General features: G+C 51.3%; 178 protein-coding genes, 4 tRNA genes, 7 pseudogenes and 1 other annotated feature (1 of these 190 cut by a window edge). Of the genes and pseudogenes, 83 read left to right on the top strand and 106 right to left on the bottom strand.

What is annotated here, in order from left to right:
* From NA986_RS19835 to citB, 4 genes and pseudogenes are all read left to right on the top strand, one after another.
* Positions 1-74, top strand: a pseudogene (locus NA986_RS19835) (biotin/lipoyl-containing protein); the annotation flags it as partial.
* A gap of 15 nt (positions 75-89) precedes the next feature.
* Positions 90-1,391 carry an oxalacetate decarboxylase subunit beta gene (locus tag NA986_RS19830; protein WP_114043236.1) on the top strand — a complete coding sequence of 434 codons (1,302 nt, stop codon included), beginning with the start codon at positions 90-92 and terminating at the stop codon, positions 1,389-1,391.
* Between the two features lie 134 nt (positions 1,392-1,525).
* A complete protein-coding gene (gene citA, locus NA986_RS19825) occupies positions 1,526-3,145 on the top strand; it encodes a citrate sensor histidine kinase CitA (RefSeq protein ID WP_023216942.1) in 1,620 nt (539 codons plus the stop codon).
* Between the two features lies 1 nt (position 3,146).
* Positions 3,147-3,833 (top strand): citrate response regulator transcription factor CitB, encoded by a 687-nt coding sequence (citB, locus tag NA986_RS19820; protein WP_023216941.1) that lies wholly within the window; start codon positions 3,147-3,149, stop codon positions 3,831-3,833.
* A 21-nt stretch (positions 3,834-3,854) separates the two neighbouring features.
* Here the strand turns inward: citB and rihC are convergent, their stop codons facing one another.
* From rihC to NA986_RS19780, 8 genes are all read right to left on the bottom strand, one after another.
* Positions 3,855-4,775 carry a ribonucleoside hydrolase RihC gene (gene rihC / locus NA986_RS19815; RefSeq protein ID WP_023216940.1) on the bottom strand — a complete coding sequence of 307 codons (921 nt, stop codon included), beginning with the start codon at positions 4,773-4,775 and terminating at the stop codon, positions 3,855-3,857.
* Positions 4,776-4,790: 15 nt separating this feature from the next.
* Positions 4,791-5,993, bottom strand: a complete 1,203-nt coding sequence (locus NA986_RS19810) for an XAC2610-related protein (protein WP_023216939.1) — start codon at positions 5,991-5,993, stop codon at positions 4,791-4,793.
* Between the two features lie 199 nt (positions 5,994-6,192).
* The gene (ispH, locus tag NA986_RS19805) at positions 6,193-7,143 is read right to left on the bottom strand and encodes a 4-hydroxy-3-methylbut-2-enyl diphosphate reductase (RefSeq protein ID WP_001166428.1); all 951 of its coding nucleotides are present in this window, start codon (positions 7,141-7,143) and stop codon (positions 6,193-6,195) included.
* A gap of 2 nt (positions 7,144-7,145) precedes the next feature.
* Positions 7,146-7,595, bottom strand: coding sequence for an FKBP-type peptidyl-prolyl cis-trans isomerase (gene fkpB / locus NA986_RS19800; protein WP_000047269.1), 450 nt, complete (start codon positions 7,593-7,595; stop codon positions 7,146-7,148).
* A 154-nt stretch (positions 7,596-7,749) separates the two neighbouring features.
* Complete coding sequence (lspA, locus tag NA986_RS19795; protein WP_000042736.1) at positions 7,750-8,250, bottom strand: signal peptidase II; 501 nt, start codon at positions 8,248-8,250, stop codon at positions 7,750-7,752.
* Positions 8,250-11,084: an isoleucine--tRNA ligase gene (gene ileS, locus NA986_RS19790; RefSeq protein WP_023216938.1), complete on the bottom strand. Its 2,835-nt coding sequence runs from the start codon at positions 11,082-11,084 to the stop codon at positions 8,250-8,252. The genes lspA and ileS overlap by 1 nt, the downstream gene beginning before the upstream one ends.
* A gap of 44 nt (positions 11,085-11,128) precedes the next feature.
* A complete protein-coding gene (gene ribF, locus NA986_RS19785; RefSeq protein WP_000767311.1) occupies positions 11,129-12,067 on the bottom strand; it encodes a bifunctional riboflavin kinase/FAD synthetase in 939 nt (312 codons plus the stop codon).
* Positions 12,068-12,074: 7 nt separating this feature from the next.
* Positions 12,075-12,290 (bottom strand): DUF2575 family protein, encoded by a 216-nt coding sequence (locus NA986_RS19780; RefSeq protein ID WP_001726890.1) that lies wholly within the window; start codon positions 12,288-12,290, stop codon positions 12,075-12,077.
* 105 nt (positions 12,291-12,395) lie between these two features.
* Here NA986_RS19780 and rpsT point away from each other — a divergent pair, with 105 nt between their 5' ends.
* The 3 genes from rpsT to NA986_RS19765 all read left to right on the top strand — a co-directional run bounded on the left by rpsT (position 12,396) and on the right by NA986_RS19765 (position 16,567).
* Entirely contained in the window at positions 12,396-12,659 is a 264-nt protein-coding gene (gene rpsT / locus NA986_RS19775) for a 30S ribosomal protein S20 (protein ID WP_001518655.1), read from the top strand.
* A 455-nt stretch (positions 12,660-13,114) separates the two neighbouring features.
* Positions 13,115-14,488 (top strand): MFS transporter, encoded by a 1,374-nt coding sequence (locus NA986_RS19770; RefSeq protein ID WP_000099989.1) that lies wholly within the window; start codon positions 13,115-13,117, stop codon positions 14,486-14,488.
* Between the two features lie 39 nt (positions 14,489-14,527).
* Positions 14,528-16,567 (top strand): glycoside hydrolase family 31 protein, encoded by a 2,040-nt coding sequence (locus NA986_RS19765; RefSeq protein ID WP_023239716.1) that lies wholly within the window; start codon positions 14,528-14,530, stop codon positions 16,565-16,567.
* Positions 16,568-16,621: 54 nt separating this feature from the next.
* Here the strand turns inward: NA986_RS19765 and nhaR are convergent, their stop codons facing one another.
* From nhaR to NA986_RS19725, 8 genes and pseudogenes are all read right to left on the bottom strand, one after another.
* On the bottom strand, positions 16,622-17,521 hold the full coding sequence (gene nhaR, locus NA986_RS19760) for a transcriptional activator NhaR (RefSeq protein WP_000062872.1): 900 nt from the start codon (positions 17,519-17,521) through the stop codon (positions 16,622-16,624).
* Between the two features lie 61 nt (positions 17,522-17,582).
* On the bottom strand, positions 17,583-18,749 hold the full coding sequence (gene nhaA / locus NA986_RS19755) for a Na+/H+ antiporter NhaA (RefSeq protein WP_000681340.1): 1,167 nt from the start codon (positions 18,747-18,749) through the stop codon (positions 17,583-17,585).
* A gap of 162 nt (positions 18,750-18,911) precedes the next feature.
* A pseudogene (locus NA986_RS19750) lies at positions 18,912-19,139 on the bottom strand (aryl-sulfate sulfotransferase); the annotation flags it as partial.
* Positions 19,061-19,318: a hypothetical protein gene (locus tag NA986_RS19745; RefSeq protein WP_000528983.1), complete on the bottom strand. Its 258-nt coding sequence runs from the start codon at positions 19,316-19,318 to the stop codon at positions 19,061-19,063. The gene NA986_RS19745 and the pseudogene NA986_RS19750, both read right to left, overlap by 79 nt.
* 118 nt (positions 19,319-19,436) lie before the next feature.
* Entirely contained in the window at positions 19,437-20,690 is a 1,254-nt protein-coding gene (locus tag NA986_RS19740; RefSeq protein ID WP_000457885.1) for an IS1/IS1595 family N-terminal zinc-binding domain-containing protein, read from the bottom strand.
* Between the two features lie 17 nt (positions 20,691-20,707).
* On the bottom strand, positions 20,708-21,904 hold the full coding sequence (locus tag NA986_RS19735; protein ID WP_001519625.1) for an anaerobic sulfatase maturase: 1,197 nt from the start codon (positions 21,902-21,904) through the stop codon (positions 20,708-20,710).
* Between the two features lie 103 nt (positions 21,905-22,007).
* Complete coding sequence (locus tag NA986_RS19730; protein WP_000754367.1) at positions 22,008-23,501, bottom strand: sulfatase family protein; 1,494 nt, start codon at positions 23,499-23,501, stop codon at positions 22,008-22,010.
* A 20-nt stretch (positions 23,502-23,521) separates the two neighbouring features.
* Positions 23,522-24,286 (bottom strand): outer membrane protein OmpK, encoded by a 765-nt coding sequence (locus NA986_RS19725; RefSeq protein WP_198910088.1) that lies wholly within the window; start codon positions 24,284-24,286, stop codon positions 23,522-23,524.
* Positions 24,287-24,726: 440 nt separating this feature from the next.
* Between NA986_RS19725 and NA986_RS19720 the strand changes: the two are divergent.
* Positions 24,727-25,124, top strand: a pseudogene (locus tag NA986_RS19720) (5'-nucleotidase C-terminal domain-containing protein); the annotation flags it as partial.
* A 117-nt stretch (positions 25,125-25,241) separates the two neighbouring features.
* Here the strand turns inward: NA986_RS19720 and NA986_RS19715 are convergent.
* On the bottom strand, positions 25,242-25,403 hold the full coding sequence (locus tag NA986_RS19715) for a hypothetical protein (RefSeq protein ID WP_001658456.1): 162 nt from the start codon (positions 25,401-25,403) through the stop codon (positions 25,242-25,244).
* Positions 25,404-26,194: 791 nt separating this feature from the next.
* Between NA986_RS19715 and NA986_RS19710 the strand changes: the two are divergent.
* Positions 26,195-26,643: pseudogene (locus NA986_RS19710) on the top strand (winged helix-turn-helix domain-containing protein).
* A gap of 99 nt (positions 26,644-26,742) precedes the next feature.
* Here the strand turns inward: NA986_RS19710 and NA986_RS19705 are convergent.
* The 12 genes from NA986_RS19705 to NA986_RS19650 all read right to left on the bottom strand — a co-directional run bounded on the left by NA986_RS19705 (position 26,743) and on the right by NA986_RS19650 (position 41,322).
* On the bottom strand, positions 26,743-27,030 hold the full coding sequence (locus NA986_RS19705) for a hypothetical protein (protein ID WP_000839833.1): 288 nt from the start codon (positions 27,028-27,030) through the stop codon (positions 26,743-26,745).
* 38 nt (positions 27,031-27,068) lie between these two features.
* Positions 27,069-27,914, bottom strand: a complete 846-nt coding sequence (locus NA986_RS19700) for a DsbA family protein (RefSeq protein ID WP_000291393.1) — start codon at positions 27,912-27,914, stop codon at positions 27,069-27,071.
* Positions 27,915-27,978: 64 nt separating this feature from the next.
* Entirely contained in the window at positions 27,979-28,710 is a 732-nt protein-coding gene (bcfG, locus tag NA986_RS19695) for a fimbrial chaperone BcfG (protein ID WP_077957206.1), read from the bottom strand.
* Entirely contained in the window at positions 28,676-29,194 is a 519-nt protein-coding gene (locus NA986_RS19690) for a fimbrial protein BcfF (RefSeq protein ID WP_001243231.1), read from the bottom strand. The genes bcfG and NA986_RS19690 overlap by 35 nt, the downstream gene beginning before the upstream one ends.
* A gap of 15 nt (positions 29,195-29,209) precedes the next feature.
* Positions 29,210-29,755, bottom strand: a complete 546-nt coding sequence (locus tag NA986_RS19685) for a fimbrial protein BcfE (protein WP_001082038.1) — start codon at positions 29,753-29,755, stop codon at positions 29,210-29,212.
* Positions 29,756-30,763 carry a fimbrial protein BcfD gene (locus tag NA986_RS19680; protein ID WP_000701238.1) on the bottom strand — a complete coding sequence of 336 codons (1,008 nt, stop codon included), beginning with the start codon at positions 30,761-30,763 and terminating at the stop codon, positions 29,756-29,758.
* Positions 30,764-33,385 carry a fimbrial usher BcfC gene (bcfC, locus tag NA986_RS19675; protein WP_023216934.1) on the bottom strand — a complete coding sequence of 874 codons (2,622 nt, stop codon included), beginning with the start codon at positions 33,383-33,385 and terminating at the stop codon, positions 30,764-30,766.
* A 4-nt stretch (positions 33,386-33,389) separates the two neighbouring features.
* On the bottom strand, positions 33,390-34,076 hold the full coding sequence (bcfB, locus tag NA986_RS19670) for a fimbrial biogenesis chaperone BcfB (protein ID WP_000742551.1): 687 nt from the start codon (positions 34,074-34,076) through the stop codon (positions 33,390-33,392).
* A 100-nt stretch (positions 34,077-34,176) separates the two neighbouring features.
* On the bottom strand, positions 34,177-34,719 hold the full coding sequence (locus NA986_RS19665) for a fimbrial protein BcfA (protein ID WP_000743357.1): 543 nt from the start codon (positions 34,717-34,719) through the stop codon (positions 34,177-34,179).
* A 429-nt stretch (positions 34,720-35,148) separates the two neighbouring features.
* The gene (locus tag NA986_RS19660) at positions 35,149-35,853 is read right to left on the bottom strand and encodes a winged helix-turn-helix transcriptional regulator (protein ID WP_000738619.1); all 705 of its coding nucleotides are present in this window, start codon (positions 35,851-35,853) and stop codon (positions 35,149-35,151) included.
* 280 nt (positions 35,854-36,133) lie between these two features.
* Entirely contained in the window at positions 36,134-39,130 is a 2,997-nt protein-coding gene (locus NA986_RS19655; RefSeq protein WP_023216933.1) for a hypothetical protein, read from the bottom strand.
* Between the two features lie 92 nt (positions 39,131-39,222).
* Entirely contained in the window at positions 39,223-41,322 is a 2,100-nt protein-coding gene (locus NA986_RS19650; protein ID WP_023216932.1) for a glycosyl hydrolase family 18 protein, read from the bottom strand.
* 380 nt (positions 41,323-41,702) lie between these two features.
* Between NA986_RS19650 and NA986_RS19645 the strand changes: the two genes are divergently transcribed.
* Together NA986_RS19645 and NA986_RS19640 are read left to right on the top strand one after the other, a co-directional pair.
* Entirely contained in the window at positions 41,703-42,146 is a 444-nt protein-coding gene (locus NA986_RS19645) for a winged helix-turn-helix domain-containing protein (RefSeq protein ID WP_000860681.1), read from the top strand.
* A gap of 16 nt (positions 42,147-42,162) precedes the next feature.
* The gene (locus NA986_RS19640; protein ID WP_023216931.1) at positions 42,163-42,696 is read left to right on the top strand and encodes a glycoside hydrolase family 108 protein; all 534 of its coding nucleotides are present in this window, start codon (positions 42,163-42,165) and stop codon (positions 42,694-42,696) included.
* Positions 42,697-42,756: 60 nt separating this feature from the next.
* On the opposite strand, the gene NA986_RS19635 is transcribed toward NA986_RS19640, so the two are convergent.
* From NA986_RS19635 to dnaK, 4 genes are all read right to left on the bottom strand, one after another.
* Positions 42,757-43,101 (bottom strand): phage holin family protein, encoded by a 345-nt coding sequence (locus NA986_RS19635; RefSeq protein WP_000026889.1) that lies wholly within the window; start codon positions 43,099-43,101, stop codon positions 42,757-42,759.
* A gap of 126 nt (positions 43,102-43,227) precedes the next feature.
* Positions 43,228-44,175: a LysR family transcriptional regulator gene (locus NA986_RS19630; protein WP_000534911.1), complete on the bottom strand. Its 948-nt coding sequence runs from the start codon at positions 44,173-44,175 to the stop codon at positions 43,228-43,230.
* Positions 44,176-44,455: 280 nt separating this feature from the next.
* Entirely contained in the window at positions 44,456-45,595 is a 1,140-nt protein-coding gene (dnaJ, locus tag NA986_RS19625) for a molecular chaperone DnaJ (RefSeq protein ID WP_001119009.1), read from the bottom strand.
* A gap of 85 nt (positions 45,596-45,680) precedes the next feature.
* Complete coding sequence (dnaK, locus tag NA986_RS19620) at positions 45,681-47,597, bottom strand: molecular chaperone DnaK (RefSeq protein ID WP_000516126.1); 1,917 nt, start codon at positions 47,595-47,597, stop codon at positions 45,681-45,683.
* 348 nt (positions 47,598-47,945) lie between these two features.
* On the opposite strand from dnaK, the gene NA986_RS19615 reads away from it, so the two are divergent.
* The 3 genes from NA986_RS19615 (at position 47,946) to satP (ending at position 49,815) form a co-directional block, all read left to right on the top strand.
* On the top strand, positions 47,946-48,350 hold the full coding sequence (locus NA986_RS19615) for a DUF2541 family protein (RefSeq protein WP_001258084.1): 405 nt from the start codon (positions 47,946-47,948) through the stop codon (positions 48,348-48,350).
* 35 nt (positions 48,351-48,385) lie between these two features.
* Positions 48,386-49,099 (top strand): acidic protein MsyB, encoded by a 714-nt coding sequence (msyB, locus tag NA986_RS19610; RefSeq protein WP_001103477.1) that lies wholly within the window; start codon positions 48,386-48,388, stop codon positions 49,097-49,099.
* 149 nt (positions 49,100-49,248) lie between these two features.
* Positions 49,249-49,815, top strand: coding sequence for an acetate uptake transporter (gene satP / locus NA986_RS19605; protein WP_020898352.1), 567 nt, complete (start codon positions 49,249-49,251; stop codon positions 49,813-49,815).
* 56 nt (positions 49,816-49,871) lie between these two features.
* Here the strand turns inward: satP and mog are convergent, their stop codons facing one another.
* The gene (gene mog, locus NA986_RS19600; RefSeq protein WP_000380373.1) at positions 49,872-50,462 is read right to left on the bottom strand and encodes a molybdopterin adenylyltransferase; all 591 of its coding nucleotides are present in this window, start codon (positions 50,460-50,462) and stop codon (positions 49,872-49,874) included.
* A gap of 110 nt (positions 50,463-50,572) precedes the next feature.
* On the bottom strand, positions 50,573-51,526 hold the full coding sequence (gene tal, locus NA986_RS19595; protein ID WP_000130175.1) for a transaldolase: 954 nt from the start codon (positions 51,524-51,526) through the stop codon (positions 50,573-50,575).
* Positions 51,527-51,794: 268 nt separating this feature from the next.
* On the opposite strand from tal, the gene NA986_RS19590 reads away from it, so the two are divergent.
* The gene (locus tag NA986_RS19590; protein WP_001113807.1) at positions 51,795-53,225 is read left to right on the top strand and encodes an alanine/glycine:cation symporter family protein; all 1,431 of its coding nucleotides are present in this window, start codon (positions 51,795-51,797) and stop codon (positions 53,223-53,225) included.
* A gap of 78 nt (positions 53,226-53,303) precedes the next feature.
* Positions 53,304-54,077, top strand: a complete 774-nt coding sequence (yaaA, locus tag NA986_RS19585; RefSeq protein WP_000906173.1) for a peroxide stress protein YaaA — start codon at positions 53,304-53,306, stop codon at positions 54,075-54,077.
* Between the two features lie 92 nt (positions 54,078-54,169).
* Here yaaA and thrC read toward each other — a convergent pair whose 3' ends face one another.
* The 6 genes from thrC to yjjY all read right to left on the bottom strand — a co-directional run bounded on the left by thrC (position 54,170) and on the right by yjjY (position 60,440).
* Positions 54,170-55,456, bottom strand: coding sequence for a threonine synthase (gene thrC / locus NA986_RS19580; RefSeq protein WP_000781110.1), 1,287 nt, complete (start codon positions 55,454-55,456; stop codon positions 54,170-54,172).
* Positions 55,457-55,459: 3 nt separating this feature from the next.
* Positions 55,460-56,389 (bottom strand): homoserine kinase, encoded by a 930-nt coding sequence (thrB, locus tag NA986_RS19575; RefSeq protein ID WP_023216930.1) that lies wholly within the window; start codon positions 56,387-56,389, stop codon positions 55,460-55,462.
* A 1-nt stretch (position 56,390) separates the two neighbouring features.
* Positions 56,391-58,853 (bottom strand): bifunctional aspartate kinase/homoserine dehydrogenase I, encoded by a 2,463-nt coding sequence (thrA, locus tag NA986_RS19570; protein WP_023216929.1) that lies wholly within the window; start codon positions 58,851-58,853, stop codon positions 56,391-56,393.
* A 25-nt stretch (positions 58,854-58,878) separates the two neighbouring features.
* Positions 58,879-58,999: a sequence feature (Thr leader region), on the bottom strand.
* On the bottom strand, positions 58,935-59,000 hold the full coding sequence (thrL, locus tag NA986_RS19565; protein WP_001575544.1) for a thr operon leader peptide: 66 nt from the start codon (positions 58,998-59,000) through the stop codon (positions 58,935-58,937). Its footprint overlaps the feature before it by 65 nt.
* 213 nt (positions 59,001-59,213) lie before the next feature.
* Positions 59,214-59,900 carry a tRNA/rRNA methyltransferase gene (locus NA986_RS19560; protein ID WP_023216928.1) on the bottom strand — a complete coding sequence of 229 codons (687 nt, stop codon included), beginning with the start codon at positions 59,898-59,900 and terminating at the stop codon, positions 59,214-59,216.
* Between the two features lie 399 nt (positions 59,901-60,299).
* Positions 60,300-60,440: a protein YjjY gene (gene yjjY, locus NA986_RS19555; protein ID WP_001541509.1), complete on the bottom strand. Its 141-nt coding sequence runs from the start codon at positions 60,438-60,440 to the stop codon at positions 60,300-60,302.
* Between the two features lie 95 nt (positions 60,441-60,535).
* Between yjjY and arcA the strand changes: the two genes are divergently transcribed.
* The 8 genes from arcA (at position 60,536) to sthE (ending at position 68,811) form a co-directional block, all read left to right on the top strand.
* Positions 60,536-61,252 carry a two-component system response regulator ArcA gene (arcA, locus tag NA986_RS19550; RefSeq protein WP_001194359.1) on the top strand — a complete coding sequence of 239 codons (717 nt, stop codon included), beginning with the start codon at positions 60,536-60,538 and terminating at the stop codon, positions 61,250-61,252.
* A 266-nt stretch (positions 61,253-61,518) separates the two neighbouring features.
* Positions 61,519-61,833, top strand: a complete 315-nt coding sequence (locus NA986_RS19545) for a hypothetical protein (protein WP_024147230.1) — start codon at positions 61,519-61,521, stop codon at positions 61,831-61,833.
* Between the two features lie 384 nt (positions 61,834-62,217).
* Complete coding sequence (locus NA986_RS19540; RefSeq protein ID WP_000811635.1) at positions 62,218-62,889, top strand: winged helix-turn-helix transcriptional regulator; 672 nt, start codon at positions 62,218-62,220, stop codon at positions 62,887-62,889.
* Positions 62,890-63,227: 338 nt separating this feature from the next.
* The gene (locus NA986_RS19535) at positions 63,228-63,773 is read left to right on the top strand and encodes a fimbrial protein (protein ID WP_023181318.1); all 546 of its coding nucleotides are present in this window, start codon (positions 63,228-63,230) and stop codon (positions 63,771-63,773) included.
* Positions 63,774-63,843: 70 nt separating this feature from the next.
* Complete coding sequence (gene sthA, locus NA986_RS19530) at positions 63,844-64,527, top strand: fimbrial biogenesis chaperone SthA (RefSeq protein ID WP_000680522.1); 684 nt, start codon at positions 63,844-63,846, stop codon at positions 64,525-64,527.
* A 45-nt stretch (positions 64,528-64,572) separates the two neighbouring features.
* A complete protein-coding gene (locus NA986_RS19525; protein WP_001160707.1) occupies positions 64,573-67,110 on the top strand; it encodes a fimbrial outer membrane usher protein in 2,538 nt (845 codons plus the stop codon).
* A gap of 17 nt (positions 67,111-67,127) precedes the next feature.
* The gene (locus NA986_RS19520; RefSeq protein WP_023181319.1) at positions 67,128-67,685 is read left to right on the top strand and encodes a fimbrial protein; all 558 of its coding nucleotides are present in this window, start codon (positions 67,128-67,130) and stop codon (positions 67,683-67,685) included.
* A 40-nt stretch (positions 67,686-67,725) separates the two neighbouring features.
* Positions 67,726-68,811: a fimbrial major subunit SthE gene (gene sthE, locus NA986_RS19515; RefSeq protein WP_023138572.1), complete on the top strand. Its 1,086-nt coding sequence runs from the start codon at positions 67,726-67,728 to the stop codon at positions 68,809-68,811.
* A gap of 57 nt (positions 68,812-68,868) precedes the next feature.
* Here sthE and creD read toward each other — a convergent pair whose 3' ends face one another.
* From creD to creA, 4 genes are read right to left on the bottom strand one after another with little or no spacing between them, the layout of a single operon-like run.
* Entirely contained in the window at positions 68,869-70,218 is a 1,350-nt protein-coding gene (gene creD, locus NA986_RS19510) for a cell envelope integrity protein CreD (RefSeq protein WP_023216926.1), read from the bottom strand.
* Positions 70,219-70,275: 57 nt separating this feature from the next.
* Complete coding sequence (gene creC, locus NA986_RS19505; protein WP_001219523.1) at positions 70,276-71,700, bottom strand: two-component system sensor histidine kinase CreC; 1,425 nt, start codon at positions 71,698-71,700, stop codon at positions 70,276-70,278.
* Positions 71,700-72,389 carry a two-component system response regulator CreB gene (gene creB / locus NA986_RS19500; protein WP_001187046.1) on the bottom strand — a complete coding sequence of 230 codons (690 nt, stop codon included), beginning with the start codon at positions 72,387-72,389 and terminating at the stop codon, positions 71,700-71,702. The genes creC and creB overlap by 1 nt, the downstream gene beginning before the upstream one ends.
* Before the next feature lie 12 nt (positions 72,390-72,401).
* Positions 72,402-72,875, bottom strand: coding sequence for a protein CreA (gene creA, locus NA986_RS19495; RefSeq protein ID WP_000875811.1), 474 nt, complete (start codon positions 72,873-72,875; stop codon positions 72,402-72,404).
* Positions 72,876-73,086: 211 nt separating this feature from the next.
* On the opposite strand from creA, the gene robA reads away from it, so the two are divergent.
* Positions 73,087-73,956 carry an MDR efflux pump AcrAB transcriptional activator RobA gene (gene robA / locus NA986_RS19490; RefSeq protein WP_000371685.1) on the top strand — a complete coding sequence of 290 codons (870 nt, stop codon included), beginning with the start codon at positions 73,087-73,089 and terminating at the stop codon, positions 73,954-73,956.
* On the opposite strand, the gene gpmB is transcribed toward robA, so the two are convergent.
* Positions 73,953-74,600: a 2,3-diphosphoglycerate-dependent phosphoglycerate mutase GpmB gene (gene gpmB, locus NA986_RS19485; protein ID WP_023138571.1), complete on the bottom strand. Its 648-nt coding sequence runs from the start codon at positions 74,598-74,600 to the stop codon at positions 73,953-73,955. The two genes, robA and gpmB, sit on opposite strands and share 4 nt — an antisense overlap.
* Positions 74,601-74,648: 48 nt before the next feature.
* Between gpmB and yjjX the strand changes: the two genes are divergently transcribed.
* A complete protein-coding gene (yjjX, locus tag NA986_RS19480) occupies positions 74,649-75,164 on the top strand; it encodes an inosine/xanthosine triphosphatase (protein WP_000554315.1) in 516 nt (171 codons plus the stop codon).
* Between the two features lie 101 nt (positions 75,165-75,265).
* Here yjjX and trpR read toward each other — a convergent pair whose 3' ends face one another.
* Positions 75,266-75,592, bottom strand: a complete 327-nt coding sequence (trpR, locus tag NA986_RS19475) for a trp operon repressor (protein WP_000192003.1) — start codon at positions 75,590-75,592, stop codon at positions 75,266-75,268.
* Between the two features lie 57 nt (positions 75,593-75,649).
* A complete protein-coding gene (gene sltY / locus NA986_RS19470) occupies positions 75,650-77,620 on the bottom strand; it encodes a murein transglycosylase (RefSeq protein WP_155580949.1) in 1,971 nt (656 codons plus the stop codon).
* Between the two features lie 175 nt (positions 77,621-77,795).
* Here sltY and ettA point away from each other — a divergent pair, with 175 nt between their 5' ends.
* Entirely contained in the window at positions 77,796-79,463 is a 1,668-nt protein-coding gene (ettA, locus tag NA986_RS19465; RefSeq protein WP_000046770.1) for an energy-dependent translational throttle protein EttA, read from the top strand.
* 117 nt (positions 79,464-79,580) lie between these two features.
* On the opposite strand, the gene nadR is transcribed toward ettA, so the two are convergent.
* The 3 genes from nadR to serB form a co-directional block, all read right to left on the bottom strand.
* Positions 79,581-80,813 carry a multifunctional transcriptional regulator/nicotinamide-nucleotide adenylyltransferase/ribosylnicotinamide kinase NadR gene (nadR, locus tag NA986_RS19460; protein ID WP_001519486.1) on the bottom strand — a complete coding sequence of 411 codons (1,233 nt, stop codon included), beginning with the start codon at positions 80,811-80,813 and terminating at the stop codon, positions 79,581-79,583.
* Between the two features lie 150 nt (positions 80,814-80,963).
* Entirely contained in the window at positions 80,964-82,346 is a 1,383-nt protein-coding gene (radA, locus tag NA986_RS19455) for a DNA repair protein RadA (RefSeq protein ID WP_001029710.1), read from the bottom strand.
* Positions 82,347-82,429: 83 nt separating this feature from the next.
* The gene (serB, locus tag NA986_RS19450; RefSeq protein WP_001132983.1) at positions 82,430-83,398 is read right to left on the bottom strand and encodes a phosphoserine phosphatase; all 969 of its coding nucleotides are present in this window, start codon (positions 83,396-83,398) and stop codon (positions 82,430-82,432) included.
* Between the two features lie 116 nt (positions 83,399-83,514).
* Between serB and NA986_RS19445 the strand changes: the two genes are divergently transcribed.
* From NA986_RS19445 to NA986_RS19415, 7 genes are all read left to right on the top strand, one after another.
* Positions 83,515-84,159: a YtjB family periplasmic protein gene (locus NA986_RS19445; protein WP_000090067.1), complete on the top strand. Its 645-nt coding sequence runs from the start codon at positions 83,515-83,517 to the stop codon at positions 84,157-84,159.
* Positions 84,160-84,192: 33 nt separating this feature from the next.
* A complete protein-coding gene (gene lplA, locus NA986_RS19440) occupies positions 84,193-85,209 on the top strand; it encodes a lipoate--protein ligase LplA (RefSeq protein WP_023203385.1) in 1,017 nt (338 codons plus the stop codon).
* A gap of 310 nt (positions 85,210-85,519) precedes the next feature.
* Positions 85,520-86,209, top strand: coding sequence for a DUF1120 domain-containing protein (locus NA986_RS19435; RefSeq protein WP_000734712.1), 690 nt, complete (start codon positions 85,520-85,522; stop codon positions 86,207-86,209).
* A gap of 47 nt (positions 86,210-86,256) precedes the next feature.
* Positions 86,257-86,946: a DUF1120 domain-containing protein gene (locus tag NA986_RS19430; RefSeq protein ID WP_000722272.1), complete on the top strand. Its 690-nt coding sequence runs from the start codon at positions 86,257-86,259 to the stop codon at positions 86,944-86,946.
* A gap of 77 nt (positions 86,947-87,023) precedes the next feature.
* A complete protein-coding gene (gene stjC, locus NA986_RS19425) occupies positions 87,024-87,731 on the top strand; it encodes a fimbrial biogenesis chaperone StjC (protein WP_001112028.1) in 708 nt (235 codons plus the stop codon).
* Positions 87,732-87,744: 13 nt separating this feature from the next.
* Positions 87,745-90,153: a fimbrial biogenesis outer membrane usher protein gene (locus tag NA986_RS19420; protein ID WP_023216925.1), complete on the top strand. Its 2,409-nt coding sequence runs from the start codon at positions 87,745-87,747 to the stop codon at positions 90,151-90,153.
* Positions 90,150-90,722, top strand: a complete 573-nt coding sequence (locus NA986_RS19415; protein ID WP_017441766.1) for a membrane protein — start codon at positions 90,150-90,152, stop codon at positions 90,720-90,722. Before NA986_RS19420 ends, NA986_RS19415 begins: the two co-directional genes overlap by 4 nt.
* A gap of 37 nt (positions 90,723-90,759) precedes the next feature.
* Here NA986_RS19415 and deoD read toward each other — a convergent pair whose 3' ends face one another.
* The 4 genes from deoD to deoC all read right to left on the bottom strand — a co-directional run bounded on the left by deoD (position 90,760) and on the right by deoC (position 95,189).
* On the bottom strand, positions 90,760-91,479 hold the full coding sequence (gene deoD / locus NA986_RS19410; protein ID WP_000224864.1) for a purine-nucleoside phosphorylase: 720 nt from the start codon (positions 91,477-91,479) through the stop codon (positions 90,760-90,762).
* A 209-nt stretch (positions 91,480-91,688) separates the two neighbouring features.
* Positions 91,689-92,912, bottom strand: coding sequence for a phosphopentomutase (deoB, locus tag NA986_RS19405; protein WP_000816454.1), 1,224 nt, complete (start codon positions 92,910-92,912; stop codon positions 91,689-91,691).
* A gap of 51 nt (positions 92,913-92,963) precedes the next feature.
* Entirely contained in the window at positions 92,964-94,286 is a 1,323-nt protein-coding gene (gene deoA, locus NA986_RS19400) for a thymidine phosphorylase (RefSeq protein ID WP_000477840.1), read from the bottom strand.
* Between the two features lie 123 nt (positions 94,287-94,409).
* Complete coding sequence (gene deoC / locus NA986_RS19395; RefSeq protein WP_001519713.1) at positions 94,410-95,189, bottom strand: deoxyribose-phosphate aldolase; 780 nt, start codon at positions 95,187-95,189, stop codon at positions 94,410-94,412.
* Positions 95,190-95,448: 259 nt separating this feature from the next.
* On the opposite strand from deoC, the gene NA986_RS19390 reads away from it, so the two are divergent.
* Entirely contained in the window at positions 95,449-96,999 is a 1,551-nt protein-coding gene (locus NA986_RS19390; RefSeq protein WP_023216924.1) for a YjjI family glycine radical enzyme, read from the top strand.
* Positions 96,971-97,834 (top strand): YjjW family glycine radical enzyme activase, encoded by an 864-nt coding sequence (locus NA986_RS19385; protein WP_023216923.1) that lies wholly within the window; start codon positions 96,971-96,973, stop codon positions 97,832-97,834. The genes NA986_RS19390 and NA986_RS19385 overlap by 29 nt, the downstream gene beginning before the upstream one ends.
* Before the next feature lie 32 nt (positions 97,835-97,866).
* Here the strand turns inward: NA986_RS19385 and NA986_RS19380 are convergent, their stop codons facing one another.
* The 8 genes from NA986_RS19380 to NA986_RS19345 all read right to left on the bottom strand — a co-directional run bounded on the left by NA986_RS19380 (position 97,867) and on the right by NA986_RS19345 (position 104,351).
* On the bottom strand, positions 97,867-98,640 hold the full coding sequence (locus tag NA986_RS19380) for a metal-dependent hydrolase (RefSeq protein ID WP_000119007.1): 774 nt from the start codon (positions 98,638-98,640) through the stop codon (positions 97,867-97,869).
* The gene (locus NA986_RS19375) at positions 98,637-99,710 is read right to left on the bottom strand and encodes a patatin-like phospholipase family protein (protein WP_023216922.1); all 1,074 of its coding nucleotides are present in this window, start codon (positions 99,708-99,710) and stop codon (positions 98,637-98,639) included. Before NA986_RS19375 ends, NA986_RS19380 begins: the two co-directional genes overlap by 4 nt.
* 123 nt (positions 99,711-99,833) lie before the next feature.
* Positions 99,834-99,995: a DUF1328 domain-containing protein gene (locus tag NA986_RS19370; RefSeq protein ID WP_000490276.1), complete on the bottom strand. Its 162-nt coding sequence runs from the start codon at positions 99,993-99,995 to the stop codon at positions 99,834-99,836.
* 128 nt (positions 99,996-100,123) lie between these two features.
* A complete protein-coding gene (osmY, locus tag NA986_RS19365; protein ID WP_000178963.1) occupies positions 100,124-100,741 on the bottom strand; it encodes a molecular chaperone OsmY in 618 nt (205 codons plus the stop codon).
* A 401-nt stretch (positions 100,742-101,142) separates the two neighbouring features.
* On the bottom strand, positions 101,143-102,732 hold the full coding sequence (gene prfC, locus NA986_RS19360) for a peptide chain release factor 3 (RefSeq protein WP_000175965.1): 1,590 nt from the start codon (positions 102,730-102,732) through the stop codon (positions 101,143-101,145).
* A gap of 91 nt (positions 102,733-102,823) precedes the next feature.
* On the bottom strand, positions 102,824-103,501 hold the full coding sequence (gene yjjG, locus NA986_RS19355; RefSeq protein WP_000870686.1) for a pyrimidine 5'-nucleotidase: 678 nt from the start codon (positions 103,499-103,501) through the stop codon (positions 102,824-102,826).
* A gap of 21 nt (positions 103,502-103,522) precedes the next feature.
* Entirely contained in the window at positions 103,523-103,969 is a 447-nt protein-coding gene (gene rimI, locus NA986_RS19350; RefSeq protein ID WP_001092435.1) for a ribosomal protein S18-alanine N-acetyltransferase, read from the bottom strand.
* Positions 103,914-104,351, bottom strand: coding sequence for a DNA polymerase III subunit psi (locus NA986_RS19345; protein ID WP_000203996.1), 438 nt, complete (start codon positions 104,349-104,351; stop codon positions 103,914-103,916). Before NA986_RS19345 ends, rimI begins: the two co-directional genes overlap by 56 nt.
* 102 nt (positions 104,352-104,453) lie before the next feature.
* Here NA986_RS19345 and rsmC point away from each other — a divergent pair, with 102 nt between their 5' ends.
* The 4 genes from rsmC to NA986_RS19325 all read left to right on the top strand — a co-directional run bounded on the left by rsmC (position 104,454) and on the right by NA986_RS19325 (position 105,991).
* Complete coding sequence (rsmC, locus tag NA986_RS19340; RefSeq protein WP_023207069.1) at positions 104,454-105,482, top strand: 16S rRNA (guanine(1207)-N(2))-methyltransferase RsmC; 1,029 nt, start codon at positions 104,454-104,456, stop codon at positions 105,480-105,482.
* Between the two features lie 190 nt (positions 105,483-105,672).
* Positions 105,673-105,759: transfer RNA gene (locus tag NA986_RS19335), tRNA-Leu, on the top strand.
* A gap of 27 nt (positions 105,760-105,786) precedes the next feature.
* A tRNA-Leu gene (locus NA986_RS19330) sits at positions 105,787-105,873 on the top strand.
* Between the two features lie 31 nt (positions 105,874-105,904).
* A tRNA-Leu gene (locus tag NA986_RS19325) sits at positions 105,905-105,991 on the top strand.
* Between the two features lie 31 nt (positions 105,992-106,022).
* Here NA986_RS19325 and NA986_RS19320 read toward each other — a convergent pair.
* Entirely contained in the window at positions 106,023-106,259 is a 237-nt protein-coding gene (locus NA986_RS19320; protein WP_000941878.1) for a DUF1435 domain-containing protein, read from the bottom strand.
* Positions 106,260-106,509: 250 nt separating this feature from the next.
* On the opposite strand from NA986_RS19320, the gene NA986_RS19315 reads away from it, so the two are divergent.
* The 3 genes from NA986_RS19315 to NA986_RS19305 all read left to right on the top strand — a co-directional run bounded on the left by NA986_RS19315 (position 106,510) and on the right by NA986_RS19305 (position 109,083).
* The gene (locus NA986_RS19315; RefSeq protein ID WP_000211207.1) at positions 106,510-107,574 is read left to right on the top strand and encodes a GGDEF domain-containing protein; all 1,065 of its coding nucleotides are present in this window, start codon (positions 106,510-106,512) and stop codon (positions 107,572-107,574) included.
* Positions 107,575-107,694: 120 nt separating this feature from the next.
* Positions 107,695-108,483 carry a siderophore-iron reductase FhuF gene (gene fhuF / locus NA986_RS19310; RefSeq protein ID WP_023194248.1) on the top strand — a complete coding sequence of 263 codons (789 nt, stop codon included), beginning with the start codon at positions 107,695-107,697 and terminating at the stop codon, positions 108,481-108,483.
* Between the two features lie 141 nt (positions 108,484-108,624).
* Positions 108,625-109,083, top strand: a complete 459-nt coding sequence (locus NA986_RS19305; protein WP_000058276.1) for a YbaK/EbsC family protein — start codon at positions 108,625-108,627, stop codon at positions 109,081-109,083.
* A gap of 50 nt (positions 109,084-109,133) precedes the next feature.
* On the opposite strand, the gene bglJ is transcribed toward NA986_RS19305, so the two are convergent.
* Together bglJ and NA986_RS19295 are read right to left on the bottom strand one after the other, a co-directional pair.
* Positions 109,134-109,808: a DNA-binding transcriptional activator BglJ gene (gene bglJ, locus NA986_RS19300; RefSeq protein WP_000431551.1), complete on the bottom strand. Its 675-nt coding sequence runs from the start codon at positions 109,806-109,808 to the stop codon at positions 109,134-109,136.
* Positions 109,769-110,494: a response regulator transcription factor gene (locus NA986_RS19295; RefSeq protein WP_000936665.1), complete on the bottom strand. Its 726-nt coding sequence runs from the start codon at positions 110,492-110,494 to the stop codon at positions 109,769-109,771. Before NA986_RS19295 ends, bglJ begins: the two co-directional genes overlap by 40 nt.
* Positions 110,495-111,206: 712 nt before the next feature.
* On the opposite strand from NA986_RS19295, the gene NA986_RS19290 reads away from it, so the two are divergent.
* The 6 genes from NA986_RS19290 (at position 111,207) to opgB (ending at position 116,912) form a co-directional block, all read left to right on the top strand.
* Positions 111,207-111,983: a threonine/serine ThrE exporter family protein gene (locus NA986_RS19290; RefSeq protein WP_001727653.1), complete on the top strand. Its 777-nt coding sequence runs from the start codon at positions 111,207-111,209 to the stop codon at positions 111,981-111,983.
* Entirely contained in the window at positions 111,974-112,447 is a 474-nt protein-coding gene (locus NA986_RS19285) for a threonine/serine exporter (RefSeq protein ID WP_000511329.1), read from the top strand. Before NA986_RS19290 ends, NA986_RS19285 begins: the two co-directional genes overlap by 10 nt.
* A gap of 92 nt (positions 112,448-112,539) precedes the next feature.
* Complete coding sequence (dnaT, locus tag NA986_RS19280) at positions 112,540-113,079, top strand: primosomal protein DnaT (protein ID WP_000098578.1); 540 nt, start codon at positions 112,540-112,542, stop codon at positions 113,077-113,079.
* Positions 113,080-113,081: 2 nt separating this feature from the next.
* Positions 113,082-113,819 (top strand): DNA replication protein DnaC, encoded by a 738-nt coding sequence (dnaC, locus tag NA986_RS19275; RefSeq protein ID WP_000799924.1) that lies wholly within the window; start codon positions 113,082-113,084, stop codon positions 113,817-113,819.
* A gap of 57 nt (positions 113,820-113,876) precedes the next feature.
* Complete coding sequence (locus NA986_RS19270) at positions 113,877-114,338, top strand: DUF2501 domain-containing protein (RefSeq protein ID WP_023216445.1); 462 nt, start codon at positions 113,877-113,879, stop codon at positions 114,336-114,338.
* Positions 114,339-114,620: 282 nt separating this feature from the next.
* A complete protein-coding gene (opgB, locus tag NA986_RS19265; RefSeq protein WP_023216446.1) occupies positions 114,621-116,912 on the top strand; it encodes a phosphatidylglycerol--membrane-oligosaccharide glycerophosphotransferase in 2,292 nt (763 codons plus the stop codon).
* Between the two features lie 133 nt (positions 116,913-117,045).
* On the opposite strand, the gene NA986_RS19260 is transcribed toward opgB, so the two are convergent.
* The 7 genes from NA986_RS19260 to NA986_RS19230 form a co-directional block, all read right to left on the bottom strand.
* Entirely contained in the window at positions 117,046-118,056 is a 1,011-nt protein-coding gene (locus tag NA986_RS19260) for an SIS domain-containing protein (protein ID WP_000900307.1), read from the bottom strand.
* A 17-nt stretch (positions 118,057-118,073) separates the two neighbouring features.
* The gene (locus tag NA986_RS19255; RefSeq protein ID WP_023216447.1) at positions 118,074-119,135 is read right to left on the bottom strand and encodes an SIS domain-containing protein; all 1,062 of its coding nucleotides are present in this window, start codon (positions 119,133-119,135) and stop codon (positions 118,074-118,076) included.
* Positions 119,136-119,147: 12 nt separating this feature from the next.
* Positions 119,148-119,996 (bottom strand): PTS system mannose/fructose/sorbose family transporter subunit IID, encoded by an 849-nt coding sequence (locus NA986_RS19250; RefSeq protein WP_000178065.1) that lies wholly within the window; start codon positions 119,994-119,996, stop codon positions 119,148-119,150.
* Positions 119,974-120,753, bottom strand: a complete 780-nt coding sequence (locus NA986_RS19245; RefSeq protein ID WP_000228866.1) for a PTS mannose/fructose/sorbose/N-acetylgalactosamine transporter subunit IIC — start codon at positions 120,751-120,753, stop codon at positions 119,974-119,976. Before NA986_RS19245 ends, NA986_RS19250 begins: the two co-directional genes overlap by 23 nt.
* 25 nt (positions 120,754-120,778) lie before the next feature.
* Positions 120,779-121,240, bottom strand: coding sequence for a PTS sugar transporter subunit IIB (locus NA986_RS19240; RefSeq protein ID WP_000634729.1), 462 nt, complete (start codon positions 121,238-121,240; stop codon positions 120,779-120,781).
* 14 nt (positions 121,241-121,254) lie between these two features.
* On the bottom strand, positions 121,255-121,677 hold the full coding sequence (locus tag NA986_RS19235; protein WP_023205824.1) for a PTS sugar transporter subunit IIA: 423 nt from the start codon (positions 121,675-121,677) through the stop codon (positions 121,255-121,257).
* A 101-nt stretch (positions 121,678-121,778) separates the two neighbouring features.
* Positions 121,779-124,544, bottom strand: a complete 2,766-nt coding sequence (locus tag NA986_RS19230; protein ID WP_001224204.1) for a sigma 54-interacting transcriptional regulator — start codon at positions 124,542-124,544, stop codon at positions 121,779-121,781.
* Positions 124,545-124,680: 136 nt separating this feature from the next.
* Here NA986_RS19230 and NA986_RS19225 point away from each other — a divergent pair.
* A pseudogene (locus tag NA986_RS19225) lies at positions 124,681-124,755 on the top strand (GNAT family N-acetyltransferase); the annotation flags it as partial.
* 111 nt (positions 124,756-124,866) lie between these two features.
* Here the strand turns inward: NA986_RS19225 and tsr are convergent.
* Positions 124,867-126,528 (bottom strand): methyl-accepting chemotaxis protein, encoded by a 1,662-nt coding sequence (gene tsr / locus NA986_RS19220; RefSeq protein ID WP_000919511.1) that lies wholly within the window; start codon positions 126,526-126,528, stop codon positions 124,867-124,869.
* Between the two features lie 366 nt (positions 126,529-126,894).
* Between tsr and btsT the strand changes: the two genes are divergently transcribed.
* From btsT to NA986_RS19190, 6 genes are all read left to right on the top strand, one after another.
* A complete protein-coding gene (gene btsT / locus NA986_RS19215; RefSeq protein ID WP_023216448.1) occupies positions 126,895-129,045 on the top strand; it encodes a pyruvate/proton symporter BtsT in 2,151 nt (716 codons plus the stop codon).
* Positions 129,046-129,139: 94 nt separating this feature from the next.
* A complete protein-coding gene (locus NA986_RS19210; RefSeq protein ID WP_000460616.1) occupies positions 129,140-129,343 on the top strand; it encodes a YbdD/YjiX family protein in 204 nt (67 codons plus the stop codon).
* Between the two features lie 10 nt (positions 129,344-129,353).
* Positions 129,354-130,310 carry a GTPase gene (gene yjiA, locus NA986_RS19205; RefSeq protein ID WP_000187838.1) on the top strand — a complete coding sequence of 319 codons (957 nt, stop codon included), beginning with the start codon at positions 129,354-129,356 and terminating at the stop codon, positions 130,308-130,310.
* Positions 130,311-130,347: 37 nt separating this feature from the next.
* Positions 130,348-131,163 carry an AraC family transcriptional regulator gene (locus NA986_RS19200; RefSeq protein ID WP_001128426.1) on the top strand — a complete coding sequence of 272 codons (816 nt, stop codon included), beginning with the start codon at positions 130,348-130,350 and terminating at the stop codon, positions 131,161-131,163.
* A gap of 47 nt (positions 131,164-131,210) precedes the next feature.
* Positions 131,211-131,852 (top strand): LysE family translocator, encoded by a 642-nt coding sequence (locus NA986_RS19195; protein ID WP_023216449.1) that lies wholly within the window; start codon positions 131,211-131,213, stop codon positions 131,850-131,852.
* A gap of 410 nt (positions 131,853-132,262) precedes the next feature.
* Positions 132,263-133,183, top strand: a complete 921-nt coding sequence (locus tag NA986_RS19190; protein WP_023216450.1) for a DUF5655 domain-containing protein — start codon at positions 132,263-132,265, stop codon at positions 133,181-133,183.
* A gap of 76 nt (positions 133,184-133,259) precedes the next feature.
* Here the strand turns inward: NA986_RS19190 and yjiS are convergent, their stop codons facing one another.
* Positions 133,260-133,424, bottom strand: coding sequence for a DUF1127 domain-containing protein YjiS (gene yjiS, locus NA986_RS19185; RefSeq protein ID WP_023216451.1), 165 nt, complete (start codon positions 133,422-133,424; stop codon positions 133,260-133,262).
* On the opposite strand from yjiS, the gene NA986_RS19180 reads away from it, so the two are divergent.
* A complete protein-coding gene (locus NA986_RS19180; RefSeq protein ID WP_001581776.1) occupies positions 133,391-133,534 on the top strand; it encodes a hypothetical protein in 144 nt (47 codons plus the stop codon). The two genes, yjiS and NA986_RS19180, sit on opposite strands and share 34 nt — an antisense overlap.
* A gap of 94 nt (positions 133,535-133,628) precedes the next feature.
* On the opposite strand, the gene NA986_RS19175 is transcribed toward NA986_RS19180, so the two are convergent.
* Positions 133,629-134,999: an NAD-dependent succinate-semialdehyde dehydrogenase gene (locus NA986_RS19175; RefSeq protein WP_023216452.1), complete on the bottom strand. Its 1,371-nt coding sequence runs from the start codon at positions 134,997-134,999 to the stop codon at positions 133,629-133,631.
* Positions 135,000-135,179: 180 nt separating this feature from the next.
* Complete coding sequence (locus NA986_RS19170) at positions 135,180-136,133, bottom strand: Rpn family recombination-promoting nuclease/putative transposase (protein WP_000749994.1); 954 nt, start codon at positions 136,131-136,133, stop codon at positions 135,180-135,182.
* Positions 136,134-136,611: 478 nt separating this feature from the next.
* Here NA986_RS19170 and mdtM point away from each other — a divergent pair, with 478 nt between their 5' ends.
* From mdtM to hypT, 7 genes are all read left to right on the top strand, one after another.
* Positions 136,612-137,853, top strand: a complete 1,242-nt coding sequence (mdtM, locus tag NA986_RS19165) for a multidrug efflux MFS transporter MdtM (protein ID WP_001188921.1) — start codon at positions 136,612-136,614, stop codon at positions 137,851-137,853.
* A gap of 86 nt (positions 137,854-137,939) precedes the next feature.
* Entirely contained in the window at positions 137,940-139,211 is a 1,272-nt protein-coding gene (locus tag NA986_RS19160) for a DUF445 domain-containing protein (protein WP_001033033.1), read from the top strand.
* A 219-nt stretch (positions 139,212-139,430) separates the two neighbouring features.
* On the top strand, positions 139,431-140,615 hold the full coding sequence (locus NA986_RS19155) for an MFS transporter (protein ID WP_023216453.1): 1,185 nt from the start codon (positions 139,431-139,433) through the stop codon (positions 140,613-140,615).
* A gap of 872 nt (positions 140,616-141,487) precedes the next feature.
* Positions 141,488-142,159, top strand: a complete 672-nt coding sequence (locus NA986_RS19150) for a nucleoside recognition domain-containing protein (RefSeq protein ID WP_000068752.1) — start codon at positions 141,488-141,490, stop codon at positions 142,157-142,159.
* Positions 142,156-142,617 (top strand): YjiG family protein, encoded by a 462-nt coding sequence (locus NA986_RS19145; protein WP_000211979.1) that lies wholly within the window; start codon positions 142,156-142,158, stop codon positions 142,615-142,617. Before NA986_RS19150 ends, NA986_RS19145 begins: the two co-directional genes overlap by 4 nt.
* 12 nt (positions 142,618-142,629) lie before the next feature.
* Positions 142,630-143,802 (top strand): beta-aspartyl-peptidase, encoded by a 1,173-nt coding sequence (gene iadA / locus NA986_RS19140; protein ID WP_023216454.1) that lies wholly within the window; start codon positions 142,630-142,632, stop codon positions 143,800-143,802.
* A 118-nt stretch (positions 143,803-143,920) separates the two neighbouring features.
* Positions 143,921-144,829, top strand: coding sequence for a hypochlorite stress DNA-binding transcriptional regulator HypT (gene hypT / locus NA986_RS19135; protein ID WP_000383511.1), 909 nt, complete (start codon positions 143,921-143,923; stop codon positions 144,827-144,829).
* Between the two features lie 5 nt (positions 144,830-144,834).
* Here the strand turns inward: hypT and NA986_RS19130 are convergent, their stop codons facing one another.
* Together NA986_RS19130 and NA986_RS19125 are read right to left on the bottom strand one after the other, a co-directional pair.
* A complete protein-coding gene (locus NA986_RS19130) occupies positions 144,835-145,569 on the bottom strand; it encodes an aspartate/glutamate racemase family protein (protein ID WP_000683247.1) in 735 nt (244 codons plus the stop codon).
* Between the two features lie 238 nt (positions 145,570-145,807).
* Complete coding sequence (locus NA986_RS19125; protein WP_000907671.1) at positions 145,808-146,338, bottom strand: Hcp family type VI secretion system effector; 531 nt, start codon at positions 146,336-146,338, stop codon at positions 145,808-145,810.
* 716 nt (positions 146,339-147,054) lie between these two features.
* On the opposite strand from NA986_RS19125, the gene trpS reads away from it, so the two are divergent.
* Positions 147,055-148,068: a tryptophan--tRNA ligase gene (gene trpS, locus NA986_RS19120; protein ID WP_023216455.1), complete on the top strand. Its 1,014-nt coding sequence runs from the start codon at positions 147,055-147,057 to the stop codon at positions 148,066-148,068.
* Here the strand turns inward: trpS and uxuR are convergent, their stop codons facing one another.
* Entirely contained in the window at positions 148,069-148,842 is a 774-nt protein-coding gene (gene uxuR / locus NA986_RS19115; protein ID WP_000841654.1) for a Uxu operon transcriptional regulator, read from the bottom strand.
* A 349-nt stretch (positions 148,843-149,191) separates the two neighbouring features.
* Here uxuR and NA986_RS19110 point away from each other — a divergent pair, with 349 nt between their 5' ends.
* Positions 149,192-149,866, top strand: a complete 675-nt coding sequence (locus NA986_RS19110; RefSeq protein ID WP_000588694.1) for a dienelactone hydrolase family protein — start codon at positions 149,192-149,194, stop codon at positions 149,864-149,866.
* Here the strand turns inward: NA986_RS19110 and NA986_RS19105 are convergent.
* The 4 genes from NA986_RS19105 to NA986_RS19090 all read right to left on the bottom strand — a co-directional run bounded on the left by NA986_RS19105 (position 149,863) and on the right by NA986_RS19090 (position 153,572).
* Complete coding sequence (locus NA986_RS19105) at positions 149,863-150,324, bottom strand: DUF302 domain-containing protein (RefSeq protein ID WP_023137604.1); 462 nt, start codon at positions 150,322-150,324, stop codon at positions 149,863-149,865. The genes NA986_RS19110 and NA986_RS19105 overlap by 4 nt on opposite strands.
* 204 nt (positions 150,325-150,528) lie before the next feature.
* Positions 150,529-151,440: an STM4504/CBY_0614 family protein gene (locus NA986_RS19100; RefSeq protein WP_023215750.1), complete on the bottom strand. Its 912-nt coding sequence runs from the start codon at positions 151,438-151,440 to the stop codon at positions 150,529-150,531.
* A gap of 275 nt (positions 151,441-151,715) precedes the next feature.
* A complete protein-coding gene (locus NA986_RS19095) occupies positions 151,716-152,711 on the bottom strand; it encodes a membrane protein (protein ID WP_001240360.1) in 996 nt (331 codons plus the stop codon).
* Between the two features lie 255 nt (positions 152,712-152,966).
* Complete coding sequence (locus NA986_RS19090) at positions 152,967-153,572, bottom strand: DUF1062 domain-containing protein (protein WP_020898329.1); 606 nt, start codon at positions 153,570-153,572, stop codon at positions 152,967-152,969.
* A 488-nt stretch (positions 153,573-154,060) separates the two neighbouring features.
* On the opposite strand from NA986_RS19090, the gene NA986_RS19085 reads away from it, so the two are divergent.
* From NA986_RS19085 to NA986_RS19075, 3 genes are all read left to right on the top strand, one after another.
* Positions 154,061-154,318, top strand: a complete 258-nt coding sequence (locus NA986_RS19085) for a YjhX family toxin (protein ID WP_001054380.1) — start codon at positions 154,061-154,063, stop codon at positions 154,316-154,318.
* Between the two features lie 4 nt (positions 154,319-154,322).
* The gene (locus NA986_RS19080; RefSeq protein ID WP_077957208.1) at positions 154,323-155,954 is read left to right on the top strand and encodes a class I SAM-dependent methyltransferase; all 1,632 of its coding nucleotides are present in this window, start codon (positions 154,323-154,325) and stop codon (positions 155,952-155,954) included.
* Positions 155,955-156,514: 560 nt separating this feature from the next.
* Complete coding sequence (locus NA986_RS19075) at positions 156,515-157,231, top strand: YebC/PmpR family DNA-binding transcriptional regulator (protein WP_000532939.1); 717 nt, start codon at positions 156,515-156,517, stop codon at positions 157,229-157,231.
* A 478-nt stretch (positions 157,232-157,709) separates the two neighbouring features.
* Here the strand turns inward: NA986_RS19075 and NA986_RS19070 are convergent, their stop codons facing one another.
* Together NA986_RS19070 and NA986_RS19065 are read right to left on the bottom strand one after the other, a co-directional pair.
* Positions 157,710-158,585 carry a phosphorothioated DNA-binding restriction endonuclease gene (locus tag NA986_RS19070; RefSeq protein ID WP_070793921.1) on the bottom strand — a complete coding sequence of 292 codons (876 nt, stop codon included), beginning with the start codon at positions 158,583-158,585 and terminating at the stop codon, positions 157,710-157,712.
* Positions 158,586-158,936: 351 nt separating this feature from the next.
* Complete coding sequence (locus tag NA986_RS19065; RefSeq protein ID WP_023216493.1) at positions 158,937-159,359, bottom strand: fosfomycin resistance glutathione transferase FosA7.4; 423 nt, start codon at positions 159,357-159,359, stop codon at positions 158,937-158,939.
* A 122-nt stretch (positions 159,360-159,481) separates the two neighbouring features.
* Here NA986_RS19065 and NA986_RS19060 point away from each other — a divergent pair, with 122 nt between their 5' ends.
* Positions 159,482-159,649: a hypothetical protein gene (locus NA986_RS19060; RefSeq protein WP_165850583.1), complete on the top strand. Its 168-nt coding sequence runs from the start codon at positions 159,482-159,484 to the stop codon at positions 159,647-159,649.
* Positions 159,650-159,790: 141 nt separating this feature from the next.
* On the opposite strand, the gene NA986_RS19055 is transcribed toward NA986_RS19060, so the two are convergent.
* From NA986_RS19055 to NA986_RS19030, 6 genes are all read right to left on the bottom strand, one after another.
* Positions 159,791-161,908 carry an ATP-dependent helicase gene (locus NA986_RS19055; RefSeq protein ID WP_023216492.1) on the bottom strand — a complete coding sequence of 706 codons (2,118 nt, stop codon included), beginning with the start codon at positions 161,906-161,908 and terminating at the stop codon, positions 159,791-159,793.
* Positions 161,905-168,246 carry a DEAD/DEAH box helicase gene (locus NA986_RS19050; RefSeq protein ID WP_070793922.1) on the bottom strand — a complete coding sequence of 2,114 codons (6,342 nt, stop codon included), beginning with the start codon at positions 168,244-168,246 and terminating at the stop codon, positions 161,905-161,907. The genes NA986_RS19055 and NA986_RS19050 overlap by 4 nt, the downstream gene beginning before the upstream one ends.
* Entirely contained in the window at positions 168,246-171,206 is a 2,961-nt protein-coding gene (locus NA986_RS19045) for a hypothetical protein (protein WP_023216491.1), read from the bottom strand. Before NA986_RS19045 ends, NA986_RS19050 begins: the two co-directional genes overlap by 1 nt.
* A 47-nt stretch (positions 171,207-171,253) precedes the next feature.
* Complete coding sequence (locus NA986_RS19040) at positions 171,254-176,161, bottom strand: class I SAM-dependent DNA methyltransferase (RefSeq protein WP_023216490.1); 4,908 nt, start codon at positions 176,159-176,161, stop codon at positions 171,254-171,256.
* Between the two features lie 2 nt (positions 176,162-176,163).
* Positions 176,164-179,022, bottom strand: coding sequence for a DEAD/DEAH box helicase (locus NA986_RS19035; RefSeq protein ID WP_023216489.1), 2,859 nt, complete (start codon positions 179,020-179,022; stop codon positions 176,164-176,166).
* A 617-nt stretch (positions 179,023-179,639) separates the two neighbouring features.
* The gene (locus NA986_RS19030) at positions 179,640-180,419 is read right to left on the bottom strand and encodes an HNH endonuclease (protein WP_023216488.1); all 780 of its coding nucleotides are present in this window, start codon (positions 180,417-180,419) and stop codon (positions 179,640-179,642) included.
* 160 nt (positions 180,420-180,579) lie between these two features.
* Between NA986_RS19030 and NA986_RS19025 the strand changes: the two genes are divergently transcribed.
* Entirely contained in the window at positions 180,580-180,738 is a 159-nt protein-coding gene (locus tag NA986_RS19025; protein WP_023216487.1) for a hypothetical protein, read from the top strand.
* Between the two features lie 215 nt (positions 180,739-180,953).
* Here NA986_RS19025 and NA986_RS19020 read toward each other — a convergent pair.
* From NA986_RS19020 to NA986_RS18990, 7 genes and pseudogenes are all read right to left on the bottom strand, one after another.
* Positions 180,954-182,209, bottom strand: a protein-coding gene (locus tag NA986_RS19020) for an IS3-like element ISSen1 family transposase (RefSeq protein WP_094445081.1) whose coding sequence is annotated in 2 segments (ribosomal slippage) — positions 180,954-181,858 and positions 181,858-182,209 — 1,257 coding nt in all. Because the reading frame shifts where the segments join, the coding sequence is not laid out codon by codon here.
* Between the two features lie 36 nt (positions 182,210-182,245).
* A pseudogene (locus tag NA986_RS19015) lies at positions 182,246-182,496 on the bottom strand (Arm DNA-binding domain-containing protein).
* A 431-nt stretch (positions 182,497-182,927) separates the two neighbouring features.
* A complete protein-coding gene (locus tag NA986_RS19010; protein WP_001199743.1) occupies positions 182,928-183,236 on the bottom strand; it encodes a CcdB family protein in 309 nt (102 codons plus the stop codon).
* A gap of 2 nt (positions 183,237-183,238) precedes the next feature.
* Complete coding sequence (locus NA986_RS19005) at positions 183,239-183,478, bottom strand: type II toxin-antitoxin system CcdA family antitoxin (protein ID WP_000016244.1); 240 nt, start codon at positions 183,476-183,478, stop codon at positions 183,239-183,241.
* Between the two features lie 108 nt (positions 183,479-183,586).
* Complete coding sequence (locus NA986_RS19000) at positions 183,587-183,835, bottom strand: CopG family ribbon-helix-helix protein (protein WP_000254751.1); 249 nt, start codon at positions 183,833-183,835, stop codon at positions 183,587-183,589.
* Between the two features lie 76 nt (positions 183,836-183,911).
* The gene (locus tag NA986_RS18995; RefSeq protein WP_254895320.1) at positions 183,912-184,457 is read right to left on the bottom strand and encodes a DUF4942 domain-containing protein; all 546 of its coding nucleotides are present in this window, start codon (positions 184,455-184,457) and stop codon (positions 183,912-183,914) included.
* A 450-nt stretch (positions 184,458-184,907) separates the two neighbouring features.
* Positions 184,908-184,992: transfer RNA gene (locus NA986_RS18990), tRNA-Leu, on the bottom strand.
* A gap of 222 nt (positions 184,993-185,214) precedes the next feature.
* Here NA986_RS18990 and ahr point away from each other — a divergent pair.
* On the top strand, positions 185,215-186,234 hold the full coding sequence (ahr, locus tag NA986_RS18985; protein ID WP_439039727.1) for an NADPH-dependent aldehyde reductase Ahr: 1,020 nt from the start codon (positions 185,215-185,217) through the stop codon (positions 186,232-186,234).
* Between the two features lie 27 nt (positions 186,235-186,261).
* On the opposite strand, the gene idnK is transcribed toward ahr, so the two are convergent.
* Complete coding sequence (gene idnK, locus NA986_RS18980; protein WP_000896756.1) at positions 186,262-186,792, bottom strand: gluconokinase; 531 nt, start codon at positions 186,790-186,792, stop codon at positions 186,262-186,264.
* A gap of 216 nt (positions 186,793-187,008) precedes the next feature.
* Here idnK and idnD point away from each other — a divergent pair, with 216 nt between their 5' ends.
* The 4 genes from idnD (at position 187,009) to idnR (ending at position 191,272) form a co-directional block, all read left to right on the top strand.
* Positions 187,009-188,040, top strand: a complete 1,032-nt coding sequence (idnD, locus tag NA986_RS18975; protein ID WP_023216483.1) for an L-idonate 5-dehydrogenase — start codon at positions 187,009-187,011, stop codon at positions 188,038-188,040.
* Positions 188,041-188,064: 24 nt separating this feature from the next.
* Positions 188,065-188,829 carry a gluconate 5-dehydrogenase gene (gene idnO / locus NA986_RS18970; RefSeq protein WP_000998688.1) on the top strand — a complete coding sequence of 255 codons (765 nt, stop codon included), beginning with the start codon at positions 188,065-188,067 and terminating at the stop codon, positions 188,827-188,829.
* A 61-nt stretch (positions 188,830-188,890) separates the two neighbouring features.
* Complete coding sequence (gene idnT / locus NA986_RS18965) at positions 188,891-190,210, top strand: gnt-II system L-idonate transporter (protein ID WP_001128356.1); 1,320 nt, start codon at positions 188,891-188,893, stop codon at positions 190,208-190,210.
* Between the two features lie 63 nt (positions 190,211-190,273).
* On the top strand, positions 190,274-191,272 hold the full coding sequence (gene idnR / locus NA986_RS18960; RefSeq protein WP_001244061.1) for a DNA-binding transcriptional regulator IdnR: 999 nt from the start codon (positions 190,274-190,276) through the stop codon (positions 191,270-191,272).
* A gap of 195 nt (positions 191,273-191,467) precedes the next feature.
* On the opposite strand, the gene lptG is transcribed toward idnR, so the two are convergent.
* The 3 genes from lptG to NA986_RS18945 all read right to left on the bottom strand — a co-directional run bounded on the left by lptG (position 191,468) and on the right by NA986_RS18945 (position 193,764).
* The gene (lptG, locus tag NA986_RS18955; protein WP_001182242.1) at positions 191,468-192,550 is read right to left on the bottom strand and encodes an LPS export ABC transporter permease LptG; all 1,083 of its coding nucleotides are present in this window, start codon (positions 192,548-192,550) and stop codon (positions 191,468-191,470) included.
* Positions 192,550-193,650, bottom strand: a complete 1,101-nt coding sequence (lptF, locus tag NA986_RS18950) for an LPS export ABC transporter permease LptF (RefSeq protein ID WP_000584132.1) — start codon at positions 193,648-193,650, stop codon at positions 192,550-192,552. Before lptF ends, lptG begins: the two co-directional genes overlap by 1 nt.
* A 63-nt stretch (positions 193,651-193,713) precedes the next feature.
* Entirely contained in the window at positions 193,714-193,764 is a 51-nt protein-coding gene (locus tag NA986_RS18945) for a hypothetical protein (RefSeq protein WP_212724070.1), read from the bottom strand.
* A gap of 280 nt (positions 193,765-194,044) precedes the next feature.
* On the opposite strand from NA986_RS18945, the gene pepA reads away from it, so the two are divergent.
* From pepA to NA986_RS18930, 3 genes are all read left to right on the top strand, one after another.
* Positions 194,045-195,556, top strand: coding sequence for a leucyl aminopeptidase (gene pepA / locus NA986_RS18940; RefSeq protein WP_000397158.1), 1,512 nt, complete (start codon positions 194,045-194,047; stop codon positions 195,554-195,556).
* 136 nt (positions 195,557-195,692) lie between these two features.
* Positions 195,693-196,136, top strand: coding sequence for a DNA polymerase III subunit chi (gene holC, locus NA986_RS18935; protein ID WP_023194710.1), 444 nt, complete (start codon positions 195,693-195,695; stop codon positions 196,134-196,136).
* The gene (locus tag NA986_RS18930) at positions 196,136-198,991 is read left to right on the top strand and encodes a valine--tRNA ligase (RefSeq protein WP_023216482.1); all 2,856 of its coding nucleotides are present in this window, start codon (positions 196,136-196,138) and stop codon (positions 198,989-198,991) included. The genes holC and NA986_RS18930 overlap by 1 nt, the downstream gene beginning before the upstream one ends.
* A gap of 141 nt (positions 198,992-199,132) precedes the next feature.
* Here NA986_RS18930 and NA986_RS18925 read toward each other — a convergent pair whose 3' ends face one another.
* Positions 199,133-200,320: a YjgN family protein gene (locus tag NA986_RS18925; protein WP_001066975.1), complete on the bottom strand. Its 1,188-nt coding sequence runs from the start codon at positions 200,318-200,320 to the stop codon at positions 199,133-199,135.
* 194 nt (positions 200,321-200,514) lie between these two features.
* Between NA986_RS18925 and NA986_RS18920 the strand changes: the two genes are divergently transcribed.
* Complete coding sequence (locus tag NA986_RS18920; RefSeq protein WP_001519079.1) at positions 200,515-201,018, top strand: GNAT family N-acetyltransferase; 504 nt, start codon at positions 200,515-200,517, stop codon at positions 201,016-201,018.
* 106 nt (positions 201,019-201,124) lie between these two features.
* On the top strand, positions 201,125-201,613 hold the full coding sequence (locus NA986_RS18915; RefSeq protein ID WP_023216481.1) for a DUF3617 domain-containing protein: 489 nt from the start codon (positions 201,125-201,127) through the stop codon (positions 201,611-201,613).
* 234 nt (positions 201,614-201,847) lie between these two features.
* Here the strand turns inward: NA986_RS18915 and miaE are convergent.
* A pseudogene (miaE, locus tag NA986_RS18910) lies at positions 201,848-202,659 on the bottom strand (tRNA isopentenyl-2-thiomethyl-A-37 hydroxylase MiaE).
* Positions 202,660-202,670: 11 nt separating this feature from the next.
* Positions 202,671-203,087, bottom strand: coding sequence for a ribonuclease E inhibitor RraB (gene rraB / locus NA986_RS18905; RefSeq protein WP_000002940.1), 417 nt, complete (start codon positions 203,085-203,087; stop codon positions 202,671-202,673).
* Positions 203,088-203,103: 16 nt separating this feature from the next.
* Between rraB and argL the strand changes: the two genes are divergently transcribed.
* Both argL and argF read left to right on the top strand, forming a co-directional pair.
* Positions 203,104-203,283, top strand: coding sequence for a putative translational regulatory protein ArgL (gene argL / locus NA986_RS18900; RefSeq protein ID WP_371045364.1), 180 nt, complete (start codon positions 203,104-203,106; stop codon positions 203,281-203,283).
* On the top strand, positions 203,253-203,829 hold the 5' portion of the coding sequence (argF, locus tag NA986_RS18895) for an ornithine carbamoyltransferase (protein ID WP_023216480.1). 428 nt of this gene lie beyond the right edge of the window; 577 of the gene's 1,005 nt are visible here — the first part of the coding sequence; the start codon lies at positions 203,253-203,255; the stop codon falls past the right edge of the window. Before argL ends, argF begins: the two co-directional genes overlap by 31 nt.

Below are 203,829 nucleotides of genomic sequence, written 5' to 3'. Positions count from 1 at the left end.
GGACGGTACGCGGTATCGCGGTGAAGTCCGGGGACGCGGTTTCCGTCGGCGACACCCTGATGACGCTGGCGTAAGGACGAGGAGCGGAAATGGAAAGTCTGAACGCCCTGCTTCAGGGCATGGGACTGATGCACCTTGGCGCAGGCCAGGCCATCATGCTGCTGGTCAGCCTGCTGCTGCTGTGGCTGGCGATTGCGAAGAAGTTCGAGCCGCTGCTGCTGCTGCCGATTGGCTTCGGTGGGCTGCTCTCCAACATCCCGGAAGCGGGTATGGCGCTGACCGCGCTGGAAAGTCTGCTGGCGCATCACGACGCCGGGCAGCTGGCGGTGATTGCCGCGAAGCTTAACTGCGCGCCGGACGTGCACGCCATCAAGGAGGCGTTAGCGCTGGCGCTGCCGTCGGTGCAGGGACAGATGGAGAACCTGGCGGTGGACATGGGCTACACGCCGGGGGTGCTGGCGCTGTTCTATAAAGTGGCGATTGGCTCCGGCGTCGCGCCGCTGGTCATCTTCATGGGCGTCGGCGCGATGACCGACTTCGGCCCGCTGCTGGCCAACCCGCGCACCCTGCTGCTGGGGGCGGCGGCGCAGTTCGGTATCTTCGCCACGGTGCTGGGGGCGCTGACGCTGAATTACTTCGGCCTGATTTCCTTCACCCTGCCGCAGGCGGCGGCCATCGGCATCATCGGCGGCGCGGACGGCCCGACGGCGATTTATCTGTCGGGCAAGCTGGCGCCGGAGCTGCTGGGGGCCATTGCGGTGGCGGCGTACTCGTATATGGCGCTGGTGCCGTTAATCCAGCCGCCGATTATGAAGGCGCTGACCACGGAGACGGAGCGGAAAATCCGCATGGTGCAGCTGCGCACGGTGAGTAAGCGGGAAAAAATCCTCTTCCCGGTGGTGCTGTTACTACTGGTGGCGCTGCTGCTGCCGGACGCCGCGCCGCTGCTGGGGATGTTCTGCTTTGGCAATCTGATGCGTGAAAGCGGCGTGGTGGAGCGTCTGAGCGACACGGTACAGAACGGGCTGATTAATATCGTCACCATTTTCCTCGGGCTGTCGGTGGGCGCGAAGCTGGTGGCGGATAAGTTCCTGCAGCCGCAGACGCTGGGCATTCTGCTGCTGGGTGTGATTGCCTTTGGTATCGGGACGGCGGCCGGGGTGCTGATGGCGAAGCTGATGAACCTGTGCAGTAAGAACAAAATCAACCCGCTGATTGGCTCCGCCGGTGTGTCGGCGGTGCCGATGGCGGCACGCGTATCGAACAAGGTGGGCCTGGAATCAGACCCGCAGAACTTCCTGCTGATGCACGCGATGGGCCCGAACGTGGCCGGGGTGATTGGCTCGGCGATAGCCGCCGGGGTGATGCTGAAGTACGTGCTGGCGATGTAATAGTGGATGGGATACGCATGTCGTATCCCATTTTCATCCAAATTTTTTCTGAAAGAAAAGTAAGTATGAACTGGTTCAGGTTCCGGTGATGCCGAATGCAAGAAAATACCGTAATTAAATATCTAAATACCAATATGTTTATACGGGAAATTACACGCTGGTTTGCCAGACGCTCGTTTCAAAACCGGATATTTCTACTGATCCTGTTTACATCCACCATCGTGATGCTGGCAATCACCTGGTATCTGACCGATATCACGAAAGAGCGCCTGCATTATCAGGTGGGCCAACGTGCGCTTATTCAGGCAATGCAAATATCCGCTATGCCAGAATTAGTTGAAGCCGTAGAGGCGCATGATTTGTCACGCATCAAAGCGCTGATTGACCCAATGCGCTCGTTTTCGGATGCGACTTACATTACCGTTGGCAACGAAAAAGGTCAGCGACTGTATCACGTCAACCCGGATGAGATCGGCAAATATATGGAGGGCGGCGATAGCGACGACGCGCTGTATAACGCTAAAAGCTACGTATCGGTGCGCAAAGGTTCATTAGGCTCTTCCCTACGTGGTAAATCCCCGATTCAGGACAGTACCGGTAAAGTCATCGGTATTGTTTCCGTCGGCTATACTCTGGAACAGTTGGAGAGCTGGCTTAACTTACAAATCAGCTCGTTGCTGTTCCCGATGGCGTTACTGCTGCTGGTACTGTTGTACTGTGCCCGCCGCTTCTCGCTGCATATTAAAAAGCAGATGCTTAACATGGAGCCGCAGCAGCTTTCACAACTATTAATTCAGCAAAGCGTGTTGTTTGAGTCGGTATTTGAAGGGTTGATCGCCATTGACTCCCATCACCGTATTACCGCCATTAACCAAACGGCTCGCCGCTTACTGAATCTGAGCCAACCAGAGTCTGAACTCATTGGCTATGCAATCCACCATGTCGTGTTGCCGGAGGCCTTCTTTTACGATGCGCCGCAAAAAAACAAAAAAGATGAGATCGTCACCTTTAACCAAATGAAAGTCATCGCCAGTCGCATGGCGGTCATTATTGACAACCAGCCTCAGGGCTGGGTTATTAGCTTTCGCAACAAAGACGATATCAATACACTCAGCCTGCAGTTAAGTCAGGTGCGGCAATACGCCGATAACCTGCGCGCCGTGCAGCATGAGCATCGCAACCTTATTTCCACCATTGCCGGACTGCTGTTCCTGAAGCGCTACGATAATGCGCTGGCGCTGATTCAGCAGCAGTCGGAAAGCCACCAGAAAGTACTCGATTTTATTTCCCATAATTTCCGCGACCACCACCTTGCGGGGCTATTAATCGGTAAATATTATCGGGCAAAAGAGCTGGGGCTGGAGCTGATTTTCGATCCTTCAAGCTTTGTTGAACACCTGCCGTCATCGCTCTCGCATAATGAATGGATTTCGATTGTTGGCAATTTATTGGACAACGCCTATAACGCCACCCTGCTCAATAGCGAAGGCTCGCGACAGATTGAGTGCCTGATCAATAGCGAAGGTAATGAAGTCATTATTGAAGTTGCCGATCAGGGATGTGGTATTGACGAAAATATCCGCCAGCATATTTTCGAGCGTGGAGTGACCACCCACAACAACGGCGATCACGGAATTGGATTATGGTTGGTGCACAGCTACGTCAAGCAGGCCAATGGCGACATTATCGTCGATAACAATAATCCTTTTGGCACCATTTTTACCCTCTATATCCCTTTTACCAGAGAAGAATAACATGGATAGCATTACGACACTCATCGTTGAAGACGAACCGATGCTAGCGGAAATCCTGGTGGACACCATCAAGCTTTCTCCCCAGTTTTCAATCATCGGCATCGCAGACAAACTGGAAAGTGCAAAGAAGCAAATACGCCTCTATCAACCACAGTTAATTCTATTGGATAATTTTTTACCCGATGGCAAAGGGATCGATTTAATTCGTCATACCATCAGCACCAACTACACGGGGCGAATTATTTTCATTACCGCCGACAATCATATGGATACCATCAGCGATGCCTTACGCATGGGCGTATTCGATTATCTGATTAAGCCGGTACATTATCAGCGCCTGCAGCATACCCTGGAGCGGTTCACCCGTTACCGCAGTTCGTTACGTTCCAGTGAACAGGCAAACCAGACGCACGTTGATGCCTTATTTAATATCCAGGCCAAAGAACAAACCGCAGAACCGAATAGCGGACTGCGGGGAATTGATGAAAACACCTTCAACCGGGTACGACAAATATTCACCGACCCGCAGGCAGTACATACAGCAGACACTCTGGCGCAAATTCTGGGCAGCAGTAAAACCACTGCCCGACGCTATCTGGAACAAGGCGTGAAAAATAACTTTCTCGAAGCGGAGATCAGCTACGGGAAAGTGGGCAGGCCGGAGAGACTCTATCGTGGCAAAGTATGAGATTATGGCGCCAACATGTAATTACGGCGCACAGGCAAACACCTCAGCCACCCACTGACGAAAACCGTCCACATCCAGCGCCAGCGCCACCTGCGCGTTGGCGGGCTGCCCCAGACGCCCTTCAATATCCACCACCGTGGTACCGGCGGTATATTGCCCCTGCGTTTCTACGGCCACAAAACAGGATTGCAGGGTAAAAAGCTCCGGACGCACCAGCCAGGCGATCGCGCAGAGATCGTGCATCCGGACGCCAGTGCGCATACTACCGCTGCGATAATGGTTGAACAGGCTGTGCAACATCTTACCGGTACGATTCAGCGCGGGCAGTTTACTTAGAAAATCTGGCGAGAGCATTGCCTGATTCGTGACGTCCAGCCCACACATCACAATCTCCAGACCGCTGCGGAACACCAGCGCCGCGGCCTCCGGATCGACAGCAATGTTAAATTCAGCATTAGGCGTAAAATTGCCGCGCCCTGCGGAACCGCCCATCAACACCAGACGGCGAATGTTACACGCACACTCCGGATAGTGCATCAGTAGCAACGCAATATTGGTCAATGGCCCAATCGCCACTAATGTCATGGGCTCCGGGGCGTTCATCAGCACATCCCGGATAGCGATAAACGCAGGCTTCGCCAACGGTTGGCGCTGATGGTCGACAAAATCATAGCCTTCCATACCGGATTCGCCGTGGACGTATGCCGCATCGCGTAACGGACGCAGCAGCGGCGTCGCGGCCCCTTGTGCAAGTGGCACATCGGCGCCCCAGAAATGCAGAAGCTGCAACGCATTACGGGTGGTTTTTTCGACCGAAACGTTGCCGGCAACGGTGGTCATCAGTTGAAGATCCAGCTCGGGGGCGAACAGCGCAGCGGCAATAGCAGCCGCGTCATCAATGCCCGGATCGGTATCAAGAATAATGTGTAGGGATGCTGTCATTAACGCTCTCCTGACCTATTGTTTTATATCTTCATACTCAGCGCGACTGATACAGGTATCAGGCACATCGTCATCCGTCACCAGACGCGGACTTAGCTTATTACCTTCGACAAACGGAACTAATGGGCAAAAACGCCCTGGCGATGCTTTGTTTTCCTGCCACTGAATCTCAAGCGATTCGGGCTCAGCGCCGGGTTTTTCTGCCTGAATCACGGTACGAACATTACCGGTTAGCCAAAAAGATTGACACGTCCCATCAAGGTTAAAAGGCGGCGTCAAATGACCATTTTTACGTACTAGCGGATAAATAATACGCCCATCAGCGTAGGAAGGTATCATGTAGCAGTTATACATTTTGCCTTTACTGATCACAGGCTGAAAGTAGCTTTCACCGCGATCGATCAGTTCAATCGTTTTTCCTTTCCAGCGATACACATTGACGCCATGACTGCAGCAACCGCCGCGCCAATAGCTGACAATCTGTTTATGTTCAGCATCGATCTCTGGTGAAGTGATTTCCTGATAAGACGCGGGCGCATCAACATAACGCTGTTTGGCGGGGTCATAGAGCCATGTTTGTACTGGAGCATCCGGCCCAGCAAGTAACTCTGTTACAATCGACAGATCCGGGTAGCCATCAAAATTGACATCCCCCCATTGAGGCATAAACGGGCTACAAGTGCCCACCGAGGCGGTATCTAAGGTCTGTATGAGTTTACCATCACGGTATAATTTTATCGCCGAAATGGCCGGCGTATTGCCGCAATCAATCTCTTTGGAAGGGTCGTAACCCCCTGCATCATTCGTGTTCGTGACCAGCACAATATCAGGGGAGTTTTTAGGTTTGAGGTAGATAAGGGCAACAGGAAAATGTCGTTTTTTATCTGCGGACGTCCATTCGCCTTTAATCTCACTGCTGGAGATTTCCGCATTCCAGTAACCCGAAAGCGCCTTTACGCGTTCTTCAAGATGTACCTCTTTATCCTGGAGTGAGCCGCGTAGAACAATCGCTGCCTTGTGCTGATTGCAAGGTTCATAGCAGTAATACCCATAAAGCGTGTTACCAAATCGCGTGATATTAACGTTTACCGGTTTCCCCGCGATAGTTCCGGTATAGTTTCGCTCCCAGGCGGGTAGCTCCAGCACCGTGGCGCTTGTTGCGTCCATCCAAAAGCCGATGGCGAGTAACGTTGGCAATCCATATTTTATTTTGCCCATTTCCCTTATCCCTGTAGGCATTACAACTAAAAAACCAGCAACGATTGTGCTGGTTTTTCAGATGAATAGCAAAAAGGTGGGGCATTAGCAACGGATGACGACTACGCCTTATTCTTCCTGTCGCACATTGAATATCAAAAGAAATTCTTAAGATCTGGTCAGCGTAGCGTCATCAGGCAGATTTCTGAATTGTGAAATCTTATTCGACCTCACGAACATCCACACGCAGCTCTTTCGGCACTTCAAAAACAATATTTTCTTCGCGCCCCTCAAGCGTGACGGCTTCGCCGCCGCCAAACTCGCGCAGACGCGCAATAACATTCTGCACCAGAATATCTGGCGCGGAAGCGCCAGCGGTGACGCCGACGCAGGCGGCTTCTTTCACCCACGCCTCCTGGATATCCGCCGCATCGTCGATAAGAAACGCAGTTCTTCCCATCCGTTGGGCCAGTTCCGCCAATCGGTTAGAGTTAGAAGAGTTTTTCGAGCCGACCACCAGCACCACGTCAGCCTGCTCCGCCAGCGCCCGCACCGCTTCCTGACGATTAGTAGTGGCATAGCAAATATCGTCTTTGCGCGGGCCGACGATTTTCGGAAAGCGTTTACGCAGCGCATCAATCACATCGGACGTATCGTCCACGGAAAGCGTGGTTTGCGTCATGAAGGAGAGCTTGCCTTCATTTTTGACATTCAGCGTCCAGACGTCCTCTGGCGACTCAACCAGGTACATCCCCCCTTCCGGGTTGCTGTACTGACCCATGGTGCCTTCCACTTCCGGGTGCCCGGCGTGGCCGATGAGAATAGATTCCTCACCGCGACGGCTGGCGCGCGCCACTTCCATATGGACTTTCGTCACCAGCGGGCAGGTGGCGTCAAAAACGGTAAGATCGCGGCTTTTCGCCTCGTTACGCACCGCCTGGGAAACCCCATGAGCGGAGAAAATCAGAATGGCGCCATCCGGCACTTCGCTAATTTGCTCTATAAAGATCGCCCCGCGCTGGCGCAGGCTGTCCACTACATAGCGGTTATGCACGACTTCGTGCCGAACGTAAATTGGCGCGCCGTAAATGGCGAGCGCATTTTCAACAATGCTGATAGCGCGGTCTACCCCGGCGCAAAAACCGCGTGGGTTGGCCAACAGGATCTGCATGTTTATGCCTCCAGCGCCGGATCGATTTCCAGCACTTCAATATCAAAGTGAACGGTATGCCCGGCCAGCGGATGGTTAAAATCAACGGTAATCGAGTCGCCGTTGATTTCGCGAATCACGCCAGGCATTTCGCTGCCATCCATTGCGGTAAAAAGCATAATCGCCCCGACTTCCGGTTCGCCCGCCGCCATAAACTCACGGCGCGAGAAATACTGGATTAAGTCCGGACTGGGGACGCCAAACGCGGCGTCAGGCTCCAGCGAAAACGCTTTCTTTTCCCCTTCTTTCAACCCCAGAAGCTGCTGCTCCAGACCTTCGGAAAGCGAGGTATCGCCAAGACGGAACAGGGCTGGCTTGCCGTTATTGCGGGTAGATTCCGCCGTTGAGCCATCATCCAGTTTCAGGGTGAAGTGAACGAGGATCGCGCTGTTGCTCTGTACGGATTTAGACATGCAAATTGCTCACGTGTTTTGCCCGGAGGCACAAAGAACGATAAAACCGTAGGCCGGATAAGGCGTTTTCACCGCCATCCGGCACCACGTTTGCCTGATGGCGCTGCGCTTATCAGGCCTACAAAACCGGATAAGCGCCACCCGGTATTTACGCTTATGCCTGTTCTTTCGCTGTCGGCTTCGGCAAAAAGCCTTCCAGTACAATCAGCGCCGCACCGATACAGATCGCGCTATCGGCAAGGTTGAACGTCGCGAAATGCCAGTCGCCGACGTAAAAATCGATCATATCGACAACAAAGCCGTGCCACAGGCGGTCGAACAGGTTACCCAGCGCGCCGCCGATGATTAACGCATAAGCGATGTTATTCAGCTTCTGCGTCGCTTTCGAGCGATACATCATCACCAAAAGAATTACGCAGATCCCTATCGCAATCCCGGCAAAGAACCAGCGCTGCCAGCCGCCGCTATCCGCCAGGAAGCTAAAAGCCGCGCCGTAGTTACGCGCATAATGCAGATTAAGCGACGGGAACAGCCCTACCGTATCCCCCAGAGCGAAATTCTGGAGGATCAGGTATTTGCTGCCCAAATCGATAATCAGCACGACTACTACCAGCCATAGCCAGCGTAGTCCTGTTGAACAGAGTGGTTTACTCATCAGGCAAATTTACGTTGTTCGCCATTACCGGCGATGTTGCTGACACAGCGTCCGCAGATATCTGCATGTTCCGCCACCTTGCCGACATCAGTAGTGTAGTGCCAGCAGCGCGGACACTTATCACCCTCGGCACGCGTTACCACTGCCTGAACTGTCGTATTACCAGCATTGTACTGAATATTTTCATCATCAATACCCCCCGCTTGCTCAGAAATCACGAACTGGGAAGTAATGAAGATAAATCTGACCTCTTCACCCAACAGTTTCAGCTTCTTGATCGTACCGTTAGCATCGTCAGCATATTTCAGCGTCACTTTTGCTTCCAGGTTCGATTTGATGCCATTGGCTTTCTGATTTTCCAGCTCTTTGTTGACCTGGTCCTTGATATAGCGGACATCGTCCCAGAATGCGTCATTAAATTCTTCATTCTCTTCCAGGCCAAACAACCCGTCGTACCATTCGCCGGTGAAGACATATTTTTCACGCTCGCCCGGCAGGTAGCCCCAGATTTCATCAGCCGTGAAGGACATGATCGGCGCCATCCAGCGAACCAGCGCCTCTGCGATATGATACAGCGCAGTCTGGCAGCTACGACGCGCGACGCTATCGGCCTTCGCGGTGTACTGGCGGTCTTTGATGATGTCGAGGTAGAACGAGCCCATTTCAACGGAGCAGAAGCGCATCAGGCGCTGTACCACTTCATGGAAGTCGTAAGCTTCGTATGCCTTCAGAATCTCTTGCTGCGCCGTTTTCGCGCAGCCCACCGCCCACCTGTCCAGCACCACCATCTCTTCCGGTTTGACCATATCGGTGGCCGGATTGAAGCCATTGAGGTTCGCCAGCAGGAAGCGCGCGGTATTACGGATACGACGATAGCTGTCGGCAGCACGTTTGAGGATCTCGTCAGAGACCGCCATTTCGCCGGTATAGTCAGTAGACGCTACCCACAGACGCAGGATATCCGCGCCCAGTTTATTCATCACATCCTGCGGCGACACGGTGTTACCGATGGACTTGGACATCTTGCGCCCCTGACCATCGACGGTGAAACCGTGAGTCAGTACCTGGCGGTATGGCGCTTTGCCTTTCATCGCCACGCTAATCATCAGGGAGGACATAAACCAGCCGCGATGCTGGTCAGACCCTTCCAGATACATATCGGCAGCGTGACCGGCGAATTCCGGACGTGCGTCAACCACGGAGTAACTGGTGGAACCGGAATCAAACCAAACGTCCAACGTATCCGGAACTTTCTCGTATTGATCGGCATCTTCGCCGAGGATCTCTTTCGGGTCGAGATCCCACCACGCCTGGATACCGTCAACTTCGACGCGTTTCGCCACCTCTTCCATCGCCGCCAGAGTACGCTCAATCGGCAGCAGCTCCTGCGTTTCTTTATGCACGAACAGCGACATCGGTACGCCCCAGGTACGCTGACGTGAGATACACCAGTCAGGACGATTAGCGACCATTGATTCAATACGCGCCTGACCCCAGTCCGGGATCCACTGAACGCCTTTGATCTCTTTCAGCGACTGTTGACGAAGCCCTTCTTTATCCATGCTGACGAACCACTGCGGGGTCGCGCGGAAAATGATCGGCGTTTTGTGACGCCAACAGCACGGATAGCTGTGCTGCATTTTTTCGACATGCAGTAGCGCGCCTTTTTCTTTCAGCAGTTCAATAACGATATCGTTCGCCTTGAAGACGTTAACACCGTCAAGCGTTGGATATGTGCCTGGCAGGTAAGCGCCGTCCGGGCCAACCGGGTTAGCGGTTTCCAGGCCATACTTTTGGCCGATCACGTAGTCATCCGGGCCGTGACCAGGGGCGGTATGTACCGCGCCGGTACCGGCGTCCAGGGTGACGTGATCGCCGAGGATCGCCGGCACGTCAAAGCCCATAAACGGATGGGTAAAGCGCAGCAGTTCCAGCTCCGCGCCTTTAACGGTGCCGAGAATGGTGTATTCAGCCGCGCCAATACGCTGCATGACGTTTTCAACCAGATCTTTCGCCAGAATCACCGCCTGGCCGTCAATCTGCACCAGCGCATAATCAAAGTCCGGCGCCAGGGAGATGGCGCGGTTAGCCGGCAGAGTCCACGGCGTGGTGGTCCAGATAACCAGCGACACAGGGCCGCTCACGCCCGGCAGACCAAACTTCGCTTTCACCGCATCCTGATCGACGGCGCGGAACGCCACGTCGATAGACGGTGACGTTTTGTCGTAATATTCAACTTCCGCTTCCGCCAGCGCGGAACGGCAGTCAACGCACCAGTGCACCGGCTTAGCGCCTTTGTGCAGATGACCGTTTTTGATAATTCTGCCCAGAGCACGGATGATGTTGGCTTCGGTTTTGAAGTCCATAGTCAGGTACGGATGCGACCAGTCGCCCAACACGCCCAGACGAATGAAGTCTTTACGCTGGCCGTCAACCTGCGTAGCGGCATATTCGCGGCACTTGGCGCGGAATTCAGCGGCGGTGAATTTCTCGCCCGGCTTACCGAACTCCTGCTCGACTTTCAGCTCGATAGGCAGACCGTGACAGTCCCAGCCCGGCACGTAAGGCGAGTCAAATCCCGACAGTCCTTTGGACTTCACGATAATGTCTTTCAGAATCTTGTTAACTGAGTGACCAATATGAATGCTGCCATTCGCATATGGAGGGCCATCATGCAGAATGAAGGTTTTTTTGCCTTTTTTGGCCGCACGAATGATGCCGTACAGATCATCATCGGTCCAACGCGCCAGCATTCCCGGTTCACGCTTGGCGAGGTCGCCGCGCATCGGGAACCCTGTTTCCGGCAAATTCAGGGTCGATTTATAGTCACTCATCAGATTCTCGGTTCCGTATTTCGGTTTGATAAACACCGTCAGGGTTACACCTGCCCGGCTAGCCCAAAAAACTTGCGGGCCGTTAACTCATCGCGTGCGATTTGCGCTTTTAGCTCATCAAGCGACGCAAATCGCTGCTCATTACGTATCTTTTTACGCAGTATTACATCTATATGGCGACCGTAGAGGTCCATTACAACATCCAGCAGATGCACTTCCAGTTGTTGACGCACGCCAGCCACCGTTGGACGAGTGCCAATGTTCGCTACGCCGGGTAACGGCTTATCGCCAAGCCCGGTGACTTCCACCGCATAGACCCCTTTGACCGGGGAGACCTGACGGCGCAGCGGTAAGTTCGCCGTCGGGAAGCCAATGGTACGTCCCAGCTCGTCGCCATGAACGACACGCCCGGAAATAGTAAAGGGATGTCCCAGCAGGCTTTCGGCAAGCGCCAGGTTATCCTCCGCCAGCGCCTGTCTCACTGCGGTACTACTGATACGCACGCCGCCTTCACAAAAGGTTTGGGTGCTGGAAACCGCAAAACCATACTCCGCCCCCGCCTTCTGTAATAACAAGAAATCGCCCGCGCGGCTAGCACCAAAGCGGAAATCATCGCCGACGGCAAGAAATTGCACGCCAAGACGCTCCACCAGCAGTTCGCTGATAAACGTTTGCGCCGTCAAAGCGGCAAAGCGGCGATCGAATTTCACGCACAGCACATAGTCCACGCCGCACTGCGCAAGGTAATGCAGTTTTTCACGCAGGCGCGTCAGGCGAGCGGGCGCTTTATCCGTCGCGAACAGCTCCAGCGGCTGCGGTTCGAAAATCATGACCACCACCGGCAGACCGCGTCTGCGTCCTTCTTCCTGCAAACCCTGCAGTAGAGCGCGATGCCCCCGATGTACGCCGTCGAAATTACCAATGGTCAGCACACACCCATGCGGGGCCTGACTGAGATTATGTATGCCGCGTATCAGCTTCATGTCTGACTCAAAACAGTGAAAATCGCAAGAGTATACCTTGTACAGCGGTCAAGGTTAACCGACTATTGCCCTGATGAAACATAAAGAAGATGCTTTTCATCGCCATGCGGCAAACTCCGCCCCAAAACCCGCCGCTTAATGCAATTTTTCTCATGGAAAGGCTGTATTCACAGCACGCAAGCTGGTAGAATCCTGCGCCATCACTACGCAACGAGTGCTGCAATTTAAACGGCGCTTATTTGCACAAATCCATTGACAAAAGAAGGCTAAAAGGGCATATTCCTCGGCCTTTGAATTGTCCATATAGAACACATTTGGGAGTTGGACCTTGGCTAATATCAAATCAGCTAAGAAGCGCGCCGTTCAGTCTGAAAAGGCTCGTAAGCACAACGCAAGCCGTCGCTCTATGATGCGTACTTTCATCAAGAAAGTATACGCAGCTATCGAAGCTGGCGACAAAGCTGCTGCACTGAAAGCATTTAACGAAATGCAACCGATCGTGGACCGTCAGGCTGCTAAAGGTCTGATCCACAAAAACAAAGCTGCACGTCATAAAGCTAACCTGACTGCACAGATCAACAAACTGGCTTAATCGCCTGCTTGTTATCAGCTTTGTAGAAAAACCCGCGTAAAGCGGGTTTTTTTATGCCTGCTATCTGCCGTTTTGCTCGACAACCGCTGGCTCTGACCTCACTCGTTCACGCTCTTCCTGACCAGCCTATTTTTTCAGCTACCCCTCCCTCAGTCACGTAATACTTGAAAGTTATTTTCTTTCACTGTTTTCCTTTTCTTATTTCATTACTGAAAAAACTGTGACCACCTTAGCAAATAAAAAAATCGCTCATTCAAAAACTAATAAACGCAATCCTGATGTAAGATTTAATAATTGATTGATGCCGTCGGGTTAACTACTTTTCATGTACACCTTACTTACTCATTTTAATCTGAGGTTAAATTCAAAAACGACATAAAAATAATATTCAAAACTTGCTTAGAAAGTAGAGGTTGTTTTTCTGGGCGTATCGTACCAATATCGGAGTTATCATTATGAGTTCTGTCATTGAGGATACCCAGCCTTCCGGGTCAGCATCATTGTCTTTACTACAGCGTATTAGCTACGGCTCTTTGGATGTGGCGGGTAATCTGCTGTACTGCTTCGGTTCAACGTACATTTTATATTTCTACACAGACGTTGCGGGCATTAGCCTTGCCGTAGCAGGCGTTATCCTGCTGCTGGCGCGTATTATCGATGGCATAGACGCCCCCATATGGGGGATCATCATCGATAAAACGCGTTCACGCTACGGTAAATGTCGTCCCTGGTTTTTATGGTTACCGCTGCCTTTTGCGGTATTCAGCGCGCTGTCATTTTGGTCTCCTGATATCAGTATGACAGGAAAAGCCATCTATGCAGCAATATCTTATATGATTGCCAGCATTCTATTTACCGGACTTAATACACCACTCAGTGCAATATTACCCCTGATGACCTTATCTCCCAAGGAAAGACTGGTTTTAAATTCCTGGCGAATGACCGGTGGGCAAATTGGGGTTTTATTAATGAACGCGACCGCCTTGCCGTTAGTCGCTTTTTTAGGTAACGGTGATGATCACGCTGGTTTTATTTATACGGCAATTACGTTTGCCATTATATCCTGCGCGCTAACGCTCTTTGCGTTTAAAAACATTCGTGAAATGGATACGGATAAAATACAGCATGAACCTAAGTTGCCGATGAAAAAAAGTTTCGCGGCGATGAAAGGTAACTGGCCGTGGATCCTGATGGTGCTGGCTAATCTGATCTTCTGGATTGCCCTACAGCAGCGCAACACGACCATTGTCTATTATCTGACCTACAACCTCGACCGTAAAGATCTGGTACCGCTGATTAACAGCCTGGCGACGATTCAGATCCTGTTTATCATCGCTATCCCCTTCTTTAGCAAATACCTGGCTAAAACCTGGATATGGGTAGGCGGTCTGCTGGTCGCCACGTTTGGCGGCGTCATGATGTGGCTGGCAGCGGACAACATTACTTTCCTCATCGCCGCCTGGATACTCGGCAATATCGGCAGCGGTATCGCCTGCTCAATGCCGTTTGCCATGCTGGGCTTCGCCGTTGATTTTGGCGCCTGGAAGACCGGTATTAAGGCTACCGGCATTCTTATCGCCTTCGGCAGTACCTTCTGCATCAAGATGGGTAGTGGCCTCGGCACCGCTTTCGCCGCCTGGATCATGAACAGTTTTGGCTATGTCCCCAACCATGCCCAGAGTGCTGCGGGTCTGGAGGGCATTATCTGGGCCTTTATCTGGGCACCCGCCCTACTCTTCGCGCTCGCAGCGATCCCACTACTTTTCTTTCGCAAATACGAAGCGATGGAAGAGAAGATTCGCCACGATCTGGAAACCGTCAACTCATAACGTTCTTTACCTTCACCCTCGAATATGGGAGGCACTACCATGCCATTTATGCAACAAGACCCGCGTCGTCTGGTCTGGCAGCAAAACGATCGCTATTTATGGATTGAACCCTGGGGCGAGAACAGCCTGCGCGTACGCAGCGGCCGTCATCTGCCGGTAATGAGAAATGAAGACTGGGCATTGACTGAGCCAGTCGCAGAAAGCCAGTGCCACATTGATTATGAGCACCACCAGGCAACGCTGACCAACGGCAAAATTATCGCTATCGTCAATCAAAAAGGACAGGTTACCTTTTACCGCCATCCACACAAACCCCTGTTGCAGGAGTTCTGGCGCCTGCGGGGCGAAATTGGCGAGGATGAATCATCTCACGGCCAGTACGTCAGCGCACTCAACCTTGAGGGACGCGAGTTCCGCCCTATTCAGGGTGGGAAATATTCACTGAAAGCCCGCTTCGAGGCCACCGAAGGGGAAAAAATTTATGGTATGGGGCAGTATCAACAGGCCAACCTGGATCTCAAAGGATGCGTGCTTGAGCTGGCGCAACGTAACTCCCAGGCCTCAGTACCGTTTATGCTCTCCAGTCTGGGCTACGGATTTTTATGGAACAACCCGGCAGTCGGACGCGTAACCTTTGCCCAAAACGTTACCGAATGGGAAGCGCAGGTCAGCGAACAGTTAGACTACTGGATCACGGCTGGCGATACCCCGGCAGAAATTAGTCGGGCTTACGCGCTGGCTACCGGCACACCGCCGATGATGCCGGACTACGCCATGGGCTTCTGGCAGTGCAAACTCCGTTATCGTACGCAGGAAGAGCTGCTGGAGGTCGCCCGCGAATATAAGCGCCGCAATCTGCCTATCTCAGTGATCGTAATCGACTTCTTTCACTGGCCGAATCAGGGTGACTGGATGTTCGATGCGCGCGACTGGCCCGATCCTGATGCCATGATTGCCGAGCTGAAATCGCTGGGAATTGAGCTGATGGTCTCCGTCTGGCCGACGGTGGATAACCGTACCGAAAGCTATCGGGAGATGCGCGAAAACGGCTGGCTGGTACAAACGGAACGTGGCTTGCCGATCAATATGGATTTCCTCGGCAATACCACTTACTTTGATGCGACTCATCCGGGCGCGCGCGACTACGTCTGGGGCAAAGCCAAACGCAACTATTACGATAAAGGCGTGAAGTTATTCTGGTTAGATGAAGCCGAACCTGAGTTCAGCGTTTACGACTACGACAACTATCGCTACCATGCCGGGCCGGTACTGGAAGTGGGCAATATCTACCCACGTATGTACGCTAAAACCTTTTTTGACGGCATGAAAGCCGATGGCGAAGACCAGGTTATCAACCTGCTACGCTGCGCCTGGGCCGGCAGTCAGAAGTACGGCGCGCTGGTCTGGTCAGGGGATATTCACTCCTCGTTTAGATCGCTGCGCAACCAGTTTGCTGCCGGACTCAATATGGGAATCGCGGGGATACCGTGGTGGACGACGGATATCGGCGGTTTTCATGGCGGTAATATTCACGACCCGAAATTCCATGAATTGCTGATTCGCTGGTTCCAGTGGGGCGTCTTTAGCCCGGTGATGCGTCTGCACGGCAACCGCGATCCGCAGATTTTACCCGCACAACCGTATCGGGATGGTATCGCCCAGTGCCCTACAGGTGCGCCGAACGAGGTCTGGAGCTACGGTGAGGAAGTATGCGAGGTACTGACAGGTTGCCTGGCGTTGCGAGAAAAACTCAAGCCCTATATCAAAGCGCTGATGGAGGAAACCCATAAGCACAATACGCCAGTGATGCGCCCCCTGTTCTTTGAATTCCCCGAACAGGAAACAAGTTGGGCAATCACCGACCAGTATTGTTTTGGTCCTGACCTGCTGATCGCCCCCGTCATGCATGAAGGTATGCGCGAGCGTGATGTCTGGCTACCAGAAGGGGAAACATGGACGGATCTTGCGACCGGTGAAAGCTATTCAGGAGGGCAGACGCTGCATTACGCTACGCCACTGAACAGAATTCCGGTGTTTATCCGCGAAGGTGGGCAGTACCGTAGCCTGCTGAACTTGTAGAATGATTCCGGCTGCGGGTTAATACCGCAGCCGGAAGTATTACAGTAGGTACGTCTACTGTAGTTTAAACAACGCCGAGTAGTCCGCATTGCAAATACGCTGCACCGCCGGATGCTGGATCATTCTCTCGGCAAAAATCGCATGATATTCTTCCATGACATTCTCCACGCGCCCAATCTCTATTACCGACTCATCGGCATAAAAATCCAGCGAATAAAGGCTCGGCGCCACAAAAATCGCATCGTGCGTCGCGCCAAACGCCTTCATTAAGGCCGCGTCATCAAATTCACCGAGGATCTCAACCTGCAACCCCTGCGAATTAAACCAGTTCAACAACTTACGCCCCAGCATCGAGCGCCGTCCCGGCACCAGCAAACGTCGCTCTTCCAGGCAGGCAGGGAACGCTTTTTCAGGAAGCGGATTCGTACACCAGAAACTGACGCTGCATTCGCCGATTTTGACTGAGAATAGCCCCTCCTGCTGCGTGGAATCTATCGGGCAGTCGGAGATAATCATATCCAGCTTGTGCTGGCTGAGCTGTTCGAGCAACATTTCGTGCGTGGACTCGAAGCAACGCAGATGTATGGGTTCGTCCACCACCACCGCCGCATCCAGAACGCTGCTGACCAGACGCTTGGATAAAGCATCGGCGACGCCGACATCAAACAACAGGTTTGATTCTTTGCGGTAATTGACGATATCCAGCATCTCCTGGCTTAGCGTAAACATTTTGTCCGCATAGCGAAAAACCAGCTCGCCCAGTTCGCTGGGTTCAAGACCGCGTCCCTTACGTTTAAATAGCTTCCCCTGTAAACGCTCTTCCAGAGCTTTAATTTGACCAGTAATGGTTTGCGGCGTCAGAAAAAGCGCCTCTGCGGCACCCACGACAGAACCTTCTTTATAGACATGCCAGAAGTAATAAAGATGGTTGTAGTTAATATGAGACATGCTCATTCCTCTCCCTGTTCAATGTCGCAAGGGAGCGATACATCGCTCCCCCTTTCCTTCGTACTGGTTATGCCGGCGCGTTCAAACGCGCGCGCAACCAGCTATACCCCACCACTGCGGAGAGCAATGAACCAATCAAAATGCCCAATTTCGCCCAGTTAATAAGTTCCGGATCGACATTGCCAAATGCCAGGCTGGCGATAAAGATGGACATCGTAAAGCCAATGCCACACAAAATGCCGACCGCCATGATTTGCTGATAAGTGGTCCCCTGCGGCAGATGCGCCAGCTTGAAACGCAGCGCCAGCCAGCAAAACAGGCTAATCCCCAGCGGCTTACCAATCAGCAGACCGGCAATAATTCCCAACGGCAGCATGGAGGTCAGACCGTCAATCGTGACGCCCTGAAGAGAAACGCCGGCATTCGCAAAAGCGAAGAGCGGCAGGATCAGGTACGCGACCCACGGGTGCAGAACATGCTCCAGACGCTTGGCCGGCGAGCGACCGTGTTTTTCTTTCAGCGGAATAAAGAAACCGACAATGACGCCTGCCAGCGTCGCGTGAACGCCGGACTTCAGTACCGCCGTCCACAGCACTGCCCCGACCAGAATATATACCCCTGTCCGTCTGACGCCGCACAGGTTCAGCAGCGCCAGCACGGCAATCGCGAACGCCGCCACGCCCAGCGAGACGATAGAAAGATCGCTGGTATAAAACAGTGCGATAATAACGATGGCGCCGAGATCATCGATGATCGCCAGCGCCATCAGGAATATTTTCAGCGCCAGCGGAACCCGGCTGCCCAACAGCGCCAACACGCCCAGCGCAAAGGCGATATCCGTCGCGGCAGGAATAGCCCAGCCCTCGCGAGTGACCGGATCGGAGTAGTTAAAGGCCAGATAGAGCAATGCCGGTACAATCATCCCGCCGATGGCGGCAATCACCGGAAAAGCAGCCTGGCGTAGACTGGCTAACGAGCCTTGCATCAGTTCGCGCTTAACTTCCAGGCCAATCAACAGGAAAAACACGGCCATCAGCGCATCGTTGATCCACAACAGCATGTTTTTGTTGATTTCAAGCGCCCCAACCCGTAGCTGAACCGGCGTCTCCAGAAAATCATGATACCATCCACTGGTCGCGCCCATATTGGCCATCAGCATAGCCAGCGCAGCGGCGATGATGAGAATGATGCCCCCAGAGGCATCGCTGCTAAAAAATCGGTGCAGATGTTTCACTTTTTATTCTCTCAATCAGGTGAATTCTTCGAATCTACTATCTTACCTCGCCTGACTCATCGTTAAAATTAGATTATATATGATGAATAGCTCGTTTTTTACGAAATGAAGTCCGACTTACGCCGGACCTTTTTAGTGCAGTCAGTCATTGATGATAGACCGCTACGCGTACAGATCCATTTTATACACCCGGAAACTGGTAATATCGTAGCGATAGCCTTCCCCGTTCGTTTCCGCGTTTTTGTAGTAACCTGACGTCATGGTCGCTTCAAAAAGCACGGTTTTCTCCGTAGGCGCAATCTCCTGTAAAATTAGCAGCCCCATCGCCTCGCTGCCCGCCTGCGGATCGATAATATCGCTCTCGCCAGGCTGGCAAGAGATGGCGCGGCCATAAGCGGATTAAGAATAATCAGCGCATTTTGTACTGTATTACTTTCTGTGATCTGGCTGAGGCTGTGCTCATAAATCGCCGTATGGTTGAGCACCATCGCATTTTGCTTATCAAGCCTCTGATTGACGGCAAGACACGGGGCAGGAAGCGTATTCTTTTGATGTTTGAACGGCCCCATGCTCTCTCCAGTATATCGTTGTCGTTCCTTGCTGGAACAACGAAATAGATACGCTGGAGAGGGTTGGGCTGATAATCAAAAGCCATCGACTCAGCTCTATCACACGGCATGCGATGCGTTATCCGACCTTACGGGATTGATTATATTCATACTTCAGATAATCCAGCGTTGCCGTCACATTTGCCGGTGACAGACGATTAAGCTGCGCCAAAAAAGGATGCGCATACAGATAATTAATGAACGCCGTCGCGCCTTGTAACGTAGCATAACGTTGCTGGGTAATTTTTTTATTACCGGTGAGATTACACACCGCCATAGCATAATCGCGGGTAGAAAAAGTACGCCAGACATTGTTACGGATACCGCCGCTTAAAAACAGGCGTGGCGGAATATCTTTTTGCAGCGGCGTCGTACCGCGTTCTTTGACAAATGAAATATGGCAACGGCCCTGATGGACATGCGGCATATTCGCCATCATGCATCCCCCCAGAATAAAGCATTCATGATCGAGGTAATGCTGAACGTTTAAGGAGCGTTCGTCCGTCAGCATCCGCACCAGTTCAAAATGGCGGTAGGCAGGCAACACCGGCTTTACGATCATTCCGGAGTCATTCTTATATAACGAGGCCGGGCCGTAATCGATATCAAATAAAGTTTCGCGGCGCGCTGTAATCGCTTCCTTACGTTGCACCATATGCGCCAGCGTTCCCGGAGGTAGCCGTTCTTCATAATACGACTGATACTGCCAGGCTTTATCCAGCGGCTGTGCTGAATAATTTGACGAAATCGCCACCACCCTTCCGCTTTGTTCTTCTGCCGTCACCAGAACATACAGGCTGCTGTCTCCACCGTTATAGTTCACCCGGAAAGCGCGGGTGCTGAGTGCGATATCGAAGGCCGGAAACTGCTGGCATCGCTCGGCAAGGTTTGCATTACGGGATAGTTTAAACAGCGCCCGGTTAAGGCCTGTGCTGTCTAATTTCAGCTGTGAGCGGATCCCGGCAAGCGACGTCCCTTCCTCAATTAGGGTTGCCAGCTCGTCCTGTCGGCAATCGCTTTTTGCCTTTTCGGGGACGATGAACGTTTTCCGACACTGACTACACGCCATGCGGTGTTCGCCCTGAGTCGAGAAGCCGTATTTCTTTAATGAGGTGCTGCCGCAGGCAGGACACTGTTTGACCAGGCCTTTCCATCCCCGGTTTACCGTGTGGCGAAAAAGATTTAACGCCCCAGCGGAAATAACAGGAAACAGGAAACCACATTCCCGACAAAGAACATCTTTTCCCTGGCGGACATAATCCGGACTGTTCAACACGCCCAGATTTTTACATCCCGGCGTTTTACAGCAGTCCACATTAATATTGGCAAACATGCGTTCCTCCTTGAGCATTACTTAAAAAAAACAGACCGGATCTCCGCCGGTGACAGGTTATTTACGTAAAGGGTTTTCATCGCTTTCATCATCGGCGCGGTATGAGAGAAAAAGCACTGATAGCCGGCACAAAGATAGTTTTGCTTCATCGGTCCGCAAGCCGAAGGCAAAAAGCGGTGTTTAGGGCAACCGCCATAACAGGCGAATTGCCACGGGCAGGTATGGCATTCCTGCGCCATCGTGCGGCTTTTATCGAGACCAAACTGCTGGTTTTTCGCGCTATTATTCATCTGACGCAGCGGCGTGTCGTTAATATTGCCGAGCTTATATTGCGGGTAAACGAAATGATCGCAGTTATACACATCGCCATTCATTTCCATTGCAAAAGCGCTACCGCAAACGGGCGCAAAAACGCAAACCTGAGGGGGGAGTCCACACCATGCCGCCAGCGTTTGTTCAAAGAGTTGAATGCCGATATCACCAATATCTTCGCGGATCCAGATATCAAAAATGGCATTCAGGAACTTTCCAAACTGTAATCCGTCCACTGACCAGGGGGTTACTGCAGTTTGCTCGTCCTGCGGATGCGCCAGCATTCCGTCTTTATTTGCCGCTCTTTCCACTAGCGGAATAAACTGCATATAGCGGCTGCCGATAGATTTCAGATACGCATAAACCCGCTGTGGGTGCAGCATATTGCTCTGACTCACCACCGTGAGAGTATTAAATTCAACGCCATGACTCGCCAGGCATTTTATCGCCTGTTCAACTTTATGATGGGTAGGTTGCCCTGCGCGAGTTACCCGCCATTCGTCGTGCAGCGCCGCATCGCCATCAATCGAAATACCAACCAGAAAGTCATGCGCCCTGAAGAATCTCGCCCATTCATCATCAATCAGAATGCCATTGGTCTGAAAAGTATTAACGATGGCTTTTCCATTAGCATAACGTTGCTGGAGCGCTACCGCCTGGCGGTAAAATGGCAGCCCCATCAGCGTCGGTTCCCCACCCTGCCACGCAAAAATCACTTCATCCACATCCTGCGCCGCAATATGCTGTTGCACAAACAACGCCAGCGTTTCTTCCGTCATCTTGTAATGGTTTTTTCTATCGGGATAGAGCATTTCCTTTTCCAGATAGAAGCAATATTTACAATCAAGATTACACACCGACCCGGTCGGTTTGATCATTACCTGACAGCTTTTCCGTTGCATATTTTCCGTATCCCTAAAATAAAAGAACCTGACTCAGCACGAGGGCGCTGAATCAGGCGGGCAGAGCCCTAAGTGGCATACTTAATTTTTTATAATTATCCTTTTAGCCCCAGGTCACCGGCGTTGGTTTGTCGCCACGGGCTTTCATTAATGAGTCGTTATCGATGTCCTGTTTCATTTTCAGGAACTTGCCATACAGCTGTTTTTCAATTTCAGGCTGTTTGCCAATTTGGTTCAGCGTTTCGAACCGATCTTTTTTCAGGTTATAGAGATATTTAGGTTTATTCTGGCGATCGATGATCATCTTCCAGTCGCCGTCGCGGATCGCCCATTCATCGGTCGGATCATCCTGGAACGGCATATCAATACCGAAGATCAGCGGCTTATTACGTTTTAACGTTTTCTGCTCCAACAGCGGAACCAGCGATTGCCCGTCGTATGTACGATCAGTAGGCAGTTTGAAATCCATCATGTTCGCCAGCGTCGGCATCCAGTCCAGACCATACACCGGCGTATCGGTAACGACGCCCTGTGGAATGTGTTTACCGTATTTGATAATTGCCGGAACGCGAATACCGCCTTCCCACAGGTTATCTTTACGTCCGCGCAGACCGTCAGTCTCGCCTGCGAGGTTCAGCTCGTAGACTTTACGCGCTTCACGCGTCACTGGGCCGTTATCACTGGTGAAGATGACAATGGTATTATCTTCTTCCCCCATCGCTTTAATTTTATCCAGTACTTTACCGACTTGCGCATCCATATAGCTGATATTGGCGTAATATTCACCGGTACCGCGCCACGGTTTATCCGCCCAGTCGCCGTAGAACAGATCGGGATGCTGCTTCTGGTATTCGCTCATGTATTGTGAATACATATCGAGGTATTTTTTCGGCGAGGCCAGCGGGCTGTGAACTTCCGTAAAGGCAACGTATAAGAAGAACGGTTTGTCGTCTTTCTTGTTATCTAGCCAGTTCACCACTTCAGAACTGACAAATTCGCCGCTGATGCTATCGGCACGATCAATATGTTTGCCGTTACGCATCCAGCCGGTTGGGTGGACGACGCCGTAACGCGGGCGCTCTTTGGCATTATCCAGCGTAGCATCGGTCACAAAGCCAGCCGGGTTCACCAGAGAGTAATCAAAACCTAACTCTTTCGGCTGCGGCTGATCGGTACGATCGCCCCCGGCGTTGAGATGCAGTTTACCCATCATCGCGGTATCGTAACCCTGCTGTTTCAGCAGATTGGCTATGGTCAATTCGTTACGTCCAATAGAAACATTAGTACCTTCAGGGATCCAGGAGCGTACACCGGTGCGGAAGGGCATACGGCCTGTTAACATCCCGGCGCGGGAAGGAGAACACAAAGGAGCCGGCGCATAGTATTCAGTGAATTTGACCCCTTCTTTCGCCAGGCGGTCAATATTCGGGGTTTTTACTATCTGGTGACCGTAAGTCGCCAAATCACCATAGCCAAGATCATCTGCCACAATAAAAACTAAGTTCGGGCGTTTTTCGGCAGCCGCGTGCACGACAGATAACGTACTTGTCGCACAAAGCGCCAGTCCAATCATGCTGGCAATGACTGTTTTTTTCATTTCAACTCCTTTGATTTTATTTAAAATGAATATCCGACCATATAAATCATCTGGTCTCCATATCCGTCATAACCTAGTTTGTTCGCGAAATAACGATATGTCACAGTAGCTTTCCAGCGGGGATAAAATTTCCATGCCAGTGTTAATCCACCATTTAATCCATTTCGACCGAATTGCCGCTCCGTATAAGCGTCATTTCTATCTAGTTCGATTTCATTCCAGTCAGATAAAACAAAATCTTCACCAAATAAATTAAAATTATAGGCTGCAGTCCAGCCAATAACATAGCCATTCCAGCCGCTTGTCTGCCCATATTTCTGCGAGACATAATCACCAGATTGATTATGCAGACCAATATAGGGTTTGAAGAACCCCCAACTCCCGCTCCAACCTAAATACCCCGCTCCATAAAACATATCGAGGTCATCGCCCCATGAGTTATCCCATTGACCATATATCTTACCGAAGAAAGTATAATCTGAATCAAAGAGTCGTACATGAGTCATGGCAGAAACAGTATGATTTCTTCCAGCAACAGCGTGATTTAACACGTTGCTTTCAATAAATGAATAGAATTCTGCCTCTTTGAAATTGACACCAAAGTCAGCAGTTACTTTCCACACCTCCCCACGATGTACATTGACGAATCCACTATTCCAGTCAGCATAACCGGCATTAATTGATCCAAATGAATTCTTATATTCCAGTGCATGTACAGAATGGCTAAAAACAGTAGATATTGTAAGTAAGAGACTAAATAATACTGTTCGCTTTATCAGAGACATTGAATATATTTCCCATAGTTATATTTTATTCATCAATGAATATGTTTTACTCCGGTGTCGAAGTTTAACCAAATCTAGTTATAGAATAGTGATATAAATCTCACATCACGCAGGATAAAAGTATTTAAAAATAATGTGTCGAGAAATGTTTTTTTATAAAAAATAACTCAATGTTTATTATTAAATCAACACTTCATCTTTTTAGGTCATACCGCAGATTTAGTGTTGTACTAAGCTTTACCTTTTGGATAACTGATAGCAAAGATTGATGTGATTTGCCCCGCTGTTCCGTAACTCAGGGGGTGATCCGAAACGGTCATTTCCCCCTCAGGAGTGCAACTCTATCGCTGTAAGCAATACCTGAAAACCTGCCAGCACAGCCATCACAACAACGGAGCCCTCCATCACACCATTATTGATATGACGATGATTACCTGCTCGGCGATGTTCTGAGTATGTATCCTTTTACTAACGACGTAATGAACGTGGAAATTAGCGGTAACGATCTGAAGGCGATGATGTCTCATGCAGCCGATCCGAAGAACGGCATGCTGCATGTGTCGAAAACGGCCAAATTCAAACACTACAACACAAAACCGCTGGGACAGCGTATTGTCGAATTTGATATCAAAGGTAAACAGGTCGCAGACAAGACATTCAGTACCGTCGCGCTGACTCCTTTATCGGTAAAGGCCGTGGCGGATTTGACTTCACGAAAGGTAAAAATGTCAAAGACATTAAAGGGCTGTAAACCTCGCAGGCAATTGCTGATTATATGGAACATATCAATAACATCGTTCCGGATCACACCATGCGTGTTGACGACATCAGTAAATAAAACAACTCTCATGCGGTCGTTACCCGGTGGCGGCAGATTGATATTATCTTCGCGGAAACGATAATTACCGTTGTCAAAAACCAGAAACTCCACGATACCCAGTTCGCTGCTTTCAACTCAGACACCAGGATAAAGGCTTAACGGCGCGGTGCCATAAGGATTAAGGGTAATAACGGCATGTGTATATGTATTGTCCTCACGAATTTGGTCGAGGAGCTGTTGGTATATGGCGTTATGGTTTTGCACCATCGCGTTATCGGTATCAATTTTCTGATTCATCGGCGCTCTTGGTGCAGGCATGGCGAGTGAGGACTGTTGGTTTACATACATAATGCTCTCCAGACTATACGTTATGAGACTTCTGCAATGCAGAGGCAATTTCTCTGCCCGTCCAACGTAATATTCCGAAGATGTTCAGCATAGTTATCATGTATAACGCAATAACAAAAAAAAATCATAAAAATATTTTATATCGCCATCTACTCATAAAATTTCATTCTGAGAAAGCAAGCCATCATCGAATATTTATTTAGTTCTTTTTACCTATATCCTATAGCATCCATAAGACCGACCAATAGGCCGAAATAAACGTTATACCAGGTAACATAAATTATCATTCAAGCACATAAAAAATGCTTAACCTAAAATCATAGCACCACTTAATAAAATTAAGCATAAACGGTGGCAAAATATTATTTTCATGTCCTTTTTTGTAACTAACCGCATTTTCAAATTAATGAATCACAACAGACAATTCTCATCAGCTGAATAAAAAATAATGATATACATATTATTTACCGCTCAAAAACATGGTTTGAGAATCCTTAAACGACACGTTATATGCATACCTCATTAAATATTGATAAAACAGAATCAACATGCTTATAGAAAGAATACAAAAACAATAACATTTATTTCACTTAAACAATTTAGCCAATTTAATGACAGTTGATTTTTCAGGCCTGTCGCCCCAACCTATCCTTGCTCATAGCATAGCGGACACGTTGCAACGATGCTGACTATACGGAACAAGTGGGATGTCATGGCCTGAAAGCACAAATGGAGTAATCATGAGACAGCATAAAATAAATAATGAGTTTATTTACAATGAATCATTAAGGGAAATCACGTCCTTGCGCAGCAATGCAGCGTTCAAAATGACATTTATGCGGGCCTGGTGCCTGAGCTATTTAATAGAAAACGCACATCAGGAATTGATTATCCGTGAAGGTGTCGCGTACGCAGTTTGGGGAGAGCGAAGTCAATTTGTTAGCGATGCTAATTTGACGCAACTTCTTTATCTGCTGCGACGAGATTTACAACAAATCGGGCTTTTCGAACTGTTCGTTACGCTCCCCAGGCAGGGGATAAAAATCGATGAAAGATTTATCATTGACGCTGCTGACATACCGCCACAAGCTATTCAACATCATACTCACCGATGTAATAAAATTATATCTATTGGTATTCCCACTCTTTTTTATTGATCGTACTTTTCTTTTTAGCGCCATTTATCTGAAGATAAAGTCTATAGACCGTGTCCCGGGAAGGTGAGAACATTTTTCATAATATCCTCACACGACACTGACGGGACACTATCTGCGGTCTGCTACGCGGTTCAGTCATAGACAATGCGTAGCACTGTTAATTGCTTATCTTCATCCAAATAATCTCGTTTTACCGTTGCATGAGGAGACGATATCGGCGTGATAATATTCTCGACAATAATATAACGTTCAACTCCCTCTTTATTATGGCATTGAATTTCTAAGGTTCCCACGTCATTCCAGCAGCCTGCCTCAACAACCGATCCCATAAAATGAATCTGAGCGGTCGGTTTCGCTGTCCCTTCATGAACGATAAAGGAAAGTAAAATCACCGGTATGACGCAACGCATAGACTTCATTTTACTTTCACTCCTGTGCGTTCTCCTCTGAGCGAATATCACCCCTTCGCTTTCTGAATCGCCATTTGCAACATATCCTGAGTCGTGCTTCCCGGGATCACGGTCACCCGTTTTACATCACCGTTTTGCGTCTGAGGCATGACGACAAAAGCAGGCGTGCCGCTAAAATCCATATGCTGCGCCAGTGCCTGGTTAGTGAGGAGCGCATCATGTACTGCACCGCTGCTTTGCGCTTCTTTTACGGCGGCCAGCTGCGTCGGCGTTAGATAATGTTGCGCCAGGGTGTAGACATCGTGTTCCGTTAACGCGCCTTCCACCTTCCCTGTGGCATAAAGCGCATTATGCCAGTCGAGATATTTTGCCCCGCCCTGGGTGAGCCATACCTGTTCGCCGACTCTTGCCGCCAGTCCGGATACCGGCCAGCGGGAGGAAAAAATAGGAAACTCTTTGAAAATAAACCGGGTATCCGGGTTCGCCTTAATCAGGTTTTCGACCACAGGCGCCATTTTGCTGCACCACGAGCACTGGTAATCAAAGAACATCACCACCGCCGCTTTTGCCTCGTTGGGCCCAACGGAAGGACTGCTGCTACTGAGCAACTCAGCACGATACTGTAATGCCAGTTGAACATACGCCTGTTGTTGCGCAATCTGCTGACGCTGATGCAACGTCTCACTGGCGGCGACCAAAAATTCCGGATGTTCGGCCAAGTACGTTGCCACCACCTCTCCCACTTTATCCGGATGACTGACGATGTAGGCTTCCGCCGTCGGGCCAATTTGCGACGTCGGGGCAGAATCGGCGGCGATTGCCGAGGCGGATACGGCAACGCCTGCCAACGTCAACATCGCCAGTCGGGAAAGTTTTAACGCGTGATAATACATAATAAAAGTCTCGTTCGATAAGATCGGAAAGCCTCCCGCTATCGGGAGACGCCTGAAAAATAGGTTAATGAATACGCGTCAGATCCACGGTTTGCGCTGGCATTACCCGCCCATAGTCATTAATACTTTGCCAGCGCACAGTGCAGCGAACCGCGTGCCGGCACCAGTCCGTTCGACGCGTTGCAAAGGGAGCCACGACCCCGGCGTTGTCCTGGGCGAGCTCGTTAGCGCGTAATAAAAAGAGCGTAACGTAATAGGGTGTCGGATTGCGTACCGTCGCGCCATCGGGGGTAAGCGACCAGATCAGATGCCGGTAGGCCTGCTGCGGATTGCCGGCGAGTCCCTCAGGGCGATAGAGCAATTTTAAAGCCGAACGAAACGCCATTTGTACACGGTTCGCTTCCGGTTTACCGGAGGGAATGGCGGCGATACTCAAGGTAAACAGACTTTCCCTGTCGGCGGGTAGCGGTCCGCCGGTATAAACCACCCGCATTGAGTTTTCCTGGCGCGCTGAAAGCATAAATAATGGCGGCGTGACCACGAAGGGCGTGATATTCCCTTCGTTTTTGGTTCCAGGCCAGCGGCCACCAGGTAAAATATGCGTATCAATTAACCAGGACGCTTCTGAATGGTTACTTACCGGTACGCTTAATGCCGGGGCGCCCGCATGATAGATAAAGCGAGTACCGCCAATTACCACGCCAGCCTGCGCCCATGATATGGGAAGCAAGCACCAATATATCGCGCAGCGTAAAAAGAGCTTATTCATAGGCAAGAATGAAGGTTGCGGAGGCATTGGCGTCCCCGGGCGTTACCGTGCCGCCATCGGCAAGATAACGCGCATAAAATTGCAGATGCGCCGACGCCTGACCCGGACTGAGCGTCACCACATCACTCTCCTGCCCCAGTGGGATTAAGGTTTTATTTTGATCATAAAGCGCAATCCCAATGCCTGAAGCGTCGCTTTCCCCTGCGGTAAGCGCCAATAAATCCGTATTAAGACTGTCCGCCGCACCGCTAAAACTGACCGTTACGCCGCTGGCAGTGCTGCCGCAGTTCTGTAAATCGATAGCAAAAGGTTGCCATGCGGAACCGTCGCCTGCGCGATAAAACTGCCGTTGAGAAACCGCGCCCATCGCCACGTTAATATTTTCCGAGCCAGGAGAGAGCGAACACGTATTGTCCGTGATGGTTCCGGAAACATAGACCCGGCCATCGTGCGCCTGGACGCCGGATGCCGCCAGCAGCATCCCGATGCCGTACAGGATATCGTTACGCATAATTACGATGGCTCCTCATTCATACTGCATATCGAAATACATGACCGCCGTCGCGTTCCCGGACGTGACCGTCGGCCGGGTCGATTTATAGCGAATATAAAAAGACAGCGTGTTGCGTCCGGCTTTCAACGGATAGACCACCGAGTCGGCATTATTGATACTGATGGTATCCTGATCATCATTCAGAATTTCCACCCCAACCCCGCTTGCTAACATGTTTCCGCTTCCCATTCCGGTATCGGTTATCGCCAGTAGCGCGGGATTGTCCGGATCGGGTTCGCCGGTAAACCAGATCTTCGCCCCGGCAATTCCTCGGGAACAATTTTTGAGGTTGATATTAAAGGGCTTAAATTTTGTCGTTGTTCCTGTCGAAGGAAAGTCGCCAACCGCAAACTGTCCTAAATCAATACTTTGACTGAGACTGGAAATATCTATGTCGCAGGTTTGCGCCACAATAGTGCCGGTAAATTCGAGGTTATAAGCGAGGTCGTCAGCGCTGGCATTGATTTGTGGACACAGCATTAGTCCCATGGCAAAAAGAGCGCAGTGTGATCTGTTCATTTAGTCAAAGTCCACTCGCAGGCTGGCCAGTGCGGTAAACGCCCCTTCCGCTGGCGTTTCGCCTGTTGTACTTACCGGGTAGGCTTGCAATGTGATGTTAGCGCGTCCGGCGCTATCGGTGATAAAAGGCGCGACGCTCTGTGCATCATTGGGGATAAGCGCGTTTCCTTCATCGGTTTCGACCACTACGCCGACATCCGCATTATCCGAAGCGATAGCCTGGGGAACGTGGCTATCCGGCGTAGCGATAAGACGCATCGTTAAATTGACCTGCGAATCCAGACCGCTGCACTTTACCGGTACGCTGAATTTTTTCGCTCGTACCCCCTCCGGCTTTTGGCCTGCATGGTTGAAATTGCCGCTGTATAATGCGCCGAAATTCACCAGAATCGTTTGTCCGGCGTTGATTTCGCAGCTTTGCGGTACGGTCACCGTTCCACTATAAAGAATGCTATATACGACATCTGTCAGCGGATCGCCTGCGGCGGTCATGACATAAACATTGAACATAGTCTTAGGACTAATATTCACCGTGCCGACGAACGGTTTAACAATTTTGAGCTGAAACTCCAGATTTGAGTCACGAACGTAAAACGGTTGACCCGCTTTCACATTTTCATCATATCCCATCAGGACATTGTTCATTGGCGGATAGATATCGCCCGCCGAAGAATCCTCAATTCGCATTCCGCCTTCAAGGTAGTCCGGGTCCAGCTTTAAATATTTCCAGTTACCGCTCGTTTCTACGACCGGATATGGCGACACATAGGAGCGATAAGTCTGGCTATAGGTCGCCGCGCCGGCGGGACACACCGCCTGTACATTAACTTCCTGGCTTTTTTCCAGTTGAACCGTCTTTCCCACCTGGTTTTGTTCTGCCGTCAGAGTGGTCGTTAAATCGTAATTAATACTGGAAGGCACGCCGTTAACGTTTTTACACACGTCTGCGAATGCGTACTGCGATACGACACTTCCCGCCAGCAGAGCAAATAAAAGAGGTATTTTCATTTAATGACACTCCGCATGTTGTCGACTCAGAATCTGACGGGAGGAAGAGAGATGATAGGACGCGACACACTGTTGATTCGGCAGGTTCCCCCAGCGAACGTGCAGAACGCCTTGCGCTGACAACCCGGAAAGATAGACTTCCCCGGCCTCGCCAACAATCGCCTCCGCATGGCGATCATTCACCGTCACCGTTGCGCCAAAGGGTACAGGCTTACCGTTATGATTCAGCGTTACCAGGGCACGCGCGCCGACCCGCGCTTTAAAGCGGGCCAGAACCAGCGCGCCTTCGGTCGGCACAACGCGAGTCACCGCGTCATCAATATCGACATCATCAGCCATGGCGTTAACGTCCAGCGCCATACGGTTTTGGCGATATGTCGTCGCATACGGCACCACCGCATAGCCACGCGCGTCCGTATGAATACCCGGCTGGTCGACAACGCCGACATTGGCTGCGCCCGGCGCGGCAATCAAAATATTGGTATTGCCTAACGGCTGGCTTAGCGTCACTCCATGCGCGTGAGCCACCAGGCCGCCGCTCAGGCCATAATTCACCTGCTGGTAATCGCCGTTATCGCTAACGTTATAGCCAATATTGGCGTTGCCTTTCGCCCCATCGTATTCCAGGCTGGCGGCGCCGCTTTCGCCAATACCGTGATTCTGATAGCCTTGCTGTATGTTGTAACTAAGATTGTTTTCGTCCAACAGTGTGCCGCTAAGGCCCGCATTCTGCGTAACGTTATGCTGTTTGTCCGTACTGGTGCTAAAGGTAGCGTAAACATTGTGATGGCGCGTGACCTCATCATCGTGTTGCAGCCATTGACTTAGCGGCACCGAGATATTCAGCGCGAAAATTTGATCGCGCTCCGCATCGCCTGCGGATTTGTTATTGTTGTAAGAAACGCTCCATGCAATACCCGCCAGCGTATCGCTGTATCCCACCTGCAACAAAGAATCCTTTTCATCAGTGTGCCAGTAACTTTGCTGACTGCCGGTAATAAAAAGCGATCCCAACCCGCCTAGCTGTTGATTGATATCGAGTTGTACTTTCCCCCTCCTGGTATAATAAAGATTGTAATAATCCGCCCATTCCGGCCTGCTTTTATCGCTGTCAGTCCGACTGTCATCGTCATAGCCGCTCATCCGTTTCCACGTGGTATCATCCAGCGTGTAAAAGCCCGAGGTTGAATAGCGATAACCCATAAGCTGTAAATTGGTTCCTGACTGTGCAAGCGATTTGGCATACAGGAAACGCAGCGATTGCCCCTGGTAGGTGTTATTATCCGCCAGCGTACTGGTAGCCTGGGTGACATCCAGCGACACCGCGCCCCAGTCGCCCAGATTTGCGCCGCTGCCGATCGCCAGCGCGTGATAATGACTGGAAAGTTGTGTTCCGCCATACAGCGTAAAACCATGCGGCAACCCCCATATCAAGGTCGCCTGACTGAATTTCACCTTCTCTTTTTGACTACTATCGCTACGATACTCCGCCACCGTCGCCGCATACTTCAGCCGCCCTTCTCGTTGTAGAATCGGCACGGCGGAATAGGGCACGTTATAGCGATTAATAGAACCGTCGGATTCTTTGACTTCCACAGTCAAATCGCCGCTGGCGGCGGTAGGATAGAGATCATTAATAGTAAATGCCCCGGGCGGCACATAGCGCTGATTGATGATGTAGCCGTTTTGCCGAATGGTCACTTGCGCGTTGCTTCTGGCAATGCCGTGAATGGTCGGCGCGAAGCCCTTCATGCTGTCTGGCAACATATTGTCGTCAGACGCCAGTTGTAGCCCGCGAAAAGGAAGGCTGTCGAATAATGCGGAGGGGGTATAACTATCGCCTGCCGTCAATTCTCCCTGCAAAAAGACCACATCACGTTCCAGATAAGTACTGATGTGCTGCCAGTCGCTGTCGCTATTCTGATCGCCGCTATTCGCGTTCCATGTGGAGTAGTCGCGTAACCGCCAGGCCCCCAGATTAAGGCCGCTATTCAATCCAAGAAAATAGCTGTTCTCCGCACTGCCGCCTGGGCTCCGATCCTGACTATTCGCGCCGGTAAAGGTGTAATTCAATAGCAACGCGTTAATACCTTCATCCCAGTATTGCGGTGGGATATAGCCTCTGGCGCTGGCAACCATCGCCGCCTGCGGGATGCTAATGTCGAGACGTTGCTGCGCAAAATCAAAGCGGGTCCGGGCGGCCGGTATCGCACTGGCGAGATCCGGGCAACTTCCCGCCGCCGCCTTCGCCAACAGTGGAAACGCCCCGGTGTTTACTCCCATATTTTTAAGCATTTCAGGCGTCAGGCAGGCGCGTAATCCGCTGTCATCGGTGGGCGCGCTTTTTCCCGTCGTTTTCACCGCCTGGAAGGCAATGTCTCTGGTCGCGAGAAACGTATTGTTCAGGTAAACGTCAACGCGATACATCCCCGCCGCCTGGGCATTACGGGAAAAGGTCGATAAGTCGGCCACCGCAGACGGGTCGTCAGACAGAAACGCCGGGTTGAAATAGTTTTCCGCCCACCCCGGCGCAGGCGCCAGTGCGATAGCCAACGCCAGCGGGGTTAATACGGGTTTAGCTACGCTGGAGTAATATCGCGTCATGAAAAGCTGATTACGCATAACATCATGAAGCTGGACAAACGCGTGCTGGCGTCGTTGCGCCAAAATCGTTTACCGTGCGCAAAGATACCTGGCCGGGCGTCGCCGGGAGAGTGATCGCGCCTTTCGGCGGTACCATAGTATTCGGCAGTTTTTTCCCCGCGCTGTACAGTTCAACCATCGAAACGTAGTACGGCGAAGGGTTAGTAATCGTTAGCTGGCCGCGCTCGTTACGGCAGCGAAGCGTCGACGGGGCATGAGCTGGCGCCTCCGCCAGATTTTTCGGGCGAATAAATAGCTTAATCACGCTTTGCGTCGCAATTTGCAGGGAGTTGCCGGTCAATTTATTTTTATCGACAGAGGGTATCGCTTTACTGTTTAAATAAAATACGCTTTCGCGATCGGTCGGTAATGACGGCCCGACATACATAATACGTAATATATTTTCTTTTTTAGGCTGGATCACAAAGAGAGGCGGCGTAATGATAAAATCCGTCGAGCGTGAACCATCGGCATTGGCGACCCATGACTGAATTAAAAAAACATTGCTGGCAGAAGAATTAATAATCGGCAAGGAGGTTTGCTTACTTCCCTGCGGATAAATCACCCTGGTCGCGCCCAGCGCAATGCCTCCCGCCTGCGCGGCAAACGACAGGCCGGCCGCCGACAGCAGTAGCAATAATCGAAGGAAAATCGGTACGTTTTTTTTCATCTGCGTAATATCCTGATGCCGTCGGTTTGTTACGCGCAGTGACGCGCGTAACGCCCCTTTCTCGCCTCCCAACAGACGAGAAAAAAATCCCGATAAGGAATCAGGAATAAACCATGCTAAATGTCGCCGTCGCGGTAACATTACCGGCAGTCGCCGTACCGGTAGCGATATAATCCACGCTAAGCGGAATAACGTTTTCGCCATCGTTCAAGGTAACAGTACTGGACGATTCACCGATATTCAGCGCCTGGCCATCTGGTCCATAAAGTTGTAATGCCACATTCGTCGCCGAACCTGCCCCAGCGGTATTCGCCAGCGACCCCGGCTGGTTTGCGTCCTGTTGGCCATTAAAAATCACCGCCGCATTCTGGCTGGTCTGAGTATCGCAGTCTTCCAGTTTAATGGTGAAATCTTCTTTTTGATTCGCCACCATACCGGCCTCGGTTAATTTACTGGCGCGAACCTGGCCTAATGTCACGGTCTGATCGACAGAGTCAGCGGAAACAGAACAGGCGGCGTCAACGACCTGTCCGACAAAATTTACCGTACCGCCAGTGACGGTTGTAGTATCCGCTTGCGCGGTGGACAACATTCCGCCAAAGGCAATTGCAGAGACCATTAATGCTAGTACAGGCTTTTTCATTCAAGCTCCTTTTAAATATAAAAATGAGGGTAATCAGATTTTTTAACGAAACGGCTGCTGATATTTCTTCACAGCAATATCACGACTTTTTCTTATGCGAAAAAAAGTGTCTTCTTGTTCTGATATAAATGTCAGAGGCAATAAAACAGCCACTCAACGTCGTGAGTTAATCTTTACGTTATAATGAGATAACGATGTTATTAATTATTAGCAAGCCAACGGCAAGTTGCAATCATCGACATTTGGTTTTATAGGACCAGACATAACTTTTTGTTTTATATTAACTTTACACCAGCCGTTCGGCCTATCTCCTTTAGCCGTATTGACTTTTTAAAAATAACCTTCATAAGAAATTTTAATAAAACATTTTATTAACGATATCAGGCAAATTCAGTCGAGATATGTAAATATATCGTTGCGTATAGTACATTAATACGCCACTGGCAGTTTTCCGAGCGCCGTCAGCCGCCCATTATCAATATGGATATACCCGCCTTTTTTTAGTTCAGACAGAATCTTCATGGTCCGACTGCGCGATATCCCGGTACGCCGTTGAATAAAATTCAACACAATAATGCTTTCCCGGTAGGCCTGTGGATAAGCCCATATTTCAGTCAGCAGCGCCCGAACTTTCAGATAAGAATCGACGCCGACTAATTCACGATCGCGCGCGCTCATCACCATCAGACGGTAAGCCAGACAACGGGCCACGTCGTGCCACAAATCGCATTCATCGGCGATTTTTATAAAATCCGGCAGGCGAACAAATCTACCGGTACAAACCGTTTCTGCGAGCAAAAAGTGTTCCGGTCGCGCGGGGACGTTATAGGTAGCGCCATAGCTGTCAACCATACCCACGACCGATGGCGCAAACGATGAAGATATATGGAGTCGTTTGTCATTATGACAGAAAGAAACAACTCCAGACTCCAGTAATACAATGTAGTGTTCATCGTTTGCCTGTAAATAAAACTCATCGCCGATACCCAGCGTAAACGGTTGACCAAATGGCAGCAAGGCCGAAAATAAGGCATCAATCGCTGCGTGAGGTTTAGCCTGCTGAGAAAAAAGAAAAGAGTGTAATGAATTCTCATTATTATCTTTAGCAAAAGCGTCATTCATCATTTTTTTCATTAACGGTTGTCTACTCAATGTAGCGCCACAGTATAACTTCTCAAAAAGTACTTAAATTAATAATAAATAACATCACTATGCAGTATTTCTGTATTCACAAGGCACTAATACGCAATATTTTTAAGATTAAGACAATTCTTAATACAAAATGATTACAGAAAATTAATAACGAATTACGCATAAAGAATGAGAGGTCAGGGGGCGCAAGAAAAGAGATTCGAAAGCACGCGCCTTCGAATCTCAAACTAATAGTCCAGATTAATGCAAATAAGCAGTGATATTATCTGAAATAGCGTGGAGCAGCATAATACTCTACCATTTTATCCGCCAGCCAGCCGCCGTCTTCACCGTTAGAATGGATTGTCGTAATACTGATAGTAGAACCACCGCCCCATAAGATCGAAAAGACGTTAAAGTCCGGTAGGTTCAGCGCCTGCATCTGGCCCCAGTCATACCCTTTATCTTTACGTAAAAAGTCGCCGACGGTCGGGACGCCGTAAGTCGCGCTATTTAAGGCCGTATTGAGTAGCTGCAAAGAGAGCGTGTCAGGATCGCTGCCAATGCGGGCGTCACCCATAAAAAAGGTTCCGCCGGATGCAAAGTGCGCAGCGCTGATTTTACTGACGCCCTCTTCTACTGTAGGCATATGGCCGCCAGGGATTTGCCACAGCATGGCGGGCGTCAGCAGCACTTTCGTCACCTGTTTGACCATCGCCAGGTAATTAAGCCAGCATGTCGCATTCCAGCCATAGTGGGCAAGCGCATCAGGACTGAAACAGTCACGCTCAAATTTATCAAACGCAATAAAGTCTGGCGCATATTCTCCGCTATAAACGCCCAGTTCATGAATAAATCCGGCGATCGCCTGCCCTTCAGCTACCGGATCAGCGGTATCGCGCAGCACCCAGTCCGCCGTTCCTGTCGCCCAGACATTCGTCTGCCAGCCAAAAGCCACATCCGGGGCAAACTGACGAACAAGATAGTTCACCGCCTGAATATAGCCGTAGAGATCGTCGCTAAACGTCGGCAACGAAGGCGCGATAAAGCCAGCCATCGCCGGTAAGGCTTGTATCGCTGCCGCCAGTTGGGCATTCACCGGCACACTGTTTTTTTGCCGTACTACGGTATAGCCATACGGTTCTTGCTGTAGCGCCCCGAGAAAATCCGGGTTAAGCACAAAGGTGGCCGGGACAGGATGCGTCTCATCTTTGTATGACTGCGCCGCCAGACACTGGGTAATAAAGTTACCAAAATGGTTACGTAGCTTTTGCGCATCCTGTAAATCCGCCAGCGCGCTACCGCCGCTGGCATTCGCGGTATAAATGACCATTACCGGCATGATGCTACGCCCGGCTTCTTTTTCTATCTGGCGCACCAGCGCAACGGTTTTATGGATCGGTAACGTCGCGTAATCCAGAAAACCATCCCCGTTCACGTCAACCTCCGCGGCCGGAACCGGATCGCCGCCGCCGTCAAAACCATCGTATTTAAACAACGCGCTAAACGGTATATCGCGATAAAGAGAAACCGTCTCTGGCGCGTTAACCGTCACGCCGCCATGGGCAAGGTAATCAGGCCAACCTTTTACCTGTAGCGTCACGCCGGGCAGAAACTCCAGCGCCACATGGTTGACCTTTTGCAACAACCGTAGCGGCCCGGCCTGTTCACAACGCCACGGCACGCTGTCGATGAAAATGTCGTCCGTCTGAACATCATACAGCCCGGGCGCAAAGCGTAATGCCAACGTCTGCCGATCGCTGCCGCTCTCCAGCATTAATGAGTATTGATATTTACCGCTGCTGAACAGATAACGCTGCGGCGCGACGCCATCGGGCAGGCCCAGTAGAGTGGCATCCACCGTCACGAAACTCGCCGTGTCGAGCGCCGACTGTTGGTAAGCGACAGCAACCTCGGCAATCTGCGCCGCAGCAGGGATAAACCCCGTAAGCTGTATGGGTGCCGATATAAAGCGGTTATTAATCATCGCAGTCTGCAGATTGACCGTATAATGGTGCCCCGCCAGTAGCCGGGTGATTAACTGAGGTTGGTTGGCGATCAGCGTGACGGTACGCTCATCCGCTTGCGTAGTATCGGCGATATCAACGGTCAATTTCGCATTACCAAGCGCAGGGGCGTCAATCATCAGACGCGCGCTGGCATAACGGACAATCGGCAGACAGGATACCTGGACCTGCGCGGCGGCATCGCCGGATTGCAGCGTAACGGTAAAAGAGGACTCGACTGGCGCGATTTGCATCTCATCATTCGCCAGTACCGGTACGGTAAGCCGATACGTTCCTGCGCTAAGATCGCCTATTGTCAGAACCTCTCCCCACTCACCGACAAAGCGCCGGGTTTCGCCGGCAGGAAACAGCAGCTCAATCGCCGGTTTGAGCGCCACGGTCTGCGTCATGGCAGGAAAATGAACACAAATTTTTCCCTGACGGGCAGGGTCATGGGCCAACGTCGCGCTCAAATCGCTGATAGCAACTGGCATCTGCGTGGCGGCCAGATAGCACTGTAATTCGGCGGTATCCCCCGCCGCCAGCATCAGCGCGCCGTCATGATTAATGGTGATGGTATTCTTCTCGATGGGCCATCCCCCATCGCTGGCCAGCGTCACGGCCTGATTCCCCAGCATTGTTCCCTGAAACGGACTGTAGGGATCGGGGTGCGCGCTGGCCGTAAAATTCAGTTGAAGCTGATTGAGATCTACCGCCTGAGCGTAGAGGTTGGTCAGCGTAAAGGTGACGCGTTGATACCAACTCGCGGCATTCAACTCGCTAACGTTAAGCGTAAGGCCGCGTTCCTGAAGGTCATTGTCCTTTTCCGGCACATCGGGTTCGGCGGGTTGTTCGTCTGCGGCGGGTATCGCTGGCGTCTCCTGATCGGATGGGGTTTCAGACTCTGCGTCTTCGGATGACGATGACGCCAGCGTCAAGGTGATGGCGGACATTTTTACCGGCACCTGCGTCGCCGCGAGGCTGAAAGAGAGCGTCCCGCGTTCGCCCGGCTGAAGAAGTAATGCATCGCTGTTATTAATGATGATGTTGTTAGTTTCCAGCGTGCCATACGAACTCTCATTCAGCGTAAGCGGCAGGTTCCCTTTGAGCGTACCGCCGCTATTTCCCCATGGATCGATGTGCCCGGAAGCCGTGAATGATATTGCGGCATGGTTCATATCGACCGCATTACCGCTCTCATTGATGAAGGTTAAGGTGATTTTTTGATACCAGCTGTTGACGTCAAATGCGCTGGCATGGATGGAAATGGTCATGGTCTGCTCTTCCTCTGTCCCTGGTGGAGAAAAGCCCCGGTAAACCGGGGCTTGAATCATGAAGCCCAATACATCGTGCTTAATGCCGTGTATTAGTAAGCGCCAAGATCGGTCCATGCACCGCCGACACCGCAGTTCAGGTCAGGCTGGTCGCCCATAGACCACCATTTCACCTGATAGTTATGGCCTTTCCAGCTAACGATTTCGAAAGAACCCCAGTTTGCGCCATAAACGGTAGAAGCATCCCACTGCGCGTAAGGTGACGTTTTGTCATCTGCTGGCGTATCATCCTCAGCCGGCGTGGTATCTTCCTCCTCGTCCGGTACAGGAACGATAATCTCTTCTTCCTCTTCCGGTTCCGGTTGAACCTGAGATAGCGCAGGCACAGCCGTCAGAACAAAGCGCTGCTGAGAGGACGGTTCGTTGTAGCAGTCGCGTACAAACAGGGTGAACTGGAAGGCTGTTTTTTCGCTAACTTCCGGTACCACAACCTCAATGATTTCAGCCGTTTTGTCTGCCACAGTGATTTGAGAAGGCACGCCCCAGCTAAAGGACAGCTCATCGTTATCTTCATCAGAAGAACCTGCGCCAGACAGTTGTACAGTAGATCCGCCTACGACCAGCAGTTCAATCGCCGCTTTCGGCGCGTGGTTGACCTTCTGCGCGTCGTCGCTGTCGCTCTGCTCTTCATCTTTTTCTACATTGATACCTTCAAAGTAGAACGGTTCCATATCGATAACTTCAGATTCGATTTCATAACCCAGACCTTCACGCACGGCGTTAACCAGCACGCCGTTGTCCTGATCGATAGTCCAGGTAAACACGCCGCCCAGGCCCAGTTTCGCTGCATATTCGCCTTTTGCTTTGACAGTACGCGGCGTATCCAGGGATAAAAACAGTTTGGATTCCGGGCTATACAGGTAGTCAGCATCAGCGACCTGGTCGGTGTAAACGTTGAAACCGTTACGGCCTTTCTGGTTTTCCAGATCCAGGTAGCTATAAATGACGTCATACCATTCGCTGGTGCCGGATTCGAAGGAACCGGTAGTAGGGCCTGAACCTGGGTTGTAAGAACCTTTCAGCGGCGACAGGGATTCAATTTCTACCTGACGAGCGTTACGGGTATAGCCGGCATAACCGATGTTGATACGGTCAGCAGAGAAACCTTCCGCCAGCAGGTGATCAACGATGGTTTCGACAGCCCAGCCGCCCTCTTCCAGCGCTTTGCGGTTGGTGTGGTGGCCCAGCGTTTCCGCCCACGGCGTACCGAAGAAGTCATAGGTCATCAGGTTGATACCATACAGGCCAGCAGCCATCAGATCTTTTACTTTCGCATAGTCAAAAATAGTAGTGACAGCAGAAGCGGCAATAGAGATCTTCACATTGCTCAGACCAGCAGAATCCAGCTGTTTACGCAGTTCGGCAATCAGCAGCGCGTAGTTAGCGCCATCTTCCGGACCAAACGGGTTGCCCGCCCCTTCATTGTTCGGGTATTCCCAGTCAATATCCACTTCGCTGAACATCGGGAACTGTTTGAACAGTTTCACCACGCCTTTGGCGAAGGTTTTACGAGAAGAGTCAGAAGCGGCGGTTTCGTGGAACCCGTTACTCATGCTCCAGCCGCCGATACTCATGGAGAGCGCCAGCGTGTGGCCTGCGGCTTTCGCTTTTGCCTGCATATCACGCAGCGCGCCCAGCATACCTTTGGCGTTAGCCTGGGTCACGGTTTTCGGATCAACATCCCAGCCGCTGGTTTCAAAACCCAGGTTGATATAAGACTGGAAATCGCCCCAAGGATCGAGGAAGGTCGGCTCATATTTCACTTTGCCGCACTGTGCTGCCGCTTCTGCTACGACATCGCGGTCTTCTTTATCAATTTTTCTGAAACCGGTGATGCCAACAAAGCCGAAAATCAGTTTGTCATAAGCCGTCGGTGAAACGTTGGTTAAATCATAACCACGGCCTGGTTGGGACATATTGCCTTGCAGACGGCTGTCATACTGTGACCAGTCGGTGTAATAACCGAATACCTTCGGTTTAGTCGTGGAATTTTTATATTTATTGTATACCGGTTTCGCAACACGAGCGGAAGTATAGCTTATTTTATCATCGCTTGTTGCAGGGTCAAAACCATTCGCTGCATGAGTAGTTTCAGTAATTGTATCGCCTTGAATCAGTTTGCTTGTAGCCATTTTCAAATTTCCTTTTACGTTTCAAAATTGTCGCAGCTCGTTCTGCGGGGTCCATAATCGTTACAGGAATAAAAAATAGCTAATCACAAAACATCATCTTTTTAGATGATATAAAAATCATAAAAATGAGGTTAACAACACCGTCTATCGAAGAGAAAACAACACCTCTCAGCGCCCGCTTACTCCGTTCTGGTGAGAGCATAGTAAATATCATTTATCATGTAATTAAATATCATTTAATTTCAATGAAATAATGTGATTACACTCGCTATAGACAATGACAATACAATAAAACCAGTGACATTTATTGGATTAAGACATTTCTCATACAATATAGTCACCACAGACAACCAGGATGTACATTTCTAAAGGAAGACGTTATGAAAACTTATATCATTAATAGCAACTGCATTTACAATGAAGGTAAATATGAACTGAGGACGGTCTCAAATTCACAGGTTATTAAAATGACTGCGATGAGAGCCAAATGTCTCAGTTTCATCATCGAGAATGCTCATCTGGAGATTATCGAGCGACAAAAAATAACCACTGCGTTATGGGGAAGTCGAAGCCACTATGTTAATGATGCAAATCTAACGCAGATTCTCTATTTAATCAGACGTGACCTTAAAGCGCTTGGTATTAACGATCTTTTTATTACCATTCCAAGGCAAGGTCTCAAAGTGAATAGTGATATCGCCATTATCGCGACGGATAGCGAAACAAAGGGAAGAAAAAAACAGATTGTACGGCAAACCATCGCCGCCCTGACGACCGTATTTTCAGTAACATTAGGTTCTCTCATGTATCTGCATATTCACTAAGCGAAGGAAAGGGAAGATGAATCCAATTATAGATGGAATTATTGCGCTTGAAGGCGGTTACGTATTTAACCCTAAAGATAAAGGCGGCGCCACCCATTGGGGCATTACCGAAGCCACGGCGCGAGCGCATGGCTATGCTGGCGATATGTGGGATCTGACCCACGCTGAAGCCTACGCGATTCTCGAAGAGGATTACTGGATAAAACCAGGTTTTGACGTCATCTCGACGCTATCGTGGCCAGTCTCCTTCGAGCTGTGCGATGCGGCAGTCAACATAGGCGCTTACCACCCCAGCGCGTGGCTGCAACGCTGGTTGAACGTCTTTAATCACGAAGGTAAACGCTACCCGGATATTCATGTGGATGGCAATATTGGCCCGCGGACGCTTGCCGCTCTCGAACATTATTTGGCCTGGCGAGGCCAGGAAGGGGAAGCCGTTTTGGTGAAAGCCCTCAATTGCAGTCAGGGCACGTACTACTTAAACGTTGCTGAGAAAAACCACAATAACGAACAATTTATTTATGGCTGGATCAAGAATAGAGTGACCTAGACCCGGCTGAAAAAAGACGCGTAAAAGGCTCACGGATGAGCCTGATACTACGAATGATAATTAATCTGAATTATTTCCTTCGATAATTTTTTTAATCCGCCGCCCAAGAATTTTTAAGATCGGACTCGCGAAAACACCGCCTAAGCCTGCCGCCAACAGAACAATGTTGAAACTGCATTCTTTTTCGATCGCAATCGCGCTTAACAAGAAACTGGTGAAGCAGGAAATCACGATCTGCGTTAAGCAATATTTAATACTTTCATGAGAACTATTATATTCTGTCTTATCTTTGCGTAAAAGATAGCTGACAAAGCCTCCCCACGCGCCAATCGAAATAATAGTGAGTAAGATCTCTAGCTCCAATAGCACAACTTCCGTTGTCGACACATGGTTGGGAATAGACATTTTAACACTCCGAAATCATTATAAATGAATAATTAACACAAGGAGTGTAAGCGCCCTGTCAGAAGGGTAAAAATCAAAGCACATCATTTAAAACCATATTAAATCAAAGCGTAAAAATGAGGTGTATTAGCGACGGAAGGAGGAAAGCGTTTGTAACATACTTACCATCTCATTAATCGTCGATATATTTCTACTATTTTTATTCCAGGATGCATAGACCTGAACTGACTTCAAAGCCAGTTCGGGCGGAGGCTGAATAAATTTAATGTCATATTTACGATGATTTTTATAAAAAAGCGCTAATTTCAAAGGCATCAATGCAATCAATGAGGTTCGTTCGATCATGCTCATCAAACCGTTAAGCGAATCACTGCGATAGCCGACAATACGCCTGCCAGTATAGTAAAGCTCATCCTTAAATAATTCACTATCATGATATATCACTGAAGCCCCCATCCCCGGCTGATATAACGCATGACGCGAAGAATAAAAATGATGTAGCGACAGTTGTGAGAGGGTACTCAGCATGTGTTTACTGCTGCAGATACAAACAAATGATTTAAAACTATCAATAATTTGATTCTCTATGCCGGACTCCAGCAAAGGTTCGGCACTAATCAACAGATCGCCTTGCGCAGTAAACAGAAGTTCGCTGATATGCTCCCGACTCATATTTCTGACAGTGAAATGATTTATCAAAATACGGTCAAATATATCGCTGTTATAGAGCTGAGAAAGATAATAGCTTTCAACAATATCACTGCCTAATAACGTTATCTGGAACGCTTCATCTTTTTTGCTATTACAGAGAAATGTGTCATCCACCAGTTTCATCACCTGACTGAAATTTTGGTGAATGTCGACAGCCTTAGCTGTGGGGATGAGCCCGCCTTTCCCTCTGCTAAACAGTTCTTCCGGGTAATAACTCTGCAGGCGCTTTAACGCCAGAGAAACGGCAGCCGGTGTAATGCCTAACTTTTTTGCCGCCATAGCCGCATTTCCTGACAAAATAACAGCGTCAAGAATTTTGATTAAATTATAATCAAAGCTCTTGTTGGCACCTTTCGATCCCATTCGCTGTCTGCCTCCGGAAACTAAAAAAAGCAATATAGATAATACTCAAGATAAATCAATTCACAGCATCTAAAAAAGCAATCATTAATGTCATCACATCACGTTTTTTTAAAGAATAAGCGTATACAAAACTGCTGATTAACATCAATTTGTTTATCAGTAAAAACAAAATATCAACAAATGAGAGGATACGATGCGTTTAACAGAAGCCTGGGCGCGTACAGGCAGAAAAAAGCCCGGATATACACCCGGGCTGAAGAAAAATACAACGGGAAAAAGATTAGCGAGTCAAATCGTCAAAGAATTTTTTCACGCCGTCAAAGAAGCTTTTTGAACGCGGGCTGTTTTTCTCTCCCGTCGGGCCGCCAAAACTTTCCTGAAGATCTTTTAGCAATTGCTTCTGTTTTTCGCTCAGACCGACCGGCGTTTCAACCACCACACGGCACAGCAAATCACCCTGCGCGCCACCGCGTACGGACTTCACGCCTTTGCCGCGCATACGGAACAGCTTGCCCGTTTGTGTTTCGCTCGGTACTTTCAGCATCACGCGACCATCTAACGTCGGCACTTCAATTTCACCGCCCAGCGCCGCCATCGCAAAGTTGATCGGCACTTCGCAATAAAGATTATTGCCTTCACGCTCGAAAATAGGGTGTTGTTTCACCTGGACCTGAACATACAAGTCGCCTGCCGGTGCGCCATGCTCGCCCGCTTCGCCCTCGCCTGCCAGACGAATACGATCGCCGGTATCCACGCCCGCCGGGATTTTAACGGACAGAGTTTTACTCTTTTCAACACGCCCATGACCGTGACATTTATGGCACGGATCTTTGATCAGCGTACCGCGTCCCTGACAGTGTGGGCAGGTCTGCTGTACAGCAAAGAATCCCTGGCGCATCTGTACCTGACCAGAACCATGACAGGTCGGACAGGTTTGCGGTTGCGTGCCAGCTTTCGCCCCGCTGCCGTGGCAAACGTCGCACTCCTCCAGCGTCGGAATACGGATCTCTTTGGTCACGCCACGCACCGCTTCTTCCAGGGTGAGATCCATGTTATAACGCAAATCAGCCCCACGCGCCGCACGTTGGCGACCACGCCCGCCGCCAAAGATATCGCCAAAAACGTCACCAAAGATATCACTGAAATCAGCGCCGCCATTAAAGCCGCCGCCAAATCCGCCGCCCATACCGCCTTGTTCAAACGCGGCGTGACCATACTGATCGTAGGCTGCGCGTTTTTGCGCATCGGTCAGCACTTCATAGGCTTCTTTAATCTCTTTAAATTTAGCTTCGGCCTCTTTATCACCCTGATTGCGGTCCGGATGATATTTCATGGCCAGGCGCTTATACGCCTTTTTGATTTCACGCTCTTCCGCTGTTTTGGAAACGCCTAAAATCTCGTAGTAATCTCTTTTCGCCATCTCTTTTTATCTGCCCTTAACATGCATGCACGGGCGGAGAGGAAACCTCTTCGCCCGTGCCAGTAATTACCCGTTCAAAGGGCGATTATTTTTTATCTTTTACTTCTTCAAACTCAGCGTCGACAACGTCGTCATCTTTCGCGTTGTTTGCAGAAGCGTCAGCGGAGCCAGCCTGCTGCTGCGCATGTTGCTGCTGAGCGATTTCCATCAGTTTCTGGGAAACCTGCGCCAGTTCCTGCATTTTCGCTTCGATAGCGGCTTTATCTTCGCCTTTCAGGGCAGTTTCCAGCGCGCTCAGGGCAGACTCGATAGCGGTTTTGTCATCAGCCGGCAGTTTATCGCCTGCTTCTTCGACCTGCTTACGGGTGCTGTGCAGCAGATGGTCGCCCTGGTTACGGGTCTGAACCAGCTCTTCAAACTTACGGTCGGATTCAGCGTTCGCTTCTGCATCGCGAACCATTTTCTGAATTTCTTCCTCGTTCAGACCAGAAGACGCCTTGATAGTGATCTTCTGCTCTTTGCCGCTGTTTTTATCTTTCGCGGAGACGTGCAGGATACCGTCAGCATCGATATCGAAGGTGACTTCGATCTGCGGCATACCGCGCGGCGCCGGGTTGATGCCATCCAGGTTGAACTGACCCAGAGATTTGTTATCAGACGCACGCTTACGCTCACCCTGCAGCACATGGATGGTTACCGCAGACTGGTTGTCTTCCGCAGTAGAGAACACCTGGCTGTGCTTGGTCGGGATGGTGGTGTTTTTGGTGATAAGCGGAGTCATCACGCCACCCATCGTTTCGATACCCAGAGACAGCGGGGTAACGTCCAGCAGCAGTACGTCTTTCACATCACCGGTCAACACGCCGCCCTGTACCGCTGCGCCGATAGCCACAGCTTCGTCCGGGTTAACGTCTTTACGCGGCTCTTTACCAAAGAATTCAGCCACTTTTTTCTGCACCATTGGCATACGGGTCTGACCGCCGACGAGGATCACGTCGTTGATATCAGACACGGACAGGCCAGCGTCCTGCAGTGCGACTTTCAGCGGCTCGATAGAACGGTTCACCAGATCTTCAACCAGGCTTTCCAGTTTTGCACGAGTCACTTTGATGTTCATGTGTTTCGGACCGGTAGCATCTGCGGTAATGTACGGCAGGTTCACGTCGGTCTGCTGCGCAGAAGACAGCTCGATTTTGGCTTTTTCTGCGGCTTCTTTCAGGCGCTGCATGGCCAGCGGATCGTTACGCAGGTCAATGCCCTGATCTTTCTTAAACTCGTCAACGAGGTAGTTGATCAAGCGGGTATCGAAGTCTTCACCACCCAGGTGGGTATCACCGTTGGTTGCCAGAACTTCAAAGGTTTTTTCGCCATCAACTTCGTCGATTTCGATAATAGAGATATCGAAAGTACCACCACCGAGGTCGTAAACCGCGATAGTACGGTTGCCGACTTCTTTATCCAGACCGTAAGCCAGCGCTGCGGCAGTCGGTTCGTTGATGATACGTTTAACTTCCAGCCCCGCGATACGACCAGCGTCTTTGGTAGCCTGACGCTGCGCATCGTTAAAGTAAGCCGGTACGGTGATAACCGCTTCAGTTACCGGTTCGCCCAGATAATCTTCAGCCGTTTTCTTCATTTTCTTCAGCACTTCGGCAGAAATCTGCGGCGGCGCCATTTTCTGACCTTTCACATCAAGCCATGCGTCGCCGTTGTCGGCGCCGATGATTTTGTACGGCATGATAGAAACGTCACGTTGAACTTCTTCGTCCTGGAAGCGGCGGCCAATCAGGCGTTTAATCGCAAACAGGGTGTTTTGCGGGTTTGTCACTGCCTGACGTTTAGCCGGCTGACCAACCAGAGTTTCACCATCCTGGGTATAAGCAATGATAGAAGGCGTAGTGCGATCGCCCTCGGCGTTCTCCAGCACGCGTGCCTGCGTTCCATCCATAATCGCTACACAAGAGTTGGTAGTACCCAGGTCGATACCAATAATTTTACCCATCTAAACGTCTCCACTAAAAATTCGGTCATCATGTGGTTGTGAATCTGTAATAAGGGCGAAACGTGCGGTTTCAACTACCCTGAATCGTTTTTTTTCAGACTCACCACTGCGGTTGACTACAAGATGGGGTCGTAACCCACGTCATCAAGGGGGAGATGAAAAAATTTTTTAGTGACGAGAGGGCGCGATGGAAAACCAGACAGATAAACATTCATGAAATAAATTAAACAACGAATACCATTCACAGAAAAATTGTAATAAAAAGAAAAGATTACAAAACTGAATCGTTGTCATGAGCAGAGTATGATAGACGGTAATTGCTTATTGAACCCGTCAAAGAGAAATTCCATGCGATCTGTGTTAACGATTTCCGCCGGCCTGCTTTTCGGCCTGGCGTTAAGTAGCGTCGCGCACGCGAACGACCATAAAATACTGGGTGTTATTGCCATGCCCAGAAATGAAACGAACGATCTCGCGCTGAAAATTCCCGTCTGCCGCATCGTGAAGCGCATTCAACTCACGGCGGATCACGGCGACATCGAACTTAGCGGCGCATCCGTCTATTTTAAAACTGCGCGTAGCGCCAGCCAAAGCCTGAACGTCCCTTCCTCAATCAAAGAGGGCCAGACGACAGGCTGGATCAATATTAATAGCGATAACGACAACAAACGCTGCGTATCAAAGATTACCTTCTCAGGCCATACGGTAAATTCTTCCGATATGGCGAGACTTAAAGTCATTGGCGACGATTAATCGCTGTTATTTCTATTCCAAAAGCCAGACTGAAAATGAACGTCACCTATTTACACGACGAGGATTTAGACTTTCTTCAGCATTGTAGCGAAGAACAACTCGCCGATTTCGCCCGTTTGCTGACGCATAACGAAAAGGGCAAAGCTCGCTTGTCGAGCGTCCTTAGTCATAACGAGCTGTTCAAAGCGATGGAAGGTCACCCGGAGCAACACCGCCGTAACTGGCAGCTCATTGCCGGCGAGTTTCAGCATTACGGCGGCGACAGTATCGCCAACAAATTGCGCGGACACGGAAAACAGTACCGCGCGATTCTGCTGGATGTCGCAAAACGGCTAAAACTTAAAGCAGATAAAAGCATGTCGACGTTTGAAATAGAACAGCAACTGCTGGAGCATTTTTTACGTCATACCTGGCAGAAGATGGACGCGGCGCATAAGCAGGAATTTCTGCAAGCCGTAGACGCCAAAGTTTCTGAACTGGAAGAACTGCTGCCGCTGCTCATGAAAGATCGCAGTCTGGCAAAAGGGGTCTCCCACCTGCTTTCCACCCAGCTTACCCGCATTTTACGTACCCATGCCGCAATGAGCATCCTGGGTCACGGATTGCTGCGCGGCGCAGGTCTTGGCGGCCCGGTCGGCGCGGCGTTAAACGGCGTCAAAGCGATGAGCGGCAGCGCGTATCGCGTGACTATTCCGGCGGTGTTGCAAATAGCCTGCCTGCGACGAATGATGGCAGCCGTTCAGGCGTGAATGCCCTCACTGGGGGAAATATTTTCTTTTTCCCCTTATTAGATCATAGACAGTCCTCTTCCCCCTGATTATTATGCCGCGCCCCGAATACGGAACTCGTTATTCTGGGAAACTATTTCACCATTCAATTATGATGATTTTGAGGAATTATGGGCAACACTAAGTTGGCTAATCCGGCACCGCTGGGCCTGATGGGTTTCGGCATGACCACCATTCTGCTTAACCTGCACAATGCCGGTTTTTTCGCCCTGGACGGTATTATTCTGGCGATGGGGATTTTCTACGGCGGTATCGCGCAAATTTTTGCCGGTCTGCTGGAGTATAAAAAAGGCAATACCTTTGGTTTAACGGCCTTTACCTCTTACGGTTCGTTCTGGCTGACGCTGGTCGCTATCCTGCTGATGCCGAAAATGGGCCTGACGGATGCGCCTGACGCTCGGCTACTCGGCGCTTATTTAGGTCTGTGGGGCGTGTTCACGCTGTTTATGTTCTTCGGTACGCTGAAAGCCGCCCGCGCGCTGCAATTTGTTTTCCTGAGCCTGACCGTACTGTTCGCTCTGCTGGCGGTCGGCAATATCACCGGTAACGAAGCCATTATCCATATCGCAGGCTGGGTTGGTCTGGTTTGCGGTGCCAGCGCTATTTATCTGGCGATGGGTGAAGTGCTAAACGAGCAATTTGGCCGCACTATTCTGCCAATCGGCGAGGCGCACTAAATCTCTTTTATTCCTCCCGCACCGGGAGGAATAACCCTACTATCAGTATCTTCCGGTCAGGACGACATATTCTCACGTCTGGCGCTCTTCGGACGGAAAGCGGCAACCACTTCCGGCGCGGTTTCGACATACGGCCCGTCAAGCAGCTGTATGCAATACGGCACGCTCGCAAAAATGCCCGGCACGCTAACGCTGCCATCGTCCGCTTTTACGCCTTCCAGCGTTTCTTTGATCGATTTTGGCTGTCCAGGCAGATTAAGAATTAACGCCTGTTTACGGATAACGCCCACCTGGCGGGAAAGAATGGCGGTCGGCACAAAGCGCAGGCTGATCTGGCGCATCTGTTCGCCAAAACCTGGCATTTCACGGTCAGCGATGGCAAGGGTCGCGTCCGGCGTGACGTCGCGACGCGCCGGACCGGTACCGCCAGTGGTCAGCACCAGATGACAGCTCATCTCATCAACCAGTTCACACAACGTTTGCTCGATAATTTCCTGTTCATCAGGAATTAAGCGCCGCTGGACCTCGAAAGGCGTGGTCAGCGCAGAAGCGAGCCACTCCTCAAGCGCAGGAATGCCTTTATCCTGGTAAACGCCGCTTGAAGCGCGGTCGGAGATAGAAACTAAGCCAATACGTAAGGTATCCATGATTATTCCGTTTAAACAGTCTCGTTAAACAGAATGATACACTGCGAAGGGAAGGACAGACAGGTTTCAGAAGAGGTAGCGTGACCCATATCAGGGCCACGCGTTAATGATTACAGCAGATCGCCGATCATTTTTTCCAGTTTTTCCTGGTCTACCGCAAACTTACGGATACCGTCCGCCAGTTTGTCAACCGCCATGGGATCCTGGTGATGCTGCCACAGGAACTCGGCTTCGGTAATGCGTTCCGGGCGCGCCTTGACTTCGCCGGAGAAAGAGAGCTTACGCTCAATCGCCCCTTCGCTTTCCGCCAGTTCTTTCAGCAATGCCGGCGCGATAGTCAGACGGTCGCAGCCCGCCAGTTCCAGAATTTCGCCTACGTTACGGAAGCTTGCGCCCATAACGACGGTTTCGTAACCATGCTGTTTGTAGTACTCGTAGATTTCCGTTACGGAAACCACGCCCGGATCTTCAGCTGGCGCATAGTCTTTCTTGTCGGTATTGGCTTTATACCAGTCAAGAATTCGACCTACGAACGGCGAGATCAGGTAGACGCCCGCTTCGGCGCACGCACGCGCCTGCGCGAAGGAGAACAGCAGCGTCAGGTTACAGTTGATGCCTTCTTTTTCCAGCTGTTCGGCTGCACGAATGCCCTGCCAGGTGGACGCCAGCTTGATCAGGATACGATCGTTGCTGATACCCGCATCATTGTAGAGTTTAATGATACGTTTTGCTTTGGCGATAGACGCTTCAGTGTCATAAGACAGACGCGCGTCAACTTCGGTAGAAATACGCCCCGGCACCAGCTTCAGGATTTCCAGGCCAATATTCACCGCCAGCTTATCGGTCGCGTCAACAACCTGCTGCGCGCGGTCGCTGCTCTGCTGCTTCGCCCAGGCGACAGCATCGTCAATCAGCTTACGATATTCCGGGATTTGCGCTGCGTTAAGAATGAGAGAAGGGTTAGTTGTAGCATCCTGCGGCTGGTACAGCTTCATTGCCGCGATATCTCCGGTATCAGCCACTACGGTGGTGAACTGACGAAGGGAGGTCAATTTGTCCGTCATGATAGAGTTTCTCTTTAAACAGCTTGTTAGGGGATGTAACCGGTCTACCCTGATGATAACACGACGCACTCACAGCGCAACCGCCTACATGCACCTGGCTGCCCTTGTGCACTGTTTGCGTATCTGCCGACGGTTGATGCGCAATTAAAGGATACCGCCGTATTTATGGTAAACTGCCGTTAATATTAGTCTGACAAGGTCATCTACATCATGGGTCACGCTTATACAGGATTATCAAAGCGTGCCGGCATCAACAAGAGGGACGTTAATGCCTGAGTTTTTCAGTTTTATTAACGAAATACTCTGGGGCTCGGTAATGATTTACCTGCTGCTCGGCGCAGGATGTTGGTTTACCTGGCGTACCGGATTCATTCAATTTCGTTATATTCGCCAATTTAGCCGCAGTCTGAAAGGCAGCTTTAGCCCGCAGCCAGGCGGCCTGACGTCATTTCAGGCGCTGTGTACCAGCCTCGCGGCGCGGATTGGCAGCGGTAATCTGGCCGGCGTGGCGCTGGCTATCGCCGCAGGCGGTCCCGGCGCGGTATTCTGGATGTGGGTCTCGGCCATCATTGGCATGGCGACCTCCTTCGCCGAGTGTTCGCTTGCCCAGCTTTATAAAGAACGTGACCCGACAGGCCAGTTCCGCGGCGGCCCGGCGTGGTATATGGCGCGTGGGCTGGGAATGCGCTGGATGGGCGTGGTTTTCGCCCTCTTTCTGCTCGTCGCCTACGGGTTGATTTTTAATAGCGTGCAGGCGAATGCCGTCTCACGCGCGCTCCATTTCGCCTTCAACATTCCGCCGCTTATCTCCGGCATTGCTCTGGCGTTCTGTGCCCTGTTAATTATCATTCGCGGCATAAAAGGCGTCGCCCGCCTGATGCAATGGCTGATTCCCCTCATCGCGTTATTGTGGGTCGCCGGCAGCGTGTTCATTTGCCTCTGGCATATTGAGCAAATGCCTGGAGTTATCGCCTCGATAGTCAAAAGCGCATTTGGCTGGCAGGAAGCCGCGGCAGGCGCAGCCGGATATACGCTCACTCAGGCTATTACCAGCGGTTTTCAGCGTGGGATGTTCTCTAATGAAGCGGGAATGGGGTCAACGCCTAATGCGGCCGCAGCGGCAACGTCGTATCCCCCTCACCCTGTCGCGCAGGGGATTGTGCAAATGATTGGCGTATTCAGCGACACCATTATCATCTGTACCGCCAGCGCGATGATTATCCTGCTGGCGGGGAATCACGCATCCCACTCGTCAACAGAAGGCATTCAGCTTCTCCAACATGCAATGGTTTCATTGACCGGTGAATGGGGCGCCAGTTTTGTCGCGCTTATCGTCATTCTGTTCGCGTTCAGTTCTATCGTCGCCAACTATATTTACGCCGAGAACAATCTGTTTTTTCTGCGGTTACATAACGCAAAGGCCATCTGGCTATTACGCCTTGCGACGCTTGGCATGGTCATCGCCGGTACGCTCATCAGTTTTCCGCTGATATGGCAGCTCGCTGACATGATCATGGCCTGTATGGCCATTACCAATCTGACGGCGATTTTGTTGCTCTCACCGGTGGTGTATACCCTCGCCGGCGATTATCTGCGACAACGGAAACTGGGCGTAAGACCGCAGTTCGATCCGCGGCGCTTCCCGGATATCGAACCACAACTGGCGCCAGATACCTGGGATGCGGCATCGCGCGATTAAGCCGACAATCGCAACCATCGGTCAACTCTGCGGCGTTTTTTTGCTAAAGTCGCAGAAAATTCCCTGCAAGGACTGGATATGCTGATTCTGATTTCACCTGCAAAAACGCTTGATTATCAAAGCCCGCTGGCCACGACCCGCTATACCCAGCCGGAGCTGTTGGATCACAGCCAGCAGCTTATTCAACAGGCCCGCCAGCTTTCGGCACCGCAAATTTCCAGGCTGATGGGAATTAGCGACAAACTGGCGGATCTCAACGCCACGCGTTTTCATGACTGGCAGCCTCATTTTACGCCGGATAATGCACGCCAGGCGATTCTGGCGTTCAAAGGCGATGTTTATACCGGCCTACAGGCGGAAACGTTCAACGACGCGGATTTTGATTTTGCTCAACAACATCTGCGTATGCTCTCTGGCTTGTATGGCGTATTGCGCCCGCTGGATTTAATGCAGCCTTATCGTCTGGAGATGGGGATTCGCCTGGAGAATCCGCGCGGCAAAGATCTTTATCAATTCTGGGGCGATATCATTACCGATAAGCTCAACGAAGCGCTTGAGGCGCAGGGCGATCGGGTGGTGGTGAATCTGGCCTCTGAGGAATATTTTAAATCGGTGAAGCCGAAGAAACTGAATGCCGAACTGATTAAGCCCGTGTTCCTTGATGAGAAAAACGGCAAGTTTAAGGTGGTAAGCTTCTACGCCAAAAAAGCGCGCGGACTGATGAGCCGTTTTATTATTGAAAACCGCTTAACGAAGCCGGAACAGCTTATCGCGTTTGACCGTGAGGGGTATTTCTTTGATGAAGAAACCTCCACACAAGACGAGCTGGTCTTTAAACGCTACGAGCAGTAACGACATCGCCGGATGGCGGTTACGCCTTATCCGGCCTACAAATCGACACCACCCACAGGCCCGGTAAGCGACATCGCCACCGGGCGCAATGGTTATTGGCGGGTCATCATCAGCTTACGCAGGGCGGCAAAATCCGCAGGCAGATGATGTGAAAGCAGCGGCAGGTCGGCGCGTTCGGCGAGCGCTTCAGGCAAGGCCAGAGTTTCTCCCAGAATGGACTCCACGCTTTCTTTAAACTTCGCCGGATGCGCCGTTCCGAGAAACAAGCCATACTCGCCAGGGTTTAACTGGTCGCGTAATGCCCGATACGCTACCGCCGCATGAGGTTCCGAGATATAACCTTTCGCTTTCAGCTCGCGCATCGTCTGCTGTGTCGTAGTGTCATCCACCGCCGCATAGCCCAGCTCAGTCAGGCGCCAGATTTTACGGCGGAATAGCTCCTCCACGCGCGGCCAGTTATTCGGCTGGCTGACATCCATCGCATTCGACAGGGTCGCCTGCGTCGCTTTCGGCGCCCACTTTCCGTCATGCAGAAAACGCGGCACCGTGTCGTTGACGTTGGTGGCGGCGATAAAACGTTTCACCGGTAGGCCTAACGACTTCGCCAGCAGTCCTGCCGTCAAATCGCCAAAGTTGCCGCTGGGTACGGAGATTACCAGTTGGTTACGCGCCCCCTGCGGCAGTTGCGCCACGGCTTCAAAGTAGTAGCAAATTTGCGCCAACAGGCGGCTGATATTAATCGAATTAGCCGAATTCAGCCCCAGCGCCGTTTTCAGTTCTTCGTCATCAAATGCCTGTTTCACCAGCGCCTGGCAAGCGTCGAAATCGCCGTCGATCGCCACGGTTTCAATGTTGCCGCCCAGCGTACAGAACAGTTTTTCCTGCAACGGACTGATTTTACCGCGCGGGTAGAGAATGACGACCCGCACATTTTCCAGGCCATAGAACGCGTGAGCCACCGCCGCGCCGGTATCGCCTGACGTTGCGGTCAGAATCGTCACCGGTTTGTCGCCGCTGATATGCGTCAGCATTTGCGCCATAAAACGCCCGCCGAAGTCTTTAAAGGCCAGCGTCGGACCATGGAACAGCTCCAGGCAGCCGACATCGCTTTCTACCTGCGCTACCGGCGCCGGGAACGCAAACGCCGCGCGGACGCGCTCTTCCAGAATTTGCTGCGGTATTTCATCGCCAATAAATGCCGAGAGGATCTTTGCGCTACGGCTGACAAAGTCCTGGTTGAGCATCTCATCAATTTCCGTCAGGCTAAACTCCGGCAGTTCGTGCGGAAAAAAAAGTCCCTGCTGTTTGCCCAGTCCTTGCGTGACGGCCTGCGCAAAGCTGACCTGCTCATTATGGTCTTTCAGATTATAGAGTTTCATTGATTATCCCACTACTCGTGCGCCCGCCGTATCCAGCCGGCAAATATGAACGAAGCCTTCCTGATTTTGCAGATAATGTTTGCTCAGCCAGTCCGCGACGCGCTGCGCCGTCTCCGGTTTATCGCATAGCGCAAACAGCGTCGGCCCCGACCCGGAAATCCCGCTCGCCAGCGCGCCGATCTCCGACACCGCCTGCCGCGCCTGGCTAAAGCCCGGCAGTAAACGCGCGCGGTATGGTTCGGCAATAACATCTTTCATCAGCGCGGCGGCAAGCTGCGGCTGCCGCGAGTAACAGGCGTGAATAAAACCGGCCAGATGCCGTCCATGCGCAATGCAATCCTGACGGCGATACTGCGCAGGCAAAATGGCCCGTGCTTCTGCGGTAGAAACTTTAATGCCCGGATAAGCCAGTACCCATAGCCACTCATCAAAGCCCGGCACCTGCTGACTAATAATGCCGTTTTCTTCAATCATCAACTGCATACCGCCAAGAAAGCACGGCGCGACGTTATCGTAATGGATGCTGCCGGAGATACGGCCTTCCAGCTCGCCCATCAGCGCCAACAGACGCGTGTCGTTTAACGGTTCGCCGCAGTGCTCATTCATCGCGACCAGCGCAGCGACGACGGAACAGGCGCTGGACCCTAACCCGGAACCAATCGGCATATTTTTTTCCAGCGTCATCGCCACCGGGATGGTTTTCCCCAATGCCTGGCAAAAACGTTCCCAGCACTGATAAACAATATTTTCACGCGGCTCCGGCGGCAGTTTATCGGCAAATCGCCCCAGGTTATGCAGACGGAAATGGTCCGCTGCTTCAACGGATACCACATCGCCCAGCAACGTGCCGTCAACGGGTGTGACGGCCGCGCCCAACACGTCGAAACCGACGCTCATGTTCGCGCTGGAAGCCGGGGCATACACTTTCACCATGTTAAACTCCTAACTTCCATGAGAGGGTCCGTAACAGATCGGCAAACACGCCCGCCGCCGTCACATCATTGCCTGCGCCGTAGCCGCGCAGCACCAACGGCAAGGGCTGATAATAGTGGCTGTAGAACGCCAGCGCGTTTTCACCGTTTTTCACTTTGAAGAGCGGATCGTTACCATCAACTTCAGCAATCTTCACGCGGCACACGCCATCCTCTTCGATATTGCCCACATAGCGCAATACCTTACCTTCATCACGAGCTTTTGCCACACGGGCGGCAAACGCGTCGTCAAGCTGCGGCAGATGCGCCATAAAGGTGGTCACATCGCCGGAGGCGTCAAACTCGTCCGGCAACACCGGTTCAATCACAATATCGGAAAGCTCCAGCTCGCGGCCCGTCTCGCGGGCGAGGATCAACAGTTTCCGCGCCACATCCATACCGGAAAGATCGTCGCGCGGATCGGGTTCGGTATAGCCCATCTCGCGCGCCAGCGCGGTCGCCTGTGAGAGACTCATCCCCTCTTCCAGTTTACCGAAAATAAAAGAGAGCGACCCGGAAAGAATGCCGGAAAATTTTTGCAGTTCATCACCGGCATTCAGCAGGTTTTGCAGGTTTTCGATTACCGGCAAACCGGCGCCGACGTTGGTGTCATACAAGAATTTGCGCCGTGATTGCGCGGCGGCGAAACGTAGCTGATGGTAGTAGTCCATCGACGAGGTGTTCGCTTTCTTGTTTGGCGTCACCACATGGAACCCTTCACGCAGGAAGTCGGCATACTGGTCGGCCACCGCCTGACTGGAGGTACAATCAACAATCACCGGATTGAGTAGATGATATTCTTTCACCAGGCGAATTAAGCGTCCCAGATTGAACGGCGCGTTCGCTTGCGCCAGTTCCGCCTGCCAGTTGTCCAGATTCAGGCCATGCACATTGGTTAGCAACGCCTTTGAGTTCGCCACGCCGCACACGCGTAGATCGATGTGCTTGTTCTTCAGCCAGGTTTGCTGACGTTTAAGCTGTTCCAGTAGCGCGCCGCCGACGCCGCCGACGCCAATGACAAACACTTCAATCACCTGATCGGTATTGAACAGCATCTGGTGCGTTACCCGCACGCCGGTGGTGGCATCGTCGTTATTCACCACCACAGAAATGGAACGCTCAGAAGATCCCTGAGCGATCGCCACGATATTGATATTAGCCCGCGCCAGCGCGGCGAAGAATTTCGCTGAAATGCCGCGTAACGTGCGCATACCGTCGCCGACAACAGAGATAATCGCCAACCGCTCAGTAACCGCCAACGGCTCCAGCAGCCCCTCTTTCAGCTCCAGATAGAACTCATCCTGCATCGCACGGCGGGCACGCGCGCAGTCACTCTGCGGCACACAGAAGCTGATGCTGTACTCAGAGGAGGACTGGGTAATGAGCACCACCGAGATCCCGGCGCGAGACATGGCGGCGAAAACACGCGCCGCCATCCCAATCATCCCTTTCATTCCAGGGCCGGAGACGCTAAACATCGCCATGTTGTTAAGGTTAGAGATCCCTTTAACCGGCAGATTATCATCGTCGCTGGACGCGCCGATCAGCGTTCCTGGTGCCTGCGGATTGCCGGTATTTTTAATCAGACAGGGGATCTGGAACTGGGCGATAGGCGTTATGGTGCGAGGGTGAAGGACTTTGGCGCCGAAGTAAGAGAGTTCCATCGCTTCCTGGTAGGACATCGATTTCAGCAGCCTGGCGTCCGGCACCTGGCGCGGGTCACAGGTATACACGCCATCGACGTCAGTCCAGATTTCACAGCAGTCAGCGCGTAAACAGGCGGCCAGCACGGCGGCGGAATAGTCGGAACCATTACGGCCCAGCACCACCAGTTCACCCTTTTCATTACCGGCGGTAAAGCCCGCCATCAGGATCATGTGATCGGACGGGATCTGGCTAGCGGCGATACGGCGAGTCGATTCCGCGATATCGACAGTAGATTCAAGGTAATGGCCCACCGCCAACAGTTTTTCTACCGGATCGATCACCGTGACACGATGCCCACGCGCCTCCAGAAGTCCCGCCATAATCGCGATCGACATTTTTTCGCCACGGCAAATCAGCGCGGCGTTGATGCTGTCCGGGCACTGACCCAGCAGGCTGATACCATGCAAAACATGTTTGATCTGAGCGAATTCTTGTTCGACAACCATTTTCAACCGTGCAAGCGGGAATCCCGGCTGCGCGCTGGCAAGTCCTGCGAGCAGGTCAGAAAAAATACGTTCGGCATCGCTGATATTCGGCAAAGCATCCTGACCGCCGATAGTTTTTTCAATCATCGCCACCAGATGGTTGGTAATTTTCGCGGGGGCGGAAAGTACGGTCGCTACCTGCCCTTGCCTGGCATTGCTTTCCAGAATATCGGCAACACGCAGAAAACGTTCTGCATTTGCCACTGATGTACCGCCGAACTTCAACACTCGCATGGTTGTTACCTCGTGATCTCTGGTCGAAAAAAAAGCCCGCACTGTTCAGGTGCGGGCTTTTTTCTGTGTTTCCTGTACGCGTCAGCCCGCACCGTTACCTGTGGTAATGGTGATGGTGGTAATGGTGGTGGTGCTGATGCGGTTCATGGATGTTGTGTACTCTGTCATTTTTATTTGTCTGTCTTGTATTCCTATATTGGTTAAAGTATCTGCCCGCCTAAGTCAATAAATTTTTAAATTGATCACATTCCGAAACTTGTTCATGTGCTGCTGGCGATATATTTATTTTCAACCAATTCCCCCTGTTATGATCTCTTGCAACCAGACGTAATCTCTTATTATTTTAAAAATTACAGCACGTTATTTTGTTAGTTTTTTTTCAATATCATGAACCAAACGGTGCAACATTACCGTATCTCGCTGTCCCAGCAGACCGATTCGCTGTTGTAGCCAGTCGGTTAATTTGTGGTCATCGACCGCCTCCAGAGTCGTTAACAGACGTAAAAGGCGCGCGCGTAACGCCTGTAACTGCGATTCATCAGCAATATCAACGGATTCTGTGGTCTGTTGCATTAAACCTGCTAATTGATAGCAATACACCATGACCGCCTGACCCAGATTGAGCGAAGGGTAATCCGCCGCCATCGGCACGCCGGTCAATACATCCGCCAGCGCCAGCTCGTCGTTGGTCAGACCGGAATCCTCACGGCCAAAAACCAGCGCGGCATGACGCATCCAGCGTGATTTTTCCTGTAATAAGGGAACCAGTTCAGCGGGCGAAGCGTAGTAATGAAATTTTGCCCGGCTGCGGGCTGTCGTCGCTACGGTAAAATCCACATCGTGGAGCGCGTCGGCAAGGGTGTGGAAAACCTCAATATTATCAATAATATCTCCAGATCCATGTGCGACCCAACGGGTAGCGGGCTCCAGGTACGCCTGGCTGTCGACAATACGCAGGTCAGTAAATCCCATGGTCTTCATAGCCCGGGCGGCTGCGCCGATATTTTCCGCTCTGGCGGGAGCGACAAGAACGATTGTTACACGCATTTCATTACTCTTTTTGACTAATTTACAGGAAATTAGCTGGCGTTTGTAAGCATATTACGCTTCGCAAATTTACAAAATTTTAACGGATATCACTGAAAAAGCATTTTTGATTTCGTAAAAGACGCTACACTATTGCGTATCTGTACTATTGCTGTTTATGTTAACAGAACATCGTTATCCTGCTGTTTATTTAGGATAATTTAATTTAAAATAGATCCTGCTCTTTGGATTCATCGCATTTATTAGTTGGCTTACGTAACTAGTTGGAATATTGCAAATTTGTGATGAAAGCTAGCATTTAGCTACGATGATTTCATCAAACTGTTAACGTGCTACAATTGAACTTGATATATGTCAACGAAGCGTAGTTTTATTAGGTGTCCGGTACGTCTTAGCCTGTTATGTTGCTGTTAAAATGGTTAGGATGACAGCCGTTTTTGACACTGTCGGGTCCAGAGGGAAAGTACCCACGACCAAGCTAATGATGTTGTTGACGTTGATGGAAAGTGCATCAAGAACGCAATTACGTACTTTAGTCATGTTACGCCGATCATGTTAATTTGCGACATGCATCAGGCAGGTCAGGGACTTTTGTACTTCCTGTTTCGATTTAGTTGGCAATTTAGGTAGCAAACATGCAGACCCCGCACATTCTTATCGTTGAAGACGAGTTGGTAACACGCAACACGTTGAAAAGTATTTTCGAAGCGGAAGGCTATGATGTATTCGAAGCGACAGATGGCGCGGAAATGCATCAGATCCTCTCTGAATATGACATCAACCTGGTGATCATGGATATCAATCTGCCAGGGAAAAACGGTCTCCTGTTAGCGCGTGAACTGCGTGAACAGGCTAACGTTGCGCTGATGTTCCTGACGGGCCGCGATAACGAAGTCGACAAAATTCTCGGCCTCGAAATCGGCGCGGATGATTACATCACCAAACCGTTTAACCCACGCGAATTGACCATCCGTGCCCGCAACCTGCTGTCCCGTACCATGAACCTGGGTACCGTCAGCGAAGAGCGTCGTAGCGTTGAAAGCTACAAGTTCAACGGTTGGGAACTGGATATCAACAGTCGTTCACTGATCGGCCCGGACGGCGAGCAGTATAAACTACCGCGCAGCGAGTTCCGCGCGATGCTTCACTTCTGCGAAAACCCTGGCAAAATACAGTCACGCGCAGAGCTGTTGAAGAAAATGACCGGGCGCGAGCTGAAGCCGCATGACCGTACTGTTGACGTTACCATTCGTCGTATTCGTAAGCATTTCGAATCCACGCCGGATACGCCGGAAATCATCGCCACCATTCACGGCGAAGGTTATCGCTTCTGCGGCGACCTGCAGGATTAATTCGGTCCAGGCGCCAAACCGTAAAAACAGCCGGTAAGTTATTCTTACTGGCTGTTTCTTATGTCCCCCTTCCGCTAAGCGGCCTCGCTTTCCCTCCTGACCTGCCGTTATGACGTACTCTTTTACATAAAAATTGTCGTATAGCGCTGTTTATCTCAGCTTGCGAAAGTTAAGGTAGTTTGTGTATTTACATTAAAGAGTAATACACGGGATTTGTTAGTCCCCAAAAAATAAGGGGATGCTCACAGGACGTGAGGTTTCAAAGGATGAAAAAATCACCATTATGCTGCTACCTGTTTTGTGCAGCGATGTCAGCTTCATCAGCCGCGCTGGCTGCTACCGCGCCGGTCTCCGCAGGCGTTATTCATTTCAAAGGCCAGATAGTCGAATATGGTTGTAATCTTGCGCCTCACGATCGCAATATCGAGATATCATGTTTGCGGAATAATATCCCCCATTTACAGACAGTCGCCACACCGTCTGGAAACGCTATTTCGTTGATGAATGGAATAGCCACGGTACGGCACGTGTCGTTAAAAGATCATCCGGAGATTCAAAGCCTGATTGTCCAGTACCGCTAACCGCTTATGGTTCCCGCCGGGAGGAGTTCCGGCAGGCGGCGATTTCGCTCAGTAAAACGCCGCCCGCCTGCATTTTGTACTTTTCTCTCATTCGTATCCTACAACAGCGATGTTCATCGCTTCGCTATCCTGTACGCTCTACGCGCTCGTTAAGCACGGTACCTATGATAGCTGTCATAAAATGATTGCAAATAAAATCATCACATTTACTATGGTTAACCTTACAAACAGCATTGTCGCTCATGCATTGATAAGGTGAATACATTGACTTAAATATTCTTGTTGGCTATTTTAATTTACTTAATTATAATTTTAAGTGAATATTAAATTTATGTTTACCTTTTAATAGTCAACCACTTTATCAGCCATAATAATGGGGAAGATATGAAGCAGTTAAACGGCGGGAATGTGTATCGTCCCACAGGGAAAGAAAAAAACCTGCAAGCCATTTTAAATATTCATCGGCACGTTATTCAAAACATCTCCCCTGTCACTATTACGGCCGGTAAAACACTGGATATCAAGATTGATAATCAATCCCACATCCTGTTAATCACTAAAGGCGCTATTAAAGTATGTCGGCGTATCGACAGCATTGTAATGGGCTGCGGTGTCTCACCAATGATTTTAGGCCTTGTAGATGCCTATGCTGACTTATACCAGTTAGAAGAGAATTCAGACGTCTTTTTTATCGCCGAAACCACCTGTGAATATTATCCTGTCCCAGTAAAAGATTTTGTGGAAATAGCCGATGAAAAGCATCTCTGGCGTGACATTTCGAACATCCTGATGTACCGCATTGCTTTCATGACTAACCGTGACAGAAACCTTATCGGGCAGGACGCCTATAGCCAGATAAAAGCGCTGTTACTTGAACTGTGGTCGTATCCTGAAAGCTCACGATTTGAGATCAACGCACAGAACTTCATACAGCAGAGAACCGGGCTTTCACGCAGCCGTATCATGCAGGTACTTTCAGAACTAAAAGCGGGGGACTATATAAAAATACTGCATGGAAGACTGTTAGAGCTTCGAAACCTGCCGGTTTCATTTTAAACGGACAAGCGTCGTATATTCTTAAAAATAAAGCAATATAGAGTTAAATAAATCCTCCAGGAAATAATAACTATTATCAAAAAAGAGATCTTGATCTATAAATCCAGTCATCAACCATACTTCTTTAGTGGTATTTTATTAAACTTTGTTACCGGGTCCGAAACTGGACTGCCGTTCAATATTGCATCAGAATTTTTATTGAGTTCATAGTTGATATACGTAGAATAGCCGCCTGCTTATCTACAGAACAGAAAGAAGCGCATACAGAGTAAAATATAATATTTTATTTTATATAGCTATCTTTATTTTTCAGCGAATAGAATCAGGCAACAATTAATATGTTTAATAAGAAAATTATCATCCTGGCAATGTTAACTGCCGTAGCATCCGCACCGGTATTTGCCCAGAACACGATTACGTTCAATGGCAAAATTTACGATCAGGCGTGTACGGTTCAGGTTAATGGCTCCACGGATACCACCATTGATTTAGGCAATTACAGCAAAGAACGCATCGCGGAAAAAGGCGCCACAACCGATTACGTGCCGTTTACCGTAAGCCTGGTTAGCTGCCCGGAAGCAGGGACTGGCGTACCAACCCAGGCCATGTTCCGCTTCCACGGCGCAACAGATGATTCCAACCCAACGTACTTCAAAAACGCGGACGAAGGATCGGAAACGGGCGCCGCGGGTGTCGGTATTTCTATTCAGAACGCTTCACATAGCGATGTGACAGATAACACGGATGATGCCGCAGTGAACCTGCCAACCGACGGCTCGAAAGCAGACTTTACCTATTACGCCGCCATGGCAAACGATGGTTCCGCAACCGTAACCGGTGGAGATGTTAGCACTCAGGTTACGTATACCGTTTCGTATCAGTAAGGCATTCTCATCCTGATGTGGACAGGCAGGATGCCAGTCCATAGCGTAAAACATCTTTACAGAGTAAAAAATGAAACACATAAAGAAATCCGTGTTGGTCGTATTACTGACAAGCCATGTTGCCCATGCCAGCATTGTTGTTGGCGGAACCCGACTGGTTTTCGACGGCAATAATGATGAGTCGTCAATCAATGTAGAGAATAAAGACAGCAAAGCGAATCTTGTTCAGTCATGGTTATCGGTTGCCGATCCCCAGGTCACAAATAAGCAGGCGTTTATTATCACCCCGCCTCTTTTTCGCCTTGATGCCGGGCAAAAGAACAGTATTCGGGTTATTCGCTCTGGCGCCCCCCTACCTGCAGATCGGGAGTCTATGTACTGGCTCAATATTAAGGGTATTCCTTCTATTGATGATAATGCCTCCGCGAACCGCGTGGAAATCTCCATTAATACCCAAATAAAGCTTATATATCGACCACCAGCATTAACAAAATCAACGCCTGATAGCCAGAGCCAACAATTAAAATGGCAGACGGCAGGTGATGTTATTACCGTAAATAACCCCACTCCCTATTATATGAACTTTGCCAGTGTGACGCTTAACAGCCATGAAGTGAAATCAGCGACCTTCGTTCCGCCAAAATCATCAGCGTCATTTAAATTGGGTTCTACTGCCGCCCCTCATGGCACGGTAACGTGGCGATTAATCAGCGATTATGGGATGAGTTTAGAGCCGCATTCCGGTTCATTCTAGCCATTAACGACTTCACTTTACTTTTACCCTTTCAGGACTTTTACTGTGCAATTCTCCAGAGTAGAGCCCCGTTCTCAATTAGCGTTATCGTTTCTCTTTATATGCTGTTCCATAAAACCAGCGTTAGCGCATGATCATTTTAATCCATTATCGTTGGAAAATGATGAACCGGGCGTGGAGAATGTCGATCTATCGGTTTTCGAAAAGGGGGGTCAGGCAGAAGGCACCTATAATGTTGATATTTATATTAATAACACCAGTGTTGAAACAAAAAATATTGCCTTTAAAAATAAAAAATCAGCAGATAATAAGCTCTCCCTACAGCCGTGTCTTAGCGTTGAACAACTCAAGCAGTGGGGCGTAAAAACAGAAAACTTCCCCGAGCTTAAAAATGACCCAAACGGGTGTACCGATCTTAGTCTGCTGGCTGGCGCTGTTGCAAAGTTTAATGTCATCGGTAACCGGCTGGATTTAGCGATCCCTCAAATCGCGTTGATCGCCGACCCGCGAGAATTCGTCCCTACCAGCGAATGGGATGAAGGCATTAATGCTTTTTTGCTGAACTACAGTTTTACCGGATCGCAGGATCACGATATTGATGAAAACCGGACGGAAAATAGCGAATACGCTAACCTGCGCCCTGGTATTAACATTGGCGCATGGCGTTTTCGCAATTACTCAACCTGGAATCATGATAGCGATGGGCAAAATAGCTGGGATTCTGCCTACACCTATGTTTCTCGCGATATCGAATTTTTAAAAGGACAGCTGATCGCCGGGGAAAATAACACGCCCGCGGACGTCTTTGACAGTATTTCATTTAAGGGCGTACAGATCTCTTCTGATGACGATATGTTGCCGGACAGTATGAAAGGGTTCGCCCCGGTCATTCGCGGGGTGGCCAAAAGCAGCGCGCAGGTAACCGTTGAACAAAACGGTTATACCATCTACAAAACTAACGTTCCGGCGGGTCCATTCGCCATCAACGATCTTTATCCAACCGGCGGTTCGGGCGACCTGTACGTCACCATCAAAGAATCCGATGGTTCTGAACAGCATTTCATTGTGCCCTACGCCAGCGTTCCGGTCTTACAGCGTGAAGGCCACCTGAAATACGACCTGACGGTAGGCCGCACGCGTTCATCAGATACGCATTCCGCACAACAAAATTTCGCAGAACTGACGGCCTTATACGGATTAGCAGGCGGCATAACCGCCTATGGCGGAATAGAGAGTACGCTGAGCAATGATGTTTATCATGCGGCGCTCATCGGGACAGGTTTAAACCTTGGCGATCTGGGCGCATTGTCTTTAGACGTCACCAACTCATGGTCAAAAATTAAAGCAGGCGATGTGGTTAGCGATACGCTTACCGGACAATCCTGGCGTATTCGTTACAGCAAAGATATTCAGTCAACAGGCACCAATTTCACTGTCGCCGGCTACCGTTATTCGACCAAAGATTACTACGCTCTTGAGGATGTGCTGGATACCTATAGCGATAATAGTCACTATGATCATGTACGTAATCGCACCGACCTGTCGTTATCGCAAGACATTATCTACGGTTCCATTTCACTCACTTTATATAATGAAGATTACTGGAATGACACTCATACCACATCATTAGGTATTGGCTATAACAACACATGGCATAACGTAAGCTATGGCATTAACTATTCTTATACGCTGAACGCCGATAATTCTCAGGATGAAGACGACGATACGGAAGACAGTAATGACCAGCAAATTTCAATCAATATTAGTATTCCGTTAGATGCCTTTATGCCGTCAACGTATGCCACCTACAATATGAACTCCGCGAAAGACGGCGATACCACGCACACTGTCGGTTTAAACGGAACAGCGCTGGCACAGAAAAATCTCTCATGGAGCGTTCAGGAAGGTTATTCCTCTCAAGAGAAAGCCACCAGCGGTAATGTGAGCGCAACCTATAACGGGACGTATGCGGATATTAACGGCGGGTATAGCTACGATAATCATATGCGTCGCCTGAATTATGGCGTTCAGGGCGGCGTACTACTACATCGAAATGGCCTGACACTATCCCAGCCAATGGACGACACCATCATATTGGTTAAAGCCCCTGGCGCAGCGGGTGTCCCCGTGAATAACGAAACGGGCGTGGACACCGATTTTCGGGGCTATGCCGTCGTACCTTATGCTTCGCCTTACCATCGTAATGAAGTCTCTTTAGATACGACGGGCATTAGAAAAAATATTGAGCTCATTGATACCAGTAAAACGCTGGTGCCTACCCGTGGCGCGGTGGTCAGGGCTGAATATAAAACCAATATTGGTTACAAGGCATTGATGGTATTAACCCGCATAAACAATCTGCCTGTTCCTTTTGGCGCGACCGTCTCGTCTTTAACAAAACCAGACAATCACAGCAGTTTTGTTGGTGATGCGGGGCAAGCCTGGTTAACCGGACTGGAAAAACAAGGGCGGTTATTAGTGAAGTGGGGGCCAACAGCAGCAGACCGGTGTCAGGTCTCTTACCGTATACCGAGCTCCCCCTCCGCTTCTGGCGTAGAAATCTTACACGAGCAATGCCAGTGATTCTGGTGGGATAAAAGATGAATATGGACAGATTTGCTGCATTAGCCGCCCTGTTAACGTTCACGGGTCTGGCATTATGGTCGCCCTCGATCAGCGCGGCATACAATACCGCAGATGCCGTAGACATTAACGTTACGGGATTAATTTATGCCGATCCGTGTACCGTTACGGTACCTGACACGATCTCTCTTGGACAATATGCCCGGGCGGATATCGCCGTGGCCGGTGGCAATACCGCCACCATTCCTTTCACCATAAAAATGACGAATTGCCCGGCAACTACCACAAAAGCCGCGATTTCATTTAACGGCGTACCTTATCCCGATCCAAATTATGCTTCTGCGATTTATGCAAACAGCGCGGCCAATCCGGCGCAGGATTTAGGATTACAGCTTTTTAACCTGGACGGCAAAAGTCTGGTCAATCTGGCCAACAACGTCACTTACACGGTGGATATCAACAGTAATACCCACGAAGCCAATTTGCCTGTCGCCGCAAGGATGTATACCCCGTATGGAAAAGTCACGGCAGGGGATTTCACGTCCGTTGTGACGATCACTATCGCATGGCAATAACATCTTTCTATTTCACCTGGTATAAAAGCAGGAATTTTTCATGAGAAGGTTATATCTGGCGCTTATTCTGCTGTTCGCGTACTCCAGTCATGGTTACGCTTCCTGTAAACGTTCCGGTAATGAAGGCGCGATCACTATCACCCCGCCGTCGCAGCTTGTGGTGGATAGCCACGCCTATACCGCAGGCGAGGTGTTGTGGCAATCGGGCTGGGTTTCCACCTCCGAAGTCACAATGGATGGCTGTAGTCGCGATTATAAGGTCGGTTTTTTATATGAACCCGGTAGCGCGCAGTCAAATGCATCAGCGACAATCAATGCGAATGACGGGAACAACACGCCGGTATTTAGCACCGGGATTTCCGGCGTGGGCATTGCGATTAAAACCCAAACGAATGCTGGCCCTTACGATAATGTCATGCCAATCGATAATACCTACCATAATGGCGATGGCAATAAAACACACCATGCGATGGCTCCCGCCTACAATGTTGAACTGGTCGCCTTAGGCGGTCCGATCACCTCCGGTACCGCGACATTCCAAAGCCCACTGGCGCGCGTATCTTTTCGCGATAGCGCAACGGAAGACTCCGGCGGCGATATCCTGACCCATCTGTATTTGGGGAATACGCAATTGATTATGAAAGCGATGGGATGTCGGGTAGAAACACCTGCCATCACCGTTGATTTAGGCAGCGTCAATTTAGGCAGTTTCGCTAACAGTCAAACCGCGGGCACAGGCGAGCAGGATATCTTATTGACCTGCGAACAAGGCACCGCTATTTCCGCATCGTTAAGCGCCCAACCGGCCAGCGGAAACAATCCTGATAATTCAGTCATCCAGTTGAGCAATGCAAGCGCGCCAACCAGCGCAACCGGCGTTGGCGTACAGTTGGGTATTCAGGCGCCGGACGCCGGTTTCTTTACCGACAGTTTGCCAATCAATCAAAAAATTGATCTCTTTACTCACACGATTACCACCAATGCCGATGGCAGCCAGACGGTTAACGGCGGAACCATGAATATGTCGACCACCCTGAAAATTAGCGCGCGCTACTATAAAACCGCCGCCACGGTAACGGCCGGGCAAGCGAATGCCACGGCAACATTAAACCTGACCTATAACTAACGGCATCACAGTTTCTGGCGCTGCGCGGGAAAACGTTAACGCGCGCGCCCGTTAGATTTATTTCCACAAACGTAATTCGTCATCTTTTACTGGCGGTAATGACTTACGTTGCTGACAAGAGAGCGAATACCAGTCCAGATGGCGCGTCAGGAACATCACGCCGCCAAGCGCCAGTAGCAGAACGCCGGTACCCAGAAGCAACGAGCTATCTTCCGAACGCAGCAATCCCCACATCACGCCATCCAGCGCCAATAACGCTAGCGTAAACAGTACGCTATTGCGCCATCCTTTCAGCACCGCCTGCAAATAAACGCTATTCATCAACGCGCCCACCAGGCTTGCAGCAATCCAGGCTGGCGTGAAACCGATATGTTCCGACAGTGCCAGCAACAGCAGGTAGAACATCACCAGCGATAACCCCACCAGCAGATACTGCATCGGGTGTAACCGCTGCCCCGTCAGGGTTTCGAAGACAAAGAAAGCCATAAACGTTAGCGTAATCAACAAAATGGCATATTTCGTCGCTCTGTCCGTCAGTTGATACTGGTCGGCTGGCGTCGATACAGCGACGCTAAACGCCGGTAAGTTGTCCCAATCCACCTTTTGCGCATCAGCAAACTGTTCGCCGAGATTCGTGGCAAACCGACTGGTTTGCCACTGGGCCTGAAATCCTGAACCGCTGATTTCGCGTTTACCGGGAAGAAAATCCCCCACAAAATTTGGGTGCGGCCAGTTACTGGTCAGGGTCATTTCACTGCTACGCCCGACGGGAACCAGTGAAAAGCTGCCGGTTCCGCTTAAATTTAGCGACATCGCCAACGTCAGGTTGCGCGTCGCCCACTGACTGTCCGGCAGCGGGATATGAATGCCCTCTCTACTTTCCGGTAAGCCGGTCCCCGGTTCTACAGTGAGCGTTTCACCATTCACCTGCGGCGCTTTTACTGCGCTGATACCGCGCGCATCGCCGACGCCCACGACGATAAAGGGCTTTCCAAGGGTAATGTTCGGTCTGTTCAGCTCATGCAGACGGGCCACATTAAACTCCGCCTTTATCGCCATATCGGTATGCCACACCTGCCCCTGATAAATACCTATTTTTCGCGCTTCAACGTTTTGATTGCCTTCGACCAATAGCGACTCCGGCAACCAAAAATAGAGATAGCTGCGCTTATACTGGACCTCTTTCTCCTCTTCCAGCACGGTATAGAGCTCTGTCACCGGAACCGCCACCAGCGGGCCGACAACCTTTTGCGGGCCGCTGGTACTCTGACGAATAGCGGCTTCTACATGGCTTCGATAATCAGCACGTTCCACGATGGTGTGCCGTACCATCATCAGGGGAATTAACAGCAGGATCATGGCGCCGCCTAACGTAATCATTTTCCACAACAGGGGGGATTTCAACATAGCGTTCTCCTTTGCAATGCCAGCAGTGTAAGAACGCGATGTGGGGAGAATTTGAAGTTATGTGAAGTGACGGTGAAGTGTCAACGAGGCCAGCACGCCGCCTTCGGGACGATTGCACAACGTCACCTCACCGTTGAGGAGTCGCGCCGCCTCGCTGACAAACGCCAGCCCAAGCCCGCTGCTTTTACGCCCGTTTTCACGGGGCAACGAATAGAACCGGTCGAAAATGCGCGGCAGCGCAAAATCAGGAATACCACAGCCGGAATCCGTCACCTGCAGGATCGCTTTCTCTCCCATCGGTTGAGCGCTTAATGTGATAACGCCATTTTCAGGCGTAAAGTCGATGGCATTGTCCAACACATTGCCCAACGCCTGCGCCAGAAGCTCCGCGTCGGCGACGACGACCAGCGAGGAAGGCCGTAGAGTAAGGGTGATCTTTTTTGCCGCCAACTGAATACTGCGTGCCTCGCTAAGCTGCGTAAATAGCTCATCAACAGCAACCGGCGCGAGAGGGATATCCTGCCGGTTTTCCAGCCGCGCCTGGCGCAGCAGGGTCTCTACCAGCGCCTGCATTCGCGTATTTTGCGCCAGTATATTCTCTGTAAAGCGGGTAACCACATCCGCGGGCGGTCCTTCACGCAGAATCTCCGCCGCGCCGCGTATCGCCGCCAGCGGACTTTTCAGCTCATGAGTCAACGCATACACGTACTGCTCAATCTCATTCTTGCCTTCCAGCTTAATGCGCATACTCTCCAGCGCCTGCGCCAGTTTACGCAGCTCGCTGCTGCCTAATGCAGGTAACGCAAGCGGGCGGTTTTCGGTGACAGAATCCGCATAGCGCGTCAACCGGGCGATGGAGCGGTTAATCCACCAGACCATCCCCGCGCCAATTGCCAGCGCAATTCCCAGTAAAACGGCGCTGGCCCACAGAATGCGCCGTTCGCTGCGCTTAATCACCGGCGCCATTGCCGCATTCGGTTTACCGACAGACAGGACGCCGATAATCCGTCCATCGCTGATTATCGGCGCGGCTACGTACATCACCGTGCTATTGGGATCGGCAGCATCTTTTGCCGTGCTGCGGGCGCCATACTGTCCGCGCAGCGTAAGCCAGACGTCATTCCAGCGAGAATAATCCTGCCCCACCGCTTTGTTTTCCGAATCAAACAATACCTTCCCCTGCGCATCCGTCATGTAGACATGGTATTCATTGCGCACTTTGACGATCCCGCTGATATTGGCGCGAAACGGGCGATGTTGCAGCTGGGCGAATGCTTTCGCCAACTGGCCGTCAGTCGGGTTGCCGGAGAGAAGATCGTCGCGGGCCAGCGCCGCCAGCAGCGTCGCGGTGTCAATCAGCGTCCCTTCCGTCGCGCGGCGGACGCCCGGCTTTATCTCCTGAACAAAGATAGACAGCACAAACACGGCGGCGACGGCGACAATAAGAAAGTAGCCCAGTAGCAAACGCATTCCGATGCGCATCAGACGCTCCTCAGGCTGTATCCCATTCCACGATGCGTGTTAATTGGCGAGAGATCCGGGTTGATCGCGCGTAGCTTAGCGCGCAGGGTTTTGATGTGTGTATCGACCGTCCGATCGAAGGTCTCCTGGGCATCAGACCAGACAATATCCATCAATTGCTGGCGCGAGTACACGCGCTCCGGCGACAGCAGCAAGGTTTTAAGGAGCAGAAACTCATAACGCGTCAGCGAGAGCGGCGTACCAAACCAGGCGATCTGCGCCGCCGGTTCATTGAGTTCAAAATGTCCGGTACGCACCACCGGCGACGGCGCAGCAAACTTTTTCACCCGGCGCAACAGCGTGCGCACGCGGGCGCTCACTTCGCGCGGCGAGAACGGCTTGGCGACATAATCATCTGCGCCGATCTCCAGACCAAGCAATCGATCCACTTCATCGCTACGGGCAGTCAGGAAAAGAATCGGCAGCGCAGGATGGCGTTCCAGCAACTGCCGACACAGCTCAAAGCCGCTGATATCCGGTAGTCCCACATCGAGAATCACCGCATCCGGCCGTTGCTGACGCGCTTTTTCCAGCGCGGGCAGCCCGCGAGCGAATAGCTCAACGGTAAACCCTTCCAGTTGCAGGGTGTAGATGAGCGTATCGGCGATTCCCTGTTCATCCTCGACTAACCAGACCTGCGGTTGCTGCATACTCTTTCCCTGTTATTGTCGCCACGGCATGACCGGCACCGCGCTGATGGCGTTCTTCGGCGACCCGTCGACCACTTTGTCGGAATAGGCCAGATACGCCAGCGTGTTGCGTTTCTCATCATAGAAACGCACGACCTGCAATGACTTAAATATCAATGAGGTGCGTTTTTTGAAAACCACCTCTCCCTGCGCCTTGCCATTCTTAATTTTGTCGCTCAGTTCAATAGGCCCGACCTGCTGGCAAGAGATAGCGGCGTCAGACGTATCTTCCGCCAGCCCCAATCCGCCTTTTATGCCGCCCGTTTTCGCCCGGCTAACATAGCACGTCACGTTTTTGACATCAGGATCGTCAAAAGCTTCCACCACGATTTTATGGTCAGGACCGAACATTTTAAATACCGTATCGACTGAACCAATTTGTTCCGCGCGGGCGCTCTGCCCCAGCAGCAACAAAATTGAGAAAAGTACTAAGCTCTTGTATTTCATATTGTTACCATTCATAAAAGTTACATTGCGTAATTATTAGACATTCTAAAATAAAATGGTTATAGATCACAGGATTAGAATAATTACCTGTCACGTTGCCTAAAAAAAGCATTTAAGCTCAAAAAAAACACTGAATGCTAAAAGAACAAAAAATGCTATTATCCTCTTACCTGATATCGGGTGCTCGTTGTTGAAAGGATGGGGATATTTTATGGATCAGGCTGGCATAATTCGCGACCTGTTAATCTGGCTGGAAGGTCATCTGGATCAGCCGCTGTCACTTGACAATGTGGCGGCAAAAGCAGGCTATTCCAAGTGGCACCTGCAGAGAATGTTTAAGGACGTGACGGGCCACGCCATTGGCGCTTACATCCGCGCCCGTCGTTTATCGAAATCAGCAGTAGCGCTGCGTTTGACCGCGCGTCCAATTCTGGATATTGCTCTTCAGTACCGCTTCGATTCTCAGCAAACCTTTACGCGCGCCTTTAAGAAACAGTTTTCCCAGACGCCAGCGCTGTATCGTCGCTCCTCGGAATGGAGCGCCTTTGGCATTCGCCCGCCATTACGGCTGGGCGAGTTTACCGTGCCGGAACATCAGTTCGTTACGCTGGAGGATACGCCGCTCCTTGGCGTCACGCAGAGCTATTCCTGCTCGCTGGAACAGATTTCCGACTTCCGCCACGAAATGCGCGTGCAATTCTGGCATGATTTCCTCGGTCATTCGCCAACTATTCCGCCTGTGCTTTATGGGCTTAATGAAACGCGCCCCAGCATGGAGAAAGACGATGAGCAGGAAGTATTCTATACCACCGCACTGCCGCAAGAGCAGGCCGATGGCTATGTTCAGTCGGCACATCCTGTGCTGTTGCAGGGCGGTGAATACGTCATGTTCACCTATGAAGGGTTAGGAACCGGCGTGCAGGATTTTATCCTGACCGTTTACGGCACCTGTATGCCAATGCTGAATCTGACCCGTCGTAAAGGACAGGATATAGAGCGATACTACCCGTCAGAAGATACCAAAACCGGCGATCGCCCTATCAACCTGCGCTGCGAATTTCTGATCCCGATTCGTCGTTAACGCTGTAGCTCATCCAATGCAGGGGCGTCCAGATGCGAAACGTCCCCTGCGGTTTCTACCACCCACCCAGACGCCAGCCACTGACTTTCCTGGTAATCGATGCGGGAAATAGAGCAGTTGCGCAAACGTAACCGGCGTTCCGCCCAGGCGGGTAGTCCCAATATAGTACTGACCAGACAGCCCAACGCGATACCGTGACTGACCAATAAAGGTCGGCTGCCCTGCGGTAGCTCCAGACAGGACGCCAGCGAGGCATGAACGCGATCGCTCAACTCCTGCATCGATTCCCCACCGGGAATGCGGCCATCCTGCGTGCCGTTGACCAGCTGACGACGCCAGCCCTCTTCTTCTTCCGTCAGCGAATCGATCTGGCGCTTTTCCAGCACGCCCATATCCAGCTCGCGCAGGCGGGAGTCAAAGGTGATATCACACCCGCACGCCTGGGCGATAATCTCCGCCGTGCGTTTTGTGCGGCCTAAATCGCTGCTGATGATATGGGTGATGCCGAGGCTGCGGGCGCGTTCTCCTACCTGCATGGCCTGCTGCTCGCCTTTTGCTGTCAGGGGACTGTCCGATTGGCCCTGAATACGTCGCTCGGCGTTCCACTGCGTTTCACCGTGGCGAACAAGGTATACCTGTAACATGTTTTTTTTCCGTTATACTGCGATAAATTTTTAAAACTGAGCTTAATTATGCACCAGGTTATCTCTGCGACCACCAATCCTGCCAAAATTCAGGCAATTCTACAGGCATTTGAAGAGATTTTCGGCGAAGGATCGTGCCATATTACGCCCGTCGCCGTCGAGAGCGGCGTACCGGAGCAGCCCTTCGGAAGCGAGGAAACGCGTGCTGGCGCACGAAATCGCGTGGGTAATGCGCGACGCCTGCATCCACAAGCTGATTTCTGGGTAGCCATTGAAGCCGGAATTGACGATGACGCCACCTTCAGTTGGGTGGTGATTGATAACGGCGTTCAGCGCGGTGAAGCGCGATCGGCCACGCTGCCGCTGCCCGCCGTCATTCTCGACAGAGTCCGCCAGGGAGAAGCGCTTGGCCCGGTGATGTCGCAGTACACAGGTATTGACGAGATTGGTCGCAAAGAGGGCGCCATTGGCGTATTTACCGCCGGAAAATTAACGCGCTCCAGCGTTTACTACCAGGCGGTGATCCTGGCGCTCAGCCCGTTTCATAACGCGGTGTATCGATAATTATTTGCGCTATGTTGTAGGCCTGATAAGCACAGCGCCATCAGGCATTTCGCGGCGATGTTGCCGGATGGCCGCTTCGCCTTATCCGGCCTACGAGCAAATCAGGCGTTTTTCAGCAGTACGTTCTCAAGCCAATGACGCAGTTCAACCGGCGCGGATTTCAGGCTGTTTGACCCGCGCGTGATGGTGGCGATACCCGCCCCCAGCTCGGTTTTCAACTCGCGCTGGCTCATTTCGCCACGCAGCAACTCCTCAATAATGCGCACGCGCGTTCCCAGCGCTTCACGCTCGTCCGGCGTAAGCATCAGTTGTAATAAAGGCAGATGCAGATCCTCTGCATATGCCTGACGGAGTAACTCCACAAAACGAAGCCACTCCTGATTACGTTGTTCGGCGATAGCCGATGAATAAGGGGAATGCTGGGTCATGTTATACCGCCGTTTGTACTGTTACACGAGTACAAATGATAACATAACCCGTCTGCATTAATACCGTCGCTGCCACTCAGAGTCGCTCATTAAGGCCTCTTTCTGCCCCATAAAGTGGCGATAGTAAGCGTCATAGGCCAGAACGTTTTTCACGTAGCCGCGCGTTTCCGAAAAGGGAATGCTTTCGACAAACGCTACGGCATCGATACGCCCGGCGCTATTGCCAAGCCAGGTGCGCACGCGCCCCGGCCCGGCGTTATACGCCGCCGAGGCGAAAATACGGTTATTACCAAACTGCTGATAGACATACTGCAAATAGCTGGTGCCAATGTTGATGTTGGTCTCCGGCTCCAGCAGTTGGCCGGGGCCGCGGTAGTCCGGAATCGAAAACATTTTCACCGTATGGGTGGCCGTTCCCGGCATAATCTGCATTAAGCCGCTGGCCCCTACCGGCGATTTTACTTTCGGGTTCCAGGCGCTCTCCTGGCGGGCAATCGCCATGGCATAGCTTTGTGAGATGTCTTTTCCGCGGGTATAGCGGGTAAAAAGATCGTTATACGCCAGCGGGAAACGCTCCTCCAGATGATCCCACAGTTTTCCGGCGATCGTCGCCTGTACGCTCAGATCCCACCAGTGCTGGTTAAACGCATAGCGCGCCAGCTGCGCCTGTTCAGATTTACTACGGCTTTTTACCAGATTCGCCCATTCGCTGCGCGCCGTGTTATCCAGGTTCCAGTACATCAGCTCCCGTACACGCGCCATCTCCGGCCCCTGCGTCAACGCGCTGTTTACGTTGGCGGGCGCTTTATCAATTTTAAGCGTGTACTCTTCTCCTAAACGCTGCGCCGCAACCATCGGATAAAAACCGCGCTTCTGCATTAAAGCATGAAGGATCTCTTTCGCTTCGGCGTCACGACCGCGCTCCAGCAATAAATCCGCCTGCCAGTAACGCCACTCGTCTTTCTCTTTCGCCTCCATTGGCAGGCGGGCAAGCCAGGTATTGAGACCGCGACGATCGCCCATCCCCAGCGCCATACGCACGCGCCGCTCGATAAGCGACGTCGATTGCGAGCGCATAATCGCGTCATCGCGCCATTTCGCCTGCGCATCGGTCACATCGTTGCCCATCAGTCGCCAGGCAACGATATCGCGCAGCGCCTGCGTTTGTTCCTCATTAAGTTTCTGCGCCTGTACCAGCGAGGGGATCATCAGACGTGCATTTTCCGCGTCCTGGCGGGCGACGCTGGCAAACGCGACTTCCGCCATCTGGCGGGTAAAATCGGTGGCGCCGGTGGTGCGTGCGAAGGTCAACACGTTATTAGGGTCATTAGCCAGGGTAATGATCGCTGAGGCGATCGTTTGATATTCCGCCGGCATCTGTCCGGCCAGCACCGTAACCAACCCCGTATTCCCGGCTTTCATCGCCAGCCGAATACGTTCCAGATACGCCAGCGGGTCTTGCTTGCCGGAGGCCCGCCAAACGCTGAAAAGTTTATCGCAGGCATTCGGCTGACTTTTGCCGGTCAGCCAAAGGTCTTTCGCGCCCTGCCAGGCCGCTTCCGTTTGCCCGGTACTCCATTTCGCGTAGTAATAGTTACATTGCGCTTCCGTGGTACCGGGTTTCTCCGGGCTAAACGCCAGCAAGCCGCGCCAGTCTTCACGACGCGCCAGCTCATTGACGAAGCGCGATTGCAGCGTACGCGCAGGCGGAAGCGTAGGATTGGCGCGCACAAACTGCGTGACGGCAATCGCCGGTTGGTTCATCAAATCGTCGGTGATCTTACGGTATTCCAGATACGGGTAGAGCGGATAATCTTTCAGACCCGGCATCATCTGCTCTACCACATCCATCTGGCGGTTGTCCCAGGCCTGCTTAATCTGCGCATAGCGGTTACGCTGCTCTTCCAGTGAGTCGGCCCGCGCGAGGTGACAAAAGGTCAGCAGGCATACGCTGGCGGCGACGAGACGCCAGACAAATGGTTTGGCTCTATCCACAAGCACTTCCTCAATTGTTATCCAATGCAGCATCATGCCGCGTAATGAATTTATGCTAACCAGTCATAGCCATTTGCGCCACGTTATGGACACTTTTTTACTTTTATTGCGAGTGCGATCTGCTGGCTGGGCTTAGGCAGGGAAAAAGGCTACACTTCGCCTTTGACATCTATTCACCATCACGATAAACATAGAGGCGAAGTCCAACGTGGCTCAATTCGTTTATACCATGCATCGTGTCGGCAAAGTGGTTCCGCCGAAACGTCATATTCTGAAAAACATCTCGCTGAGCTTCTTCCCTGGCGCCAAAATCGGCGTGCTGGGCCTTAACGGCGCCGGTAAGTCTACCCTGCTGCGCATCATGGCGGGTCTCGATAAAGATATCGAGGGTGAAGCGCGCCCGCAGCCCGGCATTAAGATTGGCTACCTGCCGCAGGAACCTCAGCTAAACCCGGAACACACGGTACGCGAGTCGATTGAAGAGGCCGTTTCGGAAGTGGTTAACGCCCTCAAACGTCTGGATGAAGTGTACGCGCTGTATGCCGATCCGGATGCCGACTTCGACAAGCTGGCCGCAGAGCAAGGCCGGCTTGAAGAGATTATCCAGGCGCACGACGGTCATAATCTGAACGTGCAGCTTGAGCGCGCAGCTGACGCCCTGCGTCTGCCGGACTGGGATGCCAAAGTCGAAAAACTGTCCGGCGGCGAGCGCCGTCGCGTGGCGCTGTGCCGTCTGTTGCTGGAAAAGCCGGACATGCTGCTGCTCGACGAACCCACCAACCACCTGGATGCCGAATCTGTTGCGTGGCTGGAACGTTTCCTGCACGACTTCGAAGGCACCGTCGTGGCGATTACCCACGACCGTTACTTCCTCGATAACGTTGCCGGTTGGATTCTGGAACTTGACCGCGGCGAAGGTATTCCGTGGGAAGGCAACTACTCCTCCTGGCTGGAGCAGAAAGATCAGCGTCTGGCGCAGGAAGCGTCTGCCGAAGCGGCGCGCCGTAAATCCATTGAGAAAGAGCTGGAGTGGGTGCGTCAGGGCGCGAAAGGCCGTCAGTCGAAAGGTAAGGCGCGTCTGGCTCGCTTTGAAGAACTGAACAGCGTTGAGTATCAGAAACGTAACGAAACCAACGAACTGTTTATTCCACCAGGACCGCGTCTGGGCGACAAAGTCATTGAAGTCAGCAACCTGCGTAAATCCTACGGCGACCGCGTACTGATCGATGACCTGAGCTTCTCGGTGCCGAAAGGCGCTATCGTCGGGATCATCGGGCCAAACGGCGCGGGTAAATCGACCCTGTTCCGCATGATGTCCGGTCAGGAGCAGCCTGATAGCGGCACCATTACGCTGGGTGAAACCGTCAAGCTGGCCTCGGTCGATCAGTTCCGCGACGCGATGGACAACAGCAAAACCGTCTGGGAAGAAGTGTCCGGCGGGCTGGATATCATGAAGATCGGCAATACCGAAATGCCAAGCCGCGCCTATGTAGGCCGCTTCAACTTCAAAGGCGTCGATCAGGGCAAACGCGTTGGCGAACTGTCCGGCGGTGAGCGTGGTCGTTTGCATCTGGCGAAGCTGCTGCAGGTGGGCGGCAACGTCCTGCTGCTCGACGAACCGACGAACGACCTGGATATCGAAACCCTGCGCGCGCTGGAAAACGCCCTGCTGGAGTTCCCTGGCTGCGCGATGGTTATCTCGCACGACCGTTGGTTCCTTGACCGTATCGCCACCCACATTCTGGATTATCAGGATGAAGGTAAGGTGGAATTCTTCGAAGGTAACTTTACCGAATACGAAGAGTACAAGAAACGCACGCTGGGCGCCGAGGCGCTGGAGCCGAAGCGTATCAAGTACAAGCGTATTGCCAAATAAATGTCAGAATGCCGGGTGGCGCTTGCGCTTACCCGGCCTACAAACCCAGCGATTCCAGTACGTTGTGAAACTGTAGGCCTGATAAGACGCGGTAAGCGTCGCATCAGGCATTGGTTCTTATCCCTGCTCGCCCATCATCTCTTTCACCAGTTCCACACAGCGCAAAAAGCGGCCATCGTAATCAGCCTCTTTAACGTGAACGAACTCAATGTTGTTCTCTTTCAGCATCTCGACCAACAGGCTCTGGAACGCTTTGCGATCCACTGAACTGCCCAGGCTTCGCAGTCCGTCAGCTACCCACGGCGTATTATTCTCCAGCAAAATCACCAGGTCGAAGCGATACTCGTCGATCAGCGCCTGGACAAAGGGATGCTCGCGCCCTTCGTATTTTTTGCAAAATGCCTGGGTGGTGACGAAATCGGTATCGATAAACGCCACTTTATTCGCATATTTCACTGCGAAATCAATATATTGCGCATGGCCCAGCGCAATTTTATCGTAGTCGGAATACTGTAACGCCATCTCATCGCCGCCCAGATGCGAAAAGACATAGTCGCGGCCATATTCCCAGGCGCTGGTGGTATTAAAAATATTGGCGAGCTTATTGACCAGCGTAGACTTGCCGCTTGATTCCCCGCCCAGAATCGCGACGGTACGCACGAAAAACGGCTTCACTTCGGTAGGAATATATTCCCAGTAACGAAACGGATTTTCGCGGATTTGCGCCCCGCTGATATTCATAAACGTGCGTTCAGGATCGACCAGCACCGTCTCAATCCCTAAATGCTCAAGATACTGCGGCGCATCAGCCTCTTCGGAAGTGTAGATCCAGCTCGGCTGTATTCCCTTCTCTGCCATAAACGCTTTAATGCCGTTGCTCCAGACGTCCCAGCCATGCGGATAAGGCTCCATCCCCTCTTCATTAAAGGCGTGAATGCGAATATTTTTTTGGTATTTGAAGGTTTGCAATAACCAGCGCAGGCGATCCGACACGGTGGGCTGCTGCGACATGGCGCTATCCTCAAACAGTCCGCGGTCGCGCGTATCGTCATAACCCATAATGATGTGCAACTCATCCACCTGGCTACAGGCGCGCTGGATCAAGTAGATGTGTCCGGTATGCAATGGATAAAATTTACCGAACACCACGCCAATGTTTTTCTGTCGGCGGGGAAACTCCAGCCCGAGAAAACGGTGTAGCGCCTCCAGTTTTTGCGCGCTGGGGCTTTTGATTTTGGCGTTAAGTAACTGACTCAGATACCCCTTGGTCATACCGCTGGCGTCAGCCACCTGTTGCAGAGTGCAACCTTGCTGCTTAATCGCGGTTTTGAGATAGTCGAACGATGACACAAGAGCCTCCTGCTGGAAAAATCGCATAACACTGCCTGACGGCGCTTCGCTTATCAGGCCTACAACATCAATCCGTATCAATCCGTAGGCCGGATAAGACGCATTGCATCGCCATCCGGCAAATTATACAACATCACTACATACAGAGAATTATAAGTCGTCAAACACGCTTAACGCATCTGCGAGCTTTTTAACACCGAACACCTGCATTCCTTCCGGCGGCTTTTTCGGTACGTTGGCGGCAGGCACAATCGCCCGACGAAAACCGTGTTTCGCCGCCTCGGAAATACGCTCCTGCCCGCTCGGCACCGGACGAATCTCGCCTGCCAGCCCCACTTCGCCAAACACCACCAGATCCTGCGGCAACGGCCTGTCACGCAGGCTGGAGACCATCGCCAGCAGTAAAGCCAGATCCGCGCTGGTTTCGGTGACTTTCACGCCGCCGACCACGTTGACGAAGACGTCCTGATCCGACATTTGTAGACCGCCGTGTCGGTGCAGCACCGCCAGCAGGATTGCCAGACGGTTTTGTTCCAGACCGACCGCCACGCGTCTGGGGTTCGCCATCATCGAGTGATCGACCAGCGCCTGAATCTCCACCAGCAACGGTCGCGTGCCTTCCCAGACGACCATCACTGAACTGCCGGAAGTGACCTCATCGCCGCGGCTTAAAAAGATGGCGGACGGATTGCTCACTTCGCGCAACCCCTGTTCGGTCATGGCGAAGACGCCCAGCTCATTGACTGCGCCAAAGCGGTTTTTGTGGCTGCGCAGCGTGCGGAAACGAGAATCGGCGTCGCCGTCGAGCAATACTGAGCAATCGATACAGTGTTCCAGCACTTTCGGCCCCGCCAGCGACCCGTCTTTGGTGACGTGGCCGACCATCACGATCGCCACGCCGCGCGTTTTGGCGAAGCGCGTCAGGTAGGCTGCTGTTTCGCGGACCTGGGCGACGCTGCCTGGCGACGACTGGATGTCCGCCATATGCATCACCTGTATGGAGTCGATCACCATCAGTTTCGGCTGTTCTTCTTCCGCTATCAGGCAGATCTGCTCGATGCTGGTTTCGGAGAGCATATTCAGATTAGCGGTCGGCAGGCCGAGACGGTGCGCGCGCATCGCCACCTGCTGTAGCGACTCTTCGCCGGTGACGTACAGTGTTTTCATCTGCTCGGCGAGCTTGCACAGCGTTTGCAGCAGCAACGTTGATTTGCCCGCGCCGGGGTTACCGCCAATCAAAATGGCGCTGCCGGGTACCACCCCGCCGCCCAGCACGCGGTCAAACTCTTTAAAACCGGTAGAAAAGCGCGGCAGTTCCTCAAGACTGATGTCAGACAGTTTCTGCACTTTTGATACGCCCGCACTGCCGGCGTATCCGCTCAGACGTTCGTTACGCGCCACCGTCGGCGACGCGGCAAGGCGCACCTCGGTAATGGTGTTCCAGGCATGGCAGGCGCTGCATTGCCCCTGCCAGCGCGGGTAATCGGCCCCGCATTCATTACAAACAAAGGCGCGTTTGGGAGCTTTTGCCACGTTTTACCTCTTTCGTTAACGCTGTTGCCGGATGGCGCTGGCACTTATCCGGCCTACGGTCGCCTTGCCATTGGGCAGGTTAATCATTTCTGGTTCATGCTGCCGGAGAGAATGCAAAACACGCCCATCAGGTCAGCGTGGCGGATCGTAATCTCCGTCTTTTCGTTTACTTTTGGCTTGGCATGGAAGGCAATACCTAACCCTGCCGCTTTGATCATGGGCAGATCGTTAGCGCCGTCGCCAATCGCCACCGTCTGCGCCAGCGGGATGTCATGCTCTTGCGCCAGACGAAGCAAGGTATTGGCTTTATACTCAGCATCCACAATATCGCCGATAACGTGACCGGTAAATTTACCGTCCATGATCTCCAGCTCATTGGCGACCGCCGCCGTCAGGCGTAGCTGGTCACGCAGATAGTCGGCGAAGAAAGTGAAGCCGCCGGAGGCGATAGCGATTTTCCAGCCAAGCGCTTCCAGTTTTAGCACCAACTGCGTTAATCCTGGCATTAGCGGCAGATTCCCGCGCACCTGGCGCAAAATATCGGCATCCGCGCCTTTCAGCGTCGCCACGCGGCTACGCAGGCTGGCGGTAAAATCAAGCTCGCCGCGCATCGCGCGCTCCGTCACTTCAGCCACCTTCTCACCGGTACCGGCCAGCTTCGCGATTTCATCGATACACTCAATCTGGATCGCCGTGGAATCCATATCCATGACCAGCAGCCCCGGCGTGCGCAGATGCGGAATTTTACCCAGCGGCGCAACATCCAGCTGCGCCTCATGCGCCAGCCGCGTCGCACGCGGCGTCAGCGACCCCGCCAGACGAATGACCTGATAATCCTCCACGCACCAGGCGGCGACAATCACCATTGCGGCGCCCAGTTTGGTCTGATATTGAGTTAAACGCTGCTTATCCAGCCCGCGCCCATACAACAGCCAACCGCTGCGGCCTGCATGGTAATCCAGAGGCATCACCTCGTCGCCGCTTAAAGAAAGAGGCAAACCAGGCCATAAAGAGACATCTTCAGGCAGATCGCACCAGGTAATGTTAGGCATTAAAGCTCCTGTAAATCGTTCAGGCCGGTAACCGCCCCGCGGAAAATAACGCATGAGGCTACCTTGTAACCATCGCTTCTGGCAACATTAAGCCTCAAATTTTCAGCAGGTGGAATATGGCTCGCGCAAAACTGAAATTTCGGCTGCATCGTGCAGTCATTGTATTGTTCTGTCTCACACTGCTCGTCGCGCTCATGCAGGGCGCGTCCTGGTTTAGTCAAAACCACCAGCGACAGCGCAATCCGCAGCTGGAAGAGCTGGCCCGCACGCTGGCGCGCCAGGTGACGCTCAACATCGCCCCGCTGATGCGCAGCGAAACACCGGACGAAAATCGCATCAACGCCGTGCTGCGTCAGCTCACGCAAGAGAGCCGTATTCTGGATGCCGGCGTCTATGATGAACAGGGCGATCTTATTACTCGCGCTGGCGAAAGCGTCAATGTGCGCGACAGGCTGGCGCTGGATGGCAAAAAAGCGGGCAGCTATTTTAACCAACAAATTGTCGAGCCTATCCAGGGGAAAAACGGCCCATTGGGCTACCTGCGTCTGACGCTGGATACCCACACGCTGGCCACCGAAGCAAAGCAGGTCGATAACACCACCAACATTCTACGCCTGATGCTGCTACTCTCGCTGGCGATAGGCGTGGTGCTGACGCGCACCTTGCTACAAGGTAAACGCACCCGCTGGCAGCAGTCGCCCTTCCTGTTAACGGCCAGCAAGCCTGTTCCGGAAGAGGAAGAGCGTGAGGAAAAAGAGTAAAATGACGGCTTAATAAAGGTAAGGAAAACCACCATGACAACATTACGCCTGCTTATTTCTGACTCTTACGATCCCTGGTTTAACCTGGCGGTCGAGGAGTGCATTTTCCGCCAGATGCCCGCCACCCAGCGCGTGCTGTTCCTGTGGCGCAACGCGGATACGGTGGTCATTGGACGCGCGCAAAACCCGTGGAAAGAGTGTAATACGCGGCGTATGGAAGAAGATAACGTCCGTCTGGCCCGCCGTAGCAGCGGCGGCGGCGCGGTATTCCATGACCTCGGTAATACCTGCTTTACCTTTATGGCCGGTAAACCGGAATACGATAAAACCATCTCCACCCATATTGTGCTCGCGGCGCTGAATTCGCTGGGCGTCATGGCCGATGCTTCGGGACGCAACGATCTGGTCGTAAAAACGCCGGACGGCGATCGCAAAGTCTCCGGTTCAGCCTATCGCGAAACCAAAGATCGCGGCTTCCATCACGGTACGCTGCTGTTGAACGCCGACCTCAGCCGTCTGGCGAACTATCTGAATCCGGATAAAAAGAAACTTGCGGCGAAAGGGATTACCTCCGTTCGCTCCCGCGTAGCCAATCTTACCGAGCTATTACCGGGTATCACCCATGAACAGGTCTGCCAGGCGGTCACGGAAGCCTTTTTCGCCCATTACGGCGAACGCGTCGACGCGGAAGTGATTTCACCGGATAAAACGCCGGATCTGCCGAATTTTGCCGAAACCTTTGCGCGCCAGAGCAGTTGGGAGTGGAATTTCGGCCAGGCACCGGCGTTCAGCCATCTACTGGACGAACGTTTCACCTGGGGCGGCGTCGAGCTGCATTTTGACGTCGAGAAAGGTCATATCACCCGTGCGCAGGTGTTTACCGATAGCCTGAACCCGGCACCGCTGGAAGCGCTGGCGGGGCGACTGCAAGGGTGTTTGTACCGCGCGGATATGCTGCAACAGGCGTGCGAAGCGCTACTGGTTGATTTCCCGGAGCAGGAAAAAGAACTGCGGGAATTATCGGCGTGGATTGCCAGAGCAGTGCGCTAAATGAATAATATCAGAGAGATGAATGTGTCTCTGATATTATTTAAACATAACAACATATTCTGAAAAATGAGTGAATAGCACAAATAGTTAAAACACACTCACCAACTACTATAATCTTTAAAATTAATATTATTTCCCCGCACTTCATAAACCCAGCGAATTATAAACCATTTATCATCACCAATGATGATTAAAGTTTTTCTTAAGCAAGATTTAATTTTATTAAATTTACAACCTATCATTCTCTTCATAGAATCCCGGCGCGCATTACATGTTCTTTGGAAATATACTTAATCGTTAGGGATTACTGATGAAAAAATTATTAATAGCGACCTCTGTCGTAATAGGATTATCAACTTCAGCGCAAGCGGTTGAATCCACTGCTGTATTAAAACTGACTGGCGTTTTAACCAACGGCGCATGTATACCAGAGTTAAGTGATGGTGGAGTTGTAGATTTCGGTACTAAGGCCGTTAGCGATCTGCTGCCAACTGAGACGAATCAACTGGGATACAAAGATATAACACTCACGATTCAGTGTCTTGCACCGGCAAAAGTTGGCTGGACCGCTACCGATAATCATGCCGATTCGGTAACATCATTGACTATCGATGACGCAACATTTAGACATCAGAACAATAGAATACCAAACTATCAGCTAGGTCTGGGTAAAACAGCAGGTGGTATCAACATTGGTTCATTCGGCCTCTCTATGGACTTGAATAATGCGACCGCCGATGGCATTCAGACGAAAATGGTAGCGTCAAGTAGTAATAATCCAGATTTGTGGGCTATCACAGGAAACGAATTCGTTGCGCTTACAAATACATTTCCAAATATCACTACATATAGTGTCGGCGATGAAAATGGCCCCGCCGCTTTTACCATTGCAACATTTCCTATACGCGTAGCTGCCGCTATACAGGGAACGGACACACTGGCTATTACCGATAACACCACGCTTGATGGTCAGGCGACCTTTACACTCGTATATCTGTAACTCCAGCATTCACATGGAATATTCAACACCTCTTTAATGGAACTATAATGAAAAAAATTTTGCTTATTACTGCAATTGCAGCAGCCTTTGCTACAACCAGCGTGAATGCTGACACCACCGCCGTATTAAAAGTCACCGGTCAACTGATTGTTGGCGGTTGTACCCCAGAACTCAGCGACGGCGGCGTGGTTGATTACGGTACTATCCGCCTCGCCACACTTTCCGCAACCGATGTAAACCAACTGGGCACTAAAGATGTCTCTCTGAGTATCTCTTGTCCGTCTGCAACCAAAGCAGCCTGGACTATTACCGATGACCGTGCGGACACCCACCCAGGCGCATCCGTTATCTCCATAGCCAATGGCAATATGACTAATGGTATAGTATCTGATACCACAATGTCCTACGGCGTTGGCAAAACAACCGAAGGTGTAAAAATCGGCGCGTTCTCTATTTACACCGATACCGCGAACGTTACCGCTGATGGTGTAAAATCTGACGCTATCTCAGGAACCGTTGATAGCCCAGTCTGGCAGAAGTCCACCACCGGGATTATCAAAAACGGCAATATGGAAATGTTTACCGTTGCTACAAAAGGCACCACCGAACCGGTTCCGTATACTCTTGCCATTTTCCCGCTGAAAACCTCACTGGCCATTCAGGATACTGCAACGCTGGCCATTACTGATGATACTGTTCTGGATGGTCAGGCAACCATCACGCTTAAATACCTCTGATCCAGACCGTATAAAAAGGTTATTGATCTGTCTCCCTTATTATGGGGAGACAGATTAAAATTAAAGGACTAATTCTGATGCCAGCAGTGACTAAACTTCCATTATTATTACTCAGCGTCCCCTTTGTTTTTTCAGCACTCTTTTCACAGGCTAACGCTGCCGGTATGGTACCGGAAACTACGCTACTGGTGATTGAAGAATCCACACACAGCGGCGTAATGAATGTTAAAAACACCGACAGCAATCCGGCTTTGTTATATACCACCGTCGTTGATTTACCTGACGACAATGGTGTGAAGCTGGATGTCACTCAACCGGTTGTTCGCGTTGAAGCAGGCCAGCAGCAGCAACTACGCTTTATTATGGAAAGCACGGAACCGCTCACCGTCGAGCACTATAAACGCGTCACGTTTGAAGGTATTCCTCCGAAATCTACCAATAAGGGAATGAAAATAGGTTTTAATCTACGCCAGGATTTGCCGGTATTAATTCGTCCTAAAAATCTACCGGTCGTTACTGATGCCTGGAAATTATTAACCTGGTCCAGAAACGGACAAACAATCAACGTCAAAAATCCGTCTCCCTACGTTGTACGTTTAGCCCAAAATATTACCTTCTTACCTTCCGGGGGCGAAGGCACGATTAAAAAAACCTATATTCTGCCCGGCGAAACATTGAACGTCAGTATAAAAACGCCCCTTGCTGCTGATACATCCGTACGTTTTTACCCTGCCAGCCGTTACGGCATTGAAGTCCCCAGCTTTACCTCACCGCTGGTGCCGTGATGAGAGCTAGCACGTGAAGTATTTAAAACTGCCGCTATACATCAAAACTGCGCTTTATTGCTCACTGGCGACCACGACGTTTTCGGCTCTGGCGGAGGAGCTGAATTTTGACATGGGTATTCTCACCTCCAGAGGCATTAGCCCCAACGTGGCACAATATTTTTCCCGTGCGCCGCGTTTTCTACCAGGCAGCCACACCGTCATGGTAAAGATCAATGGCGTAAATAGAGGGTCGTTGGTCGCGCGTTTCGACACAGAAGGCCAACTTTGCGTGGATGACGATTTCCTCAGCGCCAGCGGGCTCGTACCGCTTAATATCAGCGCCAAAGAAACCTGCCATAGCCTACAAGAAGATTATCCCTCAGCGATTATTACCCCACTGCCAAACAGTGAATCGCTGGAGCTTTTTGTTCCGGCGCAGGCTCTGGATAATAACTTACTCTCGCTAAACAACGTGATTAAAGGCGGCACCGCCGGGTTATTTAACTATAACCTGTACGCCAGTCGCAGCGAGTCATCCGGTAGCGATAGCCGAAACTATGCCCAGGCAAACCTTGAAGCTGGCTTAAACTTCGCGGAATGGACGCTGCGCAGCCGCTACATGCTGACGAATAATGATGGAGAATACCGTACCGATAGTCTATACACCTATGCGGAGCACGTATTTCAGGCACAAAAAATGCGTGCGCAAGTTGGGCAGATCAACGTCAACTCCAGTCTATTCAGTGGCGCGCCGATCAACGGCGTACAGCTTATCCCTGAACAAGGGCTGGCACAGGATACCCAAGGCGTAACCATTAACGGTATTGCCCGAACCCACCAGGCTCGCGTTGAAGTTCGTCAGTCCGGACAGATTATTTATACCGCACCAGTGAACGCTGGGGCATTTACCCTTGAAAATGTCCCAATCATACGCAGCAATACCGACCTTAACGTCAGCGTCGTTGAAACCGATGGCTCAACGACAACCTTCACGGTGCCGGCAGTATCCTTTAATTTACGCGAACTCACGCCCGCAGGCTTAACAATGTCCATAGGGCGCGTACGTGATACCACCAGCGACTATTCTCTCCCCTGGATCTATAACATCAGCGATGGTTGGAAACTGAGTGAAAACTGGCTGGCGCAGGCGTCTGGCGTACTGGCACAAGACTATCAAGCGGCAGGAGGTATGCTGCAATGGCTTCCAACCAACAAATGGACGTTTTCCGGCTCAATGCTGGGCAGTAAAGCGTCCTTTGGCGAATCTCTGCAGGGTGCGAAAAGTGAACTACGCGCCAGCATGGCGCTGCCCGGGGAAATTAGACTTGACGTCAGCACCGCCCGCTACAGCGACGGATATCGTGAGTTAACGGATGCGCTCAATAAAGATGCTTACGAATACCAAAGTAGCTCCAGTGCTAATATCGCCTGGAACCATAATCTGTTAGGTACCTTCTCTCTGGGTTATTACACTTATCAGGCTACGGATAATGACAACGACTCTCGCAGTATAATGGCTTCCTGGGGCAAAACATTTAAATATGCCTCAATTACCGCTAACTGGCAGCACGCTGTTAATCAGGATGATGAGAATCATAACGGCAGTAATGATGATGATATGTTTTACATCAACATCAGCATTCCACTAGGTGAGCAGCGCGTCGGCGCTTATATGCGTAATCAAGGTGATAAAACAACCTACGGGCTACAAAATAATGGTTCGCTGAGTAAAGATACCCATTACTATATTTCTGCGGATCGTGATGCAAAAAACCAGCAAAATAGCTTCAACGGTAATCTCAATAGCAATCTCCATTACACTCAACTCAGCGTGGGCGGCGGCACTGATGGCGATAATTACCGCAACTATAACGCAACCTTCAGCGGGGGCATCGCTGCACACGAACATGGCATAACGTTCTCGCCTTACACCATCAAAAATACCTTTGCTATCGCACGCCTGAGTGAACCAGAAAGCGGCATTGAAATCGCCACGCCACAGGGGCGAATCTGGACTGACCGCTGGGGGCAGGCCGTCATTCCGGGGCTAACTGAATGGCGGAAATCCCGCGTAGAGGTTAATGCGAATACGCTACCAAAGAGCATGGAACTGGCAAACGGTATTAAGAATATTACCGTCGCGCACAGCGCTTTTCGGGTACTGAATTTCAACGTGCTGAATACACGCCGTGTGATGCTGACAGTAAAGCGTCCGGACGGCTCATGGCTACCTAAAGGCACCAGCATTGTAGATGAAAAAAATAACTATTTGGTCAGCGCTGTCGACAGCGGACGCGTATTTATCACCGATGTTGCGGATAATCCTGCGTTATATGCCGCTGATGATGATATGAATCGTCTGTGTCGCATCCACTACACGCTGCAGAAAACCCAGGATAAAGAGGCATTTTATGAAACGGCAAAGGGAGTCTGTCAATGAAATCCAACAGCAAATGGTTGGGGATTGCTATATGTTGTCTCTTCACCGCACTACTCCCTCCATCAGCCCGGGCCGACGATGACTGCCAAATAACGTTCTCTTCGCCAAACGTCAGCTTTGGCTGGCTTAAGCAAGATGATATCGTCAATTCTCAGCAAGGCTGGAATCAAATGTCTTCACAGGAGGTTCACGTTAGTGTGAGTTGCCCAGAAAGCCAGAATATTGCTCTTTTTGTGCAAGCCTCAGCGGGGGAAAAGGGACGATTTTATTTTGGAAATAACGGTGGTCTCGCCGTACGTGTTAGTCAGATGATAGTAGATGGTAAAAGTTATCCTATTGCCAGCACCCTTGATAGAGTGAGCTTTGCTCCCAATGACAGTGCCCTGGATAGTCTGTTGCTACATAATAACAACGGTATCATCGCGATGGATAATAATCAGCAGGTCAGTGGGAAAATGATGAACGTCACGCTGACATTAACACCTGTCTTGAACGATAATCAATTTACACATTCTACCGATACGGTCATGCTGGAAAGCAATTTACAGTGGGAAGTGCTGACGAAATAAACGATGAAGGGGGCCTGCTCTGGCCCCCTTCACAATCTTACTCTTTATCGCCCAGCAGTACGGATTCCAGCGCGATTTTGATCATGTCGTTGAAGGTCGTCTGCCGTTCAGCGGCAGTGGTCTGCTCGTGGGTACGGATGTGGTCGGACACGGTGCAGATGGTCAGCGCTTTCGCGCCAAACTCAGCCGCAACGCCGTAGATACCCGCCGCTTCCATCTCTACGCCCAGTACGCCGTATTTTTCCATCACGTCGAACATTTCGCCGTCCGGAGAATAGAACAGGTCTGCGGAGAACAGGTTGCCCACGCGCGCGTCTACGCCCAGCGCTTTTGCCGCGTCAACCGCGTTACGTACCATGTCGAAGTCAGCGATAGCCGCGAAGTCATGATCTTTAAAACGGATACGGTTCACTTTGGAGTCGGTGCAGGCCCCCATACCGATCACCACGTCGCGCAGTTTGACGTCCATGCGCACAGCGCCGCAGGAGCCAACGCGAATGATTTTCTTCACGCCGAAATCGGTGATCAGCTCTTTGGTGTAGATGGAGCAGGACGGGATACCCATACCGTGGCCCATCACGGAGATCTTACGGCCTTTGTAAGTCCCGGTGAAACCTAACATGCCGCGAACGTTGTTCACTTCGCGGACATCTTCGAGGAAAGTCTCAGCAATGTGCTTCGCGCGCAGCGGGTCGCCCGGCATCAATACGACGTCAGCGAAATCACCCATTTCTGCATTAATATGTGGAGTTGCCATCTTCAGTTCCCTTTAAATTTGTTGTTATTGCCTGATGGCGGCTACGCCTTATCAGGCCTACAAAACGTGTGCAAAAACAGTGAAATACCCTAAGGATTTCGCGTTGTAGGAAGGCGACGAATTCGTGAATCCCCGGGAGCATAGATGAACTATGTGACCGGGGTGAGCGAATGAAGTCAACGCATCTACAGCGCGAAAGACAACGGGTATCACAGCATGTTTTTACCGTAGTCCATCGGCGATGTACCAAAGTAGGTCGCCAGCGTCTGGCCGATATCCGCAAAGGTTTCACGGTGACCTAAAGAGCCCGGTTTGACTTTCGGACCGTAGATCAGCACCGGAATGTGCTCACGGGTATGGTCAGTACCGGTCCAGCTCGGGTCACAGCCGTGGTCAGCGGTCAGGATCAGAATGTCATCTTCACCCACCAGCTCCATCAGCTCCGGCAGACGGCGGTCAAACAGCTCCAGACCTGCGGCGTAGCCCGCGATGTCGCGACGGTGGCCCCAGGAAGAGTCGAAGTCGACGAAGTTAGTGAAGACGATGGTTTTATCGCCCGCTTCTTTCATCTCTTTGAGGGTCGCGTCGAACAGCGCGTCCAGACCGGTCGCTTTCACTTTCTTAGTGATGCCGCAGTTGGCGTAGATGTCGGCAATCTTACCGACGGACACCACGTGGCCCTGTTTTTCATCGACCAGTTTCTGCAGCACGGTCGGCGCTGGCGGTTCAACGGCCAGGTCGTGACGGTTGCCGGTACGCTGGAAGTTACCGGCCTTGTCGCCGATAAACGGACGCGCGATCACGCGGCCAATGTTGTAGCCGCCTTCGGTCAGCTCTTCACGGGCGATTTCGCACAGCTCGTAGAGTTTATCCAGGCCAAAGGTCTCTTCGTGGCAGGCAATCTGGAACACGGAGTCAGCGGAGGTGTAAAAAATCGGCTTGCCGGTTTTCATGTGCTCTTCGCCGAGCTGGTCCAGAATGACCGTACCGGAAGAGTGGCAGTTACCGAGATAGCCCGGCAGGTTGGCGCGTTTTACCAGCTTATCCAGCAGTTCCTGCGGGAAGCTGTTTTCGTGGTCGCTGAAATAGCCCCAGTCGAACAGTACCGGCACGCCGGCGATTTCCCAGTGGCCGGATGGCGTATCTTTGCCGGAGGACAGTTCGTGCGCCCATGCGTATGCGCCAATAACGTCCGCGTTGCCGTCCATACCGGCGGCAATTTTACCGGTAGAGCCTTCATGCGCTTTCACCAGCCCCAGACGAGTCAGGTTAGGCAGATTCAACGGGCCCTTACGGCCATTGTCAGCTTCGCCTTTGGCGCAAGCTTCTGCGATGTGGCCCAGAGTGTCGGAACCTACGTCGCCAAAACGATCCGCGTCTTCAGTAGCGCCGATGCCGAATGAGTCCAGCACCATAATAAATGCACGTTTCATATCTTCTCCGTACTTAGTGCTTCAAAAATAATTGATCAGATCAGTATACAACTATTCAGTAATTCGACGATAGACCGAAGGTGTGCTTGCTGGCGCTTTATCGTCAAGGATAATTGCCGCTTTGACGGCCTTCGCCGCTTCCTGCCAACTGGTTTCGTCTTTGGCATGAATCACCGCCAGCGGACGCTGCCCGTCGATGCTGTCGCCCAGACGGGCCATGTCGGTAAAGCCAACGCTGTAATCAATGGTATCTGACGCCTGACGACGGCCGCCGCCCATCGAGACGACCGCCATCCCCAGCGCACGCGTATCCATTGCGCTGATAAACCCTTCGGTATCAGCATATACCGCTTTGCTCAACATGGCGGTCGGCAGGTATTTATCGTAGTTCTCAACGAAATCGCTTGGCCCTTTCTGCGCGGCCACCATACGACCAAAGACTTCTGCCGCTTTACCGTTATCCAGCACCGCCTGCAGTTTGGCACGCGCTTCGGCGTCGTCTTTCGCCAGCTGACCGGAGATCAGCATCTCCACGCATAGCGCCATGGTAACGTCAAACAAGCGCGGATTGCGGTATTCACCGGTCAGGAACTGCACGGCTTCACGCACTTCCACCGCGTTACCGGCGCTTGAAGCCAGCACCTGGTTCATATCGGTTAACAACGCCGTAGTGCGAACTCCCGCGCCGTTTGCCACGCCGACAATCGCTTCAGCAAGGGCTTCAGAAAGTTCATAGGTTGGCATAAACGCACCGCTGCCGACTTTCACGTCCATTACCAGCGCATCCAGTCCTTCGGCCAGTTTCTTGGCGAGGATGGAACCGGTGATCAGCGGAATAGAGTCCACCGTCGCGGTAATATCGCGGGTGGCGTAAAAACGTTTGTCCGCCGGTGCAAGCGAGCTGGTTTGCCCAATAATCGCCACACCCACGTCTTGAATAATTTCGCGGAAACGGTTGTCGTCCGGGAAGATATCGAAGCCCGGGATCGCTTCCAGTTTGTCGAGCGTACCGCCGGTATGTCCGAGGCCGCGACCGGAGATCATCGGCACATAACCGCCGCAGGCCGCTACCATTGGCCCCAACATCAGAGACGTCACGTCCCCTACGCCGCCGGTCGAATGCTTATCGACAATCGGGCCATTGAGATTCAGGCTTTTCCAGTCAAGGACAGTACCGGAATCCCGCATCGCCATGGTCAGCGAAACACGCTCCGGCATGGTCATATCGTGGAAGAAGATGGTCATCGCCAGGGCGGCAATCTGCCCTTCAGAGATAGTATTGTCACGAATACCATTAATAAAGAAACGAATTTCTTCGTCACTCAACGCATGACCATCACGCTTTTTACGAATAATTTCTTGTGCGAGAAACACGGTACCCTCCTGAGGGAAAAGAGTAGAAGGCTTACATCGCCGGATGGCGGCTAACGCCTTATCCGGCCTACAGGCCTGGATTTGTAGGCCGGATAAGCACAGCGCCATCCGGCAAATCAGAGCTTAGTAGCTGCTGGCGCTCTTACCGTCGCCGTGACCCAGCGCTTTCAGCAGGCTTGCCAGCAGGCTGGATGCGCCAAAGCGGTAGTGACGAGAATCTGCCCAGTCAGCGCCAAACAGTTCGTCTGCAATCGCGAGGAATTTCTGCGCGTCTTCCGCCGTACGTACGCCGCCCGCCGGTTTGAAGCCAACGGTTTTGGAAACGCCCATGTCGCGGATCACTTCCATCATGATGCGCGCGCTTTCCGGCGTAGCGTTTACCGGCACTTTACCGGTAGAGGTTTTGATGAAATCCGCACCGGCTTTGATGGAGATTTCAGAGGCTTTACGAATCAGCGCCTCTTCTTTCAGCTCGCCGGTTTCGATGATCACTTTCAGCAATACGTTCGCTGCGGCACAAGCGTCTTTACAGGCTTTTACCAGGTCAAAACCCACCTGCTCGTTACCGGCGATCAACGCGCGGTACGGGAATACCACGTCCACTTCGTCAGCGCCGTAGGCGATCGCCGCACGGGTTTCCGCCAGCGCAATATCGATGTCATCATTGCCATGCGGGAAGTTAGTCACCGTTGCAATGCGGATGTCCGGGGTACCTTGTTCTTTCAGAGTTTTACGCGCAATCGGGATAAAACGCGGGTAAATACAAATCGCCGCCGTATTCCCGACCGGGGTTTTTGCCTGATGACACAACGCGATCACTTTTTCATTGGTGTCGTCATCGTTCAGAGTGGTCAGATCCATCAGTTTGAGCGCACGCAGGCTGCTTGCTTTTAAATCAGTCATGACATTCTCCAACGGCATTGCCGTATAAAATTTCACCTTGCGAGTCTGTTAATATTCTAACATTCACTCGCGTTTACACTTCGATATACATCACAGTTAATGAAAACTACGTACAAATTTGCATTACTGTAATGAGATCTGAATCAAATTATCCCGCCGTCACCGTCTGTTCTTCGAGCGATAAGCGCATCAGGATCAAAGTCGGTTTGCCGCCATTTTCTACAATAGCGCATCGTCCCGGCATAAAGAGGAAACGAAGATGCCTGCCTCATGCGAAACTGCGCTCCAGCAGCGTTGCCAGCAAATTGTGACCAGCCCGGTGCTCACGCCTGAACAAAAACGCCATTTTCTGGCGCTGGAAGCTGAAAACGCCCTGCCTTATCCCCCCCTGCCGGAAGATGCCCGCCAGGCGCTGGATGAAGGCGTCATTTGCGATATGTTTGAGGGGCACGCCCCCTTCAAACCGCGCTACGTGTTGCCCGATTACGCCCGATTTCTGGCTAACGGTTCACAGTGGCTGGAACTGGAAGGCGCGAAAGATCTGGATGATGCGTTATCCCTACTCACCATTCTGTATCATCACGTTCCTTCCGTGACGTCCATGCCGGTTTATCTCGGCCAGCTTGATGCGTTGCTGCAACCGTATGTTAGAATTCTAACACAAGATGCGATCGATATTCGAATAAAACGTTTCTGGCGTTATCTCGACAGAACGCTGCCAGACGCCTTTATGCATGCCAATATTGGCCCTGCCGATACGCCTGTCACACGAGCGATTTTGCGCGCTGATGCCGAGCTAAAGCAGGTGGCGCCTAACCTGACGTTTATCTACGATGCGGAAATTACGCCGGACGATCTGCTGCTGGAGGTCGCCAAAAACATTTGCGAATGCAGTAAGCCACACATTTCCAATGGCCCTGTAAATGATAAAATTTTCACAAAAGGCCATTATGGCATCGTCAGTTGTTATAACTCGCTACCGCTTGGCGGCGGCGGCAGTACGCTGGTACGTCTCAACCTGAAAGCCGTGGCAGAACGCAGTACGTCTGTCGATGACTTCTTTTCACGCACGCTACCGCACTACTGCCGACAGCAGATCGCCATCATTAATTCACGATGTGAATTCCTCTATGAAAAGTCACATTTCTTTGAGAATAGCTTTCTTGTACAGGAAGGTTTGATCGATCCCGAACATTTTGCGCCGATGTTCGGTATGTACGGGCTGGCGGAAGCCGTGAATCTGCTGTGCGAAAACGCGGGCCTGAACGCCCGTTATGGCAAAAATGAAACAGCGAACGAGCTGGGCTACCGTATTAGCGCCCAACTGGCGGATTTCGTCGAAAATACGCCAGTGAAGTATGGCTGGAAGCAACGGGCGCTGCTCCATGCCCAGTCTGGCATCAGTTCCGATATTGGCACTACGCCGGGCGCGCGTCTGCCGTATGGCGATGAACCGGACCCTATCACCCATTTGCAAACCGTCGCGCCGCACCATGCCTTTTATCATGCCGGGATCAGCGACATTCTGACGCTGGACGAAACCATCAAGCGTAATCCGCAGGCGCTGGTTCAGCTTTGTCTTGGCGCGTTCAAAGCCGGGATGCGGGAATTTACCGCCAATGTCAGCGGCAACGATCTGGTGCGCGTCACCGGTTATATGGTGCGCCTGTCGGATCTGGCGAAATTTCGCGCCGAAGGCTCGCGCACGAATACCACCTGGCTGGGAGAAGAAGCCGCACGTAATACCCGCATCCTGGAACGACAGCCACGCGTAGTCAGCCATGAACAACAGATGCGCTTTAGTCAGTAAGATCATTGCGTTTTCCTGCGTCGATGGGCCAGGCAGCCGCCTGGCATTATTCTTACAGGGCTGCAATTTGCGCTGCAAGAATTGCCATAACCCGTGGACGATGGGACGCTGTAACGACTGCGGGGAATGCGTATCGCAGTGTCCGCACCACGCCCTCAGCGTTGATGGCGGGAAAGTGGTATGGCGGTCGGACGTCTGCGAGCAGTGCGATACCTGCCTGAAAATGTGCCCACAGCAGGCAACGCCAATGGCGCAGACCATGAGCGTTGACGATGTGCTGCGTCATATTCGTAAAGCATCGCTGTTTATTGAAGGTATTACCGTCAGCGGCGGAGAGGCGACCACGCAATTACCGTTTGTTGTGGCGCTATTTACGGCGATCAAAGCCGATCCGCAGTTACAACGGCTGACCTGCCTGGTGGACAGTAATGGTCAGTTAAGCGAGACCGGCTGGCAGAAACTACTGCCGGTTTGCGACGGCGTAATGCTCGATCTGAAAGCCTGGAAGAGCGAGTGTCATCACCGTCTGACCGGACGTGATAACACTCATATTAAGCACAGTATCCGCTTTCTTGCTGCGCAGGGAAAACTGGCGGAGCTGCGGTTACTGGTTATCCCGGGTCAGGTGGACTATGCGGCGCATATCGATTCACTGGCGGCGTTTATTACTTCGCTGGGCGAGGTTCCGGTGCGTTTGAATGCCTTTCATGCGCACGGCGTCTATGGCGAAGCGAAAGCCTGGCCAGGCGCGACGCCGCAAGAGGTGGAACGGCTGGCTGACGGATTGCGCGCGCGTGGGGTGGCGAAGCTGATTTTGCCGGCGCTATATTTGTAAGCGTCGCCTGCCGGACGGCGGCTGCGATGCCATCAGAGCCGAAACAAGGTAATGGTATTGCGATACAGCGTATCGGCTATCACCTCTGCGGGCTCCGGACGTAATTCGCAGAGCGCATCAAATACGCGCGCCGCCTGCTCCGGGCGATTCGGCTGCCCCTGAAACCCCTTTAGCGGCATATCCGGCGCATCGGTCTCCAGCAACAGCGCGTCCAGCGGCAACCGCGTCATAACATCACGGGTTTTACTGGCGCGCGGGTAGGTGATGGTGCCGCCGACGCCGATTTTATAGCCCAGTCGCACAAAGCGTTCGGCCTGTTGCAGACTGCCGGCAAAACCATGCACCACACCGGTTCGCGGCAGATCCTGGCGCTTTAAGTGCATCGCCAGTTTGTCATGCGTGCGCCGCGAGTGCAGGATCACCGGCAGATCGTAGCGTTTTGCCAGTTGCAGCTGCGCGTCTAAAAATCGCTCTTGCCTGGCAAACTGCGGATCGTCGCGATAAAGATCGAGACCAATCTCGCCTACCGCCACGACGTTCTGTTGTTGCGCCAGCGCTTGTTGCAGCTTATCAGGATCGTCATCGGCATGACGCTCAATCACAATGGGGTGTAATCCCAGCGCAGCATAAAGCGACGGGAAACGCGCCGCCAGCGCCAGCACGCGGGGAAAGTGAGCCGCCTCGGTCGCCGGCACGATGATTTTTTCAACGCCCGCCTCACAGGCACGCTGAATACTGGCGCGCTCATCGCCCGTAAAGGGCGGGAAATCAAAATGGCAATGCGTATCAATAAAGCGCCAGCTCACGCCAGATCCTCGTCGTTAAATGTGGTGTCGTTTGCCTGCGGCGCGCTAATGACCTCCGCCACATGCGTATCATTGGCCACCGGCGCCGGAGGCACGACCACCGTTTCCGGCACAGCAATCCGCGACGTATGGCGCAAGAGAGGCGGCGTTGCGGCGAGCAATTTACCAACGGTGGCAAGGAAATAACGCCCGCATAATCGCCCGGTTTTGTAATCCTCACGCAGCGCCGGGATACGGCTGCCCAGCGCCATGCTGTGCAGCGGTTTCGGCGGATAAATTTCAATGATCCGCAGCTTACCCGGCGGCTTTTCAATAAATTGTTGGATCGCGCTGTAGGACGTTTCATGATGCTGCACCAGGTTGACCAACGGCTGTAGACTGCTCTCTCCCAGCCAGCGCTCCATACGCTTAAACCACTGCGGCGTGTAATACATTTGCGAGGGTACGGTGCGGATCACCACAATGGTTTTCGCCCCCCGCTTTGCCGCCTCCTGAACCGGAATGGCGTCGCTAATGCCACCGTCCAGATAGTTGATGCCCTCTAACGTAACGCCGGTACGGTAGAAACCCGGTATGGCGCTGGAGGCGCGAATGATATCAAGCCAGTTTTGTTTTGTCGGCGAGAAATAGCCCGGCGTGTAATCATCCCCCCGGCAGGCGCACATATAAAAGGATTTTCCGCTGTCGAACAGGCGCGCTGCGGTATCCATCTGCAGCGGCATTCGGGCGGCGGTGGATTCCACCAGCCAGTCGAGGTCAATAAGGTTTCCTCCGCGTACAAATCGCAGCGGATCAAAAAATTCGCGCCTGGTGGTATAGCGCATAATGACTTTACGCCCGTAGCCGGGCTGGTTGCAGAGATACGCCGAGAGATTTTGCGCACCGGCTGATGTGCCGAAGTAGAGATGGAAAGGATTAAACTGCGCACGCATAAACTCATCCAGCACGCCTGCGGTAAAGATGCCCCGCTGCCCCCCGCCCTCACAGACCAGCGCCATACGGCCTGGCCGGAACGGTGTTAATGATAACGGCGCAATATTGCCGAGCGTAACCGGTATTCGCTGGCCCACCTCTGCCTTCCTGTTTTTCATTTTTTTCCAGGCTGACAAGGTAACGCAAAACGTTAACGGCTAAAACCGTAAAAGCCAGTCCGCTGGACTGGCTTGATAGCAATATATCTTTACAGCTGCCTGCTAGGGTCGTTTACGGCCCATGAACAGGCTGACCAGGAAGAGCACGATCCCGACGACGAAGACGATTTTCGCCGCGCCGGCAGCCGTACCAGCCAGTCCACCAAAACCCAATGCGGCGGCAATTAACGCGATAACCAGAAATATAATGCCCCAACGAAACATAAGCCTCTCCTTTACCATAGTTAATGTCGACCGCTAAATATGAGCGCTCAGGCTACTCATTCGCGATATTTTTAGTGTGGTGCACATTACGCCTCCCGACAAACGTCGGGAGGACGAATTACGACGAATTACTGAACTTTCAGATCGTTTTTAACACTTTTTACGCCATCAACGGCTTTCGCGATGCTTTCAGCGCGGTCGCTTTGTTCCTGAGTTTCAACAGTACCGGAGAGCTGTACGACGCCATCGGTCGTTTCCACTTTTACTTTACGGGAAGGGACGAGATCGTCCGCCAGCAACTTGGCTTTGACTTCACTGGTCGTGGCCGTATCGCCGGCATAACCTTTCACGGAACCTTCTTTATTGTCGCGAACGTGAAGTTTGTCGCTAACGGAGGTCACGCCTTCTACGCCTTTCGCCACTTTCACGGCGGCTTCAGCCTGCGCCTGGCTTTCTACAAAGCCGCTCAGGGTGACGACTTTCTGATTGGTTTCGACAGAAATATCGGTGCTTTTAATATTGTCATGGTCTACCAGCGCAGCTTTGACTTTCGCAGTGATAGCGCTGTCATCCATGAAGTTACCGACTTTATTCATAGAGCTATCGACTTTTTGCCCTGCGGTTTCGGTTCCGCTTTGCGCCTTGTCCGTTGTTGCGTTTTCTGCAAAGGCAGAACCTGTCGCAACAGCAGAGGTCAACATTACGGCCAGCAGAGTTTTAGAAATCTTCAGTCTTGTCATAGTCATCGATTTTGTCCTGTATAGTTTGCTCGTAATTTGAGCTCAGGCAACACGAGGTTGCATTGCTGAATGCGGTGAAACTCACCGGTTTCTGAAGTCAATGACTGGCATCACATTCGTGAATTTGTAACGACGCGTCGCCTGCCACCCTTCCGTTTCAGTTATTAATATCGTGACTGAAACAAATCTCAGCTTTAAGCTCTCATATTCACGCATTGAACAGGCATTAAAGCCGACATTTATGTCATCACTTTGTTAAATATAGATCACAATTTTAAAATCGCTTGTCGGTGCGTATAAAAAACAGGCAGATCGGAGAAAAAACGCGGGATTTAAGAACATTCCGTAAGCGGTTAAAAAGGCAGGGAAAGTACGAAGGCGCGGCGGATGCCGCGCCCGGAAAGGGATCAGTGTTCGCGCGTTTTACGGAACTGAACGTCAGGGTAACGTTCCTGGGTCAGGTTCAGGTTAACCATCGTGGGGGCGATATAGGTGAGGTTGTCGCCGCCATCCAGCGCCAGCTGCGTTTCATTCTTACGCTTAAACTCTTCGAATTTCTTCGCATCGGCGCTTTCCACCCAGCGCGCCGTCGCCACGTTGACGGATTCATAAATCGCCTCAACGTTGTATTCGCTTTTCAGACGCGCGACAACAACGTCAAACTGCAAAACGCCCACGGCGCCGACAATCAGATCGTTGTTGGAGATGGGACGGAATACCTGCACCGCCCCCTCTTCAGAAAGCTGCACCAGCCCTTTCAGTAGCTGCTTCTGCTTGAGCGGATCTTTCAGGCGAATACGACGGAACAGTTCCGGCGCAAAGTTCGGGATACCGGTAAACTTCATCATCTCGCCCTGGGTGAAGGTATCGCCGATCTGAATGGTGCCGTGGTTATGCAGACCCAAAATATCGCCCGGGTACGCTTCTTCAACGTGCGAACGGTCGCCCGCCATAAAAGTTAACGCGTCGGAAATCACCACATCTTTGCCGGTACGGACCTGGCGTAACTTCATGCCCTTCTCATACTTACCGGAAACCACGCGCATAAACGCCACGCGGTCGCGGTGTTTCGGGTCCATATTGGCCTGAATTTTAAAGACAAAACCGGTGAACTTCTCTTCTGAGGCTTCCACTGTGCGGGTATCGGTTTGACGCGGCATCGGCGCGGGCGCCCACGCCACTAAACCATCCAGCATATGGTCAACGCCAAAGTTACCCAGCGCGGTACCGAAAAATACCGGGGTAATTTCCCCTGCCAGGAACAGCTCTTCATCAAACTCGTTAGACGCGCCCTGCACCAGTTCCAGCTCGTCGCGCAGTTGCTGCGCCAGGTCTTCACCGACGGCGGCGTCCAGATCCGGGTTATTCAGCCCTTTAACGATGCGCACTTCCTGAATGGTGTGGCCCTTACCGGTCTGATACAGATAAGTTTCATCTTTATAAAGGTGATAAACGCCCTTAAACAGCTTGCCGCAGCCAATCGGCCAGGTGATCGGCGCGCAGCCGATTTTCAGCTCATTTTCCACTTCATCCAGCAGCTCCATCGGGTCGCGGATGTCACGGTCGAGTTTGTTCATAAAGGTCAGGATCGGCGTATCGCGCAGACGGGTAACTTCCATCAGCTTACGAGTCCTGTCTTCAACGCCTTTTGCGGCGTCGATCACCATCAGACAGCAGTCCACCGCCGTCAGGGTACGGTAGGTATCTTCGGAGAAGTCTTCGTGCCCCGGGGTGTCCAGCAGGTTCACCAGACAGTCGTGATACGGGAACTGCATCACCGAGGTGGTGATAGAGATACCACGCTGTTTTTCCATCTCCATCCAGTCAGATTTTGCATGTTGGCTGGAGCCACGGCCTTTTACCGTACCGGCGGTCTGAATCGCCTGTCCGAACAGCAACACTTTTTCGGTAATGGTGGTTTTACCGGCATCCGGGTGAGAAATGATGGCAAAAGTGCGGCGTTTGGCCACCTCTTGCAAATAAGGAGACAACGTCATAGTCAAATCTTCTTGAGTAAGCGCGGCGTTTGACCACGCATGTTGAATACGAAAAATGCGGCTATTTTACCCATCAACCTGGGGGAGGCAATCAGTGTTTACACAGGAGCTGCTCCAGTTCGCTTAATGACGCCACAGTCCAGGTTGGATGAATACCCGCGGGCTGCTCGCGATGATGCGCGTTAAGCCAGCAGGTCGACAGTCCGGCGTTAATGCCGCCAAGAATATCGGATTCCGCGGTATCGCCAACCATTAATACGCGCGAGCGGTCAGGATTCCCCGCCTGCTCCAGGGCGTAGTTAAAGATTTTCGGATCGGGCTTCGCGACGCCAACCTGCTCGGAAATCACCAGCAGATCGAAATACTCGCGCAGCCCGGTGCGCTCCAGACGAGTTTGTTGTAGCGCGGTAAAACCGTTAGTAATAATACCGATTTTAGCCTGCCCGCGAATCGCATTAAGTAGCGAAACGGCGCCCGGCAAAGGAGAACAGATCTCCGCCATCGCACTAATAAAAGCGTCATTCAGCAGCCCCGGCGCAACGTTTAGCCGTTCAGCCCAACTTTGAAAGCGCGCGTGCTGCAATTGTAATGAAGTAATCGCGCCGTTCTGATAATCCACCCATAGCGGCTTATTCACGGCCTGGTAATCCTGGAAATCCTCAGCGGTAAAGGTGACGCTATAGTCAAGGAACATCCGCTGTAAGCCGGTGAAAGAATCAAACGTAAACAGCGTTTCATCGGCATCAAAGAAAATCCAGTCCCACTTCATCATTACACCTTGCCTCTTTTATTACATGCTTATCGGTAACGCCATGATGATGGCGTCCTCATGCCCTTGTGCCGTGGGATAGTAATTGCGGCGAATCGTCGCCTCGTTAAACCCCAGACTTTCATACAGCGCGATGGCGGCAGCGTTAGAGGCGCGTACCTCCAGCCATAGCGTTACAACCCCACGTTTTTCCAGTTCATCAATCAGATGCTCAAGCAGCATACGCCCCAGCCCCCGACGCTGAAAATCCGGATCGACGGCAATATTGAACAGCGTCGCTTCGTCCAGCACCACCTGTGTAATGGCAAACGCGGCCATTCTGTCATCAGCGGTCAGCTTAAGGTTGAGATACCGTTCGCCCTGGTTGCCGAAAAACGTTTTTTCGCTCCACGGAAACGCATGAGCGCGTTGCTCAATCTGCCAGGCTGCGGGGAGATCGGTCGTGCTGAGGATAGAAATCGTGTTCATGTTCGCAGATTTGTTGCCATAGTGCGGCGCGTGCCGCCGGGTTTGCCCGGAGTTCATTAAACGCCGGCGTCGTGACCTGAGCGCCTTCGAGTTGGAGCGGCGCGTCAGTTCCTAACCGCCAGCTATTACAACGGCTGCCCTGCGGCAGCATGGCGACGCGCTCAGGCGCCAGCGGTAAAACCTGATCGGGACTCACGGTCAACGCGCGTAAAATATCGCGCATTAGCGGCTCGTTCAGCGCGGGTAATTCCTCTGCAACCACGATCAGACGAACGTGCGCGGGAAGGGAAATCGCAATCTCGCCCTGTAGCGCGCCAGGACGTCGCAGCGCCCACTGCGTAATACCCAGTTGCTGTAACTGCCAGTCTCGTCGGGATGTCATAGCGAAACGCTCCTGTAATCAGGGGCGCAAATATAGCAAATCTGTCGAATCTCCGCCATCAAACTACTATAATCGCCGCCAGTCTGAATTAAGGAGCATTCCATGTCTGCTTTTACCCCGGCAAGTGAAGTCTTGCTGCGCCACAGTGATGATTTCGAACAAAGCCGTATTCTTTTTGCCGGAGATTTGCAGGATGACCTGCCCGCGCGCTTTGAATGCGCCGCCAGCCGCGCGCATACGCAACAGTTTCACCACTGGCAGGCGTTAAGCCGCCAGATGGGCGATAACGTCCGTTTTAGCCTGGTCGCGCAAGCCAGCGATGTCGCTGACTGCGATACGCTGATCTACTACTGGCCGAAAAATAAACCCGAAGCGCAGTTCCAGTTGATGAATATTTTGTCGCTGATGCCGGTGGGCGTCGATGTTTTCGTCGTGGGAGAAAACCGCAGCGGCGTGCGTAGCGCCGAACCGATGCTGGCGGACTATGCGCCGCTGAACAAAGTAGATAGCGCGCGACGTTGCGGCCTTTACCATGGTCGTCTGGAAAAGCAGCCGCAGTTTAGTCTTGAATCCTGGTGGGCCGAGTACAATATCGACGGGCTGACCATCAAAACGTTGCCGGGCGTATTCAGCCGCGACGGACTGGATGTTGGTAGCCAACTGCTGCTGTCTACGCTGACGCCGCACACCAAAGGTAAAGTGCTGGATGTCGGCTGCGGCGCTGGCGTGCTTTCCGCCGCGCTGGCCAGCCATTCGCCGAAAGTGCGCCTGACGCTGTGTGACGTCAGCGCGCCGGCGGTGGAAGCTAGCCGCGCCACGCTTGCCGCTAATGGTCTTGAAGGCGAGGTATTCGCCAGCAACGTCTTTTCGGAAGTCAAAGGACGTTTTGACATGATCATCTCCAACCCGCCGTTCCACGACGGAATGCAAACCAGCCTTGATGCGGCGCAAACGCTCATTCGCGGCGCAGTGCGCCATCTGAACAGCGGCGGAGAGTTACGCATCGTGGCGAACGCCTTTCTGCCCTATCCTAAGATTCTGGATGAGACTTTTGGCTTCCATGAAGTCATCGCGCAAACCGGGCGCTTTAAGGTTTATCGTACCGTGATGACCCGTCAGGCGAAGAAATAGTTGGCCTGATAAGCGCAGCGCCATCTGGTTGCATGTGCCGGATGGCGACGCAAAGCGTCTTATCCAACCTACGTCTTGCGCCCATTTTTGCAGCAATCAATCTATCCCATGCAATTAACTATTGACGAATAGCTGAAAACCACTAGAATGCGCCTCCGTGGTAGTGATTCTTTTCAAGAATCGATGGTATGCGAAGGTGGCGGAATTGGTAGACGCGCTAGCTTCAGGTGTTAGTGTCCTTACGGACGTGGGGGTTCAAGTCCCCCCCCTCGCACCAAAACCACGTTGATATTGCTCGCACTGGGCGAAGGTGGCGGAATTGGTAGACGCGCTAGCTTCAGGTGTTAGTGTTCTTACGGACGTGGGGGTTCAAGTCCCCCCCCTCGCACCAACGAGGCGATATCAAAAAGTAAGATAACTGTGCGAAGGTGGCGGAATTGGTAGACGCGCTAGCTTCAGGTGTTAGTGTCCTTACGGACGTGGGGGTTCAAGTCCCCCCCCTCGCACCAATTATCTTATCCTTCCTTTGTCCCTTCATTTTCATCCCTGATTCCAGTTCATCATTGCCAACATCATGCCGCCAATAAGCGCTATACACGATGGCAGCAGTACAAAATGCCGTAATTGTTTGTGATACAACATCAGCGCAGACAGTAGCAATCCTGATACAATCAACAGCTTCAGCGCATAAGCTGACAGGCCGATAAACGCCAGTCCAACGATAATCACTCCAGGCAATAACACGCCCCATCCGCTGCCTAACGTCCGCTGCAACATGGTTTTACCTCTGGAATTGATAATGATAACCAATATCATATGATATATTTTCTCATTTGTCAGCCAGGGAGAAAGCTAAAGAGATGAGTTTTACTTAACGGTTGATGACACGTATTCAGTAAGGTGATAAATTGTCCGACTGTTAACGTAAAAACAACAACACCTCGCTTTAGGCGACCTTTTCTCATACGTTATTTTCATGTTGGCGCCCGATTCCGTGTATATCACCGATAAATAACGACAATTACCCATGACAACACCATCCTGGCGGTCGCTTCGTATTAAGAAGTATCAGTTTTCTTTACGTCTTTTCTTGTTTCTCAACGCCGTGTCGGCGCTATTTACTCTCGTTTTCCCCCTTTATCAGATCAATGTATTTTGCACGCCAATGATCGGGATAGTGGTCCTGAGCGTATTACTGTTGATATGGCATGGGAAATATGGACAAAAAAGAATTAATCTCCCCTTTATCTCCCTACTCTTTGGGGGAATATGGGCGGCGCATATTGCGCTAAAGTATCCGGCGTTAGGCCATTATGATTTCTCTTTTTTACTGATCTCCCTGCTTAGCGTTCTGTTTATCGGCTCGATAGCCTTTGCCGCGAATATCGTCGCGTTTACGCTCTATTCGCTACCGCCAGTCGCGGTCTGCCTGTGGCTGAACGGTAATGAACAAGGTTTGCGAATTCTCTATTTGCTGGCCCTGCCAATGGTGGGAATCGCTATTCAACATGTTATCCAGAAACGCTACGATAATTTTGCCCAACAGCTCATGTTTAAGCTGCTGGCCGAGCGGGAAACCCTCAATGGCCTGAGCATGCTTGATCCATTAACCGGCTTATATAACCGCCGTGGCCTGCAAAATCGGCTGGATACGTTACAGGCGCCGGGCAGCCATGAACACTACGTCCTGCTATTGGATATCGATCATTTCAAAGCGTATAACGATCACTACGGTCATATGATGGGCGATCAGGCGTTAATCCGCGTCTCAGCGGCAATTCGGGACGCCGTGCGATCGCGCGATGTCGTCTGCCGTTTTGGCGGGGAAGAATTTCTGGTGTTGCTGACCACCGCCGAACCACAGCAAGCCCGCGCTACCGCAGAACGTATCCGACAGGAAGTATACGATCTTAAAATCCCGCATATGTTTAACGAAAGCGTCGCCACCAATGTCACTGTCAGTATCGGCATTGCGCCCCTGACGGATCGCAATATCGGAGACGCTATCGAAAAAGCGGATAAAGCGCTCTACGAAGCCAAGCATCTTGGACGTAACCACATTCTGGTCAGCGACGACATGCGCGCCCTATGAATCCTGCTGACGTAATCGTGCTACGCCAACAGCGTTAACCATAAACCGCTTGCCATCGTTTATCGCTATCGATAGGATTAGTAATAATTATCATTTAGATTAACATCATTAAACTGCGCTATGGCCTACCGTTCCGCACCGATTGCTGACGATATTATCTGGCGAGCTGCTCCCCAGCCGGAAGACGCCTCGCTGGCGGACGCAGTACGCGAGACGATCGCCTCTACCCGTGAGCACCTGTTGGACTTCATCCGGCTGGATGAAACACCGCCGCCAACGGCGATGACTCTTGCCCAGTGGACGCGCCCCGCGACGTTTCGTTCATTGCTGGCCGCCTATTCCGATCACATCTATCGGCACACGCCAGGCCTGCCACGTGAAAATAAGCCGTTACTCTCCCTGTGGGCGCAATGGTATATCGGGCTGATGGCGCCGCCGCTGATGCTGGCATTACTGACGCAAGCGCGCGCTATCGATGTCTCGGCAGAACATATTCACGTTGAATTTCATGAAACCGGGCGCGCCGCGTGTTTCTGGCTTGATGTGCATCAGGATAACCTGGCAACGGGGCGTTCCCCGGAAGAACGAATGGAAACGCTGATAGTCTCCGCACTACAGCCGGTCATTCAGGCGCTGGAGGCGACTGGCGACATCAACGCGAAACTTATCTGGAGCAATACCGGTTATTTAATCAACTGGTATCTGACTGAGATGAAACCGCTGCTTGGCGAAGCCCTGCTGGCAACGCTACGCCAGCGCTGTTTTTTTGAAAAGCAGCTATCCGACGGTCAGGATAACCCGCTGTGGCGGACCGTCGTAATGCGCGACGGTCTTCTGGTACGCAGAACCTGCTGCCAACGTTACCGCTTACCTGACGTACAGCAGTGCGGCGACTGCACGCTAAAGTAAACTTGCCTTCAGTTATCGTCACGGCTTACTGCTGCTGGCCTGTCACATTATTATATTTACAGCGGCGCTCTCCGTATGCCAAATTACGTTTTGCCATTTTTGGGTCTACCGTGGCTATTGGTAAGGTCTCAGGAGAGAAGAATGAGTCTGCAATCTGTACGGCAATTTCTGGCCGATCATGCTCCCGATATTGAAATTATCGAATTAAATCAAAGTACAGCGACTGTCGAGCTGGCAGCCAAAGCGCACAACGTAGAGCCAGGGCAGATAGCTAAAACGCTCTCGCTTAAAGTAAAAGACACCATTATCCTGGTGGTCGCGAAAGGCGATGCCCGCCTGGATAATAAGAAGCTTAAAACCACTTTCGGCGCAAAAGCCCGTATGTTGAGCAGCGATGAAGTGGTCAATGCAACCGGACATCCTGTCGGCGGCGTATGTCCCTTTGGGCTGGAGCACCCGCTGCCCGTTTATTGCGACATCTCTCTGAAGGGGTATAACGAAGTATTGCCTGCCGCAGGCGCCACGCACAGCGCGGTACGCATCACGCCGGAAAGAATGGCTGAACTGACATCGGCGACCTGGGTAGACGTGTGCCAATAACGTGCCTGACACCCGGATTCCCCGAACAAGCACGGCGCATCCGGCGCGGGCTATACCCGATGCTGGAGCGCGGTAGCATCGCCGGCGCGCAGATATAACAGAATATCCGCCGCATCGAGTAACCCGGCATCAGAACTCACGCCCAGCTTGGACATCACATTAAACTTATGCGCCCGGATAGTCTTAATGTTACGTTCTAACTGGACGGCAATTTGCGGCATTGAGTAGCCGTTCGACATGAAACGCAGAATCTCCCGCTCGGTTGGACTGAGCATACAATTCTGGTGAAGTTCCCAAAGATTGTCTGTACGCTCCGTTGTCCGCCGGGCGCTATTAAGCGATGTAAATAAGGCATCCTGTAAAACATCCAACGGCGACGCTTTGCTGATGACCCCATCCAGCGGCAGCGGGGATAGCGCGCTGATTAAGCGGGCTTCAGCATCATCATCGGCAATCACCAGACGCCGCATATGGGGATAATTTATCGCCAGTTCCGTCAGGCTGGATAATCCTGTCCGGCGTTCAGTTCTTAACGCAGAAAGAGAAAAAATAACGGCAGAAAACGGCGTCTTTAGCGCAGACTTATAAAACGCGGATGGTTTTGAAAAAATATGAAGCGTATGTCGGCAATCCGGCATTGCATCAAATAGCCCTTTAATACCAATGGTGCTCATCACGCATTTTTCTACGAGCGCAACATTTCTCTTGCTGATTCTGTTTTCCATTCCATGGTTTCTCCATATACCGAAGGTAGGTTCAATTCTCTGGCTCCCTGAGAACTGTTTATCCATGCATACATCTCTGCATTACTGTGTATTGATAAGCGTCGCATGGCGCTATTTTTTTGGGCGCTAATTGTTTTATTACTTTTTTTAAGTAACGCCGCAATTTGGTTAATGCCCCACCCTTTTCCTAAAAGGCGTAATACTTTTCGTTCAGACAGCGTAAGGACAATCGGCCTGTCGTGGGCCTGCTGAATTTCAGACGGTACCTGAGGCGATAATAACGTTTTACTTATTCTTTCTGAGCGAGCGTTTCCCGCATGGATAACGCTAATAAGATTCTCGATTGGCTCTTCGTCTGAAAGCAAGGTGCTGACGGGGCCCATCAGGAGATCAACCGCATGTGGATAGCAGGATTTAGGAACCAGAAATACCCAATGTATGTCGCGATATTGCGAGATTAAGCTATAAAAATATTCGCAGATAGCGCGGGAAGAGGCATTGTTAACTGCTAAATCAGCAATAACTAAATTACTCCGGCGTAGCTGTAGCAGCGTTAGCTCTTCTATCGTACGACAATACGCCAGTTTATAATCGGGGAAATTACCTGTTATAGCCCCTTTAAGGCCTTCCTGTATAAGAGGGGTTTTACTGATAATAAGTCCATTTTTGCAGCATCCTGGCAGCATAATTCCTCCGCACCCACGCCGCCACTTTTCATTGCCCCATTAATAAAAACACTATTAACAATGATCGCAAAGAAATATAGGCCGAGTGGATTAATTATCCTTGTTTTATTTTTAAATATCTAACATCGATTGCGCTACAATCCACATAGCACAAAAACATGAAATCACTATCGCATAGTTACTCATAAAACCAGAAGCAAGACAATTAAATTAACTAAATTTGCACATTAGCAATTCTAACGAAAACGCATCATATTAATAAATTTAAAATATGAGTTCGCCCTTCATTCATATTGCTGAGTCCTAAAACAAAAGCCCAACAATACTGTCTACCATCCATAAAACCCATGTAATATCTGCGAATTACACTAAGTCATGCCTATTTTTACGCCCGCTGCTCACGCCATTGTGGTTAAACCATTAATGCATATAGTTGATAAAATTCACCACATCATTGATTCAAAAATGAGCGGCCAGGCTGGCATAATGCCTCTATTCTGGAAACGGACATACGAGAACCGTCGCCCATAAGGATATCCTGCCTGTGACGAAGCGCACGTCTCAGGAAGCTTATGCGTTGCGTCTGGTGGTTGACGTTTTTATCAACAAGAAATTGATCTTAACCAACGCCATCATGCCTGCGCTTCGTGTTAAAAAGAAAGCCTCTGTCATAGTGGCGGCGCATAGAATGTCTTTTCGGACAGGACGAGTCATGCAAGAAGAGCAATCAATTCAACGAGCAGTAACACGGTTATGTATTCAATGCGGGCTGCTTTTATTGCAGCACGGGGCGGAAAGCGCACTGGTTGATGAGCTTTCCACCCGACTCGGTTTGGCGCTCGGTATGGATAGCGTCGAAAGCGCGATCTCCTCTAACGCCATTGTACTGACGACCATTAAAGACGGACAATGTCTGACATCGACACGTAAAAACCAGGATCGCGGCATTAATATGCACGTCGTCACGGAGGTTCAGCATATCGTTATCCTCGCGGAACATCGTCTGCTGGATTACAAAGGCGTGGAAAAACGCTTTAGCCAGCTCCGCCCGCTGCGTTATCCGCGCTGGCTGGTGGCGTTTATGGTCGGTCTTTCCTGCTCCTGCTTTTGTAAGCTGAATAATGGCGGCTGGGATGGCGCGGTTATCACCTTTTTCGCCAGTATGATAGCCATGTATATTCGCCAGATGCTGGCGCAGCGGCATTTACATCCGCAGATCAATTTTTGCATTACCGCCTTTGTCGCTACCACGATTTCCGGGCTGATGCTCACCCTTCCCGCCTTTAGCCAGACGCCCACTATCGCCATGGCGGCGAGCGTACTGCTACTGGTGCCGGGCTTTCCGCTGATTAATTCCGTCGCAGATATGTTTAAAGGACATATTAATACCGGGCTGGCGCGCTGGGCTATCGCCAGCCTGTTGACACTGGCCACCTGTGTGGGCGTAGTGATGTCAATGACAGTATGGGGGCTACGAGGATGGGTATAATCGACTTTTTACTGGCGCTTATGCAGGACATGATCTTGTCTGCGATCCCCGCCGTCGGGTTTGCGATGGTCTTTAATGTTCCCCACCGGGCGCTTCCGTGGTGCGCGCTACTGGGGGCGCTGGGTCATGGCTCGCGTATGCTGATGATGAGCGCTGGTTTTAATATCGAATGGTCGACGTTTATGGCTTCGCTGCTGGTCGGCAGTATTGGTATTCAGTGGTCACGCTGGTATCTCGCTCACCCTAAAGTGTTTACCGTCGCGGCCGTGATCCCGATGTTTCCGGGGATTTCCGCCTATACCGCGATGATTTCCGCAGTAAAAATTAGCCATCTGGGCTATAGCGAACCGATGATGATTACGCTGCTGACCAATTTTCTGAAAGCCTCTTCCATTGTTGGCGCCCTCTCAATTGGCCTCTCTGTACCGGGATTATGGCTGTACCGCAAACGCCCCCGCGTGTGAATGGTGGAACGCCTCCTGCTGTTCTTACAGGTCTGTGTGGTACTATAAAAACAGTCGCCCTTCTCGGTTGTTGTTCCATATTGAGAAACATTATGTCTTCCAGAATTTTAACGTCGGACGTCATCGGTATTGACGTCCTTTTACACGATCATCATGCTGTGCTGGCGAAGTCAACGGGCGGCGCAGTGGCGGTATTCGCTAATAATGCGCCTGCCTTTTATGCCGTGACGCCTGCACGCATGGCTGAACTGCTGGCGCTTGAAGAAAAGTTATCACGTCCGGGAAGCGATGTGGCGTTAGACGCGCAATTTTACGAAGAACCCGAAGCCGCCCCCGTTGCGATTCCCTGCGGAAAATTCGCCATGTATCCCGCCTGGCAACCGGATGCGGATTTTCAGCGTCAGGCTGCCCTTTGGGGCGTGGCGCTTCGGGAGCCAGTCACCGCAGAAGAGCTGGCGGCGTTTATCGCCTACTGGCAGGCGGAAGGTAAGGTTTTTCACCATATCCAGTGGCAGCAAAAGCTGGCGCGCAGCGTGCAAATCAGCCGTTCCAGCAATGGCGGAATGCCGCAGCGCGACATCAATAGCGTCAGCGAACCTGACAATCATATTCCACCAGGTTTTAGGGGGTAACGATGAAAAATGTTGGCGACCTGATGCAGCGTCTACAAAAAATGATGCCTGCGCATATTACACCGGCGTTTAAAACGGGCGAAGAACTGCTGGCGTGGCAGAAAGAGCAAGGCGAGATCCGGGCGGCGGCGCTGGCGCGGGAAAATCGGGCAATGAAAATGCAGCGCACCTTTAACCGTTCCGGCATTCGACCGCTGCATCAAAACTGTTCGTTTGATAACTATCGGGTTGAGTGCGACGGACAAATGAACGCGTTAAGCAAAGCCCGACAATACGTTGATGAATTTGACGGCAATATCGCCAGCTTTGTCTTTTCCGGCAAGCCGGGAACCGGTAAAAATCATCTCGCCGCGGCTATTTGTAACGAGCTGCTGCTGCGCGGAAAGTCGGTACTGATTATCACCGTGGCGGATATTATGTCAGCGATGAAAGACACGTTCAGCAATCGGGAAACCAGCGAAGAGCAGTTGCTTAACGATCTGAGTAACGTTGATCTGTTGGTGATCGACGAGATCGGCGTGCAGACCGAATCCCGCTATGAAAAAGTGATCATCAATCAAATTGTCGATCGTCGTTCCTCGTCAAAACGTCCCACCGGCATGTTGACGAACAGCAATATGGAAGAGATGACGAAAATGCTTGGCGAACGCGTCATGGACCGTATGCGTCTCGGCAACAGTTTATGGGTTAATTTTACCTGGGACAGTTACCGCAGCCGGGTGACGGGTAAAGAGTATTAAATTGCAACGTGCGCCAGGGCGATACAACGCCTGGCTGGCATAACACAGGTGATTACCATGAATACAGCGAAACATGTTCTGTGCTGCGCGGCGATCGTCAGCGTACTGATTTCCACCAGCGGTATTGCCGCCAGTCAGTTAAGCGCTCAGGGCGCGAACGCACAGCAGGGCGGGATGTCGCTTTCTGCGCTAACCGGTCTGCTCAGCAGAGGTGCCCAGTCGCTCAGCGCCGATAATATGAATAATGCCGCCGGTATTTTGCAGTACTGCGCCAAACAGAAACTGGCGTCCGCTACCAACGTGGAAAACGTTAAAAATCAGATTCTGAACAAGTTGGGGTTGGATACCACACAGCAGGAGCAGGACACTAACTACCTGAACGGCCTGCAAGGGTTGCTCAAGACGAAGGACGGCCAGCAGTTGAACCTCAATAATATCGGCAGTACGCCGCTGGCGGAAAAGGTGAAAACCAAAGCTTGCGATCTGGTGTTGCAGCAAGGGCTGAATTTCCTCTCCTGACTGCGTTTTTCTGACCGTGCGCCACGCCGGGACGCCCTGTTAAAAGCCGTGTTTTGGCCCTTTACCCGCCAACACGGCATTAACCCGATTTTTCTCTTCGTCTTTTCCTGTTATTAACCGCTATGGCAGGAAGTGATGCCGATCAAAAAACCAACTTTCTAAACTCATTCTAAATAGCAGCGCCGTGTAAAGTCATTAGAATTGCAGCAATGTGACATCGCTATTACATTGTTAGAAATTTTTTCCTGCCAGCGATAAGCCTGGTTTATTGAGGATCGTCAGTTGTCCGAGTTGCTCTCTGTCGCTCTGTTTCTCGCCTCTGTGCTGATATATGCCTGGAAGGCGGGCCGTAACACCTGGTGGTTTGCCGCCACTCTCACGGTGCTGGGACTTTTTGTCATTCTGAATATTACCCTGTATGCCAGCGACTATTTTACCGGCGACGGGATCAACGACGCAGTGCTTTATACGCTCACGAATAGTCTGACGGGAGCGGGAGTCGGCAAATATATTCTGCCGGGAATCGGCATTGCCCTGGCGTTAGTGGCGGTATTCGGCGCGCTGGGATGGGTACTACGCCGCCGCCGTCACCATCCTCATCATGTCGGTTACAGCCTGCTGGCGTTACTGCTGGCGTTGGGTTCGGTCGACGCCAGCCCGGCGTTTCGCCAGATTACCGAACTGGTAAAATCACAAATGCGCGATGGCGATCCGGATTTTGCCGTTTATTATAAAGAACCAGCAAAAACCATTCCTAATCCGAAGCTCAATCTGGTCTATATCTACGGCGAGAGCCTGGAACGGACCTATTTTGATAATGACGCGTTCCCCAATCTCACGCCAGAGTTGGGCGCGCTGAAAAATGAGGGGCTGGATTTCAGCCATACCATGCAACTGCCGGGAACGGATTACACCATCGCCGGGATGGTGGCTTCCCAGTGTGGTATTCCGCTGTTTGCGCCGTTTGAGGGCAATGCGTCCGCGTCGGTTTCCAGCTTCTTCCCGCAGAATATCTGCCTCGGCGACATTCTGAAAAACTCCGGCTACCAGAACTATTTCGTGCAGGGAGCTAACCTGCGTTTTGCCGGGAAAGACGTGTTCCTGAAATCACACGGATTTGATCATCTGTACGGCGCTGAAGAGCTAAAAACGGTGGTGGCGGACCCGTCTTATCGTAACGACTGGGGCTTCTACGACGATACGGTGCTTGATGAGGCATGGAAGAAATTTGAAGCGCTTTCCCGCTCAGGCCAGCGGTTTTCGCTGTTTACGCTGACCGTAGATACTCACCACCCGGACGGGTTTATCTCACGCACCTGCAACCGCAAACGCTACGATTACGACGGCAAGCCCAATCAGTCCTTTAGCGCCGTAAGTTGCAGCCAGGAAAACATCGCCGAGTTTATCAACAAAATCAAAGCGTCACCGTGGTTTAAAGATACCGTTATCGTCGTCTCTTCCGACCATCTGGCGATGAATAATACGGCCTGGAAATACCTGAATAAGCAAGATCGCAACAATCTGTTTTTTATTCTGCGCGGCGATAAACCGCAGCAGGAGACGCTGGCGGTCAAACGCAACACGATGGACAACGGCGCAACGGTGCTGGATATTCTCGGCGGCGATAATTTTATCGGTCTGGGACGTAGCAGCCTTTCCGGGCAGTCGCTGTCGGAAGTGTTCCTGAATGTAAAAGAGAAAGTGCTGGCGATGAAGCCGGATATCATTCGCCTGTGGAATTTCCCGAAAGAGATAAAAGATTTTACCGTCGATCGGGACAAAAACATGATCGCTTTTTCCGGCAGCCACTTCCGCTTACCGCTGCTGTTGCGGGTGTCGGATAAGCGCGTCGAGCCGCTGCCGGAAAGCGAATACTCCGCCCCGCTGCGCTTCCAACTCGCCGATTTTGCCCCGCGCGATAACTTCGTCTGGGTCGACCGCTGCTACAAGATGGCGCAGTTATGGGCGCCGGAGCTGGCGCTTTCTACCGACTGGTGTGTCTCGCAGGGCCAGCTTGGCGGGCAGCAAACCGTACAGCATGTCGATAAAGCGCAGTGGAAAGGCAAGACGGCGTTTAAAGACACGATGATCGATATGGAACGCTATAAAGGCAACGTCGATACCTTAAAGATTGTCGATAACGATATTCGTTATAAAGCTGATAGCTTTATCTTTAATGTGGCGGGCGCGCCGGAGGAGGTGAAGCAGTTTAGCGGCATTTCCCGGCCGGAGTCCTGGGGCCGCTGGTCAAATGCGCAGTTGGGCGATGAGGTTAAAATCGAATATAAAGCGCCGCTGCCGAAAAAGTTTGATCTGGTGATCACCGCCAAAGCCTTCGGCGACAACGCGAATCGGCCGATTCCGGTACGCGTAGGCAACGAAGAGCAGACGCTGGTGCTGGGTCACGATGTGTCCACTATCACGCTACATTTCAACAACCCGACGGACGCGAATACCCTAGTCATTGCGCCGCCCGCTCCCGTCTCCACCAACGAAGGTAATATTTTGGGCCATTCGCCGCGCAAATTGGGGATTGGCATGGTGGAAATCAAAGTGGTGAATGTTGAGGGTTAAAAGAGAAGGTCATATATGCCGGGTGGCGGCTGCGCCTTACCCGGCCTACACATCATCTTTATTAATAAACTGGCGCACAGGCCTGATAAGCGAAGCGCCATCAGGCACTGTATATGCTACACGCCCCTTTCTGTTAATAATCGAACTGACGGTAGTAACGACGAATATCCAGACTGTGGCCGGTATATTTCTCAAAGTGCGCCGCCAGTCGGTCAACTAACAATGTCGAAACAACACACGGCGCCATGATCCAGCGGAACTCATCATCAATACCGTCCAGCGCATACGCTTTCGGATCAATCACCACCAGGTTATCGGTAATTTTACTGGCAAAACGCTCAACGCGTTCATCCAGCGCGCGGCATTTCCCTTCCCCTTTCACCAGAATGAGCGGAACGTCTTTTTCCAGCAGCTCCAGAGCGCCGTGGAAAAATTCCGCAGAGCTGACGGGGCGCGTGCGCTTCCACTGCATCTCTTCCAGGATACACATGGAGAACAGATAGACCTCGCCCCACATCTCCGCGCCGCCGACCCACATCATATAATCGCTGTTATGATAACGGCTGGCGATAGCGTCCGCCTGCGGATCAAATTTTTGTTTCGCTTTCAGCAGATTCGCCGGCAGAATTTCCAGTTGGCTGGCGAAGCGATCGTAACTGGCGAATTCGTTATTGCGCGACAGCACGCGGAAAAACAGCCAGTACAGCAGCATATATTCATATTCCACGCCATTTTTGTGACGCATCGGAATATGCCATGTCGCCGCCTGCGCCAGCGGAGAGTCCGCATTTTTGGTAATAGCGACTACGCGTATTCCCTGCGCTTTACACCACTCGGCGATCGCCACCGATTCTTTGGTATCACCGGATTTAGACAGCGTAATAACCACAGAGTCTTTATTCAGCCGCTTATTTCCTTTATGAATTAATTCTGCCGCCTGCTCAACATAAACCGGCAACGTTGTTAATTCTTTGGCAAATTCATTAATTGCCATCATTGGCGCCAGTGAACCGCCAACAGAGGCGAAAAATAAAGAACTGAACCCGGCCTGATAAATCTCGTCAGCAACCTGTTCTGCCTTCTGGCGCGCAGCGATGATCTCACGAGCACTCGTCAGGTACTCGTCCTGATTAAAACCCAACATATTTTTCTCCTGATTGTTCAGATTTTACTTTTTAAAACGCGATCGAAATCGTCAAAAATGCGTATCGAAAGGTCGATGCCTTTCAGTGAGGCGATATGAAACGCCATGAGTTGTACCGGCACAATCAACAGCAATGGCGAGAAATGGTGATCAACCGCTACATCCAGCGCAAGCGTCTGGTCATCCTGCGCCGCCTTCGCCAGCGTGAGAGTAAAGGTTTTGGCGACCGCAGGCGTCATATACTCCCGTAGCGCCCTGGAGCGCGCGTCGGGCCGGTCCTCAAAGAAGAACATCACGTGTTCCGCATTGGCTTCCAGATACGGGCCGTGCATATAGGCTTCCAGCTCAAACCCGCTTGAGGGAACACGTACCGTCTCGGTAAATTTAGTTTCCAACTCTTTTGCCACCCCAACCAGCGCGCCGTAGCCTATCGCCACAAAACGCGCCCCGTTTCGTAAAACGGACTGGTGCTGGTGAATAAACGCTTCCGTACGCACGATAACCAACGGCAGGGTTGCCGCGATGCGTTGAAGCTGCGCCACATACTCCTCGACCTGCGATTCCGTCAGTCGCTGCTGCTGACGGGCAACTAACAACGCGATAAGCAACAGATTCAGTACCGTCGCGCTAAATCCACGGGTAACAAAGCCGACGGACTCAATCCCGGTCAGAATATCCAGTGGATAATCACTGGCCTTGCCAAGAGGGCTTTGCGGATCGGCGGTCAGAGCGAATACCGGACGTCCCTGCGCCTGAACTTTACGCATCGCCTCCAGGGTAGAAGCGCTTTTCCCGCTCTGGGAAATAGCAATAACCATATCGGCTTGCGGATCGCTATTCTCATACTGGCTAAAGGTGTACGGCTCTTTAATATCGATAGAGATACCGCAGCGCTCAAAGAAATAACGGGCGCAAAAGGCGGCATTCAACGACGATCCGGTGGCTAATATCAGGATTCGCCGTAACGTTTTTTGGCTGGCGAACCGCGATACTTCTTCCAGCGACTGGCGATGGCGGCGAATAATATTCGCCAGGACGTCAGACTCTTCGTTAATATAGGTCAGCATGGTTGGTGACATTGTGTATCCCTCTTAAAATAACCCTATCCAGGAACCGAAAATTCCCACCAGCGCAATACCGCCAATGATGGTTAACGGTTTCACTTTTTTCCCTAACAGCCAGTACACAATGGCGAAGCTAATTAACGGCAGCAGACAAGGCATGATGTCGTTAATAATGTCCTGAACATGGGTTTTCGCTTCTCCCGTACCAAACGTAATGGGAATGGTGATATCAATCATGGAGGCCGTCATCGCGCCAACCACCATCAGACCGATAATCGAGGCGCCATAGGTTAGGCTTTCCATCATTCCGCTTTGCTGAATACGTTGCAGTACGCCAGTTCCCAGCACATAGCCCCAGCGGGTAAAGAACCAGCGGGCCAGAATATGCGGTACGTTAAACACCAGCAGAAATAAAATCGGCCCCAGAATATTGCCTTTCAGCGCCAGACTGGTACCGATGCCAGTGGCGATAAGACGCAATGTTCCCCAGAAAAAAGAGTCGCCAATACCCGCCAGCGGCCCCATTAACGACGCTTTGACGTTATCGATAGAACTGGCGTCCATCTCTTTTTGCTGGCTATTTTTCTCCTCCATCGCCACGGTAATACCGAGGATCAACGTCACAATGTGCGGCGTGGTATTAAAGAAAGCCAGATGGCGTTTTAGCGCTTCGGCAAGATCTTCTTTTCGGCTATACAGTTTCTTTAATACCGGAATGAGCGTATAGACGAACGCCAGGTTCATTTGTCGTTCATAGTTCCAGGAAAACTCCATCTGGAATGACCGCCAGAAGACGCGGCGTAAATCACGCGCGGTGACCAGACCAGTGGTTTCCGCCTGCTGGCGGTCTTTATCAGAAATCATCTTCATCGTCATGAGACGCTCCTTGCGCAGGTGCCGGTTGCGAGGCCGCAAATTTCGGCATATTGACCATCACGACGGCGACGATCGCGCCGAGAATCGCAATACCCGTCACCGGAATTTTTAAATACGCCATTAAAACAAAACCGAGGAAAAAATAGGGGGCGACCTTTTTATTAATTAATAAGCGCGCCAGCATGGCAAAACCCAGCGCGGGAATAATACCGGTGGCAACGCTTAATCCATGTTTAATAAATTCTGGAATGGCATCCAGAAAACCTTTAACCATATTCACGCCCGCTAAATAAGAGACCGTGACGATAATCCCCAGCGTCAGCGACAGCCCAATGCCGGAGATTAAATGCATACGCTCAATGCCCCGGGTATCCCCCACCTCAGCGTAAGCATCGGCTTTATGACAGAGCAACGGAATAAACATTCCGTTATAGATATTTTTCACAATTAACGCCAGTGTCGCGATAGGCAAACCTAATAACAGCGCGGTTTCCGCCCCAGCGCCGGAATTAATCGCAAAGGCCACACCTAAAATACCGCCAGTGACCACATCCGGCGGCAGCGACGCGCCCACCGAAAAGGAACCGATAAACGCCAACTCCAGCGTCGCGCCCATCACAATTCCGGTTTCCATGTCGCCCAGCACCAGTCCGGTTAAAAGTCCGGTCACGATAGGTCTGGAAATCAGCGACGTCCCTAATGCATATTCAGACTGGGCGATAAACGCCACCAGTCCAAGTAAAAGCGCCTCTACCATAATATGTCCTCAGGAGGGTATCCGCTCAGGCAAAAAGTTGTTTACGATCGTTAGGCACCAGCCGAATTTCTATCTCTACTCCGCCAGCCGCCAGCTCCCGAAGTTGAGTCATTTCATCCGCTAACAGATTGATGGCTTTAGCAATATTCTGACTCCCTTCACGCACCTTCGTGCCGCCTAAATTAATACTTTTAATGTCGGGTAATTCGCGCGCCAGCCGGTACGCATCCGCCACGGATTCAACAACAATAAAAAGTTTATATTTATCGGTAACGCCGCTTTTTATCGCTTCAATTGAATCGGCAATATTTTTAATAACCAGCTTCACCGCGGGCGGCTTCGCCATTTTAATGGTGGTTTTACGCAGGTCATCATTAGGTACGCTGTCGTTGGCAATTAAAATACAGTCTGCGCCAACGTACTGCGTCCAGGAAAAGGCGACCTGTCCATGTAATAAACGATGATCCACCCGTAAAAAAACAATCATGACGCTTCCTCCCCTTAAAAATCTTTATCGCTTTGCATGGCGCTGGTGATAGTTTGATTGCAGTACTGAATATTTTCTTTTGAATCCGCTAACGCCGTCATTATGGTATGCGTGGTATTGCCATCGTTTTCCGACATAAAGAGATCGATAACCAGCGGCAGGTTAATCCCTGCCAGCAGATGAAAATTTTCCCGTGATAAATAACGGACAAATTCATTATTCACGCTGCCGGCAAAAATATCGGTCAGCGCAATAATTTCATCTTCCGGCGGGATCTGGGCAATTAGCGTATCTACCTGCTGGCTTAAATCCACGCTCTCTTCAACGTAAGCGCACAGCGTCCAGACATTTGACCGTTTGCCTAAAATCAGCTCCACGGAGTTTAAAACCCCGCTGGCCAGCGTGCCGTGGCTGGCGAAAATATAATGTCTCTTCATCCTGACCTCTAAAACACATTCCACTGTGATAAAAGAGAGCAAGCGGCGTGCCAGAAAAAGTGGCACGCCGAAAAAAGATGCGGGTTAACAGAGGGAAATTGTTAAAACTGTTGATCTTGCTCGATAAGTTCTGTTTCGAAGGTCAGGATATTATGGATATAGCCAAGCTCGGCGGTGGGGATTTTGACACTGTAGTTACTCTCAATGACACTAAACGCTTCCCGTAGCCGATTCAGTTCCTGTTCCGGACACTGTTGCCCACTCCAGGCAGTAATGCCCGCATGGCGGATCAGACGCTCAATCAGGCAACTAATATGCACATAGAGCGCCACCTTTCTTTCATTCGAGACGGTAACGCCCGCCAGATGCTCATAGCGCAGCAGAAACTGCTCAACGTGGTTGATGACTTTGCTGGTGTCGAGGATGGTGACGGATTCGATCACTCGTCGGAGTGAGAAGTTTTTCAGCAGCAGGTTGTTGATCTCCGCCACCTGCTCCGGCGTGGTCAGCGAACCAAACAGCCGCATCAGATAGTGATTCCCCTCGCCGGAGATCAGCGAGTCGAGCGAAATCCACGGCACGCTGGCGATGTGCGGGTCCAACGTGCCGACTATCGCCAGTACGTCGTAGCGCATAAATACCGGCTCCTGGGTTTTATTGCTCGCCAGCATCGCATAATCGCAGGCGACGACGTCAATCTCCAGCGCCTGCGGAATACTGGCGCTCAGTAATGCGCAAAGATTTGTCGCCACACCGATACCGGTCGCGCAGGTGGTCAGTATGGCGCGCGGTTTGTTGCTTTTCGGCCAGTATAGCTGATACTCGACCGGCACATCCCGGGCGATATCGCGGGCGATCTCTTCAATAAAATGCCCCTGTAAAATACGCTCCCCTACATACAGGGCCATGCTGGTCGAGACGTTGTTGATAATCGTCACCGGCGTGGAAAGCGCGCGATCAAAATGACGATGAATGGCCTTGAGCGATCCCATATCCACCAGAATCATCAGGCCGGAGGCGAGCGGATGCTCTTCCAGATAGCGCATCACCTGCTGCGCTATCGCCTCCGGCGTGACGTCCAGCGGCATATCGAACGATTCAAAAATCGTATTTTTCAGTAACCGGTTGGCGACGTTGGCGATACTGCTGGCTGTGGCATAGCCATGCGCCAGAATCACCGCATGCGTCACCTGTTTTTGGTTGTTAGCCCCCTGTTTATGCAGCCAAAGCGCCAGCAGCAGCATATCAATGCGTCTCGGCTCCAGATCCAGCTTCTGGCCCAGCGTCTCCAGAATTTGTAAACAGAAGCTGTACAGCAGCGGATATTTCTGGGCGAGGAAGGCGTCCAGTTGGCGGATCTGCTCGCTGTTGAGACGAGAAGGCGCCAGTGCGGTACGATGGATTAAATAGTGGCTAAGCGCGTAAATACAGTTGCCGTTAAGCTGCATATTGAAACGCTTCTCCAGACGATAAAACTCTTCCCGCACCTGGCTTGTAATTAACAGCAACCGCTGTGAGTGCACATTATCGTCGCCGGTAAAAATCAGGCGATCGAAGAGGGTCTCAATTTCATCGCCCATTCTTTTTTGTACCGTCTCCCACTCCTCTTTCCCGCTACGTACCAGTTCGTATAGCGCCAGCACATGACACTGCGTATCATGGATCATGCCCTGCATCTCGTCGCGGGCGCGCAGCAGCCAGGTAAGGTTCGTGTCGGGCGAGATGCTCACCGGCGTGTCGTCCGCCAGCGGTTCATTCAGTGACGGCAATGCCGACAGCATGGCATCCGGCAGATCGTGCAGCGACACGGTAACGGTTTCCTGCCCAGGCTTTTTCGCCCATGCCGTCGCCACCGCATACTTCACCACATTTTTCAGCTCGCCGACGTTGCCGCGATAAACATACTGATTGAGGATCTGCAACAAACGCGGTTTGAGGATAAGCGTGGCCGAAAGTTTTTTCGCCTCCGTCCAGAAAAACAGTAAGATCAGCGCCTCTTTTTCCTGGCGGCTGCGGTGCTGGAGATCCGGCAGGTTGACCTGAATCGGGATGCGTCGCAAAAATGTCGTCAGAAAGGTACTGTGTATCTCTTCGGTCGTCGCAAATACCAGACGTACCGAAACCGGATGCCCCTGCGCGGTGTCGCCTACCCGATAAATTTCACCACGATCGAGCCAGGTAAAGAGCTTCTCCTGCCCTTCGGCGCTCAGCCGGTGGACTTCATCCAGAAATAACATGCCGCCGTCAGCCGCCTCGAACGCGCCCGGTCTGTCGCTCTGCGCGCCGGTAAACGCGCCCTTCACATAGCCAAAAAGATTCGCCGCCAGCAGTTCGGGATTGCTCGCATACTGGGCGCAATTAAAACTGATAAATGGCGCATCCGGCGACAGAAGCGCCTGGGCGATGGCATATTCGTGCATGAGCTGCGCCAGATAACTTTTACCGGTGCCGCTTTCGCCGGTCATCAGTAGCGGCAGTCCGCCGTCGGGATAAAACAGCGCGGTTTTCAGTTGCTCAATCGGGCGCTTCAGGCTTTCGTTATGACCAATCAACAGAGAAAAGTGATCGTCCGGCGCGCACTCCTGTTCCCCGTGCGCTAACAGCTCCGCGACGCTGGCGTATTCATTACGCGAAAGGGTAAAAAACTGTTGGCTAAATGCCTGCTTATGCAGGAAATAGACGGGACGGGTATTGATTTTGCAGAGCACGCCCTGCGCCACCAGTTGGTTCAGATAATGGCTGGCGGTATTGCGCTGCATATTAAAACGCTGCGCCAGATAGCGCGCGGTAAACACCTCACTGACATTTTCCGGATCAAAAAAATCCGTTTGGTTCATCAGGAAAGCAAGCAGGGCATCTTTGCGCATCGTATCCTCTCACGATTATCACATCAGCAATTATGATGCCGCGAAACAAGGCTCTCCTGTCGTGCGTTCTCTCGCTTTATTCATTTTTTGTGGATCACCGCACACCTTCACTCAACGTTGGATTAGCGCGCGATATCAGAAAAGAGAGGAGGAAGCGGCGCACGGCCTCGCGTATGAATCACGCTGCGCCATGCGCCTGATGCTGGTTTAAAATCGGCCTGCGCGGACTGCCAGGCCTGGTAAGCGCTACGCCATCAGGCAAAAGTGTGAACATCTCATCCGGCCTACGGTCATCTGTAGGCCGACTGTTCACCATACGCCCTTAAAATGTTTCCCAATTATCGCTGCCGTCGGCCACTGCGGCCTTTGGTGACGACACGGCTGCCGGGGTTTTTACCGCAGCCACTTCACGCGCACGCTGCTGTTGCTGGTGAATACGGAACACCGCGACGGCCTGGGTCAGACGGCTGGCTTGCTCTTCCAGCGCCGCAGCCGCGGCGGCGGACTCTTCCACCAGCGAGGCGTTCTGCTGCGTTACGCGATCCATCTCCGCTACCGCCAGGCCCACCTGGTCGATACCACGGCTTTGCTCGTCAGACGCCGAGGCAATCTCGCCCATGATATCGGTCACGCGGGTAACTGCATTGACGATCTCATCCATGGTTTCACCGGCGCTTTCGACCAGCGTCGACCCCACATCAACACGGCTCACGGAATCCTCAATCAGACTCTTGATCTCCCGTGCCGCCTGCGCGCTACGCTGGGCCAGATTACGGACTTCACCGGCCACCACCGCGAACCCGCGTCCCTGCTCGCCTGCGCGCGCCGCTTCTACCGCCGCATTCAGCGCCAGGATATTGGTCTGGAAAGCAATACCGTCGATTACGCTGATAATATCGGCGATTTTCTGCGAACTGGAGGCGATATCGCGCATTGTTTGTACGACGTTATCCACCACTTTGCCGCCTTTTTGCGCTGTTTCAGAGGCGCTCAATGCCAGGTGACTGGCCTGACGGGCGTTTTCGGCGTTCTGTTTCACGGTGGCGGTCAGTTGTTCCATACTGGCGGCGGTCTCTTCCAGAGACGCTGCCTGCTGCTCAGTACGGGAAGAGAGATCGTTGTTGCCCATCGCAATCTCGCTGGCGCCGCTATAGATCGCATTCGCGCCGTTACGTACATCGCCAACGGTACGCATCAGTTCACTTTGCATATGACGCAGGTTTTCAGCCAACTGCCCCATTTCGTTGGAGCCTTCCACGTCGATACGCTTCACCAGATCGCCGCTGGCGATATGACGAATGCTTTCAATCAGACGATTCATCGGGGCGATAAGCGACAGTTTGATGCCGAACCAGACGGCGATAATGACCACCAGAACGGCAATCAGCACACTGACCAGTACCCACATCGCCTGGTTGTAGGAACTGTTGTTATCCTCAACAGCAATATCGTACAGACGATCGTTTTGCTGCATATAGGCCATGTACTGCTTCTCAAAAGCGTCCTGATAGCTTTGAGTCGGTTGATCAAAAAACTCGTTAATCTTACCCGCGCCAAGAAGCTGAATAAGCTCCGCCAACGCACCGTGGTAGATATCATAGGTTCGTTTGATCTCAAGGAAAGCCGCTTCACTCTGACGTGGATCGCGCGGTAACGCCTCATACTGCGCCCAGTTTTTTTCGGTCAGCTTCAGCGTATTGGTCGCCCCCTGCATCAGTTCAGCGACAGTTGCGCCGCTGCCAATATTGCTCTGGTCCATCATCCAGCGGATACCCGCGCGATTCAGGGTATTACGCGTTTGCAACAGTTCCACCCAGGTTGCATTCAGGGCAGACTGCTGCTGACGAATGGTTTGCAATACGGTGAAGTTTTCTTTGTCATTCTTCAGCGAGTTGAAGAACAGCCCGCCGGATGTCAGTTGTAAAAGGCCAAATAGCGCCAATACCAGCAGTAAGCTGGTAACAATTTTAATTCGCTTTAACATGTTTTCTCTTTCCGCTAGACAGATACAGAATTTTCGGCCTGGAAAGGGAAAACTTTATGGGATGCGCGCCATTAATATCACGATTAGCTCAGTTAAGTCGTTATGACGCCTCGCGCAACAAGGATCGTCCCATTTTATATCGTGATCTCAATCACATAAAATAGCCCACGCCCTCCTCCGCGAAACCGCTTACCGGTACGTCCGACCGCTTAAACCGCCATACAACCACTCACTGATTTACCTAACTTTACGCGCGCGATGATCTGGCAAGATCCTCTCAGCATAGCAGTCAATCTACCTCCTCAAACACGAACTCAATGTCCACCCAGCTTCGGCTGATAATTAAACTTACAACCAGGTTTTACTATGGATACGAAAAAGATATTCAAGCACATACCCTGGGTGATTCTCGGAATCATCGGTGCTTTCTGCCTCTCGGTCGTTGCCCTACGTCGGGGTGAACACGTGAGCGCCCTGTGGATCGTGGTCGCTTCCGTTTCCGTCTATCTGGTGGCTTATCGCTACTACAGCCTGTACATCGCCCAGAAGGTCATGAAACTCGACCCGACGCGCGCGACGCCGGCGGTCATCAATAACGACGGCCTGAACTACGTGCCGACTAACCGCTACGTGCTGTTTGGTCACCACTTCGCCGCCATCGCCGGCGCAGGTCCGCTGGTCGGGCCGGTATTGGCCGCGCAGATGGGCTATCTGCCGGGGACGCTGTGGCTGCTGGCGGGCGTAGTGCTCGCGGGCGCAGTGCAGGACTTTATGGTGCTGTTCATCTCCTCCCGCCGTAACGGCGCCTCTCTTGGCGAGATGATCAAAGAAGAGATGGGTACCGTTCCAGGCACCATCGCGCTGTTCGGCTGCTTCTTAATCATGATCATCATCCTCGCGGTGCTGGCATTAATTGTGGTTAAAGCGCTGGCCGAAAGCCCGTGGGGCGTCTTCACCGTCTGCTCCACGGTGCCGATTGCGCTGTTTATGGGCATCTACATGCGCTTCCTGCGTCCGGGACGCGTAGGCGAAGTCTCCGTTATTGGTATCGTGCTGCTGGTGGCGTCTATTTACTTCGGCGGCGTGATTGCCCACGACCCGTACTGGGGCCCGGCGCTGACCTTTAAAGACACCACCATTACCTTCGCGCTGATCGGCTACGCCTTTGTTTCCGCGCTGCTGCCGGTATGGCTGATCCTTGCCCCGCGCGACTATCTCGCTACCTTCCTGAAAATCGGCGTGATCGTCGGTCTGGCGCTGGGGATTGTGATCCTCAACCCGGAACTGAAAATGCCGGCGTTGACGCAGTACGTCGACGGTACCGGCCCGCTGTGGAAAGGCGCTCTGTTCCCGTTCCTGTTCATCACCATCGCCTGTGGCGCCGTCTCTGGCTTCCACGCGCTCATCTCTTCCGGTACCACGCCGAAACTGCTGGCCTGTGAGACCGATGCGCGTTTTATCGGCTACGGCGCGATGCTGATGGAGTCCTTTGTTGCGGTGATGGCGCTGGTGGCGGCCTCGATCATTGAACCGGGTCTCTACTTCGCGATGAACACCCCGCCGGCAGGTCTGGGCATTACCATGCCAAACCTGCACGAGATGGGCGGCGAGAACGCGCCGCTGATTATGGCGCAGTTGAAAGACGTTACCGCACATGCAGCGGCAACCGTCAGCTCCTGGGGCTTTGTGATTTCCCCGGAACAAATCCTGCAAACTGCGAAAGATATCGGTGAACCGTCAGTATTGAACCGCGCAGGCGGCGCGCCAACGCTGGCAGTAGGTATCGCGCATGTGTTCCACAAAGTCCTGCCGATGGCGGATATGGGCTTCTGGTATCACTTCGGTATTCTGTTCGAAGCGCTGTTTATCCTGACCGCGCTGGATGCGGGTACCCGTTCCGGCCGCTTTATGTTGCAGGATTTGCTGGGTAACTTCGTCCCGTTCCTGAAAAAAACCGATTCTCTGGTCGCGGGTATCATCGGTACCGCAGGCTGCGTCGGTTTGTGGGGCTATCTGCTGTATCAGGGCGTGGTCGACCCACTGGGCGGCGTGAAGAGCCTGTGGCCGCTGTTCGGTATCTCTAACCAGATGCTGGCCGCCGTGGCGCTGGTGTTGAGCACCGTGGTACTGATCAAAATGCAGCGCACCAAATACATCTGGGTGACGGTAATTCCGGCGGTATGGCTGCTGATCTGCACCACCTGGGCGCTGGGCCTGAAACTGTTCAGCGCCAACCCACAGATGGAAGGTTTCTTCTACATGGCAAACCTGTATAAAGAGAAGATTGCCAACGACGCCAACCTGACCGCGCAGCAGATTGCCAATATGAACCATATCGTGGTGAACAACTACACTAACGCTGGTTTGAGTATTCTGTTCCTGGTGGTGGTGTACAGTATTATCTTCTACGGTTTCACCACCTGGATGAAGGTACGCAACAGCGATAAACGTACCGACAAAGAAACCCCGTATGTGCCCGTGCCGGAAGGCGGCGTGAAGATCTCTTCACACCACTAAAACTGATGCCGGGTAGCGCACAGCGATCCCGGCTAGTGTAGGCCGGATAAGGCGCAAGCCGCCATCCGGCTTTATTCATTAACAGGACGGCAGAATGTTTGATACTTTAGGTCAGGCAAAAAAATATCTCGGCCAGGCGGCAAAAATGTTGATTGGTATTCCGGACTACGACAACTATGTCGAGCACATGAAAACCAACCATCCCGACAAGCCGTACATGACCTATGAAGAGTTCTTCCGCGAACGTCAACAAGCACGTTACGGCGGCGATGGCAAAGGCGGTATGCGCTGTTGTTAATGGAGAGACTATGACCCCGATTGCAGTTACCCTACTTACCGGTTTTCTTGGTGCCGGCAAAACCACCCTACTACGCCATATCCTCAACGAACAACATGGTTTTAAAATCGCCGTTATCGAAAACGAATTTGGCGAAGTCTCCGTTGACGATCAACTGATTGGCGATCGCGCTACACAGATCAAAACCCTGACTAACGGCTGCATCTGTTGTACCCGCTCCAACGAGCTGGAAGATGCGCTATTAGACCTGCTCGACAGCCGCGACCGCGGCGATATTGCTTTTGACCGTCTGGTGATTGAATGCACCGGCATGGCTGACCCCGGCCCGATTATTCAGACCTTTTTCTCCCATGACGTATTATGCGAACGCTACCTGTTAGACGGCGTGATTGCGCTGGTCGACGCGGTGCACGCTAACGAGCAGATGAACCAGTTCACCATCGCCCAGTCGCAGATAGGCTACGCCGACCGTATCCTGCTGACCAAAACCGACGTGGCAGGCGACAGCGAGAAACTGCGCGAGCGGCTGGCGCGTATCAACGCCCGCGCCCCGGTTTACACCGTGGTACACGGCGATATTGACCTGAGTCAGTTGTTTAATACCAGCGGCTTTATGCTGGAAGAGAACGTGCTGGCAAGCCAACCGCGTTTCCACTTTATTGCCGATAAACAGAACGATGTGTCGTCAATTGTGGTGGAACTGGATTACCCGGTGGATATCAGCGAGGTGTCGCGGGTGATGGAAAACCTGCTGCTGGAATCAGCGGATAAACTGCTGCGTTACAAAGGGATGCTGTGGATCGACGGCGAACCCAACCGCCTGCTGTTCCAGGGCGTGCAGCGCCTCTACAGCGCCGACTGGGACAGACCGTGGGGCGACGAAACGCCGCACAGCACGCTGGTATTTATCGGGATCCAGTTGCCGGAAGACGAGATCAGAGCGGCATTTGCGGGGTTAAGGAAGTAAACGGGCGCAGAAAAGCCGGGACCGCACAGGAGATTGTATGCCCCTTATCCGAGATATTCACCAACGCTTCTGGCGTCTGCCACAACTGCCGTGGCTGGAGCTACGTACCACCAGTGAAAGCCGTCAGGCCTATAAGCGCCACAGCCACCCGCAACTGTCGCTGGGCGCGATCATCGCCGGAGAAACCCGCTGCATCAGTAACGGGCAAGAGTATCTGTTACGCCCCGGCGAGCTGATCCTGATCCCCCCGCAATCTCCACACAGTTGTAACCCGCTCCACGAGCGACCACGCAGCTATCATATGCTGTATCTCGATGCGGACTGGTGCCTGACGCAACTTCCCCATTTGCCGGCGGATAGCCGCCTGCATACCACGCAGCCACAGTTGCAGGACCCGCAGCTTTTCCAGCTTTATCAGCAAATTGTGACGTCTATTACTCAGCAGCAAACCGCCGGACTTCCGGCGCTTATTATCCACCTGTTGCGCGCCCTGCCGCTACAAAGCGCCGACGCCGAACCGCCATGCGCCATCAGCCGCCAGTTGGTTGCCCGCTTAGTCAGCAACCTTCAGGAACCGCCGACGCTGGACACACTGGCGCAGGAGTTTGCGCTCCGTAAGGAGACTCTGATTCGCACTTTTAAGCAGGATACAGGCCTGACTCCTGTCAGCTTTACCAATATGGCCCGCATTGAATATGCCCGGCACCGATTGCGCGCCGGGGACGATATTGCCGATGTTGCCTATCAGACCGGTTTCGCCGATCAAAGTCATTTCCACAAAACCTTCGTCAGCTACACGGCGGCAACGCCGCGTCAGTACGCGCAGAACAGATCAATATCCGACAATAAATAGCGCATCCGCAGGTATAGGCTGACCTCAGTATCATCACTGAGGTTACTATGGAACAGGTTACAACGTTATTTCCCCCGGCGTTTCCCGCACTGGCGCTGGCGCATTTTATGGCGCTGCTCAGCCCGGGCCCGGACTTCTTTTTGCTGGTCGGTTACGCCGTACGCTATCGGCTGCGCGGCAGCGTCGGGTTGTGCCTCGGCATTGCGGCGGGAAATGGGCTCTATATTCTGCTGGTGGTGATTGGGTCAGGGCTACTACGTCAGACGCCGCTGCTCTTTACCATCATCGAACTATTGGGTGCCGCCTACCTGCTATGGGTGGGCCGTCAACTGTTGAAAAGCCGCGCCGGGCCGCTGGAGTGGCGGTACGCCGCATCGGCATGTCCGTCACTGGCAAAACAACTATTACTGGGGCTAGGTTCATCGCTGTTGAATCCGAAAAATGCTCTGTTTTATCTGGCGCTAATGACCGCCCTGCTGGGCCCAAACGTGACCGTTACACAACAGGCCATATGTGGAATCTGGATGACCAGCGTAGTGTTACTCTGGGATCTGCTGCTGATAACGCTTATCACCCTGCCGCAAATTCAACGTCGTCTGGGTAATCTTGTCTGGAAAATTGAACGCGCCGCCGGCGGCATTCTGATCGCCTTTGGCTGCTGGATTGTATGGCAGTTCATTACAAGTTAAATCGATGAGGGGCAGCTTTATACGGTGGTCAACGTTGCCCGGGCAGATAAATAGGGTCTGCATCATTCGAACCCTTTCCTTCTTATAATGCTGATGCCGCCATAAATTAACCTGCCCCCAGAAACCAATAAAGCGACTAAATAGCCGCTTTATTCTCATCACCAAATATAATATCACCTCTCATCCAGCGGCTTATTTTCATTGATTTTCAGCTGGACTTTCCTTCTGTAAGACGCGCAAATTGCTGTAACAGCGTCGGATGGCGCTAACGCTTATCCGACCTACGGCCCGCTGCCCGGTAACTACCTGCTGTCGGGCTTATAACATATCTCACCTCCAAAAGCCCGATTTCCGCTTTTATCTCTTTTCACATAACGTATGATAGTGCGCAGAAAATTCAGGAGGGATCCATGAGCGATATCCAGCTTTTCCGCCTCGGTGGCGGGAAAGTACAAGAACTGCCGGGCAAAGCCGCAGCCATTGAAAAAGATCTGCAAATGCTGATCGAATCCCATATGGAAACGTTCCTTGGCGTCCGCTTTCTCGACACCGAATACCGCACGGGTAAAACCCATCGTGGGCGAATTGATTCCCTCGGCCTCGATGAAAATAACTGCCCGGTGATTATTGAATATAAGCGCCACAGCAATGAAAACGTCATTAACCAGGGGCTGTTTTATCTCGACTGGCTGCTCGATCATAAAGCGGAATTTCAGTTGCTGGTGATGGAGAAAATAAGTAAAACCGCGGCCAAAGCCATTGACTGGTCCGGCACACGGTTAATCTGTATTGCCGCCGATTTTAATAAATACGACGAACATGCCGTTCAGCAAATCAACCGCAATATCAACCTGATTCGCTACAAGCTTTTTGCCGACGACCTGTTAATGCTGGAACTGGTTAACGCCGTGGTCGAAAATAGCCCTCAGTACATCATCGCGAACGGTTCCGTCAGCAGCGGTAAACGCCATACCCGCACGCAGCGCGAACAGCTCTCTTCGGCCTCTCCCGCGCTGCTTTCATTATATGAACAGCTAAAAAGCTATGTGCTGTCACTCAGTGATGAGGTTCAGTTTAAAGAGCTTAAGCTCTATGACGCCTTCCGCCTCATTCGCAACTTTCTGTGCGTAGCCGTTTATCCCGTGACCGACCCACACCTACGCCTGTGGCTGAAAATCAATCCACAGCATATCCAGCTTGAAGAAGGATTTAGCCGGGACGTCACAAACATTGGCCACTGGGGAACCGGCGACGTCGAATTGATTGTGCGTAACGAACACGATCTGGATAAAGCCAAGCTGCTGATCGAGAAAGCCTGGCAGGAAAATTAGCGTTCCAGGATATCCGCCTACTGGAGAGGTTAAGATAAGATTATCCAGCCTTTCCAGTTTTACTGACTCTTATCTGTTATTCCACATCCTTCTTTTCCAACCCGATATCCCTTAACTGCTCGTCACTCATTCGTCGCAGCGCCTGACAGGCCCGCTTACGCAGCCACCATCTTTTTAGCGCCCGTCTGAGCTGCACAAAGCCAACGAATGGTTGTCTGGGGCGGTTCTCGTAAAATTCCATACCAGCCTCCGCATAGAACAGAAAATGCGGGCATCATGAATGTCTGTACAAACAATATCGGGATAAAAAGCACGGTTAGTGCAACGTGGATAAATAAGGAGGGCGATTGAGGGTGTTTTGTTCGCTTATTTCGTTCTGATTTAAGATCCGCGTCCTTCGCTGCAAAAAGCCAGGCCCCTCCCGTTTTCAGAGGGGCAACAGGGATTAGCGGCGCACCACTACCAGCTTCTGGTTCACAAACTCCTTAATCCCCAGATCCGATAGCTCGCGTCCGAAGCCCGAACGCTTAACGCCGCCGAACGGCAGCTCCGCTGCGGTGTCGGTCAGCCAGTTGATATAAACCATCCCGGTTTCAATCCGGGAGGCCATGCGTTTAGCGCGTTCGATATTCTGACTAAACACCGCGCCGCCCAGGCCGTAGTGGGAATCGTTGGCGAGTTTTACCGCCTCATCATCGTCTTTCACCACATACATCTGCGCCACCGGGCCGAAGAACTCTTCAAAGTACGCCGGGTTGTCACGCGTAATATTGGTCAGAATCGTCGGCTCAAAGAAGTTGCCTTTGCTTTCCAGCGGCTTGCCGCCAACGTGCAGCGTCGCGCCATTTTTCACCGCTTCCTCGACCTGTCTGGTCAGTGTATCCAGAGCATCTTTCGACGACAGCGGCCCCAGTTCGGTAGAAGCGTCCATCTGATCCCCCACCTTCACCTTCCTGAATGCCTCGGTGAACTGGCTGAGGAATTGATCGGCGATTTTCTCATGCAGTATAAAGCGCTTCGCCGCCGTACATACCTGCCCCGCATTAGTGAGCCGTGCCTGCACGCCAATTTTCACCGCTTTCTCAAGATCGGCATCGTCCAGCACGACGAACACATCGTTCCCGCCCAGTTCCAGCGTCGATTTTTTAATGTGCTTCGCCGCCTGTGCCGCCACGGCGCTCCCCGCTTTTTCAGATCCGGTCAGCGCCGCGCCCTGCACGCGCGGGTCGGCGATGATATTCGACACCTGATCGGAGGAAATAAACAGGTTGGTCCATGCGCCGTCCGGCGCGCCGGCTTCACGCACCAGATGGGCAAACGTCTCGGCGCAGTGCGGTACGATGCTGGCATGTTTCGCCAGCACCGGGTTACCTGCGGCCAGGTTCGGCGCCAGCACACGCATCAACTGATAGTACGGGAAGTTCCACGGCTCAACGGCCATGATGACGCCAATCGGATGATGTTCTACCCACGCGTCGCCAAACTCGGTTTTATAAGGCACCGGGGCAAGAAACTGCTTCGCGTTATCCGCATAATAGCGAGCGATCTGCGCACACAATTTGACTTCGCCACGGCTTTGCTCGATGAGCTTGCCCATCTCCTGGCTGGCGATTTTTGCCAGTTCTTCAACACGGCTGTCGATCAAGTCAGCCAGCTTATGCAGTACCGGCAAACGTTGGTCAATCTCTCCCCTGGACCAGTCGGAGTGATAGAGCGCGTCAGCTTTTTGCAGCGCGGCTTCAATATCCGCGTCCGTGTGCGGGGGATACTCTTTAATGAGCTGATTATTGGCAGGATTCACTGTCTGGTAAGCCATATCACATGTCTCCTTGTTATCGTCATTAAGGCAGCCGGAAATGCCGCTCAGAACAATAAGGGTAGTAGAGATGGCTGGCGCTATCGGTAAAGTTCGGTATATTCGTGCGGTTATCAGCGATAATTATAGAGAGCGTTGCCCGGCGGGCACCGGGCCTGCAACATTCAGACTGGAACCGCGTTAGTGGCTAACATCCTGAAGCTCTTCAGCCGTAAGGCCGGTGAACCGCTGGACAGTCTCGCGGTCAAGTCCGTCCGCCAGCATCTGTCTGGCGATACGCAATGCGGCAACATGCTGACCTTTTTCCAGCCCTTTTTCTAATCCTTCCTCCAGACCGACCTGTCTCCCTTGCCGTTCCCCTTTTCTGCGATCCGCTGCGCGGATCCTCTCTATCAGCGTCATCAGTCTCTCCTTAGTGTGCGGGACATGCCCTACCACATCACGAATAAACGTGGTGAAACGAGGCGTATGTCCGTGCTGAATCATAAGATAATTAAACAGCGCTTTAAGCTGCCTGTCATTAGCGCAACCAGTAACTAACAGCGAAGCAATCCGTTCAACCAGTCCCAGCAGGTCGCGCTGGCGGATATGTTTTTGGATGAGCTCCAGCAGCGCAATGCGGCGGTGCTGCATAATGTCATCATCCGATACCACCGTAATATCGACCAGCGGAAAGGCAGCGGCATAGAGTCTTCTTGCCACTTCCGGGTTCGCAAACTCATCCAGCCAGCACAGCGAAAAAGGATACGGGCTATCAACACCGTGATAAAACAGCATCGGCACCACCAGCGGAAGATGCTTATGCCCCGCATCCAGATGCTGTTGCATTGCCGCCATCGCATACCGCATCAGCCGAAACGCCATATGCGCATCCGGCGTGCTCTGATGTTCAATCACGACATAGATATAACCGTCGCCCTCGCGCGTTTTCAGCGACCAAAGCACATCGGAATAATAGGCTCGCAGATTTTTTTCAATAAAACTGCCGGGTTCCAGCTTTAGCGTCCGCAGGTCGCAAAGCTGGCGTAACGACACCGGCAGATGAATCTCCATAAAATCGCGGGCGGTTTCCGGGTGGCGCAAAAAGGTTTTAAACACCGCATCATGCGGTGTTGAGGTCGTCGATTTTTTCATGGCGCTCCGTCACCCCAAACCAGGATGCTGCGACTCTACCTCCTGAAAATTCCTTTCTCATCCGTACCTTTTCAGCATTGCGAGGCGCGACGAAAGATAAATCCTGTTATCTGTAATGCACATGCATTTTCGGAACTGAACACGCAAAATACCAGCCTGCGCGCCCTGCCTTTATCTTTATTAACCAGACAAACTCTTTTGATTAACATCAAAATTTAATTACACTTAATGTGTATATTTTCCGTGCAACGTAAATTTCCCGAGGTGTGATGTGCTGATTGTTATCTGTAATCGCCACACGTTCTGACGAGATTCAGAACGCGTCTCTTCCTGTCTGTGTTTTCACCGGCAGCATTTTTGATTACATGAAATTCAGTACATCCGCAGCCGCTGTTTCCATCGCCTGCCTGACGTCACGACGACGGTATTGAGTTTCGCTGTCCCATCATGGGGTTCTCCGACATGGAGCGCATTTTTTATGCAACGGATTATTCAGTTTTTCTCCCAACGCGCCACAACGTTATTTTTCCCGATGGCGCTGATTTTGTATGATTTTGCCGCCTATCTGACGACGGATCTAATTCAGCCTGGCATCATTAACGTCGTGCGCGATTTTAATGCTGACGTCAGTCTTGCGCCGGCCTCGGTCAGTCTCTATCTGGCGGGCGGAATGGCGTTGCAATGGCTTCTGGGGCCGCTATCCGACAGGATTGGCCGCCGGCCAGTGCTGATTGCAGGCGCATTAATTTTTACTCTCGCCTGCGCGGCAACGCTGTTGACGACCTCAATGACGCAGTTTCTGGTTGCCCGTTTTGTGCAGGGCACCAGCATTTGCTTTATCGCAACGGTCGGCTACGTCACGGTACAGGAGGCTTTCGGTCAAACCAAAGCCATTAAGCTGATGGCGATTATTACCTCCATTGTGCTGGTCGCTCCGGTTATCGGCCCGCTCTCCGGCGCGGCGCTGATGCACTTCGTTCACTGGAAGGTACTGTTCGGTATTATTGCGGTGATGGGACTGTTGGCGTTGTGCGGCCTGCTGCTGGCGATGCCAGAAACGGTGCAACGCGGCACGGTGCCGTTCAGCGCGGTGAGCGTACTGCGCGATTTTCGTAATGTGTTTCGCAACCCGATTTTTCTCACCGGGGCGGCGACGCTGTCGTTGAGCTACATCCCGATGATGAGCTGGGTGGCGGTGTCGCCGGTGATCCTGATCGATGCCGGCGGGATGAGTACTTCGCAATTCGCCTGGGCGCAGGTGCCCGTATTCGGCGCGGTGATCGTGGCCAATATGATCGTTGTGCGCCTGGTGAAAGATCCGACCCGACCGCGTTTTATCTGGCGCGCCGTACCAATCCAGTTAAGCGGGCTGGCGACATTACTCCTCGGTAATCTTCTTCTGCCGCACGTCTGGCTTTGGTCTGTGCTGGGCACCAGCCTGTACGCGTTCGGCATTGGCATGATTTTCCCGACGCTGTTTCGCTTCACGCTTTTCTCCAACAACTTGCCAAAAGGGACGGTTTCAGCCTCGCTGAACATGGTGATTCTGACGGTAATGGCGGTGTCGGTCGAAGTTGGCCGCTGGCTGTGGTTTCACGGCGGGAGACTGCCGTTTCACCTGCTGGCAGCGGTGGCCGGGGTGATTGTGGTCTTCACCCTGGCGACACTATTACAGCGCGTGCGCCAGCATGAGGCGGCAGAACTGGCCGCTGAGAAGTAAACACTCTGCCGGATAGAGGCTTATCCGGCAAAGGATAACCTGATGTTTTTTGCACGTTCCTGCCGTCTGGCTCTATCCTTAACCCTATGAATAAAATCGCCGAACTCAAACGCGCCAAACGCCTGGCGCTCTCACTGTTGCTGATAGCCGCCGCGACGTTTGTGACCACGCTTTTCCTGCCGCCCAGTTTTTGGGTGCTGGGCGTAAAAGCTATTGCCGAAGCGGCGATGGTTGGCGCGCTGGCGGACTGGTTTGCCGTGGTGGCGCTGTTTCGCCGCATTCCCATTCCGTTTATTTCACGACATACGGCGATTATTCCCCGTAATAAAGACCGAATCGGCGAAAATCTTGGGCAATTTGTGCAGGAGAAGTTCCTTGATACGCAGTCGCTGATCGCGCTAATCCGCCGCCATGAACCCGCGCTGCTTATCGGAAACTGGTTCAGCCAGCCGGACAACGCCAGTCGGGTCGGGCAGCATCTGCTGCAAATTATGAGCGGCTTTCTGGAACTGACCGATGACGCCCGTATTCAGCGGCTGCTCAAGCGAGCGGTACATAAGGCGATTGATAAAGTGGATCTTTCCGGCACCAGCGCCCTGATGCTGGAAAGCATGACCAAAAACGATCGTCACCAGGTGTTACTCGATACGCTGATCGCCCAGCTTATCGCCCTGTTACAGCGTGACAGCTCCCGAACATTTATCGCCAGACAGATCATACGCTGGCTGGAGACCGAACATCCGTTAAAAGCGAAGATTCTGCCGACCGAATGGCTGGGAGAACACAGCGCTGAACTGGTCTCCGACGCGGTAAATTCTCTGCTGGATGATATCAGTCACGATCGCGCGCATCAGATTCGTCATGCCTTCGATCGCGCGACGTATAAGCTGATCGATAAACTTAAACATGATCCGGAAATGGCTGCCCGGGCAGAAAACATTAAAAGTTACCTGAAGGAAGATGAGGCATTTAACCGTTATCTCGGCGAGATCTGGGCGGATCTGCGCCAGTGGTTAAAAACAGATATCAACGCCGAAGACTCAAAGGTGAAGCAGCGCATCGCTCATGCCGGACAATGGTTTGGCGAGACGCTGATCGCCGACGACGCATTACGCGCCTCGCTTAACGGTCATCTGGAACAGGCCGCGCACCGCGTCGCGCCGGAATTCGCCGCCTTCCTGACGCGCCACATCAGCGATACCGTAAAAGGCTGGGATGCGCGCGATATGTCGCAGCAGATTGAGCTTAATATCGGTAAAGATTTGCAGTTTATCCGCGTGAACGGCACGCTGGTCGGCGGCGCTATCGGTCTGGTGTTATATTTACTGTCGCAAATACCGGCACTGCTCAGTATCTAAGAAGGGGAAGGCGCAATTCTCGTTCAGATTAACTGCCAAACCCCGCACGTGGGAGGCATTAATTTAATGCCATTTCCCACCGATGCCCCTCTTCTCAATCCGTTATTCGCCTGCGCTTCACTTTCTTTTCTTGCAAATTTGAAACATTAATTTTACTTTTTATTATCATTTACAACAACAATCCGGCATTCCTGCCTTACTTTAGCAAAGAGAAAAACCATGGTTCATGCTCAGAGCGCTTCACCTCGCCATCCCATTTTTACGGCGCTTTTCGGTATGATGGTATTGATGCTGGGGATGGGAGTTGGCCGCTTTCTGTATACGCCCATGCTGCCGGTAATGCTGGCGGAAAAGCAGCTAACGTTTAACCAACTCTCCTGGATTGCCAGCGCCAATTATGCAGGGTACCTGGCGGGAAGCTTACTGTTTTCCTTTGGCCTTTTTCATCTCCCCTCTCGTCTACGCCCCATGCTGCTGGCTTCGGCGGTCGCCACCGGTATTCTTATTCTGTCTATGGCGATATTTACTCAGCCCGCGGTCGTCATGTTGGTGCGCTTCCTGGCAGGCGTCGCGAGTGCGGGAATGATGATTTTTGGATCAATGATTGTGTTGCATCATACCCGCCATCCGTTTGTGATCGCCGCGCTCTTTTCCGGCGTCGGGGCCGGGATTGCACTGGGCAACGAATATGTCATTGGCGGTTTACATTATGCGCTTTCGGCCCATTCGCTATGGCTGGGGGCCGGAGCGCTCGCCGGTATATTGCTATTAATCGTGGCAATGTTGATTCCCCCCCGCGCTCATGCGCTGCCGCCTGCGCCCTTAGCAAGAATCGAAAATCAGCCTATGCCCTGGTGGCAACTGGCGCTGTTGTACGGTTTCGCCGGATTCGGCTACATCATTGTCGCCACCTATTTGCCGCTGATGGCGAAAAGCGCGGGCTCTCCGCTACTCACGGCGCATCTTTGGTCGTTGGTCGGCCTGGCGATCATTCCCGGCTGCTTCGGCTGGCTGTGGGCGGCAAAACATTGGGGCGTCCTGCCATGCCTGACCGCGAACCTGTTGATCCAGAGCGCCTGCGTGCTACTGTCTCTCGCCAGCGACTCGTTGTTGCTGTTAATACTGAGCAGTATTGGTTTTGGCGCCACGTTTATGGGCACAACCTCGCTGGTGATGCCGCTTGCCCGACAACTCAGCGCGCCGGGCAATATTAATTTATTAGGCCTGGTGACGCTAACGTATGGTATTGGGCAAATTCTCGGTCCGCTCGCCGCCAGTCTGTCAGGCAATGGCGCGTCGGCAATTATCAACGCCACGCTTTGCGGCGCCGCGGCGCTCTTTTTTGCCGCGCTGATCAGCGCCGCGCAGCAGATAAAACAAAAACGGTTTGTGATACGTGAATAAGCGGTAGAGTAAACCCGCGCTATCCGCACCGGGTTGTATCTTTAACGCTATTCGCGGCGCAATGCGGATCTGTTTTTAATAGCACATCCTCAACACGTTATTTCAGGGTAAAGATGCCACTAAAAACTATACTTATTCTATGGTCATTAGTGCTATCAATCTGCCTATTATTTTATATACCCTTCCTACCTCAAGTGGCTTCTGTGTTGGCTACGGATTACCCGGCCCATCCATGGGCCTCGCCCTGACGGGCCGTTGCTCACCCCAGTTACATAGTTATCTATGCTCCTGGGGACTCACTCCCTTGCCGCCTTTAAGCAACTCGAATTATTTTGGCTATATATTCCATTATGATGATTATCGCTGCCTCTCAAATCATCACAATTATAAATAAATCACATCATGAAATTAATTCGATTATTCGTTTTTTATTACCTGCCCGTAGGATTCTTAGGGCGCAAGCTGACCTATCAGCGGCTACTGACCTGACCGTGACAATTCCTCTTAAGGCGTGAAAAATTACAGTAAAAAAGTAAAATTTAGGTTAAAAAATCCTATTTTTTAACAACGATAATTAAGTGGCGTGAAATTGACTAACGTCAAATTTATTTCTCCTTTTTTCCTGCTCCCAGCTCCGGCCTGCGTCAACACCTGTTTCTTTGCTTTTTTACCTCGCGTTATACCGTCCACGGTTCCCCGCGCCTCCGGCAGTAGCGAGGATGGTGATTTTTCGCGCTGCTATGCAAGAAACGCATAGCACGATACATACTTGCATTTTGTCCTTACCCTTATGGCTGATAAGGTCTTTCTGTTTCGGGCTTTTTGGCCTGTGGCTACAACCAACACATCATCAAAAAAATTCGGGGATCGCTATGGCGCAACAAGTGGACGGGGCGGCCATGCCGCTTGATACAGAAAAGGTCGGGATAAAGGGATACCTGGCGTTTTTTCTCACCATTATTTTCTTTTCCGGCGTATTTTCCGGAAGCGAAGGCTGGTGGCGCGTTTTTGATTTTACCGTACTCAACGGGTCATTCGGACATGTGACCGGTACGCAGACCTTTCGCGGCGCGGGTGGAACGGGCGCGAAAGATGGCTTCCTTTTTGCGCTGGAGCTGGCACCGTCGGTTATCCTTTCTCTGGGTATCATCGCGATTACGGATGGACTGGGCGGTCTGCGGGCGGCGCAGCAACTGATGACGCCCATCCTGAAACCATTGCTTGGCATTCCCGGTATTTGCTCACTGGCGCTGATCGCCAACCTGCAAAATACCGACGCCGCGGCGGGTATGACCAAAGAACTGGCGCAGGAAGGCGAAATCACTGAACGCGATAAAGTGATTTTTGCCGCCTGGCAGACCAGCGGCAGCGCTATTATCACCAACTATTTCTCCTCCGGCGTTGCGGTATTCGCCTTTCTGGGAACGTCAGTCATCATTCCGCTGGTGGTCATTCTGCTATTCAAATTTATCGGCGCAAACCTTTTGCGCGTCTGGATTAACATCGAAGAACGCCGTCACCCTGCGCAAGGAGCCCAATCATGACGACTCAGGTACGTAAGAATGTCATGGATATGTTTATCGATGGCGCACGCCGCGGTTTTACCATCGCCACGACCAACCTGTTACCCAATGTGGTCATGGCATTTGTCATTATTCAGGCGCTGAAAATTACCGGTCTGCTCGACTGGGTAGGCCATATCTGCCAGCCCGTGATGGCGTTGTGGGGGCTTCCCGGCGAAGCGGCTACGGTGCTTCTGGCTTCGCTGATGAGTATGGGCGGCGCCGTTGGCGTGGCGGCCAGTCTGGCTACCGCCGGCGCGCTAAGCGGCCACGATGTTACCGTACTACTGCCAGCCATTTACCTGATGGGAAACCCGGTACAGAATGTCGGCCGCTGTCTCGGTACTGCCGAAGTCAACGCCAAATATTACCCGCATATTATCGCAGTCTGCGCCATCAATGCGCTGCTGTCGATCTGGGTCATGCAGCTTATTGTTTAATAAGGAGTTATCATGCCTGATTTATCCGCCGCGGAGTTTACCTTGTTACAGGGTGCGCACCTGTTTGCGCCAGAAGACCGGGGCATCTGCGATGTTCTGCTCGCGAATGGCAAAATTATTGCCGTCGGCGCTGACATCCCCGGCGATATTGTACCGGACTGTGCGGTGATTAATCTTAGCGGTCGTATGCTGTGCCCGGGCTTTATCGACCAACACGTTCATCTGATCGGCGGCGGCGGCGAAGCGGGGCCGACGACGCGGACGCCGGAAGTCTCCCTGAGCCGCCTGACGGAAGCCGGGATAACAACGGTCGTCGGCCTGCTTGGCACCGACTCCGTCAGCCGTCATCCCGCGTCGCTGTTAGCCAAAACGCGAGCGCTAAATGAGGAGGGGATCACCGCCTGGATGCTCACGGGCGCTTATCACGTTCCGTCGCCGACCATTACTGGCTCGGTAGAAAAAGACGTCGCGCTGATCGATCGCGTCATTGGCGTGAAATGCGCAGTCTCCGACCACCGTTCCGCCGCGCCCAGCGGGAATCAACTCGCCAGCATGGCCGCCGAATCACGCGTTGGCGGCCTGCTGGGCGGCAAACCCGGTGTCAGCGTTTTTCATATGGGCAGCAGCAAAAAAGGGTTACAGCCGCTGTATGACATCCTGGAAAACAGCGACGTGCCGATCGGTAAACTGCTGCCTACCCACGTCAACCGTAGCGAATCTCTTTTCGAGCAGGCGCTGGCGTTTGCGCTTAAAGGCGGCGTGATCGACATTACCTCCAGTATCCCGGATCCCGTCGCGCCGGCGGAGGGCATTGCCAGAGCGGTAAAAGCCGGCGTCCCGCTTTCCCGGGTGACGCTCAGTTCAGACGGCAACGGCAGCCAGCCGCTATTTGACGCTGCCGGAAATCTGACGGGTATCGGCGTCGCGGGCTTCGAAAGTTTGCTGGAGACGTTGCAGACGCTGGTTAACCACTACGGATTCAGCCTGACCGATGCTCTGCGTCCGCTGACGACCAGCGTAGCCGCCTTCCTCAGTCTGGACGGCAAAGGCGAAATCCGTCCCGGTAACGATGCGGATCTGCTTGTCTTTAGCGAAGATTTACGCATAGAGCAGGTGTATGCGCGCGGCAAACGCATGGTCAATGAGGGGAAAGCCTGCGTAAAAGGTACCTTTGAACCGGCGTAATTCCCGCTAGTTTCAGGCTGCCCCATCACGGCATTCTGAAAGAGGACGGGATAAGCGGTTGTCAGCCGCCCGAATGGACGTAGAATGCCCCTTCGGGCGACTGACAGGATAACGGTAAATGGATGTAACTGGAGCAGGTTTGCACAATATTGAGACAAAATGGCTATATGATTTTCTGACGCTGGAAAAGTGCCGCAATTTCTCTCAGGCCGCCATTATCCGCAACGTATCGCAACCCGCTTTTAGCCGGCGGATTCGCGCCCTGGAACATGCCGTGGGCGTTGAACTGTTTAACCGACAGGTCTCGCCGCTACAGCTTTCCGAACAGGGTAAAATCTTTCACTCCCAGGTTCGCCACCTGTTACAGCAACTGGAAAGTAATCTAACCGAACTGCGCGGCGGCAGCGATTATACGCTGCGTAAAATCAAGATTGCCGCCGCCCACTCGCTCTCCCTCGGCCTGTTGCCGACCATCGTTAAGCAGATGCCGACGCAGTTTACCTACGCCGTTGAGGCGATAGATGTCGACCAGGCGGTGGATATGTTACGTGAGGGGCAAAGCGATTTTATCTTTTCTTATCACGATGAAAATCTGCAACAAGCGCCGTTTGATAACATCCGCCTGTTTGAGTCGAGACTGTTTCCGGTTTGCGCCAACAATGGCCGGGGCGAGCCGCGCTATACGCTTGAGCAGCCGCACTTTCCCCTGCTTAATTACAGTCAGAACTCCTATATGGGCCGGCTGATAAATCGTACTCTGACTCGCCATGCTGAACTGAGTTTCAGTACATTTTTCGTCTCTTCGATGAGTGAATTGTTAAAACAGGTTGCGATGGACGGCTGCGGAATCGCCTGGTTGCCCGAGTATGCTATCCGTCAGGAGATTACCGACGGACGCCTGATAGTGCTTGATGCCGACGAACTGGTTATTCCGATTCAGGCTTATGCTTATCGCATGAATACCCGCATGAGTCAGGTAGCCGAAACATTTTGGCGCAACCTGCGTGGGCTTCAGGCCGCGCTGTAAACACATCAGGCGGTAAGGCGTTGTTCCCCGGTCAAAGAGGCGCGGGTGTCTGGCCAGGACTCATACCAACGAATCGCCGCGCGCACCAGCGACGCTGTGGAATCAATCATCGGGCACGCTATCGCGCGTTCATGTCCGGCCACAATAAGCGGAATTTCGGTACACCCCATAATAATTGCCTGAGCGCCACGGGCAATAAGGCTATCGATTTGCGGCAGCAGCAGCGCTTGCGCCGCAGTTTTATCGCCACGTTTAAGCGTATAAATAGCCTGCATTACCAACGCCTGCCCCGCGTCTTCTGGCTGAATTAACGTCAGCCCCCGCGCCAGAGCTTTCTTTTGATATAACCCGGTCGCCAGCGTCGCATTGGTCGCCAGCAGACCAACGTGCCGCGCCGATGGCGGAATATCCCCCAGGGTGGCGTCCAGGATGCTGATCATTCGCGCTTTCGCGACGTTCTGTAAATCATCAAACCAATAATGCGCAGTGTTGCATGGGATAACGATACACTCCGCCCCGGCGTCTTCCAGCATATGCAGATAACGCTCCAGATAACGGTATGGCGAAGGCCCGCCGGATAACAGACATGCTGTACGATCGGGAATATCAGGGATAGAGCTGACAATGAGCGGGATGTGTTGTTGATCACAACTGGCATGTCGCAATTCAACAAATTTTTCCAACATATCCGCCGTTGCCGCAGGTCCCATCCCCCCCAGTATCCCAATGGTGTGTTTCATCGCTTTTCCCGCTTATTTACGTCAAGGTCAGAAACACACTATCAACTTGATGTGTATATAAAAAATGCCGTTTTATTAGCGGCTATGCGTAAAAATCATAACGGGTGTAAGGGCCATGCGTTATCGCCTTTTCAGGCAATCGATTGGTTACATGAGCGCTCATCAGCCTTCGCAAGCCGCTAAATGCCATTTCGCTATACAGCATCGCCCACTGCGAGTCCGCAAGCTTGTTTTGTCCTCATCGCCACAGCGCCTGTCGGTGAAGGGGCCGCCGTGTTTTGCTTTTCGACGCTAATGCGGGAATATCCCAGCGAATATGGCTATAAACCAAATCCACGGTCTCCGTGGCGCTGCCTTCGGCGTCGCCATGATTGCTCATGCGTGAAATTCGCACATTGGTGAGCGTATAAATAATAAATGGCAGCATTGCGCCCTTATCACGACGGCATAATGTCAGCACGCCTTCTTTCACCGTTTTCCCGTTACAATAGTGCTCATAGAGGCCAGGCGTAGCAAGATCGACTGGCTTTGTCAGCGTCAACCCTCCAATATATGTCCCTCTCGCTTCGCCGGACTCCCGTTTCGTCGGGTTGTGGTTGTAAGCAATAAGTTTTATTTGGTTTTCAAAACCTTTGATCCGGCTTTCGCCTTCAATACCGTCCAGTTTTAAATAGATGGCGTCCATCCCCCCTCCGTGATTATCATGCGGCAAAGCAGGCTGACAAGGACGGAACGCCAACAATGAAAGAACGTTCCATTTTCCAGCCATTTCGTTGGTGTCTCTGTATACCAGATTAAATACCGACAATCTGCTATAACTGGATTCTTGCTAAATACCTTCTGCCATCAACAATCCATTTTACAATAGCGCTACTGACCTGAAATCTATTACGCCAGGCATTCAAGCATCGTTTCCTGAATAACCATAGCCGCTATAAGAACCATATCAAAAAAGAAATATCAATATCATTTCTTATTTTTATCCGAGAAATTACTTAATTACACCGAATCGGAATATAGACAATTCTTATTCCTTTTCACATCAATGGGTTTTTTAGACTTTTGTCATATCGAAAACAACCATTCCAATAGAACATATTTACTATGTGAATATATTTAATGTTTTTATCGCGCGCAGTGTTATCACAGTAATAAATGATTTGCATCAAAAATGCGCCTTTCAGCGCCACGTATTTTGGGCAGCAAATTATAAAATCGCGTTTCAAAGTCAGTAACATGTTCTCTGTTCAGGCGATATGACTTTATGCCCGGACGACACGCCAGCCGCTTTACCCTTACGTTTAGTCGTGATACGTTAGATCACATGAACACGAAACGATCCAACGCTACGCAACGTCATCTCCGCTGGTGGCTGCCTTCCTGAAGGCGGCACGGATCACTATCCCTCTTTAAGTAGCCGCCGAAAGGCGGCTACTGTGTTTCGGGACGTCTTTCGGCTTTACAGTAAGCATAAAGGAGTCCTTAATGAACACCCTTCCCATCATTCTGACTGGCGATCGCCCCACCGGCTCGCTGCACCTCGGCCATTATGTCGGTTCACTACGCCAGCGCGTCGCGCTACAGCAGGATCACCAACAGTATGTCCTGATTGCCGACCTGCAGGGACTCACCGATAACGGCAGTAATCCGCAAAAAATCCGCGATAATATTCCGCAAGTGTTAGCTGACTATCTGGCCGTCGGCATCGATCCCGTGCTAACGACGATCTGCCTGCAATCCGCGTTACCCGCCCTCGCCGAATTAACGGTGCTGTATATGAATATTGTTACCGTCGCCCGAGTGGAGCGTAATCCTACGGTAAAAAATGAGATTGCCCAAAAAGGCTTTACCCGTTCCCTGCCGGTCGGGTTCATGGCGTATCCCATTAGCCAGGCGGCAGATATCACCGCCTTTAAGGCCGAAATGGTACCGGTTGGCGACGACCAATTGCCCATGATTGAGCAAACGAATGAGATCGTTCATAAGATGAATAGTCTTTTCTCCTCGCCGGTATTGCGACCCTGTCAGGCGCTCCTGAGCGATACGGGCCGTCTGCCAGGCATTGACGGCAGCGCCAAGATGTCGAAATCGCTCGGCAATACCCTGCTTCTTTCCGCCAGCGAAGAGACCATCCACCTTGCGGTCAGCGCGATGTACACCGATCCCAATCATTTAAAAATTAGCGATCCGGGAAAAATAGAAGGTAACGTCGTCTTTACGTGGCTGGATGCGTTCCATCCGGATAAAACCAAAGTCGCGGCGATGAAAGCACATTATCAACAAGGCGGATTAGGCGACCGTGTCTGTAAAAATGAGCTGGAGACCTGCCTGCAAGAACTGATCGCGCCCATACGCGAACGACGGGCAACCTTTATTGCAGATAAGGGAATGCTAATGGAATTACTGAAAAAAGGTAGCGAGCGGGCCCATGAGGTCACTCAAAAGACGTTACAGGAAGTAAAACGTGGACTGGGTCTGCCCACGCTATTCCAGGTATAATCAGGCATCAACGTTGTCCAGCGGCCATGACTCAAACAGATAGCCATCAAAGTAGATGTCATCAACATTGGAAAACTCCAGCAGACGCTGCTTCACGTTTTCCAGGTGCTGCCACATCGCCAGCTTCGCTGCGCGGGCGTCTTTCTTAATTAACGCCGCGAGGATCTGCTTATGATCGACCAGCCACTCCTTACGGTAAAGCGTATCGCCCAGATGGCTATGAAGCTGGAGCCACATCGGATTATTTTCACGCCATTGCCAGGACTGACGGAAGAGCTCTACCAACATACTGTTATGGGTCGCTTCGGCAATGGCCAGATGAAACTGCATATCGCCGCTTTCTGAGCCGCCCGGCGCGCTGGAGGCGAGCTCTCGCTCTTCCAGTTGTAACGCCTGGCGCATTTTAATGATGTCTTCGCGGGTGGCCTGCAGAGCGGCAAATTCAGCGATATTGCTTTCCAGCAACTGACGCGCCTGCAACAGTTCAAACGGCCCGGCGTCATTACAGTGATTGACGTCAGCGCCTTCCATCTCGTTATTATCCGCGCTGTCGAGCACGTAGATCCCGGCGCCGCGGCGGACTTCAACCAGACCTTTAATTTCCAGCATGATCAGCGCTTCACGCACGACGGTACGCGTCACATTGAGCCTCTCAGCGATCTCTCTTTCCGGCGGCAAGCGCTCCCCGGGGCGGTACGGCGTCTGAACAATCAGATCCCGTATCATTGCGCCCACTTCCTGGTAAGGTCTTTGCTGAGAAGTGTTTGATTTCATATTGGTCGTGCCCGTCCGATGCGATTTCCCGGTATCAGACTATAGCATTTGTAAAGAGGGATAGCACGCGTAGCACACCAAAAACTCGAAACTGGTCAACCAACAAAATAATAATGCGCCCCGTTTCGCTAGTGAGGCCAGATGAAAGAAAAGGCAATAGGCAATACACGACTGATGTTCCACCTTTAGCCCTGATGCCTGAATATGAACAGCATATTGGTTTACCAATATAAAATTTATCAACCAAAAATCAGGCCATAAAATGTGTCTGTACATTGACAGGAACAATGCCTCTGACATAGCGTGATCGGCGAAAATCCAGCCGCTCTCTTTGTATCAAGAACGCGTTATGATAAAAGACACCGTGTTTTTCGCCCCAGGCGTATCCGGGGGAAGCAACGCCTCCAGTTTGTCGAGCCGCCATCGCCGGGCAGCGATTATTCTGCATGAAATTTATGGTATTAACGCTCATATCCAACGCGCAGGCCATGAATGGATGACGCGCGGATTCGACATCTATATTCCCGCGCTGTTTCCTCACCATACCCCCTTTCGCTATGAACAGCAGGAGGAGGCTTACCGTCACTTTTCAGCAAATGTCGGCTTTGATCCCGCCGTCGTTACCACGTTACTCCACGAGCTCAGAACGCAGTATGAGACGTTAATCGTCGTAGGATATAGCGTCGGCGCAACGCTCGCATGGCTAAGTGCAGCCAGTGGGTTATGCGATGGCGTCATTTGCTATTACGGTTCCCGTATACGCCAGTACCTTCATCTTGCGCCTCTCTGTCCGACACTGGTTATTATCGCGCGTTATGAGCCGGCGTTTGATCCCCTCGCCATGCGACAGGCGCTGGAAAAGCGACCCCGGGTGCAGTGTAAAATGTACGATGCGCGGCACGGGTTCTGTGATGCTGATAGCGCCACCTTCGATGCCGCCTTGTCGCATCAGGTAATGGACGATGTGAGCGCATTTATTCGCGACATCACCCGTGCAAACACATCGCCCGATTTTCAGCTTTAGTGGAGACTTTTTTCAACGAGCTGTTCCAGTTTTTTCAAAGTCTGTATGGCTGCGGCATCAAGACCATAACGTTGCAGCGTTTCGGCGGGATGATAACTGACCAACGTTCGCCCATCGGCTTGCTGGCTAATGAGCACCCGAAACGGTAAATCCAGCGCCAGTTCGGGATGCGCCAGCATGAGAGGCGTTCCGCCTTTAGGATTGCCAAAGACCAGAACCGTTGTCGGCGGCATTTTCAGGTTAACATTCTGTGCCGCTCTGGCATGATCAAATTCCCCAAATAACACCAGACCGTGATCGGCGACAGCGTGCATCAACCGCGCTCGGGTCTGCAAATAGTCATAAGCGCTGTAGGTTTTAACCATGGTTATCGCTCCATCCTCCGTTGCAAAGCCAGGCCTTATTAAGATTAACATCAGGGTTATTGCCAATAAAAAAGGCTTTAAAATAGCGCTCATTCTTCTCTCTCCCTGACCCAATACCCATGAGTAAATGCGACACAGATGATATGCAGTTTAAAAATCAGTCATCGTACTGTACCCCTTATTATTGCACTGAACAGCTCATCACTAAAAAAACAGACGGCAGAACAAAAAATTCCGACGTCTGAACAAATTTAAATAACGATGATCCAGTCTGACTGAGCGACAGCGCGATCATTATTATGGCGCGACACTGTCTTCTTCAGCCCGCTGGGTAAGAAAAAATATACTCCGCTCAGTAAGATAATAAATACTACAGGCCAACTCTTCAGAGATACGGAGCATCATTGCGTAGTGATGATGCGATTTTTCTGGCGCCATCGGCAGAAATATTTCTGACTCCAGCACGTTACTTAAAAAATGAAATTTATGTACATATTCAGCAGATATAACGCCTCTCGCCATCAGATTAGTCATTAAGGTATTTAAACTATCTTGTTCATGATACACGATACCTTTTCTCTCATGAATTCTGAGAAGAACGCTTCTGAAGGCTGCATGACATTCCTTTACGACACAGGCAAAATCATTAAGCATCAGGCGATTATACGCTTCCATAAGATCATATTCGACAAAGCCATACTCTCCTGGAGAGTACAAATAATAACATATGTTTTTAAGCCGTTTTATTCTGCGCAACCTTACAATTCTACCATTTTCATATCGATATTTTAAACTATGTTCATGAAATATATTATTTAATTCACTAATCGCCTTATCCGGTTCTAACCCAAGCGTAACTTCATAGGTTCGAAGGTAGGTATCTATATAGTTAAAAGCAAGCTCAATGGTATCAATATGCTTTCTTTTATCATCTGTTTTTAATAACAGATTACTCATTTCATCCAGATATGACGTTGAATGCGCATATAAGGTGAATAAGCCATACTCTTTGCGCAACGTTTTACATATTCTTCGATAAACTTCGTCAGAATGACTATTATGATAGCAGTATAATGTCATATCATAAAAAGAGGAGCAATTCCCTAACGTATTAATAATCAACAAGATTATTTGCTCGCGTATTTCTAACGGAATATCTTCATATAACAGATCGCTATGCCTTAGTGAGTATGGTCTAAAGGTGTGCATTCCTCCCCCTGTAACCGCAACAGAAAAAATTACGCTATGAATAGCGCCACATTACTCTAATTCAGTGGTTCAGGTATTAATATCAGCTCAACAGTGAGTCATTTTTTCTTATTTTTTAATGGTGTTGAGTGAATATTTACATTAAATATAAATGATAAGCAAAGTAAAGAGGCTTGCGTAATTATGATGCTACTGACAAAGAGACCAGGGTCTTCGTATCGGATGAAACGTGAGATCCCATTAATGAATGGGATCTATTTTATTATTACTTCCTGTCAACCCACTTTTTCAACTACAAAATTATCCTGACGAACAAAATCAATAAGCAGTTCTATAGTCCCTAACCCCCATTGATTCGATATAGCAATACGCTCACCGGACGGCAACTCAATCAACGCATCTTCCTGCATATGATATCTGTTTTTCCTTTTTTCAGGGATCTGCTCAACCAGTGCTACTGTTCTTTTCTGTAAGTCTTCACTCAATTTATTCTTGAGATCATCTATATTCGCAGGATTATGTTTATTAATCCAGTCAGTGAAAAGTTCAAGTGCAAGCTTCCGTTTATTGAAGGTTTTTCCTTTATATTTATATAAGGAATAATCCCTCTCCGACTTTTGACTGCTAATAATTTGTTCCGTGCGTTTCTCTCTGAATCTGACCTGATATTCTTCCAGTTCAGGGACTGGTATTATTTGTTCAGCATTAATCAGCACTTCACCCTTAAAGTTGTAAGGCGTTAAGCGAACACAGCGAATATCGACACCTTTATCTCTTAGCCATATTGCGGTTGTCGTTAATTCTTTACTGAAATCCGCTGATGCCAGAACGATGCGAATATCTTTACCAAAATCAGCGAGTTCGTTTTCTTCTAACTCCACAAAATCCAGTAACTTCTCTTTTGCATTCTCATCGATCCCATGCTTCCAAAGATATGCCTGATAATATTCGCATGCTTTCGCAAAACTCATCGTTGAAATCATTGCCGCATACCTTAGCGCCTGCAGTTCCATATGCGCGCCGATTTCATCACGTTTCAGTTCAATGACAACCAAATTGGCCTGCTTGTCAATCGCTAATAAATCAATCCTCCGCCGACTATCCTCCCAATCAGAGAATTCTTCGGATATGACAAGGCAGCCCGGCGCGACAATATCAATATTCTTCTTGATAGCCTCCTGAAGATCATAGCGTTCCTGCAGCCTTTCGATGGTGAAAGATGTTTTTTCAAGGGTAGTCAGTATTTTCTCAGAGATATTGTATAGCGCCACATTATATTCCTTTTGTTTACTCTACAGATAATTGTAACCCATCGCCCTTTGTCATTCTGCTGGCTTGCGCAAAGAATCCATACAATATCATCACTGGTGCGAAAATCTGGATTATCCGTGGCGATTCAGCCTTCACTGAATGCCACAGACAAGCGTTATTCAACTAAAGCTCACCTGTCCCTTAGTCCTTCTTTCATTCCGTTACGTCGTTGCCATACCAGCACACTTAAACGTAAGGTGAGCTTATTATTTTTATCAACGGGTCAGAACAATCCTTCGCCGGTCATACAGTGTTTCAACAGAGAGCTGCAAATCATATTTCGCATTCTTCAGTTTTCGCGATTTAAGCATTTTCATCGTGACGCCACTTATTTGCCCTGTTTCAATCCGTCTCTTGATTTCGGCTGCGCTTAACAGGAGTTGCTTCTTCAAAATCGACAGCAGGCTGACCTGAAAAGAACGGGAAATCCTGACGCTAACACTGACCTGCTTGTGGGAGGCGATACTGACCAGCCACCGTTCCTGAATGTGAAAATCAGGCTGCCCCGATAATTCAGCATTGTTTCGCTTCAGGATCGCGTTGTCATAAGCAAAATATTGCACCGTGGCAGCATCATTCGCCATCAGTCGGCCATAAAGATCGCGGTTAATTTTGCTGACTGGCAGACGCGAGAACAGGGAGATATTCCAGGTGTAATCGCAGTGTGTGCATTTATAGATACTCCAGACATCGAGTACCTTCTTTTGCGAATTAACCCGAAATGCCCCAGAAGGCGTGAAGTCCCGTTTTACGCTGCATGAAGGGCAACGTTTCGCTATGCGCTGATACCCCACAGGAGTGACAGTCCATATGACTTTCATAACGTACCTTTTTTTAACCCATACAAAACCGGATCCGAACTCAGCGGACCATAAATGTTTATGTATGAAAAATATTTAAGTGATATTTTTCAGTGGGTTAAAAAAAGATTTCCAACGCAACAACCCTGTCAATGGCTAAAAAGATACGTCGAGACTATCAAAGCGGTCATTATCGGGTATATGAGTTTAATCAATATTCATTATGGTAGCGGCGGGATCTATTCAACTGACTTACTAAACGCATGATCCTCCCTTTGAGATCACACTTTTCACTCCCGGTTATTCACTTACAGAAATCAGGTGTTATCATTCACGGCGTAAATACCTTTCAACTCAACTCGAGGCTTTGATGCTGGAGAATGTCATCATCTGATAATCAGTTCCCCGACCTTTTCAGGCCGGACTGATTATCAATGCGCCGAAATCGAATGCGGACACCGCAGTGTGTTTGCACGTTTTGCCTATGATGATTAAACAGGTTCTTCAGTATGAATTTATCCCGTCAGGAACAACGTACCTTACACGTTCTCGCCAAAGGCGGACGCATTACGCACATCCGCGATGCGTCAGGCCGCGTCACCGCCGTTGAGTGCTATAGCCGCGAAGGGCTGTTGCTCGCCGATTGCACGCTCGCTGTATTCAAAAAACTCAAAACCAAAAAGCTGATCAAATCCGTTAACGGTCAGCCCTACCGCATTAATACAACCGGGCTGAACAACGTTCGCGCCCAGCCTGATAATCGCTAAGGAGATGATGATGGATATCAGCGCCGTTATTTTTGCAACGCATCGCATTCGGCTATTACCCGATGAAGGCAAAATCCCCTGGGACGAGCCAGCCTTCAGCCAACGCATGCTGGAAAATCATCTGTCGCAGGACCACGACTGGGCCAGCCGCCGGCTAACCGTGATTGAGCAACAGGTAACATGGATTACCCGTCAGTTACCCGCTGGCGCCCGCATTCTGGATCTCGGCTGTGGACCCGGTTTTTATACCCGCCTGTTAGCGGAGCGTGGGTTTCACTGCACAGGCGTAGATTTCTCTCCGGCATCCATCACATGGGCTCGCCAGCAGGCGCAAGCCGCAAACCTGAATATTGACTACATTCAGCAGGATATTCGTACATACCACCCCACGGAACCTTTTGATTTCATTATGATGACGTTTGGGGAACTGAATGTCTTTAGCGCTGCGGATGCGCAAAGCCTCATCAGTCATTGCGCGCAGTGGTTGAAACCGGACGGCAAACTGCTTGTTGAAGTGCATACCTTCGATGAAGTTAAACGCCAGGGCATGGCGCAGCCAGGCTGGCAGCATTGTCCGCACGGCCTGTTTCTTGCCGAGCCTCATCTGCTGTTAACGGAAAATGCCTGGGATGAAGAGGCCCAAACCAGCTCAACGCAGTTCTGGGCGATAGCGGAAAACGGCTGTACCACCCGTTTCGGCAGTCAAATGAAGGCCTGGCGCGATGATGAATATATCAGCCTGCTTGGTGATGCTGGCTTCACTGTGTTGCAGCGCCCGAACAGTCACACCTGGCCGGTCGGCGAGACTTTTGCAGGCAAGCTGTTTGCGCTGCTGGCTGAAAAAGCATCCACTTCTGAGGGAATCGCCCTCAGTAAAAGGAATAACCCAATGGATATCCCACGTATTTTTACCATTAGCGAAAGCGAACACCGTATCCATAATCCGTTTACAGCGGAAAAGTACGCCACGCTGGGCCATGCGTTACGCATGAAGCCAGGCACACGGATTCTCGATCTCGGTAGCGGTTCGGGTGAGATGCTCTGCACCTGGGCTCGCGATTACGGTGTTACAGGTACTGGCATTGACATAAGCCCGCTCTTCACCACACAGGCAAAACAACGTGCAGAAGAGCTCGGCGTCAGTGAATATGTACATTTTATTCATAACGACGCGGCCGGTTATATCGACGAGGAAAAATATGACGTGGCGGCCTGCGTAGGCGCTACCTGGATTGCGGGCGGTGTCGCCGGGACAATAGATCTGCTGGCCAAAAGCCTCAAACCTGGCGGGATCATTCTCATCGGTGAACCGTACTGGCGTCGGATCCCCGCAACGGAAGAGATCGCCCACGCCTGTGGCGTCTCATCCGTCGCCGATTTTCGTCCCCTGCCCGAGCTGGTCGCCTTTTTCGACCAACTCGGCTATGACGTAGTGGAAATGGTGCTGGCGGACCCGCAAGGCTGGGACAGATATGAAGCCGCGAAGTGGATGACCATGCGCCGCTGGCTGGAGGAAAACCCTGACGATGAGTTTGCGCAAGAGGTTCGAGCAGAACTGACGGTAGCCCCCAAACGTCACGTCACCTGGACGCGAGAATACTTTGGCTGGGGCGTATTTGCGTTAATCGCGCGATAACGTGAAGCAGGAGGTATAGCCTACAAGAGGTATACCTCCGTTTAAAAGTATGCAACAAATTAACGCGGCTCAAGGCGGGAATATATCGTCTTAGAGACTATCCCACCAGGCGTTATTGGCGCAGCCAGTTTGGACACGGACAGCGCGCAAAAACCGGAGCGTACACGTAGTACGTGAGGATTTTGAGCACTGCCCAGGTCCAAAATGGCAAGTAAAATAGCCCTAATGGGATAGGCTCTTAATTTCGCCATTAAGTTTCTGCCACAATATGTCGCAAGACGTGCAAGCGTTCCACCTCACCTGATGAGCGAAACCACCATCAATAAGACGTTATTGCTGCGATTCAATTATTAAGAATAAAAAAAAGAACCGGAAGAAAATTAGAAAATGACTTATCCACCATATTAGCTATTGTTAAAATCAAAGTAATCCTCCGTAAAATCTGGATGTTTTTATTTCTCATAGACGAGAATTTATATATTATGATATAATGCGGCAGAAAAACATGCAGGTTATTAACCTGCCATTAATGTAAATAATTTTTTGAGGAGATGTTTCCAGTGGGACGTAAATGGGCAAATATTGTTGCTAAAAAAACAGCTAAAGACGGTGCAACGTCTAAAGTATATGCAAAATTTGGTGTAGAAATCTATGCTGCGGCTAAACAAGGTGAACCAGATCCGGAATCAAACTCAGCTTTAAAATTCGTTATTGAACGTGCGAAACAAGCACAGGTTCCAAAACATGTTATTGATAAAGCCATTGATAAAGCCAAAGGTGGCGGAGATGAAACGTTCGTGCAAGGGCGTTATGAAGGCTTTGGACCCAATGGTTCAATGGTTATCGCTGAAACGTTGACGTCTAATGTTAACCGTACGATTGCTAATATCCGCACAATTTTTAATAAAAAAGGCGGGAATATCGGAGCGGCAGGTGCTGTCAGCTATATGTTTGACAATACTGGAGTGATTGTATTTAAAGGAACAGACCCTGACCATATTTTTGAAATTTTGCTTGATGCTGAAGTTGATGTTCGTGATGTAACCGAAGAAGAAGGAAACATCGTTATTTATACTGAAGCGACAGACCTGCATAAAGGAATCGCAGCGCTAAAAGCCGCTGGAATTACTGAATTTTCAACAACAGAATTAGAAATGATTGCTCAATCAGAAGTTGAACTTTCACCAGAAGATTTAGAAATCTTTGAAGGACTTGTTGATGCCCTTGAAGATGATGATGATGTGCAAAAAGTATATCATAACGTTGCAAACCTCTAATTATAAATTAAACAAATCTGTCTCTATGGCAGATTTGTTTAATTTATAAAGCTGTTATAAAAAAGTCTATCTGGCCAGATATATAGATTTTTAAATTTATGTGTCTTATCACAACCTGATCTGACACATAGCCTTGAAAGGTTGAGAATTACCGGTTTTGATATAGTGTCAAATCCTTATATAAAACATGAGATAATTCTCATGCTTCATACGACGAATCCCGTCAGCAAGATAAGCAAAAGCCAGCAATATCGGGCTACTTACAATCTCCCTGTGCTCTTTAAGGCACCGCCCTTATAAATTCCGCTTGCGCTCATGATGGCTCATCTGGCGCTCTACGCGTCGCCTGACTACAGGTGTGACTCCACCAGCGCGCTACAGACCATAGTGCGAGAACCGTGGCCGATTACTTTGATGCCTTTGATATGATTCTGTTTTTAGCAGATAACGTATACCCCACTCAAAATACTCCCCCAGATCAATGCCCTCCTCTGAACACCTCTTTCCTATGCCATTCCACAAACCGCTCACCCGGATAATTTTCTTTAACCGGGGGCAACGCGATCTCTTTCCCCGCAAAATCCCAGAACAACCGCTGTACCACTCCGCCACCATTCACCGCGTCGGAAACCACTACGCGCATATTTTCATCCAGGCCAATCGAACCACGATCGAACGCTTTATGATGGATTGCGCACAACGCCAGGCCATTAGGCACTTCACAAGGACCATGATGCTGCTTCCATCTGATATGGGCTGCTTCAAGGGCTATAGGGGCGTTGTCGTGGCGCATATTGAAGCCGCAGACCGCACATTGATAATTGTAAGCTCGTAGCACCGCCTGGCGGAATTTCGGATCGCGTTGCCTGAGAGAGGCGCGAATATCAAAACCCATCTCGTCAGCGATGTCTTCCTGAATACTGGTCGGAAAATGCGCCTCAAGGATCTGCTGCGCCAGCGCGTCGATTAGCTTACGTTTTTTTGTTACCAGCGCGAAATTGACGGCATCAAACCCACCAGCGACATTATATTCAATGAGTTCGCGCTTGGGCGGCTGGCGGCTACCACTCGTTGAGCAGAATTCCGCGTTTTGCAATTCCCAGAAACCATCGCCCTTCAGACGCCAGAACGGCATATCCGGGCGCTGTTCACGGCGCTGTGGCCCATAGCGCTCCAGCAAATCCAGCAATTGCTCATGAATTTCAGAACCATAATCAAATAGACGATCGTGACCCTGCCGATAGTGCGAGAGGACATATAACAGCAATAACGGCTTATGCGGCGCTCGCTGTTCGCCTTTGCGCCAAATAGTAATATTTGATATCGCTTGCTTTAGGGTTTTGTCAGAGGTCATTACATTGAAGAATTCATGAGCACATAGTTGCGATGATGCTCGCAACTATATGTACATTCAAGACATTATTGCAGACATATTTTTTGTCTATCGGCTCTGTACTGACAGTTAGCATTCTGATAACAACGGAAAAAACACAGCGCTCAACCGAGAAAGGTAGGTAACTTCTGGATTTTAGGCATAAAAAAGACCTCAGTTGAGGTCCATTTATATGCTTTTGGTGCGAAGGCCGGACTTGCCTTTAGGTTCAATGTATTGAAAATTGATGGATTTTTAGAATTTACTTTGGGGTTTGCCCCCAGAATGGGACATAAAATTGAATGCTGGGTGGAAGATCACAAAGTTGCGTGATTATTTTCCAGGACCGAAACGCATTCCAGAGTAAGGCTTTTCCCGGCATTGCGCCAGTCGAGATGCTAAATCTCCCACATGTAGCTCCAGCTTGTGGCCATCCGGATCAAGAAAATAGAAAGATTGCCCTTCGCTTTTATTGTCTTTCCAGACCGTCACTCCCGCCTGTTTCAGCTTACACGAGAACGGCTCAAAATCCTCTGGCGCAATGCTGAATGCGTAGTGGGTGTAGTCACTTTCCTGCGGGGCCACGTAGTTACGGGATACGTCGTAAGAAAGGCAGACCCAAAGGTCGCCACAGGTAAGGTAAGCGCCAGTATCCCACTCAGCATGTAGCTGCAACCCCAGCAAATCGCGCCAGAAGGTCAGGCTAGTTTGCAAATTACTGACAGCAAGCGTTAAGTGGTTCAGAGATTGAAGCATAGGGATACCTATAAATTATTATGTCTTCACAGGGAACGTTCTATCTCAAAAACAAGGAAAATTGAGATAGTTTTAAGTGGTGGTCTATATAACTCAAATTCATCAAATTTTGAGATAGCGACATGCCAATCAAAAGATCACCGGTACTTATTGCATTATCCCAACTTACCGGAGTGGATCTGAAGCTCAACCAACACTACAGCCGCGTGACAAACAATAAAGGTCGCTATCTTCCGTTTAACGGATTCTGCCGCCGCACGTCCAGTGGAGAAAATGCCTCTATCGCCTAAACGCTTACGAACTGCCCTAGGGATCCAAAGGGCTAAACTACTAGTGAAAAAAGATCTCAAATGGTGTCAATCAGCTTGCGAAAAAGCATATCATCAGCTGCGGGGCCAAGAGAAAAGAACCCTGGCCCACATAATAAAAGACTAGTGTACAGTTAGTAATGTACTCGGTACGCCGTATGAAGAAACAAATAACCCTTTTACCGCACGGGTTGCTGCAACATGGAGTAGCGCACGTTCATTAAATAGAGCATCACGTTGTTCAACAGGATCGTCAGATGATATGGCTTTCACTTCCGGCACGACGCCATCGTTGATACCCGCAAGGAACACATACTGGAACTCTAGCCCTTTAATGCGGTGCATAGTTGCCATACGCACACCAGGGCGTTGATCACTATCACCACTATCCTGACCTAAATTATAGGTCTCGATTCCAGCATCATTCAGAGCAGAAGCATAACGCTCGTAAGCATGCTTCGTACGAGCGGTAATGCAGATATCTTGGGAACGAACATCATTGGCTAACAACGCCTGAATTTGCTTGATAATCGTCGCAGCCTCTTCTTTAAAATCTGAAGCATAAGTGATCATGGGTTTTTCACCATGAAGCAATGATAAATAATCGTTGCTGGAATCAGTTTCACCATCCAGGTTATCAACCTTAACGCCGGTTAATAACCCGACAGCAAACTGTCGCGTCTCTTCTGTAGTCCGGTAGTTAATTTTCAGTTTTTTACTACGACGCCCACGAACATTAATCCCACACTGACCGAGCACGACTTTATTGCGGTAAATACGCTGATGTCCATCACCCACGATAAAGAGATCGTTAGGGGACTCCGGGACCAGACTACGAATAAGGGTAAAGGCCGGTGCGCCTATATCCTGAGCTTCATCGACTACGATACTGCTATAAGGCAATTGAACCTGTTTTTCTTTAAACAGAATAATAGCCTCATGCATGGCATCACCCATTTCTCGCAGTTTGGCACGCGCCATTTGTGCCCGGAACTCTTCGAAAACAGGCCAGATTTTCGCACGCTGAATACGTGATAACGCCGTACCACGACCAATACGGCTCACCTTCAGATATTCTTCACGGCTGTAAACAGCATTCGGCTGAACAATACGTTGCCACTCTTCAGAATAAAAGTTTTCTGGTAAACCCAGTTCAGCAGGGACTTGCTGCAAGGCATAGCTCCAGCATTTACGTCGCCCTTCATCGCTGTCATACACCACGCGGAAATCATATCCATGGCGTTTCAGTTGCTCGCTCATCCAGGCATCAATGTTAACAACTTCAATACGCGCCATCTCCTCACGACTACACAAACGCTGGAGGTTGGCGCGAATATCCGCCGCCAGGTTGCGGGTGAAGGTCGTGAACAGGACTTTCTTACCCGGTTTATCGGCCAGACGTTGGGATAACCAACGAGCACGATGCATCGCAACAACTGTTTTTCCCGTGCCTGCACCACCTAATACACGTACCGGACCATTTGCCGGAGACTCCACCAGTTTTCGCTGGCTCGGGTGCAGGAACACACGCCATTTTTCCAGTGGCGCATTGAGCATTTGCAGTAGCTCCTGTTCATTTTCAACAACATGGAAGCGACGTTTACTTCGCTCAATCGCCTCAATAAAGTCGTTAGTATCAACAGGCTCATTACGATGTTCGTTAAACTCTTCCAGCACTTCCTGGTAATCCAGCCCTTCTGCCAGCCAGTGTAGAGGTTCCCAAGCTTCCGCTGGCATCACGCTTTCTAGCTGATTCAGCCCCACTGTATCTACAAGAGCCATTACCTGCTCAATAAACACAGGAGGAACACCGAGCGCGAGGATCTGCTCCGCAGTATAAGCAGCAAAGAGTTTGGGTTTATCAACAACAACAGGTTCGGAGGCGGGTTTAATATAGCTGATATCAATTACCTGAATCGCACCAGTAACCGGGTGAATTGCACAATCATGTCGCCGCGCCCAGTCATAAGCTTCGTCGTGCTTATCCACCCACATCAGCATATACAGATCCCCCTGTTCGGGTTTCAGGACTATTCCCCGGTAGGTCTGATCAATACGCACGGAATGCACGTTATTGCTGCGCGCATCGTGGATTTTTTCGTAGTTAATTCCATTACTCGTCGGATCCTGGCGGAACTTGGAGATGAATTCCTGGACCTTTTTTTGCTGTGCTTTAGGAATCCGCGCAAAAGCCCCCAGAAAACCATCAGAAAGTGCCACCATTGGCGCTTGAACCGTCATTTGTCACCTCCGAACAGATGTTGTAATGTGCTTTCGTCAATTGGCCCGAACGCAACGTGCCAACCCTTACTTTCGAATAAAGGAGTAAAGTCCTGATTATCGATAATCAAGGCTTGCTTTTGTAACGGCCAGGCGAGATCGGCTTCCGCAATAATTTCACCATCGTCATCCTGCAATTCATATCCGACCGTCGGTGCCGGTAGCGATAACGACTGAAGCAAAGCGATTTCTTCTGCGCTCAATAAACCAAACTCAAGTATCTCCGCCCAGCTCTCGTCAGGCTGAATATCCACTACCACCGAAGTCTGCATTTTTACCGTTTCAGCCTCCTGCGGTAAATGAACCGCTTTACGGCTGGTAAATGTCATATCTGGCAGGAACTGCAGTAAATTCACCATCCACCAGAAACCGTTAAATCCGGCTTCATAGCCATCATCCTGCGAATAACGATCGTCAAAGCAAATATGCAACCTCAACCAATTTCGCATTTGTTCAATGCTTGTCGTTGATTTAATGGCTTGCTGAGGAACAACAACTGCCAGCTCAATGAACTGTTGTGATGAACTACAGCTATCCAGTAAACCTCCAAATACAAAAGGTTCATCAGGCAAAAGTGCATTCAACCGATAAGCGGGAGCGTTCTCCTGCATTTCATAGGCATACTTTTGTTTGGCTCCGGTATCCTGCGACTTTTTAGGATCCAGCCACACCCAAGCAAAGGCAGCGGCCATTTTCTGCCATAGCAGAGTTTTATTACCGGGATCAGAGAGATAATCGAGTAGCAGTGCAAAACTGTTTCTCTCCCTGAATGAACCTTCAAGCGTAGCAAAGTTTGTATCATGGAACGGGTTATAAAACTTAGGCTGTTTCATATCCGGGTTATGACCAAGCCCCATAACATTCTGTACATGTTTAATACCTTGTTCTTGAAGGTCTGCCCAGGTCACTGTCCATACCCAAAAATTACCGCTGTCTTTAATCGCCTGCCGTTTTTGGACATCATCCGACACGCTATCTTTATGAAAAGCAAAACCATCCAGGAAAATTGCTACCGGTTTTATCTTTTCTGACTGCATCAGAGGATAGAGCACATAATCTGGTCGGCTAAGGATGCCTACTCCTTCTTTAACCCCTAAATCAACCTGTGCTTTGAGATGCCAGCTCATCGCCGGTTCTGTACGGGTATTAATAATCCAGCCTGCATTCTGATGGGCATAACTCCGGCTCACGAGAAGATTTTTGTTATCCTGCAGGCAGTGAATGAACCGTTTTTCCAGTTCACTCCCCATCATGGCATCAAGTGAAATGTTTTTGATGGAATCAATAACGCGTATAGAAGCACTGGCCTTCAGGATTTTCGCCAGTAAGAGACGCGCCTGATCTCTTGATACATACTTCATACGTCCGCGGTCACGGTAAGCGTAAACACAGCGATAGCAGCCGTCTTTATGCGTATCATGGTTGCAGCTGCATTCCACTAGCGCCTTGTAGGCCAGCTCAAGTAATTTCAGAAGGTTGTCAGGTGTACGCATCAATTCTTTGAGTGAGCCAGTCCCCCCTGGTACGGTGTCGTAAATCACCAGATACTGACGCCAGGATTCGCCCTCATTTTCCGGCTCGCGATACACCACGCCTTTCAGATGATCCACGTTACCTTTGAAGTAATGTTTAAGCCCAAGCTGAATGGCTGCACCCAGGGAGGCTTCCACCACGCGATCGTTGCTGTAGCTGGTCACTGGCAGCAGGATACGCAATGCCTCAGATTCCAGTTGGCGATAAAGGTAGAGATAATCTTCAAACTTCGCTTTTTCGGGTTCAGCGCGATATTTACAGCTCAGGTCATGGCGTGGTTCATGGTCGCGAGGGCGCTGCACCATGCCGCAGCCGAGGCAAACTTTAAACCCGGTGCGTTTCTTTGCCTCTCCTGCGATCATCAGCTCATTGGCGTCATCCGCCATTTTGCCAAAGTTGATATCTCGCAGAGTCACTTTGCTCAAAAACTCAAAGCCAAACGGGATTTCTCCTTCATCAATAGCATAAGCGGCCGATACATCCTCTTTTTCGAAGCTGACCAGTAGCTGTCGCTGGAAGAATGCCGGTTCGCGACTATCGCTCTCATCACTGATCTGGCTGTCACGCGCGCTTGAGCGGGCATAAACCTGACGAAGCTTCAGTAATGTCGTTTTTTGCCCGGCATCAGCCCAACCTGGTGTGCCGCATTTTGGACAGTATTTATGCTGATCGCCGGTCTGATCGATATTCTCGCTGTAGTTACAGTGGCTGCAAATACGCCAGTTTTCAGGCTCAGACACTTTCAGATCAATCTGTTCGATTTCAACTTTGTGCCCACCCGCATAGAAGTTATTCAATGGAGCAAGCTCAGCCAGCGCCGTTGAAGCCGGACGTTCGTATTCGTAGGTCGTGTTTTGATATTCACGCGTCTCCCCACCATCTTTACGCCGCCACAGCACAGAACGCAGCGTAATACCGGCCTCCGGGAAGGCATAGTTGGGAAGTAATCCTTCATCGGTGAGGAAATTAAGCGTTTGCTTGTTGTTGATCTGGTTCACCAGCGCCATCAGCGCCTGACGTTCCGAAGTCAACTCGCGCATATCGCTGTCAAAGTTTTGATCGTGCGGATCGCTCTCCAGCTTGTCGATACTGCGCTTGAGCTTATCAATCCGGGAACGCAACGATTTGCGATCCTCCACCAGCAGTTTTAATGCTTCTTCTATACGTTGCACCAGAGAACGTTGTCCTGGTGCTCCTTGCAAATATGACAGGAGCTGTAGACGTGTGTCTTCCGTAAGGTCAGGGAAGATAGACGAAAACTGCTGAGCAATATACACATGATGCTGATCAACATAACGCAGGAAGTTATATGGGAACCCAGACTTGTGTCCAAACTCCAGCTCGTCCAGCATCTGCTTCACATTTTTGCTGATAGCAGATGCCGGGACGCCAGTTTTCACCCAGTTGTCCATGCAGAATGCGGCCAGCTGACGCTCCAGGATAGCCGTTGCGTTCAGGAACACACCAGGGGCCTGTACCTGCCCTTGCATCATCTCCAGAGGTTGTTCAAAGAAGAACTGATCGTGCGGGTTCCCCTCAGCCACCGTAATGTTAAGCGCATTGCCGTCTTTACGCCCGGCACGACCAATACGCTGTAAGTAATTAGCCTGCGCGGGTGGAACAGAACAGAGTAATACCGTAGAAAGGTCACCCACATCGATACCCATCTCCAGCGTCGGTGTTGCCGAGAGCAGGTTGATATTCCATGGCTGATTACCGCGGTAGAACGATTGTTCCGTAGCCTCACGATCTTCACGGCTCAGTAATCCGGTATGCTCTGCCCCCTGAACACGCGCGATGTCCATATTATCCCAGTGCCAGGTCACCGCATTTTCAGCTTCCTGATAGCGGCCTTCACAGCGCAGAGAAAGACATGGCGCGTTTCGCCAGTGCCACCCCTGATCGGCCGGTGCCCGAACAACCTCACGACAGCAAGAGCAGTTTAGCTGAACAACATCACGGCTCACCACCAGCGCCGAAGGTACCAGCCCCCATGCTTCTTTGCCTTTTGTATCAAAATCTTTTACCAACCCAGCCATTTTCAGTGCCGCAAACAGACATCGTAAAACCGTCTCGGCCAGGCTGCTGATAAACAGATTATTGCCGTTGCTGAGCGTTCGGTTGATCCAATGCTGATACCAGCTGGGGTTGGATTTCGCGCCAATCAGGCGATGGAAACCATTTATTTTTTCAAATGATGCATAGGCAGGTTTACGCGTTTTCGGGCCAATAGACGGCATATAGCGTGAAGTTCGCTCCTTCTGCGTCATCATAAAGGTCTTACCCTCACGCCGATAACTTTCGAACGCCGGATGCAGAACAGCTCCCGCCTGCCGCTGATGCCAAAGAACGCCAATCACCAGGTGTGCCACCTGCTCAACGCTGACCCCATCCATTTCATCACCCAGCTCTTCGACAAGCTGTTGGTGAAGCGCCGTTATCGCTGAATTGAAACGTGCAATATCAATTCCTGCAGCTGCGTAACCCGTGGCCTCAAGCGTACGTCCAATTCGCGCGCGTAGGGTAAATTCGCTGTATACCTCCCAGTCGAGACGAAGAGAAACCAGCTCCGGTAAATCGGAACTCTCTGCCAGCTGGCCTTCGTTCTTCAGCGTCTGGTAATCGTTCATCCACTGCATGTTGGGCGCGATGAAGCTCGCGACAAAATGAGCATCATCCGGTGAACGCTCACGCGTCTGCCGGCAGACGCGTGCCGCAAAGGTATCCAACGGTAACGTTTCTTTTTCACCCAACACGCTGGCGATTTGTCCGCGTACCATCAACGGCCAGGTTCGGGCGGTAAAGAAACTGGCGCGGTGTGCGGCATCCTGTACCGAGTCAGAAAACGTAATCAGCTTTTTATGTTCGTTGAACTGGCTGCCATAAAGCTGATGGATCATCACCGCCGACAGGCTGGCTGCCTGTGACCCAAGAATCGAAATACCCTGTTTGCTGTTGCAGTACGGGCATTCGTTGGCAAATTCCAGCTCATCCTTACGCTCTTTGAGCATATCCGGGATAAGTACTTGTAGCAGACCAGTATGGCCACAATGCCCGCACTGCACGTTAGATTGCTTATTGAGCTTTAAACAGGAAGGGCACAGCTTCTGGTGAACACCGCTGACAGGTTTATCGTTGTTATCCGGGAAGGCCAGTACAATAGAACGGCCTTTTTCGAAGAACTGACGATAAATACCGTCCAGATCAGTTTCGAGTTGAACGCTCTGACCATGGCGCAGGCTCGCCCACCCGGTAGCATGGCAGTCACGACAGTGAATAACGGGAAGATAATGTTCGCGATCTTCCACCGCGACATCATCAGCAAAAACAAGCTCAGGTGTTTTTGACACGCTGGCGACCAGGCGGCGCATCTCGCGCAACCACAGCTGAGAACGTAGTTGCACAAAAGGCAGAACGGGACGTGCTTTATTCGCCTGTAGGCGCTTTTCCCGATCTTCCTGTTTTTCTGGAACCTCCAGGCGTGCCTGGGCAATTAGTGCCAGAATGCTTTGCAGCACGCGGGTTGCATGCCCGGCGCTTTCCGCCAGCATCACCTGGAGATTTTCCAGGCACTGCTGTTCCGACAAAATTCCCCCCTGCAAATCCTCAAGGAGTACGTGCAGGATGCTGTGGCGACGTAACAATGAGCCCAACTCAATACGCTTTTCACGTCCGAGATCGCTGTCCAGCTCGGCAGGTAATTGCAGTGAACTATCCGGGAACCACAGCGGAATTTGTCCGTTCAGATAATCTACCGGGCTGGCGTACGTTTGCGGATCCAGCGCTGCGCTGACATCCTGTCCCGGATACTGACTATACTCGATGGTATAACCTTGCAGATACTCTGCCGCCGTGAAGCGATCTTCGCGAATAACCGCGTCATCGCTAAACGGCTGATCAAAGATCGTTTTCGCATAATCGAGTAGTTGCCCCAGTTCGTCACCTACGGTAGCCGACGTTCCCACACAGGCAAAACGCTTGTCATCGACACCGATATGATGCTTTAAGCGGCGCACCAGGCAGGCCAAATCCGACCCCTGCGCACCATCAAACGTATGCAGTTCATCCACCACCAGATAACGCAGTGACCCTGGCTGGTTATAGCGCCAGAGCTTCTGATCGCCGGGGCGCATCAGCAGGTAATCCAGCATCTTATAGTTGGTCAGCAGGATATCCGGCGGGTTCTCGCGCAGGGTATGTTTGCAGGTGATGACTTTATCCGCAGACATCTTTTTGCTGGGTTCGATTTCACTGTCGCCGACAAACAGGCCGACGGTCACTTTGCCATGCAGCTGCGGATCGCTGGCGATGGTTTTGGCGAAACGGCTGGCCTGGTCGGTTGCCAGAGCGTTCATTGGATAAATGATGATCGCTTTAACACCGGCCTCTGATACCCCAGCACAATGGTTAAGCAGCGGGAACATAAAACATTCCGTTTTACCGGAACCCGTCCCGGTCGCCACCAGCGTCGGCAGAGGCACCTCGATACCCAGGCGCTGGAACGCCTGCGCCTGATGAGCGTGCGGTGGGAACGGCAGCGTCAGGTTAGGGAAGAAGTTCAGCGGTAAGTCACTTTTGCGAAACGGCAGCTGAGCGGAAAGATACGGCCCTTTCAGCAGCGTTTCCGGCTGGGACAGAAATTGCTCCAGCATCGAGACGTTATTATTTTCTTCACCATTAAACAGCGGGCTGTTAAGCGGGAAGGCTGCCCGTAAAAAGGAGGCAACGCTGTCGGCAACCTGCCGACTGACAACGGAAGGCAGCATCAGGCGCTCCTGCGTTCAGAATAAGTAAGTAAACATGTTGCGACAGTGTCGGGTAAATCATATTGATTACCAAACATAATCAGCCGCTTCCTTGGCCTTGATATCGTTACATATACTTTGTTGAGCTCTTGTGGATTAGCCCAGTCTATTTTCTCAAGCCCAACATAAATCATGGTGTCAAACTCCAGGCCTTTGACATTCTCAGCACAGGAGAAATGAACCTGATACTTTTGGGCGAGATCGATATGTTCTGCAACGCGCGGAGTCCTTGAAGACTTCTGAATCAAATCATTGCGTACACGCACCTCCAGTTCCCGGGCTAGAGCCAGGTCTGGACAGATAACAGCAATAGTCCGCCCATGAGGTTGTTCACTAATGAGATCGACCAATTCAGCATCAATGTTATCGAAAGGCTGGTTGATGAACCTTTTACTAGTCCCGTTTTGCGCTTGTTCTCGCCAGAGAGTGAGCTGCTCTGCCGACTGCTGCAAGCGACTATCGTTCTGAACTAACGAGCGAAAGAGCATCGACGTCGCCGCCAGCTGTGGCTCTCGTTCCTGTCTTTTATTTTCTTTTAGCAGGAATTTTGTCAATGAATGGTAAGGGAAACAGGCATCAAGATCGTGAACATTCCCACGGCCTAGCTGCTGATGCATATCCCCCACTAGCGTTACTGCGTGATATTTCGGATCGGCCTGTTGAGCCATCAGGAAAACCTGCACTTCTGTAAAATCCTGAACTTCATCAATAAAAACAGAAGGATACCAAGGCTGCTCCTGCAAGCGCGGAGCAAGCCGACTGGATTGCGCACCGCGTGTTATGATTTGAGCAAGCGCTAACAGAATATCTTTATCATGATCTGCCAGTAATTTCGCTTTTAGACGTTCTGACGCCTGACTCACATGCGGGTAGTCCTGCCAGTATTGCGGGAAGGAGAGCAACGCATCCCGATAGAGATCGGCATACTGCCACGAGCTATAAATCCGTTGCATCTGAGAGCGAAGCCGTGCTGCGAGAGAGGTTTGCGTTTTCTCTTCACCCACTTCAATTTTGCGTACAAAGGGGTTCGGCTCAGACAACGAAAAAATGCGTTTCTGGTTAATACCAAACAGCTTTTGGTTGATAAGATGGATGTTGACCGCGTCAAAATCTTTCGCCCACGTAATTTTGATGCTATTCACCACCGATGGAATATCACACACCAGTTTAAGATCGGTGCGACATTCCCAAATAATCTCTGCATCTTCAGCGGAATAAACGCTCAGACCATCTTCGCTTCGCACGCTGCCGTTTTGCGCAAAAATGTTGAGCAAATCGGTGTATGTTTCAATCAATATCTCCGTCGCTTTCCGGCGAGGTCGGTCGTTCTCATCACGGATCCGCTCGACAACGACGAACACCACGCTCATTTCACGCAGGGTTGTTACTGCCGCTTTAGCCTCTTTTACAATCAGCCATTTTTCCTCAGACGGATGCACCCAGAGCGTATTCTTATCAAACAAATCACGTTCGATCCGCTCATGTGCATTGACCAACCGGCTCAGAAGGTTATCCAGTGCAAAAGCGTCGCCAGAATGCCCGGAGAGCTGATTGAAAAGAGAAGCATAATCTGACGCCAGGCTCCGTTTCACGAGCTCCAGTAAGGCATTTCCAGCTTTAGTTTCTGCCAGGAATTGCGCTTTGAGTAGCTCCGCGGGGATGCTTAGTGAGGCCAGTTGCTTTTGCAGTTCAAGCTGAAGGAGAGCGCCGATCGCTTGCGCTGACGCATAAAGCCAGTTCATGGTTGTTTCAGCAGAGAAATCATAGGAAAGATTTTCTGAGACATTCGTAAACTTAGCGCGAGTCACTTTCTGCCCTTCCGCGCTGGTCGACGTGGGGCGTTGCTCAAGCTGGCGAACATTGTTAAGCCGATAAACCAATGAACGGTACTCTTCTATTGGTAGTTTATCGATGCTCAGCGACTGGCAGGAAGCCTTCAGATAGTTTACCAGCTCTCCCGTTCGTACAAATCCCACACTGCTTTCATCTAAAAAGTCAGCATTAAACCGTTCTTCATCGGGGGTACGGGCTAAGTCGCATAGCGTTTTCGCACGCCCAAGTGCGACACAGGTTTTACCTGATCCTGCCACCCCTTCAACTAGCATGGGTCCCATGGTCGTCGCACCAGTCATGACGCTGAGCTGTTCCTCTGTCGGATTAAGAAAGAAATAGTTGCTCAGCCCAATATAATTGTCACGGTCATCATCGCTGCGACCATAAATATCGTAGTGATTTAATTGCTCTTCGGCATCATCCAGGAACAACTCATAATCTTGTCCAGTCGCCAAATCCAACCAGTTTTCCGACTCCTGCTCGATACTGTCAGCAGGAGTGTTTTCGAAGAGTGGTGACAATGCCACATCCGTCACAACGGCTTGCTGATGTTTAGGTCGATACCATCGCTGTAAAGAGAGTTTCAGATTATTAATTACAGTCTGAAGACCTTGCTTACCTTTACCCGCAATTGAATTTGATTCCATTACCTGAAAATTCTTGATGTTCTGTGCCGCTTCAATACCGCTAAAACGAGCAAAATTGCGGATTTCGACAATAGTGTACCGCCCCCATTGATTGCTTTCAGATTTCAGCCCAATTTGGGCCTGGCGGCATAACCGACCAATAGGTGAATTAGGGGTCGCATATCCTAACTTAGTGCTGGCGTAATCACAGGTTGCCTGAGAGGTACGCAGCACCTGACGGCCCGAATATTCAGTGTCAATGACGACAGTTTTCCCGAAGCCATGGCGATAGAGCTCTTCGTAACCTCTTCGCTGAAAAGCACTCGTGGAACGCCGACGATCCTCCGCGTAACTGATCACTTCATTGAGTGCATCCAGTTCCGTTTTTACAACGTTATGTCGCTCGGAAGATTGTTCGTCAGAGAGTTGATCCAACTGCTCAGGTAACCGGTATATCGCCATGCAAACGTCCTGAAAAGGGCGTAGCTCGTAGGGCTACGCCTGATACGTTAATTGATATGTTCAGAAAAGAATGACCAGGCGACTTTATAGTCGTCTTCACGGTCAGGTTTGATAAAAGGTGCCTGCCAGACGACGGTTCGGCGCTCGCCTTCATCGCTGCGGGTATAATCATCAAAAGTGACGCTAACGGTACCGGTTTGCAGATGTTTGACATCATCCCAGCCGATAGCTTGATCGGTACAGTCGCCGCCGCTCCAGTCTGGGCTGTCGACATCAAAGACAAAGCCATTTTTCAGGTCCGCCTTACGCGCGGTACGCGGCAGGCCAACACCCAGCAGCCCTTTACTTGGCGTAAAGATAATGCGACCGTTTTGATCGTACCAGGTATCGGCTTCGTATTGGCGCATGACCGGGAACTGGACACGGTAAAGAGTAAGCAGTTCTTCGAGGGTTAACCCCAGCGCCTGTGCTACCAGCACGTCGATTTCCACCAGCGCCTGACGACGACTGTAGTCGGAGCGTAAAGCGCAGTTACGCTGCCACTCTGGAGTCAGATTGGCGAAGAAATCTTGTGGAAGTTGCGTGAGATTGCGGCTCCAACGCTGAATGTTGAAATCTGGGGAGTAGCTGGATTGCCAGAAATCAGAATAACTCGTGGTTAATGCACTTAATGACATGACACGAGCAGATAAGTGATGCGCTGTTTCAACAAAATCAGGCAACGCGTATTCTTCTATACTCTGATGAAGGTTAGTTCTGCCTGACAACTTCATCATGAAATCATAAATCAGAGAATATGCAGCTCCAGAGACGCGAATAAGTAAATCGGATGAATTAAAACAATATGTTCTCACGCCATTAGTATGAGCTACATCTTTTGGTACTAATGCAGGTACTAATCCTTTTTCAGCTCCAATACTAATCATAGCTCTCAGAGCCAAGCGATAATAATCCGTCACCTTCCTCGGTTCATCTTCGCCTGGTTCAGTCCACGTAACGCGTGGTGTACGTTTGGCATATTCCTGCTCATCACATGCCGGAATATAGTTAGTGCGCGGCAGATAGTCATCAGGCAGAGTTAGCAGATCGAGGCAGTCATAATGTCCTTTCTCGGTGCAAATCTCTCGAGGTGTTTTATAAAGCGGCGTTCCGACATAGAAATGTGGTCCAGATAGAATCCATTGTGCAACATCCTCCGGGAATTGGGTATGCCGCTCAATGGTGCCATCACTTTGTTGATTTGTTTCATGCCACATTTCAAGAGACAGATATTGTCCCTGCAAATCCCCTAACCGTTTGGGCTGATCTGCAAATTTTTCAAGTACAGAAACAAGCGGTTCAGCATGAAGCGCAGGAAGTCGAGCCTCAAGAGCTGGCGTACCCTCTCCATCATAAAGGCTGGCAAATAGAGCAAGCCGTTCCATCCCAACAGTTAAAATACGGCTTTGATGCCCAGATTCATTCCATGAACCTGTTTCATCATCTTTAATGCCACCAACTTCACCGGAGCCATCATGAGCAAAGCAAAGCTCAATCGTTTTGGCTGAGAAAAGGTTAGCAATATTAACAAACTCAACATGATCGTTTTTTGTACTGGAATAAATATTAATGCTGTACTTAACTCTATCGCCAATAGGGAACAATATTCTCTGGTTCTGAAACTGAAAATGCGCCCTCAGCCTCGGATATACCGACGCACGCAGCTGCCCACCTTTCGGGTCATCATAAATCCCTTCTGGGTGCAGGAAACCTGCCACGCCTTTCTGCGCTCCTAAACGCCATGCCTGCGGCAGGAAGCATTTATACAGATTGGTCTGCACGCCACGTAACACCGGGTAATTCTGCTGCGCATTAAGGAAGTTTTGCATCCCTTCGCAGCCTTCATACTCGCTGCGCCATGCTTCTTCCAGCGCCGGGATGGCGTTAAAGGTATCAACACGCAACATTGCCAGCTTCGATGCACTCAGCTTACGCAGCACAAACTCCGGCTCGTAATCGCCCAGCACGCCAGCTTCCTGCCATTCTACTTTCAACCACGGTGGGTTTCCGAGCATCAGGTCAAAGCCGCCGCGTTCGGCAAACAGATCGCAGAATTCCAGATCCCAATGGAAGAAACGGTGCTGCTTTTTCAGCGCATCAACAATCGCCAGACGTGGTAAATGACGGAACAGCACTTCAGTTTTCAGGCGACCTGCACCGGAAAATAGCGAAGACTCTTCACGCACCATGCCCTCGTCGGCAAACAGATCGCCGGTAGCCTGTTCTGTACTTTCTATCACTCTTTCCGTGACGACAATACCGTCGAGCAGAGTCTCCATCTCCATCAGCCACATACCGCGATCCGGCAGTTCATCCGCTTTGTCGATCGGCCAGAACCACAGCGCACACCAGTAGTCCATCACCCAGCGCAGTTTCAGATAGGTACTGTTATCTTCGAGGCGGCCGCTGAAGGTTTCATCTTTACTGCTTAAAGAAGAGCGGGCTTGGTTCGTATTTTCCGCAGGCCAAACCGGATAATTGTCGGCGGTTTTCTGGCGCTCAGCTTTCAGCTGCTGACGGAACGTGTTCCAGAGCGCTTCCACTTTGCCGCTGATGCGCTGCACATCGGCAATCTCATGCGGTGCAAAGCTTTTGGTAAACTCTTTGCGCCAGCTGTCCAGCGCTTTGAAATCATCCGGATAGCGCTGTTTGACGGTTTTGTCGCTGTAGTTGGCCATACCGCTATCCGGCAGCAGGAAGTGGAAAATCTGCTTCTCCTCGCGTGGAATATTCATCGCCAGCTCGGCCGGTTCACTGTTAAGCCAGCTCGGATCTTTCGCTTTTTTGTAGGTCAGCTCGCTCTTGTTGAACACCTGACGGCGTGCGCCCACCAACGAGTTGCCACAGTGCAGCTGGTAGCCAAACCACGGTACAAATGCATCGCCGCTGATGGCATTCAGCCACAGCGACACTTCCGCCAGCTCCACCGCCACCGGGTTTAAGTCCACGCCGAATACGTTGTTGTCGGCAATGTACATCTTCACCCTTTGCAGCTCCTGGGTGTAGCGATCCTGAGGAATACGGCGACCTTCCGCCTGCTGTTTGTGGAACAGGTAAGCTTCCGCCAGCTGGTTGATGGCTTCGTTAAGGAATGCTGCGCTGCCCATCGCCGGTTCGCACACGGTGAGGTTTAATATGGCGTCGGCTTTGGCGTGCGGATCGGTAATCGGATCAATTTGCTCTTTAAACAGCTCTTTCAGGGCATATTTGACTAACGAGCGGGTCAGCACTTCCGGGGTGTAGTAAGAGGCGGATTTTTCGCGGTCACGCCCGGCCATCCGATAGATAAAGCTGCCTTTACGGTGAATACGCAGGCTGCCGTCTTTTTCGTAAACCTTCTCGTCGTCGTGGTATTTGCCGATCTCGTCTTTGCTGACGAAGTAGCCTGTTTCCAGCTCGTTAAACTCTTCTCCAGCTTTTTTCACCTCGTAGAGGTCATCACTGGCAAAGAACCCTCTGTAGGAGAGCAGCGCTTCATACACTGCACCTAACTGGTTGATACCCAACTGACGATAGGAGATACGCCCCCGGCGGTTGAAACGTCCTTTACCCGGGCGGCTTAACGACATCGCCTGAATAATTTGTTGCAGGGTTTCGTTGCGAAATACCACGCGGTTAAGAATGCGGGTGTTATTCGCTTCAAACAGATGGCTTTCAAGGCGCGGTACGCTGAACTGATGGCTGTGAATAGTGATCTGATCGCCGCTCTCCAGATCGCTTTGCATTTTTACGCCGCCGCTGTAGCCATCACGCACCAGCTTGAACAGCATATTCAGGCTATCGTGGAAATAGCGCCCATTGCGATCTTCTTCGCTGGTCAGCGGGATCATCTCCAGATCGCGCAGTGTTTCCAGGCTGTAACCCTGCAGATAGGTTTTGGCGGTCATCGGCGCATAGCCTAGCTCCGGGCGAGCTTCGATATAGAACAGAAACAACAGGCGATACATATACCGCAGGCATTCGCGGCTCAACTCATCCGGGTTAATAGCTCGTTTCCCGGTGTAATAAGCCAGCTCGTTGTTGATGAGATAACGCATCGCTTCATTGCCCAACAGCTCAATGCTCTCACGCAGGGCATATTTCAGATCTTCCGACACGCCAAACGCATGTTTGTGCGAATTGTCATCCAGCGAATCGAGGTACGGCGCACCGCTGCCTGGCAACAGCGAATCTTTGTGTAGCAACACCGACGTCGCTTTCAACGTATCCGTTTCACGACGGCTTAAAATTTCTTCAAAGTCAAAGCGCAGCAGACGGTTTTGCGCCCACTTAGTACGATCCAGCAATAACAGCTGGCGGTTACCGAGCAGCAGCACAAAACGCGGCGGTTCATTTTGTGTAAAGACCACCGTGGAGAGCAGATCCTGCCAGCTGCGGTATTCGCCGTTCGCTTTTTTACGCAGACTGTCGCGCTTATGTTTATCGGTATCTGCCGGGAACTGCGCGGTCAGCAGCGACAGCGCCAGCGGATCCAGCGTTCCTTCATCCTGATCATGTGCTTCAACAATCCACAGCCACGGGCTGCCGTCGGTGCTGTTGTAACGAGCCAATACCGGCAAAGGCGTATCGTCATCCAGCATCTGAATATGCGGATTGGGTTCATAACCCAATGCCTTTAACAGCGGCTGCCAGCGAGTGCGCTGATCGGCAAGACGCTGCGGGATCTGGCGCTGTTTTTCATGCTCAGTGAGTTTGCGGAAAAACTCTGTCGCCAGGCTGTTAAGCTGGTTCCACGGCGCGCGGTAGCCCGCCTCAACCTCTTTGCCCTGTTCACGGGCAGCGCGTTCAACTTCGCGAGCGGCATTTTCCTGCTCAATCCAGGGCTCCAGAACATCGCGAATATCGCTGGTAAAGACTTCGCCCAGATAGTGGTTGGAGTAAAATTCGTTTTCGTTATTAATACCGACCAGCGCCATGATTAGCCCTCCGCTCCGGTGATTACAGCAATAACCTGAATGTAGGGCTCTTTTTCGGTGGTCATGGTGTCCTCAATCCATTGGATATAGCTGTCAAAATTGTGTTCGATTTCGCGCTGACGCTGTTCTTTGCGGCTCTGTTTCACTGAAAGCTGCTGTTTATTATCGGCAAAATCCAGCTCCAGTTGATTCAGCTGACGCCCACGCAGAACGTCCAGCTTCTGTAGATGCTCATTGAGCTGCTGATTGATACGCTCTTCAAAAGCATTTCGATCGTGAACAAACACATCCCGTGCATGGGCGATTGCCGCTTCCAGCAGATCCTGCTGGCGTTGATGGTTACGATCTTTACCGCCACTGTTAGTCAGCTTGCTACTCAGTTGCGGATGTCGTTTCAGGAACTCAGCAAAAGGCAGGCTACCGCTTAACGTTTCGCGGTTAAAGCTCACCACCAGCCACGGGTTCACCATCGGGTGCGACTTACGGTTCGGGAACAACCCGGAAAGGATGAAATGATCCTCATCAGGTTCAAACAAGTGCGGCAAACGCATCACCGGAGCCTGGTGGCGACCAAAGGCAGACTGAATTTTGTCGTCTAACCACTGCACGACCGGGTTAATTTGCCAGAGATACTGCACATCGGGCCAGGCATGTTGCTCACCGCGCGCACGCGAAATGGCTTCCGTGATAACCGTTTTGTCCTGGCTTAGATAAAGCTGCCAGTTTTCCGGCGCAATTTCCGGCGGTAACTGGTTAAAGCGACGGCGTAACTCCTCCGGTGCGACCAGCGATAAGGTGTTATCAGGCAAGGTATCGTATTGCACGGTCTGGCCGCAGGCCTTCAGATAGCCTAGCACTTTTTCGCAGTATGCCTGCTCATTATCAAACAGACTAATGTCGCTTTCGGTCACGGTCGAAGCATCGCTGGACACTGCGCTGCAGATTTCGCCAAACAGGTCGTGTTCAGAATTTTCAGTGACATTGCTATTCAACAGGTCGTCGAACAGGCTGGCGCCATCGTCCTGCATCATGAATTCAGCAACCTGCTCTTCTTCCTCTTCCTGGGTAAATTTGCCGGTAAATTCGGAACTGTCGCCGATATTCTTCTGCGCCTGTTCGTCTTTATTGATCAGCACTTCCAGCACGCGCATATCACCGTTGATCTGCGGTTCACTGGCTTCAGTCAGCAAGTAACGGATCTGTGGCTGGTGTTTTTGCCCGTAGCGGTCAATACGTCCGTTACGCTGCTGGAATACCATCAGCGACCACGGAATATCGAAGTGAATCATTTTATGGCTGAGGTGGTGCAGGTTGATACCTTCAGACGCGACATCCGAGCAGATGAGCAGGCGTAGCGGAGACTGGGATTTGCCAAACGCTTCGACGGTTTCCATCAGAACTGTATCGCCCTGATCGCCTCGCAACGTAGCAATTTGATCGTCTTTCAGCTTGAGATCGGAACGCAGTTGCTGCTCAAGGAACTCAAGCGTTTTGATACTCTCGGTAAAGATCACCAAACGATCTTCCGTGTTATTCGCTTTCCAGCGGAGATCGTTACGGATGGTCTCCAGCAATAACTGATACTTGCTGAACTGACTGGCATCAATATTATTGAGCGCCAGCAGCAATGACTCTAATTCGTTAATCTGGCTCTGACTGTTTATTTCTTTGCGGTTCTCCAGCCGCCTCAGGCGGTTAGCCACCACGCTGGCACATGCCATTGGACTGGAGAACAACGCTTTTTCGAGCGTAATTTTGAACAGGCGGCCTTTATTTGACCGCGAGTCTTCATCATCATCGTCACGGAACTGACTCTCAACCAATCGGCGGTAGGCTTCTTCTTCAGCTCCGGTTGCCGGGCGCATCAATTTGACGATATTGCGCTCCGGAAACTCGCCAGCCATCTGATCTTTGACGTCTTTTTTAAAGCGACGCACAACCAGATTTTTGTCGGCAAAATCGGCATATTCATACTCTTTAGGATTGGCAATGGCCGTCGGGTCGAGCATGTTCATCAGGCTAGCAAAACTTTCAGCCTTACCGTCATGCGGCGTGGCCGAGAGCATAATCAGCGTATCGCTACGCCCGGAGAGCAATTTTGCCAGTTTGCTGCGTAAGGAACTGGTCCCACGTTGAGCGACGTTATGTGCTTCATCGATAACAATAATATCCCACCAGGCGTTTTCCAGGTGGTGGCGATATTCGATGTCTTGTTTCAGAGTATCGATGGAGATAATGGTCTTATCGAAATAGTGGAACGGGTTGTGGTTGGTTGGGATGCGGTTACGCACCTTTTGTAAACCAGCGGAGTCAAGCCGCGTCAACGGAATAGCAAAACGGCTCCAGAACTCTTTCTGGAATTGCGTGAGCATGGATTTAACCGCCAGCACTAGAATGCGTTTGCCACGTCCGCGGCGAATCAGCTCTGAAACCAGGATACCGGCTTCAAGAGTTTTACCCAGCCCTACCGCATCAGCAATTAATATCCGCTGGCGCGGTTGCGCCAGTGCCATGCGCGTGGGATCGAGCTGAAAGGGCATGGAGTCCATCGCAGCCTGATGCCCAAAATGGACTTTGCTGTCAGTCGGGACGCGTTGGCGTAGCTGGCCCTCTATGTACAACTGAGCCGCCTGGTAATTGGCTGACTCATCTTCCACCAGATTTGTTTTTGCTGGATCTAGAATCTCGACTTTTTGCTCCAGCTTTGTCAGAAATAGCCCTTCTTTACCGCGTACCAGCTCCGAAATTCCATCACAGGTCAGCAGGTGGCCACCATCTCCGCTGTCATCCGCCCGGCGAATGCGCCACTCTGCATCACGAATAACCACCCGCATCCCAGGTGCATAATTTTGCTTATTCATCGGTTTTTCTGTCTGTATGAGGCAGTGGCGGTAACACTATCCCGAGCGATGTGGTGCGGCACACTGCGATAAAAAAGAGGGCCTTAAAGATAACATGAAGGGCAGCGTCAGGGGGATAAAATGGAATGTAATGCGCAGAAATCACGCATAAATTTCAAACAACGATAGTTAAAAAGTGAGCTGGGTCAACTCCCCCACACTGAGTCGATGAGGGAGAAGCCATTTAGCCTACAGCGATATAGCTATTTGGCAGATGATCTGGAGCGGTAACTACCCGGCATGTAATTTATCGTTCAACCTGATGTAGAATTCACGAGGTAAACAGAAAAGATCTTATATAAAGCCCCAGTAGATAAGTCCCCATGTCAAGTAGCACACAATGCTGATCGCGATCTCAGAAGGTACTGTCAATTCACGTCTGCTATCAGTGCTCTGCTATCGCCACTTAGCCATAAGATTGTCCCGGCCACTCGAACCGCAGATATCCCTCCACCAAAAAGATGGTCATAACATATTTGTAATCTTGCGCATTAAACCATGCACTATAGAAAAAATAGTATTGGTAGGAGTTGTAACCAAATTTTTAACGCAAATCGCGATCCAGTTTCACTTAATTTTCATCGAAGCAAATTCTCCCGATGCCATCCCAGATAACAATACGATTCAACAGGAAACGCCTTTATTTTCTCCGGCAACAAACACTGCTCTTTAACGTTAATATCCAGTTCATCACTAATTAATAAACGCCCATTGTTCTCAAACGAAATCCATCCCTGATCGAATAGAATATCAATATGCGCAGCTAATATAATTCCATTATAAGGATCAAGACGCTCATTCCCATTCTCGCAGGCAGCCCACGGTTTTATATGGCTGGCACGCAGTAACGGCGCAAACGTCGTCCCCGTAACAGGGCATGCCGGATACAACATGAGACAATTTTTCCGAAAGGTACCCTGCCCCAGCCGTGCAGAAATCAACTGCTCGCGCACGGTATCTTCAATACTTTTATCCTGCTGAATAATAAAACAGTCACGTTGCGCCTGTTCATCTCCATCAGTCGATATTAACGAAAGAACGCGCTGCTCAATCACACTCTCTGAAAGTACACTCAATCGCTGATGCACACGCTGCGCTGAATGAGAAAGCGCAGCAGGAGCGCCCTGCTCGTCAAGCCAGCCGACACGCACATCACTAAGCCAGGAATCAAAACGGTCACGACTATTTTTCAGACTATTGCGAAACTCATTGGCAGTTTTGCCCGCTCCAAAACGGGGATAAAACAAGGCATAAGCCTCTTTCCATTTCTGAACACCCAGTCCCACGGGTGGTTGAGATTTACCGTACTTCGACAAATACCACGCCACTTCAAGCAAATCATCTTCCGAGCTATTCAATGTTACATCCTGTTTTTCCAGCGTAAATAATCACCGGATTATGTCTGAAAAGATCGTTAACTAAACTGATCAGGTTAGTTGTTTTAGCAAAAATATCTCACACCGGTTTTCACCATCAACAAGCACGACACGCAACCAACAACACAAAAAGGAACGCCCCATGCTCCCTCACAAAATCCTCCAAGAGTGGCTGACGCTGGATGAGGCCGCAGAAGTCATCCGGCAGCACAACATCACGTTGCTGCCCGCCGACCTGATCCGCCATGCCCTCACGGCGATCTGCTACTCTCGGTCTACTTCTCCTCGCCCGTCCTTCTGAAACCGCTCAATCCTCCTTGCCGCTTTGCCTGCCGATTCAGCAAGCCGCAACTGGATGATGAAATATTGGAGCATTCTTACAAACTGCTGAACATTTTCGAAACCAGTTCACGTTACTGGCGCCCCATTCGCGCGCTACGGACTCAAACGTATTAAAGAGGTTCGCCCCCCCCCCCACTTTTCCTCTCTGCGTTTTTCCGCCGGATTAATACCTGACTAGTCCTGATATAGGTTGACAGTTTTTTGTCTGTAAAACGCCTGATGAACATCATCGGGCGTTTTGTATTTCAGGGCCTGGTGTGGCCGTTCATGGTTATAAATTGCCACGGACTCTTTTACTATTTCCCGCGCTTGCGCCAGGTCTGCAGGACGCGAGAGTAAAAACTCATTTTTCAGTATCCCGTTTATTCTCTCAGCCAGCGCATTCTGGTAGCAGTCGTAACCATCGGTCATTGAACAGGTTATTCCGTTTCGCTCATGAACTGACTGATAAAGTACCGAACAGTATTGCAGTCCTCTGTCAGAGTGATGTACCAGCGGACCTGTCGTTTTTCTCCGCCTCAGAGCCTGCCTGAATGCCTTTACCACATTTTCTGTCTGCAGGTTTTCCCCGACATGGTAACCCACGATTTTTCTGGAGCAGGCATCGGTGACCAGACTCAGATAGGCCGTGCCGATGCGTAGTGGAAGGTAAGTAATATCGGCGACCCAGACCTGCTCTGGCTCAAGGGCGGTAACCTGTTCAGGGCCGGGTTTCAGCAGATTAGGATGCCGGTAAAAGCGATGATGGCTGTTGGTGGTTTTGTGATATGCCCGTTTCACGGGTACCAGGAGCCGGTATTCACCCAGCAGATTAAACAGACGGTCCCGTCCGTTATTCAGCGTTTTATCGGCCTGCATGTTCAGCATATAGTGCAGTTTACGCGTACCGATTCGCGGCTGACGGCACCGGGTACGGGCAACAAAATCAAGAACCTGAGCATGATGCTCCTGCCGTTTATTACATCTTGTATTGTACTGGTACCACGCCTGTCTGCTGTGCCCCAGGAACTGGCATGCACGCGTAACTGTTATTTTGGGGGCCTGACTTTGCGTGAGGACTTGCCGGGCCGCTTTTTTACAACACTTACCCCGTAATCATTTTTCAGGACGTTGATAACGGACTCAAAAAACTCAGCTTTCTGGTTTGCCAGCTCAAGCTGTTCTTCAAGTTCCCTGATTCTTTGCTCGGGTGTCAGCGGGATAGTTGTCTGAGCCACAGGCAGTTTCCTCTTCACCAGGTCAGGAAGTCCGGGTCTCCAGTCAAGCCGGCCATATTTACGCAGCCAGACAAGTACGGTGGAGCGCCCCTGAATGCCATATCGCTGCTGGGCCTGTTTATAGGTCATCTCGCCTTTTTCGACCTGCTCAACGACGGCTATTTTAAAGGATAGAGGATAATCACGTTGGGTGCGTTTGAACTCAGTCATCATCACGTTCTCCGGATTTAAGTCTGGAACGTGTCAACGCTATTCAGGACGGGTCAACCCTTCTAAAATAAGCCTTCTTATATCCGCTTGCTTCTCCCTTGCCAGTGCAAGAGAAATGAGCGGATAAGGGCCTAATGCCATACGGTTCTCTTTGTTTCCAAAGCGAAATTTCAGATACCACAGTCTGGATCCGCTGGGGTTCACCTGAATGTAAAGACCGTGGCAGTCAAAGAGCCTGTATGCCTTGCCAGGCGGTTGGCATGCCGGATTGCGAGATCTGTAAGCGCCATTTGGGGGCACTCCTCTATCGAACCGGGTTTGCCCCTTTTTGCCCCCAGATCGCGTGGATGTTAATGGATGAAAAACGACCAACACGGAAAGACCACAAAATAAATATCTCTATTACAGAAAAATAAATTATCTTTGAATTACAGATGGATATAGACGAATCTGAACGGAAATGGACACAAAAACCCCCCCTTAGGTAGCTAATTATTGCATCACTTGGTGCGAAGGCCGCACCGCGATTCTCGACGTAACCTATTGAAGTAAATAAGATTATAAAACAAGAGAACCGCTATATATACTCACATGTATACTCATGCGCGATTCTCTGAAAACGCAGTTAACTTAAAATCACGCCTCATCTTCTTCCACAGGTTCAAGCGCGTCAAGTCCCCTCCAGAACGGTGAACAACTCTCCATTTGACCTACAAGCCATTCAGAACCCGTCAAAGATAAAATCGAGAGCATTTTTGATGGTTTGCCTGTGAGAACGAACGTCCATCACCTCATCACCAATCTGCGAAAGCCTGATACTCGCCATTTCGTGAGTCATCACCAGATAGTCATTACCTTCCACATTCAGAGTGGGCGTGAGGCGCTTAACTGGGTTATTTACCAACCTGCTCACAGGAAACAATGGGATAACCATGCGAGTATGCAGTTCATCAATAATATCGCTTTGCACATCAAGTAAATAAGGATAAGCCTTGCTGTTTCCTTTATTGCGATAAACCATGTATTGCATGATTAAAACGTCCTGTAATCGTCCGATAAAAGGCCGTGCTCATCAGTAATACGATTGAGCTCCTGCAAACCCGCTCTATTTTCTGCTTTCCAGCGTTCAACGCCTGTGGCACTGATTTCCTCTTTCAGCGCGGCGGTAAGCACCGCAGACAGATTAATACCTGCATCACGGGCTTGCTGAAGCAATGCAGGTTCCAGCGTGACACTGACTGTTTTTTTATGTCGTACACTCATACCCGACATAGAGCCTCCTGAAATTACACGTGTAATAAACACATGTATCTAGTATGGGGAGTATTTAAGCAAATGGCAATGAGAGGCGACTATCTCGGATAGCAATATCTTTGCCTGTCAGGTTTCCTTTAAACGGTTAGCGAAATCCACCATGTCCGAATGACTCACCACACGACCGGCATCCACATCGGCAAGACCGGCCTGGATGCTCTGATGACGTCGCTCTCTTTCAGCCAGCATGGAGAGTAATGCTTCCTTTATGACCCAGCTCTTTGAACGATCCAGCTCTACAGCCAGATTCTCAACGGCAAGAGCCAACTCAACTGGAATCTGAGCGCTGATGGTCTGTTTAGCAGAAGAAACCATAGGGATCACCTCATTTAATAACACTTAATAACTACTATTAAGATTAGCATAGCGGTGCCTATAAAAACATCACATCTTATTTCGCAGGCAACATCCCCGGATAGTGTTTCGCCACGATATCATTCATCTTCTCCACCAGATCCAGACGCTTGAACGTGATATGTCCGCTGCCCTTCTGGAAGTAGCGAATAGACATCTTTTCATCTTTATGCGGGTCACGGATACGCAGAGTTGGCGCGGCCCTTCGCCACACAAGCCCCGCAGACGGCAACCAGCGGCGAACGGTTCCGGCATGTAACTGGCAACCGGTTATCTCATTGATTTTTATTGCCAGAAGTTCTGTACTCCAGCGGGAACGCTGGTAGCCAAAATCACCGGGAGAGTGTTTTACCAGCTCACGTAACAGCGTGCAGATATGCTCAAACGGCCAGCGACGGGTACGCCCGGCAGGTAATGATTTCAGACCTTCAATACCCGACAACGTGAACCAGTTAATCCAGCGACCGACGGAGGAACGGGCACAGCAGAGCGTTCTGGCAACGTCGCTGACGCGATCGCCCCGGTGCAGCATCAGCATGGCAGTCAGCCTGCGGGCATAATTTTTATCGTGCGTTTTATGGATAGCTTTCTACATCAGGCGTCGTTCGTCACGGGGAATTGGTGCTATGATCGGCATCGCTCAGTCCGGTTGGTGATTTGTGATTTTTGGCGATTGATCAGATCGCACAATCCGGGCTGAGTTCCCTCAAAGTGATCTACTATTTGGCGCAGCTATTTAGGTTTTACAAGTAAGGACATGCCGTCACCGTCAACAAGTGAATACTCTTTATCCTCAGGTTTCGCAGAACGAACTTTAGTATCCGTTAGGTCATGATGGACCTCCTTCGATTGGTACCTCGTGAGTATACAAGCAATATAGAATCGGAAAATATACTCATTAGTATACTCACAAGCTTGTTGATGTGGGTTGAGTTAGATTGACTTCAGTTGAAGGAAAAATCGTGAAAAGCCTTGTATAGCGCGGATTTCAGACATAAAAAAAGACCTCAGTTGAGGTCCATTTACATGCTATTGGTGCCGAAGGCCGGACTCGAACCGGCACGTATTTCTACGGTTGATTTTGAATCAACTGCGTCTACCGATTTCGCCACTTCGGCACTGAAGAGGTATGCGGAAAACGTTGTGGATTATACCTGTCATACGCCGCCATGCAAGCACGAGCATACACCTGTTTCGCTAAGTGCTGAAAATTTCAGCAGCGTTGAGTATTAAATAGAATAATCAGGCTACTTCCCGCCTTCTCCAGCAGATTAACGCCGGGCGTCCCTTGCCTCCATGCTCTACACTTTTCAGTTCAACACCACATTAAGGGAAACACAATGACGATAATAAAAAGCTACGCCGCCAAAGAGGCGGGCGGCGAGCTCGAACTCTATGAATATGATGCGGGAGAACTCCAACCGGAAGATGTCGAGGTACGGGTCGACTACTGCGGGATCTGCCATTCCGATCTGTCGATGATCGACAATGAATGGGGGTTCTCTCAATACCCTCTGGTTGCCGGACATGAGGTCATCGGTCGGGTGGCCGCACTCGGCAGCGCGGCACAGGATAAGGGGCTAAAAGTCGGCCAGCGCGTTGGAATCGGCTGGACGGCGCGCAGCTGCGGACACTGCGATGCCTGTATCAGCGGCAAGCAAATTAACTGCCAGGAAGGCGCAGTGCCCACTATCCTCAATCGTGGCGGTTTTGCCGAGAAGCTTCGCGCAGGCTGGCAGTGGGTAATTCCTCTTCCGGAGAATATAGATATGGCGTCCGCAGGCCCGCTGTTATGTGGCGGCATTACGGTCTTTAAACCGCTATTGATGCACCATATTACTGCTACCAGCCGCGTTGGCGTCATCGGTATTGGCGGGCTGGGGCATATCGCCATAAAGCTGTTACACGCGATGGGCTGCGAAGTCACCGCGTTCAGCTCCAATCCATCGAAAGAGCAGGAAGTGCTGGCGATGGGGGCCAATAACGTGGTGAACAGCCGCGATCCGGAAGCGTTAAAAGCACTGGCGGGCCAGTTCGATCTCATTATTAACACGGTCAACGTCGATCTCGACTGGCAGCCCTACTTCGAAGCGCTGACGTATGGCGGCAACTTCCATACCGTTGGGGCGGTATTGAAGCCGCTGCCCGTACCGGCGTTTACATTAATTGCCGGCGATCGCAGTATCTCAGGCTCGGCAACCGGAACGCCATATGAACTTCGCAAACTGATGAAATTCGCCGGACGCAGCAAAGTCGCGCCCACCACGGAACTGTTCGCAATGTCACAAATCAACGAAGCTATTCAGCACGTTCGCGACGGCAAAGCCCGCTATCGTGTAGTGCTAAAAGCTGACTTCTGACCGCCTGACTCAGCGCTTTGACAATGATCAGGAAGCGCTGAGTGCCTGACGAAAAGCCTGTACAGCCAGTCGGCACTGCTCCGTCACGTGCTCGATGTCATGATTAACATCGATACGCGCAATATCATGTTCATCGGCACAGGGTCGCTCCAGCGCGTCAAACTGACTTTGCAGCAGGTCTGGCGGCATAAAATGCCCGGCACGACGCTGCATTCGCTGCAGAATGGTAGCGTAATCGCCATCCAGCCACAGGAAATGTACGTTAGGGCTGCTCTTACGTAAAATATCGCGGTACTGTTTTTTTAATGACGAGCAGACAATAAATCCCGTCTCATTTTTTTTATAAAGACTGTATGAAGCGTCATTTAATCGTTCCAGCCAGGGTAAACGGTCTTCATCAGTTAACGGTATTCCCTGAGACATTTTATCAATGTTTTTCGCCGGATGGAGATCATCGCCGTCAATAAACTTCGCAGAAAATAATGTTGCAATTTTGCTGCCTATTAAAGACTTACCACTACCTGAAACACCCATTAAAATATAGCTTTCCCCGGCCATTTAAATACCTCTGAGTCATATTCCACACCACAATATTACGCCTCTACGTTCGACAATTTCACGTTTTTTAATTTCCATAGAGAAGAACTCTAAGGCACATCACGTTATGCGTAACATTGTAGTGTAACAATTTTCCAGCGTGACATAAGTCACAAATAATGACAAATAAAACCGCTTAAATGCGTTCAGGGTAACTACCTGACCAGTGAGGAATTTATGGAAGTAAAAACTCAATCCTGCGTTGTTGCGGGTAAGCGTGCTGTTGCCGTTACGGAACAAAATATTGAATGGAATAATAAAGGAACACTCGTACAAATTACCCGAGGCGGCATTTGTGGGTCTGACTTACATTATTATCAGGAAGGCAAAGTCGGCAATTTTACAGTAAAAGCGCCAATGATTTTAGGTCATGAAGTGATTGGCAAAATCGTTCATAGCGACTCAGATTTATTACGTGAAGGACAACCGGTAGCAATTAATCCATCGAAGCCTTGCGGTCATTGCAAATACTGTCTGCAGCATGAAGAAAACCACTGTACTGAAATGCGTTTCTTTGGCAGCGCCATGTATTTTCCGCATGTCGATGGCGGTTTTACCCGATTTAAAGCTGTCGATACCGCTCAGTGCATTCCCTGGGCGGAACAGGCGGACGAAAAAGCCATGGCCTTTGCCGAACCGCTGGCGGTTGCCATTCATGCGGCTCATGAGGCGGGCGATCTGCAGGGCAAACGCGTCTTTATCTCCGGCGTTGGTCCTATCGGCTGCCTGATTGTTAGCGCGGTAAAAACGCTGGGCGCGGCGGAAGTGGTATGTGCCGATATCAGCGCCCGTTCTCTCTCGCTGGCCCGGCAGATGGGCGCGGATACGCTGGTGAACCCACAGCATGATTCTCTCGATGACTGGAAAGCAGAAAAAGGGTATTTCGATATCAGTTTTGAAGTCTCTGGGCATCCTTCCTCTATCTCAACGTGTCTGGAAGTCACACGGGCCAAAGGCGTGATGGTGCAGGTTGGCATGGGCGGCGCAGTTCCCAACTTCCCGATGATGATGGTAATAAGCAAAGAGATCTCGCTGAAAGGCTCTTTCCGCTTTACTACCGAATTTAATACTGCGGTTTCCTGGCTTGCCAACCGCGTTATCAATCCGTTGCCGTTACTGAGCGCGGAATATCCATTTACCGACCTGGAAGCGGCGCTGATCTTTGCCGGAGACAAAACACAGGCGGCAAAAGTTCAGCTCGTTTTCTGAGAAAGTAAAATAAGGGACACTATCATGAACGATCTTTTTTCACTGGCAGGTAAAAATATCCTTATCACCGGAGCCGCTCAGGGAATTGGTTATTTGCTGGCAACCGGTCTTGGTCGCTATGGCGCGCGCATTATTGTTAACGATATTACCCCGGAGCGTGCCGAAACAGCCGTGACGAAACTTCAGCAGGAAGGGATAAAGGCTATTGCCGCTCCCTTTAATGTCACCCATAAACAGGATATTGAAGCTGCGGTTGAACATATCGAAAAAGATATCGGCGTCATTGACGTCCTGATAAATAACGCCGGTATCCAGCGCCGTCATCCGTTTACTGAGTTTCCCGAACAGGAGTGGAATGATGTCATCGCCGTAAATCAGACCGCGGTTTTTCTCGTCTCTCAGGCCGTTACGCGCCGTATGGTGGCGCGTCAGGCAGGAAAAGTGATCAACATCTGTTCGATGCAAAGCGAGCTGGGCCGCGACACGATTACGCCATACGCCGCGTCGAAGGGTGCCGTGAAGATGCTGACTCGCGGCATGTGCGTGGAGCTGGCGCGTCATAATATCCAGGTCAACGGTATTGCGCCGGGATACTTCAAAACGGAGATGACCAAAGCGCTGGTTGAAGATGAAGCCTTCACCTCCTGGCTATGCAAACGTACGCCTGCCGCACGCTGGGGCGATCCCCAGGAGCTTATTGGCGCAGCGGTGTTTCTCTCGTCAAAAGCTTCCGACTTTGTTAACGGACATCTGCTGTTTGTCGATGGCGGTATGCTGGTTGCCGTCTGAGCAGGGAAATACGACGCAGCGCGTAAGCGCTGCTATTTTGGCGCTAATAAGAGAGACGAATATGCCATTAATAATTATTGCGGCAGGCGTTGCGCTGCTGTTGGTCTTAATGATTGGCTTTAAAGTTAACGGCTTTATCGCCCTTGTTCTGGTTGCCGCCGTGGTGGGATTTGCCGAAGGGATGGGCGCGCAAGACGTCCTGCACTCCATACAAAACGGAATTGGCGGTACTCTGGGCGGACTCGCCATGATCCTCGGTTTTGGCGCGATGCTGGGAAGATTAATTTCCGACACCGGCGCCGCGCAGCGCATTGCGACGACGCTCATTAATACGTTCGGCAAAAAACGCGTGCAATGGGCGCTGGTGATCACCGGGCTTATCGTCGGCCTGGCAATGTTTTTTGAAGTCGGATTCGTACTGCTGTTGCCGCTCGTTTTTACGATTGTGGCCTCATCGGGACTGCCATTGCTGTATGTCGGGGTTCCAATGGTCGCCGCCTTATCCGTTACGCACTGCTTCCTGCCGCCGCATCCCGGCCCTACCGCTATTGCGACAATTTTTGAGGCAAATCTCGGTACGACCCTACTGTATGGGTTAATCATTACCATACCGACCGTGATTGTTGCCGGCCCTCTGTTTTCAAAATTGCTGGCGCGATTTGAAAAAGCGCCGCCTGAAGGATTATTTAATCCTCACCTATTCAGTGAAGAGGAGATGCCGTCATTCTGGAACAGTATTTTTGCCGCCGTGATCCCGGTCATTCTGATGGCCATCGCAGCGGTATGTGAAATCACGCTGCCAAAAACGAATGCCGTGCGGGTTTTCTTCGAATTTATCGGTAATCCAGCAGTGGCGTTGTTTATTGCCATTATCATCGCCATTTTTACGCTGGGCCGACGCAATGGACGTACGGTTGAGCAGGTGATGGATATCGTCGGCGAGTCCATTGGCGCTATTGCGATGATTGTTTTTATCATCGCGGGCGGCGGCGCGTTTAAGCAAGTGCTGGTGGATAGCGGCGTGGGCCAATATATCTCGCAATTAATGACCGGCACCTCGCTATCTCCGTTATTAATGTGCTGGACGGTAGCCGCCGTGCTGCGTATTGCGTTAGGTTCCGCGACCGTGGCCGCGATAACCACAGCGGGCGTCGTATTGCCGATTATTAACGTAACCCACGCCGATCCGGCGTTAATGGTACTGGCGACAGGCGCGGGAAGCGTTATTGCATCACATGTTAACGATCCCGGTTTTTGGCTATTTAAAGGGTATTTTAATCTTAGCGTCGGGGAAACCCTACGCACCTGGACCGTTATGGAAACATTGATTTCTGTCATGGGATTGCTGGGCGTACTGGCGCTGAATGCGGTTCTGCATTAATTCATCATCCGCAGCCCAATTAACCATGGGGGCGACGTTCCCGCCCCCGGTACTGGAGAAAACATGAGGAATCACAGAATTTCTTTGCAGGATATCGCTACGCTTGCAGGCGTGACAAAAATGACGGTGAGCCGTTACATCCGCTCGCCGAAAAAAGTCGCCAGGGAAACCGGCGAGCGTATTGCGCAGATCATGGAGGAAATTAACTACATACCAAATCGCGCGCCAGCTATGCTGTTAAACGCGCAAAGTTACACTCTGGGCGTGCTGATCCCCTCTTTTCAGAACCAGTTGTTTGCCGACATTCTTGCCGGGATTGAATCCGTAACGTCGGGTCATAACTACCAAACTCTCATTGCGAATTACAATTACAATCGCGATTCGGAAGAAGAGTCCGTTATCAATTTACTGTCTTACAATATCGACGGCATTATTCTTTCAGAAAAATATCATACCCTCAGAACCGTCAAATTCCTGCGCTCAGCTACCCTTCCGATTGTAGAACTCATGGATATCCAGGGCGATCGCTTAGATATGGAGGTGGGGTTTGATAACCGTCAGGCCGCCTTTGATATGGTCAGCACCATGCTGGATAAACGCCAGCGGCGGAAAATCCTCTATCTGGGTTCAAAAGACGATATCCGTGATGAGCAGCGTTATCACGGCTACTGCGATGCGATGACGCGCCGGGGGCTGGCGCCGTTGCGCATCAATCCCCGCGCTATCTCCTCTATCCATCTGGGGATACAGCTAATGCGTGATGCGCTTGCTGCGCACCCGGACGTGGATGGCGTCTTTTGTACTAACGACGATATCGCAATGGGCGCTCTACTGTGGTGCCGCGAGCGTCAACTGGCCGTACCGGAGCAGATCTCCATCGCCGGCTTCCACGGTCTGGAGATGGGCAGGCAAATGATACCGAGCCTCGCCAGCGTAATTACCCCTCGTTTTGAGATCGGGCGCAGAGCCGCGCAGATGTTGCTCAACAAAATTAAAAATAACGATCTCAACCATAATACGATTGATTTGGGTTATCAGATTTATCACGGCAGCACGTTATAAATTTTTTGATCTACTTTTTCCCGCAGCTTGCCTGAGCTTAACGGGTAGCCAAAAGCGCCACGCGTCAGGTTACGCACTACATCATTCGAGGAATACCAGGCTATCTGCCGGATGGCGGCGCTAACGCCTTATCCGGCCTACGGGTCCGGAGTAGGCCTGAAAAGCACAGCGCCATCAGGCCTACGATTACTGTGATTACGACTTACGCAGCATTAGCCACAGGCTAATCAGGAAGAAAGACGCGCTCGGCAGCAGCGCGCCGACAATCGGCGGAATGCCGTATACCAGCGTGAGCGGGCCGAAGATCTGATCGAGCACGTAGAACACGAAGCCGAAGCTAATCCCCGTCACCACGCGCACGCCCATCGGCACACTACGCAGCGGTCCAAAGATAAACGACAGCGCCATCAGCATCATCACCGCCACGGAGAGCGGCTGGAAGATTTTACTCCACATATTGAGCTGATAACGTCCGGCGTCCTGTCCGCTCGACTTCAGATATTTAACGTAGTTATGCAGACCGCTGATGGAAAGCGCATCCGGGTCCAGCGCCACCACGCCTAACTTATCCGGCGTCAGATTCGTTTTCCAGGTGCCGCTCACCGTCTGCGAACCGGTGATCTGTTTCGGGTTTTGCAGATCGGACTCATCCACCTGCGACAAACGCCAGACCTTATGCTCCGGATCGAATTTTGCCGAAGCGGCATAACGCACCGACTGCAAACGACGCTGATCGTTGAAAGCGTAAATACTAATGCCGGCCAGTTCCTCGTCGCCCTTCACCCGTTCAATATAGACAAAGTTATTCCCGTCTTTCGCCCACAGACCTTGCTGGGTGGAAAGCAGCGAACCGCCATACATCGCCTGCGCACGATAGTTACGCGCCATCTGCTCGCCCTGCGGGGCGACCCATTCGCCGATCGCCATGGTTAACAGCACCAGGGGGATAGCCGTTTTCATCACCGACAGCGCCACCTGCATACGGGTGAAACCCGATGCCTGCATCACCACCAGTTCGCTACGCTGCGCCAGCATCCCCAGTCCCAGCAGCGCGCCAAGCAGCGCCGCCATAGGAAAGAAGATCTGGATATCCTTAGGTACGCTGAGCAGGGTGTACATACCCGCGCCCAGCGCGTCGTAGTTACCCTGCCCCGCTTTTTTCAGCTGATCGACAAACTTGATGATCCCGGAGAGCGACACCAGCATGAACAACGTCATCATGATGGTGGTAAAAATGGTTTTACCGATATAGCGGTCAAGTACACCAAATGGCTGCATTATACCGCTCCTTTACGCAGAAAACGGGCACGCAGGCGGCGGACCGGCACCGTATCCCACAGGTTTAAACCAATCGCCAACGCCAGATAGATCAGGTTGACCGCCCACATCCAGATAACCGGGTCCAGTTTGCCTTTACCGCCATTCGATTTAATGGAGGTCTGGATCAGGAAGAACAGCAGATAAAGCAGCATGGCGGGCAACATAGACAAGACGCGCCCCTGACGTGGATTCACCACGCTAAGCGGCACGACCATCAGCGCCATCATAAATACGGTAAAGACTAACGTGATACGCCAGTGCAGCTCGGCGCGAGCACGATCGTTGTCGGTATTCCACAGCGTGCGCATGTCCATCTGGTCAGTATCGTTCGGGTCCAGCGCCACGGCCTGATGGCCAATAATCGCCTGATAGTTCTGGAAGTCGGTGATGCGAAAATCGCGTAGCAACGCCGTCCCTTCAAAACGCGTCCCTTTGTTTAAGGTGACAACCTGGGAACCATCGCGCAACTGAGTAAGGTGTCCGGAATCGGCCACGACCACAGAAGGACGAGCATTGCCCTTAGGGCGAATCTGCGCCAGGAAAACATCGTGGAAGTCGCTGCCGTCAACGCTTTCGATAAACAGCACCGAGCTGCCGTTGGTCGCCTGCTGGAATTGCCCCTGCGCCAGCGCCGCCATACCGGGGTTCGCTTTCGCCTCCGCCAGCACTTCATCCTGGTGTTTTGACGACCAGGGGCCGGCCCACATCACGTTAACCGCCGCAAGGATACCGGTAAATAACGCCAGTACCATGGCGGCCTTTACCAGTACGGCTTTGCTCAACCCACAGGCGTGCATGACCGTAATTTCACTTTCGGTATACAGTTTGCCCAGCGTCATCAGCAGCCCCAGGAACAGGCTTAAAGGCAGGATGAGCTGCGCCATTTCCGGTACGCCCAGCCCCAGAAGCGAGAGCACCAGATTTGCGGGAATATCGCCGTCAACCGCCGCGCCGAGAATCCTCACTAACTTTTGACAAAAGAAGATCAAAAGTAAGATGAAGAGTATCGCCAGCTGGCTTTTGAGCGTCTCCCGCACCAGATATCTTATGATTATCACTTTAAATACGCCCGTAAAAACCCATTTTTTTGCTGGAATTTAGCTTGTTTCATGGCTTAAACGTCATTTATTCTCTTGAGTCGTCGAAATCATCGCTAAGATCATTATACTCAGCGGATTCACCTCTCAGAACTTGTTCTGACGTGCCAATGCCGTAATAACGTTAAGATTAACACGAAGTCACCGCAACAGCGGACATGAGTTACGAAAGCTTTCAATTTCTATACTCTAATGGATTTCGAGTTGCAGGCAGGCGGCAAGACTGTGAAGCCCCGGAGCTTACATCAGGTAAGTGACAGGGGTGAGCAGGCGCAGCCAACGCATCTGCAACTTGAAAGACGACGAGTATAGCTGTAGCCACCACTGTTGTCTTTAAGATTCAGGAGCATAGTGCATGGAGTTCAGTGTAAAAAGCGGTAGCCCGGAGAAACAGCGGAGTGCCTGCATTGTCGTGGGCGTCTTTGAACCGCGTCGCCTTTCTCCGATTGCAGAACAGCTCGACAAAATTAGCGACGGATACATCAGCGCATTGCTGCGTCGCGGCGAACTGGAAGGAAAACCGGGGCAGACTCTGTTACTGCACCATGTTCCTAACGTTCTTTCCGAGCGAATCCTCCTCATTGGTTGCGGCAAAGAGCGCGAGCTTGATGAACGTCAGTATAAGCAGGTTATTCAGAAAACGATAAATACTCTGAATGATACCGGCTCGATGGAAGCTGTCTGCTTCCTGACCGAGCTGCACGTCAAAGGCCGCAACAACTACTGGAAAGTGCGTCAGGCCGTCGAAACGGCCAAAGAGACGCTTTATAGCTTTGATCAACTCAAGACCAACAAGAGCGAGCCGCGCCGCCCGCTACGTAAGATGGTCTTTAATGTGCCGACCCGCCGTGAGCTCACCAGCGGCGAACGCGCCATTCAGCACGGTCTGGCCATCGCCGCCGGGATTAAGGCCGCGAAAGATCTCGGCAACATGCCGCCCAATATCTGTAACGCCGCCTACCTGGCGTCACAGGCGCGCCAGTTGGCTGACAGCTACAGCAAAAATGTCATCACCCGCGTCATCGGCGAACAGCAAATGCGCGAACTGGGTATGAACGCTTATCTGGCGGTCGGCCACGGTTCGCAGAATGAATCGCTGATGTCGGTGATTGAGTACAAGGGCAATCCGTCCGAAGACGCGCGCCCGATCGTGCTGGTGGGTAAAGGCCTGACCTTCGACTCCGGCGGCATCTCCATCAAGCCATCTGAAGGGATGGACGAGATGAAGTACGACATGTGCGGCGCGGCGGCGGTTTACGGCGTGATGCGTATGGTTGCCGAGCTTCAGCTACCGATTAACGTTATCGGCGTACTGGCGGGCTGTGAAAACATGCCGGGCGGACGCGCGTATCGTCCGGGCGACGTGCTGACCACCATGTCTGGTCAAACGGTTGAAGTGCTGAATACCGATGCTGAAGGCCGTCTGGTTTTGTGCGACGTGCTGACCTACGTTGAACGCTTCGAGCCGGAAGCGGTTATCGACGTCGCGACGCTAACCGGCGCCTGCGTGATTGCGCTGGGCCATCACATTACCGGTCTGATGTCGAACCATAACCCGCTGGCGCATGAACTGATCGGCGCGTCCGAGCAAGCGGGCGACCGCGCGTGGCGTCTGCCGCTGGGCGATGAGTTCCAGGAACAACTGGAGTCCAACTTTGCGGATATGGCGAACATTGGTGGTCGTCCTGGCGGCGCTATCACCGCGGGCTGCTTCCTGTCACGCTTTACCCGTAAGTATAACTGGGCGCACCTGGATATCGCCGGCACCGCCTGGCGATCCGGCAAAGCGAAAGGCGCAACGGGTCGTCCGGTAGCGCTGCTGTCGCAGTTCCTGCTCAATCGTGCGGGCTTTAACGGCGAAGAGTAAGTTTGAGATTACCCCGTAGGCCTGATAAGGCGTATTAGCGCCGCCATCAGGCGTTTTGCCGGATGGCGCTGCGCTTATCCGGCCTACGGGAGGCATCATGGCAACGCATTTAAATCCACCACAAGAAGCCCCATATATGAAAAATGCGACGTTCTATCTTTTGGATAATGACACTACCGTCAACGGTTTAAGCGCTGTTGAACAACTGGTGTGTGAAATTGCCGCAGAACGTTGGCGCGCCGGCAAGCGCGTGCTGATCGCCTGCGAAGATGAGAAGCAGGCCATTCGGCTGGATGAAGCGTTGTGGGCAAGACCGGCGGAAAGTTTTGTCCCGCACAATCTGGCAGGCGAAGGCCCACGCGGCGGCGCGCCGGTTGAAATCGCCTGGCCGGAAAAACGCAACAGCAGCCCACGCGATATTTTAATCAGCCTGCGTACAAGCTTTGCAGATTTTGCCACCGCTTTCACAGAAGTGGTAGACTTCGTCCCTTACGAAGAAACTTTGAAACAACTGGCGCGCGAACGCTACAAAGCCTACCGCGTGGCTGGTTTTAACCTGAATACGGCAACCTGGAAATAATGGAAAAGACATATAACCCCCAAGATATCGAACAGCCGCTTTACGAGCACTGGGAAAAGCAGGGCTATTTCAAGCCTAACGGCGACGAAAGCAAAGAGTCCTTCTGCATCATGATCCCGCCGCCGAACGTCACCGGCAGTTTGCATATGGGACATGCTTTCCAGCAAACCATCATGGATACCATGATCCGTTACCAGCGTATGCAGGGTAAAAACACCCTGTGGCAGGTCGGCACCGACCACGCCGGGATCGCAACCCAGATGGTGGTTGAGCGCAAGATTGCCGCTGAAGAAGGTAAAACCCGTCACGACTACGGCCGCGATGCGTTTATCGACAAAATCTGGCAATGGAAAGCGGAATCCGGCGGCACCATTACCCGTCAGATGCGCCGTCTCGGCAACTCCGTTGATTGGGAACGTGAGCGCTTCACCATGGACGAAGGCCTTTCCAATGCCGTGAAAGAAGTCTTTGTTCGCCTGTACAAAGAAGACCTGATTTACCGTGGCAAGCGCCTGGTGAACTGGGACCCGAAACTGCGCACCGCCATCTCTGACCTGGAAGTGGAAAACCGCGAGTCCAAAGGCTCCATGTGGCACATCCGCTATCCGCTGGCCGACGGCGCGAAAACCGCAGACGGTAAAGATTACCTGGTCGTCGCCACCACCCGTCCGGAAACCGTACTGGGCGATACCGGCGTGGCCGTGAACCCGGAAGATCCGCGTTATAAAGATCTGATTGGCAAATTCGTTATTCTGCCGCTGGTTAACCGCCGCATTCCGATTGTGGGCGACGAACACGCCGATATGGAAAAAGGCACCGGCTGCGTAAAAATCACCCCGGCGCACGACTTTAATGACTACGAAGTCGGGAAACGTCACGCCCTGCCGATGATCAACATCCTGACCTTTGACGGCGACATTCGCGAAAGCGCGGAAGTGTTCGATACCAAAGGTGAAGAGTCTGACGTTTATTCCAGCGAGATTCCGGCTGAGTTCCAGAAGCTGGAACGCTTTGCTGCCCGTAAGGCCATCGTTGCTGCCGTTGACGCGCTGGGCCTGCTGGAAGAAATTAAACCGCACGATCTGACCGTCCCTTACGGCGACCGTGGCGGCGTGGTTATCGAACCGATGCTAACCGACCAGTGGTACGTCCGTGCCGACGTGCTGGCGAAACCGGCGGTGGAAGCGGTTGAAAACGGCGACATTCAGTTCGTGCCGAAGCAGTACGAAAACATGTACTTCTCCTGGATGCGTGATATCCAGGACTGGTGTATCTCTCGTCAGCTGTGGTGGGGTCACCGTATCCCGGCATGGTATGACAACGACGGCAACGTCTACGTTGGCCGTACCGAAGACGAAGTGCGTCAGGAAAATAACCTCGGCGCCGACGTTCAGCTTCGTCAGGACGAAGACGTTCTCGATACCTGGTTCTCCTCCGCACTGTGGACTTTCTCCACCCTCGGCTGGCCGGAAAACACCGACGCCCTGCGTCAGTTCCACCCCACCAGCGTGATGGTGTCCGGCTTCGATATCATCTTCTTCTGGATTGCCCGCATGATCATGATGACCATGCACTTCATCAAAGATGAAAACGGCAAGCCGCAGGTGCCGTTCCATACCGTCTATATGACCGGTCTGATTCGCGACGACGAAGGCCAGAAGATGTCCAAATCCAAGGGTAACGTTATCGACCCGCTGGATATGGTGGACGGCATCTCCCTGCCGGAACTGCTGGAAAAACGCACCGGCAATATGATGCAGCCGCAGATGGCGGAGAAAATTCGCAAGCGTACCGAGAAGCAGTTCCCGAACGGCATCGAGCCGCACGGCACCGACGCCCTGCGCTTTACCCTGGCGGCGCTGGCCTCGACCGGTCGCGACATCAACTGGGATATGAAGCGTCTGGAAGGCTACCGTAACTTCTGTAACAAGCTGTGGAACGCCAGCCGCTTTGTGCTGATGAACACCGAAGAGCAGGATTGCGGCTTCAACGGCGGTGAAATGACCCTGTCGCTGGCTGACCGTTGGATCCTGGCGGAATTCAACCAGACCGTTAAAGCGTACCGCGACGCGCTGGACAGCTTCCGCTTCGATATCGCCGCGGGCATCCTGTACGAGTTCACCTGGAACCAGTTCTGCGACTGGTATCTGGAGCTGACCAAGCCGGTAATGACCGGAGGTTGCGAGTCTGAACTGCGTGGCACCCGCCATACGCTGGTCACCGTGCTGGAAGGTTTGCTGCGTCTGGCGCACCCGATCATTCCGTTCATCACCGAAACCATCTGGCAGCGCGTGAAGGTTATCTGTGGCATTACCGCCGACACCATCATGCTGCAGCCGTTCCCGGAATATAACGCCGCACAGGTGGATGAAGCCGCGTTGGCCGATACCGAGTGGCTGAAGCAGGCGATCGTCGCGGTACGTAACATTCGTGCGGAAATGAACATCGCCCCGGGCAAACCGCTGGAACTGCTGCTGCGCGGCTGTAGTGAAGAAGCCGTTCGTCGTGTTAACGACAACCGTAGCTTCCTGCAAACCCTGGCGCGTCTGGAAAGCATCACCGTGCTGCCAGCCGATGGCAAAGGTCCGGTTTCCGTGACCAAAATCATCGACGGCGCCGAACTGCTGATCCCGATGGCAGGCCTCATCAACAAAGACGATGAGCTGGCGCGTCTGGCGAAAGAAGTGGCGAAAATTGAAGGCGAGATTGCCCGTATCGAAGGCAAACTGTCCAACGAAGGTTTCGTCGCCCGTGCGCCGAAAGCGGTGATTGCCAAAGAGCGTGAGAAGCTGGACGGTTACGCAGAAGCCAAAGCGAAGCTGATTGAGCAGCAGGCGGTTATTAGCGCGCTGTAATCTGAAAGCCTGATGGCGCTTCGCTTACCAGGCCTACACGTTCGCTTATTGACATGGCGCGATCGGTAGGCCGGATAAGGCATTCACGCCTCCATCCGACAACATGAATTATGGGCCGACGTAAACGTCGGCCTTTTTACATCAGATAAACGGGAAGTAAGGCATGATGCCACGAGAAATCCACATTAGCGGGCTGTTTTCCAGCGGCTTCTCATCATTGGTTAACTCAAGCGAATCCAGATCGCCCTGGACCTGTGTATTCTGCGCCAGCCAGCTCACCAGCCAAATTTTCAACCACGGATAAGCCAGCCCTAAGGTCACGCCGGAAATCACAAACACCACCAGTAACCGCCACAGCATACCGTGTGCAGTGACAGAGGAATGAAAACGAATCGAATCGTTCGCCAGTGACAAATTGTTTAAAAACAGGTTGCGTAACGCCACATATAAGTAACTGGTTACCACAATAATCGCGAGAAAATAGAGGAAATAACATGCCATTATCTGGCCATAATATTGCAGAATAAGCGCCCCTCCTGCCTGCGCATTCCCCATCATACTCAAAAGAATCATGTCGGTGAACACCGGCGCGATTAGATAACCAATCACGACAGCAAAAGGGAAAAGGGTCAACATTGCCAACACGCACCCTCTGATGCACGTTTTAACATTAACCTGAATCGAGAAACGATGAATGCCAAAGTTTGCGCCATTGCCAAACAAGGTCATCCATTTGCTGTAGGTAATACCGTTAATGACCCCTATCCCAATAATAGCCAGCAAACCGAGAAAAACGATATTGAACACTAAACCGCCGACGGCGATGGTTACCAGTGAGATAATATAAAGAACAATATAAAGCGCCACCATCAGGAGTACCGGGAGAGCGAACATGTACCACCAGGCGCGCCGCATGGAACACTGGAATCCAAAATGTACGCCATTAAGCGAAGTCATCATCGCCTGATACTGTAATCCTTTCACCGCCATAAAAGGAATAATCGCAATTAATAAGCCGAATAGCGTAAAACCGAGACCGGGATGACCGTGTTCAATAAGAGAGAGGCTAACAATATAAATAATAAAAACTAACAACACACTAATAAATAATGCGCCGCCCGTGGCTTTGTAAGCAAAAGGCTGATTGTTTAGCGTCATATTAGTATAAATATAACGTCGACATTTCACCATCGCCCACGGCGCATAGATTCCCAACGTGATACACGTCAACAAGAAATTCACAAGGCAAATAACAAAATACTTTCCGCCCTTGCCTGTAAACACCAACGTGTGATTATGGTTATCTTTACTACTGATAACGTTATTCATGAATCATATCCCTGAATTACAATCTATTAGAATTAATAATAAAAACCAGTAAATTGTTACTGATTTGACTACGATACTATTTTTGTTTAATTTTTCCGCCTTTTATTTTGTCTGATTCAGGATCTCCTTGCGCGTGACTCAAGACGGTGGTATTAAAGTAATCTATAAATAAATTTTAAAAATTGAGCCATATTATGAATAATGTCGCCTCGCCAACGCTCACGGTGCGCCGAATCACTACCGCCGACAATGCCGCTATTGCCCGTGTCATCCGTCAGGTTTCAGCGGAATACGGACTTACCGCCGATAAAGGTTATACCGTTGCCGACCCCAATCTGGATGAACTGTATCAGGTTTATAGCCAACCGGGCGCGGCCTACTGGGTGGTAGAGCAAAACGGTTGTGTGGTGGGCGGCGGCGGCGTGGCGCCGTTATCCTGTAGCGAACCAGACATTTGTGAACTGCAAAAAATGTATTTTTTACCGGTGATTCGTGGTCAGGGGCTGGCGAAAAAGCTGGCGCTGATGGCTCTGGATCATGCCCGTGAACAGGGTTTTAAACGCTGCTATCTGGAAACAACGGCTTTTTTACGCGAGGCGATTGCGCTATACGAACGTTTAGGATTTGAACATATTAGCGAACCGCTCGGCTGCACCGGACATGTCGATTGCGAAGTGAGGATGTTAAAGGATCTCTGAAAACCAGGCGTTTATTTATCCTCGCCAGGTATTATTTTTGCTGATATAAGTAATCCCGGAAACATCCTGTTATCCGGGAATCACTTATTATTCAAGGAAGTTATAAATGAAACGCCTATTATCAGCAATTGTTTTCCCCGCTATGTTTATTAGTATCTCTAATGTATATGCACTAGATATACAGCCCGGCGAATGGAAAATGGAAAATATAGAAATGCGCACCATCAATCCAGATACAAAAGAAGTATTAATGGATGAAAAAAATTCGGGCATAGCGACGCTTATATGTTATACCCCTAAAATGTCTGAAGATTCTAAAAAAATGGTGAAGGGTTTTTCTACCAGTGCAGGCGGTTGCACGACAACATTTGTAGAAAGTACGGATACCAAACTGATCAATGAGACTGTCTGTAATAATCCTGATGTCAAATCGCACTCTATTGTAGAAACGACGAAAATAAGCGATACAGAATTTGCGATGACCATGAAATCGGATGTCGATGCAGGAGGTAATAAAACAACCTCCATCAACAAAATTAAACAAACCTTTGTTGGCAAGACCTGCTCTGAAGCGTCAAAAGGCGTGAAACAGTAACTATTTCAACACAAAAACCCGTAGTGATTGATGCAATAATGGCATTGTTCAAGGTCACCTTTCGGGAATATAACACTGAGTGAGTTCTTTTTGCCTGCCGCAGGGCAGGCTTTACTCAGGACAGAATATCATGAAAATGACTTTTCCTGCTCGCCAGCAGTTTGATGTCGGGCGGATGACCACGCAGGTGGCGACAGCGTAAAAGATAAAAACGCTAATCTTTAATTTTACCCTTTATCCGGCGGCTGGCACGCCGCTATGAAAACGAAACTCGCGGTCTGGCGACAAGATAAGGTCAGCTTCTACCTCGCCAAAATAGCGCACGCGCGCAGAAATGTCCTCGGCGGAAATCTGCTGCGCCAGCGCCAGGTAATCCTGATAATGCCGCGCTTCGGAGCGCAGAAGCGAGAGATAAAACGTCTGTAAATCCTCATCCAGCCAGGGCGCCAGAGCGGCAAAACGTTCGCAGGAGCGGGCTTCGATATACGCCCCGCAAATCAGCTTATCAATTAAGGTGAGCGGTTCGTGCGTGCGTACCGCTTTCAACATTCCTTTCGCGTAGCGGCTGGCGGTGATTTTCACATAAGGAATGTTTCTGGCCTGCATGACCTCGCGTACCTGCCAAAAATGGTGCAACTCCTCTTTAATCAATAACACCATACGGTCGATAAGCTGACGACCCCAGGGGTCATCAGTTTGCGGCATGGCGCTTTTGCTAATCTGTCTATGCAGGGCAACAAAATCCGGCTCCGGCCCCTGACGAAACGCGAACGCCTCGTAAGGTTGCAGCCAGGCGAGCAGCGCGTCGGCGCCCGATTTATCGGCGACATATTTACGCACCAACAGCAACGCGGTTTGCGCAGCCTTCAGTTCGCAGATCAAGTGATCGGTAAGCAGAAGAGGAAGATTTTGCGGATCGCGGGCCTGGACAATCCACGCCTGCGGCGTCGGGCAATGCAGGAAATTAAGCACCGGAGAGAGTATTTGCGGGTAATTCATACGTAACCTGTAAAAAAATACGACAGCAGATGCTGCCGTACCGTCATACTATGCAGCTTTAGTGACGCACGCCGTCGTCATCTTCATCGACATAATCGTCGTCATCACCCTCTTCGCCATTAGGGTCTTCAAAATAGGTTCCCCAGCCGTCGTATTCGACATCATATTTTTCCGCCAGGTTCATCAGTTGCTCAACCTGAGCGTCGATGAGTTCGGCGTTCAACGCGCACTCGCTGAGGATGTCGCAACAAATAACCGTATCGCCCTCTTCCACTTCCAGCTCTTCCGGCTCCGTCACTTCATAGCCGAGTTTAAAGGCTTCTACCGCGGCTTTTTCCAACGTTTCGAAATCGTCAGCGGAAAGGTGATGCTCGATAGTGTACAGCGCATCCGGATCGCTGCCGTCCTCAAGTAACTCTTCAATAATTAACCGCGTTTCTTCACGCTGCTCTTCCAGTAATTCCGGGTTTGCCATAGCTCGTTCCTCATAGATGTCCTGCCGATACTCTTATTGTCACATACCGCCGACGTTGCCTCCACCTTATCGAGAAAAGTTTTATCAAACAGGGTTGCAAATGAATAATCATCCATATAAAGTGAATTTTAATTCAATGAGAGGCCTAAGCCATGTGAGGGAAGTATGTCTACGTTTTACCAAAAACCTTTTTTAAAGTTACTTGATTTCACCGCCAGCGAGCTCACTGCTCTGTTGCAGCTTGCCGCCAAACTGAAAGCCGATAAGAAAAACGGTAAAGAAGAACAAAAGCTGGTGGGTAAGAATATTGCGCTCATCTTCGAAAAAGACTCGACCCGGACACGATGCTCTTTCGAAGTTGCCGCATACGATCAGGGGGCGCGCGTGACGTACCTGGGTTCCAGCGGGAGCCAGATCGGCCATAAAGAGTCCATCAAAGATACTGCCCGCGTCCTGGGCCGGATGTTTGACGGTATTCAGTATCGAGGATATGGCCAGGAGATCGTCGAAACGCTGGCTGAATATTCCGGTGTGCCGGTATGGAACGGTTTAACCGATGAGTATCACCCAACGCAATTACTGGCGGATCTGCTCACCATGCAGGAACATCTGCCGGGTAAAGCCTTTAACGAGATGACGTTGGTCTATGCCGGAGACGCGCGTAATAACATGGGTAACTCCATGCTGGAAGCCGCCGCGTTAACAGGATTGGATCTCCGCCTGGTCGCGCCAAAAGCCTGCT

Source organism: Salmonella sp. NW177 (assembly GCF_051811585.1).
Classification (GTDB): domain Bacteria; phylum Pseudomonadota; class Gammaproteobacteria; order Enterobacterales; family Enterobacteriaceae; genus Salmonella; species Salmonella enterica.
This window is presented reverse-complemented; position numbering and strand designations above follow the sequence as displayed.

Bases quoted from the DNA above. Each gene is read 5' to 3' on its own strand.
- NA986_RS19260 (WP_000900307.1), bottom strand. From the start codon at position 118,056: ATGTTGGGTTTTAATCAGGACGAGTACCTGACGAGTGCTCGTGAGATC.
- iadA (WP_023216454.1), top strand. From the start codon at position 142,630: ATGCCTGATTTATCCGCCGCGGAGTTTACCTTGTTACAGGGTGCGCAC.
- NA986_RS19080 (WP_077957208.1), top strand. From the start codon at position 154,323: ATGATGATGGATATCAGCGCCGTTATTTTTGCAACGCATCGCATTCGG.
- NA986_RS19735 (WP_001519625.1), bottom strand. From the start codon at position 21,904: ATGCAACGGAAAAGCTGTCAGGTAATGATCAAACCGACCGGGTCGGTG.
- NA986_RS19060 (WP_165850583.1), top strand. From the start codon at position 159,482: ATGCCAATCAAAAGATCACCGGTACTTATTGCATTATCCCAACTTACC.
- NA986_RS19125 (WP_000907671.1), bottom strand. From the start codon at position 146,338: ATGGCTGGAAAATGGAACGTTCTTTCATTGTTGGCGTTCCGTCCTTGT.
- NA986_RS19305 (WP_000058276.1), top strand. From the start codon at position 108,625: ATGAGTCTGCAATCTGTACGGCAATTTCTGGCCGATCATGCTCCCGAT.
- lplA (WP_023203385.1), top strand. From the start codon at position 84,193: ATGACAACATTACGCCTGCTTATTTCTGACTCTTACGATCCCTGGTTT.
- NA986_RS19040 (WP_023216490.1), bottom strand. From the start codon at position 176,161: ATGGCGCTGGTCGGTATTAATAACGAAAACGAATTTTACTCCAACCAC.
- NA986_RS18925 (WP_001066975.1), bottom strand. From the start codon at position 200,320: ATGAATAACGTTATCAGTAGTAAAGATAACCATAATCACACGTTGGTG.
- NA986_RS19145 (WP_000211979.1), top strand. From the start codon at position 142,156: ATGACGACTCAGGTACGTAAGAATGTCATGGATATGTTTATCGATGGC.
- argL (WP_371045364.1), top strand. From the start codon at position 203,104: ATGTCCTGCCGATACTCTTATTGTCACATACCGCCGACGTTGCCTCCA.
- NA986_RS19685 (WP_001082038.1), bottom strand. From the start codon at position 29,755: ATGAACAGATCACACTGCGCTCTTTTTGCCATGGGACTAATGCTGTGT.
- dnaK (WP_000516126.1), bottom strand. From the start codon at position 47,597: ATGGGTAAAATTATTGGTATCGACCTGGGTACTACCAACTCTTGTGTA.
- NA986_RS19295 (WP_000936665.1), bottom strand. From the start codon at position 110,494: ATGCTGCCAGGATGCTGCAAAAATGGACTTATTATCAGTAAAACCCCT.
- yjiS (WP_023216451.1), bottom strand. From the start codon at position 133,424: ATGGAATTTTACGAGAACCGCCCCAGACAACCATTCGTTGGCTTTGTG.
- NA986_RS19155 (WP_023216453.1), top strand. From the start codon at position 139,431: ATGGTTCATGCTCAGAGCGCTTCACCTCGCCATCCCATTTTTACGGCG.
- lptG (WP_001182242.1), bottom strand. From the start codon at position 192,550: ATGCAGCCATTTGGTGTACTTGACCGCTATATCGGTAAAACCATTTTT.
- sthA (WP_000680522.1), top strand. From the start codon at position 63,844: ATGAAACACATAAAGAAATCCGTGTTGGTCGTATTACTGACAAGCCAT.
- thrB (WP_023216930.1), bottom strand. From the start codon at position 56,389: ATGGTGAAAGTGTATGCCCCGGCTTCCAGCGCGAACATGAGCGTCGGT.
- rraB (WP_000002940.1), bottom strand. From the start codon at position 203,087: ATGGCAAACCCGGAATTACTGGAAGAGCAGCGTGAAGAAACGCGGTTA.
- yjjX (WP_000554315.1), top strand. From the start codon at position 74,649: ATGCACCAGGTTATCTCTGCGACCACCAATCCTGCCAAAATTCAGGCA.
- NA986_RS19435 (WP_000734712.1), top strand. From the start codon at position 85,520: ATGAAAAAATTATTAATAGCGACCTCTGTCGTAATAGGATTATCAACT.
- serB (WP_001132983.1), bottom strand. From the start codon at position 83,398: ATGCCTAACATTACCTGGTGCGATCTGCCTGAAGATGTCTCTTTATGG.
- NA986_RS19370 (WP_000490276.1), bottom strand. From the start codon at position 99,995: ATGTTTCGTTGGGGCATTATATTTCTGGTTATCGCGTTAATTGCCGCC.
- NA986_RS19035 (WP_023216489.1), bottom strand. From the start codon at position 179,022: ATGAATAAGCAAAATTATGCACCTGGGATGCGGGTGGTTATTCGTGAT.
- NA986_RS19010 (WP_001199743.1), bottom strand. From the start codon at position 183,236: ATGCAATACATGGTTTATCGCAATAAAGGAAACAGCAAGGCTTATCCT.
- idnT (WP_001128356.1), top strand. From the start codon at position 188,891: ATGCCATTAATAATTATTGCGGCAGGCGTTGCGCTGCTGTTGGTCTTA.
- creD (WP_023216926.1), bottom strand. From the start codon at position 70,218: ATGTTGAAATCCCCCCTGTTGTGGAAAATGATTACGTTAGGCGGCGCC.
- NA986_RS19535 (WP_023181318.1), top strand. From the start codon at position 63,228: ATGTTTAATAAGAAAATTATCATCCTGGCAATGTTAACTGCCGTAGCA.
- NA986_RS19560 (WP_023216928.1), bottom strand. From the start codon at position 59,900: ATGCGTGTAACAATCGTTCTTGTCGCTCCCGCCAGAGCGGAAAATATC.
- creC (WP_001219523.1), bottom strand. From the start codon at position 71,700: ATGCGCATCGGAATGCGTTTGCTACTGGGCTACTTTCTTATTGTCGCC.
- dnaC (WP_000799924.1), top strand. From the start codon at position 113,082: ATGAAAAATGTTGGCGACCTGATGCAGCGTCTACAAAAAATGATGCCT.
- NA986_RS19000 (WP_000254751.1), bottom strand. From the start codon at position 183,835: ATGGTTTCTTCTGCTAAACAGACCATCAGCGCTCAGATTCCAGTTGAG.
- NA986_RS19520 (WP_023181319.1), top strand. From the start codon at position 67,128: ATGAATATGGACAGATTTGCTGCATTAGCCGCCCTGTTAACGTTCACG.
- yaaA (WP_000906173.1), top strand. From the start codon at position 53,304: ATGCTGATTCTGATTTCACCTGCAAAAACGCTTGATTATCAAAGCCCG.
- creB (WP_001187046.1), bottom strand. From the start codon at position 72,389: ATGCAGCAACCGCAGGTCTGGTTAGTCGAGGATGAACAGGGAATCGCC.
- thrA (WP_023216929.1), bottom strand. From the start codon at position 58,853: ATGCGAGTGTTGAAGTTCGGCGGTACATCAGTGGCAAATGCAGAACGT.
- NA986_RS19290 (WP_001727653.1), top strand. From the start codon at position 111,207: ATGCAAGAAGAGCAATCAATTCAACGAGCAGTAACACGGTTATGTATT.
- satP (WP_020898352.1), top strand. From the start codon at position 49,249: ATGGGCAACACTAAGTTGGCTAATCCGGCACCGCTGGGCCTGATGGGT.
- NA986_RS19680 (WP_000701238.1), bottom strand. From the start codon at position 30,763: ATGAAAATACCTCTTTTATTTGCTCTGCTGGCGGGAAGTGTCGTATCG.
- NA986_RS19830 (WP_114043236.1), top strand. From the start codon at position 90: ATGGAAAGTCTGAACGCCCTGCTTCAGGGCATGGGACTGATGCACCTT.
- NA986_RS19240 (WP_000634729.1), bottom strand. From the start codon at position 121,240: ATGATTGTTTTTTTACGGGTGGATCATCGTTTATTACATGGACAGGTC.
- NA986_RS19110 (WP_000588694.1), top strand. From the start codon at position 149,192: ATGATAAAAGACACCGTGTTTTTCGCCCCAGGCGTATCCGGGGGAAGC.
- rsmC (WP_023207069.1), top strand. From the start codon at position 104,454: ATGTCTGCTTTTACCCCGGCAAGTGAAGTCTTGCTGCGCCACAGTGAT.
- NA986_RS19770 (WP_000099989.1), top strand. From the start codon at position 13,115: ATGAGTTCTGTCATTGAGGATACCCAGCCTTCCGGGTCAGCATCATTG.
- hypT (WP_000383511.1), top strand. From the start codon at position 143,921: ATGGATGTAACTGGAGCAGGTTTGCACAATATTGAGACAAAATGGCTA.
- nhaR (WP_000062872.1), bottom strand. From the start codon at position 17,521: ATGAGCATGTCTCATATTAACTACAACCATCTTTATTACTTCTGGCAT.
- creA (WP_000875811.1), bottom strand. From the start codon at position 72,875: ATGAAATACAAGAGCTTAGTACTTTTCTCAATTTTGTTGCTGCTGGGG.
- NA986_RS19640 (WP_023216931.1), top strand. From the start codon at position 42,163: ATGAATCCAATTATAGATGGAATTATTGCGCTTGAAGGCGGTTACGTA.
- sthE (WP_023138572.1), top strand. From the start codon at position 67,726: ATGAGAAGGTTATATCTGGCGCTTATTCTGCTGTTCGCGTACTCCAGT.
- NA986_RS19200 (WP_001128426.1), top strand. From the start codon at position 130,348: ATGCCCCTTATCCGAGATATTCACCAACGCTTCTGGCGTCTGCCACAA.
- NA986_RS19700 (WP_000291393.1), bottom strand. From the start codon at position 27,914: ATGTATTATCACGCGTTAAAACTTTCCCGACTGGCGATGTTGACGTTG.
- NA986_RS19430 (WP_000722272.1), top strand. From the start codon at position 86,257: ATGAAAAAAATTTTGCTTATTACTGCAATTGCAGCAGCCTTTGCTACA.
- NA986_RS19390 (WP_023216924.1), top strand. From the start codon at position 95,449: ATGCCTGCCTCATGCGAAACTGCGCTCCAGCAGCGTTGCCAGCAAATT.
- rihC (WP_023216940.1), bottom strand. From the start codon at position 4,775: ATGACAGCATCCCTACACATTATTCTTGATACCGATCCGGGCATTGAT.
- NA986_RS19320 (WP_000941878.1), bottom strand. From the start codon at position 106,259: ATGTTGCAGCGGACGTTAGGCAGCGGATGGGGCGTGTTATTGCCTGGA.
- NA986_RS19160 (WP_001033033.1), top strand. From the start codon at position 137,940: ATGAATAAAATCGCCGAACTCAAACGCGCCAAACGCCTGGCGCTCTCA.
- robA (WP_000371685.1), top strand. From the start codon at position 73,087: ATGGATCAGGCTGGCATAATTCGCGACCTGTTAATCTGGCTGGAAGGT.
- NA986_RS18920 (WP_001519079.1), top strand. From the start codon at position 200,515: ATGAATAATGTCGCCTCGCCAACGCTCACGGTGCGCCGAATCACTACC.
- NA986_RS19070 (WP_070793921.1), bottom strand. From the start codon at position 158,585: ATGACCTCTGACAAAACCCTAAAGCAAGCGATATCAAATATTACTATT.
- ahr (WP_439039727.1), top strand. From the start codon at position 185,215: ATGACGATAATAAAAAGCTACGCCGCCAAAGAGGCGGGCGGCGAGCTC.
- pepA (WP_000397158.1), top strand. From the start codon at position 194,045: ATGGAGTTCAGTGTAAAAAGCGGTAGCCCGGAGAAACAGCGGAGTGCC.
- NA986_RS19590 (WP_001113807.1), top strand. From the start codon at position 51,795: ATGCCTGAGTTTTTCAGTTTTATTAACGAAATACTCTGGGGCTCGGTA.
- NA986_RS18915 (WP_023216481.1), top strand. From the start codon at position 201,125: ATGAAACGCCTATTATCAGCAATTGTTTTCCCCGCTATGTTTATTAGT.
- dnaJ (WP_001119009.1), bottom strand. From the start codon at position 45,595: ATGGCGAAAAGAGATTACTACGAGATTTTAGGCGTTTCCAAAACAGCG.
- bcfC (WP_023216934.1), bottom strand. From the start codon at position 33,385: ATGCGTAATCAGCTTTTCATGACGCGATATTACTCCAGCGTAGCTAAA.
- tsr (WP_000919511.1), bottom strand. From the start codon at position 126,528: ATGTTAAAGCGAATTAAAATTGTTACCAGCTTACTGCTGGTATTGGCG.
- yjjY (WP_001541509.1), bottom strand. From the start codon at position 60,440: ATGACTAAAGTACGTAATTGCGTTCTTGATGCACTTTCCATCAACGTC.
- NA986_RS19665 (WP_000743357.1), bottom strand. From the start codon at position 34,719: ATGAAAAAGCCTGTACTAGCATTAATGGTCTCTGCAATTGCCTTTGGC.
- NA986_RS19285 (WP_000511329.1), top strand. From the start codon at position 111,974: ATGGGTATAATCGACTTTTTACTGGCGCTTATGCAGGACATGATCTTG.
- NA986_RS19175 (WP_023216452.1), bottom strand. From the start codon at position 134,999: ATGGCTTACCAGACAGTGAATCCTGCCAATAATCAGCTCATTAAAGAG.
- gpmB (WP_023138571.1), bottom strand. From the start codon at position 74,600: ATGTTACAGGTATACCTTGTTCGCCACGGTGAAACGCAGTGGAACGCC.
- NA986_RS19810 (WP_023216939.1), bottom strand. From the start codon at position 5,993: ATGGGCAAAATAAAATATGGATTGCCAACGTTACTCGCCATCGGCTTT.
- lspA (WP_000042736.1), bottom strand. From the start codon at position 8,250: ATGAGTAAACCACTCTGTTCAACAGGACTACGCTGGCTATGGCTGGTA.
- citA (WP_023216942.1), top strand. From the start codon at position 1,526: ATGTTTATACGGGAAATTACACGCTGGTTTGCCAGACGCTCGTTTCAA.
- NA986_RS19615 (WP_001258084.1), top strand. From the start codon at position 47,946: ATGCGATCTGTGTTAACGATTTCCGCCGGCCTGCTTTTCGGCCTGGCG.
- NA986_RS19245 (WP_000228866.1), bottom strand. From the start codon at position 120,753: ATGGTAGAGGCGCTTTTACTTGGACTGGTGGCGTTTATCGCCCAGTCT.
- NA986_RS19660 (WP_000738619.1), bottom strand. From the start codon at position 35,853: ATGAAAAAAATGATGAATGACGCTTTTGCTAAAGATAATAATGAGAAT.
- NA986_RS19045 (WP_023216491.1), bottom strand. From the start codon at position 171,206: ATGGCGATATACCGGTTACCTGAGCAGTTGGATCAACTCTCTGACGAA.
- mdtM (WP_001188921.1), top strand. From the start codon at position 136,612: ATGCAACGGATTATTCAGTTTTTCTCCCAACGCGCCACAACGTTATTT.
- NA986_RS19170 (WP_000749994.1), bottom strand. From the start codon at position 136,133: ATGAAAAAATCGACGACCTCAACACCGCATGATGCGGTGTTTAAAACC.
- NA986_RS19635 (WP_000026889.1), bottom strand. From the start codon at position 43,101: ATGTCTATTCCCAACCATGTGTCGACAACGGAAGTTGTGCTATTGGAG.
- holC (WP_023194710.1), top strand. From the start codon at position 195,693: ATGAAAAATGCGACGTTCTATCTTTTGGATAATGACACTACCGTCAAC.
- bcfB (WP_000742551.1), bottom strand. From the start codon at position 34,076: ATGAAAAAAAACGTACCGATTTTCCTTCGATTATTGCTACTGCTGTCG.
- rimI (WP_001092435.1), bottom strand. From the start codon at position 103,969: ATGAACACGATTTCTATCCTCAGCACGACCGATCTCCCCGCAGCCTGG.
- NA986_RS19545 (WP_024147230.1), top strand. From the start codon at position 61,519: ATGAAAAAATCACCATTATGCTGCTACCTGTTTTGTGCAGCGATGTCA.
- NA986_RS19100 (WP_023215750.1), bottom strand. From the start codon at position 151,440: ATGCACACCTTTAGACCATACTCACTAAGGCATAGCGATCTGTTATAT.
- NA986_RS19690 (WP_001243231.1), bottom strand. From the start codon at position 29,194: ATGCGTAACGATATCCTGTACGGCATCGGGATGCTGCTGGCGGCATCC.
- NA986_RS19005 (WP_000016244.1), bottom strand. From the start codon at position 183,478: ATGTCGGGTATGAGTGTACGACATAAAAAAACAGTCAGTGTCACGCTG.
- NA986_RS19730 (WP_000754367.1), bottom strand. From the start codon at position 23,501: ATGAAAAAAACAGTCATTGCCAGCATGATTGGACTGGCGCTTTGTGCG.
- NA986_RS19650 (WP_023216932.1), bottom strand. From the start codon at position 41,322: ATGGCTACAAGCAAACTGATTCAAGGCGATACAATTACTGAAACTACT.
- NA986_RS19190 (WP_023216450.1), top strand. From the start codon at position 132,263: ATGAGCGATATCCAGCTTTTCCGCCTCGGTGGCGGGAAAGTACAAGAA.
- yjiA (WP_000187838.1), top strand. From the start codon at position 129,354: ATGACCCCGATTGCAGTTACCCTACTTACCGGTTTTCTTGGTGCCGGC.
- NA986_RS19630 (WP_000534911.1), bottom strand. From the start codon at position 44,175: ATGGGATCGAAAGGTGCCAACAAGAGCTTTGATTATAATTTAATCAAA.
- idnK (WP_000896756.1), bottom strand. From the start codon at position 186,792: ATGGCCGGGGAAAGCTATATTTTAATGGGTGTTTCAGGTAGTGGTAAG.
- NA986_RS19130 (WP_000683247.1), bottom strand. From the start codon at position 145,569: ATGAAACACACCATTGGGATACTGGGGGGGATGGGACCTGCGGCAACG.
- msyB (WP_001103477.1), top strand. From the start codon at position 48,386: ATGAACGTCACCTATTTACACGACGAGGATTTAGACTTTCTTCAGCAT.
- btsT (WP_023216448.1), top strand. From the start codon at position 126,895: ATGGATACGAAAAAGATATTCAAGCACATACCCTGGGTGATTCTCGGA.
- uxuR (WP_000841654.1), bottom strand. From the start codon at position 148,842: ATGAAATCAAACACTTCTCAGCAAAGACCTTACCAGGAAGTGGGCGCA.
- NA986_RS19150 (WP_000068752.1), top strand. From the start codon at position 141,488: ATGGCGCAACAAGTGGACGGGGCGGCCATGCCGCTTGATACAGAAAAG.
- prfC (WP_000175965.1), bottom strand. From the start codon at position 102,732: ATGACGTTGTCTCCTTATTTGCAAGAGGTGGCCAAACGCCGCACTTTT.
- NA986_RS18930 (WP_023216482.1), top strand. From the start codon at position 196,136: ATGGAAAAGACATATAACCCCCAAGATATCGAACAGCCGCTTTACGAG.
- NA986_RS19025 (WP_023216487.1), top strand. From the start codon at position 180,580: ATGCTCCCTCACAAAATCCTCCAAGAGTGGCTGACGCTGGATGAGGCC.
- NA986_RS19765 (WP_023239716.1), top strand. From the start codon at position 14,528: ATGCCATTTATGCAACAAGACCCGCGTCGTCTGGTCTGGCAGCAAAAC.
- NA986_RS19645 (WP_000860681.1), top strand. From the start codon at position 41,703: ATGAAAACTTATATCATTAATAGCAACTGCATTTACAATGAAGGTAAA.
- NA986_RS19715 (WP_001658456.1), bottom strand. From the start codon at position 25,403: ATGAATCAGAAAATTGATACCGATAACGCGATGGTGCAAAACCATAAC.
- deoD (WP_000224864.1), bottom strand. From the start codon at position 91,479: ATGGCAACTCCACATATTAATGCAGAAATGGGTGATTTCGCTGACGTC.
- NA986_RS19745 (WP_000528983.1), bottom strand. From the start codon at position 19,318: ATGGGGCCGTTCAAACATCAAAAGAATACGCTTCCTGCCCCGTGTCTT.
- idnD (WP_023216483.1), top strand. From the start codon at position 187,009: ATGGAAGTAAAAACTCAATCCTGCGTTGTTGCGGGTAAGCGTGCTGTT.
- ileS (WP_023216938.1), bottom strand. From the start codon at position 11,084: ATGAGTGACTATAAATCGACCCTGAATTTGCCGGAAACAGGGTTCCCG.
- NA986_RS19345 (WP_000203996.1), bottom strand. From the start codon at position 104,351: ATGACATCCCGACGAGACTGGCAGTTACAGCAACTGGGTATTACGCAG.
- ispH (WP_001166428.1), bottom strand. From the start codon at position 7,143: ATGCAGATCCTGTTGGCCAACCCACGCGGTTTTTGCGCCGGGGTAGAC.
- NA986_RS19230 (WP_001224204.1), bottom strand. From the start codon at position 124,544: ATGCGCAAAGATGCCCTGCTTGCTTTCCTGATGAACCAAACGGATTTT.
- ribF (WP_000767311.1), bottom strand. From the start codon at position 12,067: ATGAAGCTGATACGCGGCATACATAATCTCAGTCAGGCCCCGCATGGG.
- NA986_RS19065 (WP_023216493.1), bottom strand. From the start codon at position 159,359: ATGCTTCAATCTCTGAACCACTTAACGCTTGCTGTCAGTAATTTGCAA.
- NA986_RS19255 (WP_023216447.1), bottom strand. From the start codon at position 119,135: ATGTCACCAACCATGCTGACCTATATTAACGAAGAGTCTGACGTCCTG.
- NA986_RS19725 (WP_198910088.1), bottom strand. From the start codon at position 24,286: ATGTCTCTGATAAAGCGAACAGTATTATTTAGTCTCTTACTTACAATA.
- NA986_RS19050 (WP_070793922.1), bottom strand. From the start codon at position 168,246: ATGCTGCCTTCCGTTGTCAGTCGGCAGGTTGCCGACAGCGTTGCCTCC.
- NA986_RS19445 (WP_000090067.1), top strand. From the start codon at position 83,515: ATGGCTCGCGCAAAACTGAAATTTCGGCTGCATCGTGCAGTCATTGTA.
- thrC (WP_000781110.1), bottom strand. From the start codon at position 55,456: ATGAAACTCTATAATCTGAAAGACCATAATGAGCAGGTCAGCTTTGCG.
- NA986_RS19655 (WP_023216933.1), bottom strand. From the start codon at position 39,130: ATGACCATTTCCATCCATGCCAGCGCATTTGACGTCAACAGCTGGTAT.
- sltY (WP_155580949.1), bottom strand. From the start codon at position 77,620: ATGCTGCATTGGATAACAATTGAGGAAGTGCTTGTGGATAGAGCCAAA.
- deoC (WP_001519713.1), bottom strand. From the start codon at position 95,189: ATGACTGATTTAAAAGCAAGCAGCCTGCGTGCGCTCAAACTGATGGAT.
- mog (WP_000380373.1), bottom strand. From the start codon at position 50,462: ATGGATACCTTACGTATTGGCTTAGTTTCTATCTCCGACCGCGCTTCA.
- NA986_RS19740 (WP_000457885.1), bottom strand. From the start codon at position 20,690: ATGTTTGCCAATATTAATGTGGACTGCTGTAAAACGCCGGGATGTAAA.
- NA986_RS19195 (WP_023216449.1), top strand. From the start codon at position 131,211: ATGGAACAGGTTACAACGTTATTTCCCCCGGCGTTTCCCGCACTGGCG.
- NA986_RS19105 (WP_023137604.1), bottom strand. From the start codon at position 150,324: ATGAGCGCTATTTTAAAGCCTTTTTTATTGGCAATAACCCTGATGTTA.
- idnR (WP_001244061.1), top strand. From the start codon at position 190,274: ATGAGGAATCACAGAATTTCTTTGCAGGATATCGCTACGCTTGCAGGC.
- NA986_RS19210 (WP_000460616.1), top strand. From the start codon at position 129,140: ATGTTTGATACTTTAGGTCAGGCAAAAAAATATCTCGGCCAGGCGGCA.
- NA986_RS19540 (WP_000811635.1), top strand. From the start codon at position 62,218: ATGAAGCAGTTAAACGGCGGGAATGTGTATCGTCCCACAGGGAAAGAA.
- fhuF (WP_023194248.1), top strand. From the start codon at position 107,695: ATGGCCTACCGTTCCGCACCGATTGCTGACGATATTATCTGGCGAGCT.
- tal (WP_000130175.1), bottom strand. From the start codon at position 51,526: ATGACGGACAAATTGACCTCCCTTCGTCAGTTCACCACCGTAGTGGCT.
- NA986_RS19705 (WP_000839833.1), bottom strand. From the start codon at position 27,030: ATGAAGTCTATGCGTTGCGTCATACCGGTGATTTTACTTTCCTTTATC.
- NA986_RS19085 (WP_001054380.1), top strand. From the start codon at position 154,061: ATGAATTTATCCCGTCAGGAACAACGTACCTTACACGTTCTCGCCAAA.
- bcfG (WP_077957206.1), bottom strand. From the start codon at position 28,710: ATGCCTCCGCAACCTTCATTCTTGCCTATGAATAAGCTCTTTTTACGC.
- dnaT (WP_000098578.1), top strand. From the start codon at position 112,540: ATGTCTTCCAGAATTTTAACGTCGGACGTCATCGGTATTGACGTCCTT.
- NA986_RS19270 (WP_023216445.1), top strand. From the start codon at position 113,877: ATGAATACAGCGAAACATGTTCTGTGCTGCGCGGCGATCGTCAGCGTA.
- osmY (WP_000178963.1), bottom strand. From the start codon at position 100,741: ATGACTATGACAAGACTGAAGATTTCTAAAACTCTGCTGGCCGTAATG.
- arcA (WP_001194359.1), top strand. From the start codon at position 60,536: ATGCAGACCCCGCACATTCTTATCGTTGAAGACGAGTTGGTAACACGC.
- NA986_RS19315 (WP_000211207.1), top strand. From the start codon at position 106,510: ATGACAACACCATCCTGGCGGTCGCTTCGTATTAAGAAGTATCAGTTT.
- NA986_RS19250 (WP_000178065.1), bottom strand. From the start codon at position 119,996: ATGACGATGAAGATGATTTCTGATAAAGACCGCCAGCAGGCGGAAACC.
- bglJ (WP_000431551.1), bottom strand. From the start codon at position 109,808: ATGGAAAACAGAATCAGCAAGAGAAATGTTGCGCTCGTAGAAAAATGC.
- idnO (WP_000998688.1), top strand. From the start codon at position 188,065: ATGAACGATCTTTTTTCACTGGCAGGTAAAAATATCCTTATCACCGGA.
- NA986_RS19055 (WP_023216492.1), bottom strand. From the start codon at position 161,908: ATGACGGTTCAAGCGCCAATGGTGGCACTTTCTGATGGTTTTCTGGGG.
- trpR (WP_000192003.1), bottom strand. From the start codon at position 75,592: ATGACCCAGCATTCCCCTTATTCATCGGCTATCGCCGAACAACGTAAT.
- stjC (WP_001112028.1), top strand. From the start codon at position 87,024: ATGCCAGCAGTGACTAAACTTCCATTATTATTACTCAGCGTCCCCTTT.
- fkpB (WP_000047269.1), bottom strand. From the start codon at position 7,595: ATGTCTAAATCCGTACAGAGCAACAGCGCGATCCTCGTTCACTTCACC.
- NA986_RS19235 (WP_023205824.1), bottom strand. From the start codon at position 121,677: ATGAAGAGACATTATATTTTCGCCAGCCACGGCACGCTGGCCAGCGGG.
- NA986_RS19090 (WP_020898329.1), bottom strand. From the start codon at position 153,572: ATGAAAGTCATATGGACTGTCACTCCTGTGGGGTATCAGCGCATAGCG.
- yjjG (WP_000870686.1), bottom strand. From the start codon at position 103,501: ATGAAGTGGGACTGGATTTTCTTTGATGCCGATGAAACGCTGTTTACG.
- NA986_RS19415 (WP_017441766.1), top strand. From the start codon at position 90,150: ATGAAATCCAACAGCAAATGGTTGGGGATTGCTATATGTTGTCTCTTC.
- NA986_RS19385 (WP_023216923.1), top strand. From the start codon at position 96,971: ATGAACAACAGATGCGCTTTAGTCAGTAAGATCATTGCGTTTTCCTGC.
- NA986_RS19180 (WP_001581776.1), top strand. From the start codon at position 133,391: ATGGTTGTCTGGGGCGGTTCTCGTAAAATTCCATACCAGCCTCCGCAT.
- citB (WP_023216941.1), top strand. From the start codon at position 3,147: ATGGATAGCATTACGACACTCATCGTTGAAGACGAACCGATGCTAGCG.
- trpS (WP_023216455.1), top strand. From the start codon at position 147,055: ATGAACACCCTTCCCATCATTCTGACTGGCGATCGCCCCACCGGCTCG.
- deoB (WP_000816454.1), bottom strand. From the start codon at position 92,912: ATGAAACGTGCATTTATTATGGTGCTGGACTCATTCGGCATCGGCGCT.